Annotated in this window: 167 protein-coding genes, 3 tRNA genes and 2 pseudogenes (1 of these 172 only partly in view); 103 read left to right on the forward strand and 69 right to left on the reverse strand. The window is 65.2% G+C overall.

Annotated elements, in window-relative coordinates; all coding sequences use genetic code 11:
- From bamA to U4Z64_RS07270, 8 genes are all read left to right on the forward strand, one after another.
- A protein-coding gene (bamA, locus tag U4Z64_RS07235) for an outer membrane protein assembly factor BamA (protein WP_044843770.1) crosses the window boundary here: on the forward strand, positions 1-1853 show its 3' portion. Its footprint begins 454 nt before the window's first position; the window shows 1853 of its 2307 coding nt (coding positions 455-2307); its start codon lies off the left edge, out of view; it ends in the stop codon at positions 1851-1853.
- A gap of 64 nt (positions 1854-1917) precedes the next feature.
- Positions 1918-2415: an OmpH family outer membrane protein gene (locus tag U4Z64_RS07240; RefSeq protein ID WP_040144479.1), complete on the forward strand. Its 498-nt coding sequence runs from the start codon at positions 1918-1920 to the stop codon at positions 2413-2415.
- Between the two features lie 16 nt (positions 2416-2431).
- The gene (gene lpxD, locus U4Z64_RS07245) at positions 2432-3511 is read left to right on the forward strand and encodes a UDP-3-O-(3-hydroxymyristoyl)glucosamine N-acyltransferase (protein ID WP_321819549.1); all 1080 of its coding nucleotides are present in this window, start codon (positions 2432-2434) and stop codon (positions 3509-3511) included.
- A 130-nt stretch (positions 3512-3641) separates the two neighbouring features.
- Positions 3642-4109: a 3-hydroxyacyl-ACP dehydratase FabZ gene (fabZ, locus tag U4Z64_RS07250; RefSeq protein WP_006402657.1), complete on the forward strand. Its 468-nt coding sequence runs from the start codon at positions 3642-3644 to the stop codon at positions 4107-4109.
- A 67-nt stretch (positions 4110-4176) separates the two neighbouring features.
- Positions 4177-4965: an acyl-ACP--UDP-N-acetylglucosamine O-acyltransferase gene (gene lpxA, locus U4Z64_RS07255; protein WP_044843768.1), complete on the forward strand. Its 789-nt coding sequence runs from the start codon at positions 4177-4179 to the stop codon at positions 4963-4965.
- A 3-nt stretch (positions 4966-4968) separates the two neighbouring features.
- The gene (lpxB, locus tag U4Z64_RS07260; protein ID WP_321819550.1) at positions 4969-6138 is read left to right on the forward strand and encodes a lipid-A-disaccharide synthase; all 1170 of its coding nucleotides are present in this window, start codon (positions 4969-4971) and stop codon (positions 6136-6138) included.
- Positions 6135-6779, forward strand: coding sequence for a ribonuclease HII (rnhB, locus tag U4Z64_RS07265; RefSeq protein WP_044843766.1), 645 nt, complete (start codon positions 6135-6137; stop codon positions 6777-6779). The genes lpxB and rnhB overlap by 4 nt, the downstream gene beginning before the upstream one ends.
- Positions 6776-7558 carry a TrmH family RNA methyltransferase gene (locus tag U4Z64_RS07270; protein ID WP_044843765.1) on the forward strand — a complete coding sequence of 261 codons (783 nt, stop codon included), beginning with the start codon at positions 6776-6778 and terminating at the stop codon, positions 7556-7558. Before rnhB ends, U4Z64_RS07270 begins: the two co-directional genes overlap by 4 nt.
- Positions 7559-7679: 121 nt before the next feature.
- Here the strand turns inward: U4Z64_RS07270 and U4Z64_RS07275 are convergent, their stop codons facing one another.
- Positions 7680-8495, reverse strand: coding sequence for a pyruvate, water dikinase regulatory protein (locus tag U4Z64_RS07275; RefSeq protein WP_044843764.1), 816 nt, complete (start codon positions 8493-8495; stop codon positions 7680-7682).
- 373 nt (positions 8496-8868) lie between these two features.
- Here U4Z64_RS07275 and ppsA point away from each other — a divergent pair, with 373 nt between their 5' ends.
- The 3 genes from ppsA to U4Z64_RS07290 all read left to right on the forward strand — a co-directional run bounded on the left by ppsA (position 8869) and on the right by U4Z64_RS07290 (position 12882).
- A complete protein-coding gene (gene ppsA, locus U4Z64_RS07280; RefSeq protein WP_044843763.1) occupies positions 8869-11268 on the forward strand; it encodes a phosphoenolpyruvate synthase in 2400 nt (799 codons plus the stop codon).
- 210 nt (positions 11269-11478) lie between these two features.
- The gene (locus U4Z64_RS07285; RefSeq protein WP_044843762.1) at positions 11479-11913 is read left to right on the forward strand and encodes an NfeD family protein; all 435 of its coding nucleotides are present in this window, start codon (positions 11479-11481) and stop codon (positions 11911-11913) included.
- A gap of 33 nt (positions 11914-11946) precedes the next feature.
- On the forward strand, positions 11947-12882 hold the full coding sequence (locus tag U4Z64_RS07290; RefSeq protein WP_044843761.1) for an SPFH domain-containing protein: 936 nt from the start codon (positions 11947-11949) through the stop codon (positions 12880-12882).
- A gap of 303 nt (positions 12883-13185) precedes the next feature.
- Here the strand turns inward: U4Z64_RS07290 and smpB are convergent, their stop codons facing one another.
- The gene (smpB, locus tag U4Z64_RS07295) at positions 13186-13632 is read right to left on the reverse strand and encodes an SsrA-binding protein SmpB (protein WP_050012888.1); all 447 of its coding nucleotides are present in this window, start codon (positions 13630-13632) and stop codon (positions 13186-13188) included.
- Positions 13633-13730: 98 nt separating this feature from the next.
- Here smpB and U4Z64_RS07300 point away from each other — a divergent pair, with 98 nt between their 5' ends.
- Both U4Z64_RS07300 and U4Z64_RS07305 read left to right on the forward strand, forming a co-directional pair.
- Positions 13731-14168, forward strand: a complete 438-nt coding sequence (locus U4Z64_RS07300; protein ID WP_044843759.1) for a type II toxin-antitoxin system RatA family toxin — start codon at positions 13731-13733, stop codon at positions 14166-14168.
- A 4-nt stretch (positions 14169-14172) separates the two neighbouring features.
- Positions 14173-14496, forward strand: coding sequence for an RnfH family protein (locus U4Z64_RS07305; protein ID WP_124520012.1), 324 nt, complete (start codon positions 14173-14175; stop codon positions 14494-14496).
- A gap of 63 nt (positions 14497-14559) precedes the next feature.
- Here U4Z64_RS07305 and U4Z64_RS07310 read toward each other — a convergent pair whose 3' ends face one another.
- The 3 genes from U4Z64_RS07310 to U4Z64_RS07320 all read right to left on the reverse strand — a co-directional run bounded on the left by U4Z64_RS07310 (position 14560) and on the right by U4Z64_RS07320 (position 17658).
- Positions 14560-15543, reverse strand: a complete 984-nt coding sequence (locus U4Z64_RS07310) for a DMT family transporter (RefSeq protein ID WP_321819551.1) — start codon at positions 15541-15543, stop codon at positions 14560-14562.
- Between the two features lie 180 nt (positions 15544-15723).
- Positions 15724-16407, reverse strand: a complete 684-nt coding sequence (locus U4Z64_RS07315) for a glutamine cyclotransferase (RefSeq protein WP_321819552.1) — start codon at positions 16405-16407, stop codon at positions 15724-15726.
- A gap of 30 nt (positions 16408-16437) precedes the next feature.
- Complete coding sequence (locus U4Z64_RS07320; RefSeq protein WP_321819553.1) at positions 16438-17658, reverse strand: helix-turn-helix domain-containing protein; 1221 nt, start codon at positions 17656-17658, stop codon at positions 16438-16440.
- A 113-nt stretch (positions 17659-17771) separates the two neighbouring features.
- Here U4Z64_RS07320 and U4Z64_RS07325 point away from each other — a divergent pair, with 113 nt between their 5' ends.
- The 5 genes from U4Z64_RS07325 (at position 17772) to guaA (ending at position 23482) form a co-directional block, all read left to right on the forward strand.
- Positions 17772-18536 (forward strand): DUF899 domain-containing protein, encoded by a 765-nt coding sequence (locus tag U4Z64_RS07325; protein ID WP_321819554.1) that lies wholly within the window; start codon positions 17772-17774, stop codon positions 18534-18536.
- Positions 18537-18566: 30 nt separating this feature from the next.
- Positions 18567-19394: a DUF2182 domain-containing protein gene (locus tag U4Z64_RS07330; RefSeq protein ID WP_321819555.1), complete on the forward strand. Its 828-nt coding sequence runs from the start codon at positions 18567-18569 to the stop codon at positions 19392-19394.
- Between the two features lie 276 nt (positions 19395-19670).
- On the forward strand, positions 19671-21131 hold the full coding sequence (guaB, locus tag U4Z64_RS07335) for an IMP dehydrogenase (protein ID WP_044843752.1): 1461 nt from the start codon (positions 19671-19673) through the stop codon (positions 21129-21131).
- A 6-nt stretch (positions 21132-21137) separates the two neighbouring features.
- Positions 21138-21755, forward strand: coding sequence for a hypothetical protein (locus tag U4Z64_RS07340; RefSeq protein ID WP_321819556.1), 618 nt, complete (start codon positions 21138-21140; stop codon positions 21753-21755).
- Positions 21756-21862: 107 nt separating this feature from the next.
- Positions 21863-23482 carry a glutamine-hydrolyzing GMP synthase gene (guaA, locus tag U4Z64_RS07345; RefSeq protein ID WP_044843750.1) on the forward strand — a complete coding sequence of 540 codons (1620 nt, stop codon included), beginning with the start codon at positions 21863-21865 and terminating at the stop codon, positions 23480-23482.
- A gap of 216 nt (positions 23483-23698) precedes the next feature.
- Here the strand turns inward: guaA and U4Z64_RS07350 are convergent, their stop codons facing one another.
- A complete protein-coding gene (locus tag U4Z64_RS07350; RefSeq protein WP_321819557.1) occupies positions 23699-24352 on the reverse strand; it encodes a DJ-1/PfpI family protein in 654 nt (217 codons plus the stop codon).
- A 108-nt stretch (positions 24353-24460) separates the two neighbouring features.
- Between U4Z64_RS07350 and U4Z64_RS07355 the strand changes: the two genes are divergently transcribed.
- Positions 24461-25015: a helix-turn-helix domain-containing protein gene (locus U4Z64_RS07355; protein ID WP_321819558.1), complete on the forward strand. Its 555-nt coding sequence runs from the start codon at positions 24461-24463 to the stop codon at positions 25013-25015.
- Positions 25016-25169: 154 nt separating this feature from the next.
- Here the strand turns inward: U4Z64_RS07355 and U4Z64_RS07360 are convergent.
- The 6 genes and pseudogenes from U4Z64_RS07360 to U4Z64_RS07385 all read right to left on the reverse strand — a co-directional run.
- A pseudogene (locus U4Z64_RS07360) lies at positions 25170-25481 on the reverse strand (acetyltransferase); the annotation flags it as partial.
- The gene (locus tag U4Z64_RS07365) at positions 25482-25823 is read right to left on the reverse strand and encodes a gamma-butyrobetaine hydroxylase-like domain-containing protein (RefSeq protein WP_321819559.1); all 342 of its coding nucleotides are present in this window, start codon (positions 25821-25823) and stop codon (positions 25482-25484) included.
- On the reverse strand, positions 25820-26782 hold the full coding sequence (locus U4Z64_RS07370) for a HEAT repeat domain-containing protein (RefSeq protein ID WP_321819560.1): 963 nt from the start codon (positions 26780-26782) through the stop codon (positions 25820-25822). Before U4Z64_RS07370 ends, U4Z64_RS07365 begins: the two co-directional genes overlap by 4 nt.
- A 38-nt stretch (positions 26783-26820) precedes the next feature.
- Entirely contained in the window at positions 26821-27066 is a 246-nt protein-coding gene (locus tag U4Z64_RS07375; RefSeq protein ID WP_006755644.1) for a ferredoxin family protein, read from the reverse strand.
- A 17-nt stretch (positions 27067-27083) separates the two neighbouring features.
- Positions 27084-28823 (reverse strand): fumarate reductase/succinate dehydrogenase flavoprotein subunit, encoded by a 1740-nt coding sequence (locus U4Z64_RS07380; RefSeq protein WP_321819561.1) that lies wholly within the window; start codon positions 28821-28823, stop codon positions 27084-27086.
- Positions 28820-29590 carry a GntR family transcriptional regulator gene (locus U4Z64_RS07385; protein ID WP_321819562.1) on the reverse strand — a complete coding sequence of 257 codons (771 nt, stop codon included), beginning with the start codon at positions 29588-29590 and terminating at the stop codon, positions 28820-28822. Before U4Z64_RS07385 ends, U4Z64_RS07380 begins: the two co-directional genes overlap by 4 nt.
- A 334-nt stretch (positions 29591-29924) precedes the next feature.
- Here U4Z64_RS07385 and U4Z64_RS07390 point away from each other — a divergent pair, with 334 nt between their 5' ends.
- From U4Z64_RS07390 to U4Z64_RS07435, 10 genes are all read left to right on the forward strand, one after another.
- The gene (locus U4Z64_RS07390) at positions 29925-30326 is read left to right on the forward strand and encodes a DnaJ family domain-containing protein (protein WP_044843744.1); all 402 of its coding nucleotides are present in this window, start codon (positions 29925-29927) and stop codon (positions 30324-30326) included.
- Positions 30323-30904, forward strand: a complete 582-nt coding sequence (tadA, locus tag U4Z64_RS07395) for a tRNA adenosine(34) deaminase TadA (protein ID WP_052664610.1) — start codon at positions 30323-30325, stop codon at positions 30902-30904. The genes U4Z64_RS07390 and tadA overlap by 4 nt, the downstream gene beginning before the upstream one ends.
- A 107-nt stretch (positions 30905-31011) precedes the next feature.
- Positions 31012-31950 carry a muramoyltetrapeptide carboxypeptidase gene (ldcA, locus tag U4Z64_RS07400; RefSeq protein WP_321819563.1) on the forward strand — a complete coding sequence of 313 codons (939 nt, stop codon included), beginning with the start codon at positions 31012-31014 and terminating at the stop codon, positions 31948-31950.
- A 308-nt stretch (positions 31951-32258) separates the two neighbouring features.
- Positions 32259-32963: a GntR family transcriptional regulator gene (locus tag U4Z64_RS07405; protein WP_044843742.1), complete on the forward strand. Its 705-nt coding sequence runs from the start codon at positions 32259-32261 to the stop codon at positions 32961-32963.
- 149 nt (positions 32964-33112) lie between these two features.
- Complete coding sequence (locus tag U4Z64_RS07410) at positions 33113-34597, forward strand: NCS1 family nucleobase:cation symporter-1 (RefSeq protein ID WP_124486209.1); 1485 nt, start codon at positions 33113-33115, stop codon at positions 34595-34597.
- A gap of 10 nt (positions 34598-34607) precedes the next feature.
- A complete protein-coding gene (locus tag U4Z64_RS07415; protein ID WP_321819564.1) occupies positions 34608-35432 on the forward strand; it encodes an aspartate/glutamate racemase family protein in 825 nt (274 codons plus the stop codon).
- A 150-nt stretch (positions 35433-35582) separates the two neighbouring features.
- Positions 35583-36536: an allantoinase PuuE gene (puuE, locus tag U4Z64_RS07420; RefSeq protein ID WP_124520036.1), complete on the forward strand. Its 954-nt coding sequence runs from the start codon at positions 35583-35585 to the stop codon at positions 36534-36536.
- Positions 36533-37054: a 2-oxo-4-hydroxy-4-carboxy-5-ureidoimidazoline decarboxylase gene (gene uraD / locus U4Z64_RS07425; RefSeq protein ID WP_044843738.1), complete on the forward strand. Its 522-nt coding sequence runs from the start codon at positions 36533-36535 to the stop codon at positions 37052-37054. Before puuE ends, uraD begins: the two co-directional genes overlap by 4 nt.
- Positions 37055-37116: 62 nt before the next feature.
- Complete coding sequence (gene alc / locus U4Z64_RS07430) at positions 37117-38130, forward strand: allantoicase (RefSeq protein ID WP_044843737.1); 1014 nt, start codon at positions 37117-37119, stop codon at positions 38128-38130.
- Complete coding sequence (locus U4Z64_RS07435) at positions 38127-38639, forward strand: ureidoglycolate lyase (RefSeq protein WP_321819565.1); 513 nt, start codon at positions 38127-38129, stop codon at positions 38637-38639. Before alc ends, U4Z64_RS07435 begins: the two co-directional genes overlap by 4 nt.
- A gap of 97 nt (positions 38640-38736) precedes the next feature.
- Here the strand turns inward: U4Z64_RS07435 and U4Z64_RS07440 are convergent, their stop codons facing one another.
- On the reverse strand, positions 38737-39699 hold the full coding sequence (locus U4Z64_RS07440) for a LysR family transcriptional regulator (RefSeq protein ID WP_321819566.1): 963 nt from the start codon (positions 39697-39699) through the stop codon (positions 38737-38739).
- A 152-nt stretch (positions 39700-39851) separates the two neighbouring features.
- Here U4Z64_RS07440 and U4Z64_RS07445 point away from each other — a divergent pair, with 152 nt between their 5' ends.
- The gene (locus U4Z64_RS07445) at positions 39852-40256 is read left to right on the forward strand and encodes a RidA family protein (RefSeq protein ID WP_321819567.1); all 405 of its coding nucleotides are present in this window, start codon (positions 39852-39854) and stop codon (positions 40254-40256) included.
- A gap of 14 nt (positions 40257-40270) precedes the next feature.
- On the opposite strand, the gene U4Z64_RS07450 is transcribed toward U4Z64_RS07445, so the two are convergent.
- Positions 40271-40990, reverse strand: a complete 720-nt coding sequence (locus U4Z64_RS07450; protein WP_321819568.1) for an aminotransferase class IV — start codon at positions 40988-40990, stop codon at positions 40271-40273.
- A 133-nt stretch (positions 40991-41123) separates the two neighbouring features.
- Between U4Z64_RS07450 and U4Z64_RS07455 the strand changes: the two genes are divergently transcribed.
- Complete coding sequence (locus tag U4Z64_RS07455) at positions 41124-42044, forward strand: LysR substrate-binding domain-containing protein (RefSeq protein ID WP_321800835.1); 921 nt, start codon at positions 41124-41126, stop codon at positions 42042-42044.
- A 71-nt stretch (positions 42045-42115) separates the two neighbouring features.
- Positions 42116-42526, forward strand: coding sequence for an ACT domain-containing protein (locus U4Z64_RS07460; protein WP_321819569.1), 411 nt, complete (start codon positions 42116-42118; stop codon positions 42524-42526).
- Between the two features lie 99 nt (positions 42527-42625).
- On the opposite strand, the gene U4Z64_RS07465 is transcribed toward U4Z64_RS07460, so the two are convergent.
- Complete coding sequence (locus U4Z64_RS07465) at positions 42626-43819, reverse strand: urate hydroxylase PuuD (protein WP_044843734.1); 1194 nt, start codon at positions 43817-43819, stop codon at positions 42626-42628.
- Positions 43820-43872: 53 nt separating this feature from the next.
- A complete protein-coding gene (gene uraH / locus U4Z64_RS07470; RefSeq protein WP_011657188.1) occupies positions 43873-44226 on the reverse strand; it encodes a hydroxyisourate hydrolase in 354 nt (117 codons plus the stop codon).
- Positions 44227-44720: 494 nt separating this feature from the next.
- Between uraH and U4Z64_RS07475 the strand changes: the two genes are divergently transcribed.
- Positions 44721-46139, forward strand: coding sequence for an 8-oxoguanine deaminase (locus tag U4Z64_RS07475; RefSeq protein ID WP_044843733.1), 1419 nt, complete (start codon positions 44721-44723; stop codon positions 46137-46139).
- 151 nt (positions 46140-46290) lie between these two features.
- On the opposite strand, the gene U4Z64_RS07480 is transcribed toward U4Z64_RS07475, so the two are convergent.
- On the reverse strand, positions 46291-47220 hold the full coding sequence (locus tag U4Z64_RS07480) for a LysR substrate-binding domain-containing protein (RefSeq protein WP_006762467.1): 930 nt from the start codon (positions 47218-47220) through the stop codon (positions 46291-46293).
- Positions 47221-47475: 255 nt separating this feature from the next.
- A complete protein-coding gene (locus tag U4Z64_RS07485) occupies positions 47476-47685 on the reverse strand; it encodes a dodecin (protein ID WP_006755984.1) in 210 nt (69 codons plus the stop codon).
- Between the two features lie 137 nt (positions 47686-47822).
- Here U4Z64_RS07485 and U4Z64_RS07490 point away from each other — a divergent pair, with 137 nt between their 5' ends.
- Positions 47823-48716: an NAD(P)-dependent oxidoreductase gene (locus tag U4Z64_RS07490; protein ID WP_321819637.1), complete on the forward strand. Its 894-nt coding sequence runs from the start codon at positions 47823-47825 to the stop codon at positions 48714-48716.
- Positions 48717-48792: 76 nt separating this feature from the next.
- Here U4Z64_RS07490 and U4Z64_RS07495 read toward each other — a convergent pair whose 3' ends face one another.
- From U4Z64_RS07495 to U4Z64_RS07510, 4 genes are all read right to left on the reverse strand, one after another.
- Entirely contained in the window at positions 48793-49239 is a 447-nt protein-coding gene (locus tag U4Z64_RS07495) for a hypothetical protein (protein ID WP_185500383.1), read from the reverse strand.
- Between the two features lie 360 nt (positions 49240-49599).
- Positions 49600-50031: a large conductance mechanosensitive channel protein MscL gene (gene mscL / locus U4Z64_RS07500; RefSeq protein WP_006760677.1), complete on the reverse strand. Its 432-nt coding sequence runs from the start codon at positions 50029-50031 to the stop codon at positions 49600-49602.
- 232 nt (positions 50032-50263) lie between these two features.
- A complete protein-coding gene (locus U4Z64_RS07505; protein WP_321819570.1) occupies positions 50264-51466 on the reverse strand; it encodes a tetratricopeptide repeat protein in 1203 nt (400 codons plus the stop codon).
- An 82-nt stretch (positions 51467-51548) separates the two neighbouring features.
- Positions 51549-52229, reverse strand: coding sequence for a PspA/IM30 family protein (locus tag U4Z64_RS07510; protein WP_044843730.1), 681 nt, complete (start codon positions 52227-52229; stop codon positions 51549-51551).
- A 437-nt stretch (positions 52230-52666) separates the two neighbouring features.
- Here U4Z64_RS07510 and U4Z64_RS07515 point away from each other — a divergent pair, with 437 nt between their 5' ends.
- Positions 52667-55186, forward strand: a complete 2520-nt coding sequence (locus tag U4Z64_RS07515; RefSeq protein ID WP_321819571.1) for a penicillin-binding protein 1A — start codon at positions 52667-52669, stop codon at positions 55184-55186.
- A gap of 92 nt (positions 55187-55278) precedes the next feature.
- On the opposite strand, the gene U4Z64_RS07520 is transcribed toward U4Z64_RS07515, so the two are convergent.
- The 4 genes from U4Z64_RS07520 to mfd all read right to left on the reverse strand — a co-directional run bounded on the left by U4Z64_RS07520 (position 55279) and on the right by mfd (position 61750).
- Positions 55279-55749, reverse strand: coding sequence for a DUF3574 domain-containing protein (locus U4Z64_RS07520; RefSeq protein ID WP_321819638.1), 471 nt, complete (start codon positions 55747-55749; stop codon positions 55279-55281).
- A 133-nt stretch (positions 55750-55882) separates the two neighbouring features.
- The gene (locus U4Z64_RS07525) at positions 55883-56902 is read right to left on the reverse strand and encodes a threonine/serine dehydratase (protein ID WP_321819572.1); all 1020 of its coding nucleotides are present in this window, start codon (positions 56900-56902) and stop codon (positions 55883-55885) included.
- A gap of 60 nt (positions 56903-56962) precedes the next feature.
- Entirely contained in the window at positions 56963-58183 is a 1221-nt protein-coding gene (gene argE / locus U4Z64_RS07530; RefSeq protein WP_321819573.1) for an acetylornithine deacetylase, read from the reverse strand.
- Positions 58184-58279: 96 nt separating this feature from the next.
- Positions 58280-61750, reverse strand: a complete 3471-nt coding sequence (gene mfd, locus U4Z64_RS07535) for a transcription-repair coupling factor (RefSeq protein ID WP_321819574.1) — start codon at positions 61748-61750, stop codon at positions 58280-58282.
- Between the two features lie 108 nt (positions 61751-61858).
- Here mfd and ispD point away from each other — a divergent pair, with 108 nt between their 5' ends.
- Together ispD and ispF are read left to right on the forward strand one after the other, a co-directional pair.
- Complete coding sequence (gene ispD, locus U4Z64_RS07540; protein ID WP_044843724.1) at positions 61859-62569, forward strand: 2-C-methyl-D-erythritol 4-phosphate cytidylyltransferase; 711 nt, start codon at positions 61859-61861, stop codon at positions 62567-62569.
- Between the two features lie 29 nt (positions 62570-62598).
- Complete coding sequence (gene ispF / locus U4Z64_RS07545; protein ID WP_044843723.1) at positions 62599-63084, forward strand: 2-C-methyl-D-erythritol 2,4-cyclodiphosphate synthase; 486 nt, start codon at positions 62599-62601, stop codon at positions 63082-63084.
- A gap of 138 nt (positions 63085-63222) precedes the next feature.
- Here the strand turns inward: ispF and U4Z64_RS07550 are convergent, their stop codons facing one another.
- From U4Z64_RS07550 to ompR, 4 genes are all read right to left on the reverse strand, one after another.
- The gene (locus tag U4Z64_RS07550) at positions 63223-63750 is read right to left on the reverse strand and encodes a carboxymuconolactone decarboxylase family protein (protein ID WP_044843722.1); all 528 of its coding nucleotides are present in this window, start codon (positions 63748-63750) and stop codon (positions 63223-63225) included.
- A 76-nt stretch (positions 63751-63826) separates the two neighbouring features.
- On the reverse strand, positions 63827-64375 hold the full coding sequence (locus tag U4Z64_RS07555) for a peroxiredoxin (protein WP_006478563.1): 549 nt from the start codon (positions 64373-64375) through the stop codon (positions 63827-63829).
- A 189-nt stretch (positions 64376-64564) separates the two neighbouring features.
- Positions 64565-65926 carry an ATP-binding protein gene (locus tag U4Z64_RS07560; RefSeq protein ID WP_044843721.1) on the reverse strand — a complete coding sequence of 454 codons (1362 nt, stop codon included), beginning with the start codon at positions 65924-65926 and terminating at the stop codon, positions 64565-64567.
- Between the two features lie 40 nt (positions 65927-65966).
- Positions 65967-66701, reverse strand: a complete 735-nt coding sequence (ompR, locus tag U4Z64_RS07565) for a two-component system response regulator OmpR (protein WP_004192636.1) — start codon at positions 66699-66701, stop codon at positions 65967-65969.
- A gap of 258 nt (positions 66702-66959) precedes the next feature.
- Here ompR and U4Z64_RS07570 point away from each other — a divergent pair, with 258 nt between their 5' ends.
- The 3 genes from U4Z64_RS07570 (at position 66960) to U4Z64_RS07580 (ending at position 70152) form a co-directional block, all read left to right on the forward strand.
- Positions 66960-67238, forward strand: a complete 279-nt coding sequence (locus tag U4Z64_RS07570) for a hypothetical protein (protein ID WP_321819639.1) — start codon at positions 66960-66962, stop codon at positions 67236-67238.
- 120 nt (positions 67239-67358) lie between these two features.
- On the forward strand, positions 67359-68864 hold the full coding sequence (locus U4Z64_RS07575) for a DUF1800 domain-containing protein (RefSeq protein WP_321819575.1): 1506 nt from the start codon (positions 67359-67361) through the stop codon (positions 68862-68864).
- Between the two features lie 67 nt (positions 68865-68931).
- Positions 68932-70152, forward strand: a complete 1221-nt coding sequence (locus tag U4Z64_RS07580; RefSeq protein ID WP_321819576.1) for a DUF1501 domain-containing protein — start codon at positions 68932-68934, stop codon at positions 70150-70152.
- 24 nt (positions 70153-70176) lie between these two features.
- Here the strand turns inward: U4Z64_RS07580 and hpnD are convergent, their stop codons facing one another.
- Positions 70177-71010: a presqualene diphosphate synthase HpnD gene (hpnD, locus tag U4Z64_RS07585; protein ID WP_321819577.1), complete on the reverse strand. Its 834-nt coding sequence runs from the start codon at positions 71008-71010 to the stop codon at positions 70177-70179.
- Positions 71011-71252: 242 nt separating this feature from the next.
- On the opposite strand from hpnD, the gene U4Z64_RS07590 reads away from it, so the two are divergent.
- Positions 71253-71339 (forward strand) — tRNA-Leu (locus tag U4Z64_RS07590).
- 173 nt (positions 71340-71512) lie between these two features.
- Positions 71513-72715 carry a tyrosine-type recombinase/integrase gene (locus tag U4Z64_RS07595; RefSeq protein ID WP_321819578.1) on the forward strand — a complete coding sequence of 401 codons (1203 nt, stop codon included), beginning with the start codon at positions 71513-71515 and terminating at the stop codon, positions 72713-72715.
- Positions 72716-73006: 291 nt separating this feature from the next.
- Here U4Z64_RS07595 and U4Z64_RS07600 read toward each other — a convergent pair whose 3' ends face one another.
- On the reverse strand, positions 73007-73471 hold the full coding sequence (locus U4Z64_RS07600) for a hypothetical protein (protein ID WP_321819579.1): 465 nt from the start codon (positions 73469-73471) through the stop codon (positions 73007-73009).
- A gap of 65 nt (positions 73472-73536) precedes the next feature.
- The gene (locus tag U4Z64_RS07605) at positions 73537-73932 is read right to left on the reverse strand and encodes a hypothetical protein (RefSeq protein ID WP_321819580.1); all 396 of its coding nucleotides are present in this window, start codon (positions 73930-73932) and stop codon (positions 73537-73539) included.
- A gap of 175 nt (positions 73933-74107) precedes the next feature.
- Here U4Z64_RS07605 and U4Z64_RS07610 point away from each other — a divergent pair, with 175 nt between their 5' ends.
- The 3 genes from U4Z64_RS07610 (at position 74108) to U4Z64_RS07620 (ending at position 76515) form a co-directional block, all read left to right on the forward strand.
- Entirely contained in the window at positions 74108-74416 is a 309-nt protein-coding gene (locus tag U4Z64_RS07610) for a helix-turn-helix domain-containing protein (RefSeq protein ID WP_415750555.1), read from the forward strand.
- 923 nt (positions 74417-75339) lie between these two features.
- Positions 75340-75801 (forward strand): hypothetical protein, encoded by a 462-nt coding sequence (locus tag U4Z64_RS07615; protein WP_321819582.1) that lies wholly within the window; start codon positions 75340-75342, stop codon positions 75799-75801.
- 9 nt (positions 75802-75810) lie between these two features.
- Entirely contained in the window at positions 75811-76515 is a 705-nt protein-coding gene (locus U4Z64_RS07620) for a protein mobD (protein WP_321819583.1), read from the forward strand.
- Positions 76516-76728: 213 nt separating this feature from the next.
- On the opposite strand, the gene U4Z64_RS07625 is transcribed toward U4Z64_RS07620, so the two are convergent.
- On the reverse strand, positions 76729-77562 hold the full coding sequence (locus U4Z64_RS07625; protein ID WP_321819584.1) for a DUF932 domain-containing protein: 834 nt from the start codon (positions 77560-77562) through the stop codon (positions 76729-76731).
- A gap of 1101 nt (positions 77563-78663) precedes the next feature.
- Between U4Z64_RS07625 and U4Z64_RS07630 the strand changes: the two genes are divergently transcribed.
- From U4Z64_RS07630 to U4Z64_RS07675, 10 genes are all read left to right on the forward strand, one after another.
- Positions 78664-79686, forward strand: coding sequence for a porin (locus U4Z64_RS07630; protein WP_321819640.1), 1023 nt, complete (start codon positions 78664-78666; stop codon positions 79684-79686).
- 620 nt (positions 79687-80306) lie between these two features.
- Complete coding sequence (locus tag U4Z64_RS07635; RefSeq protein ID WP_321819585.1) at positions 80307-82304, forward strand: hydantoinase/oxoprolinase family protein; 1998 nt, start codon at positions 80307-80309, stop codon at positions 82302-82304.
- The gene (locus U4Z64_RS07640) at positions 82304-82768 is read left to right on the forward strand and encodes an acetone carboxylase subunit gamma (protein ID WP_175691127.1); all 465 of its coding nucleotides are present in this window, start codon (positions 82304-82306) and stop codon (positions 82766-82768) included. The genes U4Z64_RS07635 and U4Z64_RS07640 overlap by 1 nt, the downstream gene beginning before the upstream one ends.
- 19 nt (positions 82769-82787) lie before the next feature.
- Positions 82788-84917 (forward strand): hydantoinase/oxoprolinase family protein, encoded by a 2130-nt coding sequence (locus U4Z64_RS07645; RefSeq protein WP_321819586.1) that lies wholly within the window; start codon positions 82788-82790, stop codon positions 84915-84917.
- Positions 84918-84931: 14 nt separating this feature from the next.
- The gene (locus U4Z64_RS07650) at positions 84932-87193 is read left to right on the forward strand and encodes a hydantoinase B/oxoprolinase family protein (RefSeq protein ID WP_321812060.1); all 2262 of its coding nucleotides are present in this window, start codon (positions 84932-84934) and stop codon (positions 87191-87193) included.
- A 146-nt stretch (positions 87194-87339) separates the two neighbouring features.
- Positions 87340-88029 carry a hypothetical protein gene (locus U4Z64_RS07655; RefSeq protein ID WP_321819587.1) on the forward strand — a complete coding sequence of 230 codons (690 nt, stop codon included), beginning with the start codon at positions 87340-87342 and terminating at the stop codon, positions 88027-88029.
- A gap of 1 nt (position 88030) precedes the next feature.
- Complete coding sequence (locus U4Z64_RS07660) at positions 88031-90031, forward strand: acetoacetate--CoA ligase (RefSeq protein WP_321819588.1); 2001 nt, start codon at positions 88031-88033, stop codon at positions 90029-90031.
- A gap of 302 nt (positions 90032-90333) precedes the next feature.
- Entirely contained in the window at positions 90334-92916 is a 2583-nt protein-coding gene (locus U4Z64_RS07665; protein WP_321819589.1) for a LuxR C-terminal-related transcriptional regulator, read from the forward strand.
- A gap of 186 nt (positions 92917-93102) precedes the next feature.
- Positions 93103-94116 carry a LysR family transcriptional regulator gene (locus U4Z64_RS07670; protein ID WP_321819590.1) on the forward strand — a complete coding sequence of 338 codons (1014 nt, stop codon included), beginning with the start codon at positions 93103-93105 and terminating at the stop codon, positions 94114-94116.
- A gap of 49 nt (positions 94117-94165) precedes the next feature.
- A complete protein-coding gene (locus tag U4Z64_RS07675) occupies positions 94166-95179 on the forward strand; it encodes an AraC family transcriptional regulator (protein WP_234621215.1) in 1014 nt (337 codons plus the stop codon).
- A gap of 45 nt (positions 95180-95224) precedes the next feature.
- Here U4Z64_RS07675 and U4Z64_RS07680 read toward each other — a convergent pair whose 3' ends face one another.
- From U4Z64_RS07680 to U4Z64_RS07695, 4 genes are read right to left on the reverse strand one after another with little or no spacing between them, the layout of a single operon-like run.
- A complete protein-coding gene (locus U4Z64_RS07680; protein ID WP_175691120.1) occupies positions 95225-96010 on the reverse strand; it encodes an enoyl-CoA hydratase-related protein in 786 nt (261 codons plus the stop codon).
- A gap of 60 nt (positions 96011-96070) precedes the next feature.
- Positions 96071-97006 (reverse strand): 3-hydroxyacyl-CoA dehydrogenase NAD-binding domain-containing protein, encoded by a 936-nt coding sequence (locus tag U4Z64_RS07685; RefSeq protein WP_321819591.1) that lies wholly within the window; start codon positions 97004-97006, stop codon positions 96071-96073.
- 43 nt (positions 97007-97049) lie between these two features.
- The gene (locus U4Z64_RS07690; protein WP_321819592.1) at positions 97050-97814 is read right to left on the reverse strand and encodes an acetoacetate decarboxylase; all 765 of its coding nucleotides are present in this window, start codon (positions 97812-97814) and stop codon (positions 97050-97052) included.
- A gap of 44 nt (positions 97815-97858) precedes the next feature.
- Positions 97859-99091, reverse strand: coding sequence for a CoA transferase (locus tag U4Z64_RS07695; protein WP_321819593.1), 1233 nt, complete (start codon positions 99089-99091; stop codon positions 97859-97861).
- Positions 99092-99761: 670 nt separating this feature from the next.
- Between U4Z64_RS07695 and U4Z64_RS37595 the strand changes: the two are divergent.
- The 7 genes and pseudogenes from U4Z64_RS37595 to U4Z64_RS07725 form a co-directional block, all read left to right on the forward strand.
- Positions 99762-100241: pseudogene (locus U4Z64_RS37595) on the forward strand (PucR family transcriptional regulator); the annotation flags it as partial.
- Between the two features lie 210 nt (positions 100242-100451).
- Positions 100452-100583, forward strand: coding sequence for a helix-turn-helix domain-containing protein (locus tag U4Z64_RS37600; RefSeq protein ID WP_415750308.1), 132 nt, complete (start codon positions 100452-100454; stop codon positions 100581-100583).
- Positions 100584-101145: 562 nt separating this feature from the next.
- Entirely contained in the window at positions 101146-102936 is a 1791-nt protein-coding gene (locus tag U4Z64_RS07705; RefSeq protein ID WP_321819594.1) for an acyl-CoA dehydrogenase, read from the forward strand.
- Between the two features lie 13 nt (positions 102937-102949).
- Complete coding sequence (locus U4Z64_RS07710; RefSeq protein ID WP_321819595.1) at positions 102950-104647, forward strand: electron transfer flavoprotein-ubiquinone oxidoreductase; 1698 nt, start codon at positions 102950-102952, stop codon at positions 104645-104647.
- Between the two features lie 201 nt (positions 104648-104848).
- The gene (locus tag U4Z64_RS07715) at positions 104849-105598 is read left to right on the forward strand and encodes an electron transfer flavoprotein subunit beta/FixA family protein (RefSeq protein WP_119337178.1); all 750 of its coding nucleotides are present in this window, start codon (positions 104849-104851) and stop codon (positions 105596-105598) included.
- 16 nt (positions 105599-105614) lie between these two features.
- Positions 105615-106550, forward strand: coding sequence for an electron transfer flavoprotein subunit alpha/FixB family protein (locus U4Z64_RS07720; RefSeq protein ID WP_321819596.1), 936 nt, complete (start codon positions 105615-105617; stop codon positions 106548-106550).
- A 232-nt stretch (positions 106551-106782) separates the two neighbouring features.
- Complete coding sequence (locus tag U4Z64_RS07725; protein ID WP_321819597.1) at positions 106783-108294, forward strand: NADH-quinone oxidoreductase subunit M; 1512 nt, start codon at positions 106783-106785, stop codon at positions 108292-108294.
- Positions 108295-108401: 107 nt separating this feature from the next.
- Here the strand turns inward: U4Z64_RS07725 and U4Z64_RS07730 are convergent, their stop codons facing one another.
- The 14 genes from U4Z64_RS07730 to U4Z64_RS07795 form a co-directional block, all read right to left on the reverse strand.
- On the reverse strand, positions 108402-109886 hold the full coding sequence (locus tag U4Z64_RS07730) for a mechanosensitive ion channel family protein (protein ID WP_321819598.1): 1485 nt from the start codon (positions 109884-109886) through the stop codon (positions 108402-108404).
- A gap of 211 nt (positions 109887-110097) precedes the next feature.
- The gene (locus U4Z64_RS07735) at positions 110098-111033 is read right to left on the reverse strand and encodes a 3-hydroxyacyl-CoA dehydrogenase NAD-binding domain-containing protein (RefSeq protein ID WP_321819599.1); all 936 of its coding nucleotides are present in this window, start codon (positions 111031-111033) and stop codon (positions 110098-110100) included.
- A 28-nt stretch (positions 111034-111061) separates the two neighbouring features.
- A complete protein-coding gene (locus U4Z64_RS07740; protein ID WP_060172464.1) occupies positions 111062-112267 on the reverse strand; it encodes an acyl-CoA dehydrogenase family protein in 1206 nt (401 codons plus the stop codon).
- Between the two features lie 21 nt (positions 112268-112288).
- Positions 112289-113044, reverse strand: a complete 756-nt coding sequence (locus U4Z64_RS07745; RefSeq protein WP_060172462.1) for an acetoacetate decarboxylase — start codon at positions 113042-113044, stop codon at positions 112289-112291.
- Positions 113045-113129: 85 nt separating this feature from the next.
- On the reverse strand, positions 113130-114344 hold the full coding sequence (locus tag U4Z64_RS07750; RefSeq protein ID WP_321819600.1) for a CoA transferase: 1215 nt from the start codon (positions 114342-114344) through the stop codon (positions 113130-113132).
- Positions 114345-114450: 106 nt separating this feature from the next.
- Positions 114451-115254: an enoyl-CoA hydratase-related protein gene (locus U4Z64_RS07755; RefSeq protein WP_321812907.1), complete on the reverse strand. Its 804-nt coding sequence runs from the start codon at positions 115252-115254 to the stop codon at positions 114451-114453.
- Between the two features lie 119 nt (positions 115255-115373).
- Complete coding sequence (locus U4Z64_RS07760; protein WP_321819601.1) at positions 115374-115778, reverse strand: DUF3331 domain-containing protein; 405 nt, start codon at positions 115776-115778, stop codon at positions 115374-115376.
- Positions 115779-116075: 297 nt separating this feature from the next.
- The gene (locus tag U4Z64_RS07765; protein ID WP_175689068.1) at positions 116076-116540 is read right to left on the reverse strand and encodes a two pore domain potassium channel family protein; all 465 of its coding nucleotides are present in this window, start codon (positions 116538-116540) and stop codon (positions 116076-116078) included.
- 257 nt (positions 116541-116797) lie between these two features.
- A complete protein-coding gene (locus U4Z64_RS07770) occupies positions 116798-118039 on the reverse strand; it encodes a PucR family transcriptional regulator (RefSeq protein ID WP_321819602.1) in 1242 nt (413 codons plus the stop codon).
- 308 nt (positions 118040-118347) lie between these two features.
- The gene (locus U4Z64_RS07775; protein WP_321819603.1) at positions 118348-119625 is read right to left on the reverse strand and encodes a cytochrome c; all 1278 of its coding nucleotides are present in this window, start codon (positions 119623-119625) and stop codon (positions 118348-118350) included.
- 2 nt (positions 119626-119627) lie between these two features.
- On the reverse strand, positions 119628-121247 hold the full coding sequence (locus U4Z64_RS07780; protein ID WP_321819604.1) for a GMC family oxidoreductase: 1620 nt from the start codon (positions 121245-121247) through the stop codon (positions 119628-119630).
- The gene (locus U4Z64_RS07785; protein ID WP_321819641.1) at positions 121247-121753 is read right to left on the reverse strand and encodes a sugar dehydrogenase complex small subunit; all 507 of its coding nucleotides are present in this window, start codon (positions 121751-121753) and stop codon (positions 121247-121249) included. The genes U4Z64_RS07780 and U4Z64_RS07785 overlap by 1 nt, the downstream gene beginning before the upstream one ends.
- Positions 121754-121796: 43 nt before the next feature.
- A complete protein-coding gene (gene cydB, locus U4Z64_RS07790) occupies positions 121797-122804 on the reverse strand; it encodes a cytochrome d ubiquinol oxidase subunit II (RefSeq protein WP_321819605.1) in 1008 nt (335 codons plus the stop codon).
- Between the two features lie 3 nt (positions 122805-122807).
- Positions 122808-124208, reverse strand: a complete 1401-nt coding sequence (locus U4Z64_RS07795; RefSeq protein WP_321819606.1) for a cytochrome ubiquinol oxidase subunit I — start codon at positions 124206-124208, stop codon at positions 122808-122810.
- A 420-nt stretch (positions 124209-124628) separates the two neighbouring features.
- Here U4Z64_RS07795 and U4Z64_RS07800 point away from each other — a divergent pair, with 420 nt between their 5' ends.
- From U4Z64_RS07800 to U4Z64_RS07845, 10 genes are all read left to right on the forward strand, one after another.
- Positions 124629-124949: a YtcA family lipoprotein gene (locus U4Z64_RS07800; RefSeq protein ID WP_234621197.1), complete on the forward strand. Its 321-nt coding sequence runs from the start codon at positions 124629-124631 to the stop codon at positions 124947-124949.
- A 14-nt stretch (positions 124950-124963) separates the two neighbouring features.
- Positions 124964-126019: a multidrug transporter subunit MdtN gene (mdtN, locus tag U4Z64_RS07805; protein ID WP_234621196.1), complete on the forward strand. Its 1056-nt coding sequence runs from the start codon at positions 124964-124966 to the stop codon at positions 126017-126019.
- Between the two features lie 7 nt (positions 126020-126026).
- A complete protein-coding gene (gene mdtO / locus U4Z64_RS07810) occupies positions 126027-128123 on the forward strand; it encodes a multidrug efflux transporter permease subunit MdtO (RefSeq protein ID WP_321819607.1) in 2097 nt (698 codons plus the stop codon).
- Entirely contained in the window at positions 128120-129604 is a 1485-nt protein-coding gene (locus tag U4Z64_RS07815; protein WP_321819608.1) for an MdtP family multidrug efflux transporter outer membrane subunit, read from the forward strand. Before mdtO ends, U4Z64_RS07815 begins: the two co-directional genes overlap by 4 nt.
- A gap of 8 nt (positions 129605-129612) precedes the next feature.
- Positions 129613-130074, forward strand: coding sequence for a MarR family winged helix-turn-helix transcriptional regulator (locus U4Z64_RS07820; RefSeq protein ID WP_321819609.1), 462 nt, complete (start codon positions 129613-129615; stop codon positions 130072-130074).
- Between the two features lie 97 nt (positions 130075-130171).
- Positions 130172-130813 carry a paraquat-inducible protein A gene (locus tag U4Z64_RS07825; RefSeq protein WP_175689078.1) on the forward strand — a complete coding sequence of 214 codons (642 nt, stop codon included), beginning with the start codon at positions 130172-130174 and terminating at the stop codon, positions 130811-130813.
- Complete coding sequence (locus tag U4Z64_RS07830) at positions 130810-131451, forward strand: paraquat-inducible protein A (RefSeq protein ID WP_321819610.1); 642 nt, start codon at positions 130810-130812, stop codon at positions 131449-131451. The genes U4Z64_RS07825 and U4Z64_RS07830 overlap by 4 nt, the downstream gene beginning before the upstream one ends.
- Positions 131444-133084: an intermembrane transport protein PqiB gene (locus U4Z64_RS07835; protein WP_321819611.1), complete on the forward strand. Its 1641-nt coding sequence runs from the start codon at positions 131444-131446 to the stop codon at positions 133082-133084. The genes U4Z64_RS07830 and U4Z64_RS07835 overlap by 8 nt, the downstream gene beginning before the upstream one ends.
- Positions 133081-133776, forward strand: a complete 696-nt coding sequence (locus tag U4Z64_RS07840; protein WP_321819612.1) for a PqiC family protein — start codon at positions 133081-133083, stop codon at positions 133774-133776. Before U4Z64_RS07835 ends, U4Z64_RS07840 begins: the two co-directional genes overlap by 4 nt.
- Before the next feature lie 129 nt (positions 133777-133905).
- On the forward strand, positions 133906-134859 hold the full coding sequence (locus tag U4Z64_RS07845) for a LysR family transcriptional regulator (RefSeq protein ID WP_321819613.1): 954 nt from the start codon (positions 133906-133908) through the stop codon (positions 134857-134859).
- Between the two features lie 159 nt (positions 134860-135018).
- On the opposite strand, the gene U4Z64_RS07850 is transcribed toward U4Z64_RS07845, so the two are convergent.
- The gene (locus U4Z64_RS07850) at positions 135019-137829 is read right to left on the reverse strand and encodes a LuxR C-terminal-related transcriptional regulator (protein ID WP_321819614.1); all 2811 of its coding nucleotides are present in this window, start codon (positions 137827-137829) and stop codon (positions 135019-135021) included.
- Positions 137830-138102: 273 nt separating this feature from the next.
- On the opposite strand from U4Z64_RS07850, the gene U4Z64_RS07855 reads away from it, so the two are divergent.
- The 7 genes from U4Z64_RS07855 (at position 138103) to U4Z64_RS07885 (ending at position 146112) form a co-directional block, all read left to right on the forward strand.
- The gene (locus U4Z64_RS07855) at positions 138103-139749 is read left to right on the forward strand and encodes a fatty acid--CoA ligase (RefSeq protein ID WP_321819615.1); all 1647 of its coding nucleotides are present in this window, start codon (positions 138103-138105) and stop codon (positions 139747-139749) included.
- Between the two features lie 246 nt (positions 139750-139995).
- Positions 139996-140460, forward strand: coding sequence for a MaoC family dehydratase (locus U4Z64_RS07860; RefSeq protein WP_321819616.1), 465 nt, complete (start codon positions 139996-139998; stop codon positions 140458-140460).
- An 18-nt stretch (positions 140461-140478) separates the two neighbouring features.
- Positions 140479-142197, forward strand: a complete 1719-nt coding sequence (locus U4Z64_RS07865) for an alpha/beta fold hydrolase (protein WP_321812426.1) — start codon at positions 140479-140481, stop codon at positions 142195-142197.
- 55 nt (positions 142198-142252) lie between these two features.
- On the forward strand, positions 142253-142681 hold the full coding sequence (locus tag U4Z64_RS07870) for a phasin family protein (protein WP_175689087.1): 429 nt from the start codon (positions 142253-142255) through the stop codon (positions 142679-142681).
- On the forward strand, positions 142678-143580 hold the full coding sequence (gene phaZ, locus U4Z64_RS07875) for a poly(3-hydroxyalkanoate) depolymerase (RefSeq protein ID WP_321819617.1): 903 nt from the start codon (positions 142678-142680) through the stop codon (positions 143578-143580). Before U4Z64_RS07870 ends, phaZ begins: the two co-directional genes overlap by 4 nt.
- A 90-nt stretch (positions 143581-143670) precedes the next feature.
- A complete protein-coding gene (locus tag U4Z64_RS07880; protein ID WP_321819618.1) occupies positions 143671-144753 on the forward strand; it encodes a porin in 1083 nt (360 codons plus the stop codon).
- A 1065-nt stretch (positions 144754-145818) separates the two neighbouring features.
- Positions 145819-146112, forward strand: a complete 294-nt coding sequence (locus U4Z64_RS07885) for a hypothetical protein (RefSeq protein ID WP_321819619.1) — start codon at positions 145819-145821, stop codon at positions 146110-146112.
- Between the two features lie 92 nt (positions 146113-146204).
- On the opposite strand, the gene U4Z64_RS07890 is transcribed toward U4Z64_RS07885, so the two are convergent.
- The 4 genes from U4Z64_RS07890 to U4Z64_RS07905 form a co-directional block, all read right to left on the reverse strand.
- Positions 146205-146435, reverse strand: coding sequence for a hypothetical protein (locus U4Z64_RS07890; protein ID WP_044843684.1), 231 nt, complete (start codon positions 146433-146435; stop codon positions 146205-146207).
- Between the two features lie 97 nt (positions 146436-146532).
- The gene (locus U4Z64_RS07895) at positions 146533-147642 is read right to left on the reverse strand and encodes a class II histone deacetylase (protein WP_321819620.1); all 1110 of its coding nucleotides are present in this window, start codon (positions 147640-147642) and stop codon (positions 146533-146535) included.
- A 16-nt stretch (positions 147643-147658) separates the two neighbouring features.
- The gene (locus U4Z64_RS07900; protein WP_321819621.1) at positions 147659-148879 is read right to left on the reverse strand and encodes an MFS transporter; all 1221 of its coding nucleotides are present in this window, start codon (positions 148877-148879) and stop codon (positions 147659-147661) included.
- 22 nt (positions 148880-148901) lie between these two features.
- Positions 148902-149948, reverse strand: coding sequence for a porin (locus tag U4Z64_RS07905; protein WP_321819622.1), 1047 nt, complete (start codon positions 149946-149948; stop codon positions 148902-148904).
- Between the two features lie 302 nt (positions 149949-150250).
- On the opposite strand from U4Z64_RS07905, the gene U4Z64_RS07910 reads away from it, so the two are divergent.
- Together U4Z64_RS07910 and U4Z64_RS07915 are read left to right on the forward strand one after the other, a co-directional pair.
- Positions 150251-151396, forward strand: a complete 1146-nt coding sequence (locus U4Z64_RS07910; RefSeq protein WP_321819623.1) for a helix-turn-helix transcriptional regulator — start codon at positions 150251-150253, stop codon at positions 151394-151396.
- Positions 151397-151497: 101 nt separating this feature from the next.
- A complete protein-coding gene (locus U4Z64_RS07915) occupies positions 151498-152496 on the forward strand; it encodes a 2-dehydropantoate 2-reductase (protein WP_321819624.1) in 999 nt (332 codons plus the stop codon).
- A 231-nt stretch (positions 152497-152727) separates the two neighbouring features.
- Here U4Z64_RS07915 and U4Z64_RS07920 read toward each other — a convergent pair whose 3' ends face one another.
- Together U4Z64_RS07920 and U4Z64_RS07925 are read right to left on the reverse strand one after the other, a co-directional pair.
- Positions 152728-153177 carry a MarR family winged helix-turn-helix transcriptional regulator gene (locus tag U4Z64_RS07920; protein WP_321819625.1) on the reverse strand — a complete coding sequence of 150 codons (450 nt, stop codon included), beginning with the start codon at positions 153175-153177 and terminating at the stop codon, positions 152728-152730.
- 62 nt (positions 153178-153239) lie between these two features.
- Complete coding sequence (locus U4Z64_RS07925; RefSeq protein ID WP_321819626.1) at positions 153240-154385, reverse strand: glycerate kinase; 1146 nt, start codon at positions 154383-154385, stop codon at positions 153240-153242.
- Positions 154386-154772: 387 nt separating this feature from the next.
- On the opposite strand from U4Z64_RS07925, the gene tig reads away from it, so the two are divergent.
- The 7 genes from tig to U4Z64_RS07960 all read left to right on the forward strand — a co-directional run bounded on the left by tig (position 154773) and on the right by U4Z64_RS07960 (position 163423).
- Positions 154773-156119, forward strand: coding sequence for a trigger factor (gene tig, locus U4Z64_RS07930; RefSeq protein ID WP_044843676.1), 1347 nt, complete (start codon positions 154773-154775; stop codon positions 156117-156119).
- 140 nt (positions 156120-156259) lie between these two features.
- Entirely contained in the window at positions 156260-156913 is a 654-nt protein-coding gene (gene clpP / locus U4Z64_RS07935) for an ATP-dependent Clp endopeptidase proteolytic subunit ClpP (protein ID WP_006496351.1), read from the forward strand.
- 164 nt (positions 156914-157077) lie between these two features.
- On the forward strand, positions 157078-158349 hold the full coding sequence (gene clpX, locus U4Z64_RS07940; protein ID WP_006754177.1) for an ATP-dependent Clp protease ATP-binding subunit ClpX: 1272 nt from the start codon (positions 157078-157080) through the stop codon (positions 158347-158349).
- A 197-nt stretch (positions 158350-158546) separates the two neighbouring features.
- Entirely contained in the window at positions 158547-160970 is a 2424-nt protein-coding gene (gene lon, locus U4Z64_RS07945) for an endopeptidase La (RefSeq protein ID WP_044843675.1), read from the forward strand.
- A 205-nt stretch (positions 160971-161175) separates the two neighbouring features.
- Positions 161176-161251: transfer RNA gene (locus U4Z64_RS07950), tRNA-Val, on the forward strand.
- 23 nt (positions 161252-161274) lie between these two features.
- Positions 161275-161351, forward strand: a tRNA-Asp gene (locus tag U4Z64_RS07955).
- Positions 161352-161488: 137 nt separating this feature from the next.
- Positions 161489-163423 carry a SurA N-terminal domain-containing protein gene (locus U4Z64_RS07960; protein ID WP_321819627.1) on the forward strand — a complete coding sequence of 645 codons (1935 nt, stop codon included), beginning with the start codon at positions 161489-161491 and terminating at the stop codon, positions 163421-163423.
- A 112-nt stretch (positions 163424-163535) separates the two neighbouring features.
- Here U4Z64_RS07960 and U4Z64_RS07965 read toward each other — a convergent pair whose 3' ends face one another.
- Positions 163536-164210 (reverse strand): arylesterase, encoded by a 675-nt coding sequence (locus U4Z64_RS07965; protein ID WP_321800873.1) that lies wholly within the window; start codon positions 164208-164210, stop codon positions 163536-163538.
- Between U4Z64_RS07965 and U4Z64_RS07970 the strand changes: the two genes are divergently transcribed.
- A complete protein-coding gene (locus tag U4Z64_RS07970) occupies positions 164209-164910 on the forward strand; it encodes an ABC transporter ATP-binding protein (RefSeq protein WP_044843672.1) in 702 nt (233 codons plus the stop codon). The two genes, U4Z64_RS07965 and U4Z64_RS07970, sit on opposite strands and share 2 nt — an antisense overlap.
- A gap of 81 nt (positions 164911-164991) precedes the next feature.
- Here U4Z64_RS07970 and pgi read toward each other — a convergent pair whose 3' ends face one another.
- The 3 genes from pgi to U4Z64_RS07985 all read right to left on the reverse strand — a co-directional run bounded on the left by pgi (position 164992) and on the right by U4Z64_RS07985 (position 169623).
- A complete protein-coding gene (gene pgi, locus U4Z64_RS07975; RefSeq protein WP_321819628.1) occupies positions 164992-166614 on the reverse strand; it encodes a glucose-6-phosphate isomerase in 1623 nt (540 codons plus the stop codon).
- Between the two features lie 112 nt (positions 166615-166726).
- On the reverse strand, positions 166727-168271 hold the full coding sequence (locus tag U4Z64_RS07980) for an NAD(P)H-hydrate dehydratase (protein ID WP_321819629.1): 1545 nt from the start codon (positions 168269-168271) through the stop codon (positions 166727-166729).
- A 50-nt stretch (positions 168272-168321) separates the two neighbouring features.
- Positions 168322-169623: an FAD-dependent oxidoreductase gene (locus tag U4Z64_RS07985; RefSeq protein ID WP_044843669.1), complete on the reverse strand. Its 1302-nt coding sequence runs from the start codon at positions 169621-169623 to the stop codon at positions 168322-168324.
- Positions 169624-169965: 342 nt separating this feature from the next.
- On the opposite strand from U4Z64_RS07985, the gene purL reads away from it, so the two are divergent.
- The 3 genes from purL to U4Z64_RS08000 all read left to right on the forward strand — a co-directional run bounded on the left by purL (position 169966) and on the right by U4Z64_RS08000 (position 175969).
- Entirely contained in the window at positions 169966-174030 is a 4065-nt protein-coding gene (gene purL, locus U4Z64_RS07990) for a phosphoribosylformylglycinamidine synthase (protein WP_321819630.1), read from the forward strand.
- The gene (locus U4Z64_RS07995) at positions 174030-174572 is read left to right on the forward strand and encodes a GNAT family N-acetyltransferase (RefSeq protein ID WP_044843780.1); all 543 of its coding nucleotides are present in this window, start codon (positions 174030-174032) and stop codon (positions 174570-174572) included. The genes purL and U4Z64_RS07995 overlap by 1 nt, the downstream gene beginning before the upstream one ends.
- Positions 174573-174799: 227 nt before the next feature.
- A complete protein-coding gene (locus U4Z64_RS08000; protein ID WP_321819631.1) occupies positions 174800-175969 on the forward strand; it encodes an acyltransferase in 1170 nt (389 codons plus the stop codon).
- A gap of 182 nt (positions 175970-176151) precedes the next feature.
- Here U4Z64_RS08000 and U4Z64_RS08005 read toward each other — a convergent pair whose 3' ends face one another.
- The 5 genes from U4Z64_RS08005 to U4Z64_RS08025 all read right to left on the reverse strand — a co-directional run bounded on the left by U4Z64_RS08005 (position 176152) and on the right by U4Z64_RS08025 (position 179956).
- Positions 176152-176934, reverse strand: coding sequence for a peptidylprolyl isomerase (locus tag U4Z64_RS08005; RefSeq protein ID WP_044843666.1), 783 nt, complete (start codon positions 176932-176934; stop codon positions 176152-176154).
- A gap of 18 nt (positions 176935-176952) precedes the next feature.
- Positions 176953-177261: a BolA family protein gene (locus tag U4Z64_RS08010; RefSeq protein ID WP_044843665.1), complete on the reverse strand. Its 309-nt coding sequence runs from the start codon at positions 177259-177261 to the stop codon at positions 176953-176955.
- Position 177262: 1 nt separating this feature from the next.
- Entirely contained in the window at positions 177263-177793 is a 531-nt protein-coding gene (locus U4Z64_RS08015; RefSeq protein WP_006753406.1) for a septation protein A, read from the reverse strand.
- Between the two features lie 124 nt (positions 177794-177917).
- Positions 177918-178349, reverse strand: coding sequence for a peptide-methionine (R)-S-oxide reductase MsrB (gene msrB, locus U4Z64_RS08020; protein ID WP_059529717.1), 432 nt, complete (start codon positions 178347-178349; stop codon positions 177918-177920).
- A gap of 38 nt (positions 178350-178387) precedes the next feature.
- Positions 178388-179956 carry a protein adenylyltransferase SelO gene (locus U4Z64_RS08025; RefSeq protein ID WP_044843663.1) on the reverse strand — a complete coding sequence of 523 codons (1569 nt, stop codon included), beginning with the start codon at positions 179954-179956 and terminating at the stop codon, positions 178388-178390.
- A gap of 164 nt (positions 179957-180120) precedes the next feature.
- Between U4Z64_RS08025 and U4Z64_RS08030 the strand changes: the two genes are divergently transcribed.
- The 5 genes from U4Z64_RS08030 (at position 180121) to U4Z64_RS08050 (ending at position 187653) form a co-directional block, all read left to right on the forward strand.
- Positions 180121-181764: a 3-(methylthio)propionyl-CoA ligase gene (locus U4Z64_RS08030; RefSeq protein WP_044843662.1), complete on the forward strand. Its 1644-nt coding sequence runs from the start codon at positions 180121-180123 to the stop codon at positions 181762-181764.
- Between the two features lie 183 nt (positions 181765-181947).
- The gene (locus U4Z64_RS08035) at positions 181948-184032 is read left to right on the forward strand and encodes a 3-hydroxyacyl-CoA dehydrogenase NAD-binding domain-containing protein (RefSeq protein ID WP_321819632.1); all 2085 of its coding nucleotides are present in this window, start codon (positions 181948-181950) and stop codon (positions 184030-184032) included.
- A gap of 41 nt (positions 184033-184073) precedes the next feature.
- Positions 184074-184706, forward strand: a complete 633-nt coding sequence (gene pncA / locus U4Z64_RS08040; RefSeq protein WP_044843660.1) for a bifunctional nicotinamidase/pyrazinamidase — start codon at positions 184074-184076, stop codon at positions 184704-184706.
- 49 nt (positions 184707-184755) lie between these two features.
- Entirely contained in the window at positions 184756-185934 is a 1179-nt protein-coding gene (locus tag U4Z64_RS08045; RefSeq protein WP_257771443.1) for an acetyl-CoA C-acyltransferase, read from the forward strand.
- 318 nt (positions 185935-186252) lie between these two features.
- Positions 186253-187653 carry a sensor domain-containing diguanylate cyclase gene (locus tag U4Z64_RS08050; protein WP_321800898.1) on the forward strand — a complete coding sequence of 467 codons (1401 nt, stop codon included), beginning with the start codon at positions 186253-186255 and terminating at the stop codon, positions 187651-187653.
- Positions 187654-187786: 133 nt separating this feature from the next.
- Here U4Z64_RS08050 and U4Z64_RS08055 read toward each other — a convergent pair whose 3' ends face one another.
- Positions 187787-189946: a hypothetical protein gene (locus U4Z64_RS08055; RefSeq protein WP_321819642.1), complete on the reverse strand. Its 2160-nt coding sequence runs from the start codon at positions 189944-189946 to the stop codon at positions 187787-187789.
- An 861-nt stretch (positions 189947-190807) separates the two neighbouring features.
- On the opposite strand from U4Z64_RS08055, the gene U4Z64_RS08060 reads away from it, so the two are divergent.
- The 6 genes from U4Z64_RS08060 (at position 190808) to U4Z64_RS37605 (ending at position 196212) form a co-directional block, all read left to right on the forward strand.
- Positions 190808-191929: a sensor histidine kinase gene (locus U4Z64_RS08060; RefSeq protein WP_321809186.1), complete on the forward strand. Its 1122-nt coding sequence runs from the start codon at positions 190808-190810 to the stop codon at positions 191927-191929.
- Between the two features lie 712 nt (positions 191930-192641).
- Positions 192642-193268 carry a hypothetical protein gene (locus U4Z64_RS08065; RefSeq protein WP_321819633.1) on the forward strand — a complete coding sequence of 209 codons (627 nt, stop codon included), beginning with the start codon at positions 192642-192644 and terminating at the stop codon, positions 193266-193268.
- Positions 193268-193882, forward strand: coding sequence for a hypothetical protein (locus tag U4Z64_RS08070; protein ID WP_321819634.1), 615 nt, complete (start codon positions 193268-193270; stop codon positions 193880-193882). Before U4Z64_RS08065 ends, U4Z64_RS08070 begins: the two co-directional genes overlap by 1 nt.
- A 4-nt stretch (positions 193883-193886) precedes the next feature.
- Positions 193887-194588 (forward strand): hypothetical protein, encoded by a 702-nt coding sequence (locus U4Z64_RS08075; RefSeq protein ID WP_321819635.1) that lies wholly within the window; start codon positions 193887-193889, stop codon positions 194586-194588.
- Positions 194589-195074: 486 nt separating this feature from the next.
- Complete coding sequence (locus U4Z64_RS08080) at positions 195075-195410, forward strand: hypothetical protein (protein ID WP_321819636.1); 336 nt, start codon at positions 195075-195077, stop codon at positions 195408-195410.
- Positions 195411-195813: 403 nt separating this feature from the next.
- Positions 195814-196212, forward strand: coding sequence for a hypothetical protein (locus U4Z64_RS37605; protein ID WP_415750556.1), 399 nt, complete (start codon positions 195814-195816; stop codon positions 196210-196212).
- The last annotated feature ends 97 nt before the right edge of the window (positions 196213-196309 follow it).

A 196309-nucleotide genomic window follows, 5' to 3' on the forward strand; every position in this document is an offset into this window, starting at 1 on the left:
TCTATGCGGCCGAGGTCAAGACGACGATCACGCCGGTCGACGCGAACCGCGTGTCGATCCTGTTCGCGGTCGCCGAAGGCCCGAGCGCGAAGATCCGCCAGATCAACTTCATCGGCAACAAGGCGTTCAGCACCAGCACGCTGCGCGACGAAATGCAGCTGTCGACGCCGAACTGGTTCTCCTGGTACACGAAGAACGACCTGTACTCGAAGGAAAAGCTCACGGGCGACCTCGAGGCCGTGCGCTCGTACTACCTGAACCGCGGCTACCTCGAATTCAACATCGAATCGACCCAGGTGTCGATCTCGCCCGACAAGAAGGACATGTACCTGACGGTCACGCTGCACGAAGGCGAGCCGTACACGGTGTCGGGCATCAAGCTGTCGGGCAACCTGCTCGATCGCGAAGCCGAACTGAACAAGCTGATCAAGATCAAGCCGGGCGATCGCTTCTCGGCCGAAAAGCTGCAGCAAACGACGAAGTCGATCGTCGACAAGCTCGGTGAATACGGCTACGCATTCGCGACCGTCAACGCGCAGCCGGACATCGACCAGGCGAACCACAAGGTGAACCTGAACCTCGTCGTCGATCCGAGCCGCCGCGTGTACGTGCGCCGCATCAACGTGGTCGGCAACACGCGCACGCGCGACGAAGTCGTGCGCCGCGAAATGCGCCAGCTCGAAAGCTCGTGGTTCGATTCGAACCGCCTCGCGCTGTCGAAGGACCGCGTGAACCGTCTCGGCTACTTCACCAACGTCGACGTGACGACGGTGCCGGTCGAAGGCACGAACGACCAGGTCGACGTGAACGTGAAGGTCGACGAAAAGCCGACCGGCGCGATCACGCTGGGCGCGGGCTTCTCGTCGACGGACAAGGTGGTGCTGTCGGCCGGCGTGTCGCAGGACAACGTGTTCGGCTCGGGCACGAGCCTGTCGGTGAACGTCAACACCGCGAAGAGCTACCGCACGCTGACCGTCACGCAGGTCGACCCGTACTTCACGGTCGACGGCATCAAGCGGATCACCGACGTCTACTACCGCACGTACCAGCCGCTTTACTACTCGACGAGTTCGAGCTTCCGGATCATCAGCGCGGGCGGCAACCTGAAGTTCGGCATTCCGTTCTCGGAAGTCGACACCGTCTACTTCGGCGCGGGCTTCGAGCAGAACCGTCTCGACGTCGACTCGAACACGCCGCAGAGCTACCAGGATTACGTGAACGAGTTCGGCCGCGTGTCGAACACGGTGCCGCTGACGGTGGCATGGTCGCGCGACGCGCGTGACAGCGCGCTGATCCCGAGCCGCGGCTACTTCACGCAGGCGAACGTCGAATACGGCGTGCCGGTCGGCAAGATCCAGTACTACAAGGCCGACCTGCAGGCGCAGTACTACTATTCGTTCTCGCGCGGCTTCATCCTGGGCCTGAACCTGCAAGGCGGCTACGGTAACGGCATCGGCAACCCGTACCCGATCTTCAAGAACTACTACGCGGGCGGTATCGGCTCCGTGCGTGGCTACGAGCCGAGCTCGCTGGGCCCGCGCGACACGAAGACGAACGACCCGATCGGCGGTTCGAAGATGGTGGTCGGCAACATCGAGCTGACGTTCCCGCTGCCGGGCACCGGCTACGACCGCACGCTGCGCGTGTTCACGTTCCTCGACGGCGGTAACGTGTGGGGCAACGCGCCGGGCGGCACGAGTACCGGCGCGAACGGCCTGCGTTACGGCTACGGTGTGGGTCTCGCGTGGATCTCGCCGATCGGCCCGCTGAAGCTGAGCCTCGGCTTCCCGCTGCAGAAGCACGAAGGCGACCAGTACCAGAAATTCCAGTTCCAGATCGGGACGGCGTTCTGATCGAACGCATGACAACAGTAACGAGAGGGTAATTTTGCTAACCGGTAAGTTTTCGAAACGAGTGATGTGTGCGCTGACCGTTGCGCTGGCCTTGGGCGCGGCGACGGCGCATGCTCAGGACGTCGCCCGCATCGCGGCGGTCAATTCGGATCGGATCCTGCGCGAGTCGGCGCCCGCCAAGGCGGCGCAGACGAAGCTCGAAGCCGAGTTCGCGAAGCGCGACAAGGATCTGCAGGACCTCGCGGCGCGCCTGAAGTCGATGTCCGATTCGCTGGACAAGAACGGTGCGTCGCTGTCGGCGGCCGATCGCGCGCAGAAGCAGCGCGATCTCGCGCAGCTCGATACCGACTTCCAGCGCAAGCAGCGCGAGTTTCGCGAAGACCTGAACCAGCGCCGCAACGAGGAGCTCGCGGCCGTGCTGGAGCGTGCGAACAAGGTCATCAAGCAGATCGCCGAGCAGCAGAATTACGACCTGATCGTGCAGGAAGCCGTGTACGTCAGCCCGCGCATCGACATCACCGACAAGGTGCTCAAGGCGCTCGCGTCCGGCTCGACGAACTGAACGGAGCAGACGACGAATGGCATTGACGCTTGAGGCACTCGTAACGCGGTTCGGCGGCGAGATCGCCGGCGACGCCCAGTGCAAGGTGGGCGGCCTCGCGCCGCTCGACCAGGCAGGCCCTCAGCAACTCGCGTTTCTCGCGAACCCGAAGTACCTGTCGCAGGTCGAGACGACCCGCGCCGGCGCGGTGCTGATCGCGCCGAAGGATCTCGAAAAGCTGGGCGCGGCCGCTGACGGCCGCAATTTCATCGTGACGCCGAATCCGTACGCGTACTTCGCGCGCGTCGCGCAGATGTTCATCGATCTCGCCACGCCGCCGCGCGCGGCCGGCGTGCATCCGAGCGCGACGATCGATCCGGCCGCGCAGGTCGCCGCGACCGCGGTGATCGGCCCGCACGTGACGGTCGAGGCCGGCGCGGTGATCGAGGACGACGTGCAGCTCGACGCGAACGTGTTCGTCGGCCGCGGCACGACGATCGGCGCCGGCTCGCACCTGTATCCGAACGCGTCGGTGTACCACGGCTGCAAGATCGGCCCGCGCGCGATCATCCACGCGGGCGCCGTGATCGGCTCCGACGGGTTCGGCTTCGCGCCGGATTTCGTCGGCGACGGCGACGCGCGCACCGGCAGCTGGGTCAAGATCCCGCAGGTCGGCGGCGTGTCGATCGGCCCGGACGTCGAGATCGGCGCGAACACGACGATCGACCGCGGCGCGATGGCGGACACCGTCATCGAAGAATGCGTGAAGATCGACAACCAGGTCCAGATCGCGCACAACTGCCGGATCGGCGCCTACACGGTGATCGCCGGCAAGGCGGGCATCGCGGGCAGCACGACGATCGGTCGCCACTGCATGATCGGCGGCGCGGCGGGGATCGCCGGCCACGTGACGCTTGGCGACTATGTCATCATCACGGCGAATTCGGGCGTGTCGAAGTCGCTGCCGAAGGCCGGCATCTATACGAGCGCGTTCCCGGCCGTCGACCACGGCGAATGGAACCGGAGCGCCGCGCTCGTGCGCAACCTCGACAAGCTGCGCGACCGCATCAAGGCGCTCGAATCCGCGCTGGCCGCCCAGGGCGGCACGCACGCCTGACCGACACCATGCGAGACCACGAACCGGGCACGGCCAGCGCATCCGGCCCGGTTTGCCAGACTGGGCCGCACGGCGGCCCGCTTCAGCCTTTGCATCACCACCGCGCAGCCTCTGCGTGAGACGAACCATCATGAGCACTGAAAAAATCAATCTCGACATCCACAAGATCCTCACGCTGCTGCCGCATCGCTATCCGATTCTGCTCGTCGATCGCGTGCTCGAACTCGAGCCGCACAAGGGGATCAAAGCGCTGAAGAACGTGTCGATCAACGAGCCGTTCTTCCAGGGGCACTTCCCGAAGCGGCCGGTGATGCCGGGTGTGCTGATCCTCGAGGCGCTCGCTCAGGCGGCCGCGCTGCTGACGTTCTCGGAAGAGCAGCCGAAGGATCCGGAAAACACGCTGTACTACTTCGTCGGGATCGACGGCGCGCGCTTCAAGCGCGTGGTCGAACCGGGCGACCAGCTGATTCTGAACGTGACGTTCGAACGTTACATCCGCGGCATCTGGAAGTTCAAGGCAGTGGCGGAAGTGGACGGCAAGGTGGCGGCGGAAGCCGAACTGATGTGCACGGTCAAGACGGCCGACGCGGCGCCCTGAGCGACGCGGCACGCATGGGTAACGTAACGCGGGCAACGCGACACATCACATCGAGAGGCAACGGCGCATGACCAGGATTCATCCTACCGCGATCGTCGAACCGGGCGCACAGATCGACGAGTCCGTCGAGATCGGGCCGTACGCGATCGTCGGGCCGCACGTCACGATCGGCGCGCGTACGACGATCGGCTCGCACAGCGTGATCGAAGGTCACACGACGCTCGGCGAGGACAACCGCATCGGCCATTACGCGTCGGTGGGCGGCCGTCCGCAGGACATGAAGTACAAGGACGAGCCGACGAAGCTCGTGATCGGCAACCGCAACACGATCCGCGAATTCACGACGATCCACACCGGCACCGTGCAAGACGTCGGCGTGACGACGCTCGGCGACGACAACTGGATCATGGCCTATGTGCACATCGGCCATGACTGCCGCGTCGGCAACAACGTGATCCTGTCGAGCAACGCGCAGATGGCCGGTCACGTCGAGATCGGCGACTTCGCGATCGTCGGCGGGATGTCGGGCGTGCACCAGTTCGTGCGCATCGGCGCGCACTCGATGCTGGGCGGCGCCTCGGCGCTCGTGCAGGACGTGCCGCCGTTCGTGATCGCGGCCGGCAACAAGGCCGAGCCGCACGGCATCAACGTCGAAGGCCTGCGCCGGCGCGGTTTCTCGCCCGACGCGATCTCGGCGCTGCGCAGCGCGTACCGCCTGCTGTACAAGAACGGCCTGTCGCTCGAGGAAGCGAAGGTGCAGTTGCGCGAGCTGGCGGCCGCGGGCGGCGAAGGCGACGCAGCGGTCACCGCGCTCGTCGAGTTCATCGACGCGTCCCAACGCGGCATCATCCGCTAAGCGATGTCGCTCCCGACCAATCAGCTCCGGCTCGCGATGGTGGCCGGCGAGCCGTCGGGCGACCTGCTCGCGGCGTCGCTGCTCGGCGGGCTTCAGGCGCGGCTGCCCGCATCGACCCGCTACTACGGGATCGGCGGGCAGCGGATGCTCGCGCACGGCTTCGACTCGCACTGGCAGATGGACAAGCTGACGGTGCGCGGCTACGTCGAGGCGCTGGGCCAGATTCCCGAGATCCTGCGGATTCGCGGCGAGCTGAAGCGCCAGCTGCTCGCGGAGCGGCCCGACGCCTTCATCGGCGTCGACGCGCCCGATTTCAACTTCAGCGTGGAGCAGGCCGCGCGCGACGCGGGCATCCCGTCGATCCACTTCGTGTGCCCGTCGATCTGGGCGTGGCGCGGCGGCCGGATCAAGAAGATCGCGAAGTCCGTCGACCACATGCTGTGCCTGTTCCCGTTCGAACCGGCGATCCTCGACAAGGCAGGCGTCGCGTCGACGTATGTCGGCCACCCGCTGGCCGACGAGATTCCGCTCGAGCCCGACACGCACGGCGCGCGCATCGCGCTCGGCCTGCCGGCCGAAGGCCCCGTGATCGCGGTGCTGCCGGGCAGCCGGCGCTCGGAGATCGGGCTGATCGGCCCGACGTTCTTCGCCGCGATGGCGCTGATGCAGCAGCGCGAGCCCGGCGTGCGGTTCGTGATGCCGGCGGCGACGCCCGCGCTGCGCGAACTGCTGCAGCCGCTCGTCGACGCCCATCCGCAACTCGCGCTGACGATCACCGACGGCCGCTCGCAGGTCGCGATGACGGCCGCCGACGCGATCCTCGTGAAGAGCGGCACCGTCACGCTGGAAGCCGCGCTGCTGAAGAAGCCGATGGTGATCTCGTACAAGGTGCCCTGGCTGACCGGACAGATCATGCGCCGGCAGGGCTATCTGCCGTACGTCGGCTTGCCGAACATCCTGGCGGGGCGCTTCGTCGTGCCCGAGCTGCTGCAGCATTTCGCGACGCCCGAGGCGCTCGCCGATGCGACGCTCACGCAGCTGCGCGACGACGCGAACCGCCGCACGCTGACCGAAGTGTTTACCGAAATGCATCTCTCGCTGCGGCAGAACACGGCCGCGAAGGCGGCCGAAGCGGTCGTGCGCGTACTCGAGCAACGCAAGAGGCGCGTATGACGGCAGCCCGTGCACCACGCCGCCGCGCGTCGACCGACGTGCAGGGCGGCTTCGACTTCAGCCGGCCCGACGAGATCGTCTGCGGCGTCGACGAAGCGGGCCGCGGCCCGCTCGCGGGGCCGGTGGTCGCCGCCGCGGTGATCCTCGATCCCGCGCAGCCGATCGACGGGCTCGACGATTCGAAGGCGCTGTCCGCGAAAAAGCGCGACGCGCTGTACGACCTGATCGTCGCGCGCTCGCGCGCGTATTGCGTCGCGTCGGCCAGCGTCGACGAGATCGACACGCTCAACATCCTGCACGCGACGATGCTCGCGATGAAGCGGGCCGTCGAAGGCCTGTCGGTGCTGCCGACGCTCGCGCAGATCGACGGCAACCGCTGCCCGACGCTGATGGTGCGTGCCGAGGCGATCGTCAGCGGCGACGCGCTCGTACCGAGCATCTCGGCCGCGTCGATCCTCGCGAAGGTCGCGCGTGACCGCATGCTCGTCGAGCTGCACGAACGCTTCCCGGTGTACGGGTTCAACGTGCATGCGGGCTACGGCACCGAGAAACATCTCGCCGCGCTGCGCGAGCACGGCCCGTGCGAAGCGCATCGGCGCTCGTTCGCACCCGTGCGCGCGGCACTCGACCTGATTCGATGAAAAGCATTACTTCCCGCGACAACCCGCTGTACAAGCGCCTGAAGGCGCTTGCGGGTTCGACGTCCCAGCAGCGCCGCGGCGGCCAGGCGCTGCTCGAAGGTTTTCACCTCGCCAGCGCGTATCTCGATACGGGCGCGATACCCGAGCTGTGCGTCGCCACCGAAGGCGCGCTCGCGCACGACGAAGCGCAGGCGATCATCGCGCGCGTCGACGCGCAGCGGGTCGTCACGCTGCCCGATGCGCTGTTCGGACAACTGTCGAACGTGGTGAGCGGCGTCGGTTTCCTGCTGCTCGTCGAGCGTCCCGCGCAGCCGCTGCCGGAGCGTGTCACGCACACGTCGGTCGTGCTCGACGGCGTGCAGGACGCCGGCAACGTCGGCTCGATCCTGCGCAGCGCGGCCGCGGCCGGTGTGCGGCACGTGTTCTGCGCGCCGGGCACCGCCTATGCGTGGTCGTCGAAGGTGCTGCGCTCGGGAATGGGCGCGCACTTCCTGCTGTCGATCCACGAGGATGTCGAGGCCGGCGCGCTCGCCGAACGCCTCGACGTGCCGGTCGCGCTGACCGATTCGCACGGCGCGCAGGCGATCTACGACTGCGACCTGGCCGGGCCCGTCGCATGGGTATTCGGCAACGAGGGCGCCGGCGTGTCGGCGTTCTGGCGCGACGTGGCCACGCATCGCGTGACGATCCCGCAGCCGGGCGGCATGGAGTCGCTGAATGTGGCGGCAGCGGCGGCGGTGTGCCTGTTCGAGCAGGTGCGGCAGCAGCGGCTCGCATGACATGATGACGTGACGCGCGGCGTTGCCCGCGCGGTATCCCGCACCACGAAAAAAGGCCGCGTTCGACGCGGCCTTGTTGCTTCTGGCGACGGCGGCCCGGCGGCCGCCCGTGCGCCGGTCGTCAGTACGACTGCCGGTCGAGGCGGATCTCCTGCAGGATCGTCGTCGCGATCTCCTCGATGGACTTGTGCGTCGACGACAGCCACTTGATCCCTTCGCGGCGCATCATCGCCTCGGCCTCGTTGATCTCGTAGCGGCAATTCTCGGGCGCCGCGTACTTGCTGCCGGGGCGGCGCTCGTTGCGGATCTCCGACAGGCGCTGCGGATCGATCGACAGCCCGAACAGCTTGTCGCGATGCGGCGACAGCGCCGACGGCAGCTTGCCGCGCTCGAAGTCTTCCGGAATCAGCGGATAGTTGGCGGCCTTCACGCCGTACTGCATCGCGAGATACAGGCTCGTCGGCGTCTTGCCGCTGCGCGACACGCCGACCAGGATCACGTCGGCTTCCGACAGGTTGCGGTTCGACTGGCCGTCGTCGTGCGCGAGCGAGAAGTTGATCGCCTCGATCCGCGTCTTGTATTCCTCGGTGTCGGCGTTCTGGTGGCCGCGGCCCATCGCGTGGCTCGACTTCAGCTCCAGTTCCTGCTCGAGCGGCTCGACGAAGCGCTGGAACATGTCCAGCACGAGCGCGTTCGAGCGCTTGACGATGTCGTTCGACTCGCTGTCGACGAGCGTCGTGAACACGATCGCGCGGCGGCCGTCGTGCACCGCGGCTTCGTTGATCTTCTCGACGGTCGAAAAAGCCTTGTCGAGCGAGTCGACGAACGGCACGCGCACGAGGCGGAATTTCTGGTCGAACTGGGAGAGGATCGAGTGCGCGAAGGTTTCGGCAGTGATCCCGGTGCCGTCGGAGACGATGAAAACGGTAGGCAGCATGAATCTGGGCGTCGAGCGTGAAGGGCGGTTGCGCGGGCCGCTGGAGGTCCGCCTCCAGGCACAGTGACAAGGTCGCGCCACATCCGGCAGCCGGCACGGTAGAATAGCGGCAACCTGTTGGATAAGCAATTGCGGGGGCGGGGTGCGAACGGCACGCCAGACTTGCCGCGAACGTTCCAGAACTCCCGGCAAGTTCGGCGATTCGTCTGAATATATCGCCCTTCTGCCGGGATTTTTGCAAATCGGGTCGGAAGATTTTCCGCCGCGATTGTTTCTCCAACAGGTTGCGCAAGACGCGCCGCGCCTTTTTGCAAGCGCCCGCGTCCGAGCCCACTTGCGCAATCGAGCATTTTTTTCACACTTAGGGGCTTGTATGACTAACGCAGCAAACGTCGCAAAGGACCAGGCGTATGTAATCCCGTTCGAGCAGTTGCGGATGACCGATGTGGAGATCGTGGGCGGCAAGAATGCGTCGCTCGGCGAGATGATCAGCCAGCTTTCCGAAGCAGGCGTTCGCGTACCCACCGGTTTCGCCACGACCGCGCTCGCATTCCGCGATTTCCTCAAGCACAACGATCTGACCGATCGCATCGCCAAGCGTCTCGAGTCGCTCGACATCGACGACGTGAAGGCGCTCGCCGAAGCCGGTGCCGAAATCCGCAAGTGGATCGTCGACGCGCCGCTGCAGGCACGTCTCGAGGAGGAAATCCGCGCACAGTTCGAAATCCTGAAGAACGGCTCGCCGGGCGAGCTGTCGTTCGCCGTGCGTTCGTCCGCGACCGCGGAAGACCTGCCCGACGCGTCGTTCGCCGGCCAGCAGGAGTCGTACCTGAACGTCGTCGGCATCGACGACGTGCTCGACCGCATGAAGCACGTGTTCGCGTCGCTGTACAACGACCGCGCGATCTCGTACCGCGTCCACAAGGGCTTCACGCACGCTGAAGTCGCGCTGTCGGCCGGTGTGCAGCGCATGGTCCGCTCGGACGTCGGCGCGGCCGGCGTGATGTTCACGATCGACACCGAATCGGGCTTCAAGGACGCCGTGTTCATCACGTCGAGCTACGGCCTGGGCGAAACCGTCGTGCAGGGCGCCGTGAACCCGGACGAGTTCTACGTGTTCAAGACGACGCTCGCACAGGACAAGTACCCGATCATCCGCCGCTCGATCGGCTCGAAGCTGATCAAGATGGAATTCACGCAGCCGGGCGAGCCGGGCCGCGTGAAGACGGTCGACGTGCCGCACGAGCAGCGCAACCGCTACTCGATCACCGACGAAGACGTGATCGAGCTCGCGAAGTACGCGGTCATCATCGAGAAGCACTACCAGCGTCCGATGGACATCGAGTGGGGCAAGGACGGCCGCGACGGCAAGATCTTCATCCTGCAGGCGCGTCCGGAAACGGTGAAGAGCCAGGCGAGCGGCAAGGCCGAACAGCGCTTCAAGCTGAAGGGCCAGTCGCAGGTGCTGGCAACGGGCCGCGCGATCGGCCAGAAGATCGGCGCGGGCCCCGTGCGCGTGATCCAGGACCCGTCGGAAATGGAACGCGTGCAGCCGGGCGACGTGCTGGTGGCGGACATGACCGACCCGAACTGGGAGCCGGTGATGAAGCGTGCGGCGGCGATCGTCACGAACCGTGGCGGCCGCACCTGCCACGCGGCGATCATCGCGCGTGAGCTCGGCGTGCCGGCAGTCGTCGGCTGCGGCGACGCGACCGACATCCTGAAGGACGGCGCGCTCGTCACGGTGTCGTGCGCGGAAGGCGACGAAGGCAAGATCTACGACGGGCTGCTCGAGACGGAAGTCACGGAAGTGCAGCGCGGCGAACTGCCGGAAATCCCGGTCAAGATCATGATGAACGTCGGCAATCCGCAGCTCGCGTTCGACTTCTCGCAACTGCCGAACGGTGGTGTTGGCCTCGCGCGTCTCGAGTTCATCATCAACAACAACATCGGCGTGCACCCGAAGGCGATCCTCGAGTACCCGAACATCGACCAGGACCTGAAGAAGGCGGTCGAGAGCGTCGCGCGCGGTCACGCGTCGCCGCGCCAGTTCTACGTCGACAAGCTGACGGAAGGCGTCGCGACGATCGCCGCGGCGTTCTATCCGAAGCCCGTGATCGTGCGCCTGTCCGACTTCAAGTCGAACGAGTACAAGAAGCTGATCGGCGGTTCGCGCTACGAGCCGGACGAGGAAAACCCGATGCTGGGCTTCCGCGGCGCGTCGCGCTACATCGCCGAAGACTTCGCGCAGGCGTTCGAGATGGAATGCCGTGCACTGAAGCGCGTGCGCGACGAGATGGGCCTGACCAACGTCGAGATCATGGTGCCGTTCGTGCGTACCGTGAAGCAGGCGGAGCGTGTCGTCGGCCTGCTCGAGAAGTTCGGCCTGAAGCGCGGCGAGAACGGCCTGCGCCTCGTGATGATGTGCGAAGTCCCGACCAACGCGATCCTCGCCGAAGAGTTCCTCGAGCACTTCGACGGTTTCTCGATCGGTTCGAACGACCTTACGCAGCTCACGCTCGGCCTCGACCGTGACTCGGGCATGGAACTGCTGGCCGTCGACTTCGACGAACGCGACCCGGCCGTCAAGTTCCTGCTCAAGCGCGCGATCGATACCTGCCGCAAGATGGGCAAGTACGTCGGTATCTGCGGCCAGGGCCCGTCCGATCACCCGGACTTCGCGCAATGGCTGACCGACGAAGGCATCGTGTCGATCTCGCTGAACCCGGACACGATCATCGATACGTGGCAGGCGCTCGCCAACCGGAAGTAACGGTCGGTAACGCTTATTCGGCGCAAGCGCGGTACGCCGCGCTTGTGTTGAAGGCAAAATGCAAGGTTCGTGTTATAAACACCCCGGTAAGCGCCGGGGTGTTTTTTTTCGTCGGTACGCGCCGCGTTGCGTCATGCGTGTCGACCGCGACCCACGGGCGGGCGCGCAGCGAATATAGTGAGCAGCGGGGACGTTTTTCGGGAGACCACAATGATGTCGGGGCATCTGTTCTGGTGGGTCGGAGTCGGCGTGCTGGTCGTCGCCGAATTGCTGACCGGCACGTTCTATCTGCTGATGATCGCGCTCGGCTTTCTCGCGGGCGCGCTGCTGCAGCTCGCCGGTTTCGCGCCGCACGTGCAGTTCGGTGCGGCCGCCGTGGTCGCGATCGTCGCGATGATCGTGCTGCGCCGCTCGGGGCTCGGGCGCAAGCAGAAGCGCGACACGTCGACGAATCCGGACGTCAATCTCGATATCGGCGCGACCGTCACGGTCGACGCGTGGCACGACCGCCGCGCGCGCGTGCAGTATCGCGGCGCCGACTGGGACGTCGAACTCGCGGCCGGCGAGCGCGACGATGCACGCGTGTATCAGGTGCGTGCCGTGCGCGGCAACAGTCTCGTCGTCATCGCGAAACCCGCGGGCTGATCGTCCACTGATACAACAAGGAGGGAATATTTCATGGATTCGCTGATCATCTGGGTCGTCCTGCTCGTCATCGCCATCGTGATCGTGTCGAAGACGGTGAAGATCGTGCCGCAGCAGCATGCGTGGGTGCTCGAACGCTTCGGGCGCTATCACGCGACGCTGTCGCCCGGTCTCAATATCGTGCTGCCGTTCGTCGACCGGATCGCCTACCGGCACGTGCTGAAGGAAATCCCGCTCGACGTGCCGAGCCAGGTCTGCATCACGCGCGACAACACGCAGCTGCAGGTCGACGGCGTGCTGTACTTCCAGGTGACCGATCCGATGAAGGCGTCGTACGGGTCGAGCAACTTCGTGCTCGCGATCACGCAGCTCGCGCAGACGACGCTGCGCTCGGTGGTCGGCAAGCTCGAACTCGACAAGACCTTCGAGGAGCGCGACTTCATCAACCACAACATCGTGTCGGCGCTCGACCAGGCCGCTGCGAATTGGGGCGTGAAGGTGCTGCGCTACGAGATTAAGGACCTGACGCCGCCGAAGGAGATCCTCCATGCGATGCAGGCGCAGATCACCGCCGAGCGGGAAAAGCGCGCGCTGATCGCTGCTTCCGAAGGCCGCAAGCAGGAGCAGATCAACCTCGCGTCGGGCGCGCGCGAAGCGGCGATCCAGAAGTCGGAAGGCGAGCGGCAGGCCGCGATCAACCAGGCCCAGGGCGAGGCGGCCGCGATTCTCGCGGTGGCCGAGGCGAACGCGCAGGCCATCCAGAAGATCGCGAACGCGATCCAGTCGCAGGGCGGGATGGATGCGGTGAACCTGAAGGTCGCGGAGCAGTACGTCGGCGCGTTCTCGAACCTCGCGAAACAGGGCAACACGCTGATCGTGCCGGCGAACTTGTCGGATCTCGGCACCGCGATCGCGTCGGCGCTGACGATCGTCAAGAACGCGGCACCGGCGGCGAGCGGGCGGGGCTGAGCGGCAAGCGCGGGTTACGCGTGCCGGCGGTCGCCGCGAGCGTCGCCGGGTGCGCGCCGCTCGTGCGCCCGTCGTGCGCCCGGTATGTGCCGGTCATGTGCTCGTTATGCGCCCGGCATGCTGCGAATCGTCGCGTGACCTCGGGCGCGATCGCGCCCGCATGTCAGCAGCGCAGGCTGCGCAGCGGTTCGTCCCGGAACGCGAGCGGCGGTCCGGCCGCCGCTCATGCGCTTCGCATCGCACACAGCAACACGGCCCGCTTCGAGCGGGCCGTGTCGTTTGCGAGGCTGGCTTTCCCGAGCGTCAGGTGCCGGCGCGCATGATGCGCGCCTTTTCGCGTTCCCAGTCGCGCTTCTTCTCGGTTTCGCGCTTGTCGTGCAGCTTCTTGCCCTTCGCGAGCGCGATGTCGCATTTCACGCGACCGCCCTTGTAGTGGAAGTTCAGCGGCACGAGCGTGTAGCCACGCTGCTCGACCTTGCCGATCAGTTTCTTGATTTCGTCACGGTGCAGCAGCAGCTTGCGCGTGCGGACCGGATCGGGCTTGATGTGCGTCGAGGCTTCGGGCAGCGGGCTGATGTGGGTACCGATCAGGAAGATCTCGGCGTTCTTCACCACGACGTAGCCTTCCTTGATCTGGCCGCGCCCGGCGCGCAGCGCCTTGACTTCCCAGCCCTCGAGCACGAGCCCCGCCTCGTAGCGTTCCTCGATGTGATAATCGAAGTGCGCTTTCCTGTTGTCGATGATGCTCATGAAAGGATCGGGCCAACTCGTTTAAAATCACGATTTTAGCAAAGCAGGGCGGGAATCGCCCGGCTTGCGTTCTCACCTCGAGCGATGCCGCGCGATTTATGGCAGATGTCCAGAAAACCGTATTGATCCGTCATTCGGCGGAACAGATGTTCGACCTCGTCACCGACGTGGCCGATTACCCCAATTTCCTGCCCTGGTGCGGCGGCGTCGAGATTCGCCGTCAGGACGACAGCGGGATGGAAGCGCGCATCGACATCAACTTCAAGGGCATCAAGCAGCATTTCGCGACGCGCAACACGCAGCAGCGCCCGACGCGGATCGACATGGAGTTCGCTGACGGCCCGTTCCGGAAGTTCACGGGCTCGTGGCGCTTCATCCCGCTGCGCGCCGATGCGTGCAAGATCGAATTCGCGCTGCACTACGAGTTCTCGAGCATCCTGCTCGAGAAGATCATCGGGCCGGTGTTCAGCCATATCGCGAACACGTTCGTCGATTCGTTCGTCAAGCGCGCCGACCAGCGCTACGGGAAGGGGTGACGCGATGCTGTCGATCGAAGTCTGCTACGCGCTGCCGGATCGCCAGACGCTGATTCCGGTGTCGCTGCCCGAAGGCGCGACCGTGCGCGCGGCGATCGACGCGAGCGGCGTGCTCGCGCTGCACCCGGAAATCGACCTCGCGCACACGAAAACCGGCATATTCGGCAAGCTCGCGCCGCTCGACGCGCCACTCGCCGACCACGACCGCGTCGAGATCTACCGCCCGTTGATCGTCGATCCGAAGCTCGCGCGTCAGCGGCGCGTCGACAAGACCCGCCGCGAGGGCTCCGTCGAGGGCCGCAAGTGGATGCACAAGGACGCGCGCTGACGCGTCGCGTCGGCGTCGCTGCATCTTCTCCGTTCCGATTCGTCAGACCAGGCGCGGCGGCGCTCAGTGCGCCGTGACGTTCGCGTTCACGGCCGCGTTGCCGGGCGTGTTGCCGCCCGCATGCGTGTCGTTGTGCCGGCGCACCGACCCGTAGACGCCCGCCAGCAGCAGGGCGAGCGCCACGATCTCGAGTATGCGCGGCATCCGCTGATCGTAGACGAACGCATAGAGCATCGCGAACACGGTTTCGAACACGATCAGCTGGCCGGACAGCGTGAGCGGCAGCCGCTTCGACGCCGCGTTCCACAGTCCGTTGCCGAGCCACGACGCGCCGATCGCAAGCACGAGGTTCAGCAGCCAGAACAGGTGCCAGCGCGATGCCGGAACGGCGGCCTGCACCGTGCCGGCCGGCAGCGCGAGGATCGCGAGCCAGCAGAGGCCGCCGATCAGCCCCGTCACGACACCCCACAGCACCGACCACTCGTTGCCGCCGAAATGAGGGTGGCGCTGCAGGTAGCGCGTGTTCGCGACCGCGTACCAGGTCCAGCTCGCGAGTGCGCCGCTTGCGCACGCGATGCCCGCGAGCTTCTGGCCGAGCGTCGTCGCCTGCGCAGCTTCCGACGTGAAGAGGTCGACGTTGATGCAGACGATGCCGGCGATCACCAGCGCGAGCGGGGCGGCGAGGCGCCGCAGCGGCATCGCGCCGTGGTCGCCGAGGCCCGCCAGCGTGACGGTCACGGGCAGCACGCCGACGATCAGGGAGCTGGGTGCGATGCCGATCAGGTGCACGGCACCGGACAGCAGCATGTAGTACGCAACGTTGCCGATCAGCGCGAGCTTCGCGAGCGCGACGAGATCCTCGCGGGTCAGCCGGGCGAGCAGCGAGCGGGCGGCCGGCAGGGCCGCCGCCAGCGACACGAGGCCGTACATCGCATAGCGGCCCGCGCTCAGCAGCAGCGGAGAGAAGTCGGTCATGAGCCGCGGCACGAGAAAGACCATGCCCCACAACGCGCCCGCGAGGACGCCATACACCACACCGCGCTGCATCGACTGCTCCGAACGAAAGACTGACGAGCGCGCATCTTAACGACGGCGGCGCGACCGCGTCTTGTTCATTCCTGCACTCGGGAGCGGGGTGGAGCAGGGATCGGCTGCAAGCGCCGCCGCGATCCGGTCCTGCTTACCGGAGGCTACGGCGGGTCGCGTTGCCCTTCGACGATCAACCGATCAGCGCTCGACCGGCTCGGCCGCCGCCGCACCGTCGCCCGCCGCGCGTGCCCGCGCGGGGCGGCGCACGGCGCGCAGCTTGCCGCTGTTGCCGCCGCCGCAGTAGAAGAGGTCGCGGCCGTCGGACTCCAGCCCCGACACGCCGACGCCGGGCGGCATGTCGACCTGTTCGAGCACTTGCCCGTTGCGCGGGTCGATCCGCCGCAACGCGCTCTCGTCCGCTTCCCACGTGCCGTGCCACAGCTCGCCGTCGACCCACGTCACGCCGGTGACGAAGCGGTTCGATTCGATCGTGCGCAGCACGGCGCCCGATTGCGGATCCACCTGGTGAATCTTGCGTTCGCGGTACTGGCCGACCCACAGCGTGCCTTCCGCCCAGGCCAGCCCCGAATCGGCGCCGCCGCCGGGCGCGGGGATCGTCGCGAGCACGCGGCCGGAGTCGGGATCGATCTTCTCGATACGGTCCTCGACGATCTGGAACAGGTGGCGCCCGTCGAACGCGGTGCCTGCGTGCGCGGCGACGTCGAGTGCGCGCACGGTCGTGCCGCGTTCCGGGTCGAGCGCGTTCAGCTTGTCGCCGGACGCGAACCACACGTGCCGCCCGTCGAACGTGACGCCGTGTACGCCGTCGACGCCCGGAAACGGGCCGTATTCGCGGAGGATGTCTGCGGGGGAGCGTTTCATGTTTGTCACCTCGTCGTTGGTATCCCCATCCTAGTCGCCCGGCAGCGGCGCGGGGAGTAACAAGGTCGTCGCGAATCCGGGCAGCGGCGGCGTCATCCAGCGGCGCGCGCGACCGCGGCCGACCGCCTGCACCTTGTCCGCTTCGGCGAGCGCATCGAGCGCGCGCTGCACGGTGCGCTGGTTCACGCCGAGTGCGAGCGCCAGCGCGGAGCTCGACCACGCCTCGCCGTCCGCGAGCAGCGCGAGCACGGCCGCGTGGCGGTCGTCGACCGGACGTGCGAGCACGACGGCCTCGTGCGGGCCGAGTGGTTCGAGCGCGAAGCCGCTCGGCGTCGCAGTGATGTTCGCGAGCGGCCGCAGCACCACGCGCAAGCGGCCGATCTCGACGCGCAGGCGGGCGCGATGCGATTCGTCCGCGTGTCTCGCGCGAAACGCCGCGGCGACGAGCGTGTTTCTCGACACGTCGCCGGGCCACGCCTCGCCCAGTGCGCGGGCGAGCACGAACAGCACCGGGCGGCGTGCGAGCGACACGGTCGTGCGCGCGTCGCGCACCGCGTGGCGGCATGCATCGACGACGAGCGCGTTCGATGCCAGCAGCGCCTCGACCTCGTCGAGCAGCACGAGCCGCGACGCACCGCGCGCGATGAGTCGCGCGGCCGGCGTATCGAGCATGCGGGCAGCCGTGTCGACTTCGGCCGTCAGCGCGGCGATGCCGGCATCCTGTGCGGCCGCGCGCGCACGGGCGAGCGCCAGGCGCGCCGCGTGCGGGCGGATGCGGCGCATCGCGATGCCGGCCGCGATCAGTTCGTGAGCCGCGCGCGATGCGGCGGGCAGCGGTGCGGGATCGAGGCTCGCGAGCCGCTGTTCGGCATCCCCGACGTGCCCGATCAGCAGCAGCCGGCGCACGCCGAGATAGCGCGCATGCGCGGCGTTGGTGCGGTCGCCGTGTGCGTCGAGCGTCGCGCAGGCGGCGTCGAGGGCGCGCGACGGCCAGCCGAGGTCGCGCGACGCCAGCGCGATCTCGGCCTCCGCGACGACACAGCGCGCCCGCGCGACGGCTTCCTTCACGCCGAATGCGCGGGCCGCGCTGCGCACGAGCGCGCGTGCGCGCTCGAAATCACCGAGCTGGGCCATCGCGATGCCGCGCAACGCGAGCGCCGGTGCGTCGTCGCGCAACGCGACGCGGTTCAGCGCGCCGAGCGGGTCGCCCGCCGCGAGCGCCCGCGCGGCGGCCGTGATCAGCGAATCCATTCGAATCCCGACACAGTTGTCACTCCCTCCGGTTCGACGCCCGGTCCTAATCTAGCACCACGCACACGGCAGATGCGCCGTGCCCGGATATCCATCGAAAGGAGGAACCCGTAATGACGAACCATCTCACCGGAACGCGCGACGAATGGCTGGCTGCGCGCCGCGCGCTGCTCGATGCGGAAAAGGCGCTGACCCGGCATGGCGACGAACTCGCGCGGCGGCGCCAGGCGCTGCCGTGGGTGCGCGTCGACAAGGCCTACCGGTTCGACACCGAACGCGGCCCGGCGACCCTCGACGACCTGTTCGGCGGCCGTTCGCAACTGCTCGTCTATCACTTCATGTTCGGGCCCGACTACAAGGCCGGCTGCCCGTCGTGCTCGGCGCTCGCCGACGGCTTCGACGGTTTCGCGGTCCACCTCGCGAACCACGACGTGACGCTCGCGGCGGTGTCGCGCGCGCCGCTCGCGAAGCTGCTGGCATACCGGCAGCGGATGGGCTGGCACTTTCCGTGGGCGTCGTCGGACGGCGGCGAGTTCAACTTCGACTTCAACGTGTCGTTCACCGAAGCGCAGCAGCGCGCCGGTGACGTCGAATACAACTATGCGCGGGCCGGCCACGCGATGGACATGGACCCGCCGCCCGCCGCGCTCGCCCAGTTCGCGGCGACGTGCGGCACCGACGCCGCCACGTACGCGCGCGACCGGCCGGGGATGAGCGCGTTCGTGCGCGAGGACGGCATCGTCTATCACACGTATTCGACGTACGCGCGCGGGCTCGACGGGCTGTGGGGGATGTACCAGTGGCTCGATCGCGCGCCGCTCGGGCGCAACGAGACGGGCGTGTGGTGGCGCCGTCATGACGAGTACGCACGCGGTTGAGCGCGGGCCGGCGCGCCGCGGGAGCGGGCGATGAGCACGGCGACGAAACGGGCTGCGGCCGCTGACGCGGGCGGCGGCCGGCGGGTGTTCGGCGCCGCGCTCGTCGCGGTATGGGCCGCCGCGACCTGGGCGATGCTCGCGCAGCACGCATCGATGGACGCGATGGGCGGCATGCCGATGGCCGGCGGCTGGACGCTGTCGGCCGGGTGGCTCAGGCCGTGCGGATGGCAGGCAGGGCGCGCGTTCGCCGCATTCGCCGGGATGTGGGGCGCGATGACGGTGACGATGATGCTGCCGGTGCTGGCGCCGGTGCTCTGGCGATATCGGCAACGTCTCGGCGCGGTGGGCGAAGCGCGTGCGGCATGGTTCGTCGCGGTCGCGGGCACCGCGTATTTCTCCGTGTGGATGGCGCTCGGCGCGCTGGTGTTTCCGGTCGGCACTGCCTGGGCGGCGGCCGCCGCGCGGCTGCCCGCGCTCGCCGCCACGGTGCCGTTCGCGGCTGGCGTGATCGTGCTCGGCGCGGGCGTGCTGCAGTTTTCCGGCTGGAAGGCGCGCCGGCTCGGTTGCTGCCGGCATGCACCGGACGAGGGACGCGCGCCGCGGGCGGCAGCCCGCGCCGCAGTCGCGTGGCGGTACGGCGTGCGTACCGCGCTACGGTGCGGCGCCTGCTGCGGGAACCTGATGGCCGTCGCACTGGCGGCCGGCATGATGGACCTGCGCGTGATGGCCGTCGTGACCGTGGCGGTCGCCGCCGAGCGGCTGGCGCCGGCTGGCGTTCGCCTCGCGCGGATCGTCGGCGGTGTCGCGATCGGCGCCGGCGCGGCGATGATCGCGTGGGCCGCGGCCGGGCTGGCCTAGCGGCGCCCGGGGCTGCCGGCGCGCGTCGAACGGGGCCGGCGCAGGCACCGTCGGCAGGTCCGGCGTCGTACGGCAACGGCGGGCGATCGGCCCGATTCCGGCCGGCTGCGCGAATGGGCCGATGCGGGGGTGAAACGAAAGGCGATCGAAAACGAACCGAACGGCGATCCGAACGATTCGGCCCCCGACTGCCGGGAAACGGCTAACCCGTTGTTCGTGTTGTGAAAATTCGCAGCGCTTCGCGTATAATTCGCTTTTGCGCCCATAGGATTTGCCATGCGTCTGATCCAAAAAGCACTCACTTTCGATGATGTGCTCCTCGTTCCCGCCTTTTCCGACGTTCTCCCGCGCGACACCAGCCTGAAGACCAAGCTGACCCGCAACATCTCCCTGAACATGCCGCTCGTGTCCGCCGCGATGGACACGGTCACCGAAGGTCGCCTCGCGATCGCGATGGCGCAGCAGGGTGGTGTGGGCATCGTCCACAAGAACCTCACGCCGGCCGAGCAGGCTCGCGAAGTCGCGAAGGTCAAGCGTTTCGAATCGGGCGTCGTGCGCGACCCGATCACGGTTCCGCCGCAGATGAAGGTGCGCGACGTGATCGCGCTGTCGCGTCAGCATGGCATCTCGGGCTTCCCGGTCGTCGAAGGCCCGCAGCTCGTCGGCATCGTCACGAACCGCGACCTGCGTTTCGAATCGCGCCTCGACGAACCGGTCAAGTCGATCATGACGCCGCGCGAGCGTCTCGTCACCGTCAAGGAAGGCACGCCGCTCGCCGAAGCGAAGGCGCTGATGCACAGCCACCGCCTCGAGCGCGTGCTGGTCGTCAACGACGCGTTCGAACTGCGCGGCCTGATGACCGTGAAGGACATCACGAAGCAGACCGAACACCCGGATGCGTGCAAGGACGAACACGGCAAGCTGCGCGCAGGCGCGGCGGTCGGCGTCGGCCCGGACAACGAAGAGCGCGTCGAGCTGCTGGTGCAGGCCGGCGTCGACGTGATCGTCGTCGATACCGCGCACGGCCACAGCAAGGGCGTGCTCGAGCGCGTGCGCTGGGTCAAGCAGAACTTCCCGCACGTCGAGGTGATCGGCGGCAACATCGCGACGGCCGCCGCCGCGAAGGCGCTCGTCGAATACGGCGCGGACGCGGTCAAGGTCGGTATCGGCCCGGGCTCGATCTGCACGACGCGGATCGTCGCGGGCGTCGGCGTGCCGCAGATCAGCGCGATCGCGAACGTCGCGGAAGCGCTGAAGGGCACCGGCGTGCCGTGCATCGCCGACGGCGGCGTGCGCTTCTCGGGCGACGTGTCGAAGGCCCTCGCGGCCGGCGCGAACGCGGTGATGATGGGCAGCATGTTCGCGGGCACCGAAGAGGCGCCGGGCGACGTGTTCCTGTACCAGGGCCGCCAGTACAAGTCGTATCGCGGCATGGGTTCGGTCGGCGCGATGAAGGACGGCGCGGCGGACCGCTACTTCCAGGACAACTCGGCGAACATCGACAAGCTCGTGCCGGAAGGCATCGAGGGCCGCGTCGCGTACAAGGGTTCGGTCAACGCGATCCTGTTCCAGCTGGTCGGCGGCGTGCGCGCGAGCATGGGCTACTGCGGCTGCAAGACGATCGATGAGCTGCACGACAAGGCCGAATTCGTCCAGATCACCGCGGCGGGCATGCGCGAGTCGCACGTGCACGACGTGCAGATCACGAAGGAAGCACCGAACTACCACGTGGACTGATCGCCGATGAAACCGCTGCTGCGAGCCGTGCTGATCGTCGATGCCGTGCTGCTGCTGGCGTTCGGCGTGCTGTTCGTGCTGACGCCCTGGCAGGCGCTGTTCAACGCGCTGCAGCTGGCGAACATCCAGCCGGCGATGCTCGGCCAGGCGTTCGGCATCGCGCTGCTCGGCCTCGCGTGGCTCGCGTTTCATGCGGCGCTCAACGGTGATCTCACGGCGCCCGTCGCACGTGCGGTCGGCCATGTGAACTGGCTGATCGGCGTGCTGGCGGTCGTGTGGTCGTTCGGCACCGGCAACGGTCCCGCGCTCGCGGCCGCTGGCCGCGTGCTGTCGGCGATGGCCGGGGTCGCGCTGATCTTGCTGGGCCTCGGCGGCGTGCGGCTGGCATCGACCGTGCGGCGGCGCGAGAAGGCGGAAAGGGTGGAACGGGCGCAGGCGCCCGACGCCCGGGACGCGAAGCGCCCGGCCGAACCGGCGGTGGCCTCCGCGCCGCGGCAGCGGGTCGAACCGGTCGTCAGCCGTCCGGCGGCGCCCTCGGCGCCGGCCGCGGCCACCACGTCGGCCGCATCCGACCGCGCGTCAGGCAGCGTCGCATTCGACGCCCGCCCGCCGTTGCGGGATTGACCGGCGATGCGTCGAGCGAGCCGCCTGCCGCCCGACGCCGCTGTCCATGCTTTTGACGCAGCGCTTCGTGCGCTGCTTTTCTTATTCTCTTCATCCCGTCCGCAGCCATGCACGACAAAATCCTGATTCTCGACTTCGGTTCGCAAGTCACCCAACTGATCGCGCGCCGCGTGCGCGAAGCGCACGTCTACTGCGAAATCCACCCGAACGACGTGTCCGACGACTTCGTCCGCGAGTTCGCGCCGAAGGCGGTGATCCTGTCGGGCAGCCACGCGAGCACGTACGAAGACCACCAGCTGCGCGCGCCGCAGGCCGTGTGGGATCTCGGCGTGCCGGTGCTCGGCATCTGCTACGGCATGCAGACGATGGCCGTGCAGCTCGGCGGCAAGGTCGAGTGGAGCGACCATCGCGAATTCGGCTATGCGGAAATGCGCGCGCACGGCCATACGCGCCTGCTCGACGGCATCGAGGATTTCAAGACGGACGAAGGCCACGGCATGCTGAAGGTCTGGATGAGCCACGGCGACAAGGTTGCCGAGCTGCCGCCGGGCTTCGCGCTGATGGCGTCGACGCCGAGCTGCCCGATCGCCGGCATGGCCGACGAGGCGCGCGGCTACTACGCGGTGCAGTTCCACCCGGAAGTCACGCACACGGTGAAGGGCCGCCAGATCATCGAACGCTTCGTGCTGCAGATCGCCGGCGCGAAGCCCGACTGGATCATGAAGAACCACATCGAGGAAGCCGTCGCGAAGATTCGCGAGCAGGTCGGTGACGAGGAAGTGATTCTCGGCCTGTCGGGCGGCGTCGATTCGAGCGTCGCGGCCGCGCTGATCCACCGCGCGATCGGCGACCAGCTGACCTGCGTGTTCGTCGACCACGGTCTGCTGCGCCTGAACGAAGGCCAGATGGTGCTCGACATGTTCGAGGGCCGCCTGCATGCGAAGGTCGTGCACGTCGACGCATCCGAGCAGTTCCTCGGCCACCTGGCCGGCGTGACCGATCCGGAAGCGAAGCGCAAGATCATCGGCCGCGAGTTCGTCGAGGTGTTCCAGGCCGAGGCGAAGAAGCTGTCGAAGGCGAAGTGGCTCGCGCAGGGCACGATCTACCCGGACGTGGTCGAGTCGGGCGGCACGAAGACGAAGAAGGCGACGACGATCAAGAGCCACCACAACGTCGGCGGCCTGCCGGAAACGCTCGGCCTGAAGCTGCTCGAGCCGCTGCGCGACCTGTTCAAGGACGAAGTGCGTGAACTCGGCGTCGCGCTCGGCCTGCCGCCGGAGATGGTGTACCGCCATCCGTTCCCGGGCCCGGGCCTCGGCGTGCGGATTCTCGGCGAAGTGAAGCGCGAATACGCGGACCTGCTGCGTCGCGCGGATGCGATCTTCATCGAGGAGTTGCGCGGCACGACCGCCACCGCGCAGGACGCGGCGGCGGGCCTGTGCGGCGAGGCCGACGTCGGCAAGACCTGGTACGACCTGACGAGCCAGGCGTTCGCGGTGTTCCTGCCGGTGAAGTCGGTCGGCGTGATGGGCGATGGCCGCACGTACGACTACGTGACGTCGCTGCGCGCGGTGCAGACCACCGACTTCATGACCGCGCACTGGGCGCACCTGCCGTACGCGCTGCTCGGCCGTGCGTCGAACCGGATCATCAACGAGGTGCGCGGGATCAACCGCGTGGTGTACGACATCTCGGGCAAGCCGCCGGCGACGATCGAGTGGGAGTGAGCGTCGGCGTCGAGGCGTGCCTCGATGACCGATAGCGGCATCGGATGATGCGCAACGCCCGGCAGGGGAACCTGCCGGGCGTTGTCGTTTGTGCGGTTGGCGGCCGTGATTCGATGGTCGCCGGTGCGCAGCGTTTTCCTTGCCTGCATGCCGGGTCCGGGCGCGGAGGTGCGGGACAGCCCGGCCGCTACAAGCGACGCGCCTGCATGTCGCGCGCTAGGGCAGCCGACGACCGCCGGCATCGATCATCCTGATCGAGCCCGAAGTCTGCCCCTGTCCTTGTCGAATGCTGAATTCGATGATGTCCTCGTAGAGTTCCTGTTGTCCGGCGGGCAGGACCGGCAGCAACGTCTCGCGCCGCTTGTCCGCATCGAACATCGATTCCACGAGCCATCCCGTCAGATAGAGCGCCGCCACGCAGCCGCCCGCCGTCGCAACATTGCCGTGGCACACGAGCGGCTGGTCCGGCACGTGCAGCCCGCGATCCGTCAGCCCGTGTCGCGCGTCGGGGTGCGTCGTTGCGCGACGGTCCGGCAAAAGCCCGAGCCGCTCCAGGACGAAAGCGCCCGCGCAGATCGATCCGATGTATTGGCGCGCCGGATCGAGATCGAACGACGGCAGGAAATCCGGGCTCGCGAGCGCGGCCGGGATGCCCAGCCTGCCGCTCGAGAACAGTACGGCGTCGGCGCGATTGGCTTCCTCGAGCGGGCCGTGCATGGGGATGGCCAGACCATGCGCGGAACGCAGCAGCGGCTGCGCGCCGAGAATCCGGACACGCCAGTCCGCGGTGTTGCGGCCGAGGATGTCCCACATCAGGAACAGGTCGATGTCGGTGAACTGGTCGAATGCGACGAGAGCGATGTCTTTCAACGTGAACTCCGTGAGTCGTGGCGCCTTGCCGGAAGCGGTGGCGGCCGTGATAGAGTTCGCAGCCTATCTGCCCATGCCGCGCCATACACAGCCTGTATGGCGATACCGATGCGCACATTGACTCGAAACGACTGGATCGCCGCGGGCTTCGACGCCCTCGACGGGGAAGGGTATGCGGGGATTTCGGCCGAGCGTCTCGCACGACGGCTGAACGTGACCCGCGGCTCGTTCCATCACCACTTCCGGAATCGGGAGGACTTCGTCAGGACGTTGCTGACCGCGTGGGAGGACGATTACACCGCACGCATGCTCGCCTACGCGGCGGACGGCCGCGGCGCGGGCGACACGCTGACGCGCTACCTGCGCATCGCGGCGGAGAAGCGACCGGGGCGCGAAGTGGCGATCCGCGCCTGGGCAATGCAGGACGCGCTGGTCGCGGAATTCCAGCAGCGCGTCGATGCCACGCGTCTCGCATTCGCGCTCGAGACGTCCCGTCGGTGGGTCCCCATGCCGGGCGAAGCCGAGATCGTCGGGCAGATCGCGCACCTGTGTCTGATCGGCGGCCAGCAGGCCGGATTGCGGCGCGATGCCGAGCGGTTCAACCACTTCATGCAGCGTGCGTTCGCGGTCGCCGAGCGCATGCTGCCACGCCGACGCGCGTAGCGGTGCGATGCCCGCGATGCCCGCGGTGCCCGTGCTGCACGGATGGATCGCGTATCGCAGAGCAGAAGGCGGGCGGGTGCTCCGTTGTAGCGTCGGTGGAAAGCGCGGCTTTCGATGCAGCGCAAGGCGACGTCACGCGCTGTCCCGATCCTGCTCAGTCTTGTCCGCCACTACGATAACGAAGATGAATCAGCGGATAAGGCCGCCCTTGTCCATCGAGCGCCGATCGCCCGCAGCGCTCGAATCCGAGCCGTTCGTAGAATCCCGCCGCCGCTTCGTTCTGCTCGTTGACGTCGGTCGACAGGTCGGGATGGCGTCCGAGGGCCGCTTCGACCAGCCGCCGCCCGACGCCCGCGCCATGGTGAGCGGGATCGACGAACAGTGCTTCCATGTGACTGCCGTCGAGCAGCATGAAGTCGACCGGACGATCGTGCTCGTCGACGGCCAGATCGAGCTTCGCGGACGGTCAGTTCGCTGGATGGCCGGATGCGGGCACGTCGGGCGCTGCGACGCCGGCACCCGTCTCGTCTGCGCCGAGTTCCGCCAGAAACGGCCACGGATAGATGCCGCGCGCGTGACCGTCGCCGAACAGCAGGCGGATGCCGTAACCGGCCGCTTCCACGCCGTCCAGCGTCAGATCGGGTGGCGCGTCGACCTGCCCGCCATCGAGTCGGATCTTCCGGCATGCGGCGCACGGGCAAGCGCTGCGCAAGCGCGCATAGCCGATGCGCTGCGTGTCGCCGTTCGGCCAGCACAGCGTCAATGCGCGGGCCGCATGATCGAGCGTGATCTCGGTCGGCGGCGTCATCGAGCATCTTCTCCGATCTGCGCGATCGCGATCCGCACGGCCTTGCGTACTTCGGGATCGCGATCGTCGAGCGCGTCGTGCAGCGCGGGCAGCGTCGCGGGATCGCGCAGTTCGCCGAGGGCAAGCGCGGCCTCCTTGCGCAGGTTGCTGATCGCGTGCGACAGCAGCGCGGCGACGGCCTGCGCCGCGGCGGCGTCGCGCAATTGCCCGAGTGCGCGCACCGCACGCAAGCGCACCTGCCAGTAATCGTCGTCGAGCGCGGCGACGAGCGGTGCGCGCGCGGCCGCGACACGCAGCTTGCCGAGCGTCGCGGCCGCTTCCTCGCGGACCTGCCATTCGGCGTCGCGCAGCGCCGCGAGCAAGGCGGTGACGACGGCCGTGTCGGCGGACGCCGCGAATCCGACCGCGCCGACCGCGATACGCCGTACGTCCGCATGCGTGTCGGTCGTGGCGATGCGTGCGAGCGGCGCCAGCGCGCGGGCGTTCTTGAGCCAGCCGAGCACGGCGACGGCCTCGGCGCGCACGGCCGACGCCGGCGCGTCGAGTGCGCGCAGCGCCGGCGCGAACGCGGCGGGGTCGCGCAGTTCACGCAGCGCGCGCAGCACGGCGCCGCGCACGAACGGTTCGGCGTGCTCGACCCAGCGGCACAGCGCGGCGCCGGATGCGACGTCCTTCAGTTCGGACAGGCTGTGTGCGGCGGTCGCGCGCACGTCGTCGTCCGGATCGAGCAGCGCGCGGCACAGCGCGTCGACGACGTCGGGCTGCTCCCAGGCGGCGAGCACGCGCGCGGCCTCGCCGCGCACGTCGGCGGACGGATCGTCGCGCAGCGCGGCAACGAAGATCGGCACGAGATCGGGATCCTCGAGATCGGCGAGTTCGAGCAGCGCGATCCGGCGCACCGATGCATCGGGTGCGGCAACGCGCGCGACGAGCGCGGCATGGTCGGAAGCAGGTTTCATGTGTCGTGAGTCCGGTAGTGGGGAAGCGGCGCGCCGGGTCAGCGCAACAGGTACGGGATGTCGACCTTGACCGCGCCGGTCGGGCAGTCGCGTTCGCACGGCATGCAGTACCAGCATTCGTCGAACTGCATGTAGGCCTTGCCCTTGGTCACGTCGATCGCGAGCAGGTCGAGCGGGCACACGTCGACGCAGACGGTGCAGCCCTTGTCGGCGATGCAGCGGTCCTCGTCGATCGTCACGGGTGCGCTGCTGCGCAGGAAGATGTCGTGCGGGGTATGGGGCACGGTAAGGCTCCTCGGAGTCAGAGGGCGGCCGCGTGTGCGGCCGGTTCGCGGATGCGCAGGTGCGCGTAGGCGCTGCGTTCGTCGTCGGCGAGCGGCACGACGTAGGGTTCGACCGGTCGTTTCTCGCTGCGCATCGTGCCGTCTGCACCCTTGCGCAGCCACGTGTGGCAGAACCACTCGGCATCGTTGCGATGCGGAAAGTCGACGCGATGGTGGTACAGCCCCCAGCGGCTCTCGGTGCGGAACAGCGACGCGCGCGCGGCCATTTCGGCGCAGTCGCGGATCGCGCGCACTTCGGCCGCGCGCATCAGTTCATGCGGGTGGCTCGCCTTGATTTCTTCGATATCCTCAGTAATGCCGTCAAAACGTTGCAGCCCGATTTCCATCTTGCGCGTCACCTTCGGCGGTTGCAGGTAATCGTTCACCATGCGGCGCAGCTTGTATTCGACCTGCGCCGGCGCGAGGCCGCGCTCGCGCGTGAGCGGCGCAAGCACGCGGGTGCGTTCGGCGGCGACCTGTTCGTCGTCCACCGGCGCGTGAGCGCGGCCGGCCACGTAGTCGGCCGCGTTCTGTCCGGCGAACCAGCCGTAGGTGAATGCGCCGAGCATGTAGTTGTGCGGGACCGCCGCCATGTCGCCGGCCGCGTAGAGCCCCGGCACGGTCGTTTCCGCGCGGGCGTTCACGTAGACGCCGGATGCGCTGTGGCCGCTGCAGAAGCCGATCTCGGAGATGTGCATCTCGACCATCTGGCGCCGGTAGTCGGTGCCGCGCCCCGCGTGAAAGCGGCCGCGGCTCGGCCGCTCGTTGGTGTGCAGGATCTGCTCGATGGTCTGGATCGTTTCCTCCGCGAGATGGTCGAGCTTCAGGAACACCGGGCCGTTGCCGCTTTGCAGTTCCTGGTAAAACTCCCACATCATCTGGCCGCTCCAGTAGTCGCACTCGATGAAGCGCTCGCCCTTGCCGTTCGCGGTGAAGCCGCCGAGCGGGCCCGTCACGTATGCGCAGGCCGGCCCGTTGTAGTCCTTGATCAGCGGATTGATCTGGAAGCACTCGAGGTTCGCGAGCGCCGCGCCCGCGTGGTACGCCATCGCGTAGCCGTCGCCCGCATTGGTCGGGTTCTCGTACGTGCCCATCAGGTAACCGGACGCCGGCAGCCCGAGCCGGCCGGCCGCGCCGCAGCACAGGATCACGGCCTTCGCGCGGATCACGTGGAACTCGGCCGTGCGGCAGTCGAAGCCGAGCACGCCGCTCGCGCGGCCCTGCGCGTCGGTCAGCACGCGCGTCGCGACGATCCGGTTCGTGATCACGATGCGCGCGCGCTTCAGCTGCCGGTACAGCACCTTCTTGATGTCGTGGCCTTCCGGCATCGGCAGCACGTACGAACCCATGTGGTGGACCTTCTTCACCGCGTAGTCACCGGTGCCGTCCTTCTCGAACTTCACGCCCCAGCGGTCGAGCTGCTCGATCGTCGCAAAGCTGTGCGTAGCATACGCGTACACGGCTTCCTGATCGACGATCCCGTCGTTGGCGATCGTGATCTCGCGCGTGTACTGCTCGGGTGTCGCGTGGCCCGGGATCACCGCGTTGTTCAGCCCGTCCATCCCCATCGAGATCGCGCCGCTGCGCTTCACGTTGGCCTTCTCCAGTAGCAGCACGCGCAGCGACGGGTCGCGCTCCTTCGCCTTGATCGCCGCCATCGGGCCGGCCGTGCCGCCGCCGACCACGACGATGTCGTATTCGAGTACATGGGTAGTCATTGAGGATTCCTTGCAGGTTGGCGGGTCTTCTGCCGGTCGATGCGCAGCCGGTACTGGAAGGCGTCGCCGCGGAAGTACAGGTGTTCGTAGTCGATCGGCGTGCCCGACGCGTCGTGCGTCAGGCGCTCGATCCGCAGCACGGGGCTGCTTTCCTCGACGCGCAGCGCGTCGACGATTTCATCGTCGGCGAGGATCGCGTCGATCGACACGTCGGCGTGGCCGAGCGGCACGCCGCAGTCGTTCTCGAGGATCAGGAAGATGTCGCGGGTCGCGAGATCGGCGCCGGCGAGCCGCTTGCCGAGCGCCTCGGGCACCCACGTCTGCTCGAGCGACACCGGCTCGCGGTTCAGCAGCCGCACGCGGTGGATCTCGATGAGCGGCGCGCCTTCCGGCACGTTCAGCTTCGTCGCGAGGTGCCGATCGGCCTTCACGGTGCGAAAGCTGCGCAGCTGGTTGACGATCTCGTAGCCCATCGACGACATCGCCTCGGCGAAGCCCTGCAGCGACGTCACGTTCTGGAACGCCTTCGGCTTCGACACGAACGTGCCCTTGCCGTGCAGCTTGAACAGCAGGCCTTCCTTCTGCAGGTCGCCGAGTGCCTGGCGCACCGTGATGCGACTCACGTCGAACATCGCGCAGAGTTCGTGCTCGGACGGCATCCGGCTGTGTGGTGCATAGGTGCCGTCGAGGATGCGCGTGCGCAGCGTGTCCTTGATCTGCACGTAGAGCGGCGCCGCCGACAGCGGCGCGACGTTGGGTGGGGTCATCGTTCAACTTGTTATGACAAGATGGCTCGAGTGTAGTGAGCGCGCTCGCGCGCCCCAACCAACTATTTCTGATTTCGACTTTCCGATTCCGGAAAAGCGGGGCGGCGGCGACCCGCGCGAAAATAAAAAAACGGGGCCCGGCATGACCCGCGCAGACGGCGTCGAATCCGCGCGGAGCCTGCTGCGGCGCAGCACAGCGGCAAGTCGCGGCGATCGGCACGCATGCGCGCCGATTCGGCCCCTAAAAACACAATATCGAGCATGCGTTCGAAGGGCCTGTCATACGCACGTCACCCTGCTAGAATTCGGCTGCCGCATTTGTTCCGATTGACTGATGAGATTGCTTGACGCACTGGTCGAACAACGCATTGCCGCCGCCGCCGCGCGGGGCGAGTTCGACGATTTGCCGGGTACCGGCGCGCCGCAGGCGCTGGATGACGACCTGCTCGTACCCGAGGAGGTGCGGGTGGCCAACCGTATCCTGAAGAATGCGGGCTTCGTGCCGCCGGCCGTCGAGCAACTGCGCGCGCTGCGCAACCTGCAGGACGAACTGCAGGCGGTCAGCGACCGCGCCGCGCGCTGCCGGCTGCAGGCGAAGATCCTCGCCCTCGACATGGCGCTCGAATCGCTGCGCGGCGGCCCGATGGTGATGCCGCGCGACTATTGCCGGCGCATCGCGGAACGTCTGTGCGAGCGCGGGCTCGACGACGCGCCCGCCGAAGCGGGGCCGATGTGAGCGCCGACGCGTTGCCCGACGCGGCAGCCGGACCGGCTGTCGTTCCCGATGCTCCTGTTCCCGAAGCCGCGCCGGTGTCGGCGCGCGACCTGCATTTCATGCGGCTCGCGCAAGCTGCCGCCGAAGAGGCGCGTGCGGCCGGCGAAGTGCCGGTCGGCGCGGTGCTCGTGCGCGGCGACGAAGTGATCGCACGCGGCTTCAACCATCCGATCGGCGGGCACGATCCGTCGGCCCACGCGGAAATGGCCGCGCTGCGCATGGCCGCGCAGCATCTGCAGAATTACCGGATGCCCGGCTGCGAGCTGTACGTGACGCTCGAGCCGTGCCTGATGTGCGCGGGCGCGATCATGCACGCGCGCATCGCGCGGGTCGTCTACGGCGCCGCCGACCCGAAGACGGGCGCGTGCGGCAGCGTGATCGACGCGTTCGCGAATCCGCAACTCAATCACCATACCGACGTGACCGGCGGCGTGCTCGCCGACGAGTGCGGCGCCGCGCTGAAATCGTTCTTCGCGGAGCGCCGTCGCGCGCTGCGGGAAGCACGGCTTGCCCGCGACGCCGCATCCGGCGCGTCATAGCCCGCCCGCCGTGCCTGTCGCCCGGAGCGGGGCGGCCCGCGCAGTTCCGTGAACCGGAGACGGTTCGGACCCTCTAAGCAGGTTTGACGATCCCGATATCTTTCGCCATGTCCTTCCAGCCCGCCGCGTCCTACACCATCCGCCTGCTGGCGCCGTCCGGTTATCCGCACGACCCCGATGCGATCAACCGCGCGCTCGAGCGCCTGAGCGGCGCGCAGCAGCGCATCGAGAACATCGAGGCGACGCAGCGTCGCTTTCAGCGCTTCGGCGGCACCGACGGCGAGCGGGCCGGCGACCTGAACCGTCTCGCGGATCCGGAGCGCGCGCTGCCGGATATTGCGCTCGCGGTGCGCGGCGGCTATGGCGCCGCGCGCATCCTGCACGGGCTCGACTATCGCGGGCTCGAGCGTCGGCTGCGCGACCAGCCGATCGCGCTCGTCGGCCACAGCGACTTCACCGCGATCCAGCTCGCGCTGTACGCGAAGGCGCGCATCAAGACCTTCGGCGGCCCGATGCTGTCGGCCGACTTCGGCGCGGAAACGCCGAGCGATTTCACGATGCAGCACTTCTGGCGGACGCTGTCGCAGCCGACCACGACGATCGTCACCGAGGCGCCGCAACTGCAGACCGTGAACGTGACGGGCACGCTGTGGGGCGGCAACCTCGCGATCCTCACGTCGCTCGTCGGCACGCCGTACATGCCCGACATCGAGGGCGGCATCCTGTTCATCGAGGACGTGAACGAGCAGCCGTTCCGGATCGAACGGATGATCTACCAGCTGCACCTGTCGGGGCTGCTCGCGCGCCAGCAGGCGCTCGTGCTCGGCCAGTTCACGGGCGCGCGGCCGTTCGAGTACGACAACGGCTACGACATGCAGGCGATGATCGACCAGGTGCGCTCGGTGGTCGGCATTCCGGTCGTCACGGGGCTGCAGTTCGGTCACGTGCCCGACCTGCTGACGCTGCCGTTCGGCGCGCAGGCGCAGCTCGTCGCGAATGCGCACGGTTTCCGCCTCACGCTGTCGGACTATCCGCATCTCGGCTGAGGCGGGCGCGGACCATCGAAAGGCGGGGCTTCCCGCCTTTTTCTTTAAGTAAATGTGCAACTAACGGTCGGAAATTTTCATCGCCGCCGATCGGGTTGGTGTCGTGGCACGCACCATTTTTGTCAACAAAATGGCCGGGAGGGTATACACCGTGAGCCGCCATGGGAAAGCGCGAGAGGCTTGTCGTGCCTGGATATCGGGCGCAGCGCACCGCTCTGGCACAGGCCGATGCACACCGATTGTGCGCATTCTCCGAAAAGAATTGTTGACAATCTTTATGTCCGTCCTAGGATGAGGACCATCACACGATGCAGAACATGAACGACTCCGCTACCCATCCGTCCGGCGCCGCCGGTCCCGAAGCGATCGCCGAGCGGATCCGCACCGCGATCCTCGAGCATCGGCTCGCGCCCGGCGCGAAGCTGACGGAGGCGCAGCTCTGCGACGTGTTCGGCGTGAAGCGCGGGACGATCCGCCAGGCGCTCTCGCAGCTCGCGGCCGACAAGCTGGTCGATCTCGAGCCGAACCGCGGTGCGTTCGTCGCGAGCCCGACGCTGCAGGATGTGCACGAGGTGTTCGAGATGCGCCGGATCATCGAGCTGGCCGTCGTCGAGCGGCTCGCGACGGGGCCGGGCGCGAAGCGGTTGAAGGGCGTCGCCGCGCTGATCGACAAGGAGCGCAAGGCGTTCGAGCGGCACGACTTCGCGGCGTGGATCCGCCTGTCGGGCGAATTCCATACGGCGCTCGCGGCGCTGACGGGCAACGCGACGCTCTGCGAGTGCCTCGACGGGCTCGTCGCACGCTCGACGCTGATGTCGGCGCTGTACGAATCGCACGGGCGCAGCCCGTGCTCGTGCGACGACCATGACGAGATCCTGACCGCGCTGGAAGCGGGCGATTCGAAGCGGGCGGTGACGCTGATGGCGCACCACCTGCAGCATGTCGAACTGAAGATGCTGGACCGGCCCGCGCAAGGGCAGGTCGATTTGCGCGAAGTGTTCGGCGGCGCCTGAGCGGCGACGCGAACCCGGCCGCGCGCCACACGACGAGAGCAATGCAGGCCGGCGGTTCGCGCCGCCGGCCGCCAGTCCGACTCCGGACGACGATCCGGAGCGATATCGATGACGGTGGAGCGGCTGCCAGGCCGCGTCAAGGAGAAGTCATGGCTCAGTTCAGTGTGGCGCACGACAGTGCGTATCCGGCGGAAGAAGGCGGCGAGGGCGGCGGCCCCGTGTTGCCGGACGGTTACAGCGAACGTTTGTACAACGAAGATTTGGCACCACTAAAGAATCAGACGTGGGGCTCGTACAACATCTTCGCGTTCTGGATGTCGGACGTGCACAGCGTCGGCGGCTACGTGTTCGCGGGCAGCCTGTTCGCGCTCGGGCTGACGAGCTGGCAGGTGCTGATCGCGCTGATCGTCGGCATCACGATCGTGAACCGGCTGTGCAACCTGATCGCGCGGCCGAGCCAGCAGATCGGCGTGCCGTATCCGGTCGCGTGTCGCGCGACCTTCGGCGTGCTCGGCGCGAACGTGCCGGCCGTGATCCGCGGGCTGATCGCGATCGCGTGGTACGGCATCCAGACCTATCTCGCGTCCAGCGCACTCGTGATCGTCGTGCTGAAGTTCTTTCCGCAATGGCTGCCGTACGCGGACGTCCATCGCTACGGCTTCCTCGGGCTGTCGGCGGTCGGCTGGGCCGGCTTCATGCTGCTGTGGGTGCTGCAGGCGCTCGTGTTCTGGAACGGGATGGAGACGATCAAGAAGTTCATCGACTTCGCGGGCCCGGCCGTCTACGTCGTGATGTTCATCCTGGCCGGCTACATGGTGTGGCGCGCGGGCTGGCGCAACATCGGCCTCAACCTCGGCGGCGTCAAGTATCACGGCGCGGAAGTGATTCCGGTGATGATCACGGCCGTGTCGCTCGTCGTGTCGTACTTCTCCGGGCCGATGCTCAATTTCGGCGACTTCTCGCGCTATTGCCGCTCGTTCGGCGACGTGAAGCGCGGCAACTTCTGGGGGCTGCCGGTCAACTTCCTCGCGTTCTCGCTCGTCACGGTGATCACCACCGCCGCGACGCTGCCGGTGTTCGGTGAACTGATCACCGATCCCGTCGAGACGGTCGGCCGCATCGACCATCCGACCGCGGTGATCCTCGGCGCGCTGACCTTCACGATCGCGACGATCGGCATCAACATCGTCGCGAACTTCGTGTCGCCCGCGTTCGACTTCTCGAACGTCGCGCCGCGGCTGATCAGCTGGCGCGCGGGCGGGATGCTCGCGGCCGTCGCGTCGATCTTCATCACGCCGTGGAACCTGTTCAACAACCCGGCCGTGATCCACTACACGCTCGACGTGCTCGGCGCGTTCATCGGCCCGCTGTACGGCGTGCTGATCGCCGACTTCTACCTCGTCAAGCGCGGCCGGCTCGTGCGCGACGACCTGTACACCATGTCGGAGCGCGGCACCTACTGGTACACCGGCGGCGTGAACCGCCGCGCGCTCGCCGCGCTGCTGCCGGCCGCGGTGATCGCCGTCGTCTGCGTGATGGTGCCGGGCTGGCAGGCCGCCGCGAACTTCTCGTGGTTCATCGGCGCGGGGCTCGGCTTCGTGTTCTACCGGCTGCTCGCGAGCACGAAGGCCTGAGGAGCGCGCGATGAAGATCAAGCTGATCAATCCGAACACGACGCAGCGGATGACCGATGCGATGGGCCGCTGCGCGCGCGAAGTCGCGGCGGCAGGCACCGAGATCGTCGCGGTGAGCCCGCCGATGGGGCCGCCGTCGATCGAAGGCTATTACGATGAAGCGCTCGCGACGCCCGGGCTGCTCGCCGAGATCGCGCAGGGCGAGCGTGACGGCTGCGATGCGTACGTGATCGCGTGTTTCGGCGACCCGGGCCTGTATGCGGCGCGCGAACTCGCGCGCGGGCCGGTGATCGGGATCGCCGAGGCGGCGATGCACGCGGCGAGCGTGCTCGCGCCGGGCTTCTCGGTCGTCACGACGCTCGCGCGCACTTGCGGGATGGCATGGCATCTCGCCGAGCGCTACGGGATGAAGCGGTTCTGCCGCAACGTGCGGGCGACCGACGTCGCGGTGCTCGAGCTCGACCGGCCCGGTTCGGCCGCGCGGCGGATCATCGTCCACGAATGCCGGCGCGCGCTCGACGAGGACGGTGCCGACGCGATCGTCCTCGGCTGTGCCGGGATGGCCGAATTCGCGCACGAGATCGAGCAGCAGATCGGCGCGCCGGTCGTGGAAGGTGTCACGGCAGCCGTCAAGTGGGGCGAGGCGCTCGTCGCGCTGCGCCTCGCGACCGCGAAGCGCGGCGACTATGCGCGGCCGCTGCCGAAGCGCTACGACGGCGAATTCGCGCATTTCAGCCCGCCGGAGGCCGCGCCGGCCGCCGCCACGGCGCGCAGCGGGAGCGCCGCACCGGAACCGGTCCCGGCTTTGCCGCAACCGCACATACACGCCGTCTGACCTGCACTATCTGCGCCGCTGTATGGGCGCGTATGAACCTTTTCGCTACACTGGGCCGTCATCGCATCGGCCCGTGCGGCCGGCCTCCGGCACCCGCGCGGGTCGATGCGAACCCATTATTTCAGCACGCTTTCGCGGCACTTCGAACCCATGTCACTCGATCCCAACTATCCTCGCGACCTGATCGGCTACGGCCGCCATCCCGTGCAGGCGAACTGGCCCGGGCGCGCCCGCGTCGCCGTGCAATTCGTCCTGAACTACGAGGAGGGCGGCGAGAATTGCGTGCTGCATGGCGATCCGGGCTCCGAGCAGTTCCTGTCCGAAATCGTCGGCGCGGCCGCCTATCCGGACCGCCACATGAGCATGGAGTCGATCTACGAGTACGGTTCGCGTGCGGGCGTGTGGCGCATCCTGCGCGAATTCGAGAAGCGCGGGCTGCCGCTGACGGTGTTCGGCGTCGGCATGGCGATCGAGCGTCATCCGGAACTCGCGCGTGCCTTTGTCGAGCTCGGCCATGAGATCGCGTGCCACGGCTGGCGCTGGATCCACTACCAGAGCATGACGCCCGAGCTCGAGGCCGAGCACATGCGCCTCGGGATGGAAGCGATCGAGCGCGTGACGGGCGAGCGTCCGCTCGGCTGGTACACCGGCCGCGACAGCCCGAACACGCACCGCCTTGTCGCGGAATACGGCGGCTTCCTGTACGACTCCGACAACTACGGCGACGACCTGCCGTTCTGGATGGATGTCGAGGTGTCGGGCGGCAGCACGTCGCCGCAGCTGATCGTTCCGTACACGCTCGATACGAACGACATGCGCTTCGCGACGCCGCAGGGCTTCAACACCGGCGACCACTTCTTCGAGTACCTGCGTGACGCGTTCGACGTGCTGTACGCGGAGGGCGACGACGCGCCGAAGATGCTGTCGATCGGCATGCACTGCCGGCTGCTCGGCCGGCCGGGGCGTTTCCGCGGGCTGCAGCGTTTCCTCGATCACATCGAGAAGCACGATCGCGTATGGGTGACGCGGCGTGTCGATATCGCGCGTCATTGGCGCGAACATCATCCGTACCAGCCCAGTCATCGAAACGAAGGGAAAGCATGAAGGCGATGCGTTACACGTTGGAGCAACTGAACACGATGGCGCCGAGCGCATTCGTCGCGGCGCTGTCGGGGATCTTCGAACATTCGCCGTGGGTGGCCGAGGTCGCGGCGGGCAAGCGGCCGTTCGCGAGCATCGACGCGCTGCACGAGACGATGTCGAACGCGGTGGAGACGGGCGGCGAAGTCCGCCAGCTCGCACTGATCAATGCCCACCCGGAGCTGGCCGGCAAGGCTGCCGTGCGCGGCGAGCTGACGGCCGAGTCGACGCGCGAGCAGAGCGGCGCGGGTCTCGACCAGTGCACGCAGGAAGAGTTCGACAAGCTGCTGACGCTGAACCGCACGTATCGCGAGAAGTTCGGTTTCCCGTTCATCCTCGCGGTGCGCGGCTATGACCGGCACGGCATCATCGCGAACTTCGAGTCGCGCGTGAATCATTCGCGCACCGAGGAACTGCGCGCGAGCCTCGACCAGATCTACCGGATCGCGCGCTTCCGCCTCGACGACCTGATCGACGCCTGACACCTCACGACGGCCTGCTGCGTCGCAGCGGCCTGATCGCATCACTGAAACAAGGAAACATCATGGCTGTTCCGCTTCTCGATCCCGACGCACCCGACTTCACGCGGCGCTACGTGAACCTCGCCGACCCGCGTCTCGGTGCGCAGGCGCTCGAGGCCAGCGACGACTTCTTCGCGCCGAAGGAGCGGATGCTGAACCCCGAGCCGGCGGTGTTCATCCCCGGCAAGTACGACGACCACGGCAAGTGGATGGACGGCTGGGAGACGCGTCGCAAGCGCACGACGGGCTACGACTGGTGCATCGTCAAGCTCGCGCGTCCGGGCGTGATCAAGGGCTTCGACATCGACACGAGCCACTTCACCGGCAACTTCCCGCCGGCCGCGTCGATCGAGGCCGCGTACGTGGCCGACGGCGCGCCGACGCACGCGACCGAATGGGTCGAAATCGTGCCGTCGACGACGCTGCAAGGCAACAGCCACCACTACGTCGCGGCGAGCGACGCCCGTGCGTTCACGCACCTGCGCGTGAACATCTATCCGGACGGCGGCATCGCGCGCCTGCGCGTGTACGGCCAGCCGCAGCTCGATTGGGCCGGCGCCAGCGCGACCGAGCAGTTCGACCTCGCGGCGATGGAGAACGGCGGCTACGTGGTGGCGGCGAACAACCAGCACTTCGGCGTCGCGTCGAACCTGCTGCTGCCGGGCCGCGGCGTGAACATGGGCGACGGTTGGGAAACCCGCCGTCGCCGCGAGCCGGGCAACGACTGGGCGATCATCGCGCTCGCGCAGCCGGGCGTGATCCGCAAGATCGAAGTCGATACCGCGTTCTTCAAGGGCAACTATCCGGACCGCTGCTCGATCCAGGCCGCGTACGTGTCGGGCGGCACCGACAGCTCGCTGATCACGCAGTCGATGTTCTGGCCGGTGCTGCTCGGCGAACAGAAGCTGCAGATGGACAAGCAGCACTATTTCGAACACGAGATCGCATCGCTGGGCCCGGTGACCCACGTGCGCCTGAACATCATTCCGGACGGCGGCGTATCGCGCCTGCGTCTGTGGGGGACGCTCGACAAATGAAGACGCTCGCAATCGAACCGCTGACCAAGGAAGCCTTCGCGGCGTTCGGCGACGTGATCGAAACCGAAGGCGCGAAGCAGATTCCGATCAATCTCGGCACGACGATCCGCTTTCACGATCTTGCGAAGGTCGACGTGAGCGACGAAGAAGGCCGCACGCTCGTCAACCTGTTCCGCGGCCAGCCGCGCACGCTGCCGTTCGAGGTGAAGATGCTCGAGCGCCATCCGCTCGGCAGCCAGGCGTTCGTGCCGCTGAACGACCAGCCGTATCTCGTCGTCGTCGCGCCGGCCGGCGATCTCGATCCGTCGAAGATCCGCGCGTTCGTGACGAGCGGCTGGCAGGGCGTCAATTATGCGAAGGGCGTGTGGCATCACCCGCTGATCGCGCTGGGCGGCGTCAGCGACTTCATCGTCGTCGATCGCGGCGGCGACGGGTTGAACCTGAACGAGCAGGACCTGCTGGAATCGATGTGGCTCACCGAGGAAGCGCTGCACGCGCTGACGGCCTGAGTCGCCGGCGTACTCGCGACTGACAGGCGGTTTGCCTACCTGCCGAAACCCGCGCAACGTGCGCGGGTTTTTTTACGTGCGGTCGCTTTCTCCCGACTCAGGTTGCGACGGCTTTGCGCGTGTCGCGCGAACCGCCGCCGCGACGCCGGTTCGAGACCGGCGCATGCTGCGCCATCAGGCTGTCAACCCAGTCGACGAAGACACGCAGCTTCGCGCTGACGTGGCGGTTCGGCGGGAACGCGACGTACATCGGCATCGGTTCGAGTTGCCATGGCTCGAACAGCGGCACCAGTTCGCCTCGTTCGCGATACGCGGCGGCCATGTAGTCGGGCAGCCACAGGATGCCGAGCCCCGCGAGACCGGCTTCGAGATACGCATTGCCGTCGTCGACCGCGAGCACGTAGCGTCCGCGTACGGTGATCTGCTCGCCGTCACGCTCCATCGCAAACGGCAACGCCTTGCCGGTGCGTGCCCACAGAAAGCCGACGATGCGGTGATGCGTGTCTTCGAGTTCGCCCGGATGCAGTGGTGTGCCGGCGCGCGCGAGATAGGCCGGCGACGCGTACACGCCGAGCCGAAGGTCGCCGACGCGACGCGCGACCAGCGAGCGGTCGGTCGGCTCGCCACCGCGCACGACGCAGTCGACGTTCTCGCCGATCACGTCGACCACGCGGTCGCTCACGCCCAGGTCGAGCTGGATGTCCGGATAACGCGCATGGAACACGGGCAGCGCGGGGATCAGTATCAGGCGCGCGAACGGGCTCGGCACGTCCACGCGCAGCCGCCCCCGTGGCGATGCCGACGCGGCGGACAGGCTCGTTTCGGCATCGTTCATGTCGGCCAGCAGGCGCACGACGCGGTCGTAATACGCGGCGCCGTCGGCCGTGACGACGACCTTGCGCGTCGTGCGGTTGAACAGCTTCACGCGCAGTCGCGCTTCGAGCTGCTGCACCAGTTGCGTGACGGTGGTGCGGCTCATGTGCAGCGTGTCGGCCGCTTTCGTGAAGCTGCCGGCTTCCACCACGCGGGCGAACGCCTGCATTGCGTCGAATCGATCCATCGGGTCAGGGCTCCGCGTTGCTCGGACATTGTTTGGAGGGCGCAAACAGTGTTGGACAAGGTTGCCGGTTTATCCCCCCGGCAACGGTCCTTAAAGTGCTTTCATCGTTGATACAGGGGCGGTTTCGCCCCGCAGACCGATGGAGGTGTTGAGTGACAAAGCGTAGCGTAGTTTTTCCGCCGGGTCGCCAGGCGCTGTACGACCGCAACCGCTATTCGCCGGCCGTGCGCTCGAACGGTTTCCTGTTCGTGTCCGGGCAGGTCGGCAGCCGCGACGACGGTTCGCCCGAGCCGGAACTGGCCGCGCAGGTCCGCCGCGCGTTCGACAACCTGAATGCGGTGCTGCGTGCGGCCGGTTGCACGTTCGACGATGTCGTCGACGTGACGGTGTTCCTCGTCGATCCGGAGGCGACGTTCGAGCGGATCTGGGAGATCGTCCCCGAATACTGGGGCGATGCGCCGCATCCGACGCTGACCGCCGTCGGCGTGACCTGGCTGTACGGCTTCCAGTTCGAGATCAAGGTGATCGCGCGGCTGCCGGAGACGGTCGACGGGTAAGCCGGGCGTGCGCGTCACGGCGCGAGGGGCGGCTCCTGTTCATAGGCGCGATGCAGCAGCGCGGCGAGCGATGACGAATCGGGCAGCGTCGCCGTGCCGAGCCTGCGCACGGCGATACCCGGCGTCCACGAATTCATCACGACGGCGCCGGCCATCGACGGCAGGTCGGCCGGTGTCACTTCGCGGTCGTGCTGTGCGATGCCGAGGTGGGCCAGTTGCCGGCGCAGGATGCCCATCGTGACGCCGCCGAGCATGTCGGCCGCCGGCCACACGACCGAATCGCCGGTCCAGAACACCAGATTCCAGATCGAGCCTTCGCTGATGCGCCCCTGACGATCGATGAACGCCGCATCGTCGAAACCCTGCGCGACCGCACGGCGCAGGAAGTGTGTCTTCGCGACTTCGCCGACGTGCTTGATGCCAGGCAGCACGCGCTCGTGTTCGAACAGCGCGAAATCGAGCGGGCCGACCGGCCCCGACGACGGCGGGGGTGCGCGATCGAGCGCGGCGCGCAGGAACGTGAGTATCCGCTCGTCGGGCAGTGCATGACTGAACAGCGCGTTCGACGCGTCGCGCAAGCGCGTGAGGTGCAGGTCGAGCCCGCGTACGCGGCCTTCGCGGATCTGCATCGCGGTGAAATGCGCGTGGCCCGCGAATGCCAGCGCGGCGAGCGCATCGGGTGTAGCGGCTACGCCGTTGATCTGGACTACGGACGGGAACGGTGCAGCGGACATCGGCGAATCTCCAGGTTGGCCGCGGGCACGGGGTGGCGCGCGGAATCTTCAAGAAAGCCTATTGTTTGCCGATTGATGGCGTCATGAAAAACGAGTAGTTTTGGAACCGTCATCAAATTCTTTTTGAAGATCGATGGAACGCATGTGGCCCGGTACGCGCGCGCTGAGGACGTTCGATGCGGCGGCGCGGCACCTGAATTTTTCGCGGGCGGCCGACGAGGTCGGACTGACGCCGGCAGCCGTCAGTCACCAGATCAGGGAGATCGAGGCGCAACTCGGCATGGAACTGTTCGTCCGCACGAGCCGCAGCATCCGGCTGACGCAGGCCGGCGCGTTGCTGGCCGCGGCCGCTGCGGATGCGCTGGCGGGCCTCCGGCACGCGACCGCACGGGCGCGGCGCCTCGCGCGCGAACAGACGGAACTGCGCGTGTCGGTCGGCGCGCGCTTCGCGACGCACTGGCTGCTGCCGCGCCTGCCGCGATTCAAGGCCGCGCATCCGGCGCTCGAACTGACGTTCGACATCACCGATCGCTTGCGCGATTTCGACGGCGACGATGTGGATGTCGCGATCCGCTTCGGCACCGGGCGTTATCGCGACGCGTATACGCAGCGCCTGTTCGGCACGTCGGTCGTCGCGATCGGCAGCCCCGCGCTGTTGTCGGTCGGCCCGCCGTTACGCAAGCCGCGCGACCTGCTGCGCCACACGCTGTGCCACGCCGACTGTGAAGTCGACGGCGTGGTCTGGCCGCGCTGGTCGGCCTGGATGGCGGCGGCCGGCATCGACGGTTTCGACGACAGCCGGTGTGTCGCGTTTCCGGATTCGAGCCATGTCGTGCAGGCCGTGATGGACGGTACGACGGTCGGGCTGGCGGAGCCGCACATGATCGCGCGTGATCTGGCGGACGGGCGCCTCGTGCGGTTGTTCGACGTGAACGTCGAGGTGGCGCCGGGGCTCGCGTATCACGTCGTGTATCCGGCGCACACGCAGGACGATTCACGTATCGTTGCATTGCGTGACTGGCTCGCGGACGAAGTGGCGATCGCGCATGCGTAGCGGTGGCGGCACGCATGCTATCGTGCCCGCATCGCCACCGCACGACGTCCGGTTCCGGGCGCGCCCCTCCGATGAGCCAACCTGAAAACGACCTCATGGTCCTGCTGCGCACGATGCAACCCGAACTGCATCCGGGCGCGTTCGCCTTTGTGTCGCTGCCGGCCGATGCAGATGTATCGTTGTCCGAAGTCATTGCGACGTTCCGCGAAGCGGAAGGGCTGACGGTCGTCGTCGACGAAGAAACAGCGGCACGTCGCGGCTGGCCAGTGCTGTTCCGCTCGGCATGGATCACGCTAACCGTGCACTCCGACCTCGCGGCCGTCGGCCTCACGGCTGCATTCGCGCGGGCGCTCGGCGCGGCCGGCATCAGCTGCAACGTGATGGCCGCCGCGTATCACGATCACATCTTCGTGCCGTTCGACGACGGTCCGCGCGCGCTCGATGCGCTCGTCGCGCTGCAGCGCGACGCGATGCGCGGCTAGCGTACGACGCGCATTTCGCACCCGCAAAAAAACGGGCCCGTTTCCGGGCCCGCGAACGGAGAGGATCGCGCCGGCAATTGATAGCCGGCACACCGCGGCTTACTTGGCCGCGCCACCCTCGAACCAGGCGGCGAGCTTCACGCGCTCGTCGTCGGTCATGTGCGTGACGTTGCCGATCGGCATCGCCTTCAGGCGCACGGCTTGTTCGTAGATGCGCTGCGCGTTCTTCGACACTTCGTCCGGCGTGTCGAACATCACGCCGGCGGGTGCGCTGCCCATCAGCGTCGGCTTGGCCGAGTGGCACTCGACGCAGCGCTGCTGCAGGATCGGCATGATGTCGTTGATCACGATCTTCGGTGCGTTCGCAGCCTGTGCTTCCGGTGCGACCGGCTTCGGCATCGTCCACACCAGCGCGCCGGACAGCAGTGCGACGCCGCCGATCGGCAGGTACCACAGCTGCTTGCCGCGGTGACGCATCACGAAGAACTGACGGATCAGCGCGCCGGCCAGCATGATGAGCACGAGCACGACCCAGTTGAACTTGTTCGTGTACGTCATCGCATAGTGGTTCGACAGCATCGCGAACACGACCGGCAGCGTGAAGTACGTGTTGTGCACCGAGCGCTGCTTGCCGCGCTTGCCGTAGATCGGGTTCGGCTCCTCGCCCTTGAGCATCTTGTCGACCATCTTGCGCTGGCCGGGGATGATCACGAAGAACACGTTCGCCGACATGATCGTCGCGAGCATCGCGCCGACGATCAGGTATGCCGCGCGGCCCGAGAAGATGTGGCACGCGAGGTACGCGGCGACGACGACGTAGAGGCCGACGCAGATGCCCAGCACGCGATCGTTGGTGCCGAGGATGCGGCACAGCGAGTCGTAGACGATCCAGCCGGCCGCGAGGAAGCCGAGCGCGGACGCGACGGCGACCACCGGGCCCATGTCGAGCACGCTCTTGTCGATCAGGTAGGTGTTCGGCGCGAGCAGGTACAGCACGAAGAACAGCGAGAAGCCCGACAGCCAGGTCGTGTACGACGGCCACTTCGACCAGTGCAGGTCATCCGGCATTTCGGGCGGGGCGACCGTGTACTTCTGCATGTTGTAGAAACCGCCGCCGTGGACGTGCCACAGTTCGCCGAACACGCCGCGCTTGCGCTGGTTCGCGTCGGTCGGCGGTTTCAGGCTGTTGTCGAGCGCGACGAAATAGAAGGACTCGCCGATCCACGCAATGGCGACGATGACGTGCAGCCATCGCAGCGCGAGGTTCAGCCAGTCGGTGATGAAGCCTTCCATGAAACTCCTCCAGACTCAGATCGTTGTCTTTGATGCGGGCGCCGATGCGTGTGTCAGCTGCCGCGATAGGTGCTGTACGACCACGGCGACACGAGCAGCGGCACGTGGTAGTGCGATGCGGTGTCGGCGATGCCGAAGCGCAGCACGACGCGGTCGACGAAGCGCGGTTCGGGCACCTTCACGCCGAGCGACGCGAAGTAGTCGCCGGCATGGAACACGAGTTCGTATTCGCCGGCGGCGAGCGCGGCACCTTCGAGCAGGGGTTCGTCGCAGCGGCCGTCGCTATTGGTCAGCACGGTCTTGATCGCGCGGCGCGATTCGCCGTCCAGCGCGTAGAGGTCCACCTTGATGGCGGCGCCGGGGCGGCCGTGCGCCGTATCGAGTACGTGGGTAGTGAGCTTTCCCATTCGCAATTGTCCTTGTGTGAATGCGAGGTTCGGCGGCGACTCGATCCATGACTGTGCGGCGGATCGAGGCTCCACGTCACGTGGCTACATACCCGTCGGCGAGATTGAAGCGAGCGCCGTGCAGGCATTGTAAAAAGGTTCCCCGCGCAAATACGGGCGCGATATCAAAGATAATGCGCCGCGCATGAACCGCTGTCGACGGCGGGAAAAAACCCGCCGCGCCGCGCCCGGCGGGCCGCTGCACGGCCCGCGCGCGTACCATATCGAAACCGTGAAGCGCAGTATTCGGCGTCGCGCATTGTGCGGCGCGCGCGCATCGGCGATCCTCCCGCCGTGCGCGTCGGCCCGGCGGCCGGGGCGCACCCCGAAGACGGCGAGCACGCCGGGTAACCGGGCCAGGGCGTTCGAACGGACGCAGGCACCGGGGCGTGCCGCGAATCAGCGTTCGAACGGCTTTGCGACCGCCCGAAAGGGCTGACCGACGCGGAGAACGCATGAATCCCGAGCAGCACTCCGGCGCGCACGCACGCGCGCCGCACCCATCCTCATCCCGCCCGAAAACCCTGCTGGTCAAGCACGCCGACGTGCTCGTGACCATGGACGACACGCGCCGCGAACTGCGCGACGCGGGGCTCTATATCGAAGACAACCGGATCGTCGCGGTCGGCCCGAGCGCCGAGCTGCCCGATACTGCGGACGAAGTGCTCGACCTGCGCGGCCACCTCGTGATCCCGGGGCTCGTGAACACGCACCATCACATGTACCAGAGCCTCACGCGCGCGGTGCCGGCCGCGCAGAACGCCGAGCTGTTCGGCTGGCTCACGAACCTGTACCGGATCTGGGCGCACCTGACGCCCGAGATGATCGAGGTGTCGACGCTGACCGCGATGGCCGAGCTGCTGCAGTCAGGCTGCACGACGTCGAGCGACCATCTGTACATCTATCCGAACGGCAGCCGGCTCGACGACAGCATCGGCGCCGCGCAGCGGATCGGCATGCGCTTTCATGCGAGCCGCGGCGCGATGAGCGTCGGTCAGCGCGACGGCGGGCTGCCGCCCGATTCGGTCGTCGAGCGCGAGCCCGACATCCTGCGCGATGCGCAGCGCCTGATCGAGACCTATCACGACGAAGGCCGCTACGCGATGCTGCGGGTGGTCGTCGCGCCGTGCTCGCCGTTCTCGGTGAGCCGCGGCCTGATGCGCGACGCGGCCGTGCTGGCGCGCGACTACGGCGTGTCGCTCCACACGCACCTGGCCGAGAACGTCAACGACATCGCGTACAGCCGCGAGAAGTTCGGGATGACGCCTGCCGAATACGCGGAAGATCTCGGCTGGGTCGGCCACGACGTGTGGCACGCGCACTGCGTGCAGCTCGACGATGCGGGGATCGGCCTGTTCGCGCGCACCGGCACCGGCGTCGCGCACTGTCCGTGCTCGAACATGCGGCTCGCGTCGGGCATCGCGCCGGTGCGGAAGATGCGTCTTGCGGGCGTGCCGGTCGGCCTCGGCGTCGACGGTTCCGCGTCGAACGACGGCGCGCAGATGGTCGCGGAAGTGCGGCAGGCGCTGCTGCTGCAGCGGGTCGGTTTCGGGCCTGATGCGATGACCGCGCGCGAAGCGCTCGAGATCGCGACGCTGGGCGGCGCGAAGGTGTTGAACCGCGACGACATCGGCGCGCTGAAGCCCGGCATGGCCGCGGACTTCGCCGCGTTCGACCTGCGCCAGCCGCTGTTCGCGGGCGCGCTGCACGATCCGGTCGCGGCGCTCGTGTTCTGCGCGCCGTCGCAGACGGCGTACACGGTGGTGAACGGGAAGGTGGTGGTGCGGGAAGGGCGGCTCGCGACGCTCGACCTGCCGCCGGTCATCGAGCGCCACAACGCGCTGGCACAGGCACTCGTGGAGGCGTCGCGCTGACCGCGTCGACGTGAGGTGAAGGCCGCGCCCGCACGCCGCGGATCGGGCGCGCGGCCGTGGCTACGGCTGAGGCTGATGCCGCCAAGCGCCGCGCCGCGCGTCACCCCGGGCCAACCCGCAACGGCGTGGCCGGCGCGCGCGTCGCATGCGCTTACGCCTCGATCAGCGTGCGGGTCGCTTCGGCGACGAGGCTGCGCAGCCAGCGCACTTCGTCGGAGTAGTGGCAGCGTTCGTGCCACAGCTGGTAATACTGCATCGGCGGGAAGTCGAGCGGTGCCGGCACGACCGACAGCGGCAGGAACTTCGCATAATGATCGGCGAACAGGCGCGTCGTCGTGAAGATCAGGTCGGACTTCACCAGCACGTACGGCGCGAGGTTGAAGTACGGCAGCGTGACGACCACGTGACGCTTGAGCCGTTCGCGCGCGAGATGCACGTCGATCGCGCCGCGCTGGCCGACCGAGTACGGCGTCGGCGCGAGATGCGGCGCGTTCAGGTACTGGTCGAGCGTGAGTCCGCCGCGCTTCGCGAACGGGTGCGTGTTGCTCATCAGGCAGACGATTTCGTCGACGAACAGGTTCGACAGATGCAGCTGCTCGGGCGGCTCTGGCCAGTTGCCGACGACGATGTCGAGCTTGCCGTCTTCCAGCGCGAGCTCGTAATCGAACGCGGGGCCGAGCGAATGGAACTCGAGCGTCGCGTTCGGCGCCGCCTGGCGGAAGCGTTCGACGACGGTCGGCACGAACAGCACGTTCAGGTAGTCGGGGCAGCCGATCCGGTAGCAGCGGATCGACGTGGCCGGGTCGAAATTGTGCTGCTGGAACTTGATGCGCTCGATTTCACGCAGTGCGTTCTGCACCGGCTCGAGCAGGCGCAGCCCGTATTCGGTCGGGACCATGCCGGACTTGCCGCGCACCAGCAGCGGATCGCCGGTGATGTCGCGCAGGCGCCGCAGCGCGGCGCTGATCGCCGGTTGCGACTGGTTCAGTTTGACGGCCGCGCGCGTGACGCTGCGCTCCATCAACAAGGTGTGCAAGACGCGCAAGAGGTACGTGTCGATCGCCTCGCGTTGCTGACTCATGATTTCTCCGGTTTATATGGCTGGGCTGATCGATGGGGGAGGTGGGTATATGGTTTTTAATATGAACGAAAGTCAGCGTCAAGAGATGGATACCCGCAGACACCCGTCGCCGGGCCTCGCCAAGCGGGCTGAAGCGGGCTGAAAAGGGCCGAAGCGGGAACGGGTGAAGGGGGCGGAATGCGGGCGTGCGCGGTACCGCGCGGATGCGCATTGCACGCATCCGGTGGTCAGGGCACCGCGCGTGACACGCGTGCGTCAGTCGTCGATGCGCATGCCGACTTTCAGCGTGACCTGCCAGTGGATGACCTGGTCGCCTTCGATGTGGCCGCGCGTTTCGGTCACCTGGAACCAGTGCAGGTTGTGCAGCGTCTTGCCGGCTTTCGAGATCGCGTTGCGGATGGCGTCGTCGCACGATTGCCGCGACGAACCGGTCAGTTCGATCAGCTTGTAGACGTGGTCGCTCATGATGCGCTCCCTGGGATGTCGGTGTGTGTGCGGCCGGCGCAAGCGGCGGGCCCGAAGCGGCGCCGCGCGTGTCCGGCTTCTTGAGTGATAGGTATGATGGGCGGCAAGTGCAACCTCAATTGGAGACGAGGAAGATCGTGGAAGTCGGATTTTGCGGACCGGGATTGATGGGCGCGCCGATGATTCGGCATTTGCTGGCGGCGGGCCACCGGGTCAGCGTATGGAACCGCACGCGCGGCAAGGCCGAGGCGCTTGAAAAGGACGGTGCGCAGGTGGTCGACACGCCGCGCGAACTGGCCGAGCGCGTCGACACGGTGTTCGTGTGCGTGCTCGACGGCCGTGCGGTCGGCGATGTCGCGTTCGGCGAGCACGGGCTGTTTGCCGGCGATGCGCATGCATGCCGCCTGAAGCGCATCGTCGATCACTCGAGCATTCCGCCTGCCGCGGCGCGCGACTACGCGGCGCGTGCCGCCGCGCTCGGCGTCGGCTGGATCGATGCGCCGGTGTCGGGCGGCGTGCCCGGCGCGCAGGCCGGCACGCTTGCGGTGATGGCGGGCGGCGGCGCGGCCGACCTCGCTGCGGTGCGACCGCTGATCGACACTTACGCGTCGCGCGTCACGCACATGGGCGACGCAGGCGCGGGCCAGACCGCGAAGCTGTGCAACCAGGCGATCGTCACCGCGACGGTGACCGCGATCGCGGAAGCCGTCGGCCTGGCCCAGGCGAGCGGCATCGACGCCGCGCGTCTGGCCGACGCGCTGGCGGGCGGCTGGGCCGATTCGGTGCTGCTGCAGACCTTCGTGCCGCGCATGACGTCAGGCGGTCACGCGCCGATCGGCGCGCTCAGCACGTTCCAGAAGGATGTCGATGCGATCGCCGATGCCGCGCGCGATACGGGCGCGGTGATGCCCGTATCGGCCACGGTGCAGCAGGTGCTGCGCCTGGGCGCCGCGCAGGGGCTTGCCAGCGCCGATTTCGCCGCGTTCATCGACATCGTCCGGCCCGGCAACGGGCGCGGGACGGCGCAGTGAGCGCGCCGCGACGCTGAAGCGGGAAGCTGAATGACCGATGGGCCGCCCGGAGGCGGCCCATCGTGTCGGTGTCGGTTCAGCCGAGGGAGCGCGGTGTCGTGTCGCCGGCGTTCTGGCGTCCGAGCCCGCCGCGCAGGCTCGCTTTCGTGCCTGCACCAAATTCGGGCAGGATACGCGCGCGGGCGCGGCTCGCGAACACGAGGAAGCCGAAGCCGTTCGCCTCGTACCAGTACCCGCCGTTCTCGAGGCCGTCGAGCGGCTGTTCGAGTGCGTTGGCGATCGATTCGAGGCAGCGCTTGCGCAGTTCGGCGATGGCCGGATAGGGCGGCTGTGCGCCGCGCACGCTGCATAGAAGCACGTCGAGGCCGGGTAGCACGTGCGCATAGAGGACGGGTTCGTCCTGCGCACGGGCGCGGGCAATCTTGGTGTCGAGCTGCGCGAACGGTTTCGAATGGCGCAATACCGCGAGGAAGGACTCCTGGCCATCCTGTTGCGCACGTCGACGTTTTTTCGGGAAGGACATAAACACTCGCCTGAAAAACAATTGCAAGAAATGCGGCACTTTCATGCGACCCACTCCCGGCTATGTACGCCGCATGTCGATCCTTTATAGCACACGAAAATGCTGCACTCCGCACTCGTGCGGTACGACGATCAATGTCTCCCGTCGACCCGCATGCCACGATGATCGACACAGCCAGCGTCTTGGCGCCCGTACTGTCGTTTAGTCTCCATCATAGACCTGCTTTTCCCGCGCGTGCATTCGCGCGTCACAAAAAAATGAGATAAGCGCTCGCACGATGGTGCACGGACGGTGCACGATGCGTGCCCATGAAAAAGGCCCGCACATGGCGGGCCCGGCAGTCGCAGCGTGGCGCGGTGCTCAGCGTTGCTTGAGCGAATCGCGGATCTCGCGCAGCAGCACGATGTCTTCCGGCGTCGCGGCCGGCGCCGCTTCTTCCGGCTTGCGCAGCTTGTTGATGAATTTCACCATCAGGAAGATGATGAACGCGAGGATCACGAAGTTGATCGCCACGGTGATGAACGAGCCGTAGCCGAATGCGGCGACGCCCGCGGCCTGCAGGTCCTTGAACGAATCGGGATTACCCTTGAACGTCGGGGGGATGGTGCCGAGCAGAACGAACTTGTTCGAGAAATCCAGACCGCCCGTCAGCACGCCGATGACCGGCATGATGAGGTCTTTCACGACCGAGTCGACGATCTTCGAGAACGCGCCGCCGATGATCACGCCGACGGCGAGATCCATCACGTTGCCTTTGACGGCGAACTCCTTGAATTCCTTGATTATGCTCATGAGCGGCTTTCTCCTGGTTGGGCGAGAGGAGGCGTGCCGCGACGCGCAGGGCTGCGAAGCGTCTGATGGGTCGGATCGGGGGCACGCCGATGGCCGCATGATAGCGAACGTGCCCCATTGCCGGTAGCCCATCTTGAAATGATTAACAAATCACCGGGCCGGCGCGAGGAGAAATGAAAGAAAGCGCGGTGTCGGGCGCGGCGCGATGCGTCGACGCCCGCGCGAGCCATGCTCAGGTGTTGTCGTCGGTCCAGCCGTCGTCGTTGCTGCCGAGATCGACGCCGCCGCCGCCGCCACTGCCGTCGCTCCAGTTCGAATCGTCGCCGCGGCCGAGGTCGAAGCCCGGATCGTTGTTCTCCTGGCGCCGGCGCTGGTCGTCGACGATCACGTCGCGTTCGACCACGCGTTCGCGGCCGCCGGACATCGCTTCGCCGAGCAGCACGCCGGTCAGCAGCCCGCCCATTCCGCTGCCGAAACCGCCGCCTTGCTGAACCACGACGGGCGGCTGCTGTTGCGGATACGGTTGCGGCGGATACGGCTGTTGCGGGTACGGTTGCTGCTGATACGGCTGCCCTTGCATGCCGGTCACGCGATCGGCTTCCTGCGCATACACGGAGCCGCTGCCGTTCGCGGGCGCAGCGGGCGGCGCGCTCGGATCGGGGCGGCCTTCGACGCGCGCCTTCACGCTCGCATGCCGCTGTTCGAGTTCGTCGATGCGATACGGCGGTAACGGGTTCTTGCCGTTCGACAGCGCTTCGACGAGCGCGCGTGCATCGGTCTCGATGCCTTCGAGTTCGCTGGTGAGCGCCGCGGCACCGGGCGCCGTCGACAGTTTCGCGTCGAGTTTCAGCGGACGGATGTCGTTCAGCACGTCGGTCGCGCGTTTCAACTGCGCGCGGCGTTCGTCGCCGGCACGGCTGTCGTCGGCCGAGCGTGCGCGCCGCAACGTCCAGCGCAGCACCAGCGCGATGACCGCGACGAGCAGCCCGAGGCCGATCCACATGCCGGTCGACGGACCGTGTTTCGCAACCGGCGCGGCAGGTGCGAGCGACGACTGCAACGAACCGGCCTGCGTGGCCGACGGTGCGTTGCCGCTCGCGCCGCTCACGCGCGCGGCGTCGGCGCGAATGCGCGATTCGGTCTGCGCGAAATGCGACGCGTCGGTGAAGCGCAGTTGCGGATCGAGCGACTTCGCCCGCTGCAGTTGCGCGAGCGCGTCGGACGCGCGGCCTTCGCGATCCAGCACCTGTGCGTACAGATAGCGCGCATGCGCATTGTTCGGATGGGCGTCGATGACTTGCGACAACTGCGTGTCGGCGCGCTGCCAGTCACGTTGCGCGATCGACTGCTCGACTTGCTGCAGCGACGGAACCGCAAAGGCGGCGGACGACAGCAGCATCAGCGAGAAGCCGAGTGCGGCGAGAGATTTCTTCATGGTCGAACCGGGCGCGGGCGCCCGTCTCCTGACGATCGGTGCGCGCCGCGCGCCCGGCGGGCCGCGGCGCGGTTGCCTGCCGTTACTGCGCGGGCGTGTCGAGCTGCTTCTTCAGCGCGGCGAGGCGGTCCTCGACCGACGGGCCCTTGTTCAACGCGGCGAGCTTGTCGTCGAGCGCCTTGCCGCTCGACGTGTCGGCCGAATTCAGGCGGGCGTCCGAACGCGCATTCTGCAGCGCGACCTTGTCCTCGAGCTTCTGGAAGTCCTCGGACAGGTTCTTGCCGCCGATGCCGCCCAGGGCGCTTGCCGCGACATCCTTCGCCTGCGCGATTTCCTGCTTGGCCTGCAGGATGTTCGAGCGTGCGTTCAGGTCGTTGCGGCGCTGACGCATGTCGGCGATCTGCCCCTTCAGCTTGTCGACCGACGGCTCGAGCGTCGTCAGCTCCGCCGCGAGCGCATCGCGCTCGGCTTCGGCGTTCGACTGCGCGGCGAGCGCCTCGCGTGCGAGCGCTTCGTCGCCCGCCTGCAGCGCGCGCTTCGCGCCGTCCTCGTACTTCTTCACCTTGTCGTCGGCCGCATCGCGCTTGCTGCGCTGGGTCGCGACTTGTGCCTCGATCTCGATCAGCGAATTCTCGGCACGGCCGATGCTGTCGTCGAGCTCCCGCACGATCTGCCGTGCGTCGCGCGACGGATCCTGTACCGAGTCGGCCGCATCGTTCAGCAGGCCTTTGATCGTGCGCGAAACAGAGTCGAAAAGCGACATGAAATCCTCCGTGGTTGAAAGGTGCCGCGTCGGCGGCAATGCCCGTCGCGAATCGGTTCCGACCCGCGTGAGCCGGCGGATATTACACCGCCGGCCCCTTAAATACGGCTTAAGCGCCGGAGTTCAAGCGCCGTGCGTGTGCAGGTTTCCACCTTTCGCATCTGAAAGAAACGCCGCGGCACGCACCGGGTCGCGAGTCCATGATAGGCGGAGCATGGCGCCAATACGTTCCGCAATTCACGCTTGTGCGGGAATTTTTACAAAAAATCGCGAAGCCGATCGGTCGATTTCATTAAAATGCGCTGTCACGTCGCGGGAACGGATCGCCGCGCGGCGGGGTCTGTCGACGTGACAGTTGCCACGATGCACCCACTCTGATTCATCCGCTTGCATTTTCCGCATGCGTCCGAGGGCGCCACGCCGCCCGCCATTCCGACATGCCAATCATCAAACGACCGTCTTCTCCTTCCGACCGGAACGAACCTCACTACACGTTGCGCCGTTCGCCGTCTGGAGCTTATTACCCCGATGACGACGAGCGCAGCGACGACCGGCGCGCGCAGCGCCGCGGCGGCGGGGACGGCGCGCGCCGCTCGTTCGGCTCGCGCGTCGCACTGTGGTTCGTCGGCCTGATCGCGACGCTCGCGATCGTCGGTGCGCTGATCGTCGGCTACGCGCTCGTCGTGATGGCGCCGCAACTGCCGTCGCTCGATGCGCTGACCAACTACCAGCCGAAGGTGCCGCTGCGCGTGTTCAGCGCCGATCACGTGCTGATCGGCGAGTTCGGCGAGGAGCGCCGCAGCCTCGTGCGCTTCCAGGACATTCCCGACGTGATGAAGAAGGCGGTGCTCGCGATCGAGGACTACCGCTTCTACGAACACGGCGGCGTGGACTTCCTCGGCATCCTGCGCGCCGGCGTGGCCGACCTGATGCACGGTGGCGCGCGCCAGGGCGCGAGCACGATCACGATGCAGGTCGCGCGCAACTTCTTCCTGTCGAGCGAGAAGACGTATACGCGCAAGATCTACGAGATGCTGCTCGCGTACAAGATCGAGAAGGCGCTGACGAAGGACCAGATCCTCGAGCTGTACATGAACCAGATCTACCTGGGCCAGCGCTCGTACGGTTTCGCGGCCGCCGCACGCGTGTATTTCGGCAAGGACCTGAAGGACATCACGCTCGCCGAGGCGGCGATGCTCGCGGGGCTGCCGAAGGCGCCGTCCGCGTACAACCCGGTCGTCAATCCGAAGCGCGCGAAGGTGCGCCAGGAGTACATCCTGAAGCGCATGCTCGAGATCGGCTACATCACGCAGCCGCAGTACGACCAGGCGGTGAAGGAAGAGATCCGCGTGCGCACGCCGGGCAACCAGTACGCGGTGCACGGCGAATACGTCGCCGAGATGGTGCGGCAGATGATGTACCAGCAGTACAAGGACGAAACCTATACGCGCGGGCTGACCGTCACGACGACGATCAACTCGGCCGACCAGGAAGCCGCGTACCAGGCCGTGCGCCGCGGCATTCTCGATTACGAGCGCCGCCACGGCTATCGCGGTCCGGAAGGCTCGATTAACCTGCCGGCGGCCGGCGACGAGCGCGACGAGGCGATCGACGACGCGCTCGCCGATCACCCGGACAACGGCGACCTGCAGTCGGCGGTGGTGCTGTCGGCGTCGCCGAACGCGGTCGAGGTGCAGTTCGTCGGCGGCGCCACGACGACGATCGGCCCGGCCGGCCTGCGCTTCGTGTCGGCCGCGCTGAGCCCGCGCGCGAACGCGACGCTGCACATCAAGCCGGGCTCGATCGTGCGCGTGCTGAAGGACGGCAAGACGGGCTGGCAGATCGTGCAGCTGCCGCAGGTCGAAGGCGCGCTCGTCGCGATCGCGCCGCAGGACGGTGCGATCCGTTCGCTCGTCGGCGGCTTCGACTTCAACAAGAGCAAGTTCAACCACGTGACGCAGGCGTGGCGCCAGCCGGGTTCGTCGTTCAAGCCGTTCATTTATTCGGCGTCGCTCGACAAGGGCCTCGGGCCGGCGACGATCATCAACGATGCGCCGCTGTACTTCCCGCCGAGCGTGCCGGGCGGCACCGCGTGGGAACCGAAGGACGACGACCAGCCCGACGGCCCGATGTCGATGCGCACCGGCCTGCAGCGTTCGAAGAACCTCGTGTCGATCCGGATCCTCGCGTCGATCGGCACGCAGTACGCGCAGGAGTACGTGACGCAGCGCTTCGGCTTCGATCCGGCAAAGACGCCGCCGTACCTGCCGATGGCGCTCGGCGCCGGCCTCGTGACGCCGCTGCAGCTCGCGACCGGCTATGCGGTGTTCGCGAACGGCGGCTACAAGGTCGATCCGTACCTGATCGCCGAAGTCGACGACGCGCGCGGCCAGCCGCTGCAGAAATCGCAGCCGGTGATCGCCGGCGGCACCGCGCCGCGCACGATCGAAGGCCGCAACGCATACGTGATGAACAGCCTGCTGCACACGGTCGCGACGGCCGGCACGGGCGCGGGCACCAACGCGCTCGGCCGCAGCGACCTGCAGGGCAAGACGGGCACGACGAACGATGCGAAGGACGGCTGGTTCGCCGGCTACCAGCAGTCGCTCGTCGCGGTCGCGTGGATGGGCTTCGACCAGCCGAAGAGCCTCGGCAGCCGCGAATTCGGCGCGCAGCTCGCGTTGCCGATCTGGGTGAACTACATGCGCACCGCGCTGAACGGCGTGCCCGAGCAGCAGATGCCGATGCCGGACGGCCTGACCTCGATCGACGGCGAGCTGTACTACGCCGATCGCACGCCGGGCAACGGCTTCGTCGGCAGCGTGGACATCAACCCGGCCGCGAACGCGATCAGCGCGAACGACGCGCTCGGCTCGGCCGGCTCGGAGGGGCTCGCGCCGCCGCCCGTCACGCAGCAGGAGAAGCAGCAGATCATGGACATGTTCGAGAACAAGTAAGCGATACGCGGATGTGTCGCATGCGGCGGGCGCCTTCGGGCGCCCGTTTTCTTATGTGTCGTCGCGTTCGCGCGTCAGTCGGGAAGGACGAATCAGAACGACGCGCAGGCCGGTACGAGCGTGATGCCGACCGAGTCCTGCCGGAAGCGCTCGCGGTACGCGTGCCGGATCGCCGCGAGCCGCGCGTGCGTATCGGCGGTATCGTCGGCGACGATACGGACCACGAAACTCGCTTCGCCGATGATCCGGCCGGTGGCGCGGTCGCGCCATTGGCCGCGGGTGTCCCAGACCGTGAAACCGTCCGGAAAGCGCGGCGTGACGACCTCGGCAAGGAAGGCCGCGCGTTCCGCATCTGTGACGGGGCCGCGTCCCGCGATATCGCGCCCGAACAGCAGGTCGGCTTGCAGCATCCGGTGCATGTCCGGCTGCAGGCAGCCAACGGAAGCGTCGACGACGGGCGAGGGCGGGGCCGCGCAACCGGCAAGCAGCGCGACCGCTGCAGCGCCGATCACCTGCCGCGTACGACGTTGCCACGCCGCGGGCCATGCGTTCGGTGGCGCTATCTGCCTATTTCGCGTCCTGCGCGCTTCGCGCGCGTAAAACGCTGCGCGCTCAACCACTTGCGTGCTTGTCCGGCGGGTTATCAACAGGGCTGTCAACATAAACTGGGGATAACCCTGAGTATCGTGCGCGGGTTCAGTGCTGCAGTTTTGCGTGCGCGAGATGCATGCCGAGCGTCGCGGGATCGGTGTTCGTGCCCGACAGCAGCACGCCGACCCGCTTGCCCTGCAGCGTTTCGCGCAGCGGGCCGAGCAGCGCCGCGAGCGCTGCCGCGCACGCCGGCTCGACCGACAGCTTCAGTTGCGAGAACAGGAACAGCATCGCCGCGCGCAGCGCGTCGTCGGACACCGTGACGATGCGGTCGACGTGGCGCCGGCACAGCTGGTAGCTGTACTCCTCGGTGTGCGGCGCCATCAGCGAGTCGGCGATGGTCTGCATCGCGCTCATCTGGATCGTGTGATTCGCCGCGAAGCTGCGGCTCATCGCGTCGGCGCCTTCAGGCTCGACGCCGTACACGTGCACGCGCGGATTCGCGAGCCGCAGCGCGGTCGCCATGCCGGCCGCGAGCCCGCCGCCGCCGATCGGCACGATCACCGCGTCGAGATCGGGCGTCTGCGTCGCCCATTCGTAGCCGAGCGTCGCGGTGCCGAGAATCGTGTGATAGCCATTGAACGGATGGATGAAGAAGCGACCTTCCTCGGCCTCGATCCGCCGCACGACGTCGAATGCCTGCGACGCGCTGCCGGCGAGCACGACTTCCGCGCGGTACTGCTTGCACTGCGCGATGCGCGCCGGGCTCGCGGTATGGAACATCACGACCGTCGCGCTGCTGCCGAGCCGCATCGCCGCATACGCGACGGCCGCCGCGTGATTGCCGGCCGACACGCACGTGACGCCGGCGTTCTTGCGCGCTTCGTCGAGGGCCAGCAGGTTCGTGAACGCACCGCGCGCCTTGAAGCTGCCGCTCACCTGCAGCAGCTCGAACTTGAAGTTGACGTGCGTGCCCTCGAGGGACGGCAGGTCGGCACGCTCGAACACGGGCGTGCGCGCGACCCACGGCGACAACGCGAAATGCTGCGCGGCGATTTCGTCGAGCGTCGGAATCGGTTCGCCGTCGATCGTCGTATGGGCAGTGCGCTGTTGGTCAGTCGACATGACGTGGCGGGTGGCAGGAGGGGGCCGGCCCGCACACGCAGGCCGGCGTGGCGGGGGCAGTCAGTGTGCGTCGACCGACATGCTGCGGATGAACTTGCGCAGGAACTGCTCGCAGGCGGCGAGCTGCGCGAGCTCGACATACTCGTTCGGCTTGTGCGCCTGTTCGATGTTGCCGGGCCCGCAGACGATGCTCGGGATGCCCGCGCGCTCGAACAGGCCGGCTTCCGTGCCGTAGGCGACCTTGCGCTTGTCCTGGTCGGCCGTCAGCGCGCGCACCAGCTGCGTGATCGCGGCCTGTTCGGTCGCGTCGAGCCCGGGCGCCGCGGCGATCTTCGAGAATTCGATCGCCGCGTTCGGATGCTCGCGAAGCATCTGCGGCAGCAGCGTTTCCCGCGCATACGCTTCGATGCGCGCGAAGATCTGCTCGGGATCGAGCGTCGGCAGGTTGCGGAACTCGAAGTCGAACCGGCATTCGGCCGGCACCGTGTTGATCGCGTTGCCGCCCTGGATCGTGCTCGTCTGCGCGGTCGTGAACGGCACGTCGTACAGTTCGTCGAACGGGCCTTCGGCGCGAAAGCGCTCGGCGATGTCGCGGATGTGGCAGATGAGGCGTGCCGCATATTCGATCGCGTTCAGGCCCTTCGGCGTCAGCGACGAGTGCGCCGCGTGGCCGCGCACGCAGCAGCGGTACGCGTTGATGCCCTTGTGCGCGATGATCGGCCGCATGCTGGTCGGCTCGCCGACGATGCAGCCGGACGGCTTCACGCCGCGCTTGACCAGATCGGCGATCAGCAGCGGGGCGCCCGCGCAGCCGATTTCCTCGTCGTAGGACAGCGCGAAATGAATCGGCTTCGCGAGCTTCGTCGCCTGCATCTCCGGCAGCAGCGCGAGCGCCGCGCCGATGAAACCCTTCATGTCGCACGTGCCGCGGCCGTACAGGCGGCCGTCGCGCAACTCCGGCTCGAACGGGTTGCTGTCCCACTGCTGGCCGTCGACCGGCACGACGTCGGTGTGCCCCGACAGCACGATGCCGCCGTCGGTCGAGCCGTCGTGCGCGGGCACGGTCGCGAACAGGTTGGCCCAGCCTTCGCGCGGATCGTGCGTGAGCGTCGACTGGATGCCCTTCGCGGCGAGCGCGTCGCGCACCGTTTCGATCAGGCCGAGGTTCGGCACGCGGCTCGTCGTGTCCATCGACACCAGCTGCTTGATCCAGGGCAGGCTGACGAGCGAGGCGTCGCCTTCGGTTGCGGCGGACGGCGCCGGCGCGTCGAGAGTGGACATGGCAAAACTCCGTCTGAGGAATGGGAAAATCATACTCAAAAACGCGCCGGCCCGCCTTCGCCGGCCGCGATGCGGTGCAGCATCGCGGCCGTGCCGTCAGCGTGCCGCGCTCGTCGCGTCGGCGCGCGGGGCGAGCGCGCGCAGCGTTTCCTTGATCGTCGACACGCGGATCGCGAGATCGGGCGAGCGCGTCTCGATGCGCAGCTTGTCCTGGCCCGCGAGCTTGATGTGCCGGTGCTTCTGCACCATCTCGATGATCCGCATCGGATCGATCGGCGGGTTCGGCTCGAACTGCAGCCCGATCGCGGCCTCGCTCGCGTCGATCTTGACGATGCCGAGCGGCTTCGCGGCGAGCCGCAGCCGGTGCGTCTCGACGAGCGCGTGCGCCTGCGGCGGCAGCTTGCCGAAGCGGTCGATCAGCTCTTCCTGGATGCCGTCGATCGCGTCGCCGTGCTCGCAGTTCGCGAGCCGCTTGTACAGCGACAGCCGCTCCTGCACGTCCACGCAGTAGTCGGCCGGCAGGATCGCGGGCGCGTGCAGGTTGATTTCCGTCGTCGCGGCGAGCGGGGCCGTGAGATCGGGCTCCTTGCCGTTCTTCAGCGCCTTCACGGCGTCGTTCAGCATGTCGGTATACAGCTGGAAGCCGATCTCGTGGATCTCGCCCGACTGCTTGTCGCCGAGCACCTCGCCGGTGCCGCGGATCTCGAGGTCGTGCATCGCGAGATAGAAGCCCGAACCGAGTTCCTCCATCTGCTGGATCGCCTCGAGGCGGCGCTGCGCCTGCTTGGTCAGCGACTGCGGGTCGTGGACCAGCAGGTATGCGTACGCCTGGTGGTGCGAACGGCCGACGCGGCCGCGCAGCTGGTGCAGCTGCGCGAGGCCGAACTTGTCGGCGCGGTGCATGATGATCGTGTTCGCGCTCGGCACGTCGATGCCGGTCTCGATGATCGTCGTGCACAGCAGCACGTTCGCGCGCTGCGCGACGAAATCGCGCATCACGCGTTCGAGCTCGCGCTCGTGCATCTGGCCGTGCGCGATCACGATCCGCGCTTCGGGCACGAGCTCCTCGAGCATCGCCTTGCGGTTCTCGATCGTCTCGACCTCGTTGTGCAGGAAATACACCTGGCCGCCGCGCTTCAGCTCGCGCAGCATCGCCTCGCGGATCACGCTTTCCTCCTCGCGGCGCACGAAGGTCTTGATCGCGAGCCGCTTCTGCGGCGCGGTCGCGATCACCGAGAAGTCGCGCAAGCCCTCGAGCGCCATCCCGAGCGTGCGCGGGATCGGCGTCGCGGTCAGCGTCAGCACGTCGACTTCCGCGCGCAACGCCTTCAGCGCTTCCTTCTGGCGCACGCCGAAGCGGTGTTCCTCGTCGATGATCACGAGGCCGAGGCGCTTGAACTGCACGTCCGACGACAGCAGCTTGTGCGTGCCGATCACGATGTCGACGCTGCCTTCGTTGATCTGCGCGATCGCCGCGTTCACTTCCTTCGCGGTCTTGAAGCGCGACAGCTCGACGATGCGCACCGGCCAGTCGGCGAAGCGGTCGGCGAAGGTCTGCGTGTGCTGCTCGGCGAGCAGCGTGGTCGGCGACAGCAGCGCGACCTGCTTGCCGCCCATCACCGCGATGAATGCGGCGCGCAGCGCGACCTCGGTCTTGCCGAAGCCGACGTCGCCGCACACGAGGCGGTCCATCGGCTTGCCGCTCGTCATGTCGCCGATCACGGCCGCGATCGCCGCGGCCTGGTCGGGCGTTTCCTCGAAGCCGAAGCTTTCCGCGAACTGCACGTAGTCGCGCGGCTCGAGCGCGAACGCGTGGCCCTCGCGGGCCGCGCGGCGCGCGTACAGGTTCAGCAGCTCGGCCGCCGTATCGCGGATCTGCTGCGCGGCCTTGCGCTTCGCGCGCTCCCACTGGCCCGAACCGAGCGCGTGCAGCGGCGCGCTGTCAGGATCGGCGCCGCTGTAGCGCGAGATCACGTGCAGCTGCGCGACCGGCACGTAGAGCTTGCTGTCGCCCGCGTATTCGAGATGCAGGAACTCGGTCTCGCCTTCGCCGAGATCCATCGACACGAGGCCCATGTAGCGGCCGATGCCGTGCTGCGCATGCACGACCGGATCGCCGACCTTCAGCTCCGACAGGTCGCGCACCATCGCGTCGACGTTGCTCGCCTGTTCCTGGCGGCGGCGCCCGGCGCGGCGGCCGAGCGCGCCGTACAGCTCGGTTTCGGTGACGATCGCGTAGCCTTCGCCCGGCACCGCGAAGCCGCTCGCGAGCGGCGCGACGCCGAGCGCGAAGGGCGCGTCGCTTTCGAGCCAGCCCGCGAAGTGGTCGTTCGACGCCGGACGCAGGCGATGCTCGGCGAGCAGTTGCAGGATCGTCTCGCGGCGGCCGGCCGATTCGACCGTCAGCAGCACGCGCTTGCCCGACGCTTCGACGAAGGTGCGCAGCGCGGCGAGCGGATCGTCCGCGTGGCGGTCGACGGTGAGCTCGGGCAAGGCCGTCGCCCAGCCGCCGGCCGGCTGCGCGGGCAGCACGACGCGCGCGAACGGCTTCGCGAACGCGAAGAAATCCTCGTCGGACAGGAACAGCCGCTGCGGCTCGAGGATCGGCCGCTCGCGGTCGTGCGCGAGGAACGCGTGACGCTGCTTCGTATCGGCCGTGAAACGGCGGATCGACGCTTCGAGGTCGCCGGCGAACACGAGGTGCGCATCCTGTGGCAGGTAGTGAAACAGCGTGGCCGTCTCGTCGAAGAACAGCGGCAGGTAGTACTCGATGCCGGCCGACGGCACGCCGTTGCCGATGTCCTTGTAGATCGGCGCGCGGCTCGGGTCGCCTTCGAAGGTCTCGCGCCAGCGGCTGCGGAAGGCCGTGCGCGCCGCTTCGTCGAACGGAAACTCGCGGCCGGGCAGGAGGCGCACGTCGCGCACCGGATAGAGGCTGCGCTGCGTATCGGGATCGAACGCGCGGATCGAGTCGACCTGGTCGTCGAACAGGTCGATCCGGTACGGCAGCGGCGAGCCCATCGGGTACAGGTCGATCAGCGAGCCGCGCACGCAGTATTCGCCGGGCCGCACGACCTGGCTCACGTGCTCGTAGCCGGCCAGCGTGAGCTGCGCCTTCAGCTTCGCCTCGTCGAGCCGCTCGCCCTGCGCGAACGCGAACGTGTACGCGGCCATGAACGACGCGGGCGGCATCCGGTACAGCGCGGTGGTCGCGGGCACCAGCAGGATGTCGCAGCGGCCCTCGCCGAGGTCGTGCAGCGTCGCGAGCCGCTCGGAGACGAGATCCTGGTGCGGCGAGAACGTGTCGTACGGCAGCGTTTCCCAGTCCGGCAGCAGGCGCACGCGCGCCTCCGGCGAGAAGTAGCGGAGTTCCTGCGACAGCCGCTGCGCGTCGACCGCGTTCGCGCAGATCACCGCAAGGAGCGGGACCGCGTCGCGGTTGTCGGCGAGATAGCGGGCGATGGCGAGTGCGTCGGCGGAGCCGTGCGCGCCGTCGAAGGCGAACCGCTGGCCCGGCTTGACGCGGGCGACGGGCGAGGCGAACGGGGTGGAAGCGTTGTCTGGCATAGGGACGGCAGGGGTGGCGGGCACGGGCGCGACGCGGCGCGCCGGTCGAGACGAAAGACCTATTATAAAATCCGCTTCTCGATTTCATCTTTCCGGCGTTTCCCCTTCGTGACTCCCCGACTTTTCGCCCTGATTCCTTGCGCCGGCACGGGCAGCCGTTCCGGTTCGGCCGTGCCGAAGCAATACCGCACGCTGGCCGGCCGCGCGCTCCTGCATTACACGCTCGCCGCGTTCGACGCGTGCAGCGAATTCGCGCAGACGCTCGTCGTCCTCGCGCCCGACGACACGCACTTCGATGCGCGCCGCTTCGCGGGCCTGCGCTTCGCGGTGCGCCGCTGCGGCGGCGGCTCGCGGCAGGCGTCGGTGCTCAACGGGCTGCTCGAGCTGGCCGAATTCGGCGCGACCGAGCAGGACTGGGTGCTCGTGCACGACGCCGCGCGCCCCGGCATCACGCCCGAACTGATCCGCACGCTGGTCGCGACGCTGAAGGACGACCCGGTCGGCGGCATCGTCGCGCTGCCGGTGGCCGATACGCTCAAGCGCGTGCCGGCCGGCGGCGACGCGATCGCGCGCACCGAGTCGCGCGACGCGCTGTGGCAGGCGCAGACGCCGCAGATGTTCCGCATCGGCATGCTGCGCGACGCGATCCTGCGCGCGCAGCGCGAAGGGCACGACCTGACCGACGAGGCCAGCGCGATCGAATGGGCCGGCCATACGCCGCGCGTCGTGCAGGGCAGCCTGCGCAACTTCAAGGTCACGTACCCGGAAGATTTCGCGCTCGCGGAAGCGATCCTCGCGCGCCCCGCGAACGCTTCCTGACTTTCACCTCATCTCAAACCGGATTACGCATGGACTTCAGAATCGGACAAGGCTACGACGTGCACCAGCTCGTCCCGGGGCGCCCCCTCATCATCGGCGGCGTGACGATTCCGTACGAGCGCGGCCTGCTCGGCCACTCGGACGCGGACGTGCTGCTGCACGCGATCACCGACGCGCTGTTCGGCGCGGCGGCGCTCGGCGACATCGGCCGCCATTTCTCCGACACCGACGCGGCGTTCAAGGGCGCGGACAGCCGCGTGCTGCTGCGCGAATGCGTCGCCCGCGTGAAGGCGGCCGGCTTCACGATCCAGAACGTCGACAGCACGGTGATCGCGCAGGCGCCGAAGCTCGCACCGCACATCGACGGGATGCGCGCGAACCTTGCGGCCGATCTCGGCCTGCCGCTCGAGCGCGTGAACGTGAAGGCGAAGACCAACGAGAAGCTCGGCTACCTCGGCCGCGGCGAGGGCATCGAGGCGCAGGCCGCCGCGCTGCTGGTGAAGCAGGGCGCGTGAGCGCCTGACGCCGGTCCGAAGCGGCGCGCAGGTTGCGCCGCCGGAATGAAAAATGCCACGCGCTTGCGTGGCATTTTCGTTTTGCGGCGCGATCCGGCGCGCTTGACCGCCGTATCGCGCTGCCGTTCGCGTGGCTGCTTATTCGCCTTCGGCGGCGATCACCTGCGCGGCGGCGTTGATCACCGACGCGATGCGGCCGACGTCGCGCAGCTGCGTCGTCGTCATGCCTTGCTCGTTCTTCAGCAGCGCGTAGTGCGACTTCACGCAGAAGTGGCATTTGCCGACGATCGACGCGGCGAGCGCGTACATCTCGAAGCGGCGCTTGTCGACGCCGCCGTGCGACGCATACGCGCCCATCCGCAGCTCGGCGCGCTGCGTCTTCAGGTCGGCATCGTCGGCCATCTCGACATACGGATACCAGGTGTTGTTCATCCCCATCAGCGCGGCCGCCGTCAGCACGGCGTTCGTCTCTTCGGGCGACAGCACGCCGGCTTCGCGGATCGTCTTCACGAGCACGGTGCTCTTCGCCGCGACCGCCGCCGCCAGCGCGACGCCGACTGCATCGGTGCCTTCGAGCGACGAGCGCGAGATCGTGCCGTCGAGGTTCAGGCGAATGTCCTTCGCGTAGTCGGGGATACGTGCCTTAATCGAATCGATGAATTCCATTGATATCTCCTATGGGTTGGCCGTTAAAAAAGCCCGCAGGCAGGACGTGCGCCGCGGGCTTCGTGCATCGATGCGCTTACAGCGTTGCGCCGCCGACTGCACGGTTGCACGGGCACAGTTCGTCCGTTTGCAGGCCGTCCAGAATGCGCAGGACTTCTTCCGGGCTACGGCCGACGTTCAGGTTGTTCACCGAGACGTGCTGGATCGTGTTGTCCGGATCGACGATGAACGTTGCACGCAGGGCCACGCCGGCTTCCTTGTCGCGCACGCCGAGCTGGTCGATCAGCTCGCCCTTGACGTCGCCGAACGAGTAGTGGTTCAGCTTGTCGAGGTCCTTGTGCTCACGGCGCCATGCGAGCTTCACGAATTCGTTGTCCGAGCTGCCGCCGAGCAGGACGGCGTCGCGCTCTTCGAACTGCTTCGTCAGCTTCGCGAACTCGACGATTTCCGTCGGGCACACGAACGTGAAATCCTTCGGATAGAAGTAGATGATCTTCCACTTGCCCGGGAACGACGCTTCGGTGACGGTCTCGAACGCCGACTGGCCGTTTTCCTCGTGATTGTTGAAGCCCGGCTTCGCGGCTACGACGGTGAATGCTTCGAGTTTATCGCCCACGGTTTTCATGCGGATACTCCTGTGTGAGTTGGGAAGAAGACTGAGTCAAGCTACCTCGGTGCTGCAACGTTGATGTGACAGCATGGGCACGACTATAACACTATTAATAAGTCACTTCAATAGTTTTTGACTAACGATTCCCATAGTTTTTTTCAACCGCGCCGATAGTGTGACGCGCAAGAAGCGTGCGCGAACGCGTCACGCCGTCGCACGCGCCTTGCCGGCGCCGGGGAATTCGAGCGTGACTTCGAGGCCCGCTTCGGGGCTGCGGTTGCGCAGGCGCAGCGCGCCGCGATAGCGGCCGACGAGGCGCAGCACGATCGCCATGCCGAGCCCCGTGCCGTCCGCCTTGGTGCGCGCCGTGTCGACGCGGTAGAACGGCCGCATCACGAGCGGCAGCTGGTCCTCTGGGATGCCCGGGCCCTCGTCGCTCACCGACAGCTCGACACGCGCGTGCGTCACGCGCGTCTCGAGCGTGATGCGGGATACGCCGTCGTCGCGGCTCTGGCCGTATTTGCGCGCGTTCTCGACGAGGTTGCCGATCACGCGGCGCATGTCGGTTTCGTCGGCTTCGATCACGGCGGTCGGCGCGAGCCGCGTGCGGATCTCGACGCCGTCCTCGCCCGACACGCGCGCGGCGACTTCGTGCGCGATCGACGACAGGTCGACCGGCTCCGGCTTGCGCTGGGTCGGACGCGCGTAGTCGATGAAGGCCGCGATGATGCGGTCCATCTGCTCGATGTCGTCGACCATCGCGTCCTTGGTCGCCTGGTCGGACGGGCTCATCTCGGTTTCGAGGCGCAGCCGCGCGAGCGGCGTGCGCAGGTCGTGCGAGATGCCCGCGAGCATCAGCGCGCGGTCGGCCTCGAGCTGTTCGAGGTCGCGCACCATCTGGTTGAAGCTGCGGTTGGTGTCGGCCGCGACGCCCATACCGCGCTCGGGCAGCAGCTCGGGCGTCTGGCCCGAGCCGATCTGCCGCGCGGCGAGCGCGAGCCGCGAGAACGGCCGGTTCACGAGGCTCGTGATGAACGCCGAGCCGAACAGCGACAGCGCGAGCGCGAACAGGCCCCAGCCGGCCCACTGCAGGCCCGTGACGCTGTCGAGCTGGTCGCGGTCGAGCGCGACCCAGTAATCGTCGTCGTCGATCTTGAAGCTGATCCACACGCCGGGGATGTCGTTGACCGACTGCGCGATCACGGTATCGTCGCCGAGCCGGCTGCGGATGTCGTGTTCGATCAGGCGGTTCAGCGATTCGTCGGGCTGCAGCTTGAACTTGTCGGTCTTTTCGCGCGGGTACACGCGCACGCCCTCGTTGCTCTCGAGATCCTGCAGCAGCGCGCGGCGCAGATCGGGATCGGAATAGAGCAGGGCGGTGCGCGTGAGCTTCACGATCGCGACGAGCTGGAGCGCGACGCGCTGCGCGCGCGGCTCGCGCTCGATCACGCGAAAGCTCTGGAACCACGCGGCGAGACTGACCGAGATCAGCAGCGCGATCAGCAGGAAGGTGCGCCAGAACAGCCCGCCGAACGCGAGCTGCAGGAGGCGCCGGTCGATACGCATGGGACGGGCCGTGGACGGGCGAAACCGGAAAGAGAAAAGATCAGGCGGCGCCGTCCGGAATGAACACGTAGCCGAGGCCCCAGACGGTCTGGATGAAACGCGGGCTGCCCGGATCCGGTTCGATCAGCTTGCGCAGACGCGAGATCTGCACGTCGAGGCTGCGGTCGAACACTTCGTATTCACGGCCGCGCGCGAGCTCCATCAGCTTTTCGCGCGACAGCGGCTGGCGCGGATGGCGCGCGAACACCTTCAGCACCGAGAATTCGCCGGTCGTCAGCGGAATTTCCTGGCCCGACTTCGTCAGCGTGCGCGTCGCGAGGTTCAGCGAGAACTCGCCGAACTCGAACACCTCGGTGGTTTCCGACGGCGCGCCCGGCAGTTCGGCCGGCGCCTGGCGGCGCAGCACCGCGTGAATGCGCGCGACGAGTTCGCGCGGGTTGAACGGCTTCGGCAGGTAGTCGTCGGCGCCCATCTCGAGGCCGACGATGCGGTCGACGTCCTCGCCCTTCGCGGTGAGCATGATGATCGGCGTGCGGTCGTTGCTGCCGCGCAGGCGGCGGCAGATCGACAGGCCGTCTTCACCCGGCAGCATCAGGTCGAGCACCAGCAGGTCGAAGCGCTCGCGCACCCAGAGCTTGTTCATCGCGGTCGCGTTCTCCGCGACGTACACGTTGAAACCCTGCTCGCCGAGATAGCGGCGCAGCAGATCGCGCAGGCGCGGGTCGTCGTCGACGACGAGAATCTTGGAGGGGTTTTTCGTTTCCATGAGCGGCATCTTATCGCGAATGGGAAATCACGCACGGTCGCGTATTTTCGCGCGTTACAGTCCGTTACAAAATTTACCCGTAGTGTCGCGCGGAGTAAAGGCAGGCTATAGAGATTCCTTTACTCGAAGCTGAAATTCGGTAGATACTCCCCTGCACTCCATCTTTCATCTTTGTACACCCGAATTCCGCAGGGTTTTTCAAGTACCAGAGGTAACCGGTTGCCGCGTGACGAAGGGAACAAATCGACCAAAGAAGCGAGGACGGTCATGCGATCTGCCCGGATTGCACTGATGCTGACGATCGCACTTGCCGGTCCATATGCGTCGAACTTCGCGTATGCGCAGCGCGCCGAGCAGGGCGCCTCGTCGCGCAAGCTGCCGCGCGGCAAAGCGCCGCAGCCCGACCGCGCCGCCGACATGGCGGTCCGTTCCGCCGTGCCTCCCGATCTCGATCAGCACCGTCGCGACGGGCACATGACGCCCGAGGAGCGCCACCTGCTGCGCCAGCACATCGAGGACGCCGTTCGCGAGCTGTACAAGCGCTGACACGCACGCGCGTTCGCACGGCGCGGAAAGATTCCGTAGCAATTTTTCGGTCAACTTTCGGATGCGTGCCGCCGTTGAACCGGCATCCGCACCGCCGGTGCGCTCCGGGAGTCCACGACGATGAAAGCGAACGCTGCCGCCCCGGCGCCGTCGCCTGCCATGCAGTCGCCGCTCGATGCCGACGACGCACTGTTTTTCCTCAGCCGCACCGGTTTCTCTCCCGCGCCCGCCGACGTCGCGCGCGTCGTCGGCATGACGCGCGCGCAGGTCGTGGCCGACACGCTCGGCAGCGTGCGGCGCGAGCCCGTGACGACGTGGCCCGACTGGATCGCCGAGCTGCCGCCGGCGCGCGCGCAGCGTCAGGCGCTGACGCCCGACATGCGCCGCGACGAGCAGCGCGAGCGCAATGTCCGCTACGATGCGCTGCGCGCCGCGTGGGTCAACGAGATGATCGTCACGCCGTCGCCGCTCACCGAGCGCATGACGCTGTTCTGGCACGGGCACTTCACGTCCGGGCAGGACAAGGTCCCGTATCCGCAGACGATGGCCGCGCAGAATGCATTGTTTCGGCGCGAGGCGCTCGGCAACTTCGGCACGCTGCTGCATGCGGTCGCGAAGGATCCGGCGATGCTCCAGTATCTCGACGGCGCGAGCAACCGCAAGGGCCGCCCGAACGAGAATTTCGCGCGCGAGGTGATGGAGCTGTTCACGCTCGGCGAAGGGCATTACTCGCAGCGCGACGTGACCGAAGCCGCGCGCGCGATGACCGGCTGGAGCGTCGATCCCGATACGCTGCGCTTCGAGGTGCGGCCCGACTGGCACGACGCGGGCGACAAGACGATCCTCGGCGAGACCGGCGCGTTCGACGGCGACGGGTTTCTCGACATCCTGTTGAAGCGGCCCGAGACGGCAAGCTTCATCGCCGGCAAGCTGTGGCGCGAATTCGTGTCCGATACGCCCGACGCCGGCGCGCTCGATGTCGTGGCCGAGCGGTTTCGCGCCAGCGGCTACGACATACGCGCGGCGCTCGCCGCGCTCTGGTCGACCGACGCATTCTGGGATCCGCGCAATCGCGGCGTGCTCGTGAAGTCGCCGGCCGAGTTCGTCGTCGGGTCGGTGCGGCTGTTCGACGTCGCGTACGGCGATCCGCAGACGCTCGCGAATACCGTGCGCACGCTCGGGCAGAACCTGTTCTATCCGCCGAACGTGAAGGGCTGGCCGGGCGGCGCGATGTGGATCAACAGCACCACGCTGCTGGCGCGCAAGCAGTTCGTCGAGCAGTTGTTCCGCGCGACCGAGACGGCCGGCATGCGCTCGCCCGCGCATGCGATGGCGCCGCCGTCGCCGAATGCGCGGGCGCAAGCGATACCGGTTGCGGACGCCGCGTCGGTTGCCGGCATGCGCGGCGCGCCGGTCAAACCCGCGCGCGGCGGCCTGCGATTCGACCTCGAACGCTGGCTCGCGCAGTATCGTGCGCGGCCGCAGGCGATTGCGGGATTGTCGACCGAGCTCCAGCTGCAGCACGCGGTGCTGCCGGTGTCGCCGGTCGCGGCGATCGATACGGACTCGACCGGCAGCGCGTATCTCGAGGCGCTGCTGATGGATCCGGCCTATCAACTGAAATGACTGAAACGACGACGAACAGGCACGCTGCCGCGGTGGCCATACCGCACGGCGAGCCGAAGGATGCACGATGAACCGACGTGATTTTCTGACGCTGACCGGCGCCGCGGCCGCGGCGGGCGTGTCGTTGTGGCAGCCGCCCGCGCAGGCGGCATCGATGGTCGCGGCCGGGCGCCAGCCGGCGGCCGGTTATGCGAACGTGCTGATCCTCGTCGAGCTGAAGGGCGGCAACGACGGCCTCAACACGGTGGTGCCGTATGCGGATCCGCTCTACTACCAGTTCCGCCGCAGCATCGGCATCAAGCGCGACCAGGTGCTGCAGCTCGACGCGCAGACGGGGCTGCACCCGTCGCTCGCGCCGTTGATGCCGCTGTGGCGCGACGGACAGGTCGCGATCGTGCAGGGCGTCGGTTATCCGCAGCCGAACCTGTCGCATTTCCGCTCGATCGAGATCTGGGACACCGCGTCGCGCTCGGACCAGTACCTGCACGAAGGCTGGCTCACGCGCACGTTCGCGCAGGCGCCGGTGCCGCCCGGCTTCGCGGCGGACGGCGTCGTGCTCGGCAGTGCGGAAATGGGACCGCTCGCGAACGGCGCGCGCGCGATCGCGCTCGTCAATCCCGCGCAGTTCATCCGCGCGGCGCGGTTGGCCGAACCGTCGTCGCTGCGCGAACGGAACCCGGCGCTCGCGCACATCATCGAGGTCGAGAACGACATCGTGAAGGCGGCCGACCGGCTGCGCCCGCGCGGCGGGATGCGCGAGTTCAGGACGGCCTTTCCGGCCGGTACGTTCGGGACATCGGTGAAGACCGCGATGCAGGTGCTCGCGGCATGCGAGGCGTCGGGGCCTGGCGCGCAGGACGGCGTCGCGGTGCTGCGGCTCACGCTCAACGGTTTCGATACGCACCAGAACCAGCCGGGGCAGCAGGCGGCGCTGCTCAGGCAGCTCGCGGAAGGGATGAGTGCGATGCGCGGCGCGCTGGTCGAGCTCGGGCGCTGGAACCAGACGCTCGTGATGACGTATGCGGAATTCGGGCGTCGCGTGCGCGAGAACCAGAGCAACGGCACCGATCACGGTACCGCCGCGCCGCATTTCGTGATGGGTGGCCGCGTGGCCGGCGGGCTGTACGGCGCGGCGCCGGCACTCGGGCATCTCGACGGCAACGGCAACCTGCCGGTCGCGGTCGATTTCCGCCAGCTCTATGCGACCGTGCTCGGGCCGTGGTGGGGGCTCGATGCGACGCACGTGCTGCAGCAGCGCTTCGAGACGCTGCCGCTGCTGAAGGTGTGAGGCGGTCGTGCGTGACGGGGCGGATCAGCGGCGGCGTGCGGCGCGCCACGCGATCCACAGCTTGCGGATCGGCGTCAGCGCGATACGCTGGTGCAGCACCTGGTAGCCGTCGCGCTCGATTTCGTCGAGCAGCGCGCCGGCCAGTGCGATCTGCGCACGCAGCGTGCGTTGCGCGCGGCGTTCGGACGCGGGGATCGCCGCGTCGGCGGCGGCGAGCGCTTCGCGCGCGCGGGTCGTCTGAAACTGCAGCAGCTCGGTGAAGGCCGGGCTGTAGCGGCGATTCAGCAGGTCGGCCGCGGTCACGTTGTAGCGTTGCAGTTCGTCGATCGGCAGATAGATGCGGCCGTGGCGCGCATCGTTGCCGAGTTCCTGCACGAATTGCGCGAGCATCAGCGCGTGGCCGGCCTGCGCGGCCCACGGTTGCGGTTCGGCCGGATTCGCGGCGCTTGCGCGCGCGACCAGCGACGCGAAGGTGCCGCCGACCTGCGCGATGTAGCGCTGCAGGTTTGCGAAATCCAGGTAACGCGCCTGTTCCAGATCCATCCCGTAACCGTTGACGAGCGTGCGCAGCGCGTCGGTTTCTGCCCCGATCGCCGGGTGGTGCTGCGCGAGCGCCTTCGTGACCGGGTGCGACGGTTCGCCGGCGGCGAGCGCCGCGAGTTCCTTGTGCCACCACGCGAGTTTCGTGTGTCCGACGGTCGGATCGCTGGTTTCCTTGACGGTTTCCTCGAGTTCGCGGCGCAGCGCGAACAGGGCCGTCAGGCGCGGTGCGGCGGCGAGCGGCGCCTGGCGCAGCGCGTAGTAGACGCTGGAGCCCGCGGGGGCGGCCTTTTGCTGACAGTAGTCGTCGAAGTTCACGGGTGGGATCGTGGCGGAGGCGGGTTCGGGGGGCGCGTGCCGGCGCGTGGCCGGCACGTCGAGCGCGGCATTCTAGCACCGCTGTCCGACGGGCGCCGGCGGGGCGAGACAATGCTGCGCAGATCGGGTAGAATCTCGCGCTCGCCTGATCGGGCGTGCCGGTTTTCGGGTTTTCGGGCCGGCATGACGCCCGGGCGCGTGGAGCACGCTTCTTGCGTGCCGCGGTCAGGCGACAGGAATGCGCGTGAGTGGCGAAATTGGTAGACGCACCAGGTTTAGGTCCTGACGCCCGCAAGGGTGTGCCGGTTCGAGTCCGGCCTCACGCACCAACTCAAGTTCCGGTTTGTTCCCGAGAACTCTTGAAACCCGCGATAGCTAAAGGCTTCGCGGGTTTTTTCATTCTGCGATGTTCCGGTCATTACCGGTTGAAGCTGGGGGCAAGTTGGGGCAACATTGGGGATAACACAGATGTTCGTCCCGTCCCAGTCATGGAGTTGCCCCCATGCCGCTGACTGATACCGCTATCAAGAATGCCAAGCCTGCCGCGAAGCCTACGCGCTTGTTCGACGGCGGCGGCTTGTACCTGGAAATTTCTCCCGCTGGTGGGAAGTGGTGGCGATTGAAGTACCGCTTCGGCGGCAGGGAAAAGCGGATTTCTCTTGGGGTCTATCCCGATGTCTCGCTACAAACGGCGCGCAAGCGCCGCGCCGAGGCGCGCGAGCGTCTCGCGGTAGGGACTGATCCGGGAGAGGTGAAGAAGGCGGACAAGCGCGCCGCCAAGCTGGCAGCGTCGAATTCATTCGAGGCTGTCGCGCTCGCTTGGATGGAGGAGCGCCGCGCTTCGGTCGAACCCGCGCAGTACGAAAAGACGCTGGCGCGGTTCAGGAACGATGTGTTCCCGTGGATCGGCAAGCGGCCAATTGCCGAGATCGACGCTCCGGAGGTGCTTACGCTGCTCAAGCGTATTGATTCGCGAGGCGCGCGCTATACGGCTCATCGAGTACGTGCGGAACTCAGTCAGGCGTTTCGATATGGCATCAAGGAAGGTTACTGTAAGGCCGATCCGGCACGTGACCTGCTCGGAGCAATTCCATCGACACGCACGATTCACTTCGCCTCTATCACCGAGCCGATCAAGGTGGGCGAAATGCTACGCGCGTTCGACGGCTTCACCGGTACTTTTCCCGTTCTCTGCGCGCTCAAACTGGCCCCTCTGCTGTTCGTACGCCCCGGTGAGCTGCGGAAGGCTGAATGGTCGCAACTCGATCTTGACAAGGCCGAGTGGCGTTATCTCGTTACGAAGACGAAGACCGATCATCTCGTGCCGCTTGCGACTCAGGCGGTCGCGATTCTCCGTGAGTTGCACTCGCTGACCGGAGGCGGTCGCTACTTGTTTCCTGGCGCGCGCGATCGGAATCGCCCGATGAGCGATGCCGCTATCAATGCCGCGCTGCGTCGACTCGGCTACGACACACGTACTGAAATAACCGGACACGGATTCCGCGCGATGGCCAGAACGATCCTCCATGAGGAACTTGAGCAGAAGCCGGAAGTAATCGAGCATCAGCTCGCGCACGCGGTTCCTGATGTGCTCGGCGGCGCATATAACCGGACGCGGTTCATCAAGGAACGCCGGGCGATGATGCAGAAGTGGGCCGATTACCTCGACCGGCTCAAGACGAAGTCGGCGACCACTGTTCCGTAGGGATGTGGAGTCGCTGAGATTGCCGCCACACTGATAGCCGGTCCCGCGGTACCGAATTCCGAACGCGGCGAACCAAACTCACACCTGACCGGTTCTGAATTTCTGCCAGATGAAGCGATTCGCAAAGCATAGGCGCAGGCAACGATCCGTCTTCAGCTTGAGGTGCTTGCGCTGGAAATGGCACGCAGTTTGTTGGCGGCCTATGAGGAGTGCGACGATTGAGCAATAGAACGTCGCACGACCGACGCGAGACGCGACGTATGTGCCGTAAAGGCCGTGACACCAGGTTGACTATCCTCTCGCCGGCTTGTCTTTGATGTCGACGGAGACGCACATTAGCGGATCACCGCGAGCGGGAGAGTCGGGCGGCTCGAGCCGCAGAAGAAAGTCGAAATATCGTTCAGTGAGCTTGCCAAGTTGCTCCTGCACCGCACCAAGTCTGATCAGGCATTGGGCGTCCCAGTTCATGCCCACGACGAGTTCGTTCGTTTCGCAGTTCCACTCGCTCAGCAGAATCACAGCGGCCCGAGCGTTTTCTTCGGCAAACCGCTCGATACGCTGCTCAATGTAGCGCACGTCGTCACGCATGAGCGTGCCGGAGATGCGCAGCGACACGGTGTGTGCTACTTCATCGTGCCTCAGATATACCGTCGCGATACCGCCCAGATGTCGGGACACCCGATCAAGCTGTTCGTCTTCCAGATCGTCCTGGACGGGCAGCGCACCCGACAAGACGTAGCGTGCTGGTTCTTCCATCGTATCCTCTGCTGATTCGGTTATCCTAGGCCTGCGGTTGGCGATGGCGTATTAAGTCGCGCGCGTCAGGTCGCCGGCAGCCGGAATCTTTCGAGAATCTGCGCTTGGCGTCGCAGGAAGGCTTCGAGTTGCAGGTGCTCGTAGGCGAGTTCCTCAAGCAGCTCGACGTGTTCGGCGAGGCCGACGGGAACAAACGACGGCTCTCCGTACCTCACGCGTTTGAAGATGGCACCGGTCCGCGCCCATTTTTGGGAGAATTCTTCCAGTGTGTCTTCGACCGACTCCGCTTCGTCGTCGGTGAGCGCGCCGCGAATACGGGTCATAAAGGAGTGCGTGACAACGTCGGTGGCGAAATAGACGTTGGCGGGATTCGCGATGCTCTCGGCGAACTGCTGGGCGTGACTGTGCCGAAAATTGTCGAGAACGGACAACGTGCCGCAGATTTCGTAGGTAAATGGCATAGTGCCTCCGGGACGAGGGACTACCGTCTTTGGGACTCGCCGCATATCCCCGCTACCATCGGCAGTCGATTGATCATATTCACTAGGCTAGGTTTCAATCGGACATATGTCAACGAAAAATTCACAAGCGGACATATTGTCCGTCCGCCTGAAATTGGAGCGGAAACGACTCGGCTTGAACCAAACCGAGTTTGCTGCCGCGGGCGGCGTTCTCCAGCACGCCCAAGTCAACTACGAGAAAGGGGCCAGATTCCCGGATGCCAGCTACTTGGCGGGAATCGCTGAGGTCGGTGTGGACGTCCAATATGTGCTTACTGGCCGGGTATCTGATTCCGCAACGCTCGCTCTCACTATCGACGAGGAGAGACTTCTGGCCGGCTTCCGTGACTTGAAGACTCGAGAAAAGCGGGGTGTGTTAGCCCTGGTGAGCGCCATCACCGGAACGCCATCCGGTGATCAAGAGAATGGCCTCACAGAGACGTAATCTCGATTTCAACGACGTTGTTGGAGCACCCTCGCAAACGCGAAGGTCGGCGATTGACCGACCAATTACTGGCCGGCGATGGACCCGGTAGTGAGATTGCACGGCTCATCCCAGGCATTACGGTGCGTTAACGGCCGAGCTTACACAAGTATGGTCGGATCGCGCGTTGCCTCGACGTGGAGCCTCACTTCGATACCCGTGTGAACGAACTCCTCACGACTAATGTCTCATCCCGCTACATCGCCGACGCGCCACCAATTGTATGCATGGCGCCCAAAACCGGCGCAAGCCTATCCTGCAGTCACTCATTTTTCATCTTGTTTTCTCTGCCGAGGGTGACTTCCGTATGCGCTATGTGCAAGCCATGCGCATTCTGAAATCGCGTCCGTGTAATTGCCGTGTGCGGCGCGTTTGATGCAGCGGTGTGAAGAAGTGAGCCCCGCATACACGATCGCATGATCCCGAGCGCATCACGTTTAAACGCTTGGAGAATGCCTGAACGCATGTCTTGAGTGATTGATGCGTCCGACACACCGCGTCGCGTCGTGCCGGTGGTACTCGAGTTTGGTCCGCAGTGGCGCGACGGTGAATGTCTGCGTAACGCCGGTGCACGCGTGTAGCGCTGGCGTTGAAAGGGCCGGGCAGAAGAGGTGAATGCCGAGTGCGCGCCGATGGCATCGAATGCGTTCTGGATTGTTCTTCAGCGCGAATCGATGGGCAGCAGTGTTCACTGCAATTCGTGTCTATACGTGCGCGAATGAGAAGCCAGATGAGGCGTCTGACGAGAAAAAATATTTCTTGTTCCGTCATATTCCTATGTATTCCTATGTATTCCGTTTGCTTCGAAAACGACATAGAACGAGGGTTGACGGAGCGTAAATGCGTGCGCAAGATGCAGTGAAGGGTGTGCGTCGGAGGTCGTCATGTCGGTTGCCAGAAGATTTACTCGAGGACAGTGGGCAGCGTTCGGTCGTAGGCTGGATGCGCTGCCGGAAAAACCGAAAGACGCGCAACCTGTCAGGGTGGGAGACGGTGTCAAATCTATACAGACACAGATCGTGGCGGCGCGGGAGAAGGGATATACGTTGTATGAACTGATAGAGCAGGCCGCGCAAGAAGGCATCGACGTGAATCTCAATTCGCTGAGATATGCGATGCGCCGTGCGGACGGAAAGGGAAGGGTTCGGCGAGGCAATCGAGACACGGCACGAGAGCAGGCGACAGCGCCTGCTCGAGGCAGGAAGTCAGCACGGGCCAATGCGTCACGCGATAACCCGCCGCGCACGGGAATGCAGCAGAAAGAGAACACGGGGACAACCAGGCCGGGGCAACAGGTACAGGGCTTTCTTGGATTTCCGATCAGCCCGGATACCGAGAACTTGTAGAGGTCTCACATGGCAAGGCAAAATCCCCCTATCTACATGGTTGGTGGTAGCAAGGGTGGTGTCGGCAAGAGTTTTGTGACGCTGGCACTGGTCGATTACCTTCGACGCACGGATTTCAACGTCGTGCTGGTGGAGACGGACACGTCCAATCCTGATGTCATGAAAGCGGTCCATGCCGAAATCGAATGCGCGTCATGTAATTTGGACGATGTCAGTGGCTGGATCGATTTTGTTAATTTCTGCGATACGCACCGGGATGCGATCGTTGTCGTCAACACGGCAGCCCGGAGTCAGGCGGGTGTCGAGCAGTACGGTGGAACGCTCGCTAACGTGCTCGATGAGCTCGCCCGGCGTCTGGTCGTGTTGTGGGTCATCAACCGGCAACGCGATAGTCTCGAATTGCTGCTCAAGTTCGGCGCGACGTTTCCGAACGCAATCACGCATGTTGTGCGCAACGGCTACTTTGGTTCGCCAGAGAAATTCACCCTTTATCGGGACTCGCAATTACGCAACGCCGTTGAAGCACAAGGCCAATCGTTGGATTTTCCCGACCTTGCGGATCGCGTCGCGGACGAGCTGCGTAGCCAGCGTCTGTCGGTCGGGAAGGCGGCGCAAACGATGCATATTGGTGAGCGGGCGGAACTGCTGCGCTGGCGTGCGATATACGGCACGATGTTCGCCAAGCTGACAGATCATGTGCAATTGGCGCGGTGAGGTCGCCCGGTGCGCTCGCGCGCCTGTTACTCGAGGTCGGAACGTCCCGGTCGGTGAGAATATTCGGGAACCGCGCAAACTTCGCCAACTACCGTTTGCTAGCAGTGATATGGCTTATATGACGGACTTAAGGAGAGCCTGTCAGGAAAAAATCGAATAGTTATCCTGACGGGCTTGGTTTGAGTAGGGCGACGCGATGCCGCCCTACGGCACTTACACTTTCATTTGGCGCATGGCGTCGGCCAGCATCCATAGGGCGCGATTGAGCTTTACGTTCTGGTCGATTCCGGTAACGGGGCGTGTGGACATTGCACGCCCGGTGCGCGAGCGTCCATGCAGCCCACCTTTCGTGAGATTTTCCTGCACCCGGTTAAACACCGTCCAGAGGTCGTCGCGGCGATCCTCGAAACGGCGGGGAGCGAGCAACTGGCTTTCAGTGATCGGGGCAGGAGCCTCGGCATCGGTTGGATCGTAGCGTAGCGCGAGCGCGGAGCGGGCGAACGCATGCTGCTCGTCACGGTTCAGCGAAACGTCGCGCATGCCTTCCTTTTGTTCGCGAATCAGCTCGAAACCGTCGAGCACGTCGAACGCACCATTGATGACGTTCTGAATGATGTTCCCTTTGTGCGGCACGCGAATATCGGCGACGTCGTCGCCCGCGACCATGCCATTCTGGCAGACAAAACGCAGCAAGCCGGCGAGCATCTGATAGCTACTCGTGCCGTCGTGCGAGTTCAACAACACGATTTCGTTGGCTTCGTCGCCATTGATCTGCTCGGCGTGGCGAAGGCGAAGCATGTGCTTCGTGTAGTCGCGCTTGCCCGGATCGCGCACGCGGGTCTGGCAGATCATGAACGGCTGAAAGCCTTCATTGCGCAGTCCGCGTAATACGTCGATGGTCGGTATGTAGGTGTAGCGCTCCGAGCGACTTTCATGCTTGCTGTCCGCGAAGATGGACGGAGCAACGCGGCGAATCTGATCGTCCGACAGGGGCGAGTCGGCACGAAGCATCGGGGAGCTGTAATGGAAAGAAGAAGCGAGTTGCATAGCAATCTCCACAGCACAAGGGTTGAGCGGCGGGCTGTGGGATGGCCTTGCCGCTTACGCGGAAAACCCTCCCGGTGGGACTCGGGGTTGGCTTCTTGCTTGTGCCTGGCACCCAGGTTCCTGCCCGTGCGACCCAAGGAGCCGAGGGCGGCACGGTGTCAAGGAACGCGGCGAGGGATGGTGCGGGCAACACGGTCCCTCGCCCCTTGATGCCGTGCCGCCCTCGGCTACGGTCGCGGGATAGGGCAGGAACCAGGGTGCCAGGCGCACGCCGAGGCAAGAGTTCGATGAGAAGAATAGCGAGGTTCAGGGTTATTCACAGTTTCCCGGGGCAGTGTTTGCAGCGCATCGTGAAGTGTCATCGGTTTGCAAGACAAGCAGGTCGTGCCCGGGGGGGCGATCGTAAGAAGTCCAGTGCGTTGGCATCAGACCGCTACAATCCTATCCATCGCGCATGGGAACTGTGACCGGGCTCCATGATCTCGTGCGAGCACAGTCAGGCACAGGGAGACCAACTTGGCCATTTTTCACCTCACAGCACGGGTCGCGTGGCACGACGCCCGTTGGAACGGCACCGTCTGCCGCGCCCCTTCGTGCAATTCATTCTGCACGGCCCTGGACCGGATTCGCGAAGAGCGGGATGACGTGGGTGGGGATGCGCTGGCGGGCAAGCGATGAAGCGCACTCAGCCCGGATGAGCTGCCGCCGTGCAAGGCGGAGTCGGGCGCCTTCGTCGCGCGCCGATTGATCCGCATGCGGATGGCTGACGCCTTGCAGTGCGTCAAAGGTACAGAAATCACCCTTCGAACCTAGGCTTTCTTAACCGCATTGAGTCCGGGGAATCCATGGCTCCAGACTACCCGAACGGGTAGGGACCGTTCGTGCCCCCATCCCTAAACTGCTTTCCTGAGGATTTCGCGGCGAGCGATCGCTTGTCCGCGTATTCGATGACAGACCGACGCGCATTGAAGCGAACCATCGGCATAGGCAGGCGAGTCACAGCCTTCCAACTTCGAAAAACATCAGGAGACGTAGTAGATGAAGCATGTCCTTTCCCCCATCAACCTCGTCGTCACTCCCCTTATTTGCCTTGCTGTCGGCATGCCGGCCGCCCGTGCGCAAAGCAGTGTCACGCTGTACGGCGTCGTCGACGCCGGCATTCTCTATACGAGCAAGAGCGTAAATCCCGCGACCGGGCAGAACGCTGGCCATCAGTTTTCGATGGTGACGGGTGGCATGACTCCGTCGCTGTTCGGCCTGAAAGGTACCGAGGATCTCGGCGGCGGGGTGAAGGCAATTTTCACGCTCGAAAGCGGGATCGATATCGCGAAAGGCAGCTTTACGGATTCGAACGGCAACATGTTCGGCCGGCAGGCGTGGGTGGGGCTGGCCAGTCCATACGGGACGGTGAAAGCCGGTGTGCAGTTCTCGCCGTTCGTGTTGTCGCTCATCTCGACCGATGCGCGCGATGTGTCTTACTTCGGCAGCGGCGTGCCGATCTACGTCGGTAGCGTGTTCGTGACCGGCATCTTCAATTCGAACGCGGTGTCCTATACGAGCCCGACGATCGGCGGATTCCAGGGTGCCGCGATGCTCGCGCTCGGCGGCGTCGCGGGTGACTTCCAGGCGGGGCGGCAGTATTCGGCGAGCCTTAAATATACGTATGGACCGCTGCTGGTCAGCGCTGCCATGTACAACGGCAACGCGGGCGGCACCGCCGCGTCGACGCCGGTGCCGAGCACGGTGCCGTTTAGCGGCCGCACGATCGGCGCCACCTATCAGTATCGCGACCTGACAGTGAAGGCGTCATTCGTTAGCTACAAGATTTCCGGGTCGTTCGACAACCGTGTCTACAGCGGCGGCCTGAGCTATCAGATCACGCCCGCCGTGAATGCGGATGCCGGGGTCTGGTATACGAGCGACGGCAACGACACGGGCAACCACTCGATCATGGCTGCGACCGGCGTGACTTACAGCCTGTCGAAGGCAACCCTGCTGTACGGCCAGTTCGGTTTCGTCAATAACCACGGGAAGATGAATACCGGTCTGTCGACGAACGACGCGTTGTTCGGTGCGTCGGGTTCGACGTTCGGCTCGGCCGTTGGCATCCGTCACCTGTTCTGACCGGCACGCGCCGAATCCGAAACGTGTGCGGTTGAGATGTTGCCGTCGACTTCGGCGGACGTCGAGCGTGCTCGGTCGTGTGACGGGCCGCATCCATGTGGGGACTGCGCGTGACGTGCCGCGCACAGTACCGCCTTTTCCCGCGTGCCGCGCCGATTTTCGGCGCGGTGTCCCACTTCCGGTGTCACTCCGACGCGATGTCGGCGGACGAGCTTTGCCCGTTCGTCGCCATTGATCCGAGCCGGCAGCTTGGCACGATGTGCCAGGCATAGTCGCGGCGCATGCACGCCGCGCATCTCCCTTTCACTTCACTGCATCGCGCACGACGGCGCCGGGGCGCGACTCGGCACGCCTGGCCGACAAGGTCGCATACACGCGTGCACCGCATACGGGCAATCCATATCTCGAGACTACCCGGACGGGTGGCGTGGTGCGTCAAGCAGGCACCTAGACTGATTTCACGACAGACACAACAACAGGAGACGACATGTATCACCCATCCCATTCACCGTTGCGTGGTCGCCGGGCCGCGCAGCAGGTGCCGCTCGACCTTTCCGTCACCCCGCCGACACCGCGGATTCGTCAGGTCTGACCCGACCCTTCACCCAGCGAGACAGTTCATGACTCACTCATCCGATTTCACGCGCGATGTGCGGTCGGGTTCGGCAAGCGCCGGGCCTGGGCGGCATCGCCTGATCAACATCGACAACGGCGGCACGCTGACCGATATTTGTGTGATGGACAGCGACAAGGTGGTGCGCACGAAGACGCTGACGACGCCACACGATCTGTCGCAATGTCTGTTCGACGGATTGCGTAAGGCATCCGAAGCAATCTACGGCCGAGAGGATCTCGAGGCGCTGCTGCTGTCGACGGCGGCAATCCGCTATTCGACGACGCAGGGTACCAACGCGCTGGTCGAACGAAAGGGGCCGCGGCTCGGCCTGGTGGTTGGCGGCACGCTGACGGCCGATCGGGTTCGCGACGCGGACGGTGCGGCGAGCCTGTTCGACACGGTGATCGGCGAGCGCACGGTTTCGCTGGGCAGCGAGCCGTCCGAAGCGGAGATCGTCCGTATCGTCGGCGAGCTCGCGGCGGCGGGCGCGAACCGGCTGGTCGTGGCGATCGGCGGCCCGCGGCGTGCGGAGCTCGAACAGCGGTTGAAGAGCCGGCTGCTGCGCAGTTTTCCGCCGCACCTGCTCGGCGCGCTTCCGATCCTGTATGCGCACGAAGTCGCCGACGATGCCGACGACGTGCGCCGCACGTGGACCGCGCTGTTCAACGCATTCCTGCATCCGGCGATGGAGCGCTTCCTGTACAGCGCCGAACAGAAGCTGCGCGACGCGCGAGCGCAAAGTCCGTTGCTGGTGTTCCGCAACGACGGCCATGCGGGCCGCGTCGCGAAGACGATCGCGCTGAAGACCTACAGTTCGGGCCCGCGCGGCGGGATGGAAGGCGCGCGCGTGCTGGCCGCGCACTACGGACTGACACACCTGTTGTCGATGGATATCGGCGGCACGACGACCGACATCGGCGTTGTCGACGAGCAGGGCATACGCGCGAATCGGTATGGCAACGTCGAGGGCGTGGCGACATCGTTCGCGCTGTGCGACGTAGTCAGCGCCGGCGTAGGCGGCAGTTCGATCCTGCGCGCAGACGGCGACAGGATCGTGGTTGGACCGGAGAGCGTCGGCAGCGCGCCGGGGCCAGCATGCTTCGGCCTGGGCGGTACCCGGGCGACGATCACCGATGCGTTTGCGCTGGCGGGATTGCTCGATCCGGCGTCGTTCTTTGGCGGCAAGCTGCACCTCGACAAGGAGCGCGCACGGCAGGCCATTCATGCGCACGTCGCCGATCCGATGAAGATGAGCGACAAGGAGGCACTCGCCGCGATGGAAGCTGCGTGGGTGAAGAAGGTCGCCGACAGCCTCGTTGCGTACACGGAAAATCGCGCCGATACGACGCTCGCTGCGTTCGGCGGCGCGGGCGCGTTCGTCGCGTGCCGGGTCGCGGACGCAATCGGCGTGAAGCGCGTGTTGATTCCCGGGCTGGCGGCAGTGTTCTCCGCATACGGAATCGGCTTTTCGGATGTGGGCCATAGCTTCTCGGCGCCGCTGACCGACACGACCGGCGACGCGCTCGCCGTGACGATGGATGTGTTGCTCACGCAAGCATCGCGAGCGATGTTCGGCGAAGGTGCGGCAGTCGAAGACTGTCGGCTGATCTACACGCTCGAGGCCACCGGCGCCGACGGCAAGACGGTCGAACACGCGCTGACGGGCCCGGCGCTGCCGCCGGGCGTCGCGCCGGGCGCCGCGCTGTCGGTGACACTTAACGCGATCAAGCGTATGCCGCAGGCGGCGCTCGACGGCCGGTTCGGCGAGGGTGGCCAGCAGGCAGCGATCGCGCGTGGCACGCGTGTGGTGGTTGTCGATGGCCACGAAGCGGAACTGCCGCTGTATCGCGTGGAAGATCAGCCGAAGGGCGTCGCGGTGTATGCGGCTGGCCCGGCCGTGCTCGAGGAGGACTTCTTCACTGGGCGCATCGACGCGGGCTGGCACTTCGAAATCAACTCCATCGGAGACATCCTGCTGAGCAGCGGCAAGGAGAGCGAATAATGAAGGTTCTGATTACTGAAACCCTGCGCATCGACCTGGATGCGGAACAGTGGGAATGCCGGCGTTGCGGTCATGCACACGGTAGCGCACGCGACAACTACAAGCGCGGGCTGCTTGTCCACGATCGCGACCCGCGCGAGATCCACAAGCCGCTGCTCGATCCGGCGCTGTACGAGCGCACCTATTCACCCGATCCGGACTGGTGCCGGATTCTCGAGTACTACTGTCCGGGGTGCGGTGTTCTGGTCGAAGCCGAGTATCTGCCGCCGGGCCATCCACCGCTGCACGACATCGAACTCGATATCGACGCGCTGAAGGCGCAATGGAAGGACCGGCCGGAGATGATCGAGCCCGCGCAGGCACCCGACCTCGCGCTCGAACGCGTGAAGCTGCAGCGCGCGCTGCATGCGGCCGTGCATCATAGGCATGCGCTCGCCGGTGCCGCCGATGAATCGTCTACTTGAGATACGGGGAGAACCGCTCATGAAACGTGTTTCCGTCGACATCGGCGGCACCTTCACGGATTGCTTCGTCGCGTGGGGCGAGCAGTGCGTCGAGGGCAAATCGCTGACCACTCATCACAATCTCGCGGTCGGCTTCAACGACTCGCTCGCGGACGCGTGTCGCCAGCTCGAACTGACGCCGACGCAGCTTTTGTCCGAAGTCGATTCCGTGCGTTATGCGACGACGCTCGGTACCAATGCGCTGATCGAGCGCAAGGGGCCGCGGGTCGGCTTGCTCGTCACCACGGGCTTCAAGCACACGGTGCCGTTGTCCCGGGCGCGCGGGTACGGCGAAGGGCTGTCCGAGCACGAGCAGATGGATATTCCGAATGCCGCGCGGCCGGATCCGCTCGTTCCGATTCCGCTGATCCGAGAGGTGCGCGAGCGTATCGACTATGCAGGCCAGGTATTCTGGACGCTCGACGAGGACGACGTGCGGCTGCGCATTCGCGAACTCGTCGATGCCGGCGCGCAGGCGCTCGTCGTGATGTTCACGAACAGCGTGGTGAATCCCGTGCATGAACTGCGAGTGCGCGAAATTTTCCTCGACGAATATCCGGCGCACATGCTCGGTGCGATTCCGATGCTGCTGTCGCATCAGGTCGTCGGGCGAAAGGGCGAGTACTCGCGGGCGACATCGTCGATCATCGATGCGTTCCTGCATCAGATCATGTATCACGGGCTCGGCACGCTGGAGCTGAACCTGCGTCAGCAGGGCTACGCGAAGCCGATGCTGGTGAATCACAATTCGGGCGGGATGGCGCAACTGAACTCGACCGATGCGCTGCAGACGGTCCATTCGGGACCCGTGTCGGGGATCGCCGCGAGCGAATACCTGGCCGCCGCCGCAGAGCTCGGCAACGTCGTCGCGACCGACATGGGCGGCACCAGTTTCGACATCGGGATTGTCGTGAGCGGCGGGCAGAAATTCTACGATTTCAACCCGGTGATCGATCGCTGGCTCGTCAGCGTGCCGATGGTGCATCTCGTCGCGCTTGGCGCGGGCGGCGGCTCGATTGCGCGTTACGAGCGCATGTACAAGACCGTCGAGATCGGTCCGCAATCGGCCGGCTCCGACCCCGGGCCGGCCTGCTACGACCGCGGCGGCCAGCATCCGACCGTCACCGATGCAGACTTGCTGCTCGGCTATCTCGATCCGGAAAACTATGCAAACGGCCGCATCCCGCTGAACCCGCGTCGCGCAAAGCAGGCGATGCAGGACGACCTGTGCGACGAGCTGGATCTCGACGTGATCGAGACCGCGAAGCTGATCAAGAAGCAGGTCGACGCGTCAATGGCGAACGGGATCGCGACCGAGCTGCGCACGCGCGGCTACGAGCCGAAGGATTTCACGGTGCTCGCGTACGGCGGCAACGGCCCGCTGCACGCGTGCGGGATCGCGGCCGCGCTCGGCATCAGTCGTGCCCTCGCACCGCCGTATTCGTCGACCTTCTCCGCGTGCGGTGCCGGCACGGTGAACCAGATGCATATTCACGAGATGAATACGTGGACGGTGTTGTTCAATCCGAACACGAAATCGTTCTTCGCGGATTTCGACGCGTTCAACCGCGGTGTCGAGGAATTGGAGCGGCGCGGGCGCGAGGATCTCGAACGGCAGGGCATGGATCCGGCGCAGATCTGCTACCGGCTCGAACTGGACATGCGCTACGGCAACCAGCGCGTGCAGACGGCGGTGGTGACGCCGCTGTCGCGGTTGAAGAGCCAGCGTGACGTGCTGACGCTGATGGAGCTGTTCCATGAAAGTTACGGCTCGCGCTTCGGCGAGGGCTCCCAGAGCCCCGAGACGGGCGTGCGGATCAATACGCTACGTGTGTGCGCGTATGTCGAACAGCCGTCGGTGAAGTTCGCGAAGCTGACGGTCAGTGACGATCCGCTGCCGCCGCCGGAGCCGGTCGGTCATCGCGACTGCCACTTCGTCGGGCACGACGGGCCGCTGCGCACCGCAATCTACGACGACCGCGCGCGCGCCGAGCGTACGCGGATCGAAGGGCCGGCCGTCATCACCACACGCGCGACGACGTTCCTCGTCGAACCGGGATGGATCTACCAGGCGACGGCCCAGGGCGGCGCGTGGTTCCTGCGCAAGTAAGCAAGGAGTTCGACATGCAAAACGACATCAATGCGGAAGACCGGGCACTGCTCGACAAGTTCATCGCCGACAACACGCTGTTCCTCGGGCCGGATCCGGAGATCATGCGCAACCACAGCATCCTGCCGCGCTCGAAGGCCGAGCAGGAAGTGCTGGAGCAGGGCGTCGATCCGCACCAGGTTCACCATGTACGCGGATTGATCAACTCGGCGCTGTCCGAGGCGTTCACGATGGTGAACCAGATGGGGGCGGCGCCGGGTGCGAAATGGGGCGACCTCGTGACCGCGATCTACACTGCACAGGGCGACCTGTCGATGATTGCGCCGCACGGGATTATCGCGTTCGCCGCGTGCTGCTTCTATCCAATCCGCTTCATCATTAAGAACTGGACCGACGATCCAACCGTCGGCGTGAAGGACGGCGACGGGTTCATCCACAACGACGCGCGCTATGGCGGCATTCACAACACCGACCAGTCGATGATGATGCCGCTGTTCTACAAGGGCGAACTGGTCTGCTGGCTGTCGTCGACGATTCACGAGGGCGAAAACGGCTCGACCGAGCCGGGCGGGTTGCCCGCAAAGGCGGAGAGCAAGTACGACGAAGGCATCAAGATGCCGCCGTTCAAGATCGTCGAGAATTTCGAGCTGAAGCGCGATCTCGTCACGTTCCTGCAGAACTCGGTGCGCGATCCGCGGCTGCAGCTCGAAGACATGAAGGTCAAGCTGCATGCGGTGCTTAGGCTGCGCGACCGGATCATCGCATTGCTCGACCAGTATGGCCGCGATGCGCTGATCGGCACGCTGCGCTCGCATCTGGAAGACGTCGAGACGGAGATGCGTCGGCGGATTCGCGAGCTGCCCGACGGCACGACGCGCGTGCTGCAGTTCATGGATTCGAGCCTGCGCGAGAACGCGCTGCAGAAAATCTCCTGTGCGATCACCGTGAAGGGCGACCGGATGATCATGGATTTTCGCGGCTCGGCGCCGCAGTTCCTGAACCGCTCGGTGAACACCAACATCGCATCTTTCAAGGCGGCGCTGTGTACCGGGCTGTTGCAGAACATCTGGCCGGATCTGCCGCACACGATGGCCGTGCTGTCGCCGATCGAGATCATCACCGATCGCAACTCCATCCTCGACGCCGAGGGCGAGATGCCACAGGCGATGAGCCTGATGCCGCTGTTCAAGGGCTGCGTGGTCTGGACGATCCCGATGAACAAGCTCAGCTATAGTCTGCCGCATCGCTACTCCGCGGTGATCGCGTCGCAATACGATCAGGCAGCGACGTTCATCTACGGCGGCCTCACGCAACACGGCGACGTGACAGGCAATTTCTGCGCGGACATCAACGGCAACGGGCAAGGTGCGCGCAGCCATGCGGACGGCGAACATTCGATCTCGCCCGTGTTCGGCTTCATGTGCGATACCGGCGAGCACGAGATCGCGGAAGAGGATACGCCGATCATCCGCCTCGGCGCGCAGCGGCTCGCGAAGGACCGGATCGGCTGGGGCAAGTATCGCGGCGGGATGGGCTACGAGCAGATCGCGACCGCTCGCGGGTCGGGGCTGTGGGGCTTCATGACCGGCTGCGAGGGTTCGAAGTTTCCGTCCGCGCAGGGGCTGTTCGGCGGCTATTCGTGCCCGAGCTATCAGCTGATGAAGATCAAGGGCATCAACATCTTCAAGGTGCTGGAGGAAAATCCAAAAGCCGTCGATGCGTTCGACATCGTCGACCTGATGAACAACCGCCCGATTCCAGGCGCGAAGTACAGCAGCCACGACATGGGCATGACGTTCGAGATCTGCAACGAAGGCGAGATCTACATGATCTGCCAGGGCTCGGGCGGCGGTTACGGCGACGTGCTCGAACGCGATCCGGCGCTCGTGATGAAGGATCTGCGCGAGGAACTGATGTCGCACGAGAATGCACGCGACATCTACAAGGTCGTCTACGACGAGCAGACGCTGGTCGTGGACGTCGAGGCGACCGCCGACGCACGGGCTGCCGAGCGGCTTGCGCGTATTGCCCGTGCCCGGCCGTTCGATGCGTTCTGCGCGGAATGGGTGACGCCCGAGCCGCCTGCGTCGTTGCCGTACTTCGGGAGCTGGAGCGACAACGCGGAGATCTACGCGACGACGCTGGGCCAGCGCGTCACGATGCCGGCCGACCAGCTTCAGGGCGCGTACATGCTCGATCCGAAGGACGTGCGAATCGCGGAACTGGAAGCGCGTCTCGACGCATTGAACACGGAGGCGTCGTCATGCCCGGATTGATACAAGCCAGCCGCGTGCGTCGGCTGCTATGGCTCGATCACGCCGGCTATAGCGCGCCGCTGCTTACGGGTGACGCGCCACCGTGGCTCGACAGTGCCGCGTGCGTGGCGTGGGCGCGGCACGCGCATGGCCTGCTGCGCCCGGACGTGCTCACGCTGCCGCTCGCGGAGGTGGCCGACGCATGGCTCACACGCGATGCGGCGCTTGCCGCCGAGATGACGAGCAAGACGAAGCGCGCGCATCTGCCGCTGAAAACGTATCTGTCAAGCGAGCCGGTGCGTACGCACGTGGCGGCGCTGGCGGTCGCGCTGCGCGCCGCGTTGCCCGACGCGATCTTTGTGCTGGATTTGCCGTCGCCGCGCGACTGGGCGGCGCGCGCATTCGCCTTCGCAAGCGGCACGCCGTGCGTCGAAGTCGACGAAGACGCGGCCGACGCGGCGGCGGCGTGCGTGGCGGATTTCCTGCGCACTTTCGCGACCGCCGGAGTGGACGCAGTTCTGATGCGCGAATCGCTCCGGTGGGATGCCGACGTCGCCGCGCATGGGCTGGAACTGCTTCAGCCGGTCGCGAACGTCGCGCGGCATTATGGCTGGGATTGGGGGCTGCGGATTCCTGCTTCGGTCGCCTTCACGGGTGCTGCGGCGCCGGACTTCGCGATCGCGCCGGCGACGTGCGGCCCGGGGCCGACCGGAGTCGTTGTGCCCGCGGCGTTCTGGTTCGGCGAAGACGATTTGCCGGCAGCGGACCCCGACACATTCGACGTCGCGGAAATTCCCGCGTTGGCACATCCCGAAACGGTCCTCGCGCGCATTGCGCGCTTACGTGAAAGGCATTGACATGACGAACGAAGGCGAACTGATGTGGACGCCGGATGACGCGTTCATGCGCGGTTCCAATCTGGCGCGCTTTATGGACTGGCTCGCGGCCGATCGAGACCTGGCGTTTGCCGACTACGATGCGCTGTGGCGCTGGTCGACCGGTGAGCCGGACGCGTTCTGGTCGTCGATCTGGCAGTGGTTCGACGTGCAGTTCGACGGATCGGCGCGTCGCGTGACTGACGGCGCGCCGATGCCGCACACGCGCTGGTTTCCCGATGCACGCGTGAACTACGCGGAACACGTGCTGCAGCATGCCGCGCATGCGGACGCGGCGCAGCCGGCGTTCCATTACGCGAGCGAAACGCAACCGCTGCGCACGCTGTCGCTGGTCGAGCTCGCCGGCCAGGTGCGGCGCGTTGCGACACGCTTGCGCGAGATGGGCGTGCAGCCCGGCGACCGCGTCGTCGCGTATCTGCCGAACGTGCCCGAATGCGCGGTCGCGATGCTCGCCGCCACCAGCATCGGAGCAGTATGGTCGTCGGCTGCGATCGATTTCGGCGTACGTACGGTGGTCGACCGCTTCCGGCAGATCGAGCCGAAGGTGCTGATCACGGCCGATCGCTACAGCTTCGGCGGCCGGATGTTCGAGCGCACGGAGGAAGCGTTGCAGATCGCGCGCGCGCTGCCGTCGCTGGAGACGCTCGTATGGCTGTCGTCCGACACCGATGTGCTGCCGGACGGCGCTGCGACACTGCCGTGCGCGACGCATCCGTGGCACGCGCTTCTGGACGGCCCCGACGTGCCGCCCGACGCATTCCGCTTCGAACGCGTGGGTCCCGATCATCCGCTCTGGATCGTGTTCTCGTCGGGAACGACCGGTTTGCCGAAGGCGATCGTCCACAGCCACGTCGGCATCCTCGTTGAGCATTTGAAGCTGATGCACCTGCACATGGATCTGCACGCCGGCGACGTGATGTTCTTCTACAGCACGACCGGCTGGATGATGTGGAACCTGTTGGTTGCGTCGCTGATGACGGGCGCGGCTGCGGTGCTCTACGATGGCAGCCCGATGCATGGTGGGCCGGGTTGCCTGTGGCAGCTTGCCGCCGATGCGGGGGCGACCTGCTTCGGTGGCAGCCCGACGTTCGTACAGATGATGGAGAAGGCCGGCCTCGAGCCCGGTCGCGAATTCGACCTGTCGCGCGTCAGGAGCGTGATCCTGAGCGGTGCGCCGAGCACGCCGGAAACATTCTCGTGGTTCTATCGCTGCGTGAAGCCGGATTTGTGGGTTACGTCGCAGTCTGGCGGCACCGAGCTGTGCAGCGGGCTCGTCGGTGCCGTGCCGCTGCTGCCGGTGCGGGCGGGGGAGATTCAGGCGCGTATGCTCGGCATGGCGGTCGACGTGTGGAACGACGCAGGCCAGCCGGTCGTCGACGAGATCGGCGAGCTCGTCGTCACGCGGCCGGCGCCCTCCATGCCGATCTATTTCTGGAACGACGACGGCGGCACGCGTTATCGGGAGTCCTATTTCGACTACTTCCCCGGCGTGTGGCGGCACGGCGATTTCATGAAGATCGTGCCGCACGGCGGTTGCTACATCTATGGGCGGGCCGATTCGACGCTGAATCGCCACGGCGTGCGCATCGGCTCGGCGGAAATCTATCGCGTCGTCGAGGAGATCGAAGCCGTGGCCGACAGTCTCGTCGTCTGCTGTGAATTGCCCGGTGGCCGCTACTTCATGCCGCTGTTTCTGCGCCTGCGCGACGGCGGAGCGCTCGACGATGCGCTGCGCGCGCGGATCGCGGAGCGGCTGCGCACGCTGTGCAGCCCGCGCCACGTGCCGGACGTGATGGTTGCGATGGAGCAGATTCCGTACACGCTGACCGGCAAGAAGATGGAGGTGCCGGTGCGCAAGATCCTGATGGGGCAGCGCGTCGAAAGCGCGGCGAGTCGAGATGCGATGGCCAATCCGGCGGCGCTCGACGCATACGTTGCTTTTGCCGGCACGGTGCCGCGATGACGGAGTCGCTCGTAACCGGCGCGCGGGCGGCGGGGGCCGACAGCCTGGACGACGGGACGTCGCACGATACAGGCTGCCTGCGCCCGTTCTGCTGCAATCCGTTCGCGGCATTCTCGGCATTTTCGCGTGTCGGGGGCTGGACGCCGCCGCTGCCAAACGAGCCCGCGGCGGAGCCGGCGGCCGGCGATGCTTGAAGCGGCTTCGCGATTGAGGCACGATGCCTTCTCTTCCACGCCATCCGGACGATTGTGACTGCTTCCCCGAATTCGACGCGACGCAGGCCACGCCGCCACGGTGCGGACTTGCGCGAACACAAGTTCTTTCCGCCCGTCGCGCGTCGCGGCGCGATCGTCCGGCGCGCGTTGCTCGATCGGGTGACGGGGCTCGGCGTACCGCACATCGTGATCCTGCAGGCCCCGCTCGGCAGCGGCAAGTCGACGTTGCTGCAGCAGATCATGGAGGCAGGGCGCGCGAAACGCTGGACGATGGCGTGGCTCGCGCTCGACGAGAACGATAACGATCCGCGCCGTTTCGAAGCGTATTTCATCTCGCTGATCGCGCAGATGGTCGAGGAGGCCGGCGTGGCTGCGACTGGGCAGCCGGTGCGCCCGTCCGACAACATGCTGGACTGGGTGTTCGACCAGCTCGCGCGGATCGACGGTCCGATCGGCATCTGCATCGACGATTTCCAGTGGATTCACGAGCCGGCGATTCTGCATTTCTTTCGCGATCTGCTGGATGCGCTGCCCGGGCGCTGTCGCGTCTACATCGGATCTCGCAACCTGCCGGACGTCGGCGTGAGCGCGTTGCAGGTCGCCGAAGAGGCGCTCGTGCTGCGGATGGAGGATCTGCGTTTCTCGACGGACGAAGCGGCCGTGTTCCTCGCGGATGCCGCCGACACGATCGATGCGGAAACGGAGGCGTTCATCCAGTCGCGCACCGAGGGATGGCCGGCGGGGCTCCAACTGTTCAAGCTGGCGCTTGCGCGCGACGAGATCCGGGATGCGCTTGACGAGATGCGCGACTGCACGCCGCTCGAGCTGGTTCGCTACCTGTCGGAGAATACGCTCGCGCTACAGCCGCCCGACGTGCGGACGTTCCTGCTGAAAACGTCGCCATTGCGGCGCCTGAACGGCTCGCTCTGCGAGGAAGTGACCGGGTTCGGGCACGCGGACGCGGTGCTGCGGCAGCTCGAGCGCGACGGGTTGTTCGTGGAGGCGCTGGACGGCAGCCCGGGATGGTATCGCTATCACGGGCTGTTCGCCCGCTTCCTGTCCGATCGGCTCGCGCATGAGGATGCGGCGCGCGTGATCGACGTGCACCGCCGCGCCGCGCACTGGTACGTGCGCCATGGCGTGCCGGAAGAGGCGATGTTCCATGCGGTCGAGGCACGGGAGTATTCGCTCGCGATCACGACGCTGGACGACTGGGCGTCCCGGCTCGTCGAGGGTGCCGAGTTGGTGACGGTCGCATACTGGTTCGACCGGCTGCCGTTGCAGGAGGTGCTCGGCTGCCGGAGCCTCGCGGTGAAGATCGCGTGGGCGCTGGTGTTCCTGCGGCGCGGCGGGCCGACCCATCCGCTGCTGTCATATCTTGCCGAAACGCGCGACGGGCACGGCGCCGACGTCGTGCTCGCGATGGCGTTGCTATTCGGGAACGACCTGCGCGGCGCGGCGCGGCTCGCCGACGTGCCTGCGCTGCGTCAGCCAGCGTCCGGCCTGTTCGAGGCCTTCGAGCTCGGCGCGGCGGCCAATCTCCTTGCGTTCAGCGCGATGGCCGAGTGGGAGGACGAACGGGCCCATCACCTGCTGGTGCTGGCGAACAGCCACAACGATCATGCACAGGCCGCGTTCAGTCATGGCTATACGCTCGCGTTGCGCTGCATCTTGCAGGTGATGAGCGCGCAGCCGCGGCTGGCTACCGATGCTCCGCATGCGACTCGCGGCATGCGACGCGACGCGGGCAGTCCGTATGTGAACCGGGGCATGTCGGCCGCGGCGCTGGCGGCGTCGCGCATCTGGGCCTGTTACGAGGCAGACCAGTTTGACACGGTTGAGCGACTCTCCGCGCAGTTCGGCGAGGATATCGCACTCGCGACGGTGCCGGAATTCGTCGCGTTGTCGATGGTGTCGATCGCGCGCGTGCATGCCGTGCGCGGCCGGATGCTACAGGCGCGCGACGCGCTCGACACGCTCGAGCGTCTGAGCTTTCACAATCGTTGGTCGAGCGTGCGGGAGATGATTGTGTGGGAGCGTCTGTATCTTGCGGGGCGCAGCGGCGAGACGACGCGCATCGATGCGTTGCTGTCGCAGGTATCGGGCGATGCCGCATCGCCGGATTCAGCATGGATTCCGGTGACGGAGATGCTGAGCGGCCCGTTGCTTGGCCGCATCCGGCTTGCGTTGTCGCAGCAGCAGCTCGACCGGGCCTCCGAATTGCTGAAGTCGGCGCTCGGCATCGTGCCGGCGCGACCGCTCCTGTCTGTCAAGCTGCAGGTATTGCAGGCGCTGGTTCAGCATCGGCAAGGGCACACGCGGCTGGCGCTGCGCACCTTGCAAGGTGCGCAGGACGCCGCTCGGGCGGGCGGTTGTACGCGCGCATTGTTTGACGAGGGTGGGGAGTTGGCGGCGATGCTCGATGGCGTGGAGTGTGCAGAGAGAAATCCGAAAGCAAACGTCCAGAAGACGGCGTGGTCGAACCTGTTGTCGCAGCGAGAAGATGAAATCCTGCGGTTGCTGTGCAGCGGAGCGTCGAATCGCGAGATATCCGAGAAGCTGTTCCTGTCCGAGAACACGGTGAAGTTTCACCTGAAGAACCTTTATCTGAAGCTGGACGTCAAGAATCGGGCGCAGGCGATTCTCAAGGCGCAGTCGGACGCGCGGTAACCAAAGGGGTGACGGACACGGATTTGCCGGCACAGTTCGAGAAGGCGGTGCGGGGAATCGAGCACTTTCGCACAACCGGAATTGTGCAAAACGACAAAGCGATACGTAACGCAATTTTGCGAACGTTGCGGGCAATCGATCAGGATTCCCGTGCAAAAATTCCGTTTATTCCAAACGGAAGAAACCATGGTCACGCTTCAACACATGCGCCTGTTCGTTGGTGTGGTCAACGCCGGCGGATTTTCGGCGGCGGCCCGGCAACTCGGCATAAGCACCACGCGGATTTCACGCGTGGTGTCGGATCTCGAACGGCACCTGACGGTCCGATTGTTGAACCGGACGACGCGCCGCGTCTCGTTGACCGAGGCCGGCGAACGATACTGGCGGCGATGCGACCAGATACTCGCCTACCTCGAACAGGCAGAGGCAGAGACGTGCGACGCCCATGCGCGGCCGTCCGGAAAGCTGAAGCTGCATTGCGCGAACGGGTTGGACCGGCACTATGTGATGTCGCTCGTCGCAGGCTATCGGCAACGTTTTCCAGAGGTCAGGATCGACTTGCTGACGACCCGGCGGCGGCCCGACCTGATTGGAGAGGGCCTGGACGTGTCGATCGCGCTCGAACGCCATCTTCCGGAATCCGGCGTGGTTTCCGAGCGACTCGGGGCGACCTTCAGCATCCTGTGCGCGTCGCGCGGATATGTCGACACACACGGTGCGCCGGCCACGCTCCAGGATCTCGAGAGGCATGCCTGCCTTGGTTTGCTCGCGACGCCGACTGGGCATGACGCGTGGAAACTGATCGGCCCGGATGGTGTACAGGCGAGCGCGCCGGTCACGCCCGCCTTTCGCGTCAACGACGCAGACGCGCTGGCGGCGGGGATTCGGAGTGGCATGGGCATCGGTCTGCTGCCGCTTTACTCAGCGGTCGCCGGGTTGCGCGATGGGCAGCTTGCATGTGTGCTGCCGCACTATCGCACCCACCACATGAATGTGTATGTGCTGTACTCGTCACGCCAGTATCTGGATGCGAAAATCCGGACATGGGTCGATTTGATGCGTGACACGTTGCCGTCGATGCTGGCACGCGACGAGCAGACGTTTGCGGCGTATGCCGGGCCGGGAGCCGACGGCGAGCCAGCAAGACCAGTGGAAGGCGTGGATGCCGGCGCAGATGCGCGGTACGCGAGCGCGCTGTGAGCAGCGCACACGACAGCATGGCCTTCCTTCGACATTGCGGGTAGCCGACTTGAATCCACTGACCGCCACCGTTCCCATTACCGTCGTGAACGGCTTCCTTTCCGGCGCCGAGCGGGAGACGATTGCCAGACTGGCCGAGCTGTCGGGCATTCCACACGAGTTGCTTGGCAAGCCAGGGGCCCGTGTGACGCAGGAGCAATTCTCCACGCTCTACCGTCTGCTGGCCAGTGAGCTGGACGACGAAATGCCGGGTATTTTCAGCCGACGATTGAGAAAGGGCACGCTCAAATTTCTCTGTCTGAGCTTGCTGGACGCGCCCCGGCTCGAGGTCGCGCTATATCGACTCACGCAGTTCTTTCATATCCTCCTGGAAGAATTCACACTCGAATCCAGGCAGGACGGCAGGACCGGCATGGTTCGATTGACCATCGAGCCTCAAGGCCCGGGTGTGAGCGCGCTCGGTTGCGAACTGGTGCTGAAGCTGATTCATGGCATCGCATCCTGGCTGATTCGCCAGAAGATTCCGCTTGTCGAAGTGAATTTCCAGTTTCCTCGCTCGGCACAGGCGGGCGATCATCTTTACCTGTTTCCAGGCCCGGTGAAGTTCGATCAAGCCATGACCTGTCTTCGCTTCGATGCGAACTATCTCACGATGCCCATCAGGCAGCGCAAACCGGATCTTCAGGCGTTCCTGAAGCGAGCGCCCGAAGACTGGATATTTGTCACGTTCGTGGACCAGATGGTGTGCCACCAGGTCTGGCGTTACATGGCGGATTGCCTTCCCGAGACACCTACGATCGATCAGGTCGCGCACGCGCTGAATTATTCGACGCGTACGCTCGGCCGGCGTCTGGAAGTCGAAGGCACGACGTTTCAGGCCATCAAGGACGAAGTGCGGCGCGACATCGCGATTCAGCGGCTGACTCACTCCAACGATACGATCGCGGGAATCGCGTACGACGTCGGGTTCGACAATCCGACTGCATTTCATCGCGCGTTTCGTCACTGGACGGGTAGTACGCCGGCCGCGTATCGCAATACCGAGCGATCCGTCGGCCGGTGACGGCGAAGGCGCCGAGCGCGCGAACGCCGTGCCGCCTGGGTAGCGTCAACGGGCGCTGAAGTTGGCGACCCGCTTTTCGAGGAACGCCGACGTACCTTCTCGTTTGTCGTCGGTTGCCGCGCAGATCGAGAACAGTGCGCTTTCCAGCAGCATGCCCTGGTCCTGGCTCATGTCGAGCCCCCGGTTGATGGCCTGAATGGCGAATCGGGTCGCGAGCGGCGCGTTGGCGACGATCTGCCCGAGCAGCGCTTCGGCGCGCGCGAGGAGCGCATCGGCCGGCACCACCTCGTTGACGAGGCCGATCCTGTAGGCTTCGGCAGCGTCGATCATGGTCGCGGTGAGGATCAACTGCATTGCGCGGCCCTTGCCGATCAGGCGCGGCAGGCGTTGCGTGCCGCCGAACCCCGGGATGACACCGAGCTTCACTTCGGGTTGCCCGAAGTGCGCACGTTCCGTCGCAAGACGGATCGTGCAGGCCATCGCAAGCTCGCAGCCGCCACCGAGCGCAAAGCCGTTGATCGCTGCGATGACCGGCTTGCCCAGGTTTTCGATGAGATCGAACGTGGTTTGTCCCTGACGCGTGAACGTCGCGGCATCGACGGCGCCGAGCGGGGCGATTTCGCTGATGTCCGCGCCGGCAACGAACGCCTTGTCGCCGGCGCCCGTCAGGATCACGCCGTGAATGGCGGAATCGTCGCGCGCGTCTTCCATGACCGCGCGAATTTCGTCGAGCGTTGCATGGTTCAGTGCGTTGAGCGACTTCGGGCGGTTCACGGTGACGTATGCGATGCCAGCGCGCTTTTCGTATGACAGATTCAGAAGAGATTGCATGAGGGTCGATGATCGAGTGGAAAGAGGCCGCCGCGATCTGCGCGGCGGCTGTCGGATGCGTCAGCGTTCTTCGGAGCGCAGCGCAAGCAGGCCGAGCAGCACTTCATCGCGGCGCGCGGCCAGTTGGTCGATCGACCGGCCAGCCACTTCTTCCCGAACGCCGGTGGTCATTTTCTGCCGCACTTCCGCTGTAATCTGCGGCGAGCCGAGCACTTCCCACCATGCGGTCATCGGGCCGGTGAACTGGTCGAAGAAGTGTTCGATGCCGCCTTGACCGCCGCCAAGATGGAACAGCATGTTCGGACCCATGACGCCCCAGCGCAAGCCGGGTCCCCAGCACACCGCAGTATCGGCATCCTCGACGCTCACGACGTCCGTGGCGACCAGGTGGACGATCTCGCGCCAGAGCGCGGCCTGCAGGCGGTTCGCGACATGGCCGGGCACTTCCTTGTTGAGCCGGATGGTTTTCTTGCCGAGGCTCGTATAGAACGCGATGGTGCGTTCGATGGTGTCCTGCGAGGTCTGCTTGCCGCCGACGATCTCGACGAGCGGAATCAGGTGCGGCGGATTGAACGGATGGCCGATCACGCAGCGCTCGGGATGGCGCTCGCAGGCCGACTGGATCTCGCTCATCGTCAGGCCCGAAGAGCTCGACGCGATGATCACGTCGGCGGGCAGCGTTTCGTCCAGCAGCGAATAGAGCGCCTGCTTGACGGCAATCCGCTCCGGGCCGTTTTCCTGGACGAGGTCCGCGCCGGCGATGGCGGTCCGCGTATCGGCGGTGAACGTCAGCCGGTTGCGCGACGCGCCGGGGGCGAGACCGAACTTTTCGAGGGCCGGCCACGCGTTGTCGACATACTGACGGAGCTTGGCTTCGGCATCCGGCGCAATATCGGTGGCGACAACGTCCAGACCCTTCGCGAGAAAGAGCGCGGCCCAGCTCGCGCCGATCACGCCGGTGCCGATCACGGCAACACGCTTGATTTGCTTCGACATCTTCAACTCTCCAGAGTCGTTCATGATGACGCGGGTCGTGGCATCAACGGAATCGATGGTCACGACGCGACGGTGCCAGGTAGTCGTGTACGACTTCACCTGCACCCAGGGTGAGATCCGTGAGGATGTGCGTCGCCGAAAGCACCTCGAGCACCGGCAGCTGCGCGACGGGCGCAAAGCAGTGCGGATGCAACTCGAGCGTGGCGGGGCCTGTCCATGCACCCTTGACGACCAGATCGCTCAGCCGGTACTCGACCAGCTCGCAGATGCGCGGCTTGCCATCGACGTGCGGAATGATCTTCAGCAGATAGCCGGGGCCGTCGAGTGAACGGCGGACTTCTTCCGTGTCGAGCGCCTGATACTTGTAGCCCATCGTGGCCGTCGCGACGCGCACGCCGTTGTAGTCGAGCGTGCCGACGAGCGTATCGCTGCGCACCTCGAGCTTCGGCTGCGCGAGGGTCTTCGGAAAGCCGAGGAGCTCGCGTCCCGCCGCAATACCAGGCAGGTTGTCGAGGTACATCGCGTGGGTGTAGCCGCCCGCCACGCCGTCGAGCGTCACGGGGATGACCTGGCCCGACTCGGTGTAGGAGCCGAGCCCCGACGAGTCAGGCATCTTGATGAATTCGTACTTCACGATCGGTTCGACGATCTTCAGCGGCGCGGGAACGAGCCGCTCGAGCGCGGCGGGATCGGTCCGATACGTGATGATGATGAATTCGCGATCGACGAAGCGATACGGCGGCTTCGCGTAGGCCGGGCCGACGAGCGGCATCGCATAGGCCTGTTCAAGCAATTCCTGTTCGGTCACTTTGTTGTCCTGTCAATTCGAGGGAGAGTCGAACGGCTGACGCGTCATGCGCTCGTGCCGTGCTTCGATACGACGCCTTCGGCCAGCAGTCGGGCGATTTCGTCGGCGCCGTAACCGAGCTCGGCGAGCACGCTATCGCTGTGTTCGCCGAGCTGCGGTGCAGGCCCGGGCGAGACCTTCTGCACGCCCGCGACCTGGACGGGGCTGTTCACCGTGTGCGTCGCTTTGCCGGTCGGCTCGGCGAGCGGCACGAAGATGTCGTTCTCGTACATTTGCCGGTCGTTGATGATTTCGTCCGCAATCTGGACGACGCCGTAGATCACGCGGCCTGCGTCGAAGGTCTTCTTCCAGTACTCGAGCGGCTGCCGGGCAAACGCTTCGTCGAGAATCGCGACGAGTGCGGCCGCGTTTTCTGCGCGGGCCGCCTCGTTGGCGAAGCGCGGATCGTCGAGCAGCGCGGGCAACTGCATTGCGTTGACGAGCAGCGGCCAGTCCTTGCTCGCCGGCAGCACGACCAGGAGCCACCGATCGTCGGCGGTGCGATACGGGTTCAGCAGCGCGTTCGGCGGCGACTTGCGGCCCTGCCGCTCGCGATAGCGCGCGCCATTGAGGCCGCCTTCGATCCACGCGGCGGCTGCCCATGCGCCTTCGGCGATCAGCGAGGTGCTGACGTGGCTGCCCTTGCCGGTTTTTTCGCGTCGATAAAGGCCTGTCACGATCGCGGAATACAGCGTGCTCGCGGTCGCGTGATCGCCGATGCCCGGCACCGGCAGCGTCGGCGGGCTGTCGCCGTCGCGCGTGACCTGCATCAGACCGGTGCGCGCCCAGTAGGCGGTGATGTCGAAGCCGGGCTTGTCGGCTTCCGGGCCTTTCGTGCCGTAGCCGGTGAGGTCGGCGTAGACGAGGCGCTCGTTGAGCGGCGCGAGTGCCTCATAGGTGAGGCCGAGCTTTTCCTTGATCTTCGGCGGGAAGTTGACGACGATGACGTCCGCCCATTGGGCGAGGCGGGTGACGATGTCGCGAGCGGCGGGCGACTTGAGGTCGAGGGCGAGGCCGCGTTTGTTGCGGTTGGTCAGTTGCCACGCGTAGTTGTGTTCGCTGATCGGGTTCGGCGGGATCGCGTAGAAATGCCGATAGGGGTCGCCCGTGCCGGGCGGCTCCACTTTGATGACCGTGGCGCCGAAATCTGAAAGAATCGTCGTCGCTGCCGGTCCGGCAATGTAGCTGGCGAAATCGACGACCTTCAGGCCGGAAAATATACTCTCGGGGGTTTGCATGGGGCCTCTGGCGAGTGACACGGGGACATATCCGTCAATCGGACGCAATGTCCGATCGGCTTGCTGTGAACGTTATCCGGTCGCCCCCGGGCGGCGAAATGGGAGAACTGGGCGTTCCGAATGGAACTTTTCACAACGCCCCGTCGGGCGACGGGTGTCGTTCGGCGCGGTGCGTCGACCGGATTGCCCCTGGAAGCCCGCGATGGCGGCCGAGCGCCGCCGAACCGAAAGAAGAGGAAAGATGCATATAGGACATGTCCAGATTCCGGAAACGTCGGCACTAATGCGCGACAAGATTCGGGAATTGACGCTGAATCCGACGGAAGTGATCGATCGGACCTATGCGGCCCTGATTCGCATCGAGGGCTACGAAGATCTGTCGGCCGCGGTCAGGCAGGACATCATGGCGTCGATCGCGTTGTCGGAGCGACTGTGGTTCGAGTCCGTATTTACCGGCTCATTTCCGTCGGACAAGGATCTCGAGGTGTTCCAGGAGTGCGGCCGCCGGCGCGTCCACCAGGGCATTCCGCTGCCGTCGCTGCTGCGTGCATTTCGCGTCGGGGTGAGGGAGGTGTGGCGTAGTTGTGCCGAGCTCGGCAGCGCATGCGATGAGTTGCGCGACGAGCTGTTCTTCGTGATCTCGCCGTACCTGATGGATTTTTTCGACGAGATGGCGCAGTTGATCTCGCGTGCCTATCTCGACGAGCAGTATCAGCAGGCGCGCTGGAAAGAGTCGCTGCGTTATCAACTGCATGAAATCATCTTCAACCACACGGTCGACGACGACGCGTTCCGCAAGGCCACCAAGGCGCTGGGGCTCGATCCCACGATGCGCCGAATCGCAATCGCGATCGAATCGGCGCACCTGGATCGCAGTGCGCTGCATGCGGAGGAGGAGACCGACCGACTGGTGCTCGCCGTCGCACGGCACCTGAAAACGCCCCGGGACAGCCTGCTCGACGTCTGGCATCGGGATCGGCTGATCGTGTGGGCGCCGTGCCTCCATGACGAATCTGCCAGCGCGAGCGACAGGCGGGTCGCGGGCAGCGTGGGTGCATGGCTCGGCAGTGCGTCATCCGACGCGTCGGTCGGCATCGGTCTGGCGAGCATCGGGGCGAAAGGCTGGGCGGCGTCCGCGGAGGAGGCGATTCGCGCACTGGCATTCGGCCAGAGCGCAAATGCAGGGCATCGCGCGCATCGCTATTCGGACATCGTCCTCGAGGAGTGTGTGCGCGGCAATGACGGCGCGCTGAACTACCTGCTGTCGTTGATCGAGGAACTGGCGGGAGAGCCGGAAATCATTGCGACGCTGGAGACGTTCTTTGCGAACCGGCAACGCCGCAAGGTTACGGCCGCCGCGCTGGATATCCACCCGAACACGCTGGACCATCGACTCGAACGTGTGGAAAACATTACCGGTGCGAAACTCGACGACGCCGCCTGGATCGCTCGGCTCGAGATCGCGCTGAAGCTTCGGGGGGCGCGCGCATAGAGGCTCGACGCGCGGCGAGGTCTTCGTCGAACCGCCGGCAAATCGAGGCATCAATTGTCATATCAGGCGACCGGCCCGGCCGCGAACGCGCGCCGATGACAGCGCCGTGTGCGGCTACCCGTCGCATGACTTGTAGCACTCCATGCCAGTTGTCGTGCTGCGCGGCAACGAGTCGTCGCCGCCGGGCGCGACGCGCTTTGTCGCGATTGCCTGGCGCCAGTTTCTCCATTTCATCTCCATCGCATTGCGGTCGAATCGGCTCATCGTGCGTATGTGTCGGCGACAGCCAACCAACGGAGCCCGATCGCCGCACCGGGTATCCGCGTTCGGAAGGGGCCGTCGGCAGTGACCGAATCGGTCTCGGAAGTGACAAATCGCGTCAACCTGTGCGCAGGTTTGAGGATTCGCATTGATTTGGCGTGTTTTGTCAGTCATTGGGCAGGTTTGGGTATCCGGATAAGCCAGGGCCGGGACTAGGATGAGCGCATCACTCGGACGCGCTCGACCCGTAGCGCGTCTTCCCGCGTGTTATTGCACGCATCACAAAATGTGGAGATGCGCGATGAGCTATATCGCCCCGGTCAAAGACATCCTCTTTGCGATTAACGAACTGGCGGACCTGGAACAGATCGCCACGCTGCCGGGCTTCGAAGATGCCACGGCTGAAACCGCTCAGGCCGTCATCGAGGAGTCCGCGAAATTCTGCGGCGAAGTCGTGGCGCCGCTCAACGTGTCGGGTGACCGGAACGGGACGATCTGGAAGGACGGTGCCGTGACGGCATCGCCGGGCTTCGCTGACGCGTTCCGCCAATTTACGGCAGGCGGCTGGCAAGGCGTGAAGCATCCGGTTGAATTCGGCGGTCAAGGCCTGCCGAAGCTGCTCGCGACGCCGTGTGCCGAAATGCTGGATGCATCGAACCTCGCCTTTGCTCTGTGCCCGTTGCTGACCGACGGTGCGATCGAGGCGCTGCTGACGGCAGGTGCCGACGAGCAAAAGCAACGCTATCTGCCGAAGCTGATCTCGGGCGAATGGACCGGCACGATGAACCTGACCGAGCCGCAGGCCGGTTCGGACCTGGCGCTGGTGCGCTCGCGCGCCGAGCCGCAGGGCGACGGATCGTACAAGGTGTTCGGCACGAAGATCTTCATCACGTGGGGCGAGCACGACATGGCGGACAACATCGTCCACCTGGTGCTGGCGCGCACGCCGAGCGCGCCGGAAGGCGTGAAGGGCATCTCGCTGTTCATCGTGCCGAAGTTCCTGGTCAACGACGACGGCTCGCTGGGCGCGCGCAACGATGTGCACTGCGTGTCGATCGAGCACAAGCTCGGGATCAAGGCGAGCCCGACGGCGGTGCTGCAGTACGGCGATAACGGCGGCGCGATCGGCTACCTGGTCGGCGAAGAGAATCGCGGCCTCGAATACATGTTCATCATGATGAACGCAGCGCGGTTCTCGGTCGGGATGCAGGGCATCGGTATCTCCGACCGCGCCTATCAGCAGGCAGTGCAATATGCAAAGGAGCGCGTACAGAGCCGCCCGGTGGACGGGTCGGCCAAGGAGTCGGTAACGATCATTCATCATCCGGACGTACGCCGCATGCTCGGCACGATGCGTGCGCTGACCGAAGGCGCACGGGCACTGGCGTATGTGGCGGCCGCGCATAGCGATCTCGCACACGGCCATCCTGACGAAGCGACGCGTGCCCGGAACGAGGCGATCTACGAATTCCTGGTGCCGATCGTCAAGGGCTGGAGTACGGAAGCATCGCTGGAAGCGACAAGCCTGGGTGTGCAGGTGCACGGCGGGATGGGTTTCATCGAGGAAACGGGTGCGGCACAGTACTACCGCGACGCGCGCATTCTGACCATCTATGAAGGCACGACGGCGATCCAGGCGAACGACCTCGTGGGACGCAAGACGTTGCGTGACGGCGGCGCGGTGGCCTCGGCACTGCTCGCCGAGATCGGCAAGACCGTCGATGCGCTTGCGGCCGTGCAAGGCGCGCCATTCGAGTCGATGCGTCGACATCTCGAGGCGGGTGCACAGGCGCTGAAGACGGCGGTCGAGCATGTCGTTGCGAATACGAAGCGCGATCCCAATGGCGTATTCGCCGGTAGCGTGTCGTATCTGAAGCTGGCCGGCATCGTGCTGAGCGGGTGGCAGATGGCGCGTGCAATGCTGGTTGCGTTGCACAAGCAAGCGGAGGATCCGTCGTTCTACGGCGCCAAGATCGCTACCGCGCAGTGCTTCGCAGAATTCATCCTGCCGCAGGCGCTGGGGTTGAGCGCATCGATCGTCAGCGTGAAGGGCGGGGAAGGCATCCTGACCCTGTCGGAAGATCAGTTCTGAACTGGGCGCCATCATGGAAGCGATAGATCGTTGCACGCGCCGTACGGCCGAACTCGTTCAGCAATACGGCCCACGCGAATCGATGGAATACGACGTCGTGATCGTCGGCGGCGGCCCCGCCGGGCTGTCGGCGGCGATCCGGCTCAAGCAGCTGGCCGCCGAGAAAGGCACCGAGATCGGTGTGTGCGTGCTCGAGAAGGGTTCCGAGATCGGCGCGCACATCCTGTCGGGCGCGGTGATGGACCCGCGCGCGATCACCGAACTGTTCCCCGACTGGAAGGAACGCGGCGCGCCGCTCGACGTCGAGGTGACGGAAGACCGCTTCCTGTTTCTGTCCGAGAAGGGCGCGGTCACCACGCCGAACTGGGCATTGCCCGCCAACTTCCAGAACCACGGCAACTACGTGATTTCGCTGGGCAACGTCACGCGCTGGCTGGGTCAGCAGGCCGAAGCACTGGGCGTCGAGATCTTCCCGGGCTTCCCGGCCGCCGAGATCCTGTACAACGACGACGGCTCGGTGAAGGGCGTTGCGACCGGCAACATGGGCGTGGGCAAGGACGGCGAGCCGACCGAGAACTTCCAGCTCGGCATGGAGCTGCACGCGAAATACACGCTGTTCGCCGAAGGCTGCCGCGGCCATCTGGGGCGGCAACTGATCGCGAAGTACAAGCTCGATGCGAACGCCGATCCGCAGGCGTACGGGATCGGGATCAAGGAACTGTGGGAAATCGATCCGGCGAAGCACAAGCCGGGCCTCGTAATCCACACGGCCGGCTGGCCGCTGAAGTCGGATACGTACGGCGGCTCGTTCCTGTATCACATGGACAACAACCAGGTGGTGGTCGGCTTCGTGGTGGGCCTGGGCTACACGAACCCGTACCTGTCGCCGTTCGAGGAATTCCAGCGCTACAAGACGCATCCGTCGATCCGCGCGTTCCTCGAAGGCGGCAAGCGCGTGTCGTACGGCGCGCGCGCGATCACGGCGGGCGGCCTGCTGTCGCTGCCGAAGACGGTGTTCCCGGGCGGCGCGTTGATCGGCGACGACGCGGGTTTCCTGAACGCGTCGCGGATCAAGGGCAGCCATGCGGCGATCAAGACCGGCATGCTGGCCGCCGATGCCGCGTTCGACGCGCTGCAGGCCGGCCGTCAGAGCGACGAGTTGAACGCATATCCGGATGCCTTCAAGCAATCATGGCTGTACACGGAGCTGTACCGCGCGCGCAACTTCAAGCAGTGGATGGCGAAGGGCCTGTACCTCGGCACGCTGATGGTCGGGCTGGAACAGAAGGTGATGGGCGGCAACGTGCCGTGGACACTGCATCACAAGCATGCGGACCACGAGATGCTGAAGCCGGCGTCGCAGTGCACGCCGATCGAGTATCCGAAGCCGGACGGCAAGCTGACGTTCGACAGGTTGTCGTCGGTGTTCATCTCGAACACGAACCACGAGGAGAATCAGCCGGCGCACCTGACGCTGAAGGACGCGAGCGTGCCGGTGAACGTGAACCTGCGGACCTACGCGGGACCGGAGGCGCGCTTCTGCCCGGCGGCGGTGTACGAGTTCGTGAAGAACGACGACGGCAGCGATCGACTCGTGATCAACGCGCAGAACTGCGTGCACTGCAAGACCTGCGACATCAAGGACCCGACGCAGAACATCGTGTGGGTCACGCCGGAAGGCGGCGGCGGGCCGAATTACCCGAACATGTAACGCATCGCGCCCGTGGGGCTGGATGACATGAGTGGCTACCCGGTGCTCGTCGATGTTCTTCACGAACGCATATACAGGCGCCGCATGGAGGGTGGCACGCATACATGTCAAATCGTAAAAGGTGGCGGGGGCCGCGTAGTACAGGTTTGTCTTTCCAATGCCCCTGGTGAATGTGGTGGTGTTGATATTCAGGAGAATGCCTTGAAGATTTTTGTTGCAGTAAAGAGAGTCGTTGACGCGAATGTCAAAGTTGGCGTGAAGTCGGACAACACGGGCGTCGACATCGCGAACGTGAAGATGTCGATGAACCCGTTCGACGAAATCGCGGTGGAAGAAGCGGTGCGCCTGAAGGAAGCGGGCGTCGCGACCGAAGTGATCGCGGTGTCGGTGGGCGTCACGCAAGCGCAGGAAACGCTGCGCACGGCGCTGGCGATCGGCGCGGATCGCGCGATCCTCGTCGAATCGAACGACAGCGTCGAGCCGCTGGCCGTCGCGAAGATCCTGAAGGCGCTGGTCGACAAGGAACAGCCGCAGCTGGTGATCCTCGGTAAGCAGGCGATCGACGACGATTCGAACCAGACGGGCCAGATGCTGGCCGCGCTGGCAGGTCTCCCGCAAGCGACGTTCGCGTCGAAGGTGACGGTGGCCGACGGCAAGGCGACGGTCGCCCGCGAAGTCGACGGCGGCGCGGAAACGCTGTCGCTGACGCTGCCGGCGGTCGTGACGACCGACCTGCGCCTGAACGAGCCGCGCTACGTGACGCTGCCGAACATCATGAAGGCGAAGAAGAAGCCGCTGGAAACCGTGAAACCGGAAGACCTGGGCGTGGACGTCGCGCCGCGTCTGAAGACGCTGAAGGTGGCCGAGCCGCCGAAGCGCGCGGCCGGCGTGAAGGTGCCGGACGTGAAGACGCTGGTCGAGAAGCTGAAGACCGAAGCCAAGGTGCTGTAAGAGGGAGCGCAAAGAAATGACGATTCTGGTGATTGCAGAACACGACAACGCGTCGATCAAGGCCGCGACGCTGAATACGGTGGCAGCGGCTGCGAAGATCGGCGGCGACATCCACGTGCTGGTCGCGGGCCACAACGCGCAAGCGGCTGCCGACGCGGCAGCGAAGATCGCAGGTGTCTCGAAGGTGCTGCTGGCCGACGCGCCGCAACTGGCCGAAGGCCTGGCGGAAAACCTCGAAGCGACCGCACTGAACATCGCGAAGGACTACTCGCACATCCTCGCGCCGGCGACGGCCTACGGCAAGAACATCGCGCCGCGTATTGCCGCGAAGCTGGACGTCGCGCAGATCTCGGACATCACGGCAGTCGACTCGGCCGACACGTTCGAGCGCCCGATCTACGCGGGCAACGCGATCGCGACGGTGCAGTCGAGCGACCCGATCAAGGTCATCACGGTGCGTGCGACGGGCTTCGATCCGGTGGCAGCGGAAGGCGGCAGCGCAGCGGTCGAGAAGATCGAAGCCGCAGCAGACGCAGGCAAGTCGCAATTCGTGAGCCGTGAAGTGACGAAGCTGGACCGTCCGGAACTGACCAGCGCGAAGATCATCGTGTCGGGCGGTCGTGGTCTGGGCAGCGGCGAGAACTACACGAAGGTGCTGGAGCCGCTGGCGGACAAACTGTCGGCGGCGCTCGGCGCATCGCGCGCGGCTGTCGACGCCGGCTACGTGCCGAACGACTACCAGGTCGGCCAGACCGGCAAGATCGTCGCACCGCAGCTGTACATCGCGGTGGGCATCTCGGGCGCGATCCAGCATCTGGCCGGTATGAAGGATTCGAAGGTGATCGTGGCGATCAACAAGGATCCGGAAGCTCCGATCTTCAGCGTGGCCGACTACGGCATCGTTGGCGATCTGTTCGCGCTCGTGCCCGAGCTCGTCGCTGAGCTCGGCTGATACCTTCAGAAACTGGACAGGCCCGATCGGTTCCGGACGCGAAGATCGTGTCGGGGACCGCGAGGCCTTCGAGTCCGACGTTTTCCGGTCGACAGCAGGTTGTCGGCCGGACATTCAGAACGATCGGAAAGAGATAGAGACTGAAGGTAAGTAAGCCGGGAAGTGCTGGCCATTGATAACTTCGGAATGCTATCTGAGTTAAGAAATCTGATTTAGTGAGCACGCATACCGCATGCATCCAATCCCCTTTGTTACCCTGTCCGTATGGACGCCAGTGTTATTTGGCATAGCAGTTCGCTTCGCGGGATCGGATTGTCGTCCGACGCTGACGCGTATGCTGGCGCTTGCAGGCGCGCTGGCCGGGCTTGCAGCTACGATGCCGCTATTGATTGAATTCGATACGCAAGTGCCGGCGATGCAGTTCGTGGAGAACCGGCCATGGCTGGAACCGCTCGGAATAAGCTGGCGAGTGGGCGTGGACGGAGTGTCGCTCTGGATGGTCGTACTGACCGCGCTCACGACGCTGTTGATCGTGGGCGCATCATGGAAGGCCGTTACGACACGCGTCGCTCAGTATTTTGGTGCCGTGCTGATCCTCTCCGGATTGATGGTCGGCGTGTTCGTGTCGCTCGACGGGATGCTGTTCTTCGTGTTTTTCGAATCGACGCTGATTCCGCTGTATCTCCTGATCGGAGCGTGGGGCGGCAAGCACCGTTCGTACGCGGCCGTGAAGTTCTTCTTCATGTCGTTCACCGGTTCGCTTCTGTTGCTGGCCTCGATGCTGTATCTATTCGGCCTCTCCCATACTTTCGATATGCACGTCTGGCATGAGATGAAGCTCGATCTCGTGCCGCAACTGCTGATTTTCTGTGGGTTCCTCGCAGCCTTCGCGGTGAAGCTGCCGATGTGGCCGGTCCATGGCTGGCTGAAGAACGCCTACGCGGAGGGGCCGATCGGCGCGGCAATCATGCTGGGGATGGTCAAGATCGGCGGATATGGGTTCCTGAGGTTCATGCTGCCGATTGCACCGGACGCGAGCCGCATCCTTGCGCCCGCGATGATCGCGATATCGCTGTTCACGGTCGTTTATGCGAGCCTCATCGCTTTGGTCCAGACGGAACTGACCGCCTTGCTGGCGTATTCGACGATTGCGCATATGGGGCTCGTCACGCTCGGCTTGTTCCTGTTCAACCAGATTGCCGTCGAGGGTGCGATCGTCCAGATGATTTCATACGGTCTCGTTTCGGGAGCGCTGCTGATATGCACAGGGATGTTGTATGAACGGATGCAGACACGTTCGCTCGATGCGCTCGGTGGTGTCGCGAACGTCATGCCCCGCTATGCGACCCTGGCAGTGCTGTTTTCCATGGCCAATCTCGGGCTACCCGGCACCTCGGGATTCGTTGGAGAGTTTCTTGTGATCATGGGCGCGATCAAGTCGAATTTCTGGATCGGGGGCGCTGCTGCACTGACGCTCATCCTCGGTGCGGCCTATACGCTGCGTGGCGTCAGGCAGGTAATATTCGGCGCCGTCAAGAACGAGCGCGTTGCGCGACTCGCGGATCTTAGCCGGCGGGAGCGCGCACTGCTCGTTCCGCTGGCAGTCATCGTACTCGGACTGGGTGTGGCACCCAAGTACTTCATCGCGACCCTGGAGCAGACGACATCGGCCGTCGTTCAGGATTCGATGCGATCCAAGCTCACGGAAACGTCACGCCTCGGTGAAAGCATGACGGTTCGCTAGGGCACCGCCATTTCGCGGAAAGTGAACGTAGTAACCGAGGGCTCGGCGTCGATTCGGAACACTTCATGTGCCGGCGTACGCAGGGGGCGTATGGAACGGGTAACGCGCTACGTTTTCTGAGCGGGATTGCTGTCGAAATGAAACATGTTGCGAATGCGTAGCAGCAGTTGACCTTTCGCCCCGATGTCCGGAGATGCGCGAACCGCGACATCGCGATGGAGGATTTGCATTCCGCGGCGAACCGATTGGGCGAATGCGGCTGCGAGCTCGACGTTCTGTGCCAGTAGCGGGGCGATTGCTTCACGCGGGAGACGATAAATTGTGCAATAGGTGAGTGCCGCCGCAGTGGCTGCGTGCGGCGCTGCCGTGAGCATGCCGATTTCGCCGACATACTCACCGGCACTGATGCGGCCGATCGTCCCGTCAGCGGAACCGGACGTCCGCGTCAATTCGAGAATGCCTGATGCGACGACATAGAGCCCGTCGTCCTCTGCGCCTTGCGAAAAAAGCAATTCGCCTGGTTCCAGGCGAAGTAACCCGAAACGACTGGCGAGACTGTCGAGTTGCTGTTCGTCGAGGCACTCGAACAAGACGACGTCGCGAATAAGTCGGCGCACCGCAAACAGTTTGTTTGCCGCTTCGGCTGATACGGTTTTGCCCGAGTTATCGTGGGTGAGATGGCCCGCATAGTGCAACTGACGGTGCACGGCTCGCAGCAGGGTGTCCTTGGTGGACGACAGGTGCTGCGTGTTGGCGACGAAAAACGAGATTCGATAAATGTTCCGGTCCGTTCCGAGCTGACTGAGGACGGCTTTGGGAGCGGGTATTCGAAGGATGTCGGGGCAAACGAGCGTCGCTTGAGAAAGCGCTTCGATGACGCGTTCGGGAGACGCGCTTTCCGCACAGGCGACTTCGACGGATGCCGCCCTGCGTTGACTCGGGAAGCTCCTGTTGACGATCTCCGCCTTGGCGATCAAGCTGTTCGGGATAATTGCGATGTCGTCGCCATCGGTATGGATCCGGATCGAGCGCCAGTTGATCTGTGCGACGATACCTTCGATCCTGTCCGCAATCTGAATCCGGTCTCCGACGCCAAACGGCGCTTCGACGCCAACGGCGATTCCGGAAAAGACATCGGCTAGCGTGTTTTGAAGCGCGAGACCGAGGACGATCGCCACGACGCCCGAAGTGGCCACCACGCCTGTCACCGGCAGTGCGTAGACCGAGTTCAGCACGGTAGCGGCGGTCCCAAGATAGACGGCGGCGGCGAACAAGTCGGAAAAAAGCCTGGCGCCTCGCGAGTTCCGGTCTCGATGAAATCCGAACGACAGGCCGGCGACCACGATCCTCGAGCCTAGCAGCCACCATGCGCCGCCGATTGCGCGCAGCCACATGCTTTCGGTGTCTGCGGGGGCCTGCAGCGGGGGGAATACGGGAAGGACGATACCTTGCCCGTGAAAATAAATACTGATGGCGAGAAAACAGGCTACATCGAAGCTGATTCGAACTTTGTCAGAAAAATGCCGAAGCCCGAGCACGCCGGCAACCGTGATTGCGATCAGCATCGCGGCGGAGATAAGCGTCAGATTCACCACTGTCCTCGTTCGAATTCATTCAGCAGCGAACTGACGCGGGCCGAGTCAGCGCCCGCACGGAACGCGCGATACATGGCACGCGTGTATTTGTCTCGCCAGCGCATCGCCGAGTCGAGCGCGGCTGACGACAAGCGCGCTCGATACATCGGGATGGCAAAGGATACGTGCCGCTGGGCCAGTCGGCCCAGCAGTCACGGCAACGGCAGCTTTAGTTTGCGTCTCGTCGCAGGGCAAGAAGACCAAGCAGCACTTCGTCGCGGCGGGCCGCCAGTTGGTCGATCGACTTGCCGGCGACCTCTTCATGAACACCCGCTATCACCTTCTGACGAAGTTCGGGCGTGATCTTCGGCGAACCGAGCACGTTCCACCACGCAGTCATCGGGCCGGTGAACTGGTCGAAGAAGTGTTCGATGCCGCCTTGACCGCCGCCAAGATGGAACAACATGTTCGGACCCATGATGCCCCAACGCAGGCCCGGCCCCCAGCACACCGCGGTATCGGCATCCTCGACGCTCACGACGTCTTCGGAGATCAGGTGCACGATCTCGCGCCAGAGTGCGGCCTGGAGGCGATTGGCGACGTGGCCCGGCACTTCCTTGTTGAGCTGGATGGTCTTTTTGCCCAGGCCCGTGTAAAACGCAGTCGCCCGTTCGATCGTTTCCCGTGACGTCTTCGCGCCGCCGACGATTTCGACGAGCGGAATCAGGTGCGGCGGATTGAACGGATGGCCGATCACGCAGCGCTCGGGGTGGCGCTCGCAGGCCGACTGGATCTCGCTCATCGTCAGGCCCGAAGAGCTCGACGCGATGATTGCGTCCGGTGCCAGAATGGCGTCGAGATGCTTGTAGAGCTCCTTCTTGAAGTCGATCCGTTCGGGGCCGTTTTCCTGCACGAAATCACTGCCGGTAACCGCTTCGTCGAGATTGGCGGTGAACTGCAGGCGCTCCCGGGATGCATTCGGCGCGAGCCCGAACTGCTCGAGAGCGGGCCAGGCTGCATCGATGAATGCCCGGAGTTTCGGCTCGGCATCCGGGGCGATGTCGGTCGCCACGACATCCAGGCCCTTGGCCAGAAACAGCGCGGCCCAGCTTGCGCCGATGACACCGGTGCCGATGATGGCGACGCGTTTGATTTCCTTGCTCATGGCTTTTGATCCTTCGAATGGAGTGAGGTCAGACGAACGCGCTGAAACCGGTAACCGCCTTGCCGACGATCAGGTGATTCATTTCGCGCGTGCCTTCGTACGAGTAGAGTGCTTCCGCGTCGGCGAAGAAACGTGCGACGTTGTAGTCGAGAACGATGCCGTTGCCGCCGAAGATCTCGCGCGCCCACGCCACGGTTTCGCGCATGCGGCTCGTGCAGAACGCCTTGGCCAGCGACGACTGCTGGTCGAGCAGCTTGCCCTCGTCCTGCAACTCGGCGAGCCGTACGACCATGCATTGCGACGCGGTGATATTGCCGAGCATCTTGGCGAGGTGATCCTGGATCATCTGGAACGACGCGATCGGGCGGCCGAACTGCTCGCGGGTCTGCGCGTAACGCAGCGCGTGTTCATAGGCGCCCATGCTGCAACCGACGGCTTCCCACGCGACGTATTGACGGGTGAGGCGCAGCACGCGTGCCGTGTCGCGAAACGACACGTCGCCCTGAAGGCGGTTCTCTTCGGGAACACGGCAGTTGTCGAGCGTGATCACGCCGTTCTGTACGACACGAAGTGCGATCTTGTTCTCGATCTTTTCGACGGAGAAGCCGGGGGTCGTCTTGTTCTCGACGATGAATCCCTTGACCTGATTGTCGTCGACATCGCGTGCCCAGATGATCGAGATGTCGCACCACGGCGAGTTGCCGATCCACCGCTTCTGGCCGTTGAGCACCCACGTATCGCCTTCGCGCTTGGCCGTGGTCAGCAGGCCGCCGCCGGCACCCGAACCGACCAGCGGCTCGGTCAATCCGAAGCACCCGATCTTCTCCAGCCGTGCCATCGGGGGCAGCCATTTCTGTTTCTGCTCCTCCGATCCGCCGAGATAGATCGACCCCATGGCCAGACCGCTATGGACGCCGTAGAAGGTCGAGATGGACGAGTCGACGCGCGCGAGCTCCATCGCGATGAAGCCATCGAGAAGCGTGCTGCCGCCGGCGCAGCCGTAGCCTTCGAATCCGACGCCGACGATGTTGAGGTCCCTGATTTCGGGAATCAACTCGAACGGGAACGCATCCGCGGCCCAGAACTTGTTGATTACAGGCGCAACGCGTTCTTCCATGAACGTGCGCACGCGCTTCAGCAGTGCGCGTTCGTCCTCGCTGAGGAACTCGCGAATCAGGTAGAAGTCGCTATCGGGAGCCGGAAGCGGGTGGTTGGGCTTCGAGGGGGCGGTCATGGTGATGTCCTTGATACGGTTTCAGGATGCGTTCGCGGGTGCCTGCAGATAGTCGTGGACGACTTCCGCGCCCGCGATCGTCAGATCGGTGAGGATGTGGATGGCGGACAGCACCTCGAGCACCGGCAGCTTGGCGACCGGCGCGAAACAATGCGGATGCAGTTCCAGGGAGGCGGGCCCGGTCCACGCACCCTTCACGGTGATGTCGCTCACGTAATACTTGACCAGCTCGCAGACGCGGGCCGAGCCGTCGACGTGCGGCAGGATCTTCAGCAGGAAGCCGGGCGCTTCGAGGGTCTTCTTGACGGCGGCGAGATCCAGCGGCTCGTACTTGTATCCCATGGTCGCGGTCGCGACCCGCACGCCGTTGTAGTCGAGCGTGCCCACCAGCGCGTCGTTGCGGATTTCGAGCTTCGGCTGGGCGAGTACCTTCGGAAAGCCGAGCAATTCGCGGCCGGAAGCGATGCCGGCTTCGCTGTCGAGGTACATCGCATGCGTGAAGCCGCCGGGTGCACCGTTGAACGATACGGGGACGACCTGGCCCGATTCGGTGTAGGAACCGAGGCCGCTCGAGTCCGGCATCTTGATGAACTCGTATTTGACGATCGGTTCGGTCGGAAGCAGCGGAGCGGGTACCACACGAGCCAGCGCTTCGGGATCGGTGCGATAGGTGATGATGATGAATTCGCGATCGATGAACCGGAACGGCGGCTTCGGATAAGCCGGGCTGCCGATCGGCATGGCATACGCGTGAGCGCGGATTTCGTCTTCAGTCATGAAAGGCTCCGTGTGTGCGGCTGGCGTCGGCCAGCCGGTGGGGGTTGCCAGGGGAGGCATTCAAGCCATGTGGCCGCGCGATGTGTCAGGTCTCGTCGCCGAAGCGGGCGACCACGCCCGCGTCCTGCAGACGGGCGATCTCGGCATCGTCGAAGCCCATTTCGGCCAGGATCTCCGTGCCGTGTTCGCCAAGATGCGGCGCCGCGACAGGCTTGACCTTCTGCTGACTCGCGATATGGATCGGATTGCTGACCGTCTTCGTGGCAGGTTGCCCCGGCACCTCGAGCGGCACGACGATCCCGTTGATCTCGAGTTGCGGATCGTTGATGATTTCCTCGGCGATCTGAACGACACCGAAAATCACGCGCTCGGCGGTGAGCGCCTGTTTCCAGAAGGCCAGCGTTTGACCGGCGAACAACGGATCGAGGATGTCGACCAGCGCGGCTGCGTTTTTCACGCGCAGTTGTTCGTCGGCGAAGCGGGGATCGTCCAGAAGTTCGGGCCTGTTGATTGCACGGACGAAGGGCGCCCATTCCTTGCGTTGCGCGGCGACCAGCAGGATCCAGCGCCCGTCGCTCGTCTGGTACGGATTGAGCAGCGCATTCGGGGGGCTTTTGCGGTCATGCTGCGGGAAAAACTTGCCGCCGTTAAGTCCGCCTTCGACCCATGCCCCTGCGGCCCAGATGCCATTGGCGATCAGGGAAGTCGTGACGTGGCCGCCCTTGCCGGTCCTGGTGCGCTCGTAAAGCGCCGTGACGATCGCGGCATAGAGGGTCGTCGCTGTCGCGTGATCGCCGATGCCGGGAATGGGAAGCGTCGGCGGGCTACCGGCGTCGTGGGTGACTTCCATGAGGCCGGAACGTGCCCAGTACGCCGTGACGTCGAAGCCCGGGGTATCGGCTTCCGGGCCCTGCGCGCCGTAGCCGGTAATGTCGGCGTAGATCAACTTCGGGTTGAGCGGCGCGAGGTCATCGTAGGTGACGCCCAGCGCGGCCCGCACGCGCGGCGGGAAATTGACGACCAGGACGTCGGCCCACCGAACGAGGCGCGTCAGCACTTCGCGCGCACCTTCCGATTTGAGATCGAGCGCGATGCTGCGCTTGTTGCGGTTCGTCAACTGCCACGCGTAGTTCGTGTCGGCGACGGGGTTCGGGGGAATGATCGAAAAGAAGCGATAGACGTCCCCGGTGCCGGGCGGCTCGATCTTGATGACATCCGCGCCGAAGTCGGCGAGGATCGTCGTGGCCGCGGGGCCGGCAATGTAGCTCGCGAGGTCGAGTACCTTGAGGCCTGAAAACACGTGTTTTCCGTCTGACATGGAAGTCTTCCGAATTCGAGGTTGAGAGAGGAGCGGCGTCGATGGGGCGTGCCCCGATTGCCGCTCCGGGCGAAGGTGCCGGCGCGGGTCAGCGCCCGCGAAATACAGGCGCGCGCTTCTCGAGAAAGGCCGTGGTGCCCTCTTTTTTGTCATCGGTCGCGGCGCACAGCGCAAACAGTTTTCCTTCCAGCGCCAGTCCTTCCGGCATCGCCGCATTCAAACCGAGGTGGACGGCGTCCATCGCATACGCGACGGCCAGCGGCCCATTGGCGGCGATTTGCGCCAGGATCGTCTCTGCGCGAGCAATCAGCTGGTCGGCTGCCACGACTTCATTCACCAGGCCGATCCGATATGCCTCTTCTGCCGACACCATTTCTCCGGTGAGGATGAGTTGCAGCGCGATACCCTTGCCGACGAGACGCGGCAGTCGTTGGGTGCCGCCGAAGCCGGGAATGAGCCCGAGCCGGACCTCGGGTTGGCCGAACTTCGCGCCGGGACTCGCGAGCCGGATCGTGCAAGCCAGCGCGGTCTCGCATCCGCCGCCGAGCGCGAGGCCGTTCACCGCGGCGATGACCGGTTTGCCGAGACGTTCGATGAAATCGAGCAGCGCCTGGCCGGCACGCGTGCGCTGCTCGGCCTCGACTGGCGTGGCGCTGGCCAGTTCGCCGATATCGGCGCCGGCGATGAAGGCACGATTGCCTGCACCGGTGAGGATGACGCCGCGAATCGATGCATCGTTACGCGCATCCGTGAATGCCGCATGTAGCTCCTCGATCGCCCGTTGGTTCAACGCGTTCATCACGTCGGGACGGTTCAACGTCACATAGGCGACCGACGCTTTCTTTTCGTAGAGGAGTGTGCTGAAACTTGGAAGTGACAGGCTATTAGGCATGGAATGGATTTCTCCAAAAGATGGCGCGCGATGATGCTTGGCCTACGGCAATCGGAAGGTGTGAACGAATCGTCTCGTGGTGGCGTCTTGTGGCGCGGAGGACCGGGTGGAAGAAGAGGTTAGAGATCCTGAATCCGGGTGTTCTCGACAGCGGAGGCCAAGATCATGAAATTTCGGTTGACGGGTTTTGATTGCAACCTCGCGTGGATCGGCCGATAGACAAGGTCACCGACGTGGATGGCGCAGTGCGACAGCGCACAAGTTCCGGGCATTTTGGCGATACGGAGCTTCCACATCTGGTCACCGTAGTGGCACGCGGTTGGATCGAGCCAGGATACGTAGATGGTCGAGTCGCTTTTGCGGCCCAATATGCGGACGGTGGGGGCAGACGAAGCTCCGTTCGGATGACAACTTCGCCCGCCTTCGTTGACGGATGATGGCGCGTGGTTGTTGCGCCGAATACCGCCGTCAAGCATGTCAACTGTGTGTGTCCAGATCGCGCTACTTGGTACGCCACTATCCATCCATGCGACTCCTCTTACCGCGGTTCATTCAAGTAAGTGGTGCTGACTACGATTGATCTTAAGGTGACGCTGATCCGATGCATATGTGAGATCTCACAATGAAGCTAGCTCTTTTTCCAATTGGCATGGGATCGACGAACGAATCCAGGCCGTGGAGGACTGGTCGCTCGCCAGGTGTGAATAATGGGGACGTTTCGCGACGGGGCGAAGTGGCGGAGATAGAGCGATGGCCGTGCGACGCATGGCGCGCCGTGGAGCTCGACACCGACTCACGGGCCGGTATTCGGTGTGCGGACGCTATCGAGAAGAGGCTGGACGATGCAGCGCATGCGCTATCGCTGTGAAATCGGCTTGAATCACGGCGAATATAAAGGCGGTGGACATCCCGAACAGGAGTACGCCATCAGACGATTCGATCGCACCGAGCATCCGCCAGTTTTCCGTCAAGGAAAGGCCCGACGCGCCGCGTGTCGCCATGGTATCGATTGAGAAGAACAGCGCGTCACCGAACGAGTTGAGTGCCTTGAGTTGAACGAACACAACGGCCCACAGAGCCGACTCCAGCGTATGAAGCAGACCGAGCGCGATGCAGATGAAGGCAACGATACCGACCAGTTTACGCAGTTGCACGTGAATGGTGTCGCGTTGCATATCGAGCACACGACGAAGCCGACGCGCGACGACAGCCAGAAATACCATCGCTGCTGCGTGAATCAGAATGTTGGCCATGCCAAGAAAAATGCCAATTGTCCAGCTTTCCATGGAGATATTTACGTACGGAAATGAGAATGAAAAACGGCGTCAGGTGCGCGCCTTGCACCTGGAAACGCGCGGCTACGAGTCGCTGCGCGCGGGAAGACGTCATGCTGGTGCTGAACCCGTTACGGTGACTAGACAAGGTTTCGGCCAGCGGAACACTACCGGTGGTCGGGTCATGTAGGTGCTCGGACTTGGCTCGTCGAGCGCTGTTTCGACAAGCGACCACCTCGCTGCGTCGATGGTTCGCTTAATGTCTGTTGTCATTTGACCGCGCCGCGCAGCTTGATCGCGATATCGAGCTTCGAGATCCAGCCGGCGTCATCGAGGCGTGCCCCGAGGATGTTCTCGATGCGCTCCAGGCGATAGTTGAGCGTGTTGGGATGGATTCCCAATACGCTCGCGGTTGCCTTTCGTCGCTGAAGCTGGTCGAAGTAAGTTCGAAGCGTTTCGAGTAAATCGGGTTCGCCTGCCAGTTGCTCGACCATGGATGTGAGGTAAGTCAGCGTACGTTTGGTGCCGCGTATGCTTTCCTCGACCGCGATTTCGGAATACAGGCGCACGCGCTCCTCGTCGAGATGGCTTCGGCCGAAACTGAGTGCCCGGCCTGCTTCATCGGCGGACATGGCCCAGCCCGATGCGCCTTCGCCCGGCAGCCCGACACCGATCGCCTTGACTTCAGGCAATGTGTCGGCAATCGATGCAATCTGCTTGGCCAGCAGACTGTCGTTCGGCCCGCTCGTCTCTCCCAGGCGCTCCGGTATCCACAGGAACAATTGCTCGCGAAACCAGATGTCGAAAATATCGTCGATAGGGACTCTGAGGCGCCGGGCGGCTGCCGCAACGATGCGGTCGATCTCGGTCCTGAAGGTGGCCGAATTGCTGTCGATCGATTCGACGTCGATGGCCAATGCCACTCTCGGCACTGTCACGTCGAGACGTAGTGCTGCCGCCGTCTTGTTGAATGCATCGGTATCGTCGGGAAAATTGAAGATGATGCTATGCAACTGATAGCGCAGCGATTCCCGCCAGCGGGCTTGCCTGTATTGCTCCTCCAGAAAGGTCTGTGCGATTTCCTGCGACATGATGTCGAAGAACTCCAGCAGATACGGGGAGATTCGAAGCAGAAGTTCATCGCGAAGCGCGTCGTCGTCCTCGGCAATCTGGATATAGAAACACCACAGTTCGCGGGATCCGAGTCGGAATGCACGAAGCAATGCTTCGAGCGGAACACCCTGGTAGACGCGTCGGCGTCCGTATGCGCGGAAGCATTCGAGCGCATTTTCGGACGGCATCTTGCCCGACATGAGGCTATCGAGCCAGAGTTTCGACGACAAGACGATTGAGTCTCGAATATCGAGCTTGGTCGTCGAATCGAGGTCCGCATAGGGCTTGATGTTCATCAATGCCTTGTACACGCGTTCCACAAATGCGGCGTTATTTTCGGCGACGCTGGCGGTCCACCGACGCAAGGCCGGGGAAATCTCGGGGATGGCAGTTGTCATACGATTTGACTCCTAGCGAAAGCTCCGCGCAATCGGGCAGTGCTCCGATATGCCTGAATGGTACGTGCGGGGCGATCGTGCTGCTGAACTAGCTAAACGAAGGATTACGAAACAGGGTGGGGACAGAGCGAGCGGGTTGTGCGCCGCGAGGTGTTTGATGCTGGCATGTGGTGGTTTCACTGAGGCTGCAGCAGCAGGTCGAGCCGGTCAACATGACCGCTCGAACCTGCCGCAGATGAGCGCGATGCGGGGGCAGGACGGCGCAGCCGCGGTGAGTCTGCGCACTGAATGACATGGAGCTTGCGCCGTCAACGCAACTTTACGACGTCCTGTTCGGTCACCTTCGCGGCCGGATTGCCGAACTGCCCGGTCAGGTAGTTCGTGAGCGCGGCGATCTGCGCGTCCGACAGCTCGTGGCGGAACGCCGGCATCCCGACGTCCTCGCTGCCGGCCTTGCGCTGCACGCCGTTCAGGATCACCTGCACGAGGTTCGCCGGATTCGACGCACCCACCGTCGAGTTGTGGAACAGCGACGGGTAATAGCTGTCCGGCGTGCCCTTGCCCTGCATCCGGTGACACGTCGCGCAGTTGCCGAGATACAGCCGCGCTGGGTCGATTCCCGACGACGTGAACGCGACGCCGCGCAGCTTCTGGCCATCCTCGGCCGGCTTGCCCCACGACGACCGCGGCTGCTTCGCGCTGCTGTCGACCACCGCTGGTACCGTGCGGATGTACGTCGCGATGGCGCCGATGTCGGCTTCCGTCATCTTCGAGAAGCTGTGCTCGACGGCTTCGGCCATCGGGCCGGCCGCCTGCGCGAGACCCGGCACGCTGCCGGTGCGCAGGTACTGCACGAGCTGTTTCTGGGTCCAGCCGCCGATCCCCGCATTCGGGTCGGACGTGATGTTGTAGCCGTCCCAGCCCGCCAGCACCGAACCCGACAGGAAGCTGCCGCCCGTCTCGTCGAGTGACTTCTCCTGCATCGCGATGCCACGCGGCGTGTGGCACGTGCTGCAGTGAGCGAGGCCCTGTACCAGGTACGCGCCGCGGTTCCACTCGGCGCTCTGCGATGGCTTCGACTCGTACGCGCCGTCCTTCAGGAACAGCCAGTTCCAGATCTTCATCGGCCAGCGCATGCTCAGCAGCGCGGGGATCTCATTCTTCGGCGGCGCCTGCTTGACCGGCTCGACGCCGTGCATGAAGTACGCATACAGCGCCTGCACGTCGTCGTCGTTGATCTTCGCGTACGACACGTACGGCATCGCCGGATACAGGTTGTCACCGTTCTTCGACACCCCGTGGCGCACCGCGCGCTCGAAGTCCTCGGCCGACCAGTTGCCGATGCCCGTCTCGGGATCGGGCGTGATGTTGCTCGTATAGATCTTGCCGAGCATCGGGATCGGCATGCCGAGACCGCCCGCGAACGGCTTGCCGCCCTTCGCGGTGTGGCAGGCCATGCAGTCGCCCGCGACCGCGAGATATTCGCCGCGCTTGACCAGCGCCGGATCGGCCGCGTCGGCCGCGCGTGCGAGCCCCGGCAGCGCGAGGCAGCCGGCCAGGAGGAAGGTGAGAGTAGATTTCCGCACGGTCAGACTTCCTTCTTCAGCGTGTCCGACATCCGCAGCGCGAGCGCCGCGATCGTCAGCGTCACGTTCACCGTACCGACGGTCGGCATCGTCGAGCTGCTCGAGATGAACAGGTTCGGATGGTCGAACGTGCGGCAGTCCTTGTCGACGACCGAGTCGCGTGCATCCGCGCCCATGATCGTCGCGCCCGTGATGTGGTTGTTCGGCGCGAACTCGTCGTTGAAGACGACTTCGGTACCGCCCAGCACCTTCGCGGCCGTCGCGTAGACCTCGCGCGTATGCACGGCGCCACGCTTCACGTAGTCGTCGATCGCGTAGGTGATCTCGGGGCGCGGGATGCCGATCGCGTCGGTGGCCGTCTTGCTCGGCACGATGCGGTTCTCGGGTTGCGGCAGGATCTCGTGGAAGCAGTCGAACTGCACGAAGCGCGCGGAACGGTCGCGGATCTGTGCGTCGAGCTCCTCGGGCTTCATCAGCTTGCCGCCCCTGAAGATCTTCTGCGTCTCCTGGTTGATGCGCGACATGTTCGACAGGTGGATCTTCTTCGCGGCTTCGGTCGCGCGGAACGGGCCGTCGCGGAACCCGATCAGCGACGTCATCTCCTGCGGGCCGCGGCCCGGCCACAGCTTCTCGTTCGCGTAGAACGACACGCCGGTGCCCGGGTGGTCCATCAGGTTGCGGCCGACCATGTCGGAGCTGTTCGCGACGCCGTTCGGGAAATCGCGGTTCGCGGACATCAGCAGGATCTTCGGCGTCTCGATACCGTTCGCGGCAATCACGAAGTACTTGCCCTCGACGCGATGGTCGGCGCCGGTCTTGTCCTTGTAGATCGCGGCGACGATGCGCTTGTCCGGCCCGGTCTCGAGCTTGTAGACGACCGCGCTGTCGATCAGCTTCGCGCCGGCCTGCTCAGCCTTCTCTACGTGGACGATACCGTTGTACATCGCACCGATCGGGCAGATCGGCATGCAATTGTTGTTCCCGCAACAGGTCGGCCGGCCGTCGTACGGGCGGCTGTTACGGGCAACCGGCTCGGTCACCACGTGGAACTTCGGGTCATAGCCGTTCAGCGCGCTCTTGATGGTCTGCTCGTTGAACGACAGCGGCAGCGGCGGCATCGGGTACGCCTGCTTGCGCGGCGAGTAAAGATCCTCCTCGGGGTCCGGTCCCCACACGCCGAGTTCCTCTTCGGCGCGCTGGTAGTAGTGCTCGATGTCGTCGTACTGGATCGGCCAGTCGCGGCCAACGCCGTACACAGTCCTTATCTTGAAGTCGTTCGGGATGAAGCGCCACGCCGACGCAGCCCAGTGCCACGTCGTGCCGCCCACCGCGCGGATGTACTGCGAGTTGAACTTGTGCTCGCCCTTCAGGATCAGGTAGTCGTTCGGCGGGCCGTATTCCGGATGCGGCGCCCATGCGCTCGACGGGTACGGCGCCATGAAATCGGTCTTGTCGACCTGGTTGCGAAAGCGCTCGACGATTTCCCAGCGCGGCATGCGCGGGCCGGCTTCCAGCAGGATCACGGACTTCCCGGCCATCGCGAGCTGGTGGGCAACTATCGCGCCTGCGACACCCGATCCGACGACGACGACGTCGGCTTTTTGCGTATCGGTATCGGCCATCAGGCTTGCCTCTCGATCGGTTTGTCGGCCCAGAAGCCGGGTTTGTTGGGGCAATATGACGGGATCACGAGCGTATCGGACACGACGCTGAACATTAATGCTTCTTCGTAGGTAATCACGACGTTGTCGACGATGCCGATGTACCAGGCTCCGAGAATCTTCAGCGCGAGCGCTTCCTGATCGGGAGTCAATGAACCGGACGCGAGCGCACCGGCGAGTTGCGACAGACCGTCGGCCGTCCTGAGTGAACCCTTCTGCAAGGCTTGCAGGAAGCGTTCGCCGGTCACGCGGCTCAGCCCCTTCTTGCCTGTCAGTGCTTCGGAGAGCGTCATGAACGTGTCGAGCGGCGCGGTGCCGGGATCGTCCGCCAGGGCCCGCAACGCCAGTGAGCCGGTGAGGCCCGCCGCCGTCAGCGCCAGTGCGCCCTGCAGCCATTGACGCCGCGTGATGCCGGATACGGCTTCGTCGTTGTCACGACGCGAGTGGGGAACCGTTCTGTGGGTCATGTTGGTAATGTTCAGGTAGTCATACGGCAAGCCAAAGTCGACATCAGTAATGCTTTGCGTCCGTTTCGCGCACTTTGCCGCGAAACACGTGGTACTGCATCGCGTTGTAGACGAGGATGACCGGCAGGATTGCGACGGTGCCGACGAGTGCAAACAACTGGCTTGAATGGCTCGACGAGGCTTCCCAGATCGTCAGCGATGGCGGCACGATGTTCGGCCAGATGCTGATCACGAATCCCGTATAGCCGAGGAAGACCAATCCGAGCGTCAACAGGAACGGCGTTGCTTCGCGTTCGGTCCGTAGCGCTCGGACGATTCCCGCGACGCATGCGAGCACGAGGACCGGCACCGGCATGAACCAGACGAGATTGCCGCTGCCGAACCAGCGATGGGCGACGGCGGGCAGACCGATCACGGTCCACAGGCTGACTACACCCATCACGCCGAGTAGCACGCCGGTCAGTGGCTTCATCAGCGAGCGCATCCTGCGCTGAAGTTCTCCCTCGACCTTGAGGATCAGCCAGCCGCAGCCAAGCGTTGCGTACGTGACCAGCACGCCGATTCCACAGAGCAGGCTGAACGGCGATAGCCAGTCGAACGGGCCGCCCGCGAACTGGTTGTTCACGATCCGGATGCCTTGAAGCAGCGAGCCGAGCACGATCCCTTGGCAGAATGCCGCGAGCGCGGAGCCGCCGATGAACGCGAGATCCCACAGGTGTTGGGTGCGGACCGCTTTCGCTCGTAGTTCGAATGCTGCGCCGCGGAAGATCAGCCCGACTACCATCAGGATCAACGGCAGGTAGTTGGCAGGAAGCAGCGTCGAATATACGACGGGAAACGCCCCGTACAGACTGGCGCCGCCGAGCACGAGGAATGTCTCGTTGCCATCCCACACCGGCGCGATCGTATGGAGCATCACGTCGCGATCGCGTTTCTCCTCGAAGAACGGAAACAGCAGGCCGATACCGAGGTCGAAGCCGTCCAGCATCACGTAGAGAAACACGCCGAGCCCGATGATCGCGGCCCATACGACAGGAAGGTCGATCTGCATGGGTCACTCCGTTTCGGTGGTGTCTAGCGGTGTGGACAGGGCGCTTTTATGCAAACCAGGATGCCGGCGAACCTCGACAAGCCCGGCTTTGGCCGTTGGCCCACGAAACATCAGCTTCATCATGTAATAGACCCCCGCGCCGAACACCAGGAAATAGACCACGACGAAGATCAGCAGCGACACGCCGGCCTGCTGCGCGCTGATGGGCGACACGGAATCCGCGGTACGCAGCACGCCGTAGACCGTCCACGGCTGACGTCCGACTTCGGTCGTGATCCAGCCGGCGAGCAACGCGACCAGGCCCGACGGTCCCATGCACAGAACGAACCGCTGGTACCAGCGCGCTTCGTAAAGCCGGCCGCCGGGCCTCAGCAGCAGGCCGAGCAGGGCGGTCAGAAGCATCAGCATCCCGAGGCCGGCCATGATCCGGAACGTCCAGAACACGATTGGCGAATACGGGCGGTCCTGCGGAGGGAATTCCTTCAGGCCGCGAATCTCGCCATCCCAGCTGTGCGTGAGGATCAGGCTGCCGAGATGCGGCACCTGGATCGCATAGCGCGTGACCTCGGCCTGCATGTCGGGCAGGCCGACGAGATTGAGCGCGGTGCCGCCTTTCTCGGTTTCCCACAGCCCCTCGATTGCCGCGATCTTCGCGGGCTGGTACTTGCGCGTATTGAGGCCGTGCGCATCGCCGACGACGATTTGTACCGGCGTCAGGATCAGCAGTAGCCAGAGCGCCATCGAGAAGCTGCGCTTGACGGGCTCGTCGCGACGTCCCTTCAGTAGATGCCATGCGCCGCACGAAGCGACGATGAAACCCGCGACGATGAACGCGGCGATCGCCATGTGGGCAAGGCGGTACGGAAACGACGGATTGAAGATGACGGCGAGCCAGTCGACCGGAACGATGCGACCGTTCCGGATCGCGTAGCCTTGCGGCGTCTGCATGAAGCTGTTCGAGGCGAGGATCCAGAATGTCGACACGAGCGTGCCGGCCGCGACCATGAGCGTGGCGAAGAAGTGTGCTCGCTCGCTCACGCGCTGCCAGCCGAACAGCATCACGCCGAGAAAGCCGGCTTCGAGGAAGAACGCGGTCAACACTTCATACGTGAGCAGCGGCCCGGTGATGTTGCCGGCGACGCTGGAGAACCCGCTCCAGTTCGTGCCGAACTCGTAGGCCATCACGACGCCCGAGACCACGCCCATGCCGAAGCCGATCGCGAAGATCTTCGACCAGAACAGGAACATGGCCTTGTAGGCGTTATCGCGCGTCACGAGCCAGCGCCATTCGAGCACGGCCAGAAAACTGGCCATGCCGATGCTGATGGCGGGGAAGATGATGTGGACGGAGACTGTGAACGCGAACTGCAGCCGCGCGAGATGAAGTGCGTCGAATATCTCCATCACCGCTCCGTCTCAAGTTTGAATTCACGTTCTTATAATCAATAGAAGTACGCAAAGTCAACGTAAATATCTGGATTGCAAAATTTGTACGATACGGGGTACGGGCCAGTGAAGGCCGATCGTGCCTTATGCGAAGGGGGGTTACGAGTTTTGCAGACTGATCATGAGCGAGGTGTTGTGATTATCTACAAATCGGTTTGTGTGAAATCACAGTATTGTGAAAGGCCACAATCGCAATATGATGTTTCACAGTTTCATCGACCGAATACCGCGATTACTATCAACAGCCGAATCGCGCACTGCTCATGCTGGGCCAGATGAGTACTCTCGATCAAAAGGCCGAAATAGGTGTCCGGCACTGGTAGTTGTGTGTCCGCCCGAGCCGCTTTTCACAGCGTTGGTTCGATCGCTGAATCATCCTTGCGTCATGTCCTCATGCCGCTTTCGTTCGTTGCCTTGAGTAATTTGCCGATGCGTCTGTCTACCGCCCTGAGTTTCGTTTCGATCGCGGCCAGCCTGTTGCTCGAAGGATGTGCAGCCGCGCCGTCGGTTGCCGTATTCGGCGCGGCTTTTCCTGACTGGCTGTTCTGCATCGTTGGCGGTGTATTGGGGACGGCGATCGTTCACGTCGTGCTGGGCAAGCGCGGCAAGCGCGCGCTGCTCGCGCCGCTGGCGATCAGCTATCCCGCGCTCGCCGCAGCGCTCGCGATGGCGTTCTGGCTGCTTTTCTTTCCCCACTGATCTCGCGTACCGTTATGTCCGACGCTTCCGGCGCATCGCGCAAAAAGTCCCTGCCTGCATGGCTCATCGTGATTGCCGCGCTGGTGTTGCTCGGCGTTGTCGTGTGGCGTCTCGACCAGTCGCCGACGACCGATGACGCATACGTCTACGCGGACACGATCAACGTCGTGCCGGAAGTCAACGGCAAGATCGTCGAGATGCCGGTACGCGACAACCAGCCGGTGAAGCAGGGCGACCTGCTGTTCCGGATCGATCCTCGGCCGTACCAGGACGCGCTGAACCAGGCGCGCGCACGGCTGGTTACGCTCGACAAGCAGATTGGGCTGACGCAACGCACGGTCAATGCGCAGCAGTACAACGCAGACTCCGTCAAGGCGGCGGTCGAACGCTCGCGCGCGCAGGCTGCACAGGCAGCCGATACGCTGCACCGGATGGAGCCGCTGCTCGCGCCGGGCTACACGTCGGCGGAGGACGTCGACCGGGCGCGAACCGCGCAGCGCGCGGCGCAGGCGGAACTGAACGCGGCGATGCTGCAGGCGCAGCAGGCATCCGCAGCGGTCAGCGGTGTGGATGCGCTGGTCGCGCAGCGTGCGGAAGTCGAGGCACAGATCGCGATCGCCGAATTGAATCTCGAGTACACCGAAGTTCGTGCGCCGTTCGACGGAAGGGTGGCTTCCTTGCGCACGACGGTCGGCCAGTTCGCTTCGGCGCTCAAGCCGGTCTTTACGTTGATCGACACGCGTCATTGGTACGTTGTCGCGAATTTTCGTGAAACCGATCTGAAGGGCATACGCGCGGGAATGCCGGCCACTGTCTATCTGACGAGTGACACCGGCAAACGCTTCGGCGGTACGATCGATTCGATCAGCTACGGCGTGCTGCCTGACGACGGCGGCGTGGTGCTGGACGGGTTGCCGCGCGTGGCGCGCAGCATCAACTGGGTGCATGTGTCGCAGCGGTTCCCGGTCAAGATCGCGGTGCGTGACCCGGATCCGAACCTGTTCCGGGTCGGCACCTCGGCGGTCGCGACGCTCAGGCGCGACGCTGCTGCACACGACACGGCACGGTGAGCGCGGCATGAGCACCGCGCAATTCTCGCCGAGCCGTCTGCAGCGCTTCGCGGGCTTCGTCGGCGGAGAGATTCGCCCGTACCCGGGGCGCATGAACGTGATGCTGCGCTGCGTGCTTGCCAGCGCAATCGTCATCGTCGCGTCGATGGCGCTGGAGGTGCCGTTGCTGGCGGTGTCGCTGATCGTGGTGTTCTTCGTGACGCAGGCTAACGTCGTGGTGACGCGCCTGATCGGCATCCTGTTTGTCGTCGGTTCGACACTTGCCGTCGGCAGTTCGATCCTGGTGTTCAAGTTCACCTACGACTATCCGCTGTTGCGGATACTGCTGGCGGGTGCGTTGTTCTTCTTCAGCGTCTACATGATGCGGGTGGCAAAGATCGGCGTGGTGTTCTTCATCGTCGCCATCATCGTCATTTACTCGCAGACCTTCGTCGATCGAACCGATCAGGCTGAACTGCTGGTACGCGCGGTGCTGTGGGTATGGGTCGCGGTCAACTATGCGATCGCAGTGACGCTCGTCATCAATACGCTGTTCCTGCCGGCGGAACCGGTGCATCAGCTTCGAGCGGCCCTGTGCGGGCAACTCAATGCCGTCGACTCGCGTCTGGCCGCGCTCGAACAGCGTGCACCGACGGTGGGTGGCCCAACGGCACGCGACATTCAGGTCGGTGCGCTGACGCTACAGAAGTTGCTCCGCTTTGCGACGATGCGCGACCCTGTGTATCGCTCGAGCCAGGCATTGCATCTCGCCCGCGTGGCGACGGTGTCGCGACTGTACGCGGCGGCGGGCCATCTGCCGGGCTCTGCCACGGGATCGGCGGCCGATGCGCTTCCGGTGCTGCGCGACGCCATCCGGCGCCTGACCGAGGCAGCTGGGACGGACGCCCGTTTTGTTGCGCCGGACGCGCTGGTTGGACTGGCGGCGGAAGGGTTGCCGGGCGCGCTGGCAGAAATGCGCGACGCGTTGCTGATGTTCTCGGACCGGTCGGCCGCCCCGCCTGAAGCACAGTCCAAGGCCGAGAAGGAGCGCATGTTGGTGCCGGATGCCGTCACCAACCCGGTTTACGCGCAGTTCGCATTGAAGACGCTTATGGCGGCCATGTGCAGCTACGTTTTCTACGTCGCGACCGACTGGCAAGGCATCCATACGATGATGCTGACCTGCCTGATCGTCGCGCAACCCAGCCTCGGCGCATCCGCGCAGCGTGCCGTGCTGCGGATCGGCGGCGCGGCGGTCGGCAGCGTGCTGGCGCTCGCGATGGTCGTCTGGGTCATGCCGCATCTGGACGGCATTGTCGGCTTGCTGATGATGACGTTGCCGGTGATCGCGATGGCCGCGTGGGTATCGGCGGGCTCGGAGCGTATCAGTTACGCAGGTACGCAAATCATGTTTACGTTCTCGCTGGCCGTGCTCGAGCACTTTGGCCCGACCACGAATCTCACTGAAATCCGGGACCGGATGATCGGCATCCTGCTCGGCGTTGTCGTGTCCGCGGTAGCTCATGCGTTTCTATGGCCAGAGGCCGAGGGTGAGGCGCTGCGTCAGCGGGCGGCGAAGCTGCTGCGCCGGATTGGTACGCAACTTCGCTCGGATGCGACCGGGCCGGTGCCGGTCGGGCTGTGGGCGGAACTGGGCGACAGCGAGGCAATGTCGGCACGTGTCGCGCTCGAGCCGGGCTGGCAGATGGCGGACGGCGAGCACGAAGGCCTGACCTTGCGGGTGCAGACCCTGCTGGCTCATACGCGCGAAATCCTGTTGGCGACCGATGCGTTCGGCGCGGAGCGGGATGCACAGCATCTGCCGGCCGAGGTTGCTGTCGCGACGGCAGCGTTCCAGGCCGAACTGGCCGGTGCGCTGGACAGTTATGCAGACGCGCTGGTCGAGCACCCGTTGACGATAGACCCGCCACCGCGTGCATCGATTGCAGCTCTCTCGGATCGCTGCACGGAGGATCTGTCCGCCCGACGGGGCGATGCGTCGCAGACGGCGTACGACCGACTGCTGACCCGCGCCGGCGATCTCGCCGGCCAGATAGCAGGGCTGCCCGCCTGGGCGCCAGAACCCGTCGCTTCAGTATTGACTTCCCGAGCTTCCCAAGCATGACCGATTCGTTGATTCGACCTTCCTGTTCATCGTTGCGCCGCATAGCCGTCGCGGTGCTGCTGTGCGGGCTGTCCGCATGTGCGCTGATTCGTCACGACACCAAGCCCACGACGACACTCGATCCGGATCGGATCCGCATCGCTGACGACATCCACCTGGCGCGGGACGGCTGGCCGTCGGCGCGCTGGTGGACGCGCTACGGCGATCCGCAGCTCGACGCGCTGGTTGGTCGGGCACTGGCCGATTCGCCGACGATGGCGATCGCGCGCACCCGCGTATCGCAGGCCAAATCCGACGTCGATCTCGTGAAAGCGGGGACCAATCTGCAGGTGAGCGCGCTCGGGTCGGTCGATCGGGAGCGCGTGTCGAGCAACGGCTTTTTGGGCGCCTATTCCGGCAATCAGCCGCTGCTGGGCGCGACCGGGCCGTGGTACACGGAAGGCATCGTTGGCCTGAGTGCAAGCCTCGATATCGATATCTGGGGCAAGCAGCGTGCGCAGGTCGAGGCCGCGCTGGGTACGCACAACGCGCGGGTGGTCGAGACGTCGGCGATTGAGCTGGAGGTATCCGCCGACGTCGCGCAGCTCTACTACGGTATTCAGACGACCTATCGTCTCATCGGTCTGCTGGAACAATTGCATGACGTGGCTGCGTTCTCGATGGATGCACACGCCGCACGCGCGGCCCGTGGGCTCGAGCCGCAGACGCAGGCGGAACTCGCCCGCGCGCAGAAGCTGGCGACGGAGCGGCAGCTGGTGGCTGCTCGCGGGCGCATCGTGCAGTTGCGTGAAGCGCTGCGTGCGCTGCTCGGTGCCGGGCCAACGGATCTGCCGGAGATCACGCCCGTGCCGTTGCCGCAGCCGCCGTCGTCGCTGCCGTCGACGCTGTCGTATGAACTGCTGGCGCGGCGCCCGGATTTGCAGGCGATGCGCTGGTATGTCGAAGCGTCGTTCGACAAGATCGACGCGGCAAAGGCCGCGTTCTATCCGAGCTTCGACATCAAGGCATTTTTCGGTGTCAACGCGCTGCATCTGGGTGACCTGTTCACGCATGCGAGCCAGCAGATCAATCTCGTCCCCGGCCTTTACCTGCCGGTATTCGATGGTGGCCGACTCAACGCGAATCTCGGCAACGCGCGCCATGCGAGCAACCTGCTGATCCTGCAATACAACCAGTCGGTCCTGAACGCCGTGCGCGACGTTGCCACGACAGGCAGCCAACTGCAGGATCTCGACGCTGAAGCGAAGCTGCAGACGCAGAAGATCCAAGCCGTGACGTTTGCGCAGGACAGCGCCGATGCGCATTATCGTAGCGGGCTGGGCAGCCGCTTGACTGCGGAGGAAGCGAAGCAGGCCGTGCTTCTGGAGCAGGTCGCACTGCTCGATCTCGACGGTCGTCGGATCGGCCAGGACATCGCGTTGACCAAAGCGCTCGGTGGTGGCTACCGGTCGGATGCGCCGGTTGTCCTCAACCCGAGGTAATGCCGTTCATGTTCGAACAGTCACTACGATCGCCCGTTCGTGACGTGCCGCGTGAGGTCGACGGCTTTCGCACGATGATGGCCGTTCAGATCTCGATTCGGAACGTGCTGAACGACAGAATGCTGACGGCGCTCGGGGTTCAGTTCTCGCAGGGCAACGCGCTGGCCCATCTCGCGCGCAGTGACGCGACGTCATGTCAGGAGCTTGCGAAGTCGCTCGGCTGCGGAACAAGCCGCCTCACACGACTTGCCCAGGATCTGGAACGTCGCGGGCTGATCGTGAGGCGTCGGGATGGCCGGGACCGCCGCACGCTGAATCTGTCGCTTACGTCGAAGGGGCGAGAGATCGCGGAGCGGGTTCCGCCCGTCGTTGAGGAGGCCGAGCGGATCGTGCTGGGGCGATTGTCGGAGGAGGAACGGATGTTTCTCAGACGATTTCTCCGGCGAATCATTTGCGAGATCGAGGCATGAACGGTTACGCCCCGATTGCGCCATGCCAACGGACGCCGATGCGTGCGTCGTCGATCCGTGGTCCATGGCCCGAAACCTGTAGAGCGAGTGTCGCCACATGTCCCGCACTGCATTGATCGCTTGCCATACCTGCGACACGTTGCTGCGCAAGCTGCCGCTCGCCGGGAACACGCAAGCGCGCTGTCCGCGTTGCAATGAACTGCTTTACCGAGGCGGTGTTTCGAAGCTCGACCGCGTCTGCGCGCTCACGCTGGCCGCGCTGATCACGTTCGTGATCGCGCAGGGTTTTCCGATCCTCGAAATGAACGTGAACGGCATGCACGTGCAGACGACGCTGTTGGGTGCGGTGCGGGCGCTGTGGGATCAAGGTATGGGCATCGTCGCCGTGATGGTGTTCTGCGCGACGCTGCTGTTTCCGCTCACCGAGATGGCAGCGCTGCTGTACGTGATGCTGCCGCTGCGCGCCGGCCGCATTCCGCGTGGTTTTGGCACGGTGTTGCGCGCGATCGGATTGGTGCGCCCTTGGGGGATGATCGAGGTATTCATGCTCGGCATCCTCGTCACGATCGTCAAGATGGTGAGCCTTGCGCAGGTGGTGCCTGAAGCGGCGCTGTTCGCGTTCGCGGCGCTCACGCTGATGTTGACCGTCGTCGTGATGTTCGATCCGCGTGCACTGTGGGATCTGGCTGACGAACTGCGCGGCGACAACCACGCCGGCGACGAGGCGACGATCCAATGAAGACGACGACCGCTGGCCGTGAGGGCATGGCGAGCTGCCACGTCTGCGGCCAGGTTCAGACGCTTGCCGTTGATCGACGTGAGGTGCCGGCCCATTGTGCGCGCTGTGGAAGCATGCTGCACCAGCGCTTCCCGAATAGTCTTGCACGCACCTGGGCGTTTCTGCTTGCGGCAATGATCCTGTACATCCCCGCCAATCTGCTCCCGATGATGCGTACGTCGTCGATCGTCGGCTCGCAGTCGGACACGATCATGAGTGGCGTGGTCTATTTCTGGGTGTCGGGTGACTGGCCGCTCGCGGTGGTCGTGTTCGTCGCCAGCATTCTCGTGCCGATGCTCAAGCTCTGCGTACTGCTGATCCTGGTCATCACCGCCCAGTGTCGTTCCACCTGGCGGCCGATGCAGCGCACCACGCTCTATCGGGTCGTCGAGCACATCGGCCGCTGGTCGATGCTCGACATCTTCGTCGTGACGCTTACCGTCGCGCTCGTCCACTTCCGGTCGCTCGCCGTCATCACCGCCGGTCCCGGCGCGCTGGCGTTCGGCTCGGTCGTGATCCTGACGATGCTCGCGTCGTTGCAGTTCGATCCCCGTCTGATCTGGGATCCCGTTGAAATCTCTGGAAATCACCATGAATAGTCCGCAAGGCCCACAACGCGATTCCAATCCAGGTGCCGGCCAACCACCGACCATTGCCGATCCGGCGATCGCGAAGCGCGCCGGTTGGCTGCCGTCGCTGGTGTGGCTTGTGCCGCTGATTGCGGCGCTGATCGGCATCGGTCTCGTCGTCAAGTCGGTGCGCGAACGAGGTCCGGAAATCACGATCAGCTTTGCCAATGCGGAAGGGCTCGAGCCCGGCAAGACGCAGGTGAAATACAAGGATGTCGAGGTTGGCACGGTTGACGCGATCCGTCTTGCAAAGGATCTGTCGCATGTGCTGGTAGACGTCCGGCTCAAGAAGGAAGCCGAAGACTTCGCAGTGAAGGGGTCGCGCTTCTGGGTCGTGCGCCCGCGCATTGGCGCGACCGGCGTATCGGGCCTCGGCACGTTGCTGTCGGGCGCATACATCGGCGTCGACGCGGGCCGTTCGCAGGATAGCGAGCGCGCGTTCAGCGGCCTCGATACACCGCCTGCCGTGACGGGCGACCAGCGCGGTACGCAGTACACGCTGCGCGGCGATTCGCTTGGCTCGGTCGATATCGGCTCGCCCGTGTACTACCGGCGCGTGCAGGTCGGGCAGGTGGTCGGCTTCTCGCTGGACAAGCTCGGCACGGGCGTTACGTTCACGGTGTTCGTCAACGCGCCGTACGACCAGTACGTTCATGAAAATTCGCGCTGGTGGCAGGCGAGCGGCGTCGATCTGCGTCTCGATTCGAGCGGCCTGAAACTGAACACGCAATCGCTCGCCACTGTGATTCTCGGCGGCATCGCGTTCCAGTCTCCGGCCGATCAACCGCCTGGGGAAGTGGCTGCGCACGACACGGTATTCCAGCTGGCCTCGGACGAGGGGCAGGCGATGCGCGACCCGGACGGTGAACGCGTGCCGGTCGTGATGAACTTCAATCAGTCGCTGCGCGGACTCGCGGTGGGTGCGCCGGTCGACTTCCGCGGCATCGTGCTCGGCGAAGTGACCAACATCGGCATCGACTACGACGCGAAGGCGAAGAGCTTCAAGATGCCGGTGACGATGAATCTGTATCCGGAACGGCTCGGCAAGAGTTTCCGGGACGCGATTCGCAGCAAGGGCGAACCGGAACGTCGACGGATCCTGCAGCGACTCGTCGAGCACGGGCTGCGCGGCCAGTTGCGCACCGGAAACCTGTTGACGAGTCAGCTCTACGTCGCACTCGATTTCTTCCCGACGGCGCCGGCCGTGAAGCTCGATGTCAGTCACGAGACTGTCGAACTGCCGACCGTGGCGAACACGCTCGACGAGCTGCAGTCTCAGGTGGCCGACATCGCGAAGAAGCTCGACAAGGTGCCGTTCGACCAGATCGGTGCAAATCTGAACAGCGCGCTGTCGAACGCCGACAAGCTGTTCAAGCAACTCGACACGCAGGTCGCGCCACAGGCGCGCGACACATTGTCGGCGGCGAAGCAGACGTTCACGGCCGCCGAGGCGACGCTGCAGCAGGACTCGCCGCTGCAGTCCGACGTGCGCGGCGCGCTGAAGGAGCTGACGCACACGCTGCAATCGCTGAATGCGCTCGCCGACTATCTCGAGCGTCACCCCGAATCGCTGCTCAAGGGCAAGCCAGGAGATCAACAATGACGACACGCGTGAACGGTTTCTCGAGCGGCGCTGCGGCTGCCTTCGCCGTGCTGGCGCTCGCCGCGTGCAGCTCACCCCCCGCGAGGTTCTATACGCTGAGCCCGGTCGACGCTGCGGCGCCCGTGCACTCCGCGCCCGCCAACCCGCCGTTCCTGATCGAGGTGCCGTCCGTCGGTGTGCCCGAGCAGGTTGCGAGGAACCAACTGGTCGTGCAGAAGAACGCCGCGCAGGTGGATGTGCTCGAGCAGGAACGCTGGGCATCCCCACCCGCCGACGAGATCCGTCGTGCGCTGTCCGATGATCTTGCCGCGCGGCTCGGCACGATCGACGTCGCGAACTCCGCGACTCCACCCGGCGTGCCCGTGTACCGCATCAGCGTGAACGTGCAGCGCTTCGAGTCGTGGCCGGGCAAGCGCGCGGCGGTCGATGCGGTGTGGAGCGTGCGCTCGCTCGCCACGCAGGCCGTGATGACCTGCCGCACGAGCGTCGCGGAACCGGTTGACGACGGCTACGACGCGCTCGTGGTCGGCCACCGGCGTGCACTCGCGGCACTAGCGAGCCAGATTACCGGGGGTGTCGAGGCGATTGAAACGTTGCGTACCAGATTCGTGAAAGCGCGTGTCTCTGGACAATCCAGGGCGGTGAATCTGTCACAGGCTTCGACTGTGCCTTGCCTCAATTTATCGCGCTGAACGCGACCATCGGGCTGATGCCGAAAAGCGCGGCCCGGCTGTAGACGCCATGCAGGCGTGGCACGGGACCATGACGTGACGAAAGTACCGTCGATTTACCGGGCGATGCAATCGTAAAAAGGAGACGTTATGGACCGCCTGGTGGCTATGAAGGCCTTTGTTCGCGTGGTCGACTGTTTGAGCTTCACCACGGCGGCCAGACATCTGCATCTCGCGCCAGCCACCGTATCGCGCCTCGTTCAGTATCTCGAGAAGCAGGCCAACGTGCGCCTTCTGAATCGAAGCACGCGCACCGTCAGTCCGACTGAAGAGGGCCGTGCCTACTACGATGCCTGCGTTCGCGTGTTGGAACAGATCGACAACATGAACGCGGAGGCTGCAAACGCCGGGTGCGCGCCGGAGGGGCGGATCAAGGTCGGACTTTCCTCCGCGATTGCGAAGAGTGTGCTGATTCCCGCGCTGCCGTCGCTGCTTGATGCGTTTCCGAAACTCGATGTGGAGATGGCGATCTCCGACAACCCTTTCGATTTCGCAAAGGACGCGGTGGATTGCACGATCCATATCGGTACCGTACGGGAGAACAGCGTGATCGCGAAGGGAGTGGGGTGGATCGATCGAATCATGGTTGCGTCGCCGGCCTATCTGGCTCGCCACGGTGAACCTCGTAAACACGCAGAACTGAAAGACCATATGACCGTGGCAGCCGCATGGGATGACGGAACTGGACTGAAACCCTGGGAGGTCCATGTCGGCGGTAAGGCCGCGCCGATTGTGATGAAGAGCCGGATCATGGTGAACGACGCGGATGCGGTCATTTCGTGCGCGCTAGCAGGACTGGGCATCATCTCGGGCTACCGCTTTGCGCTCCGCTCCTATCTTGACGATGGCTCGCTCACGGAGATAATGCGAGGCAGCTTCGCGGAGGCGAAGCCGGTGAGCATCGTGTATTACCCGAGTCGCCATATGCCAAACAAGCTACGCACTTTCATCGATTGGTTCAAAGCAGTATTCGAAGAGGCGATCGAGGATTCCGGTCATTCCTCCCGTGATCCCGGGAAGCAGAAAACACGTGGTCGTTGTTAGCTGTTGCTTTGGCTTTAATTGGCCCCAGGCGGGCTGTCTTTGCGTGCGACGACAATCAGTCGTCCGGGCGTCTATACGGAGAATAGCGAAGGCGGCCGTGGCCAAACGCCCTCGACACGGACGTATCGCGCGGGGATCCAGCAGTCCGACTTGCCGACGCTACGTCGCTCGGTGCCGGGACGGTGTTTCATCGGATTCCGCCGCTTCACCGCGATCGGCCAAGGTGACGCCCAGTGCGCTCTGGACAGCCTCGAATCGCGAGCTGACATTGAGTTTCTCGAAGATATTCTTCAAGTGCCACTTGATGGTCTCTGGCGCAACGCGCAATGCGCGTCCGATTTCCTTATTGGAAAGACCATGAGCGATATGGCCCAGGATTTCGATCTCGCGAGAACTGAGCAGGTCTCGGGCCGTGCGCGATTGGTCGTCAGTCGTCGGTATCCACTGTTCTTCGAACGCGGCGAGCAGTCGATCCAGAAAGGCTTTTTGAATACCTGCAAGATCGGGCGTATCACGCGCCCATTTCCTGAGCAGGTGCAGCAACGGCTCGCCCTCGTCGACGAAGCTCCCGATCATATCGTTTGCCTGCGCATAGCGCAGTGCGTCTTCCAGTGCCTTGAATGCCGCGTCACACGTGTTGTCCTGCAGGAGCGCCAACGCGCGCAGTAGGGATATCCGGGCTTCGTGGTACTTCATCCCGGCTTGGGCTAGCGTGTTTCTCAATGCGTCGAGCCGTTCGACAGCTCGGCCCGGCTGACCAGTCGCAATGTCGAGCCGTGCCTTCACCTCGCACCAGCTTGCCCACGTGATGATGAAGCTGCCCATCGGCATCGGAATCTGCTCTGGCATGAGCGGATCGAGCGCATCGGCGGTTTCTCTTGCTCGATCGATCCAGCCACGCTGAAGACAGAGCCGCACGATGTCGGCATCACACGCTGCACGTAAGCGCAGCCAGCTTCGGGTGGTGGCGATTTCGGTCGCCTGTGTCAGGCAGAGCAAGGCAGACGCAATATCATTGCTCCTCGCATACAGTCGGGCAGCGGTACGACAGAAGTTCGACAGTGAGCCGAGCGGACACGCTTCCGCCGCGATGGTCGACCGGTCGTCGATCAACTGCCATGCGCGGGACAAATCGTTCTGTTCGTAGCAAACAGCAGCCAGATAGCCGGCTGGCACCGCTGCCGCCGCGGAGTTGCGGAATACGTTTGCTTCCGCATAGGCGATGGCAGAGGAGAACAGCGCTTTGGCCTCCGCCAGGCGGCCGCACACGAGCATGTTCAGCCCGAACATGCATTCACGATAGACGCTCGCGTAGAGACATTCGGGATCGTCAATCCTGGTTCCGGATCTTTCGAGCCTGATGTGCTCAACCTCGTCGAAGCGACCGGCGTAGATCAGGCCGAAGATGTGTGCCGTCTCCCCGATTCGCCTGACCCACGCCGACAGCGGCAATGACGAGGCTGCGACTTGTCCCCCGAACTCGAGCGACTGACAGCTGTCGTCTCCAAATCCGGAAATCGCTGCGTCTACCGCAGTCAGCTCGATGGGGAACGTCGAGTTTCGTTCATCTTCAATTTGCGCGCTGTCAGTGCCCCGGTGCGAGAAGTCGGCTTTCACGGGCCGCAACACGTCGTCGGCTTCCGAGACTCGCATCAGGAATGCCAGCGCCCAGGCTTTGGCAAGCTGCAATCGTATTCTCGACTGCACCACTTGAGGTGGAAGCCTGCCGATCAAACTCAGTAACGCGCTGATGTCGCTACGATCCATCAACGTCATCGCGCAGCCTTCGACCCAGGTCGCTGCCTGCTGCGTCTCACCGGCAGCCAGGGCATGACGTACCGCGTCCGGCCATTGGCGCTTGCTCGCGAACCACTGACTGGCACGATGATGAAGTTTCGGCAGATCGTCGGGTAGCTGCCGGGCGGCTCGCCGTCTGAGCGCGTCGGACAGCAGCGCGTGATACCTGAACCATTGCCGTTCGTCGTCGAGCGATCGGATAAACAGATTGTTCCGCTCCAGCCAATCGAGCTTTTCCCAACTGTGGGCGTTGGCTCCGATGATCGCATCGCACAATTCGGCATTCATGCGGTCGAGAATCGACGTCCGAAGCAGAAATTGATAGACGGCTGACGGCAGGCGCGTAAGGACGGCTTCGTCGAGATAGGCGTCGATGCCGAATCGGTTGCCGGTGAGATCTCGCGCTACCTTGATTGTGTCCGGTTCCCCCTTCAGCGACAGTGCAGCGAGCTGCAAGCCTGCAATCCATCCCTCGGTTGCTTCGTGCAGTAATTCGACGGCGGAGCGGTCGAGCATCGCGTTGCCTGCATGCGCGAAGAACGTTTGCGCATCGTCGGCTGAAAAGCGTAGGTCGGAAGCGTCTATCCGCAGCAGTTGGTCCTGGGCCTGGAATTGTGCAAGTGCCAACTTGGGTTCTCCACGCGCGCCGAGCAAGACGTGAAAATTCTCTGGCGCATAGCGCAATAGTCGTAGCACGACCGCGCATACCGCGGTGGATGTGAGACGGTCGAAGTCGTCCAGGATCAGGAATACCTGTTTGCCGCAGATGGCGATTTCGTTGAGCAGAACAGAGATGACGATTCTGCTCGGGGTCAACGGATCCTTGCGCAGCAATTTTTCGGCTTGTTGCCCGACCCCCCGCGTACCTTGGCTCAGCGAAGCGACGAGGTAGGCGCCGAACTGATCGGGATCGTCATCTTCGTTGTCCAGACTGAGCCACGCGACGAGTTGATGGCGTGCGCGTAGCACCTCGCACCATTCGGACAATGTCGTCGTTTTTCCGAATCCCGCCGGTGCGGTAATCAGAGTGACCGTGTGCTCGGACGCCGCGGCCAGCTTTTTCAGCAGCGTGCGGCGCGATACCCGGCACCGCGGCGGACGCGGTGGCGCCATCTTCGTTTGTATTAACGAAAGATTCCAGATGTACTCGTCAGAATCGGTCGGTGACGTCATTGCAATCGGTGCGAAATTCACCTTGTCATGATAATAGGTGCCGTAGTCAGGACGGTGAGGGTTTTCCCACGGGAGGGGGGCGCTTACCTTCCTCCCCCCCGGTGTTCGGCTTCCAACCCCCCCTTCGCCAGGCACACGCGCCTCCCACCTGCCCGTAGTCTTTCAGTCAGGTTCACGTCCACGCCGCTCGACAACGCGTTCATCGCATTGCGTCGTGCTGGTGGGGCGCGATTCGTCAGGTCAAGCGTTTCCCAACTGTCCGTCGAGGAATCAATGGTAGCTACCGCTTCGCTGATCGACCAATCGTCGTCGGCCTACGCCTATCCGCTGCTGATTAAGCAACTGTTACATACGCCCCTCGCGGTTAGCCCGGAGCAGGAGATTGTTTACCGGGGACAGGTGCGGCACAACTATTGGACGCTGCGTCACCGTATCGGGCAAGTGGCCAACTACTTGCAGGCATTGGGCGTAAGACCGGGAGACACGGTTGCTGTCATGGACTGGGACAGCCATCGCTATCTGGAGTGCTACTTCGCCATCCCGATGATGGGTGCCACGCTGATGACGGTCAACGTCAGGCTGTCGCCGGATCAGATCGCATACACGTTGAATCATTCTGGCGCGTCCGTTCTGCTGATCAATGCGGAGTTTCTGTCTGCGCTCGACAAGATTCGCGGAGAACTGCGTCACATCGATCGGTTCGTGCTGATTGACGATAGCGGAACGGTCGAGGTGCCCGCATATTTCGTGAACGAATACGAAGCGCTGCTGGAAGAAGCGTCACCGGAGTTCGATTTCGCCGACTTCGACGAGAACACGCGGGCGACGACCTTCTACACGACGGGCACGACGGGTGCGCCGAAGGGTGTCTATTTCTCGCATCGACAGATCGTCCTCCATACGCTGGCGACCATGGCTGCTCTCGCCAGCTCGCCGAGGCAGGGGCGCATCGATCGGGACGATGTCTACATGCCGATCACGCCGATGTTTCATGTCCATGCGTGGGGTATGCCATACATCGCGACCGTTCTCGGAATCAAGCAGGTGTATCCCGGGCGCTATTTGCCGGAGACGCTGCTGGAGTTGATTCGACGCGAGAAGGTCAGTTTTTCACACTGTGTGCCGACCGTCATGCAAATGTTGCTGACCCATCCCGCCGGAAAGGATATCGACCTGAGCGGGTGGAAAGTGATCATCGGAGGCTCGGCGTTGCCAACGGGGCTCGCCCAACTCGCGCTGGCGCGCGGCATCGACATTTTCGCGGGCTACGGCATGTCGGAGACCTGTCCGGTGCTGACCTTGGCGCAAGTCAAGACATCGATGCTCGATGACGAATCGCAGTCGGTAGATATCCGGACGAAGGCCGGCTTGCCGATCCCGCTGGTCGACCTGCGCATCGTCGATACCGAAATGCACGATGTAGCGCATGACGGCAAGACGCCTGGCGAAGTCGTCGTGCGGGCTCCGTGGCTGACGCAAGGATATCTCGACGACGCGAAGGCGTCCGAGACGCTCTGGGAGGGCGGGTATCTGCATACCAACGACATCGGGGTCGTCGACAGCGACGGGTATTTGCAAATCACGGATCGCATCAAGGACGTGATCAAGACGGGTGGCGAATGGGTGTCTTCGCTCGAGGTCGAGAGCCTGATTTCTCGTCATCCGGCTGTCAGTGAAGTTGCCGTCGTTGGCATCAAGGATGAGAAATGGGGAGAGCGGCCGCTGGCGCTGGTCGTGCTCAAGCCTGACGGCGTCGCGGACAAGAGCGCGATTCAGGAACATCTGGCCGAGTTTGTCGAACGCGGGATGATTTCCAAATATGCGATTCCCCAATCGATTCTGTTCGTCGAATCGTTGGAAAAGACCAGCGTCGGAAAAATCAATAAGAAAGCATTGCGCAGCTTGTACGCGAACGCGTGACCAGTCGGTACCCGCCAGGATCGGCCTGCGTGCCTGACATGGCGAAATCAAAAGAAGGCATTCACCGCTTCGTCTCGTCATGGGCGACGACGGTGAATCAGCCTGTAAAACTGGAGACGGAAGAATGACAACAGTGCTCGATTCGAGAGACTCGTCCGTGGTGCCGTTCGTGCGGTGCTTCGCCCGATGATGCGTCGTCGGCCGAATCCATTTCACTAACCTGCATCAGTTTGCGACGAGAGCGATATGACTGGCATAAGCGCGGGCCTCGACGGCATTCAGCAATGGATAGGCAAGGAACTTGGCGTGTCTGCCTGGGAACAAGTGGACCAGGCGCGTATCGACGCGTTTGCTCGCTGTACCGGCGACCATCAGTGGATTCACATCGACCAGAACCGCGCCCGGCGCGAGAGCCCGGTCGGCACGACCATCGCGCACGGTTATCTGCTGTTGTCCTTGATTGCGCCGACTTCGTTCGAGGTCTTCATCAAGCCCGCCGGCGTGAGCATGGCGCTCAACTACGGGCTCGACAAGGTTCGTTTTTTGACGCCCGTGCCGGCCGGCGCACGTGTACGCAATTGCATCACGTTGCTGTCGGTTGACGACAAGGGCGCAGGCAGAACGCTGCTGGTCACGGAGAACGCATTCGAGGTCGAAGGCGAAACCAAACCGGCCCTCGTCGCGCAAGCGCTGACGATGGTGCTCAGGTAAGTCTGGAGCGAACGAATCATGGCGACTCGAAAGAACGATGACAGCGCGACACCTCAATCGCGCGACTCCCATGATGATCTTGGCGCCGCAGCAGCCGATCGCGTGCTGGGCCCGAATCCCTTTGTCGGCCTGCGTGGGCGGGATGTAGTGGTTGGCGCGAGTGAGCTCGCGATCGCCGCGGCCAGGAATCCGTCGCTGTTGCTTGAGCAGGAAGCAGCGCTCATCCGTGAGCTGACGGCCATCCTGATTGGCAAGTCCGACGTCGTGCCGGATGCGTCGGACAAACGGTTTCAAGAGCCCGCGTGGACGTCGAATCCGCTCTATCGAGCGGTACTGCAGGGACACCTTGCGTGGTCTCGTGCGCTCGGTCAACTGGTCGAGCATTCGGGGCTGTCCGGCAGCGCCCGGGAGCGAGCGCAGTTTGTCGTATCGATGCTGACCAGCGCGGCGGCGCCGACCAATACGTTGCTCGGCAACCCGGGCGCACTCAAGCGACTCATCGATACGGGGGGCGCGAACGTCGTCTCGGGTGTGCTGAATATGCTGAAGGACGTCGCGGTCAATGGGGGGATGCCCGCCCAGGTCGATACCGGTGCGTTCAAGGTCGGTAAAAATCTTGCGCTGACGCCGGGGGCCGTCGTGTTCCGCAACGAAGTGCTGGAGCTGATTCAGTACAGTCCGGCTACCGAGTCGGTGCATGCGCGCCCGCACTTGCTCGTTCCACCTCAGATCAACAAGTTCTACGTATATGACTTGGCACCGGGCAGGAGCGTGGCCGAGTTTCTCGTGAAGCACGGCTTCCAGGTATTCATGGTCAGTTGGAGAAATCCCAAGTCTACCCAACGGAATTGGGATTTCGATACATACGTCAAGGCACTGATCGAGGCAATTGCGGCGATACGTGACATCTCCGGCGCCGAGGACGTCAATGTTCATGGCGCGTGTTCCGGCGCCATGACGATCTCGGCGTTGCTGGGGCATCTCGCGGCATCGAATCAGCCGCTTGTCAACGCGGCGACGCTGATGGTGGCCGTGCTCGACAGCCGTGCTGAATCGCAATTGGGGCATTTCATCGATGCCGATACGATTGCGCTCGCAAAAAAAGGATCGGCCGCGAAAGGTGTGCTCGAGGGCAGGGAAATGGGTCGCGTTTTCGCGTGGATGCGCCCAAACGATCTGATCTGGAATTACTGGGTCAACAACTACCTGATGGGCAATGCCCCGCCGGTATTCGACATCCTGTACTGGAACAACGACACGACGCGATTGCCAGCCGCATTCCATGGCCGGTTGCTCGACATCTATGCGAACAACCTGCTCACCACGCCATCGGCGATGACCGTGCTCGGCACGCCGATCGATCTGTCGAAGGTGACCTGCGACAAGTATCTGCTCGCAGGTACCACCGACCATATCACGCCGTGGCAAGGCGTGTTCAATACGTCGAAGGCGTTTGGTGGTGCGAATGAATTCGTATTGAGCTCAAGCGGACACATCCAGAGCATCATCAACCCGCCAGGAAACGCGAAGGCGAAGTTTCTTACCGGGAGCCATTCGGCCGAGGCCGCGGATGAGTGGTTGGCCGGAGCAACCAGCAACGCGGGTTCATGGTGGGGCCATTGGGCCGAGTGGCTGGAAGCCAGATCCGGGCCTAAGCGCGAGGCGACGGAAAAGCTCGGCAGCACGAACTACCCCAAACTCGACACTGCACCTGGACGTTACGTAGTTGAAGGTTAGTGAAATCCTCGATTCTGATGATATTGCCTTTTTTTGACCGCCACGGAGGTGAACCATGGATAACGCTTCTCAACTATTTGACGACATCGTCAAGCTGGTTAAGCAGTACAACGTCCCAGGCATCCAACTCGATGCCATTCTGAGTTCGAGGCGCAAGGATCTCGAAGCGATGCTGGAAATCGGGAAGACGCTGCAAGGCGGTGGTCAGTCGATCGCGCAAAAGCAGGCGGAGATTCTGCGTACATCTCTCGAGGATTTGCGCAACGTGCTGACCGCGCAGACGAGCGCGGAGCGAGACAAGGTTGCCGCCGCGAACGAGACGATTCAACGCGCGTTCGGCAATGTCAGTGAACTTGTCCAGATCGCGCTGCAGTCGCAGTCCGCTGCATTCGACACGCTGCGTGCGCGGACGGAGGCAAGCCTTGCGGAGTGGCGCGCGTTGTTGCCGATCGATATCGGACGGCCTCAAGGAGGGAAGGAATGAGCGATCGCCATTCCAGCGGCACCGAGTCTCCGGACGAAGCGTGTCGGATCGGGGAGGCGGAGGTCAGGACGCTGGAGGTGGACGGCCAGAGCCTGAAAGTCGTCATCCGAACGGGTTCGCTCGACGGCGCACCGCTGTTGATCTTCAACGGCATCGGCGCAAACCTGGAATTGCTGGAACCCTTCACCACCGAACTCACGGGCATTGAGACGATCGCCTTCGACGTGCCGGGCGTCGGTGGATCGCCCGCACCGACCCTGCCTTACCGATTCTGGGGACTGGCGCGGCTGATCAACCGCATGATGCTGCAGCTTGGCTATGACGGGCAGATCGACGTAATGGGTATTTCTTGGGGGGGAGCGCTCGCGCAGCAGTTTGCCTTCCAGTTTCCGGGGCGGTGTCGGCGCCTGGTACTGGCGGCGACGTCTCCGGGCGTGCTGATGGTGCCGGGCAAACTGTCGGTGCTCAGCAAGATGGTGAATCCCCGCCGCTACTCGGACGCAAGATTTCTCGAACGGGTGGGTGCCGATCTGTATGGTGGCGCCTTTCGCGATCACCCTGAACGGTTGCGCGAACACGGCCGCCATTTGCGTCCTCCCCGCGGCCGCGGCTACCTCTATCAACTGCTTGCGGCCTGGGGCTGGAGCAGCCTGCCGTGGTTGCCGATGCTGAGCCAACCCACGCTAGTGATCGCGGGCAACGACGATCCAATCATTCCGATGGTGAATGCCAAAGTGCTTGCCACGATGATTCGGAAAGCGAAGCTGAACGTCGTCGATGATGGTCATCTGTTCATCGTCAATCGACCTCAGGAGATCGCATCGATGGTCCGGCAATTTCTGTCGGACGAGGGTGCGCCGAGCCCGTCATTGTCCGTGCATCAGGAGAACGAGCAGTGACGGTAGTGTAGGGCCCGCACTCGAGTTACAGATCGGTGCGCGGCTGCATGGGTAGTAATGAAAATAATGATCGGAGTTTGGAGGAAGACAATGAAATCAGCATGGCGTCAGGGAGTATTCGCGTTTTGTGTTGCAGGATTGTTGGGTGTGACGTCTGGAATGGCACGAGCGCAGAGCAGTGTCACGCTATATGGCGTAGTCGACGCGGCCCTGCTTTACACGAGCAAATCGTTGAATACTCAGACTGGGGCGAACGACGGCCACAAGTTCGCAATGATCGACGGAGCGGCGTCGGCATCGCGATTCGGCATGAGAGGCGTCGAAGATCTCGGTGGAGGATTGAAGGCAACCTTTGTTCTCGAGAGCGGCATAGATATTTCGAACGGCGGCTTCGGTAATTCGAACGGCAACATGTTCGGCCGTCAGGCCTGGATCGGATTGAGCGGTGATTTCGGAGCGGTCAAGGCCGGTTTGCAATACTCGCCATTCGTGCTGTCGCTGATTTCGACTGATCCGCGTGATATCGCTTACTTTGGCAGCGGTGCAGTTCTCTACGTCGACAACGTGCTGGTCACCGGGCTGTTCAATCAGAATGCCGTTTCCTATACCAGCCCGGTGATTGCAGGCTTTCAGGGAAGCGCGATGTTCGGGCTCGGCGGGAAGGCGGGCGACTTTCAGTCGGGACGACAATATTCAGCTAGTTTGAAGTACCAGTCAGGCGGATTTTTGGTTACGGCCGCACTTTACAGCGGTAACGCCGGCAGCACGGCAGGCACGCCGATTCCCAGCACCGTGCCGTTTACCGGACGTACCATCGGTGCCGCGTACAGTTTCGGTAACTTGACCGTTAAGGGATCCTATGCGCTATACAAAGTGAGCGGGTCGTTTGATAACCGGGTGTACGGAGCAGGGGCGAGCTACACAATTACGCCTGCGGTCGAAGTCGACGCGGGTGCCTGGTTCACGAGCGACGGCAACGATACGGGAAATAGATCGATTCTGGCCGCAACCGGGTTGAAGTACTTCCTGTCGAAAGCGACAACCATTTATGGACAGGTCGCGATGGTCCATAACCACGGCCAGATGAACACGGGGTTGTCGATTAATGGCGCTCTGCATGAAGTGCCCGGAACTTCGGTGGGCACCACGGTGGGCCTTCGGCATACGTTCTAGATGTAGGTGGCGGGATCGCGACGCCATGGAGAAGGCGCCGCGCGCTGCGTCCATCGAGCCCGTGCTCGGAGTGCCTCTGTCGGTCAGTATTTTGAATTGCCCGCGGGCCCGAGCACATTGTATGCAGGCGCATGATAACCAACCGTGCTTTACGTCCGATTAGCAGTCGAATGTAGTTGACCGCTCACATCAATCACAATAATTGAAATTTGTGAGCGCCTTTCTATCGGCAGCAAGGTTACGAGCATCTTTTCCATTTCGGAAGCGGATGAGGGCAATGCCGATACTTCAGGGTTTCGCGGCATCGGCTTACCTCGGTACTATTCTCGCCGATTCCTCACGAGACCAGCAGACTGCCGGGACTGCGAGCGAGAAAGTGCCGAGGACAAACTTCGGCTTTCTGCCATCGGACAAACGGCTTCAAGCTAGAGTTGACCGCTGTTGTCTCGAGAGGCTCGTTCGAACGGACATGGCGGTATCAGCGGCGATATCGCGCTCCCAATCGCCCCGACACCGCTGGCGTTCGGGATTTTTCAACCAAGGCAGACGCTGATTTTGCGGTGCGGTCCGACGACAGCAGTCAAGTTGAGGAAGATTTTTGGTATCGCTAGCCGTATCAACTTCGAACGACCTGCTGGTAACGTTGTCCCCACATGAACGAGACTCAAACGATGGCAGCACGCTCGGCGGAAGGCCTCCAGGGACAGTTTGACGGCCGAATGTCGAGCGCTCCCAAGGACACGAACGGAGCTTCAACAGCTGCAGGATCGAGTGTTGGGGGCAACTATGGGGGCCACTATTTAGCGACAAAAGCTCATCGGCTTGATAGTAAAGGCTCATATCGGTTAATTCGAATCAGGCCTCAGCACCACGAAGTCGAACGGGCTCCGCCCAGGACCGTTCCAACAAAGCGCTGCCGGTCGGCTGACCGGCAGCGCTTTTTTGTTGATGACGATTTTCGCCGATACACGGCTCCTGTCCAGCGCACGGAAATTCGGGTCGCGTAGCGCGTATCATCTCTTCATTACAGTTCCTGTACGCAGCGCTCCCTGCCGAGGACCGTCCATGAAGAAGAACATCGCACACACATCGATTGCCGTACTCACGCTCGCGCTGGCCATACCGGCATTTGCCACGACGGCCGCCGACAACGTCGCGTGGAGCGCCAGGCCCGTGCAGACCGGCGCAGCCTCCCCGGAGTGTTCGGCCTATTCGGGCCGGCTGATTTCGAGCGGGGTGTCGCTGTCGGGCGAAACCGTCCTGAAATCGGTCGGCACGGCGCTGCTCGGTTCCGCGCTGGGTTTCGCCAGCGGATATCAGGGTGCGGTGCCCAACCCGTGTCGGCACGCGGGCTGGTGAGCGGCCGGGAGCGAACCGCCAATATTGCTACCGCATTTGATGAAAGGCGCCGCGCGTTGACCGACCGCGGCGCTTTGTCGTTCTGCGCGCACCTAGTCCCAGAAACTCCGCACCGCGACCGCCACGATCACCGGCACCGAAAACACCAGCGGAATCGCGAAATACTGCGCTTCGCGATCGACGATCCAGCTATAGATCAACCACGCCACGCCGATCGCGAACGTGACGAGGCCGACCAGCACCGCGGCGATATTCAGGGCGAGCTTCGAAGGCTGGCGGCGCGCTTTGTCGTTGGTGTCGGGTTCGCGCGGAGACGATTTCATCTGAAGAGGGGCCCGGGCCCGGCAGGTGTAAAAGCACAGGAAACCCCATCCGCACCGATCGCGCAAGGGCCGGCCCCATCTCGTTGGTGAGCGCGCGTTACAACCCGAACGACACGGCCAGTTCGTCGAGCAGCTCGCGCTGGAACGTGACGAACCGCTCGCCCGGCTGCTGCGCAATCGCGAGGTCGAGCATCGGATCGGCGACCTCGGTGCGGATGCCGGCCAGTTCCTCGACGATCGCGAGTCCGCAGAACGGCACGTAAGCCTCCGAATAGCCGCCTTCGTGCACGATCACGAGCCGTCCGTCGCAGTGGCGCCGTGCCGCCTCCTTCACCGCCCGCGTCATGTACCGGTAACTGTCGGTATGCAACTGCATGCGCGCGAGCGGGTCGACCGCGCTGGCATCGAGACCGCTCGCGACGACGATCAGCTCCGGCCGGAACCGTTCCAGCGCCGGCAGCACGATCCGCTCGAACGCATGGCGATACGCGTCGTCGCCGCTGCCCGCGAGCAGCGGCACGTTCAGGTTCGCGCCGACGCCCGCGCCTTCGCCGCGCTCGTCGCCGCCGCTGTAGCCGGGCGGAAAGCAGCGGTCCTGGTGCAGCGAGATCGTCAGCGTGTCCGGATCGTCGTAGTAGATCGACTGCGTGCCGTTGCCGTGATGCACGTCCCAGTCGATCACCGCGACGCGCTCGATCGCATGCTTCGCGCGCGCGGCCTCGATCGCGATCGGGATGTTCGCGAGCAGGCAGAAGCCCATCGGGCGATCGCGCAGGCAGTGATGGCCGGGCGGGCGCGACAGCGAGAACGCGTTGGCCGCATGCCCGCCGACGACCGAGTCGAGCGCCGCGATCGCGAGGCCGGCGGACAGCGCGGCGATCTCGTAGCTCCCTTTGCCGAACGGCGCGAGATCGCCGAGGTCGCCGCCGTTCGCATCGCTGAGCGCGCGGAACGCGTCGAGATAGCTCGCCGGATGAATCCGCAGCAGATCGCCCGTGGTGGCCGGCGCGGCACCGCGCAGGTCGAGGTGAGCGGCGAGGCCCGACGCCTGCACGAGCGACAGGAAGCGCCGCTTCGAATCGGGCGATTCCGCGTAGCCGGCGCTCGATGGCGGCTGGACCCAGCCGCCGACCGGGAAGAACAGCGCGTGCGTGCCGCCGGTGTGCCAGAACGTGCGTTCGTCGGTGAAGAAGGCAGTGCGATTCATGGATGTGCTTGACCTGTCATGGTTGGGAGGAGATGGCAGCCGCGGCAATCCGCGCGCGGCGATCGATATGGCGCAGCGCGGCGAACGACGCGATCGCGACAGCAGTGGCGGCCGCGAACAGCGCGTGCATCGTGCCGCCGGCATCGAGCAACAGCCCGGCGAGCAGCGGGCCGGCCGCGAGGCCCGCACCGATCACGAAATTGAGCGTCGCGACGAGGCGCCCGGACGTATCGATCTGCGCGACGGTCGCGAGAATGAACGGCAGCACGAACGTCCACGCGAACTTGAACGCGAAGATCGCGGCGCTGTAGCCGCGCGCATGCGGCAGCGCGGCGAGTGCGACGAGCGACGCCGCGAGCAGCGCGTAGCCGGCGGCCAGCATCGTGCGCCGCGCAAGCCGGCCGCCCGCGCAGGATGCGAGCGCCGCGCCGGCAATCCCCATCACGCTCGCGATCGCGAGCACGTTGCCGGTCGCTTGCGGATCGAGTCCGGCTTCCGCTGCCGCGCGGCTCGCGAAGGTCCACACGCTGCCGATCGCGAGATAGAAGGTCAGCACCGCACCGATCGCGAGCGCGACGAAACGCTGCGGCGTATTCGTCGCGGCGCCGCGCGCTGCCCGCGCCGACGCGCGCCGCGCACCTAGCGTCGCCGGAAAGCCGCGCGACAGCGGCGCGGCAAGCAGCGCGAGCACGGCCAGCGCGACGTACAGCGCGCGCAGCCCGAACCCGGCGAACACGTGCGGCAGCACGAACAGGCCGATCGCGCCGGCGATCAACTGGCCGACGACCCAGAGGCCGTACACGCGATCGCTGTTCTCGCTCGTGGCCGCACTGGTCATGCAGAGCACCATCAGCGAGCCGCCGCCGAGCGCGGTGACGGCACGCAGCGCGAGCAGCGTGACGAAGCCGGGCATCCACAGCGCGGTCAGGAGATTGCCCGCGCCGAACAGCGCGATCGCGCAGGCGGCAACGCGGCGCGCATCGACGCGGCCGAGCCACAGGTACGACGGCACGGTCGCGAGGCTGAACGCACCGAGTTCGACGAAGAAGTAGGTGCCGATCTGCGACGCGGACAGCCCGAGCTGTGTCGCCAACTGACCGGCAACGGCCGGCGCGACGAGCAGCAGCAGCGGCGTGATGGCCGCGAACACGACGAGGGCGAGGAGCGTCGAGCGCGCGAACGGTGACGCGCGGCCGTCGGACGGCAGTGCGGCATCGGTGGAGCAAAGGGTTTTCATGGCGGGATCTCGCTGGACGGAATCAGAACAGGTGGTACATGCCGACCATCGCGCCGAACTGCGATGCGCCGGCGAGCGGCGTCGGGTCGTATTCGTAGACGGTCTGCGAACTCTGGCCGCTGTTGCGCGCATAACCGAGGTTCAGGTAGGCGACGGTGCGTTTCGACAGCGCGTAAGTGGTGCTCGCGATGAACAGCGTCGGGCGGCCGATCGCCGGCGTATGCGAATCGGTGTGGTAGACGCCCGCGTTCAGCCCGATTCCGCCGGACGTCAGGTAGCGCGCGCCGCCCCACACGATCGTGCGCGCTGCGTCGAGGTCGCCGGTCAGGCGTTCGACGCCCGCGTAGACGGTGAGCGGCAGCGTCGCGAACGCATAACGCGCGGCGAGCGTGCCGAGCTCGCGGCGGCGCGCGGACGCGTCGCCCGCCGCCGACGCGTCGCCGTGCGCCTGATGCAGCACGGCGCTGACCGACAGCCCGTTGCTCGTGTACTGGCCGCCGAGTTCGAGCACGCGCCCGGCGCGCGTATTGCCCGCGACGCCGGCCGTCGCGGCAAGGGCCTCGACATCGAAGCCGGCGAACGCCGGCGACTGGTACTTGATCGAGTGGTCGATGAAGTTCGCGTTCATCGGCACGAGCACGCCCTGGCCGCTGTACGACGCGTACCACAGCGGGTCGTAGAACAGCGTCTTGTCGAACAGCACGCTGAACTGCCGGCCGAGCGTGACGGTGCCGACGGGCCCCGCGATGCCGACGTACGCGCCGCGGAAGAACGCGTAGCCGGGGACGGTCGCGGTGCCGTCGTTGAGGTTGAGACCCTGTTCGAGCTTGAACAGCGCGCGCCAGCCGCCGCCGAGATCCTCGCTGCCCTTGAGCCCGACCTGCGACGGCAGGATGCCGTAGTTCTGCAACTGCACGGCCGCGTGCCGTCCGTCGGCATGCGTCAGGTACTGCACGCCGGCGTCGAGCGCGCCGTACAGCGTGAGGGTCGATTGCGCGTGCGCGGCGAGGCTGCACGCGGCGAGCGCAACGGCGGCCGTCGCCGTGCGGATGAAGCGGGGTGTCATCACGTGGGGTTCTCCATACCGTCCTGCATCGTTTGTCGTTGGTGTTGTCGCGACGCAGTGTCCGCAGCGGGAAAACCGGCGAACAGTCGTGCAGATGAACGGTATGGAAAACCCGCGGTGCACGGCATGGACGCGCCGCGACGCCGCGGCGCGGCGTGCTGCGCGGCAGCAACGGGCGGCGTCCCGTTCAAATGGATGGGGCTGTCGTGTACTCCGGCGGCGGCGCCCGCCAAAAATGCCGGTCGCTATAATCGGCCGGTCTGCGTTGCGCGCATCAGCGGCCCGATCGGGCAGGGGAGCGGAAGGTGAGGATCACGACGGATATCGGGCAGGACCTCGACGCGTTGCGCGACGTGCCGGCCGCGATCGTGCTCGACGAATCCACCTGGCCGCCGCTGCCGCCGCGCCGCGCCGATTTCGACGGCGTGACGCGCGGCGACGCGGCGCGGCGCGAACTCGGCCTGATGCTGCTCGATCTGTACGCGCTCGCCGCGCAGTCGGGCATCGGCGAATTCGAGTGCCGCTTCTTTTCGCTGCTGCAGGGGCTCATCCCGTTCGACGCCGCGTGGACCGGCGTCGCGACGCACGTGCCGACCGGCCCCGTGATGCACAACAGTTTCCTGTACCGTCTGCCGCATGCGTTCTTCAGCGACTGGAAACGCGTGCGCGACTGCGATCCGCTCGCGCAGCGCACGCTGCTCGGCGCGCACGGTCGCGCGGTGCGACTGTCGGTCGTCGAGCCCGGGTTCGACGCGCGGTTTCGCGACTGGTGCGTGAAGTACGGGCTGGCGCAACTGATGTGCGTGTGTACGCTCGACCGCCGCTTCGGGCTGACGACGTTCATGTCGATCTACCGCCAGGGCCTGAACCGTCCGTTCAGCGACGACGACGCGAGCCGCTTCGAGGAGGTGATCCCGCATCTGGCGGCCGCGCTGACGATCAATCGCGCGGCGCAGCTCACGCGCGAGCGCGGCGACGCGGTGGCGCCGGCGGCGCGCGCGCTGTGCGACAACTTCGGCGTGCTGCATCACGCCGATCACGGCTTCGACGACGTGCTGCGCACCGAATGGCCGGCGTGGACGGGCCCGCGCGTACCGGAGCCGCTGGTCGCGCACGTGCGGCGCCAGTCGGGCCAGCCGTTCATCGGCGATGCGTTGCGCATCCGGTGCGTGCCCGTCGCGGGACTGTTCCAGATCGAGGCGCGGCCGCGCTCGCTGCTCGACCGGCTGAGTCCGCGCGAGCTGGCGGCGATCCGCTATTACGGTGCCGGCCGTTCGCACAAGGAGGTCGCGCAGCAGATGGCGATTTCGCCGACGACCGTGCGTCACTACCTGCGCTGCGCGTACCGCAAGCTCGGCATGCACGACAAGAGCCAGATCGCCGGCGTGCTCGGCGCGACGGGCGGCCCGACCGACGACGAGCCGGTGGAGGCGGGTGGCGCGGCGCGCTGAATCGCTCGTTCCGGCACAGGCATGCGGGTGCCGGCGCGAATGGTTGTATCCGCAACCATTGAGCGTTATGCTCGTCAGCTCCCGGTAGACGGATTTCCATCATGAACGACACGAATTCAGGGTCGGTGCGCGCGGCGGTGGTCGGTGTCGGCGCGATCGGCGGGTTGCTCGCGGCCGCGCTGTCGCGGGCCGGCATGACGGTGAGCGCATTCGCGCGCGGTGCGACGCTCGATGCACTGGACACGCACGGCGTGCGCGTGATCGACGAGGCGGGCGTCATGTCGTCGGTCCCGGTGCGCGCGAGCGACGACGCGGCCGTGCTCGGCGTGCAGGACTACGTGGTGATCGCGCTGAAGGCTCAGGCGCTGCCGGCGCTGGCCGCGCGCATCGCGCCGCTGGTCGGGCCCGGCACGGTGATCGTCGCCGCGATGAACGGGCTGCCGTGGTGGTTCACGCACGGGCTCGCGGGCCCGCTCGACGGCGTGCCGCTCGACGCGATCGACCCGGCGGGTGCGGTCTCGGCGGCGTTGCCGCCCGCACAGGCGGTCGGCTGCGTCGTGCACCTGTCGTCGAGCACCGATGCGCCGGGGGTCGTGCGCCGCGGCCGCGGCAACCGCCTGATCCTCGGCTCGCCCGATCACCGGCTCGCCGCGCCGACCGCGCGGTTCGCGGCGGCGCTCGCCGCGGGCGGCTTCGACGTCGAGTCGACGCCGGCGATCCGCACCGAGATCTGGGCGAAGCTGTGGGGCAACATGAACATGAATCCGTTGAGCGCGCTGACGGGTTCGACGGCCGAGCAGCTGCTCGACGATCCGTTCACGCGGGATCTCGCGTTGCGGATGATGGAGGAGGCGGCCGCGATCGGCGCGCAGCTCGGCCTCGATGCGGGGATGAGCGGGCCGGAGCGGATTGCCGTGACGCGCAAGCTCGGCGCGTTCAAGACATCGATGCTGCAGGATTTCGAGGCCGGGCGGCCGCTGGAAATCGGGCCGATCCTCGGTGTGTTTCCGGAGCTGGGGCGCAAGCTCGGCGTGCCGACGCCGTATTGCGACGCGGTGCTGGGGTTGCTGCGTCAGCGTGCGGCGAACAGCGGGCTGTAGCGGAGGGAGAGCGCGGCGGCGATGGCCGGCATGCAGGGAAGAATGACGAAACGGCGAGCGGTCGCCCGGTCCGCCGCCCACGCTTGCGCGACTCGGGCGGCCCGCGGGATTCATCCGAATAAATCCGGGTAAAGCGGCAGGCGCCTGAAACATGTGCGCGGCCGCAGCGATTGCAGCCCATGCCGCACCTTCGCGATACAAACGCGGCACCGACTACGCCCGCCAAACGGTTCAGTCGTCGCGTTCGATCGCGTTCGCGACCACCTTGTCGAGCAGCCGCTCGAACGTCTGGCGCTCGGTGTCGGACAGGCACGCGAGCAAGCCTTCATTCCACTTGCGCACGATCGGCATGATCTTGCGATGCAGCGCGCGGCCGTCGGTGGTCAGCGCGATCAGCACGATCCGGCCATCCTCCTCGCTCGCGCTGCGCTCGAGCAGCCCCTGGCGCAGCAGCGCTTCCGCAGCGCGGCTCGCCTGGCTCTTGTCGAGATTGGTGTGGCGCGCGAGATCCATGATCGAAAACGGACCGAAGGCGCCGACGGCGGCGATCACGCGCGCCTCGGGCAGCGAGATGTCCAGCTTGTGCCGGTACACGTCGGCGATCCCGCGGTCGGATCGCTTCGCGAGCGCATGGAGGCGATAGGTCAGAAACTGGTCGAGCCCGGCTTGTCGGCCTTTCATGTCGAATCCTGAAGAAAAAGGGCGGGCCCGATTGTTCCTGTATCGCGCGCTCGGGTCAACGGTCAGTGTGCGCCGTACTTCAGCCGTGTCAACTGTTCCGCTTCGTTCGCGAGCAGGTTCGCCGCGTCGCGGATCGCGACGTCGAGCGTGATCGGGCCGGGCGCCGGCGAGAAGCAGCCGGAAAAGTGTTCGGACAGGCGCGGCAGCGCGGCCGGATCGACCGCGCCCGACAGCAGCGACGCGGGCACGCCCGCGACCCGCGCATGGCGGCACGCGATGAACGGCGCCTTGCCGTGCAGCGTCTGCACGTCGGAGCGGCCTTCGCCGGTGATCAGCCAGTCGGCGCCGGCCAGTGCCGCATCGAGCCCGACCTGCCGCGCGACGACTTCCGCGCCGGCTTCGAACTGCGCGCCGAGCATGTGCAGCGCGAAGCCGAGGCCGCCCGCGGCGCCGGCACCGGCCAGGTCGCGGCAGCGCCGGTCGAGCGCGGTCTCGAGCAGGTCGGCGAAATGGCCGAGCGCGGCGTCGAGGGTCGCGACCTGCCCGGGCGTCACGCCCTTTTGCGGACCGAACACCGCGGTTGCGCCATGCGCGCCCGTCAGCGGGTTGTCGACGTCGGACATGCCGATGAATTCCGCGTCCTGCAGGCGCGGATCGAGCCCCGCCGCGTCGATCCGCGCGATGTCGGCGAGTCGTGCCGGGACGGGTTCGACCGGCTGGCCGGCCGCGTCGAAGCATTGCAGGCCGAGGCCCGCGAGCAACCCTGCGCCCGCGTCGTTGGTGCTGCTGCCGCCGAGCGCGACGAAGAAGCGGCGCACGCCCTCGTCGAGCAGCGTGCGGATCGCTTCGCCCATGCCGCGCGTGCTGCGCGCGTCGACCGGCACGCTCATGCCGACCGCATCGGTAATGCCGACGATCTCGGCCGTCTCGACGATCGCGGTGCGCGCGTCGATCACGCCGACCGCCGCATCGCGTGCGGCGAGCGACGCGCCGGCCACCTGCAGCGTGCGCCGCGTGCCGCCGCCCGCCAGCATCGCGTCGAGCGTGCCTTCGCCGCCGTCGGCCATCGGGCAGCAGCGCACGACCGCGTCGGGCCGGGCGCGGCGGATGCCGGTGGCGATCGCGTCCGCGACCTGCTCGGCGGAAAGCGAGCCTTTGAACGAATCGGGCGCGATGACGACGACAGGCGCGGACGGGTGTTGCGGCATGGTGTCTCCGGAAGGCGTGATTGGTGTGAAGAATGGCGGCCGCGGCCGCGGCGCACCTTCAATCGGAGCTTACAGGATGGCGGGCCCGCGGTGGATACGGCGTTCGGCATAGCGGCGATCCGCGCGCGTTGCCGCGCCCGGGAGCGGGCGGCACCGCGGGTGCGCACGGTTGTCGTGCCGATCTGGCGGTATGAGGAAGATTGTTTGCTAGAATAGTCGATTCTTCCGGCCAAAGCCGTGCTCCGAGCCGCTTGCGCTAGCCATCCGGCGCGTGCAGGGATGGCGTGGCGCTCCGGCGCGGCGTGTGCGTGAGACGCACCTCACGCCGCAGGCAGGCACGGCAAGGAAAACCCGATTCGCTCGAATAATTTTAGGACGATTGAAGCCATGGCTAACGTTGTTGAGAACCTCGGCAAGCTTGAACGCCGCGTGACGATTTCCCTGCCGAAGGACACCGTGCAGAAGGAAATCGACGCCCGTATCCAGAAACTCGCGAAGAACGTTCGCATGCCGGGTTTCCGCCCGGGCAAGGTGCCGCTGAAGATGGTCGCCCAGCAATACTCGGGTCAGGTCGAGGCGGAAGTGCTGAGCGACAAGATCGGCCAGGAATTCTTCACGATCAGCCGCGCGGAAAACCTGCGCGTCGCCGGCCAGCCGAGCTTCGAGCCGAAGCAGGAACAGGCTGAAGATGCGTACGCGTTCGACGCGACGTTCGAGGTCTACCCGGAAGTGAAGATCGGCGATCTGGCGACGGCTGAAGTCGAGCGCTCGACGACGTCGATCGGCGACGCCGAAATCGACCGCACGCTGGACATCCTGCGCAAGCAGCGCGTGCACTACCACGCTCGCGGCGAAGCCGGCGAGCACGGCGACGGCGGTGAGGACACCGCAGCGAAGAACGGCGACCGCGTGACGGTCGACTTCGTCGGCAAGATCGACGACGTCGCGTTCCAGGGCGGCACGGCCGAAGACTTCCCGTTCGTGCTCGGCGAAGGCCGCATGCTGCCGGAATTCGAAACGGCGGCGCTCGGCCTGAAGGCCGGCGAACAGCGCACGTTCGAGCTGAAGTTCCCGGACGACTACCACGGCAAGGACGTGGCGGGCAAGACGGCGCAATTCACGGTCACGATGAAGAAGATCGAATGGCCGCACCTGCCGGAAATCGACGCCGAATTCGCGAAGTCGCTCGGCATCGAAGACGGCGACCTGACGAAGATGCGCGCCGAAATCAAGGAAAACCTCGAGCGCGAAGCGAAGCGTCGCACGCAAGCCATCGTCAAGAACCAGGTGATGGACGCGCTGCTGAAGATTTCCGAACTCGACGTGCCGAAGGCGCTGATCGAACAAGACCAGCAACGTCTCGTCGAAATGGCTCGCCAGGATCTGGCGCAGCGCGGCGTGCCGAACGCGAAGGACGCACCGATCCCGGCCGAGATGTTCGCCGAGCAGGCGGAGCGTCGCGTGAAGCTGGGCCTCGTGCTGGCCGAGCTCGTGAAGTCGAACGGCCTCGAAGCGAAGCCGGAACAGATCCGCGCGGAAGTCGACGAGTTCGCGAAGAGCTACGAAGACCCGAAGGAAGTGGTCCGCTGGTATTATTCGAACCAGCAGCGCCTCGCCGAGATGGAAGCGTTCGTCGTTGAAAGCAACGTCGTCGACTTCGTGCTGGGCAAGGCAAAGGTGACGGACAAGGAAGTGAGCTTCGAGGCACTCGCGAGCGCATCGGCGCAAGCGTAAGTGTTGCTCTAGCGGCGTGCCGGCTGTCGGAGCGACGGCCCGCACGCCGTTTTTACGTCAAGCGCACGGTTGCCATTAATATGGCGATTGAGCGGGCGGCTTCCCTCCGTTCAATTTTCCATTCGAACAAGGTTCATTGAATGATCACTCGCGCTGAATTGCTGGACATGCTTGCTTCGAACGCGCCGCAGGGTTTCGAGGCGCAAGCGCTGGGGCTGGTGCCGATCGTCGTCGAAACGAGCGGCCGCGGCGAGCGTTCGTACGATATCTATTCGCGTCTCCTGAAGGAGCGCCTGGTGTTCATGGTCGGCGAAGTGAACGACCAGACAGCCAACCTCGTGGTCGCGCAATTGCTGTTCCTCGAGAGCGAGAATCCCGACAAGGACATCAGCCTCTACATCAACAGCCCGGGCGGCTCGGTGTCGGCCGGCATGGCGATCTACGACACGATGCAGTTCATCAAGCCGGACGTGTCGACGCTGTGCATGGGTCTCGCGGCCAGCATGGGCGCGTTCCTGCTCGCGTCGGGCGCGAAGGGCAAGCGCTTCGCGCTGCCGAACTCGCGCGTGATGATTCACCAGCCGCTCGGCGGCGCACGCGGCCAGGCGTCCGACATCGAGATCCAGGCACGCGAGATCCTCTACCTGAAGGAACGGCTGAACAACCTGCTCGCGCAGCATACGGGCCAGGACGTGGAACGCATCGCGCGCGACACCGACCGTGATAACTTCATGTCGAGCGAGGACGCGAAGGCATACGGGCTGATCGATCAGGTGCTGCTGAAGCGCCCGTGAGCTTAAGTGGGGTGCCGCCCCGATTTGCGCGGCGCCCCTGCAACGTCCCGAGTGCCCTGAGCATCTGCGGCAAGCGCATCCAGCCGACTCCGGTCGCGCCCTAGGCGCGGCGTTCGGAGCATTCGGCGTATCATGTCATCTACCTGTCCGGAGGCTCTACATTCATGGCGGACAAAAAAGGTTCGAACAGCGAGAAGCTGTTGTATTGCTCGTTTTGCGGGAAGAGCCAGCATGAGGTGAAGAAACTCATCGCGGGCCCGTCGGTATTCATCTGCGATGAGTGCATCGACCTCTGCAACGAGATCATTCGCGACGAGGCGGCTGCCGCCGGCGTCGAGGCCAGCCTGTCCCGGTCGGATCTGCCGAGCCCGCAGGAAATTCGCGACATCCTCGATCAGTACGTGATCGGCCAGGAGCGTGCGAAGAAGATCCTCGCGGTGGCCGTGTACAACCACTACAAGCGCCTGAAGCATCTCGACAAGAAGGACGACGTCGAGCTGTCGAAGAGCAACATCCTGCTGATCGGCCCGACGGGCTCCGGCAAGACGCTGCTCGCGCAGACGCTCGCGCGGTTGCTGAACGTGCCGTTCGTGATCGCCGATGCGACGACGCTGACCGAAGCCGGCTACGTCGGCGAGGACGTCGAGAACATCATCCAGAAGCTGTTGCAGAACTGCAACTACGAGGTCGACAAGGCCCAGCGCGGGATCGTCTACATCGACGAAATCGACAAGATCAGCCGCAAGTCGGACAACCCGTCGATCACGCGCGACGTGTCGGGCGAGGGCGTCCAGCAGGCGCTGCTGAAGCTCGTCGAGGGCACGATGGCGTCGGTGCCGCCGCAGGGCGGCCGCAAGCATCCGAACCAGGATTTCATCCAGGTCGATACGACCAACATCCTGTTCATCTGCGGCGGCGCGTTCGACGGCCTCGAGAAGGTGATCACCGATCGCACCGAAAAGACGGGCATCGGCTTCGGCGCGACGGTCAAGAGCAAGCAGGAACGCGACGCGGGCGAAGTGCTGCGCGAAACGGAGCCGGAAGACCTGATCAAATTCGGTCTGATCCCCGAATTGATCGGCCGCCTGCCGGTGGTCGCGACGCTCGGCAAGCTCGATGAAGCCGCGCTGATGAAGATCCTGGTCGAGCCGAAGAACGCGCTCGTCAAGCAGTATCACAAGCTGTTCGCGATGGAGCGCGTCGAGCTGGAAATCCGGCCGGGCGCGCTGCAGGCAGTCGCCCGCAAGGCGATCCGCCGCAAGACCGGCGCGCGCGGCTTGCGTTCGATCATCGAACAGGCATTGCTCGACGTGATGTACGAGCTGCCGGCGATGAAAGGGGTCAGCAAGGTCATCATCGACGAGAACGTGATCGATGGCGACGGCAAACCCCTGCTGATCTATGAGGACACGCCGAAGGTGGCGGGTTCGAACTGACCGGCTTGCCGACGATGTTCTGCGAAAAAGGCCGTTCATGAGACCGTGGGCGGCTTTTTTTCGTTTATCTTGTGGGTAACTCTGACTCGACACGCGGTGGTTACTTTCTTACCGAATATTTCCCGCACTTGAAGGCTTGCAATTCGTTGTGGCGGCCTCAATTACCGAACAATTGATTCCACTCATGGGGAAATGAAATGTCAGGCACCCAACTTCTCCCGCCGGAACGCATCACGCTCCCGCTGCTGCCGCTGCGGGACGTCGTCGTTTTCCCGCACATGGTCATTCCGCTCTTCGTGGGCCGGCCGAAATCGATCAAGGCCCTCGAAGCAGCGATGGAAGGTGGCAAGCACATCATGCTCGTCGCCCAGAAAACCGCGGCCAAGGACGAACCGACCGAAAAGGACATGTACGAGGTCGGCTGTATCGCCAACATCCTGCAGATGCTGAAGCTGCCGGACGGCACCGTGAAGGTGCTCGTCGAGGGCCTGCAGCGCGCGAAGGCGTTGTCGATCGAAGAACAGGAGACGCAGTTCTCCTGCGAAGTGATGCCGCTCGAGCCCGATCACGCCGACAGCGCTGAAACGGAAGCGCTGCGCCGCGCGATCGTGTCGCAGTTCGACCAGTACGTGAAGCTGAACAAGAAGATCCCGCCGGAGATTCTCACGTCGCTGTCGGGCATCGATGAAGCCGGCCGTCTCGCGGACATGATCGCCGAGCGTCTGCCGCTGAAGCTCGACCAGAAGCAGCACATCCTCGAGATGTTCCCGGTCATCGAGCGCCTCGAGCACCTGCTCGCGCAGCTCGAAGCCGAGATCGACATCCTGCAGGTCGAGAAGCGCATCCGCGGGCGCGTGAAGCGCCAGATGGAAAAGAGCCAGCGCGAGTACTACCTGAACGAACAGGTCAAGGCGATCCAGAAGGAACTGGGCGAAGGCGAAGAGGGCGCGGATCTCGAGGAGCTCGAGAAGCGCATCAACGCCGCGCGCATGCCGAAGGAAGCCAAGAAGAAGGCCGACGCCGAGCTCAAGAAGCTGAAGCTGATGTCGCCGATGTCGGCGGAAGCGACCGTCGTGCGCAACTACATCGACACGCTGATCGGCCTGCCGTGGCGCAAGAAGAGCAAGGTCAACAACGATCTGTCGAACGCCGAGCAGGTGCTCGACGAGGATCACTTCGGCCTCGAGAAGGTGAAGGAACGCATTCTCGAGTACCTCGCGGTGCAACAGCGCGTGGACAAGGTCAAGGCGCCGATCCTGTGCCTCGTCGGGCCTCCGGGCGTCGGCAAGACCTCGCTCGGCCAGTCGATCGCTCGCGCGACGAACCGCAAGTTCGTCCGGATGGCGCTCGGCGGCGTGCGTGACGAAGCCGAGATCCGCGGTCACCGCCGCACGTACATCGGCTCGATGCCGGGCAAGATCCTGCAAAGCCTCGCGAAGGTTGGCGTGCGCAATCCGCTCTTCCTGCTCGACGAAGTCGACAAGATGGGCATGGATTTCCGCGGCGATCCGTCGTCGGCGCTGCTCGAAGTGCTCGATCCGGAACAGAACCACACGTTCGCCGACCACTACATCGAGGTCGACTTCGACCTGTCGGACGTGATGTTCGTCGCGACGTCGAACTCGCTGAACATCCCGCCGCCGCTGCTCGACCGGATGGAAGTGATTCGTCTGTCGGGCTACACGGAAGACGAGAAGGTCAGCATCGCGCAGCGTTACCTGCTGCCGAAGCAGAAGAAGAACAACGGTCTGAAGGACGGCGAGATCGAGGTCACCGAGCAGGCGATCCGCGACATCATCCGCTACTACACGCGCGAAGCCGGTGTGCGTTCGCTCGAGCGGGAAGTGTCGAAGATCTGCCGCAAGGTCGTGAAGATGCTGCTGCTGAAGAAGGCATCGGGCGCGATCAAGGTCGACGGCGAGAACCTCGATACGTTCCTCGGCGTGCGCAAGTACGACTTCGGCCTCGCGGCGAAGGAAAACCAGGTCGGTCAGGTGACGGGCCTCGCGTGGACGGAAGTCGGCGGCGACCTGCTGACGATCGAAGCCGCGGTGATGCCGGGCAAGGGCAACGTGATTCGCACGGGTTCGCTCGGCGACGTGATGAAGGAGTCGGTCGAGGCCGCACGTTCGGTCGTGCGCTCGCGTTCGCGGCGTCTGGGCATCAAGGACGAAGCGTTCGAGAAGCAGGACATCCACATCCACGTGCCGGAAGGCGCGACGCCGAAGGACGGTCCGTCCGCCGGCGGTGCGATGACGACCGCGCTGGTGTCGGTGCTGACGGGCATTCCCGTGCGTGCCGATGTCGCGATGACGGGCGAGATCACGCTGCGTGGCGAAGTGCTGCCGATCGGCGGGCTGAAGGAAAAGCTGCTGGCTGCGCATCGCGGCGGCATCAAGCTCGTGCTGATCCCGGAAGAGAACGTGAAGGATCTCGCGGACATTCCGGACAACGTGAAGAACGCGATCGAGATCGTGCCGGTCCGCTGGATCGACAAGGTGCTCGAGCTCGCGCTCGAACGTACGCCGACCCCGCTGCCGCCGGAAGAAGAGGCGAAGGCTGCGGCACCGGTCGGCGAGGCGGCGAAGGATGCCGGTTCGACGGAAGTCGTGAAGCACTGAGAACCTGAACGCCGTCGCTGACGGTGGTTCGCGAAACCCGCGGCGAGTCCGCGGGTTTTTTTATGCGCGTCGGGATCGTGTGTAGCGCCGCGCGTTAAAATTTTTTGCGCATGGGCTTGGCAAAATGATCGGGGATGAATTAAACTTGCGGGCTCGCTGGTTGTTGATGCCGAAACGCAGATCGCAGCCAGAACGAATCGGAAACGGGTGCTTAGCTCAGCTGGTAGAGCGGCGCCCTTACAAGGCGTAGGTCGGGGGTTCGAACCCCTCAGCACCCACCAGTTTCACGATTCAGCCAGACCAAGGAGCGGTAGTTCAGTCGGTTAGAATACCGGCCTGTCACGCCGGGGGTCGCGGGTTCGAGTCCCGTCCGCTCCGCCAGAAAATGAGAAAGCCCGCCTCGTGCGGGCTTTTTCATTTGCATCGTCGATCGCGCCCGCGCGTTGCGCACCTGCTTTTCTCCCGTGCCACCCCGTATGTTGTAATATCGGACGTTTTGTCCAATTTTCCCGTCACGCATGCTCGATTTCTTCCGTAATCACCAGCGCCTGATGATGGCGCTCCTGCTCCTGATCGTGTTGCCGGGGCTGGGTTTCGTCGGGATCCAAGGTTTCCGCGGCTTCTTCGACGACAGCGCGAACGTCGCGGCGATCAACGGGCACAAGATCACGCGGGTCGAATTCGACGGCGCGTTCCGTCAGCAGGTCGACCAGGCGCGCCAGGCGCTCGGCGGGCAGTTCGACATCAAGGCGTTCGACACGCCCGAACATCGCAAGCAAGTACTCGACGGCCTGATCCAGCAACGCGTGCTGGCCGACGAGACGCAACGCCTGCACCTGACCGCATCCGACAACGCCGTGCGCGATGCGCTGATGAGCGACCCGATGATCGCGTCGCTGAAGAAGCCCGACGGTTCGATCGACGTCGAACGCTATGCGCAACTGCTTTCGTTCCAGGGGATGACGCCCGAGCAGTATCAGGAGCGCGTGCGTTACAGCCTCGCGCTGCAGCAGATTCCGGCGAGCATCATCGCGAGCGCGTTCACGCCGAAGGGCCCGGCGCAACGCCTGTCGGAGCTGGCCGCGCAGCAGCGCGAAGTGCAGGCGCTGGTGCTGAAGACGAGCGACTACGCGGCGAAGGTGCAGCCGACCGACGCACAGCTCGCCGCGTACTACGACGCGCACAAGCAAAGCTTCGCGACGCCGGAAACCGCGACGATCCAGTATCTCGTCTATTCGCCGGCCGCCGCTGCCGCGAGCGCGCAGCCGACCGAGGCGGACATCAAGAAGTTCTATGACGACAACCCGACGCACTTCCGCTCGGAAGCGCAGGTGCGCGTGAGCCACATCTTCATCGCCGCGGCGAGCAGCGCGAGCGCGGCCGACAAGGCAGCCGCGAAGGCGAAGGCCGAGCAGTTGCTGGCGGACGTGAAGGCGCATCCGGACCAGTTCGCGCAGATCGCGCAGAAGAGCTCGCAGGATGCGCCGTCGGCCGCGAAGGGCGGCGATCTCGGCTTCATCACGCGCGGCTCGACGGCGGGCGGCAAGGCGTTCGACGATGCGGCGTTCGCGCTGAAGCAAGGCGACGTGAGCGGTGTCGTGCAATCGGATCTCGGCTTCCACATCCTGAAGGCGACGGAAGTGAAGCCGTCGGTGGTCAAGCCGTTCGCGGACGTGAAGGACCAGATCGCAATCGACCTGAAGCAGCAGTACGCAGCGAAGGCATTCACGGACAACGCGGAAGGCTTCACGTCGACCGTGTATGAAAAGGCGAAGACGCTGCAGCCGGCCGCCGACAAGTACAAGCTGACGATCCAGACGGCCACCGTCACGCCGACGCCGAATCCGCAACTGCCGCCGACGAGCCCGCTGAACAATCCGAAGTTCCTCGCTGCCGTGTTCGCGAACGATTCGGTGAAGAGCCAGAACAACACGCAGGCGATCGACGTGGGCAACAACACGCTGATCTCGGCGCGCGTGACCGACTACAAGCCGGCTGCCGTGCCCGCGCTCGACGCGATCAAGGACGTCGTGCGTCAGAAGGTCGTTGCCGAGCAGGCTGCGGAACTCGCGAAGAAGGACGGTGCGGCGAAGCTGGCCGAGCTGCAGAAGTCGAAGTCGGCCGACGGCTTCGCGGCCGCACAGAAGGTGTCGCGCACGCAGTCGCAGGGCCTGACGCCGGCCGCGCTGAGCGCCGTCTACAAGGTCGATGCGAAGACGCTGCCGGCGTATGTCGGTGTCGACCTCGGTGCGGACGGCTATGCGATCTATCGCGTGAACACGGTGATCGCGGGTACGGCCGTCGATCCGCAGCAGCTCGCGGCCGCGCAGCAGCAGATGGCGCAGGTCGAAGCGCAAAGCGAAGGTGAAGCATATCTCGCCGCGCTGCGCGACCGCTCGAAGGTGAAGGTGTACGGCACCACGCAGAGCCAGTCGCAGGACGGCGGCAACTAAGCCACGACCCGGCGCCAACCAAGCGAAGCGCCGTTCACGGTTTCGCATGCAGCAACAGAAAGCCCCGCTTCGAGCGGGGCTTTTTGCTTTCCGGTGGTGGCGAGTCGCGAGGTCAGCCGCGCGGCTTGCCGAGCAGCGGTTTCAACGCCGGCCAGACGTTGTCGAGCAGGATGCCCTGCGCCTGCTGCGCAGGATGCATCTGGTCCGGCTGGAACATCTCGGGCTTGTTCTCGATGCCGGCCAGCAGGAACGGCACGAGCGGTACGCCGAGTTCCTTCGACAGGCGCGTATAGACCGCATGGAACTTCTGCGTGTAGTCGGGCCCGTAGTTGGGCGGCACGTACATGCCGACCAGCACGACCTTCGCGCGCGCCTGCCGCGCATCGGCGATGATGTCGCGCAGGTTCTGCTCGGTCGTCGCGAGCGGCACGCCGCGCAGCGCATCGTTCGAGCCGAGCTCGACGACCACGATCGACGGTTTGAGCCGTTGCAGCACCGCGGGCAGTCGTGCGCGGCCGCCGCTCGTGGTGTCGCCGCTGACGCTTGCATTCGCGACGCTATAATCGATTCGCTCGGTCGCAAGCCGCTGCCGCAGCAGCGCAACCCAGCCGGTGTCGCGCGGCAGCCCGTATTCGGCCGACAGGCTGTCGCCGAGCACGACGAGCGCGGGCTGGCCCGAGGTCGGGGCCGCCGCCGTCGCGGCGCGTGCGGGCATGGTTGTTGCGGCCAGGGTCCCCAGCAGTGCGGCGAGTGCCGCGCGCCTTTTCCAGCGGAATGTCGTGTCCATGTTCAAGATTACCGATCCGATCATCGAAGTCCATGACGTGTGCAAGCGGGTTGCCGATGCAACGGGCGAGCTGACGATCCTCGACGGCATCACGCTCGCCGTGCGGCCCGGCAGCAGCCTCGCGATCGTCGGCGCATCGGGGTCGGGCAAATCGACGCTGCTCGGCCTGCTTGCCGGGTTGGACAGCGCGACGAGCGGCACGGTTCGCCTGCTCGGCCGCGCGCTCGACCAGCTCGACGAGGACGAGCGTGCCGCGCTGCGCAACGGCGCGGTCGGGTTCGTGTTCCAGTCGTTCCAGTTGATGCCGCACCTGACGGCGCTCGAGAACGTGATGCTGCCGCTCGAACTGCAGGGCGGCATCAGTGCGCGCGACGCGGCCGATCGTGCCCGCGCGCTGCTCGTGCAGGTCGGTCTCGGCGAGCGTACCGCGCATTATCCGAAACTGCTGTCGGGCGGCGAGCAGCAGCGCGTCGCGCTCGCGCGCGCGTTCGTCACGCATCCGGCGATCCTGTTCGCCGACGAACCGACCGGCAGCCTCGATGCGGCCACGGGCCACGCGGTCATCGACCTGATGTTCGAGCTGAATCGCACGCACGGCGCGACGCTCGTGCTCGTCACGCACGATCCCGAGCTCGCGCGGCGCTGCGCGACGATGGTCACCATCGACGCCGGACGCATCGTCGCGCCGCACGCGGCATAGCGCGGGACCGAATTTTTGCCGGCCGAGCCAGGTGCCAGGTGGATTGCCCGGTGCGGCCGGCATGCGTGCGACGCCGTCGCGTCAGCGCTCGAGCGCTGCCCGCGCGCGCTCGATCAGCGCGGTCGTCGACGAATCGTGCTTCGCCGGATCGACCGATTCGGCCGACAGGTCGGCTTCGACGACCTTGCCGAGAATCTTGCCGAGCTCCACGCCCCACTGGTCGAACGGATTGATGTCCCACACCGTCGCCTGCACCAGCACCTTGTGCTCGTAGAGCGCGATCAGCGCGCCGAGCGTGCGCGGCGTCAGCGCGTCCACCAGCAGCGTCGTCGTCGGACGGTTGCCGGGGAACGTCAGGTGCGGCGCGAGCGCTTCCTTGCCGGGGCCGGCGACCTGGCGCGCTTCGTCGAGCGTGCGGCCGAGCATCAGTGCTTCACTTTGCGCGAAGCAGTTCGCGAGCAGCTTCGGATGATGGCTCGCGAGCGGATGCTCGGGCGTCAGCACCGCGATGAAGTCGATCGGCACGATCGTCGGGCCCTGGTGCAGCATCTGGAAGAACGCGTGCTGGCCGTTGGTGCCCGGCTCGCCCCACGTGACGGCCGACGTCGGGTAATCGACGAACGTGCCGTCGAGACGCGCGGACTTGCCGTTGCTTTCCATCTCGAGCTGCTGGAGATACGACGGCAGGTAGTGCAGCGCTTCCGAATACGGCGCGACGAGGTAGCTCTGCGAGCCGAAGAAGTTGCGATACCAGATGCCGATCAGGCCGAGCAGCACCGGCAGGTTGTGCTCGAGCGGCGCTTCACGGAAATGGCGATCCATGTCGTTCGCGCCGGCGAGCAGTTCGTCGAACTGCTCGGGCCCGACCGCGATCATGATCGACAGGCCGACTGCCGACCACAGCGAATAGCGGCCGCCGACCCAGTCCCACATTTCGAACACGTTGTCCGCGGCGATGCCGAACTTCACGACTTCGGCCGGGTTCGCCGACACGCCGACGAAGTGCTTCGCGAGCGCGTCCTCGGGGCAGCCGCGCGCGACGAACCAGTCGCGCAGCGAGCGTGCGTTCGTCATCGTCTCGAGCGTCGTGAAGGTCTTCGACACGATGATCGCGAGCGTTTCTTCCGGGTCGACCTGTTCGAGCACGCGCGCGAGATCGGCGCCATCGACGTTCGACACGAAGTGCGTCGAGATGTCGGGCGTCGCGACATGGTGCAGCGCGTGCACGACCATCTTCGGCCCGAGATCCGAGCCGCCGATGCCGATGTTGATCACGTGGCGGATGCGCTTGCCGGTATAGCCGGTCCACGCGCCGCTGCGCACGGCGCGCGCGAAGCTCGCCATCTTCGCGCGCTCGGTGCTGACCTGCGCATGGAACGGCGCGTGCGGGTCCGTCGCGCGCAGTGCGGTGTGCAATGCGGCGCGGCCTTCGGTCGGGTTGACGATCTCGCCGGCGAACATCGCGTCGCGGCGCGCTTCGACGCCCGCTTCGCGGGCCAGCTGCACGAGCAGGCGCAGCGTGTCGTCGTTGATGCGGTTCTTCGAGAAGTCGGCCGCAAGGCCGCCGCCCGGGACCGTGAAGCGTTCGGCGCGGGTCGGCGCGCGGTCGTTTTCCGGCGCGAACCAGTCGCGCAGCCGTGCATGGCGGATTTGTTCGAAGTGGGATTGAAGGGCAGTCCAGGCGGGGAGCGAATTCAGCGTCATGGCGGTTCGAGTGAAGCGTGAATCGGGAGGAATGCCGCGCCGGCGCCTCGGGATCGGAAGGCCGGCGGACGAGCGGGCCCGCCGTGCGGCGGGGGCACTCAGTATAGCGGCGTTACATGTCGGCGCGCGGCGACGGGTAAAAAAGGCGATTGATCAGCGTGCGCACCATCGGCGCGAGTTCGCCCGCGGTGAGGCCGGCCGGCCCGGTGCCGTGCGCGGTCAGCGTATCGGCCGCGAGGCCGTGCAGGTAGACGCCCGCGAGTGCGGCCTCGTAGGGCGCGACGCGCTGCGCGAGCAACGCGCCGATCAGGCCGCCGAGCACGTCGCCGGTGCCGCCGGTGGCGAGTGCCGCATTGCCGGTCGGGTTGATCGTCAGGCGGCCGTCGGGCGCCGCGATCACCGTGCCCGAACCCTTCAGTACGACGATGCTCGCGTAGCGCGTGGCGAGCGCCTGGGCCGCGGCCAGTCGATCGTGCTGCACCGACGCCGTGTCGCTGCCGAGCAGCCGCGCTGCCTCGAGCGGATGCGGTGTCAGCACGCACGCATTGCCGCGTGTGCCGCGGGCGGCCACGGCGGCCGCGAGGTCGGCGTGCGTCGCGACGAGGTTCAGCGCGTCGGCGTCGAGCAGCGTCACGGCATCGTGCGCGAGCACGTCGCGCACGAGGGTGGCTGCGGCCTCGCGCGTGCCGAGGCCGCAGCCTGCTGCGATCGCGGACATCGCGTCGAGGTCGAGGCCGTCCGCGGGATGCAGCATCAGTTCGGGAAACGGCGGGTCGTACGGCGGCGCGCCGGCGCCGAGAAAACCGACATGCACCTTGCCGGCGCCCGCGAACAGCGCGGCGCGCGCGGCGAGGATCGGCGCGCCGCACATGCCCGTGTCGCCGCCGAGCACCGCGAGGCTGCCGAACGTGCCCTTGTGCGACGCGAACGCGCGGGCGGGCAATGCGGCGGCGAATCGTGCCGGTGCATTCAGCACGATGGCCGGCGCGGCGGGTGGGGCGACGTCGAGCGACGCGATGTCGATCTGGCCGGCGAGGTCGCGGCCGTCGCCGGTGTAAAGGCCCGGCTTCGCGCCGATGAAGGTGAGCGTGTGGGTCGCGGCGACCGCGACGCCCGCGCCGACGATCCGGCCCGTGTCGCTGTCCAGTCCGCTCGGCACGTCGAGCGCGAGCACGCGGCCGCCGCTTCGGGCATGCGCGGCGATGCGCGCGGCCTGGGGGGCGAACGGACCGTCGAGCGCGCTACCGAGGCCGATGCCGAACAGTCCGTCGACGACCCAGGCGTAATCGTCGAGCGAGGCGGGCGGTTCGGTCGACAGCGGCACGCCGGCCGCGCGCGCGAGGCCGAGCGCCCATTGCGCATCGTCCGGCTTGACCGGCACGGGCATCCAGGCCTGCGTCGCGACACCGAGCTGCTGCAGCTGCGCGGCGGCCACCAGCGCGTCGCCGCCGTTGTTGCCGGGGCCGACCGCGAACCAGACCGGGCGGTCGTCGCCGGCGACCCGTTCGGACAGCCAGCGCGCGGCGGCGGCGCCCGCGCGGCCCATCAGCGTGTGCGGCGGCAGTTCGGCGGTCGCGGCGGCCTCGGCCGCGCGCAGGTCGGCGACGCGCAGCAGCGCGAGCGGGACGGAATCGGGAAGCGGGCGGGTATTCGTCATCGCGGGGTCATGGCGGCGGGAGGAAGCGCCCCGGGACGGGCCCGCGGCGGTCAGGTCGTGAAGCGCGCGGCGCTCAGCGCGGCGAGCGTGTCGGCGGGCCACTGCTGCGTGTCGCCGGCCAGACAGTCCGTCACCACTTTAGCAGACCCGCACGCGAGGCCCCAACCGGCCGGGCCGTGACCGAAATTGACGAACACGCGCGGATGCGGGGTCGGACCGACGACCGGCAGGCCGTCCGGCGACAGCAGTTGCGTGCCTTGCCACGACAGCGCGGCGGAAATCTTCGCGGCGCCCGGCACCCAGTCGTGGACGGCCTGGCCGAGCAGCGCGAGCGCGGCTTCGGACAGCGGCTCGGGGAGCGGCTTCGCGGTGTCGGCGAGGCTTTGCAGCACGGCGCCGCCGCCGATGCGCAGCCGCTGGTGGGTGCGCGTGATCGAGATCCGCTTGATCGAATCGACGACGCTCAGGTGCGGCGCATGTTCTTCGTACGCGACCGGCGCGGTCAGCGTATGCGCGCGGACCGGGTGCAGCGGCAGCCGCCAGCCGAGCCGCTCCAGCAGCGGCAGGCTGCCGGCGCCGGCAGCGACCACGATCGCGTCGGCCGCCATCACGTCGACCTCGTGCGCCTTCTTCGCGTGCCGGCCGCCGGCCGGTGCGAGCTCGATCGCGGCGCGGCCGGTGTCGACGCGGATCGCCGCGACGTCCGCGCCGAAGCGGAACTGCACGCCGTGCTCGTCGAGCGTCTGCTTGACCAGTTTCGCGAACAGCGGGCAGTTTCCGGTGCGCTCGCTCTCGAGCAGCACGCCGCCGGCGAAGCCGGGCTCGGCCGGCACCGACGGCTCGAGCGCCGCGCATTCGTCGGCGGTGAGCACGCGGTACGGCTGGTCGAGCGCGCGCAGCAGGTCGAGCGCCGGCTGCAGCGCTTCCCAGTCGCGCGGGTCGCGCACGACGTGCAGGATCCCGGCTTTCTGCTCGAATTCGAGCTGGAAGCGCGCCTCGATGTCGGCGAGCGACTCGCGCGACGCGTCGATCAGCGGGCGCAGCCGTGCATACTGCGCGGTGAATGCATCGGGTTCGCGCAGCGCGGCGAGCTGCTTGACGAAGCGGCGCACGCCGCCGTTGAAGCCCGGCTTGTAGACGATGCCGGTGTCGCGCGGCTGGCGCTGGCGCATGAAGGTCGGGCCGAACCAGACGTCGAGCGGGCTCGGCAGCAGCGTGCCGCCGTCGCCGTAGGTCGCGCCCTGCGCGACGGTCGCGTGGCGTTCGACCACGCACACGCGATGGCCGGCCGCGCGCAGCTGGTAGGCGGTGGCGACGCCGCTGATTCCGCCGCCGATGACGATGACATCCATGGATTGCTTCGATGACGGGCGGCGCGCACGCCGCCCGGTGAGAATTCGCTGACGGGCCCCCGGCCCGGTGAACCGGGAATGATAGCGCCAAAATCACGCGAACCGGTGCCACGCAACCCCATCCGATTCCGCCGTCTTGCGGTCACAGGCCACCGCGGCCGCGCACGCCGGCCCGGCGGCCGGCCGGGCACCGTGGATGCCGGTGCACCGTCGCGGTGCGTGATGGGTGCCGATCAGGGTGCCGATCAGCCGGTCTGGGATGACCGACTTCCGGGTATAATTACGGCCTTCCTTTCGCCCCACGTCGCCACCTCGCGCGACTCATCGACGTCAGTCCAGCCCATGGCTCACTTCTCGTGTTTTCCCGGCGCTTCGGCCCTCTCCGATTTCCGTCAAACCCGTCTGCTCGACACGCTCAGGCAAATCGACGCCAACATCGTCGCGGTACGCGGCCAGTTCCTGCACTTCGTCAATGCGGCCGAGCCGCTGTCGGCCGACGACAGCGCGCGCATCGACGCGCTGATGCACTACGGCGCGCCGTTCGAGCCGGCGGCCGAGAAGGGCACGACCGAGACCTTCGTCGTGCTGCCGCGCTTCGGCACCGTTTCGCCGTGGGCGAGCAAGGCGACCGACATCGCGCAGCACTGCGGCCTCACGCAGGTGCGCCGCATCGAGCGCGGCGTCGAATTCACGGTCACGCTGAAGTCGGGCCTGCTCGGCGGCAAGAAGGCGCTGTCCGACGACGCGCGCGCCGCGGTGGCAGCCGCGCTGCATGACCGGATGACCGAAAGCGTGGTCGCCGCGCGCGACGACGCGAAGCACCTGTTCGACGAGCTGCCGGCCAAGCCGCTCGCGACCGTCGACGTGCTGGGCGTCGGCCGCGCCGCGCTCGAGCGCGCGAACGTCGAGCTGGGCCTCGCGCTCGCCGACGACGAGATCGACTACCTGGTCGACGCGTTCCGCAAGCTCGAACGCAACCCGACCGACGTCGAGCTGATGATGTTCGCGCAGGCGAACAGCGAGCACTGCCGCCACAAGATCTTCAACGCGAACTGGACGATCGACGGCGAAGCGCAGGACATGTCGCTGTTCGCGATGATCCGCAACACCGAGAAGCTGAGCCCGCAAGGCACGATCGTCGCGTATTCGGACAACTCGTCGATCATGGTCGGCGCCGAAGCCGAGCGCTGGTTCCCGCGCAACGCGGGCGCGGCCGGCGAGCCGGGCGAGCGCTACGGGCGCCACACCGAGCTCACGCACACGCTGATGAAGGTCGAGACGCACAACCACCCGACGGCGATCTCGCCGTTCCCGGGCGCGGCGACCGGCGCGGGCGGCGAGATCCGCGACGAAGGCGCGACGGGCCGCGGTGCGCGTCCGAAGGCCGGCCTCACGGGCTTCACGGTGTCGAACCTCGACCTGCCGGACGCACGCCAGGCGTGGGAGAACGCACGCGACGCGGCGCAGCCGGTCGCCGAGCGCAACCCGAACGAGCAGCACGGCCCGTATGGCCGTCCGGACCGCATCGCGTCGCCGCTGCAGATCATGATCGACGGCCCGCTCGGCGGCGCCGCGTTCAACAACGAATTCGGCCGGCCGAACCTCGGCGGCTATTTCCGCGTGTACGAGCAGAACGTCGGCGGGAAGGTGCACGGCTATCACAAGCCGATCATGATCGCGGGCGGCCTCGGCAACATCGCGGATCAGCACACGCACAAGCACGACGTGCCGGCCGGCTCGCTGCTGATCCAGATCGGCGGCCCCGGCATGCGGATCGGCATGGGCGGCGGCGCGGCGAGCTCGATGGCGACCGGCGCGAACACGGCCGAACTCGACTTCGACTCGGTGCAGCGCGGCAACCCGGAAATCGAGCGGCGCGCGCAGGAAGTGATCAACGGCTGCTGGCAGCTCGGCGCGGAAAACCCGATCCTGAGCATCCACGACGTCGGCGCGGGCGGCCTGTCGAACGCGTTCCCCGAGATCGTCGACGGCGCGGGCAAGGGCGCACGCTTCGAACTGCGCAAGGTCGCGCTCGAGGAATCGGGCCTGTCGCCGCGCGAAATCTGGTCGAACGAGGCGCAGGAGCGCTACGTGCTGGCGATCGCGCCGGCTGATCTGCCGCGCTTCGAGGCGATCTGCGCACGCGAGCGCTGCCCGTTCGCGGTGGTCGGCGTCGCGACCGACGAACGCCAGCTGAAGCTCGTCGACGACGAAGCGAAGGGCACCGAAGAATACCCGGTCGACATGCCGATGGAAGTGCTGCTCGGCAAGCCGCCGCGCATGCACCGCGACGTCACGCGTGTCGCGACCGAGCGCGCGCCGGTCGACGTGACGGGCGTCGCGCTGTCGGAAATCGCGGTCGACGTGCTGAAGCACCCGACGGTCGGCAGCAAGTCGTTCCTGATCACGATCGGCGACCGTTCGGTCGGCGGCACGTCGGTGCGCGACCAGATGGTCGGCCCGTGGCAGGTGCCGGTGGCCGACTGCGCGGTGACCGCGCTCGACTACGCGGGCTTCAAGGGCGAGGCGATGACGATGGCCGAGCGCACGCCGCTCGCGGTGATCGACGCGCCGGCGTCGGGCCGCATGGCGGTCGGCGAGGCGATCACGAACATCGCGAGCGCGCCGATCGCGTCGCTCGACAAGCTGAAGCTGTCGGCGAACTGGATGGCCGCGTGCGGCACGGCCGGCGAGGACGCCGCGCTGTTCGACACGGTCAAGGCGATCGGCATGGAGCTGTGCCCGGCGCTCGGGATCGGCATTCCGGTCGGCAAGGACTCGCTGTCGATGAAGACCAAGTGGGACGAGCAGGGCGTCGCGAAGGAAGTCGTGTCGCCGGTGTCGCTGATCATCTCCGCGTTCGCGCCGGTCGAAGACGTGCGCCGTCACCTGACGCCGCAACTGCGCCGCATCGCCGACGCAGGCGACAGCGTGCTGATCGCGATCGATCTCGGCCGCGGCAAGAACCGCATGGGCGGCAGCATCTTCGCGCAGGTCACGCAGCAGGTCGGTGACGCGACGCCGGACGTCGACGATCCGGAAGACCTGAAGCGCTTCTTCAACGCGATCCAGTCGCTCAACGCGCAAGGCAAGCTGCTCGCGTACCACGACCGCTCGGACGGCGGCCTGTGGGCGACGGTGTGCGAAATGGCGTTCGCGGGTCACGCGGGCGTGTCGCTGAACGTCGACATGCTGACGCTCGACCCGAATCACGAATCCGACTACGGCGACGCGAAGGACTGGGCGAAGCAGACGAGCGGCCGTCGCGAGGATCGCACGCTGCGCGCGCTGTTCTCGGAAGAACTCGGTGCCGTCGTGCAGGTGCGCGCGGCCGATCGCGACGCGGTGCTCGGCGCGCTGCGCGAGTTCGGCCTGTCGGCGTGCTCGCACGTGATCGGCACGGTCAACGATCGCGACGTGATCGAGGTGTACCGCGACGCGAAGAAGGTGTTCGACGCGCCGCGCGCGGAACTCCATCGCGCATGGGGCGAAGTGAGCTGGCGCATCGCGCGCCTGCGCGACAACCCCGCCTGCGCGGACGCCGAATACGACGCGCTGCTCGATGCGGCCGACCCGGGCATCTCGCCGGTGCTCACGTTCGATCCGGCCGACGACATCGCAGCACCCTTCATCGCGACGGGCGCGCGCCCGCGCGTCGCGATCCTGCGCGAGCAGGGCGTGAATTCGCACCTCGAAACGGCATACGCGTTCGACCGCGCGGGCTTCGATGCGCACGACGTGCACATGAGCGACCTGCTGGCCGGCCGCGCGACGCTCGCCGATTTCGCGGGCGCGGTGGCATGCGGCGGCTTCTCGTACGGCGACGTGCTGGGCGCGGGCGAAGGCTGGGCGAAGACGATCCGCTTCAACGCGAATCTCGCCGACATGTTCTCGGCCTTCTTCGCGCGCCCCGACACGTTCGCGCTCGGCATCTGCAACGGCTGCCAGATGCTTTCGAGCCTCGCGTCGATGATCCCGGGTGCCGAAGCGTGGCCGAAGTTCACGCGCAACAAGTCCGAGCAGTTCGAGGCGCGCTTCTCGTTCGTCGAAGTGGAGAAGTCGCCGTCGATCTTCTTCGCGGGGATGGAAGGCTCGCGGATTCCGGTGGCGGTCGCGCACGGCGAAGGCTATGCGGACTTCTCGCAGCAAGGCGACATCGACCGCGTCGCGGTCGCGATGCGCTACGTCGACCACCGCGGCGAAGCGACCGAGCGTTATCCGTTCAACCCGAACGGGTCGCCGGCCGGCATCACGTCGGTCACGACGGCCGACGGCCGCTTCTCGGTGCTGATGCCGCACATGGAGCGCGTGCACCGCACGGTCACGATGAGCTGGCATCCGGAAGGCTGGGGCGAGGCGAGCCCGTGGATGCGCGTGTTCCGCAACGCACGCCGCTGGATCGGCTGATGTTCGATCCGCACGCGCCGGTCGAGATCGTCACGCTGCGCGATGAGCGCGCAAGCGACGTCGAGGCGATCGGTCGCGTGATCGTGGCCGCGTTCGCGGACGCGCCGCAGCACGGCGCGTTCGAGCGGCGGATCGTCGACGCGTTGCGCGCGGATGGCGCGCTCGGCGTGTCGCTCGTCGCGGAGCGCGACGAGCGGGTGATCGGCCATGTCGCGTTCTCGCCGGTCTCGATCGGCGGCGAGCCGGCAGGCAGCCAGCAGTGGTACGGGCTCGCGCCGCTCGCGGTACTGCCCGAATGCCGGCGCCAGAGCATCGGCGCGGGGCTCGTGCGTGCGGGGCTCGACGCGTTGCGCCGGCTCGGCGCGCGCGGCTGCGTCGTGCTCGGTGATCCCGGGTACTACGCGCGTTTCGGTTTCGTGCCGTCCGGCGATCTCGTGTTCGCGGATGCGCCGCCCGAGCATTTCCTCGCATTGGCATTCGACGACGCCGCGCCGCGGCCATCGGGCGACGTCCGCTATCACGACGTGTTCCATCCGGTGTAACGGTTCGGTGCGCCGGCCGTGTGCGATCTCGCCGGACTCGACCGAATGAACTGAAAAGCCGCTTCGACGCGGCTTTTTCTTTGCGTAGCGCCGTTTTCGTCATCCATTTTTCCTGTCCCGCCCGCCGACCGGCGCAATCGCGCCGGCCAATCGCGTTTCAGTGATCCGGCACACGCAGCGGATCGTCCGCCCTTGCTACGGTGTCCGCGTCAACGGGAGTCATCGAAATGAATTCGGACTGCAACAGCGGCCGTGCAGGCGAGGCGCGCGCGCAACTGCACTCGATCCAGATCCTGCGGGCCGTTGCGGCGCTGCTGGTGGCGTTCTGGCATTTCGCCGCCGCGATGCCGCTCTATCACCCTGCGCCCGCATGGATCAACACGCGCAATTTCGCGGCGATCGGCAATGCGGGCGTCGACCTGTTCTTCGTGATCAGCGGCTTCATCATCTTGCATACGCATCGCCGCGATGCGGCCGGGTGGGCCGCGGCCGGCCGGTTCCTGAAGCGGCGGGTGCTGCGGATCTATCCGCTGTACTGGATGTGGACCACCGTGCTCGTGGCGATGTGGAGCGTGCATCTCGTGCTGAAGAGTCATCACGCGACGCTCCATTACCTGATCTGCTCGTACCTGTTGTGGCCGGCGGCGAATCCGGACGGTATCTGGCGGCCGTTTCTGGAGCAGGGCTGGACGCTCGGCTACGAGATCTACTTCTATTTCGCATTCGCCGTTGCGATCGCGCTCGGCTTGCGCTGCCTGCTGCTGCCGTTTCTCGCGTCCGCCTTCCTGACGGTCGGCGTGGCCTGCCACCTGCTCGGTGCGCCGACGTCGGTCACGATGCTGACCGGCGCGCAACTGATCGGCGAATTCCTGCTCGGCATCGTCGCGGCGATGGTGTATGCGGTCGTGCGCGATCGCTGGACGCCCGCCGCGATGCTGGCCGTCGGCCGGATGCTGGTCGTCGCGGGTGTGCTCGGGCTGCTCGGCGCGGCACTGGCCGGCGCGGACGGTGTGGGCAATCCGCCGATGGAGCTGTTCGTCGGTCATGCGCCGCGTGCGCTCGTCTACGGCGGTCCGGCGTTCCTGCTGGTGCTGGGCGCGGTGCTGATCGACCACGTGCGGCCGGTCGCGGACAGCGCGCTGGTGTTGCTGGGCAACGCGTCGTATTCGATCTACCTGACGCACAACTTCGTCGTGGCGGCCGTCGCGACGGCGCTCAAGCACGGCGTGGGGCAGCAGGTCGGTGCGGACTGGATCGTCGCTGGCGGTCTCGCGCTCGTCGCCGTGGTTGGAGCAGGTGCGTATCGGCTGATCGAACAGCCGGTACTCGGCGTGCTCGCGAGAACGTTCGCAACCGACCGGGCGCGTGCGCGATCGGCAGCGCCGGCGAAGGCGTAGCGCGATGTGCATGCGCTGGCGCTGACGTCGGGATCGGCGCGAGTGCGAGTGCCGGCACGGGCCGGCGATCGCGACACGAACGACGATGGCAACGCGTTGGTTGCGCGTTGGCACGCACCGCAAGCGCACATGAAAAAGGCCGCTCCAGGGAGCGGCCTTCGCGTGGGCGATCGTCGCCGACGTTACTGGATTTTCGCCTGCTGGCGCAGGCCTTCCTCGAACGCCTGCAGCTTCTGCTGCACGAGCTGCTGCGCGATCTGCGCCTTCACCTGGTCGAACGGCGGCGGGGCGATGTCGCGGACGTCGTCGACACGGATGATGTGCCAGCCGAACTGCGTCTTCACCGGCGCGTCGGTCATCTGGCCTTTCTGCAGCTTCTGCGCCGCGGCCGCGAATTCCGGCACGTACGCCTTCGGGTCGGACCAGTCGAGGTCGCCGCCGTTCTTGCCCGAGCCCGGATCCTTCGAGTATTGCTTCGCCAGGTCCTCGAACTTCGCGCCGCCCTTGATCTTCGCGATCAGGTCCTTCGCCTGCTGCTCGCTGTCGACGAGGATGTGGTGCAGGTGATACTCGCGGTTGCCGCCGGCACCCTTCACGAGGTCGTCATAACGCGCCTTCACTTCCGCGTCGGTCGGCTGGTTCTTCTTCAGGAAGCTCTCGATCATCGAGCGCAGCACGACCGTCTGCTGCGCGACGGCGACCTGCGCCTTTACGTCCGGGCGGTTCGGGATGCCTTCGCGGATCGCTTCCTGCATCAGGATTTCGCGGTTCACGAGTTCCTGGCGCACGGCCTGCTGCAGTTGCGGGCTGTCGGTCTGGCCTTGCTGGACGAGCTGCGCGACCATCGCATCTGCGCGCGACTTCGGAATCGGCGTGCCGTTGACGACGGCGATGTTCTGGGCGAATGCCGGTGCCGCTGCAAAAGCAGCCGCCGCGACCCACAGGCGGGGGGATTTCAGGATCATCGGGAATTCCTGTTGAGACTAGATTGAAGATTCGTTGAATTCTTCGGGCGTGTAAGCCACGATCGCGAGCGCGTGAATGCCGCGCTGCATCGCATCAGCGAGCGCATCATACACCAGCCGGTGGCGCGCGACGCGCGGCTTGCCCGCGAAGGCGGCCGACACGATCGTGACCGTGAAGTGGCCGCCGGCAGCGGCGCCGGCGTGGCCCGCGTGCTGCGCGCTGTCGTCGCGCACCGCGAGCGACAGCGGCGCGAGCGCGGCGGTGAGGCGCGCTTCGATCAGCGCGATGCGTTCGTCGGGCGAGGCGTTGAGGAAAGCGTCGGTCATGTCATTCGTCCTTCAGGTACTTCGTGAGCCACAGGCTCTGCAGGATGATGAACACGACCATCGCGCCCGTCGTGCCGAACAGCTTGAAGTTCACCCACTGCGATTCGGTGTAGTTGTGCACCACGTACAGGTTCGCGACGCCGAGCACCGCGAAGAACAGCGCCCACGCGACGTTCAGCTTGTCCCACACGGGGTGCGGCAGCGTCAGCTGCTTGCCCATCATCTTCTCGATCAGGTTGTTGCCGAACGCATAGCGCGCGGCGAGCAGCCCGATCGCAAACAGCCAGTACAGCACAGTCGGTTTCCATTGAATGAATTTCTCGTCATGCAGGACGAGGGTAGCGCCGCCGAACACGACGATTACGCCGAGACTGACCCACAGCATCGTGTCGACCTTCCGGTGCCGGAAGGCGACCCACGCGACCTGGGCCAGCGTCGCGACGATCGCGACGGCGGTGGCGGTGAAGATGCCCCAGACCTTGAAGGCGGCGAAAAACAGGATGATCGGAAACAGATCGAACAGGAATTTCATGGCGCTCGCAGCTGCGTGAAAGGCCGCATCGCGCGGCCTTTCACCGTTGTGGGGACCCGCCGGGCGCCACCGTCCGGGATCGGGGCAGCCGGCAAGGCTGTCCGACCGATCCGTCCGGTGCCGCTCATTCGTTTTCGGGTCGGGACTCGAAGTTTAACGCAGCCGAATTGATGCAGTACCGCAAACCGGTCTTGTCGCGCGGGCCGTCCTCGAACACGTGGCCGAGATGCGCGCCGCAATGGTTGCAGCGGACCTCGACGCGCACCATTCCGTGCGAGCGGTCGATCTTCTCGTCGATCACCTCGCCGTTGAGCGGCTTGAAGTAGCTGGGCCAGCCGCAGCCCGAATGGAACTTGGCGCCGGATTCGAACAGCGGCGTGCTGCAGACGACGCACTTGTAGATGCCGGCGTCCTCGGTGTCGGTGTATTCGCCGGTGAACGCGCGCTCGGTTGCCGCATGCTGCGTGACCTCGTACTGCATCGGCGTGAGCCGGCGGCGCAGTTCGGCGTCGTCCTTCTGGTACGGGAAGGTCTTGTCGTCGGAATCGTGTGACATGGGGGAGTTCTCCTGATCGGTCGGTCGGGTCGGTCGGGTCACGACGAGCAGCTCACTTCGAGCGACCCGGCCCAGTCGGGCGGCAATGCCGCATACGCTTCATGTTCCGGTTGTTCGTCGAACGGGCGGCGCAGCACCTGCGCGAGTCGTTCGACTTCGGAAAAATCCTTTTCCTTCGCGCGCCGGATCGCGACTTCGGCCAGATGGTTGCGCAGCACGTATTTCGGGTTCACGCGATTCATCGCGGCCGCGCGGGCCGCGTCGTCGCGCGTTTCCTCGGACAGCCGCGCGCGGTAGAGGTTCGCCCACGCATCGAACGCGTCGCGATCGATGAACAGGTCGCGCACCGGCGCGTCGCGGCTCGCGTCGTGCTTCGAGATCTGCGCGAGGCGGCGGAACGTCAGCGTGAAGTCCGCATGGCTCGCGTGCATCGTTTCGAGCAGCTTGTTCGCGAGCTCGGCGTCGTTCTCGCGTTCGAGCTCGAGGCCGAGCTTCGCGCGCATCGCGCGCTCGAGCGCCGGGCCGAAGCGTTCCGGAAACTTCGCGAGCACGGCCTGCGCGTCGTCGACCGCGCGCTCGGCGCGCGCATCGTCGTCGGCGATGCCGTGCTGCAGCCCGATCAGCGGCAGCAGCGCCTGCGCGAGGCAGTAGCAGTTCCAGTGCGCGATGCGCGGCTGCATCCGGTACGCGTAGCGGCCGCTCGTGTCGGAGTGGTTGCAGATGTGGTTCGCGTCGAACGCGTCGACGAAGCCGAACGGGCCGTAGTCGATCGTCACGCCGAGGATCGACATGTTGTCGGTGTTCATCACGCCGTGACAGAAGCCGACCGCCTGCCACTGCGCGACGAGGTCGGCCGTGCGCAGCGTCGCGGCTTCGAGCAGCGCGAGGTACGGATCGTCGGCGTCGCGGCATGCGGGATAGAAGCGCTCGATCACGTGATCGGCGAGCTGGCGCAGCAGGTCCGGGCGATCGTTCGAGAAGAAGTGCTCGAAGTGGCCGAAGCGCACGAAGCTCTCCGACACGCGCGTGACGACGGCCGACGTCTCGATCTCCTCGCGCACCACCGGCTGGTCGGAGCCGATCACCGTGAGCGCGCGGGTGGTCGGAATGCCGAGGTGATGCATCGCTTCCGAGCACAGGAATTCGCGGATCGACGAACGCAGCACCGCGCGGCCGTCGCCCATCCGCGAATACGGCGTGCGGCCGCCGCCCTTGATCTGCAGTTCGTAGCGCCGGCCGTCGGTGCCGGCGAGTTCGCCGATCGTCAGCGCGCGGCCGTCGCCGAGCTGGCCGGCCCACACGCCGAACTGGTGGCCGGAATACACCGACGCGTACGGCATCGCGCTCGCGGGCCAGTCGCGCGTCGGGTTGCCGGCGAACAGCTCGGCGAATCCGGGTTGGGCGGCGAGCGACGCCGGCAGGCCGAGCAGGCGCGCGACTTCGTCGGAAAAGCCGACGACGTACGGCGCGGGCAGCGGTGCTGCCGGCAGCCGCGTATGAAACGCGTCGCCGAGTGCGACGAACGCGCCGACGGCCGGCGCGCCGAGCGTGGCGGCGAGGTCGGGGAGAGTGTCAGCCGTAGCGGCTGCGCTTCGGGAAAACGACATGTTGAGCGCCTCTGGGTAAGCCGATATTGTAAGGCGGCGCCGCGCCGCCCGCATGGCGGCCCGCGCGCCTTGCGCCAGGCCGGTCCGGGCCGTGGACGGGTTGCAGGCTGGCGCATCGCTTCGAGGCTGGTCACCGATTCGCGTCCTTCCGGGAGAACAAGACGATGGGTAAGCCGTTGCTGGGCCAGATGATGGACATGCCGTTGCTGGTGTCGTCGCTGATCGCGCATGCCGCGCGTTATGCGGGCGACACGGAGATCGTGTCGCGGCGCGTGGAAGGCGACCTGCATCGCTACACGTACCGCGACTGCGAGCAGCGCGCGAAGCGCCTCGCGCAGGCGCTCGCACGGCTCGGCGTCGAAGCTGGCGATCGTGTCGGCACGCTGGCCTGGAACGGCTACCGGCATCTGGAGGCGTACTACGGAATCGGCGGGATGGGCGCCGTGTGCCACACGATCAACCCGCGGCTCTTTCCCGAGCAGATCGCCTACATCGTCAACCACGCGGAAGACCGCTACGTCTTCTTCGACATCAATTTCGCGCCGCTCGTCGACGCGATCGCGCCGCAGTGCCCGCACGTGAAGGGCTGGATCGCGATGACGGATGCCGCGCACCTGCCGTCCGGCGCGACGCCGTACCTGTGCTACGAAACGCTCGTCGACGCCGAGGACGGCCGCTACGACTGGCCGCGCCTCGACGAACTGCAGGCGTCCGGCCTGTGCTACACGTCGGGCACGACCGGCAATCCGAAGGGCGTGCTGTATTCACATCGCTCGACGGTGCTGCACGCCTACGGCGCCGCGCTGCCCGACGCGATGAACCTGTCGGCGCTGGACGCGGTGTTGCCCGTCGTGCCGATGTTCCATGTGAACGCGTGGGGGCTGCCGTACGCGGTGCCGCTCACCGGCGGCAAGCTGGTGCTTCCCGGCAAGGACCTCGACGGCAAGTCGCTGTACGAACTGATGGAGGCCGAACGCGTGACGTTCTCCGCGGGCGTGCCGACCGTGTGGCTCGGGCTGCTGAACTACATGCGCGAGGCCGGCGTGCGCTTCTCGACGCTGAACCGCACGGTGATCGGCGGTTCGGCGTGCCCGCCCGCGATGCTGCGCACGTTCGAGGACGAATACGGCGTGCGCGTGATCCACGCGTGGGGAATGACCGAGCTGTCGCCGCTCGGCACGCTGGCGAAGCTCAACTGGGCGCAGTCGCAGCGGCCGCTCGACGTGCAGCGCCGGTTGCTGGAGAAGCAGGGGCGCGTGATCTGCGGTGTCGACATGCGGATCGTCGGCGACGACGGCCGCGAACTGCCGTGGGACGGCGTCGCGTTCGGCGAGCTGCAGGTGCGCGGGCCCTGGGTGATCGATCACTACTTCAAGGGCGATACGTCGCCGCTGTCGGACGGCTGGTTCCCGACGGGCGACGTCGCGACGATCGACCCAGACGGCTTCCTGCAGATCACCGACCGCAGCAAGGACGTGATCAAGTCCGGCGGCGAGTGGATCAGCTCGATCGACATCGAGAACGTCGCGATCGCGCACCCGGGCGTCGCCGAAGCCGCGTGTATCGCGTGCGCGCACCCGAAATGGACCGAGCGTCCGCTGCTCGTCGTGGTGCCGCGCGAGGGGGCGAACCTGACCCGCGACGCGCTGCTCGCGTTCTACGAAGGCAAGGTCGCGAAGTGGTGGGTGCCCGACGACGTCGTGTTCGTCGAATCGCTGCCGCACACCGCGACCGGCAAGCTGCAGAAGCTGAAGCTGCGCGAGACGTTCCGCGACTACGTGCTGCCGACGGCGCGCTGCGCACCGTAAGCCGCGGCCGGCGACGGCCCGCCGCGCGGTCACCCGATCCGGCCCCCGGAGCGGGAACAAATTCAAATTGAACGACCGTGCTTTTTCGTTGTATGCTGCCTCCGTTCGATCCGGACATGCGGCCGTTCGACCGCGCACAATGAAGCGCAGCCACCCCGGCGCGCGATGCATGGAGGCAGGCAGATGGCAGTGGATTACTCGACTCGCGACGGCGTGGCCGTCATCACGCTCAACAATCCGCCCGTCAACGGGCTCGGCCTGTCGACGCGCCAGGGCGTCATGGACGCGCTCGATCGCGCCGCGCAGGATCCGTCGGTCACGGCGATCGTGCTGACCGGCGCGGGCCGCGCGTTCTCGGGCGGTGCCGACATCACCGAATTCAATACCCCGAAGGCCCTGCAGGAGCCGACGCTGCACACCGTGATCCGCGCGGTGGAGGCGAGCGCGAAGCCGGTCGTCGCGGCGCTGCACAGCGTCGTGATGGGCGGCGGTCTCGAGCTCGCGCTCGGCGCGCACTATCGCGTCGCGGCGCCCGGCGCGCAGGTCGCGCTGCCCGAAGTGAAGCTCGGCCTGTTGCCGGGCGCGGGCGGCACGCAGCGGCTGCCGCGTGCGGTGGGCCTCGAAACCGCGCTGAACATGATCGTGTCGGGTGCGCCGGTGCCGTCGGAGCAGCTCGCGAACAGCGGGCTGTTCGACGCGATGGCCGACGGCGACCTGCTCGATGCGGCCGTCGCGTTCGCGCGCAAGGCCGGCGCGCAGCAGGGGCCGCATCCGCGCGTGCGCGATCGCAAGATCGTCCACGACAATGCCGCGGGCTTCATCCAGTTCGCGCGCAATTCCGCGCGGGCCGCCGCGCCGAATTTCCCCGCGCCGCACAAGTGCATCGACGCGATCGAGGCCGGCGTGCTGAACGGCTTCGACAAGGGCAGCGTCGCCGAACGCGACGGTTTCGTCGCGCTGATGATGACGCCGGAAAGCCGTGCGCTGCGGCACGCGTTCTTCGGCGAGCGCGCGGCGAGCAAGATTCCCGACGTGCCGGCCGATACGCCGGTGCGCGAGATCCGCCGCGTCGGCGTGATCGGCGCGGGTACGATGGGCGGCGGGATCGCGATGAACTTCGTCAACGCGGGCCTGCCCGTCACGCTGCTCGAGACGAAGCAGGACGCGCTCGACCGCGGCCTCGCCACGATCCGCAAGAACTACGACGCGCAGGTGAAGAAGGGCAAGCTCACGCAGCAGAAGCTCGACGCTCGCATGGCGCTGATCACGCCGACGCTGTCCTACGACGACCTGAAGGACGCGGACCTGATCGTCGAGGCCGTGTTCGAGGAGCTCGGCGTGAAGGAGCAGGTGTTCGGCCGGCTTGATGCGGTGGCGAAGCCCGGTGCGATCCTCGCGTCGAACACGTCGACGCTCGATGTCGACAAGATCGCCGCGTTCACGAAGCGTCCGCAGGACGTGGTCGGCATGCACTTCTTCAGCCCGGCCAACGTGATGAAGCTGCTCGAGGTCGTGCGCGGCGCGCAGACCGCGAAGGACGTGCTCGCGACCGTGATGGCGGTCGCGAAGAAGATCCGCAAGACGGCGGTGGTGTCGGGCGTGTGCGACGGCTTCATCGGCAACCGGATGATCGAGCAGTACATCCGCCAGGCGCTCTTCATGCTCGAGGAAGGCGCGCTGCCCGCGCAGGTCGATCGCGCGATCGAGAAGTTCGGTTTCGCGATGGGCCCGTTCCGGATGAGCGACCTCGCCGGCAACGACATCGGCTGGGCGATCCGCAAGCGCCGCTACGTCGAGAAACCCGATCTGCACTACTCGAAGATCGCCGACCGCCTGTGCGAGCAGGGCCGTTTCGGCCAGAAGACGGGCGGCGGCTGGTACGACTACGTGCCGGGCGAGCGCAAGGCGAAGCCGTCGGCGCTCGTCGACGAGATGGTCGTCGCGTATTCGCAGGAGCGCGGCGTCGAGCGGCGCAAGATCGGCGACGACGAGATCGTCGAGCGGCTCGTGTTCGCGCTCGTCAACGAAGGCGCGAAGATCCTCGAGGAGAGGATCGCGTCGAAGGCGTCCGACATCGACATGGTCTACCTGACCGGCTACGGGTTCCCGCTGTGGCGGGGCGGCCCGATGCTGTATGCGGACATGGTCGGCCTCTACAACGTCGAGCGCGCGATCCGCCGCTATGCGGCCGCGCCGAACGGCGACGCGTGGCAGCTCGCGCCGTCGATCGTCGAGCTCGCCAGCGCCGGGCGCGGGTTCAACGGCTGACGGCCCGCGTGACCGCGCGGCCAGGCTTAAGGAGAAATGCAATGAAACGCACTGACGACGTGTTGCTCGTGATCGACGTGCAGTACGACTTCATGCCGGGCGGCGCACTCGCGGTGCCGGACGGCGACGCGGTCGTGCCGGTGATCAACGCGCTCGCGCAACGTTTCGACCAGGTCGTGCTGACGCAGGACTGGCACCCGCGCGAACACGTGTCGTTCGCCGCGAACCATCCCGGCCGCGAGCCGTTTTCCACGCTCGCGCTGCCGTACGGCGAACAGGTGCTGTGGCCCGTGCACTGCGTGCAGGACACCGAGGGCGCGGCGCTGCATCGCGACCTCGACATTCCGCACGCGCGGCTCGTGATCCGCAAGGGCGGCGACGCGCAGGTCGACAGCTATTCCGCGTTCGTCGAAGCCGATCGCACGACGCGCACGGGGCTCGCCGGCTACCTGCGCGAGCTCGGCGCGAAGCGCGTGTGGTGCTGCGGGCTCGCGACCGACTATTGCGTCGCGTGGTCCGCGCTCGATGCGCGCGCGGCCGGCTTCGAGGCGGCCGTGATCAACGACGCATGCCGTGCGATCGACCTGAACGGGTCGCTCGCGCACGCATGGCAACAGATGCAGGCGGCGGGCGTCGCACATGTGACGTCCGCGGGCGCGCGCCCGACGGCGTAGCGCATTCCTATCCGATTCAGGACATGATGCAGGACCGAAGGAGACTCGCATGACCGAAGCCGTAATCGTATCGACCGCACGCACGCCGCTCGCGAAATCGTGGCGTGGCGCATTCAACATGACGCACGGCGCGACGCTCGGGGGCCACGTGGTTGCGGCCGCGCTCGAACGCGCGAAGCTGGACCCCGCGCGCATCGAGGATGTGATCATGGGCTGCGCGAACCCCGAAGGCGCGACCGGCGCGAACATCGCGCGGCAGATCGCGCTGCGCGCCGGGCTGCCGGTGAGCGTGCCGGGGATGACGGTGAACCGTTTCTGCTCGTCCGGGCTGCAGACCATCGCGCTCGCCGCACAGCGGATCATCGCGGGCGAGGGCGACGTGTATGTCGCGGGCGGCGTCGAATCGATCTCGTGCGTGCAGAACGAGATGAACCGGCACATGATCCAGGAGGGCTGGCTCGTCGAGCACAAGCCGGAGATCTACTGGAACATGCTCCAGACGGCCGAGAACGTCGCGAAGCGCTACGGGATCGCGAAGGAGCGGCAGGACGAGTACGGCGTGCGCTCGCAGCTGCGCGCCGCGGCCGCGCAGGAAGCCGGGCGCTTCAACGACGAGATCGTGCCGATCACCGTGCGGGCCGGCATCGCCGACAAGGCGACGGGCCGACTGTTCACGCAGGACGTGACGGTGTCGGCCGACGAGGGCATCCGGCCCGACACGACGCTCGAGGGCGTCGCGAAGATCCGTTCGGCCGTGCCGGGCGGCGTGATCACCGCGGGCAACGCGAGCCAGTTCTCGGACGGCGCGTCGGCGTGCGTGGTGATGAACGCGGATGTCGCGCAGCGCGAAGGGCTGCAGCCGCTCGGCGTGTTCCGCGGTTTCGCGGTCGCCGGTTGCGAGCCGGACGAGATGGGCATCGGCCCGGTGTTCGCGGTGCCGAAGCTGCTGAAGCAGGCGGGGCTGAAGGTCGACGACATCGGCCTGTGGGAGCTGAACGAAGCGTTCGCGGTGCAGGTGCTGTACTGCCGCGACACGCTCGGGATTCCTGACGATCGCCTGAACGTGAACGGCGGCGCGATCGCGGTCGGCCATCCGTACGGCGTATCGGGTGCGCGCCTGACCGGCCATGCGCTGATCGAAGGCAAGCGGCGCGGCGTGAAATACGCGGTCGTCACGATGTGCATCGGCGGCGGGCAGGGGGCTGCCGGCCTGTTCGAAATCGTCTGATATTTGTGCGCAGGAGGGGCGGCCGCGGCTTTCGGGGGACCGAAACCGCGGCCGCGATGCGAATCGGCGAAATCCGTGGGCGATTCGTAAGAAACAGGAAGCAAACGCCATGCATTCGATGCTGCCGTTTCCCCTTACTTGTCAAACGATTTGCCGCACCTATACTTGCTCTGACATTTGCCTTTCGGCGGGATGGGCCGACGCGTGCGTCGTACCGGCGCACGTGACGCGTTTCCGGTAGCCGGCGAAGACGATGCATCGCGCGTTTCCGGCACCGTGGGCGTTCGAACCACGCAGCAGACCGAAACGGGGACCAAATTGAGCACGACCTATGCAGCCGGGGAACCGCCGCGCGTCGTCAGCGCGGCCGCGAAGCTCTACGCAAAATGCCTGCTGGTCGGTTTTGCATTGCTGCCGGCCTATCTGATTGCCTATCTGTGGTTCTTCAGCGACCCGCACGTCGTGTTCGAGAACCACGCATTCCATGAAATCGCGATCGCGGCCGCGACCCTCGAAGGCGCGTTCGTCACCTACGTGACGTGGGTGTGCTACCGATCGTCCGGCGAGCCGCTGCTGCGCTGGCTGACGCTCGGCTTTCTCGGCTTCGCGATGATCTACGCGCTGCACGGTCTGTTCACCGGGATGGCGCACCACAACATCTGGCTGTTCCTGCTGTACGGGCCCGCCTCGCGCCTCGTGATGTCGATCCTGCTGCTGACGGGCCTGCTGTCGTATTCGCAGCCGCCCGATCGGGTGGAGAAGCGTACGCGCGCGCGCACGTGGCTGCCGTGGGTCGTGTTGTTCGTGACCATCAACGTGGCGGTTGCGTACATCGCCTATTCGCCGGTCGCCGGCGCGCCGGGTACGCGGCTGTCGATGGAAGGCGGCGCGCTGGTGTTTTCGCTGCTGAACGTCGGCGTGCTGCTCGCGCGGCGCATCCGGTCGCCGCTGATGGTGATCTACGGCGTGTCGATCATGGCGTTCGCGCTGTCGTCGCTCGCGTTCATCCTCGGCAAGCCGTGGAATCACATGTGGTGGCTCGCGCATGCGATCTTCGCGGGCGGGTTCTTCCTGCTCAGCTACGGCGTCGTGCAGGCGCTGCAGACGACGCGCTCGTTCTCGGCGATCTACAGCCAGGAAGACCTGATGAGCCGGTTGTCGGAATCGATGGCGCGCACCGAGAGTGCGTTGCAGGAACTGCGCCGCACGAACCAGAAGCTCGAATACATGGCCGCGACCGATCCGATGACGGGCGCGTCCAACCGCCGCCAGTTCATCGCGCAGGTCGAGCGCGAGATCGTGCGCGCGGAACGCGACGGCACGCCGTTTTGCCTGCTCGCGCTCGATCTCGACAACTTCAAGAACATCAACGATGCATACGGGCACCAGATCGGCGACGAGGTGCTGCGCGGCGTCGTGCGCCAGTGTCTCGAGGCGATACGTCCGGCCGGTGCGCTCGCGCGAGTCGGCGGCGAGGAGTTCATGGCGCTGTTGCCCGAGATGCCGCTCGAGGGCGCTCGCATGACGGCCGAGCGCGTGCGTTCGTCGATCGCGAGTTCGCCGTTCGGGCTGGATTTCAAGCGCGTGCAGGTGACGGTCAGTGTCGGCGTCGCGCAGTATGGGGTCGACGGCGGGACGGTCGATGCGTTGTTGCGCGCGGTCGATGAACGCTTGTATCAGGCGAAGCGGGACGGGCGCAATCGCGTGGTCGCGCACTGACGGACGAGCGCCGCGCATCCGGCGACGTGGCGGGCGCGGATGCAGCGCAATGGCGGCGCGATGCGATGTCCGCGCGGTTTGCGTCCGGCCTGAATGAAGCCCCGTACGCGAATATGCGTGCGGGGCTTTCGTTTCATTGGTGCATCGTCTGGCGCGCCGCGATGGCCGCCGCCTGCTGTGGCTGCGCATCCTTCATCCGCTCCATCGCCTGCCACCAGTACTTGCCGGTCCGCAGTTGCGGATCACGAATCGCGAGATACGTCGTACTCCACAGCTGCGCCGCATTGGCCTCGGTCGCGTCCGCGCTGCGCGTGCCGAACGCGTCGGTCTGATACCGGCCGTTCACGTACGACCACGTCCACATCTCCGACGTGCGCATGTCGCGCCCGTTCGAGATCACTTGCCAGATCGTCTGCCGTGCCTGCGTCAGCAGCGCGCGTGTCGTGTCCGACAGATCCTGGCGCGCGAGTTGCCGATCGAGCCCGGCGACCCACATCGCCTGCTGCCACGACCAGATCACGGTGCCGTGATACGCGGAACTCGTGAACTTCGGCCACAGTGCCTGGCTCGCATACGCGGGGTTCGCGATCAGCATCCCGACATCGGTGACGAGCCCGGTCGGGAAGGGCCGCGTGACGTCGGCGACGATGCGCTGGAGTTCGTCGTCCGTCGGCGTGCCGAACAGCAGCGCGAAGCCGCCGTCGGAATTCATCACCGGAACCGGCGTGCCCTGTTGGTCGAGCGACAACGCGTAGAACATGAGCGGCGCGCCCGGCGCGGTGCCGGGCGGTACCCCGGCCGACGGCGCATACGCCGACACGTCGGTCGCCGCCTGTGCGGCCGGCACGCTCACCTGGAACAGCGGCGGCGCCTGCCGTTCCCACGTGGCCGCTTCGGCCGCCGTGTTCGCGAGTGCCGCGCGTTGCCCGGCGTCCAGGTACGGATCGAGCAGGCCGCGCGTGAGGAACGCGTTCGCCGCGCGCAGCGCGGCCGGCACGAGCACCGCGTTCACGTCGTACGGATAGACACCGCCGCCGAGCCCGTCGGTGCTGTCGCGCCAGTTGCCGACGATCTCGCCGGGCCGCAGGTGGATCAGGTTCGCAACCGACGGCTGCTGCGCGAACGGCTGCGCGGTCGCCGCGACGTTCAGCAGGTTGACGACGAGCCGGCTGCCATTGGTCTGACCGTCGCCGCCGCGTTGCGCGAGATAGGCGGCCGCGCGCGCCTGGCCGCGCGTGTCGTCGATCAGCCACGCCGCCGCGATCGGCGCGAGCAGGTAGTCGCTGTCGATCATCTTGTAGTCGTAGGTCGGCGTCGCATCGTTCGGCCGGCCGTGCTTCGCGTTGTCGACCAGTGCGAATTCGCCGATGCCTTCCTCGTGCGCGACCTTGCCGTCGTTCGACAGGCGGCTCAGTACCGACGTCAGGCCGGCCTCGATCGCCGCCGGTTCGAGCACCGGCATCAGCATGCGCACCGAAATCAGCGTGTCGCGGCCGAAATACGTGTCGTACTGCCACGAGCCGGCCAGCAGCTTGTCGTGGAAGCTCAGGAATTCGAGCACGTTCTGGCTGACCGGGTCGGGGTTCGCGGACGGGGCGAGCAGGTCGGCGCGCGTGATCGGCGACATCGGCGTCTCGCCCGACAGCGCGTCGACATGCAGCTTCAGCGTGCGCGTACCGGCCGCCGCGCGCAGCACCAGCTTGCCGTCCGCGGCCGTCGCGATGCTGCCGCCGTCCCGCAGCGTGATGCGCAGTGCGTAGCCGGGGGCGCCGTCGAGCCGGTCGCGCTGCCATTGCGCGGCGCTGCCCTGGATCGTCGGGGCGGTGACGATCTCCGGCGGAATCGTCGCGCCGCCGTTGAAGTCGCGCAGGAAGCGCACGTTGCTGAGCACGCCCTGGCGGATCGTCAGCGTGTCGGTGTCGACCGACACGTCGGCGCCGATGCCGTACAGCGGGCGGCCGTGCGGGTCGGGTGCCGACAGTGCGGACGGCGGCGTGTCGAGGCTCCAGTTCACCGGCTGCGCGGTGTCGTCGAACCACAGCCCGGTGCCGCTGTTGCCGGCCGGAAACACGACAAGCAGACGCGGCTTCGTCGACGAGCGCACCAGCAGATGGGCCGCGACCTTGTCCTGCCGGTAGAACGCGTTGATCTGCCCGCCGGCGTCCATGCGGAACGACAGCGCGGCGCTGGAAGAGGGCGGCGGGTCGTTTGAACGGACGTCGTCGTCGTTGCAGGCGGCCAGCAGGGCGGCGCAGACGAATCCCAGACACAGCGATTTCGTGAAGCGATGCATGTTCATGACGACCCTCCTGACGGCTGCGATTTTTTTATCGAAATGCCCGGATGAGCGGACGGCTCGATCCGCTTCGTTCTGCGTCGCAGGCATTCGGAAAATGCCGGATTAATCGCGGTGTGATGCTTGCGGGGCGGATTGAACCGCTTTTTTAATCGGGGGAGCGATAAAGGGTGAATATGGAAAACGATAGCCCACACCACCCGTCACGAAACGGGTGAAGTCGATGGAGAACACTTTCGGTGGGAGAAGGATGAGGCTCTGTCGGTGCTGAAAAAGATCAGATGAAAGATGTTGTAGGGGATTCTAGATTTTCATGAAAGCCAAAGTCAATCATGCTCGATCAATTTCGATGTGTTTTATTTGATTTCCGTAATTATTACCCGGTGAGCCGGTAAAAGATGCAATTCCGTCGAAATGAATAATGAATCTGGATAACGACCGGTCGATTGATTCGAAATGGCGCTTCAAATCGAAGATTAATCGGCAATGCATGAAACGCATGGCGACTGCAATGTCGTCCGCCATGACCGTTGTGCGAAGGGATCGGTGGCGGGCGCGGCAATGGCCGATTCGAAAAACGCGAAGCACAGGTCGTGAAAGTTGCCTTGATGGCCAGGCGTAGCCGCGCCTTTGACGGGTAACCACGAAGTTCGCGTTACCACGAGTTGTTGCACATTAGCGGTTGCGGCTTCGCGCGCTGGCCCGTCTTGGGGCCGGGCAAATCACCATACGATAGAGGGCACCTGACAACGGGTTTGCGCGCGGCTTGCCATGTAAGCGTCTTCGATCGTTGGTATTCGCGTGATCTCGTGCGGTATCACAGGAGCATCCACCGTTCATTTCGTTATGTGGGGCGACATGCGACTAGCTGATTTCATCGTGCGGAACATGGAGTCGATCCTGGTGCAGTGGGAAGCGTTTGCCGCCACGCTGTTACCGGCCGCAAAGGGCATGGACTCGTTCGCGCTACGCGACCATTCACGGCAGATCCTGGAGGCCGTGGCCAAGGACATCGGCACCCCGCAAACGCGGGACGAGCAACACGAAAAATCGCTCGGGCGCGCGCCCGAGCCGATGAACGCCACGGAGACCGCCGCGCAGACGCATGCCGTGCTGCGCGCCCGAAGAGGTTTCAACATCAATCAGTTGGCGGCCGAGTATCGGGCGCTGCGTGCCAGTGTGTTGCGCCTGTGGATCGACGAGTGCCAGCCGGGGCTGCCTCACATGGACGACATGATTCGTTTCAACGAGGCGATCGATCAGGCGCTCGCGGAATCCGTCGCTTTCTTTACCGAGCAGGTCGAGCAGGCTCGCAACTTGTTGTTGGGCATGCTGGGTCACGACATGCGCACGCCGCTGCAGACCATTCAGATCACGGCGACTTATCTGGCGGCGCTCAATGCGGGAGAGGAAGTATCGGAGGCCGCGGCCCGGCTGATCAGAAGCGGGGGGCGCATGCAAGGCCTCCTTGACGATCTCTGCGATTTCAATCGAACCCAGCTCGGGCTGGGCATCAACGTTGTTCCGCGCAATGTCGATCTCGCACGTGTGCTCGCCAATGTGGTTGACGAACTGCGGGCGGCTCATCCGGATCGGGAAATCGAGGTCGACGTAAGCGGCGACCTCCGGGGGGACTGGGACGATCAGCGCATGCAGCAATTGCTGAGTAATTTGGTGAGCAACGCGATCAAGTATGGCGCGTCCAAAACGCCGGTGCGGGTGACGGCGGTATCGGCTGACAAGGAAGTGCTCATCGAGGTTGGGAATAGAGGGCCGGCGATGGACCGACTCACGCTGGAGCGCATTTTCGACCCCCTTCAGCGCGGAGCCGACCAATCGGCAAGTGCGAGTGACGATGTCGGGTTGGGGCTCGGCTTGTACATCGCCAGCGAAATCGCAAAGGCACATCACGGCCGTATTGACGCGCGGTCCGATCCGACGGAAACAGTATTCGAGGTGCGCCTGCCGAGAGGCGCGTGAACCGTGGTTCGCGATGGCGGCCAGCCATGCGGGGCTTACAACCGGAATGCGGAGGGCGATTCGCCGATCGCGAATACGATTTCCTTTCCGGCAATCCCGTATCGATACCGTCAGCGCTTCTAGCCAGATGGGCGCATCTCAAGATGCCGTCCATTCGCGCCGGCAAGTTTGGTACGCTTGTCGGCTGCTTTCGCTAGCCGGATCGTGACGTCCGCAAGTGGCACGGTGAAAAAGCGGGTATCGTGGTTGGCGTCTTGAACTTGTCCCGGCTTGGATACCCGCTTTTTTCCCGGCCGGGCGCGGTTTCGACGAACGCGAGCGAACGATGAACGGGCTGTGTAACGCCCGGCTGACAAGGGTTCTGGGCGAACCGCCGAACCAACACGAACAGGAGCAACGGAAGTGATCAGACATATCGGCATGTGGAAGTTGAAGTCTGATTGCACATCGTATGTCACTGATTTTAAACAGTTTGTAGTTATGTGGTTCGCATCGGTACCCGCTTTGATACCCGCATTTCTCGTGGCAGGGGTGCGAGAGATATCAAAGTTCTGGTACTCATGTGATAGAGTCGCGAGAAAACACTACTTTCAACCGGAAAAACGCGATGGTCAAACCATCTCACGATCGGTGGCAGGGCGAGCACGCACGTGTCACCTTCTTCGGGGACCCTTTGACGTTCGCCCGAGAGGGTGACGTATGGAAGCGGCTCATGGGCAAGGAGCCGGAAGCGAAACAGACGAGACCGCAAGAGGGGATCGTGTCCGAGGATGGCGCGTTCGGCGCTGGGCGTCTTGTGGTTAATCAGGCGGTGGGGCGAGTCGACATTGCGGTCACGGCGGCGCCTGTTTTGAACTGGCCTACGATTGGCAAGATGGAGGATGCTTATCAGAGCTTGTTCCAACTTCTCCAACCGCACTTGTCGTACTTCCGATCGAGCTTTCGTGTGGGTGTTGGCGGTGCAGCGACCGTGAGGACCAACAGTCGGAAAGAGTCGTATGAAATACTGCAGGAACTGCTACCGGATTTCAACATTCGTCCTGAGGCGCGGGATTTGTTTGTTCAACTAAACTATCCTCGAACCCTCCGGTCCGTACCGGAGATGCAGGTGAATCGATTGGGGAAATGGTTCTCCGGCGTGATCGGCGTTGCGCCAATGCACCTAATTGCAACTGGCGGGAGTAGTGTCTCTCTTGGGGAGATGGTTCGGTGTGAGACTGATGTCAACACAGCCCCAGACAAGAAGCTCGCGCTTGTAGATGACAAAGCACTGGATTCGCTTCTTGCTGAACTGAAGGATCTTTCGATCGAGTTGTTGTATGAAGGGGCGCAGCCATAATGCAAGCGATATTCAACCCCCGTGTGAACAGCTGGACACCTAACGGTTTTGCGGTCCTCTCTGAGGATCGGGACGATGATCTTGAGTGGTCAATCGGTTCTGTGCAAATGCCAGGGGCACTCACGTATTCGGTTCCAGCAACGACTCGGTCTGACTACGTCAATGATCCGGTTGCGCTTATGGGCGGTGTGCTGATGAATGGAACATCGGGGCACGTTATGCGCAAAATGAAATCACTCGGCGGAATAGTCGGAATAGTGAGCATTGTCCCTGAGCAATGCAGTGCGACTGCCAGCGTGTCTGTTACCGACTCGGTTGTGAATCTAATGTGCCGCCTCTCTGCCGACGGTGAGGTGACTCACGCTGTCAAGGTTGCATTCGGACGAGTGGAGCGTAGTTTTGCTGAATTCGATGTGGACTTGGTAGATGAACTGCTGGCGAAGGTTGTCGAAAATAAATCATATTTGCATGCGCGCATTCTAACTGGACTGTTGCGCTCGACTTTTCGCGCAAAGGAACACTTGTATAGCTGGAATAATCTCCTCTTGGCAACTCGCGAAGAATTGCAAGGGAGGGGGTTGAATACGCAGAGGTTGCTCTCAGGGTTGCGATAATTGGATGGCTACGGTTCATTTAGAAGCTGAGGCGTCGTTTGACGAACTCCGCCACATTGGCGTTGCGATTTCTGGATCCGAGCGTCAGCGGCATACGGGCGTCCTATATCAATTTGAGAGCCAGCCGGTACGCCTATTGCACTTGGCATTCCATCATGCGCTCACAAATGAATCGCCTAGTGCGGATTATGGGTGGGTTCAGTGTCAAGCTTTAACGGATGATGAAGCCCATGACTTCGCAATGTGGATAAACGAGGTATGGGCGCAGAATGCGAATAACATCCCGTACAGCATTAACTATTGGAAGGGTGCCCACTTTTCGCCAGATGGTAAATTTGTTCCAGCCGCGTCTGGCGATGGCCTAACGTGTGCTACGTTCGTGATGGCTCTTTTCGAGAATTTCGGTTGGGAACTCCTCGACACGGAAAATTGGTCGGGGCGAGACTCGGATCGCGAATTTCAACAAAATGTCGTTGACGCATTGGCTAATCCAAGGTTTGTTGTGCAAACTGAGGAGGCGCGAAATCATCGCGAGGCTCAAATTCAGTACATCGGGAGTGCCGCCCGGTTTCGACCGGAAGAAGTCACGGCTGCGGTCGGTGATTGGGATTTTGCGCCAATACCACAAGATGAAGCAGAGGCGGCAGGCGAAGATGTATTGGATCAAATGCGTGAAAAAGGAATGCTGCGGCCGTCACGCCGTTGATTGAATAATCTAACTAATTTTAACCGGCTTGTGATCTGCGTTCATATTAACTGAAAGGACGAACTTCCGCCTGTCCGAAGCGTTCCTCGGTCTGTGGTCCGCCTTGTAGCCTTGCTCCTACCGTTCCTCTCCGGAGCTACTGCGTTGCCGTCAAGGCATCCCTGCGCGTTCCCTCTCGGCGCGCAGGAGATGCGGCAGGCGCTGGAAATCACCCTGTCCGCCTCCGAGCCCGCCCCGATCGGGGACATTCGTGTCGACGTAGTCGAACTACTTCTGAATGTGGTCGAGCGACATTCGCAGCGCCAGGATTTCGAGGATCAGCCAACGCACCTGTAGACCGGTGTACTCGCGCCACTCGTGCGGATTCGTACTATACCAATTCGTAAAAGTTACTTGCGCATCTGCTAGTCTGAACGGGAGCGTCGGCATGGAAAGGGACATCTTGCCGTCTCGCTTGATGTGAATAATTTTATTAGCGAGGTGACCATGGCTATTACAGTTTTTACGCAGAATCCGAAGATCCTGCATGCGGCGATTCGGGAAGCAATCGACGAAAAGAAGATTGATACTTGGGCTTACGACAAAGATGGGGATTTTTACCATACACCCGATCAATGGAGGGGGGAAGCGTGGCTTCGGCCCTACGAGCAACAGGGTATGCTTACTTTTGGCCTCGTTGGGTGTGAAGGTACTCAGATGACCAAGATTGTTTACGGCGTGTACCATGGCCGTTTCATCGAAATGTTGTTGACTCACTTTGACACGGAATTTAGCAATGCAAGCGCGACAGCGCTTCAAGATTCCGTCGACCTGTTTAAGTAAATTTGGAGGAGGGCGACTCTTCGTGTAGTCGCTTCAGTATCGGGACGAGGGTACGCCAAAAGGACTCTCGCCCCGATCTACCTGCGGTAACTAGCAAGAGTCAAGCGGGAGAATTCGCCTTGCAAACGGCTGCGACGCGCCGGATCTATTTTGTTCCGCCTTCTGGATCCCGGGGCGAGGCGTGCTTACGCACAAAAGATCGCTGCAAGCCGGCTTTGTCGTTTTCTACTAATTTGCTACAGCACGGAGGGAGAGTCTTGCTAGACAAGCCTTGCGCTCTATGTCCATCCCCTGAACGACAGGGGCGAATGGGCGATTGCCCAACTTGCAAATGGTGCGAGGCAGCGACAGGGTCACTCAGCCGTGTGCAAGAATGAGCACTTCCTGACGACGAGAAATGACGATGTCACTCATTGATGACATTCAGGCAGCGGCGATATCCGATACAGGGGACGTCTCGGCGTTGCTGAGAAAATGTAAGCTGCTGGCTGCGAGGCTTAATCATGCAGAATTCGGAGCGTGGGTAGACCACGAGTTGCGCGGTTATCCAGCTGGTTCTCTGCTACCACTATATAGACGTGTCAGCGCATTTTCATATGGAGATTTTGCGGGCGCATTTGGCAGCAGTGCGAGACTTCAGATCCCTGTGACCATTCTGCCGGAGCAGGTGCAGGATCATTATCGCGTTGCAAAGCTTGACCAAGCGATAAGCGCATACGAGCAATTGTTAAGAGGGGACGGGGAAGGATCCGCTCGCCTGCCGTGGCCCGTCGACTTTCCCTCAAGTACGCCTCGAAGCTGACACCAAATATGCAGTGTGTCTCTGCGTGGATGGAGATCCCGCTCGGGGCGATTCATATAATGATTAACGAGGTCAAGACGACGATTCTCGGCTTCGC

The organism is Burkholderia sp. BCC1996, assembly GCF_905339955.1.
Lineage (GTDB): Bacteria > Pseudomonadota > Gammaproteobacteria > Burkholderiales > Burkholderiaceae > Burkholderia.

Coding starts and splice junctions, on each gene's coding strand:
- U4Z64_RS07695 (WP_321819593.1), bottom strand. CDS start 99,091: ATGCAAACCCCCGAGAGTATATTTTCCGGCCTGAAGGTCGTCGATTTC.
- lon (WP_044843675.1), top strand. CDS start 158,547: ATGTCAGGCACCCAACTTCTCCCGCCGGAACGCATCACGCTCCCGCTG.
- U4Z64_RS07785 (WP_321819641.1), bottom strand. CDS start 121,753: ATGACCCACAGAACGGTTCCCCACTCGCGTCGTGACAACGACGAAGCC.
- U4Z64_RS07570 (WP_321819639.1), top strand. CDS start 66,960: ATGCGATCTGCCCGGATTGCACTGATGCTGACGATCGCACTTGCCGGT.
- U4Z64_RS07855 (WP_321819615.1), top strand. CDS start 138,103: ATGGTAGCTACCGCTTCGCTGATCGACCAATCGTCGTCGGCCTACGCC.
- U4Z64_RS07285 (WP_044843762.1), top strand. CDS start 11,479: ATGATGTCGGGGCATCTGTTCTGGTGGGTCGGAGTCGGCGTGCTGGTC.
- U4Z64_RS07460 (WP_321819569.1), top strand. CDS start 42,116: ATGAGCCAACCTGAAAACGACCTCATGGTCCTGCTGCGCACGATGCAA.
- U4Z64_RS07830 (WP_321819610.1), top strand. CDS start 130,810: ATGAAGACGACGACCGCTGGCCGTGAGGGCATGGCGAGCTGCCACGTC.
- U4Z64_RS07860 (WP_321819616.1), top strand. CDS start 139,996: ATGACTGGCATAAGCGCGGGCCTCGACGGCATTCAGCAATGGATAGGC.
- U4Z64_RS07995 (WP_044843780.1), top strand. CDS start 174,030: ATGTTCGATCCGCACGCGCCGGTCGAGATCGTCACGCTGCGCGATGAG.
- U4Z64_RS07965 (WP_321800873.1), bottom strand. CDS start 164,210: ATGGACACGACATTCCGCTGGAAAAGGCGCGCGGCACTCGCCGCACTG.
- U4Z64_RS07710 (WP_321819595.1), top strand. CDS start 102,950: ATGGAAGCGATAGATCGTTGCACGCGCCGTACGGCCGAACTCGTTCAG.
- U4Z64_RS07870 (WP_175689087.1), top strand. CDS start 142,253: ATGGATAACGCTTCTCAACTATTTGACGACATCGTCAAGCTGGTTAAG.
- U4Z64_RS07325 (WP_321819554.1), top strand. CDS start 17,772: ATGACGAACCATCTCACCGGAACGCGCGACGAATGGCTGGCTGCGCGC.
- U4Z64_RS07615 (WP_321819582.1), top strand. CDS start 75,340: ATGTCGGTTGCCAGAAGATTTACTCGAGGACAGTGGGCAGCGTTCGGT.
- U4Z64_RS07890 (WP_044843684.1), bottom strand. CDS start 146,435: ATGAAATCGTCTCCGCGCGAACCCGACACCAACGACAAAGCGCGCCGC.
- U4Z64_RS07960 (WP_321819627.1), top strand. CDS start 161,489: ATGCTCGATTTCTTCCGTAATCACCAGCGCCTGATGATGGCGCTCCTG.
- U4Z64_RS07330 (WP_321819555.1), top strand. CDS start 18,567: ATGAGCACGGCGACGAAACGGGCTGCGGCCGCTGACGCGGGCGGCGGC.
- clpX (WP_006754177.1), top strand. CDS start 157,078: ATGGCGGACAAAAAAGGTTCGAACAGCGAGAAGCTGTTGTATTGCTCG.
- U4Z64_RS07925 (WP_321819626.1), bottom strand. CDS start 154,385: ATGCCGCAACACCCGTCCGCGCCTGTCGTCGTCATCGCGCCCGATTCG.
- U4Z64_RS08070 (WP_321819634.1), top strand. CDS start 193,268: ATGCAAGCGATATTCAACCCCCGTGTGAACAGCTGGACACCTAACGGT.
- U4Z64_RS07635 (WP_321819585.1), top strand. CDS start 80,307: ATGACTCACTCATCCGATTTCACGCGCGATGTGCGGTCGGGTTCGGCA.
- U4Z64_RS07380 (WP_321819561.1), bottom strand. CDS start 28,823: ATGACTACCCATGTACTCGAATACGACATCGTCGTGGTCGGCGGCGGC.
- U4Z64_RS08030 (WP_044843662.1), top strand. CDS start 180,121: ATGGGTAAGCCGTTGCTGGGCCAGATGATGGACATGCCGTTGCTGGTG.
- clpP (WP_006496351.1), top strand. CDS start 156,260: ATGATCACTCGCGCTGAATTGCTGGACATGCTTGCTTCGAACGCGCCG.
- U4Z64_RS07845 (WP_321819613.1), top strand. CDS start 133,906: ATGGACCGCCTGGTGGCTATGAAGGCCTTTGTTCGCGTGGTCGACTGT.
- ppsA (WP_044843763.1), top strand. CDS start 8,869: ATGACTAACGCAGCAAACGTCGCAAAGGACCAGGCGTATGTAATCCCG.
- mfd (WP_321819574.1), bottom strand. CDS start 61,750: ATGCCAGACAACGCTTCCACCCCGTTCGCCTCGCCCGTCGCCCGCGTC.
- rnhB (WP_044843766.1), top strand. CDS start 6,135: ATGACGGCAGCCCGTGCACCACGCCGCCGCGCGTCGACCGACGTGCAG.
- U4Z64_RS07320 (WP_321819553.1), bottom strand. CDS start 17,658: ATGGATTCGCTGATCACGGCCGCCGCGCGGGCGCTCGCGGCGGGCGAC.
- U4Z64_RS07385 (WP_321819562.1), bottom strand. CDS start 29,590: ATGACCCCACCCAACGTCGCGCCGCTGTCGGCGGCGCCGCTCTACGTG.
- U4Z64_RS07985 (WP_044843669.1), bottom strand. CDS start 169,623: ATGGATGTCATCGTCATCGGCGGCGGAATCAGCGGCGTCGCCACCGCC.
- U4Z64_RS07365 (WP_321819559.1), bottom strand. CDS start 25,823: ATGACGCCGCCGACCGAGATCACGCTCGATCATGCGGCCCGCGCATTG.
- U4Z64_RS07440 (WP_321819566.1), bottom strand. CDS start 39,699: ATGGATCGATTCGACGCAATGCAGGCGTTCGCCCGCGTGGTGGAAGCC.
- U4Z64_RS07880 (WP_321819618.1), top strand. CDS start 143,671: ATGAAATCAGCATGGCGTCAGGGAGTATTCGCGTTTTGTGTTGCAGGA.
- U4Z64_RS07555 (WP_006478563.1), bottom strand. CDS start 64,375: ATGAAAACCGTGGGCGATAAACTCGAAGCATTCACCGTCGTAGCCGCG.
- lpxA (WP_044843768.1), top strand. CDS start 4,177: ATGACCAGGATTCATCCTACCGCGATCGTCGAACCGGGCGCACAGATC.
- U4Z64_RS07820 (WP_321819609.1), top strand. CDS start 129,613: ATGTTCGAACAGTCACTACGATCGCCCGTTCGTGACGTGCCGCGTGAG.
- U4Z64_RS07745 (WP_060172462.1), bottom strand. CDS start 113,044: ATGACTGAAGACGAAATCCGCGCTCACGCGTATGCCATGCCGATCGGC.
- ompR (WP_004192636.1), bottom strand. CDS start 66,701: ATGCCGCTCATGGAAACGAAAAACCCCTCCAAGATTCTCGTCGTCGAC.
- U4Z64_RS07455 (WP_321800835.1), top strand. CDS start 41,124: ATGGAACGCATGTGGCCCGGTACGCGCGCGCTGAGGACGTTCGATGCG.
- ldcA (WP_321819563.1), top strand. CDS start 31,012: ATGTCCTTCCAGCCCGCCGCGTCCTACACCATCCGCCTGCTGGCGCCG.
- U4Z64_RS08045 (WP_257771443.1), top strand. CDS start 184,756: ATGACCGAAGCCGTAATCGTATCGACCGCACGCACGCCGCTCGCGAAA.
- U4Z64_RS07620 (WP_321819583.1), top strand. CDS start 75,811: ATGGCAAGGCAAAATCCCCCTATCTACATGGTTGGTGGTAGCAAGGGT.
- U4Z64_RS07980 (WP_321819629.1), bottom strand. CDS start 168,271: ATGACGAATACCCGCCCGCTTCCCGATTCCGTCCCGCTCGCGCTGCTG.
- U4Z64_RS07600 (WP_321819579.1), bottom strand. CDS start 73,471: ATGGAAGAACCAGCACGCTACGTCTTGTCGGGTGCGCTGCCCGTCCAG.
- U4Z64_RS07850 (WP_321819614.1), bottom strand. CDS start 137,829: ATGACGTCACCGACCGATTCTGACGAGTACATCTGGAATCTTTCGTTA.
- U4Z64_RS07970 (WP_044843672.1), top strand. CDS start 164,209: ATGTTCAAGATTACCGATCCGATCATCGAAGTCCATGACGTGTGCAAG.
- U4Z64_RS07765 (WP_175689068.1), bottom strand. CDS start 116,540: ATGGAAAGCTGGACAATTGGCATTTTTCTTGGCATGGCCAACATTCTG.
- U4Z64_RS07605 (WP_321819580.1), bottom strand. CDS start 73,932: ATGCCATTTACCTACGAAATCTGCGGCACGTTGTCCGTTCTCGACAAT.
- U4Z64_RS08075 (WP_321819635.1), top strand. CDS start 193,887: ATGGCTACGGTTCATTTAGAAGCTGAGGCGTCGTTTGACGAACTCCGC.
- U4Z64_RS07740 (WP_060172464.1), bottom strand. CDS start 112,267: ATGACCGCCCCCTCGAAGCCCAACCACCCGCTTCCGGCTCCCGATAGC.
- U4Z64_RS08060 (WP_321809186.1), top strand. CDS start 190,808: ATGCGACTAGCTGATTTCATCGTGCGGAACATGGAGTCGATCCTGGTG.
- lpxD (WP_321819549.1), top strand. CDS start 2,432: ATGGCATTGACGCTTGAGGCACTCGTAACGCGGTTCGGCGGCGAGATC.
- U4Z64_RS07760 (WP_321819601.1), bottom strand. CDS start 115,778: ATGGATAGTGGCGTACCAAGTAGCGCGATCTGGACACACACAGTTGAC.
- U4Z64_RS07560 (WP_044843721.1), bottom strand. CDS start 65,926: ATGCGTATCGACCGGCGCCTCCTGCAGCTCGCGTTCGGCGGGCTGTTC.
- U4Z64_RS07755 (WP_321812907.1), bottom strand. CDS start 115,254: ATGCCTAATAGCCTGTCACTTCCAAGTTTCAGCACACTCCTCTACGAA.
- guaA (WP_044843750.1), top strand. CDS start 21,863: ATGCACGACAAAATCCTGATTCTCGACTTCGGTTCGCAAGTCACCCAA.
- U4Z64_RS07270 (WP_044843765.1), top strand. CDS start 6,776: ATGAAAAGCATTACTTCCCGCGACAACCCGCTGTACAAGCGCCTGAAG.
- U4Z64_RS07685 (WP_321819591.1), bottom strand. CDS start 97,006: ATGTCGAAGCAAATCAAGCGTGTTGCCGTGATCGGCACCGGCGTGATC.
- U4Z64_RS07240 (WP_040144479.1), top strand. CDS start 1,918: ATGTGTGCGCTGACCGTTGCGCTGGCCTTGGGCGCGGCGACGGCGCAT.
- uraD (WP_044843738.1), top strand. CDS start 36,533: ATGAAGGCGATGCGTTACACGTTGGAGCAACTGAACACGATGGCGCCG.
- guaB (WP_044843752.1), top strand. CDS start 19,671: ATGCGTCTGATCCAAAAAGCACTCACTTTCGATGATGTGCTCCTCGTT.
- U4Z64_RS07720 (WP_321819596.1), top strand. CDS start 105,615: ATGACGATTCTGGTGATTGCAGAACACGACAACGCGTCGATCAAGGCC.
- U4Z64_RS07895 (WP_321819620.1), bottom strand. CDS start 147,642: ATGAATCGCACTGCCTTCTTCACCGACGAACGCACGTTCTGGCACACC.
- U4Z64_RS07410 (WP_124486209.1), top strand. CDS start 33,113: ATGGCTCAGTTCAGTGTGGCGCACGACAGTGCGTATCCGGCGGAAGAA.
- U4Z64_RS07595 (WP_321819578.1), top strand. CDS start 71,513: ATGCCGCTGACTGATACCGCTATCAAGAATGCCAAGCCTGCCGCGAAG.
- phaZ (WP_321819617.1), top strand. CDS start 142,678: ATGAGCGATCGCCATTCCAGCGGCACCGAGTCTCCGGACGAAGCGTGT.
- U4Z64_RS07405 (WP_044843742.1), top strand. CDS start 32,259: ATGCAGAACATGAACGACTCCGCTACCCATCCGTCCGGCGCCGCCGGT.
- U4Z64_RS07795 (WP_321819606.1), bottom strand. CDS start 124,208: ATGGAGATATTCGACGCACTTCATCTCGCGCGGCTGCAGTTCGCGTTC.
- U4Z64_RS07340 (WP_321819556.1), top strand. CDS start 21,138: ATGAAACCGCTGCTGCGAGCCGTGCTGATCGTCGATGCCGTGCTGCTG.
- U4Z64_RS07465 (WP_044843734.1), bottom strand. CDS start 43,819: ATGGAAGGCTTCATCACCGACTGGCTGAACCTCGCGCTGCGATGGCTG.
- pncA (WP_044843660.1), top strand. CDS start 184,074: ATGAAACGCACTGACGACGTGTTGCTCGTGATCGACGTGCAGTACGAC.
- U4Z64_RS07705 (WP_321819594.1), top strand. CDS start 101,146: ATGAGCTATATCGCCCCGGTCAAAGACATCCTCTTTGCGATTAACGAA.
- U4Z64_RS07305 (WP_124520012.1), top strand. CDS start 14,173: ATGCTGTCGATCGAAGTCTGCTACGCGCTGCCGGATCGCCAGACGCTG.
- U4Z64_RS07355 (WP_321819558.1), top strand. CDS start 24,461: ATGCGCACATTGACTCGAAACGACTGGATCGCCGCGGGCTTCGACGCC.
- tig (WP_044843676.1), top strand. CDS start 154,773: ATGGCTAACGTTGTTGAGAACCTCGGCAAGCTTGAACGCCGCGTGACG.
- U4Z64_RS08055 (WP_321819642.1), bottom strand. CDS start 189,946: ATGCATCGCTTCACGAAATCGCTGTGTCTGGGATTCGTCTGCGCCGCC.
- mdtN (WP_234621196.1), top strand. CDS start 124,964: ATGTCCGACGCTTCCGGCGCATCGCGCAAAAAGTCCCTGCCTGCATGG.
- U4Z64_RS07865 (WP_321812426.1), top strand. CDS start 140,479: ATGGCGACTCGAAAGAACGATGACAGCGCGACACCTCAATCGCGCGAC.
- alc (WP_044843737.1), top strand. CDS start 37,117: ATGGCTGTTCCGCTTCTCGATCCCGACGCACCCGACTTCACGCGGCGC.
- U4Z64_RS07550 (WP_044843722.1), bottom strand. CDS start 63,750: ATGGAATTCATCGATTCGATTAAGGCACGTATCCCCGACTACGCGAAG.
- U4Z64_RS07580 (WP_321819576.1), top strand. CDS start 68,932: ATGAACCGACGTGATTTTCTGACGCTGACCGGCGCCGCGGCCGCGGCG.
- U4Z64_RS07645 (WP_321819586.1), top strand. CDS start 82,788: ATGAAACGTGTTTCCGTCGACATCGGCGGCACCTTCACGGATTGCTTC.
- U4Z64_RS07780 (WP_321819604.1), bottom strand. CDS start 121,247: ATGGCCGATACCGATACGCAAAAAGCCGACGTCGTCGTCGTCGGATCG.
- U4Z64_RS07275 (WP_044843764.1), bottom strand. CDS start 8,495: ATGCTGCCTACCGTTTTCATCGTCTCCGACGGCACCGGGATCACTGCC.
- U4Z64_RS07450 (WP_321819568.1), bottom strand. CDS start 40,990: ATGTCCGCTGCACCGTTCCCGTCCGTAGTCCAGATCAACGGCGTAGCC.
- U4Z64_RS07525 (WP_321819572.1), bottom strand. CDS start 56,902: ATGTCGACTGACCAACAGCGCACTGCCCATACGACGATCGACGGCGAA.
- U4Z64_RS37605 (WP_415750556.1), top strand. CDS start 195,814: ATGTCACTCATTGATGACATTCAGGCAGCGGCGATATCCGATACAGGG.
- U4Z64_RS08065 (WP_321819633.1), top strand. CDS start 192,642: ATGGGCAAGGAGCCGGAAGCGAAACAGACGAGACCGCAAGAGGGGATC.
- ispF (WP_044843723.1), top strand. CDS start 62,599: ATGGACTTCAGAATCGGACAAGGCTACGACGTGCACCAGCTCGTCCCG.
- U4Z64_RS07510 (WP_044843730.1), bottom strand. CDS start 52,229: ATGTCGCTTTTCGACTCTGTTTCGCGCACGATCAAAGGCCTGCTGAAC.
- U4Z64_RS07900 (WP_321819621.1), bottom strand. CDS start 148,879: ATGAAAACCCTTTGCTCCACCGATGCCGCACTGCCGTCCGACGGCCGC.
- U4Z64_RS07300 (WP_044843759.1), top strand. CDS start 13,731: ATGGCAGATGTCCAGAAAACCGTATTGATCCGTCATTCGGCGGAACAG.
- U4Z64_RS08010 (WP_044843665.1), bottom strand. CDS start 177,261: ATGACCGACGCTTTCCTCAACGCCTCGCCCGACGAACGCATCGCGCTG.
- U4Z64_RS07480 (WP_006762467.1), bottom strand. CDS start 47,220: ATGAGTCAGCAACGCGAGGCGATCGACACGTACCTCTTGCGCGTCTTG.
- U4Z64_RS08035 (WP_321819632.1), top strand. CDS start 181,948: ATGGCAGTGGATTACTCGACTCGCGACGGCGTGGCCGTCATCACGCTC.
- smpB (WP_050012888.1), bottom strand. CDS start 13,632: ATGAGCATCATCGACAACAGGAAAGCGCACTTCGATTATCACATCGAG.
- U4Z64_RS08025 (WP_044843663.1), bottom strand. CDS start 179,956: ATGTCGTTTTCCCGAAGCGCAGCCGCTACGGCTGACACTCTCCCCGAC.
- U4Z64_RS07835 (WP_321819611.1), top strand. CDS start 131,444: ATGAATAGTCCGCAAGGCCCACAACGCGATTCCAATCCAGGTGCCGGC.
- U4Z64_RS07840 (WP_321819612.1), top strand. CDS start 133,081: ATGACGACACGCGTGAACGGTTTCTCGAGCGGCGCTGCGGCTGCCTTC.
- U4Z64_RS08080 (WP_321819636.1), top strand. CDS start 195,075: ATGGCTATTACAGTTTTTACGCAGAATCCGAAGATCCTGCATGCGGCG.
- U4Z64_RS07485 (WP_006755984.1), bottom strand. CDS start 47,685: ATGAGCGACCACGTCTACAAGCTGATCGAACTGACCGGTTCGTCGCGG.
- U4Z64_RS07725 (WP_321819597.1), top strand. CDS start 106,783: ATGCATCCAATCCCCTTTGTTACCCTGTCCGTATGGACGCCAGTGTTA.
- uraH (WP_011657188.1), bottom strand. CDS start 44,226: ATGGGAAAGCTCACTACCCACGTACTCGATACGGCGCACGGCCGCCCC.
- U4Z64_RS07770 (WP_321819602.1), bottom strand. CDS start 118,039: ATGACAACTGCCATCCCCGAGATTTCCCCGGCCTTGCGTCGGTGGACC.
- lpxB (WP_321819550.1), top strand. CDS start 4,969: ATGTCGCTCCCGACCAATCAGCTCCGGCTCGCGATGGTGGCCGGCGAG.
- purL (WP_321819630.1), top strand. CDS start 169,966: ATGGCTCACTTCTCGTGTTTTCCCGGCGCTTCGGCCCTCTCCGATTTC.
- fabZ (WP_006402657.1), top strand. CDS start 3,642: ATGAGCACTGAAAAAATCAATCTCGACATCCACAAGATCCTCACGCTG.
- puuE (WP_124520036.1), top strand. CDS start 35,583: ATGTCACTCGATCCCAACTATCCTCGCGACCTGATCGGCTACGGCCGC.
- U4Z64_RS07315 (WP_321819552.1), bottom strand. CDS start 16,407: ATGAAACGCTCCCCCGCAGACATCCTCCGCGAATACGGCCCGTTTCCG.
- U4Z64_RS07815 (WP_321819608.1), top strand. CDS start 128,120: ATGACCGATTCGTTGATTCGACCTTCCTGTTCATCGTTGCGCCGCATA.
- U4Z64_RS07825 (WP_175689078.1), top strand. CDS start 130,172: ATGTCCCGCACTGCATTGATCGCTTGCCATACCTGCGACACGTTGCTG.
- U4Z64_RS07735 (WP_321819599.1), bottom strand. CDS start 111,033: ATGAGCAAGGAAATCAAACGCGTCGCCATCATCGGCACCGGTGTCATC.
- U4Z64_RS07475 (WP_044843733.1), top strand. CDS start 44,721: ATGAATCCCGAGCAGCACTCCGGCGCGCACGCACGCGCGCCGCACCCA.
- U4Z64_RS08015 (WP_006753406.1), bottom strand. CDS start 177,793: ATGAAATTCCTGTTCGATCTGTTTCCGATCATCCTGTTTTTCGCCGCC.
- U4Z64_RS07885 (WP_321819619.1), top strand. CDS start 145,819: ATGAAGAAGAACATCGCACACACATCGATTGCCGTACTCACGCTCGCG.
- U4Z64_RS08005 (WP_044843666.1), bottom strand. CDS start 176,934: ATGATCCTGAAATCCCCCCGCCTGTGGGTCGCGGCGGCTGCTTTTGCA.
- U4Z64_RS07915 (WP_321819624.1), top strand. CDS start 151,498: ATGAACGACACGAATTCAGGGTCGGTGCGCGCGGCGGTGGTCGGTGTC.
- msrB (WP_059529717.1), bottom strand. CDS start 178,349: ATGTCACACGATTCCGACGACAAGACCTTCCCGTACCAGAAGGACGAC.
- U4Z64_RS07495 (WP_185500383.1), bottom strand. CDS start 49,239: ATGTCCTTCCCGAAAAAACGTCGACGTGCGCAACAGGATGGCCAGGAG.
- U4Z64_RS07920 (WP_321819625.1), bottom strand. CDS start 153,177: ATGAAAGGCCGACAAGCCGGGCTCGACCAGTTTCTGACCTATCGCCTC.
- U4Z64_RS07575 (WP_321819575.1), top strand. CDS start 67,359: ATGAAAGCGAACGCTGCCGCCCCGGCGCCGTCGCCTGCCATGCAGTCG.
- U4Z64_RS07435 (WP_321819565.1), top strand. CDS start 38,127: ATGAAGACGCTCGCAATCGAACCGCTGACCAAGGAAGCCTTCGCGGCG.
- mscL (WP_006760677.1), bottom strand. CDS start 50,031: ATGAGCATAATCAAGGAATTCAAGGAGTTCGCCGTCAAAGGCAACGTG.
- U4Z64_RS07630 (WP_321819640.1), top strand. CDS start 78,664: ATGCCGGCCGCCCGTGCGCAAAGCAGTGTCACGCTGTACGGCGTCGTC.
- mdtO (WP_321819607.1), top strand. CDS start 126,027: ATGAGCACCGCGCAATTCTCGCCGAGCCGTCTGCAGCGCTTCGCGGGC.
- U4Z64_RS07370 (WP_321819560.1), bottom strand. CDS start 26,782: ATGAAACCTGCTTCCGACCATGCCGCGCTCGTCGCGCGCGTTGCCGCA.
- U4Z64_RS07650 (WP_321812060.1), top strand. CDS start 84,932: ATGCAAAACGACATCAATGCGGAAGACCGGGCACTGCTCGACAAGTTC.
- U4Z64_RS08000 (WP_321819631.1), top strand. CDS start 174,800: ATGAATTCGGACTGCAACAGCGGCCGTGCAGGCGAGGCGCGCGCGCAA.
- U4Z64_RS07660 (WP_321819588.1), top strand. CDS start 88,031: ATGACGAACGAAGGCGAACTGATGTGGACGCCGGATGACGCGTTCATG.
- cydB (WP_321819605.1), bottom strand. CDS start 122,804: ATGCAGATCGACCTTCCTGTCGTATGGGCCGCGATCATCGGGCTCGGC.
- U4Z64_RS07415 (WP_321819564.1), top strand. CDS start 34,608: ATGAAGATCAAGCTGATCAATCCGAACACGACGCAGCGGATGACCGAT.
- U4Z64_RS07515 (WP_321819571.1), top strand. CDS start 52,667: ATGCCAATCATCAAACGACCGTCTTCTCCTTCCGACCGGAACGAACCT.
- U4Z64_RS07390 (WP_044843744.1), top strand. CDS start 29,925: ATGAGATTGCTTGACGCACTGGTCGAACAACGCATTGCCGCCGCCGCC.
- U4Z64_RS07640 (WP_175691127.1), top strand. CDS start 82,304: ATGAAGGTTCTGATTACTGAAACCCTGCGCATCGACCTGGATGCGGAA.
- argE (WP_321819573.1), bottom strand. CDS start 58,183: ATGTCCACTCTCGACGCGCCGGCGCCGTCCGCCGCAACCGAAGGCGAC.
- pgi (WP_321819628.1), bottom strand. CDS start 166,614: ATGACGCTGAATTCGCTCCCCGCCTGGACTGCCCTTCAATCCCACTTC.
- U4Z64_RS07310 (WP_321819551.1), bottom strand. CDS start 15,543: ATGCAGCGCGGTGTGGTGTATGGCGTCCTCGCGGGCGCGTTGTGGGGC.
- U4Z64_RS07290 (WP_044843761.1), top strand. CDS start 11,947: ATGGATTCGCTGATCATCTGGGTCGTCCTGCTCGTCATCGCCATCGTG.
- U4Z64_RS07670 (WP_321819590.1), top strand. CDS start 93,103: ATGGTCACGCTTCAACACATGCGCCTGTTCGTTGGTGTGGTCAACGCC.
- U4Z64_RS07505 (WP_321819570.1), bottom strand. CDS start 51,466: ATGAAGAAATCTCTCGCCGCACTCGGCTTCTCGCTGATGCTGCTGTCG.
- U4Z64_RS07625 (WP_321819584.1), bottom strand. CDS start 77,562: ATGCAACTCGCTTCTTCTTTCCATTACAGCTCCCCGATGCTTCGTGCC.
- U4Z64_RS07680 (WP_175691120.1), bottom strand. CDS start 96,010: ATGCAATCTCTTCTGAATCTGTCATACGAAAAGCGCGCTGGCATCGCA.